144 protein-coding genes are annotated in these 164,792 nt (G+C 65.8%); 90 read left to right on the forward strand and 54 right to left on the reverse strand.

Going from position 1 to position 164,792, the window contains the following annotated elements; genetic code table 11:
* From FHS79_RS04660 to FHS79_RS04675, 4 genes are all read left to right on the forward strand, one after another.
* On the forward strand, positions 1-210 hold a 210-nt coding region (locus tag FHS79_RS04660; RefSeq protein ID WP_184196157.1), incomplete at its 5' end, for a transposase.
* Positions 211-608: 398 nt separating this feature from the next.
* Complete coding sequence (locus tag FHS79_RS04665) at positions 609-3,701, forward strand: TonB-dependent receptor domain-containing protein (RefSeq protein WP_184196493.1); 3,093 nt, start codon at positions 609-611, stop codon at positions 3,699-3,701.
* Between the two features lie 50 nt (positions 3,702-3,751).
* The gene (locus tag FHS79_RS04670; RefSeq protein WP_184196160.1) at positions 3,752-5,659 is read left to right on the forward strand and encodes a gamma-glutamyltransferase family protein; all 1,908 of its coding nucleotides are present in this window, start codon (positions 3,752-3,754) and stop codon (positions 5,657-5,659) included.
* Positions 5,660-5,680: 21 nt separating this feature from the next.
* The gene (locus tag FHS79_RS04675; protein WP_243452659.1) at positions 5,681-8,653 is read left to right on the forward strand and encodes an amidohydrolase family protein; all 2,973 of its coding nucleotides are present in this window, start codon (positions 5,681-5,683) and stop codon (positions 8,651-8,653) included.
* Positions 8,654-8,660: 7 nt separating this feature from the next.
* Here FHS79_RS04675 and FHS79_RS04680 read toward each other — a convergent pair whose 3' ends face one another.
* From FHS79_RS04680 to FHS79_RS04690, 3 genes are all read right to left on the reverse strand, one after another.
* On the reverse strand, positions 8,661-9,317 hold the full coding sequence (locus FHS79_RS04680; protein ID WP_184196163.1) for a DUF4142 domain-containing protein: 657 nt from the start codon (positions 9,315-9,317) through the stop codon (positions 8,661-8,663).
* 71 nt (positions 9,318-9,388) lie between these two features.
* Positions 9,389-10,528: a cobalamin-independent methionine synthase II family protein gene (locus FHS79_RS04685; protein ID WP_184196166.1), complete on the reverse strand. Its 1,140-nt coding sequence runs from the start codon at positions 10,526-10,528 to the stop codon at positions 9,389-9,391.
* Positions 10,525-11,289, reverse strand: coding sequence for a citryl-CoA lyase (locus FHS79_RS04690; RefSeq protein WP_184196169.1), 765 nt, complete (start codon positions 11,287-11,289; stop codon positions 10,525-10,527). The genes FHS79_RS04685 and FHS79_RS04690 overlap by 4 nt, the downstream gene beginning before the upstream one ends.
* Positions 11,290-11,450: 161 nt before the next feature.
* Between FHS79_RS04690 and FHS79_RS04695 the strand changes: the two genes are divergently transcribed.
* The 5 genes from FHS79_RS04695 (at position 11,451) to FHS79_RS04715 (ending at position 17,568) form a co-directional block, all read left to right on the forward strand.
* Positions 11,451-12,584, forward strand: coding sequence for a CaiB/BaiF CoA transferase family protein (locus FHS79_RS04695; RefSeq protein WP_184196172.1), 1,134 nt, complete (start codon positions 11,451-11,453; stop codon positions 12,582-12,584).
* Complete coding sequence (locus tag FHS79_RS04700; RefSeq protein WP_341534413.1) at positions 12,581-13,372, forward strand: IclR family transcriptional regulator domain-containing protein; 792 nt, start codon at positions 12,581-12,583, stop codon at positions 13,370-13,372. The genes FHS79_RS04695 and FHS79_RS04700 overlap by 4 nt, the downstream gene beginning before the upstream one ends.
* A gap of 322 nt (positions 13,373-13,694) precedes the next feature.
* A complete protein-coding gene (locus FHS79_RS04705) occupies positions 13,695-15,899 on the forward strand; it encodes a TonB-dependent receptor (protein ID WP_243452660.1) in 2,205 nt (734 codons plus the stop codon).
* Positions 15,900-16,193: 294 nt separating this feature from the next.
* Positions 16,194-16,748, forward strand: a complete 555-nt coding sequence (locus tag FHS79_RS04710; protein ID WP_243452661.1) for a VOC family protein — start codon at positions 16,194-16,196, stop codon at positions 16,746-16,748.
* 7 nt (positions 16,749-16,755) lie between these two features.
* Positions 16,756-17,568, forward strand: a complete 813-nt coding sequence (locus FHS79_RS04715) for an alpha/beta fold hydrolase (RefSeq protein ID WP_184196175.1) — start codon at positions 16,756-16,758, stop codon at positions 17,566-17,568.
* Here FHS79_RS04715 and FHS79_RS04720 read toward each other — a convergent pair.
* Positions 17,547-18,620 (reverse strand): glycosyltransferase family 4 protein, encoded by a 1,074-nt coding sequence (locus FHS79_RS04720; RefSeq protein WP_184196178.1) that lies wholly within the window; start codon positions 18,618-18,620, stop codon positions 17,547-17,549. The genes FHS79_RS04715 and FHS79_RS04720 overlap by 22 nt on opposite strands.
* A gap of 82 nt (positions 18,621-18,702) precedes the next feature.
* Here FHS79_RS04720 and FHS79_RS04725 point away from each other — a divergent pair, with 82 nt between their 5' ends.
* Positions 18,703-19,746, forward strand: coding sequence for a coiled-coil domain-containing protein (locus tag FHS79_RS04725; RefSeq protein WP_184196181.1), 1,044 nt, complete (start codon positions 18,703-18,705; stop codon positions 19,744-19,746).
* Here the strand turns inward: FHS79_RS04725 and FHS79_RS04730 are convergent.
* A complete protein-coding gene (locus FHS79_RS04730; protein ID WP_184196184.1) occupies positions 19,737-20,843 on the reverse strand; it encodes an alkaline phosphatase D family protein in 1,107 nt (368 codons plus the stop codon). The two genes, FHS79_RS04725 and FHS79_RS04730, sit on opposite strands and share 10 nt — an antisense overlap.
* A gap of 181 nt (positions 20,844-21,024) precedes the next feature.
* On the opposite strand from FHS79_RS04730, the gene FHS79_RS04735 reads away from it, so the two are divergent.
* From FHS79_RS04735 to FHS79_RS04745, 3 genes are all read left to right on the forward strand, one after another.
* Positions 21,025-21,507, forward strand: coding sequence for a cupin domain-containing protein (locus tag FHS79_RS04735; RefSeq protein ID WP_184196187.1), 483 nt, complete (start codon positions 21,025-21,027; stop codon positions 21,505-21,507).
* A gap of 378 nt (positions 21,508-21,885) precedes the next feature.
* Positions 21,886-22,917 (forward strand): AAA family ATPase, encoded by a 1,032-nt coding sequence (locus FHS79_RS04740; protein ID WP_184196189.1) that lies wholly within the window; start codon positions 21,886-21,888, stop codon positions 22,915-22,917.
* 31 nt (positions 22,918-22,948) lie between these two features.
* Positions 22,949-25,393, forward strand: coding sequence for a S8 family peptidase (locus FHS79_RS04745; RefSeq protein WP_184196192.1), 2,445 nt, complete (start codon positions 22,949-22,951; stop codon positions 25,391-25,393).
* 201 nt (positions 25,394-25,594) lie between these two features.
* On the opposite strand, the gene FHS79_RS04750 is transcribed toward FHS79_RS04745, so the two are convergent.
* The gene (locus FHS79_RS04750; RefSeq protein ID WP_184196505.1) at positions 25,595-26,275 is read right to left on the reverse strand and encodes a DUF1013 domain-containing protein; all 681 of its coding nucleotides are present in this window, start codon (positions 26,273-26,275) and stop codon (positions 25,595-25,597) included.
* A gap of 124 nt (positions 26,276-26,399) precedes the next feature.
* Entirely contained in the window at positions 26,400-27,404 is a 1,005-nt protein-coding gene (locus FHS79_RS04755; RefSeq protein ID WP_184196195.1) for an NAD(P)H-quinone oxidoreductase, read from the reverse strand.
* A gap of 50 nt (positions 27,405-27,454) precedes the next feature.
* On the opposite strand from FHS79_RS04755, the gene FHS79_RS04760 reads away from it, so the two are divergent.
* The 4 genes from FHS79_RS04760 to FHS79_RS04775 all read left to right on the forward strand — a co-directional run bounded on the left by FHS79_RS04760 (position 27,455) and on the right by FHS79_RS04775 (position 30,922).
* A complete protein-coding gene (locus FHS79_RS04760) occupies positions 27,455-27,667 on the forward strand; it encodes a DUF1192 family protein (RefSeq protein WP_243452662.1) in 213 nt (70 codons plus the stop codon).
* Positions 27,668-27,729: 62 nt separating this feature from the next.
* Positions 27,730-28,560, forward strand: coding sequence for a LytR/AlgR family response regulator transcription factor (locus tag FHS79_RS04765; RefSeq protein WP_184196202.1), 831 nt, complete (start codon positions 27,730-27,732; stop codon positions 28,558-28,560).
* A gap of 101 nt (positions 28,561-28,661) precedes the next feature.
* Positions 28,662-29,963: an acyl-CoA thioester hydrolase/BAAT C-terminal domain-containing protein gene (locus FHS79_RS04770; protein WP_184196205.1), complete on the forward strand. Its 1,302-nt coding sequence runs from the start codon at positions 28,662-28,664 to the stop codon at positions 29,961-29,963.
* Entirely contained in the window at positions 29,960-30,922 is a 963-nt protein-coding gene (locus tag FHS79_RS04775; RefSeq protein WP_184196208.1) for a TlpA family protein disulfide reductase, read from the forward strand. The genes FHS79_RS04770 and FHS79_RS04775 overlap by 4 nt, the downstream gene beginning before the upstream one ends.
* Before the next feature lie 232 nt (positions 30,923-31,154).
* On the opposite strand, the gene FHS79_RS04780 is transcribed toward FHS79_RS04775, so the two are convergent.
* Positions 31,155-32,180 carry a serine hydrolase domain-containing protein gene (locus FHS79_RS04780; RefSeq protein WP_184196211.1) on the reverse strand — a complete coding sequence of 342 codons (1,026 nt, stop codon included), beginning with the start codon at positions 32,178-32,180 and terminating at the stop codon, positions 31,155-31,157.
* Between the two features lie 220 nt (positions 32,181-32,400).
* Between FHS79_RS04780 and FHS79_RS19115 the strand changes: the two genes are divergently transcribed.
* The 4 genes from FHS79_RS19115 to FHS79_RS04800 all read left to right on the forward strand — a co-directional run bounded on the left by FHS79_RS19115 (position 32,401) and on the right by FHS79_RS04800 (position 36,730).
* Positions 32,401-33,510 carry an acyl-CoA dehydrogenase family protein gene (locus FHS79_RS19115; protein ID WP_184196214.1) on the forward strand — a complete coding sequence of 370 codons (1,110 nt, stop codon included), beginning with the start codon at positions 32,401-32,403 and terminating at the stop codon, positions 33,508-33,510.
* A gap of 37 nt (positions 33,511-33,547) precedes the next feature.
* Positions 33,548-34,771, forward strand: coding sequence for an acyl-CoA dehydrogenase family protein (locus tag FHS79_RS04790; protein WP_243452663.1), 1,224 nt, complete (start codon positions 33,548-33,550; stop codon positions 34,769-34,771).
* 3 nt (positions 34,772-34,774) lie between these two features.
* A complete protein-coding gene (locus tag FHS79_RS04795) occupies positions 34,775-36,190 on the forward strand; it encodes a tannase/feruloyl esterase family alpha/beta hydrolase (protein ID WP_184196218.1) in 1,416 nt (471 codons plus the stop codon).
* Between the two features lie 84 nt (positions 36,191-36,274).
* The gene (locus FHS79_RS04800; RefSeq protein ID WP_184196221.1) at positions 36,275-36,730 is read left to right on the forward strand and encodes a GFA family protein; all 456 of its coding nucleotides are present in this window, start codon (positions 36,275-36,277) and stop codon (positions 36,728-36,730) included.
* On the opposite strand, the gene FHS79_RS04805 is transcribed toward FHS79_RS04800, so the two are convergent.
* On the reverse strand, positions 36,688-37,353 hold the full coding sequence (locus tag FHS79_RS04805; RefSeq protein ID WP_184196223.1) for a hypothetical protein: 666 nt from the start codon (positions 37,351-37,353) through the stop codon (positions 36,688-36,690). The genes FHS79_RS04800 and FHS79_RS04805 overlap by 43 nt on opposite strands.
* 138 nt (positions 37,354-37,491) lie before the next feature.
* Between FHS79_RS04805 and FHS79_RS18720 the strand changes: the two genes are divergently transcribed.
* Positions 37,492-38,454 carry a PEPxxWA-CTERM sorting domain-containing protein gene (locus FHS79_RS18720; RefSeq protein ID WP_243453271.1) on the forward strand — a complete coding sequence of 321 codons (963 nt, stop codon included), beginning with the start codon at positions 37,492-37,494 and terminating at the stop codon, positions 38,452-38,454.
* Between the two features lie 49 nt (positions 38,455-38,503).
* Here the strand turns inward: FHS79_RS18720 and FHS79_RS04815 are convergent, their stop codons facing one another.
* The gene (locus FHS79_RS04815; RefSeq protein ID WP_184196226.1) at positions 38,504-39,265 is read right to left on the reverse strand and encodes a phosphatase PAP2 family protein; all 762 of its coding nucleotides are present in this window, start codon (positions 39,263-39,265) and stop codon (positions 38,504-38,506) included.
* 221 nt (positions 39,266-39,486) lie between these two features.
* Between FHS79_RS04815 and clpA the strand changes: the two genes are divergently transcribed.
* The 5 genes from clpA (at position 39,487) to FHS79_RS04835 (ending at position 43,816) form a co-directional block, all read left to right on the forward strand.
* Positions 39,487-41,841, forward strand: coding sequence for an ATP-dependent Clp protease ATP-binding subunit ClpA (clpA, locus tag FHS79_RS04820; protein ID WP_184196228.1), 2,355 nt, complete (start codon positions 39,487-39,489; stop codon positions 41,839-41,841).
* Between the two features lie 104 nt (positions 41,842-41,945).
* Complete coding sequence (locus FHS79_RS19120) at positions 41,946-42,077, forward strand: hypothetical protein (protein WP_279380419.1); 132 nt, start codon at positions 41,946-41,948, stop codon at positions 42,075-42,077.
* 121 nt (positions 42,078-42,198) lie between these two features.
* A complete protein-coding gene (locus FHS79_RS04825; protein WP_341534414.1) occupies positions 42,199-42,468 on the forward strand; it encodes a PadR family transcriptional regulator in 270 nt (89 codons plus the stop codon).
* Positions 42,465-43,094 (forward strand): hypothetical protein, encoded by a 630-nt coding sequence (locus FHS79_RS04830; RefSeq protein WP_188945040.1) that lies wholly within the window; start codon positions 42,465-42,467, stop codon positions 43,092-43,094. The genes FHS79_RS04825 and FHS79_RS04830 overlap by 4 nt, the downstream gene beginning before the upstream one ends.
* The gene (locus FHS79_RS04835; RefSeq protein ID WP_184196237.1) at positions 43,091-43,816 is read left to right on the forward strand and encodes a LolA family protein; all 726 of its coding nucleotides are present in this window, start codon (positions 43,091-43,093) and stop codon (positions 43,814-43,816) included. Before FHS79_RS04830 ends, FHS79_RS04835 begins: the two co-directional genes overlap by 4 nt.
* A 130-nt stretch (positions 43,817-43,946) precedes the next feature.
* Here FHS79_RS04835 and FHS79_RS04840 read toward each other — a convergent pair whose 3' ends face one another.
* The 4 genes from FHS79_RS04840 to FHS79_RS18725 form a co-directional block, all read right to left on the reverse strand.
* Positions 43,947-44,369, reverse strand: a complete 423-nt coding sequence (locus FHS79_RS04840) for a GFA family protein (protein ID WP_184196240.1) — start codon at positions 44,367-44,369, stop codon at positions 43,947-43,949.
* A gap of 185 nt (positions 44,370-44,554) precedes the next feature.
* Positions 44,555-46,813 carry a TonB-dependent receptor family protein gene (locus FHS79_RS04845; protein ID WP_184196243.1) on the reverse strand — a complete coding sequence of 753 codons (2,259 nt, stop codon included), beginning with the start codon at positions 46,811-46,813 and terminating at the stop codon, positions 44,555-44,557.
* A gap of 203 nt (positions 46,814-47,016) precedes the next feature.
* Positions 47,017-47,760 carry a LytR/AlgR family response regulator transcription factor gene (locus FHS79_RS04850; RefSeq protein WP_274603621.1) on the reverse strand — a complete coding sequence of 248 codons (744 nt, stop codon included), beginning with the start codon at positions 47,758-47,760 and terminating at the stop codon, positions 47,017-47,019.
* Positions 47,753-48,862, reverse strand: coding sequence for a sensor histidine kinase (locus FHS79_RS18725; protein WP_243452664.1), 1,110 nt, complete (start codon positions 48,860-48,862; stop codon positions 47,753-47,755). The genes FHS79_RS04850 and FHS79_RS18725 overlap by 8 nt, the downstream gene beginning before the upstream one ends.
* Positions 48,863-49,009: 147 nt before the next feature.
* Here FHS79_RS18725 and FHS79_RS04855 point away from each other — a divergent pair, with 147 nt between their 5' ends.
* The gene (locus FHS79_RS04855; protein ID WP_184196246.1) at positions 49,010-49,183 is read left to right on the forward strand and encodes a hypothetical protein; all 174 of its coding nucleotides are present in this window, start codon (positions 49,010-49,012) and stop codon (positions 49,181-49,183) included.
* Positions 49,184-49,189: 6 nt separating this feature from the next.
* On the opposite strand, the gene FHS79_RS04860 is transcribed toward FHS79_RS04855, so the two are convergent.
* Positions 49,190-49,798, reverse strand: coding sequence for a regulatory protein RecX (locus FHS79_RS04860; RefSeq protein WP_184196249.1), 609 nt, complete (start codon positions 49,796-49,798; stop codon positions 49,190-49,192).
* Between the two features lie 112 nt (positions 49,799-49,910).
* Here FHS79_RS04860 and FHS79_RS04865 point away from each other — a divergent pair, with 112 nt between their 5' ends.
* The 3 genes from FHS79_RS04865 (at position 49,911) to FHS79_RS04875 (ending at position 53,753) form a co-directional block, all read left to right on the forward strand.
* Positions 49,911-51,674 carry a fatty acyl-AMP ligase gene (locus FHS79_RS04865; protein ID WP_207792225.1) on the forward strand — a complete coding sequence of 588 codons (1,764 nt, stop codon included), beginning with the start codon at positions 49,911-49,913 and terminating at the stop codon, positions 51,672-51,674.
* A gap of 67 nt (positions 51,675-51,741) precedes the next feature.
* Positions 51,742-52,839, forward strand: coding sequence for a PI-PLC domain-containing protein (locus tag FHS79_RS04870; RefSeq protein WP_184196251.1), 1,098 nt, complete (start codon positions 51,742-51,744; stop codon positions 52,837-52,839).
* Positions 52,836-53,753: an NAD-dependent epimerase/dehydratase family protein gene (locus FHS79_RS04875; protein WP_184196254.1), complete on the forward strand. Its 918-nt coding sequence runs from the start codon at positions 52,836-52,838 to the stop codon at positions 53,751-53,753. Before FHS79_RS04870 ends, FHS79_RS04875 begins: the two co-directional genes overlap by 4 nt.
* Positions 53,754-53,812: 59 nt before the next feature.
* Here FHS79_RS04875 and FHS79_RS04880 read toward each other — a convergent pair whose 3' ends face one another.
* Positions 53,813-54,340, reverse strand: a complete 528-nt coding sequence (locus tag FHS79_RS04880) for a Pycsar system effector family protein (protein WP_184196257.1) — start codon at positions 54,338-54,340, stop codon at positions 53,813-53,815.
* Between the two features lie 152 nt (positions 54,341-54,492).
* On the opposite strand from FHS79_RS04880, the gene FHS79_RS04885 reads away from it, so the two are divergent.
* The 5 genes from FHS79_RS04885 to FHS79_RS04905 all read left to right on the forward strand — a co-directional run bounded on the left by FHS79_RS04885 (position 54,493) and on the right by FHS79_RS04905 (position 59,652).
* On the forward strand, positions 54,493-54,738 hold the full coding sequence (locus FHS79_RS04885) for an acyl carrier protein (protein ID WP_184196260.1): 246 nt from the start codon (positions 54,493-54,495) through the stop codon (positions 54,736-54,738).
* Positions 54,735-55,949, forward strand: a complete 1,215-nt coding sequence (spt, locus tag FHS79_RS04890; RefSeq protein WP_184196263.1) for a serine palmitoyltransferase — start codon at positions 54,735-54,737, stop codon at positions 55,947-55,949. Before FHS79_RS04885 ends, spt begins: the two co-directional genes overlap by 4 nt.
* 4 nt (positions 55,950-55,953) lie before the next feature.
* The gene (locus FHS79_RS04895) at positions 55,954-56,817 is read left to right on the forward strand and encodes an SMP-30/gluconolactonase/LRE family protein (RefSeq protein WP_184196266.1); all 864 of its coding nucleotides are present in this window, start codon (positions 55,954-55,956) and stop codon (positions 56,815-56,817) included.
* The gene (locus tag FHS79_RS04900; RefSeq protein WP_184196269.1) at positions 56,817-57,713 is read left to right on the forward strand and encodes an alpha/beta hydrolase family protein; all 897 of its coding nucleotides are present in this window, start codon (positions 56,817-56,819) and stop codon (positions 57,711-57,713) included. Before FHS79_RS04895 ends, FHS79_RS04900 begins: the two co-directional genes overlap by 1 nt.
* Before the next feature lie 157 nt (positions 57,714-57,870).
* Positions 57,871-59,652, forward strand: coding sequence for a sensor domain-containing phosphodiesterase (locus FHS79_RS04905; protein WP_184196272.1), 1,782 nt, complete (start codon positions 57,871-57,873; stop codon positions 59,650-59,652).
* A gap of 103 nt (positions 59,653-59,755) precedes the next feature.
* On the opposite strand, the gene FHS79_RS04910 is transcribed toward FHS79_RS04905, so the two are convergent.
* From FHS79_RS04910 to FHS79_RS04920, 3 genes are all read right to left on the reverse strand, one after another.
* Positions 59,756-60,589 carry a DUF1206 domain-containing protein gene (locus FHS79_RS04910; RefSeq protein WP_184196275.1) on the reverse strand — a complete coding sequence of 278 codons (834 nt, stop codon included), beginning with the start codon at positions 60,587-60,589 and terminating at the stop codon, positions 59,756-59,758.
* A gap of 80 nt (positions 60,590-60,669) precedes the next feature.
* Positions 60,670-62,163: a M28 family peptidase gene (locus tag FHS79_RS04915; protein ID WP_184196278.1), complete on the reverse strand. Its 1,494-nt coding sequence runs from the start codon at positions 62,161-62,163 to the stop codon at positions 60,670-60,672.
* An 8-nt stretch (positions 62,164-62,171) separates the two neighbouring features.
* The gene (locus FHS79_RS04920; protein ID WP_184196281.1) at positions 62,172-62,687 is read right to left on the reverse strand and encodes a DUF2141 domain-containing protein; all 516 of its coding nucleotides are present in this window, start codon (positions 62,685-62,687) and stop codon (positions 62,172-62,174) included.
* 132 nt (positions 62,688-62,819) lie between these two features.
* On the opposite strand from FHS79_RS04920, the gene FHS79_RS04925 reads away from it, so the two are divergent.
* The 3 genes from FHS79_RS04925 to FHS79_RS04935 all read left to right on the forward strand — a co-directional run bounded on the left by FHS79_RS04925 (position 62,820) and on the right by FHS79_RS04935 (position 66,379).
* On the forward strand, positions 62,820-64,049 hold the full coding sequence (locus tag FHS79_RS04925; RefSeq protein WP_243452665.1) for an LptF/LptG family permease: 1,230 nt from the start codon (positions 62,820-62,822) through the stop codon (positions 64,047-64,049).
* Positions 64,050-64,054: 5 nt separating this feature from the next.
* Positions 64,055-65,143: an LPS export ABC transporter permease LptG gene (gene lptG / locus FHS79_RS04930; protein ID WP_184196289.1), complete on the forward strand. Its 1,089-nt coding sequence runs from the start codon at positions 64,055-64,057 to the stop codon at positions 65,141-65,143.
* Between the two features lie 93 nt (positions 65,144-65,236).
* Positions 65,237-66,379 (forward strand): GNAT family protein, encoded by a 1,143-nt coding sequence (locus FHS79_RS04935; protein ID WP_184196292.1) that lies wholly within the window; start codon positions 65,237-65,239, stop codon positions 66,377-66,379.
* A gap of 26 nt (positions 66,380-66,405) precedes the next feature.
* Here FHS79_RS04935 and FHS79_RS04940 read toward each other — a convergent pair whose 3' ends face one another.
* The 8 genes from FHS79_RS04940 to FHS79_RS04970 all read right to left on the reverse strand — a co-directional run bounded on the left by FHS79_RS04940 (position 66,406) and on the right by FHS79_RS04970 (position 73,497).
* Positions 66,406-66,741: a VOC family protein gene (locus FHS79_RS04940; protein WP_184196295.1), complete on the reverse strand. Its 336-nt coding sequence runs from the start codon at positions 66,739-66,741 to the stop codon at positions 66,406-66,408.
* Positions 66,741-67,196, reverse strand: coding sequence for a TfoX/Sxy family protein (locus FHS79_RS04945; protein WP_184196298.1), 456 nt, complete (start codon positions 67,194-67,196; stop codon positions 66,741-66,743). Before FHS79_RS04945 ends, FHS79_RS04940 begins: the two co-directional genes overlap by 1 nt.
* Positions 67,197-67,246: 50 nt before the next feature.
* Entirely contained in the window at positions 67,247-68,017 is a 771-nt protein-coding gene (gene xth / locus FHS79_RS04950) for an exodeoxyribonuclease III (RefSeq protein ID WP_184196301.1), read from the reverse strand.
* On the reverse strand, positions 68,014-68,145 hold the full coding sequence (locus FHS79_RS19125; protein ID WP_274603622.1) for a hypothetical protein: 132 nt from the start codon (positions 68,143-68,145) through the stop codon (positions 68,014-68,016). The genes xth and FHS79_RS19125 overlap by 4 nt, the downstream gene beginning before the upstream one ends.
* A gap of 104 nt (positions 68,146-68,249) precedes the next feature.
* On the reverse strand, positions 68,250-68,597 hold the full coding sequence (gene erpA, locus FHS79_RS04955; RefSeq protein WP_184196304.1) for an iron-sulfur cluster insertion protein ErpA: 348 nt from the start codon (positions 68,595-68,597) through the stop codon (positions 68,250-68,252).
* Between the two features lie 44 nt (positions 68,598-68,641).
* Entirely contained in the window at positions 68,642-69,736 is a 1,095-nt protein-coding gene (locus FHS79_RS19290; RefSeq protein WP_184196306.1) for a peptidoglycan DD-metalloendopeptidase family protein, read from the reverse strand.
* 502 nt (positions 69,737-70,238) lie between these two features.
* Positions 70,239-70,709 (reverse strand): peroxiredoxin, encoded by a 471-nt coding sequence (locus tag FHS79_RS04965; RefSeq protein ID WP_184196308.1) that lies wholly within the window; start codon positions 70,707-70,709, stop codon positions 70,239-70,241.
* A gap of 1 nt (position 70,710) precedes the next feature.
* Positions 70,711-73,497: a bifunctional [glutamine synthetase] adenylyltransferase/[glutamine synthetase]-adenylyl-L-tyrosine phosphorylase gene (locus FHS79_RS04970; protein WP_184196310.1), complete on the reverse strand. Its 2,787-nt coding sequence runs from the start codon at positions 73,495-73,497 to the stop codon at positions 70,711-70,713.
* Between the two features lie 93 nt (positions 73,498-73,590).
* On the opposite strand from FHS79_RS04970, the gene FHS79_RS04975 reads away from it, so the two are divergent.
* A complete protein-coding gene (locus FHS79_RS04975; protein WP_184196312.1) occupies positions 73,591-73,719 on the forward strand; it encodes an entericidin A/B family lipoprotein in 129 nt (42 codons plus the stop codon).
* 12 nt (positions 73,720-73,731) lie between these two features.
* Here the strand turns inward: FHS79_RS04975 and FHS79_RS04980 are convergent, their stop codons facing one another.
* The 4 genes from FHS79_RS04980 to FHS79_RS04995 form a co-directional block, all read right to left on the reverse strand.
* Positions 73,732-74,274, reverse strand: coding sequence for a demethoxyubiquinone hydroxylase family protein (locus tag FHS79_RS04980; protein WP_243452666.1), 543 nt, complete (start codon positions 74,272-74,274; stop codon positions 73,732-73,734).
* Entirely contained in the window at positions 74,271-74,729 is a 459-nt protein-coding gene (locus FHS79_RS04985) for a disulfide bond formation protein B (RefSeq protein WP_243452667.1), read from the reverse strand. The genes FHS79_RS04980 and FHS79_RS04985 overlap by 4 nt, the downstream gene beginning before the upstream one ends.
* On the reverse strand, positions 74,719-75,300 hold the full coding sequence (locus FHS79_RS04990) for a VTT domain-containing protein (RefSeq protein ID WP_184196321.1): 582 nt from the start codon (positions 75,298-75,300) through the stop codon (positions 74,719-74,721). Before FHS79_RS04990 ends, FHS79_RS04985 begins: the two co-directional genes overlap by 11 nt.
* Before the next feature lie 65 nt (positions 75,301-75,365).
* A complete protein-coding gene (locus FHS79_RS04995; RefSeq protein ID WP_184196519.1) occupies positions 75,366-76,718 on the reverse strand; it encodes a S41 family peptidase in 1,353 nt (450 codons plus the stop codon).
* A gap of 148 nt (positions 76,719-76,866) precedes the next feature.
* On the opposite strand from FHS79_RS04995, the gene FHS79_RS05000 reads away from it, so the two are divergent.
* Both FHS79_RS05000 and FHS79_RS05005 read left to right on the forward strand, forming a co-directional pair.
* The gene (locus FHS79_RS05000; RefSeq protein WP_184196324.1) at positions 76,867-78,138 is read left to right on the forward strand and encodes a parallel beta-helix domain-containing protein; all 1,272 of its coding nucleotides are present in this window, start codon (positions 76,867-76,869) and stop codon (positions 78,136-78,138) included.
* Between the two features lie 8 nt (positions 78,139-78,146).
* Positions 78,147-79,142 carry an SO2930 family diheme c-type cytochrome gene (locus FHS79_RS05005; protein WP_207792226.1) on the forward strand — a complete coding sequence of 332 codons (996 nt, stop codon included), beginning with the start codon at positions 78,147-78,149 and terminating at the stop codon, positions 79,140-79,142.
* Positions 79,143-79,195: 53 nt separating this feature from the next.
* Here the strand turns inward: FHS79_RS05005 and FHS79_RS05010 are convergent, their stop codons facing one another.
* The 3 genes from FHS79_RS05010 to FHS79_RS05020 all read right to left on the reverse strand — a co-directional run bounded on the left by FHS79_RS05010 (position 79,196) and on the right by FHS79_RS05020 (position 82,113).
* The gene (locus tag FHS79_RS05010; RefSeq protein ID WP_184196327.1) at positions 79,196-80,326 is read right to left on the reverse strand and encodes an acyl-CoA dehydrogenase family protein; all 1,131 of its coding nucleotides are present in this window, start codon (positions 80,324-80,326) and stop codon (positions 79,196-79,198) included.
* 106 nt (positions 80,327-80,432) lie between these two features.
* Positions 80,433-81,641 carry an acyl-CoA dehydrogenase family protein gene (locus tag FHS79_RS05015; protein ID WP_184196330.1) on the reverse strand — a complete coding sequence of 403 codons (1,209 nt, stop codon included), beginning with the start codon at positions 81,639-81,641 and terminating at the stop codon, positions 80,433-80,435.
* 97 nt (positions 81,642-81,738) lie between these two features.
* Complete coding sequence (locus FHS79_RS05020) at positions 81,739-82,113, reverse strand: hypothetical protein (protein ID WP_184196333.1); 375 nt, start codon at positions 82,111-82,113, stop codon at positions 81,739-81,741.
* A gap of 45 nt (positions 82,114-82,158) precedes the next feature.
* Between FHS79_RS05020 and FHS79_RS05025 the strand changes: the two genes are divergently transcribed.
* Positions 82,159-83,175 (forward strand): adenosine kinase, encoded by a 1,017-nt coding sequence (locus FHS79_RS05025; protein ID WP_184196336.1) that lies wholly within the window; start codon positions 82,159-82,161, stop codon positions 83,173-83,175.
* A gap of 131 nt (positions 83,176-83,306) precedes the next feature.
* Here FHS79_RS05025 and FHS79_RS05030 read toward each other — a convergent pair whose 3' ends face one another.
* Entirely contained in the window at positions 83,307-84,860 is a 1,554-nt protein-coding gene (locus FHS79_RS05030; protein WP_184196339.1) for an amino acid permease, read from the reverse strand.
* Positions 84,861-85,057: 197 nt separating this feature from the next.
* Between FHS79_RS05030 and FHS79_RS05035 the strand changes: the two genes are divergently transcribed.
* The 4 genes from FHS79_RS05035 to FHS79_RS05050 are packed head-to-tail and all read left to right on the forward strand — an operon-like array spanning position 85,058 to position 89,973.
* Positions 85,058-86,302 carry a hydrolase gene (locus FHS79_RS05035; RefSeq protein WP_424022260.1) on the forward strand — a complete coding sequence of 415 codons (1,245 nt, stop codon included), beginning with the start codon at positions 85,058-85,060 and terminating at the stop codon, positions 86,300-86,302.
* On the forward strand, positions 86,302-87,303 hold the full coding sequence (locus tag FHS79_RS05040; protein WP_184196344.1) for an arginine N-succinyltransferase: 1,002 nt from the start codon (positions 86,302-86,304) through the stop codon (positions 87,301-87,303). The genes FHS79_RS05035 and FHS79_RS05040 overlap by 1 nt, the downstream gene beginning before the upstream one ends.
* The gene (gene astD / locus FHS79_RS05045; RefSeq protein ID WP_184196347.1) at positions 87,290-88,711 is read left to right on the forward strand and encodes a succinylglutamate-semialdehyde dehydrogenase; all 1,422 of its coding nucleotides are present in this window, start codon (positions 87,290-87,292) and stop codon (positions 88,709-88,711) included. Before FHS79_RS05040 ends, astD begins: the two co-directional genes overlap by 14 nt.
* Positions 88,711-89,973, forward strand: a complete 1,263-nt coding sequence (locus FHS79_RS05050) for an N-succinylarginine dihydrolase (RefSeq protein ID WP_184196350.1) — start codon at positions 88,711-88,713, stop codon at positions 89,971-89,973. The genes astD and FHS79_RS05050 overlap by 1 nt, the downstream gene beginning before the upstream one ends.
* 246 nt (positions 89,974-90,219) lie before the next feature.
* On the opposite strand, the gene FHS79_RS05055 is transcribed toward FHS79_RS05050, so the two are convergent.
* Together FHS79_RS05055 and FHS79_RS05060 are read right to left on the reverse strand one after the other, a co-directional pair.
* Complete coding sequence (locus FHS79_RS05055) at positions 90,220-91,569, reverse strand: ATP-dependent nuclease (RefSeq protein WP_207792227.1); 1,350 nt, start codon at positions 91,567-91,569, stop codon at positions 90,220-90,222.
* Positions 91,570-91,606: 37 nt separating this feature from the next.
* The gene (locus tag FHS79_RS05060) at positions 91,607-92,005 is read right to left on the reverse strand and encodes a hypothetical protein (protein ID WP_184196356.1); all 399 of its coding nucleotides are present in this window, start codon (positions 92,003-92,005) and stop codon (positions 91,607-91,609) included.
* Positions 92,006-92,103: 98 nt separating this feature from the next.
* On the opposite strand from FHS79_RS05060, the gene FHS79_RS05065 reads away from it, so the two are divergent.
* A protein-coding gene (locus FHS79_RS05065; protein WP_243452669.1) for an IS5 family transposase occupies positions 92,104-92,885 on the forward strand; the annotation gives its coding sequence in 2 pieces (ribosomal slippage) (positions 92,104-92,443 and positions 92,443-92,885; 783 coding nt in all).
* Here the strand turns inward: FHS79_RS05065 and FHS79_RS05070 are convergent.
* The 3 genes from FHS79_RS05070 to FHS79_RS05080 form a co-directional block, all read right to left on the reverse strand.
* Entirely contained in the window at positions 92,863-93,540 is a 678-nt protein-coding gene (locus FHS79_RS05070; protein ID WP_184196359.1) for an AAA family ATPase, read from the reverse strand. The two genes, FHS79_RS05065 and FHS79_RS05070, sit on opposite strands and share 23 nt — an antisense overlap.
* A gap of 301 nt (positions 93,541-93,841) precedes the next feature.
* Entirely contained in the window at positions 93,842-97,435 is a 3,594-nt protein-coding gene (locus FHS79_RS05075; RefSeq protein ID WP_184196362.1) for an ABC transporter permease/M1 family aminopeptidase, read from the reverse strand.
* A complete protein-coding gene (locus tag FHS79_RS05080; RefSeq protein ID WP_184196365.1) occupies positions 97,435-98,322 on the reverse strand; it encodes an ABC transporter ATP-binding protein in 888 nt (295 codons plus the stop codon). Before FHS79_RS05080 ends, FHS79_RS05075 begins: the two co-directional genes overlap by 1 nt.
* 209 nt (positions 98,323-98,531) lie before the next feature.
* Here FHS79_RS05080 and FHS79_RS05085 point away from each other — a divergent pair, with 209 nt between their 5' ends.
* The 5 genes from FHS79_RS05085 to FHS79_RS05105 all read left to right on the forward strand — a co-directional run bounded on the left by FHS79_RS05085 (position 98,532) and on the right by FHS79_RS05105 (position 104,292).
* Positions 98,532-98,774: an acyl carrier protein gene (locus FHS79_RS05085; protein ID WP_184196368.1), complete on the forward strand. Its 243-nt coding sequence runs from the start codon at positions 98,532-98,534 to the stop codon at positions 98,772-98,774.
* Positions 98,775-98,798: 24 nt separating this feature from the next.
* The gene (locus FHS79_RS05090) at positions 98,799-100,715 is read left to right on the forward strand and encodes an HAD-IIIC family phosphatase (RefSeq protein WP_184196371.1); all 1,917 of its coding nucleotides are present in this window, start codon (positions 98,799-98,801) and stop codon (positions 100,713-100,715) included.
* Positions 100,716-100,795: 80 nt separating this feature from the next.
* Entirely contained in the window at positions 100,796-102,352 is a 1,557-nt protein-coding gene (locus FHS79_RS05095) for an MBOAT family O-acyltransferase (RefSeq protein ID WP_184196374.1), read from the forward strand.
* Positions 102,353-102,376: 24 nt separating this feature from the next.
* Positions 102,377-103,393, forward strand: coding sequence for a hypothetical protein (locus FHS79_RS05100; protein WP_184196377.1), 1,017 nt, complete (start codon positions 102,377-102,379; stop codon positions 103,391-103,393).
* On the forward strand, positions 103,393-104,292 hold the full coding sequence (locus FHS79_RS05105) for an SGNH/GDSL hydrolase family protein (protein ID WP_184196380.1): 900 nt from the start codon (positions 103,393-103,395) through the stop codon (positions 104,290-104,292). Before FHS79_RS05100 ends, FHS79_RS05105 begins: the two co-directional genes overlap by 1 nt.
* A gap of 146 nt (positions 104,293-104,438) precedes the next feature.
* Here FHS79_RS05105 and FHS79_RS05110 read toward each other — a convergent pair whose 3' ends face one another.
* Complete coding sequence (locus FHS79_RS05110) at positions 104,439-105,926, reverse strand: AMP nucleosidase (protein ID WP_184196383.1); 1,488 nt, start codon at positions 105,924-105,926, stop codon at positions 104,439-104,441.
* A 61-nt stretch (positions 105,927-105,987) separates the two neighbouring features.
* Here FHS79_RS05110 and FHS79_RS05115 point away from each other — a divergent pair, with 61 nt between their 5' ends.
* The 3 genes from FHS79_RS05115 to FHS79_RS05125 all read left to right on the forward strand — a co-directional run bounded on the left by FHS79_RS05115 (position 105,988) and on the right by FHS79_RS05125 (position 108,194).
* The gene (locus FHS79_RS05115) at positions 105,988-107,133 is read left to right on the forward strand and encodes an acyl-CoA dehydrogenase family protein (RefSeq protein WP_184196386.1); all 1,146 of its coding nucleotides are present in this window, start codon (positions 105,988-105,990) and stop codon (positions 107,131-107,133) included.
* A gap of 99 nt (positions 107,134-107,232) precedes the next feature.
* On the forward strand, positions 107,233-107,778 hold the full coding sequence (locus FHS79_RS05120) for a PEPxxWA-CTERM sorting domain-containing protein (RefSeq protein WP_243452670.1): 546 nt from the start codon (positions 107,233-107,235) through the stop codon (positions 107,776-107,778).
* Between the two features lie 44 nt (positions 107,779-107,822).
* A complete protein-coding gene (locus FHS79_RS05125) occupies positions 107,823-108,194 on the forward strand; it encodes a DUF423 domain-containing protein (protein ID WP_184196388.1) in 372 nt (123 codons plus the stop codon).
* A gap of 39 nt (positions 108,195-108,233) precedes the next feature.
* Here FHS79_RS05125 and FHS79_RS05130 read toward each other — a convergent pair whose 3' ends face one another.
* From FHS79_RS05130 to FHS79_RS05140, 3 genes are all read right to left on the reverse strand, one after another.
* On the reverse strand, positions 108,234-108,719 hold the full coding sequence (locus FHS79_RS05130) for a Rid family hydrolase (RefSeq protein WP_184196392.1): 486 nt from the start codon (positions 108,717-108,719) through the stop codon (positions 108,234-108,236).
* Positions 108,720-108,808: 89 nt separating this feature from the next.
* Positions 108,809-111,538 carry a TonB-dependent receptor plug domain-containing protein gene (locus tag FHS79_RS05135; protein WP_184196395.1) on the reverse strand — a complete coding sequence of 910 codons (2,730 nt, stop codon included), beginning with the start codon at positions 111,536-111,538 and terminating at the stop codon, positions 108,809-108,811.
* 258 nt (positions 111,539-111,796) lie between these two features.
* Positions 111,797-112,333: a GNAT family N-acetyltransferase gene (locus FHS79_RS05140; RefSeq protein WP_184196398.1), complete on the reverse strand. Its 537-nt coding sequence runs from the start codon at positions 112,331-112,333 to the stop codon at positions 111,797-111,799.
* 51 nt (positions 112,334-112,384) lie between these two features.
* Here FHS79_RS05140 and FHS79_RS05145 point away from each other — a divergent pair, with 51 nt between their 5' ends.
* The 14 genes from FHS79_RS05145 to FHS79_RS05210 all read left to right on the forward strand — a co-directional run bounded on the left by FHS79_RS05145 (position 112,385) and on the right by FHS79_RS05210 (position 125,936).
* Positions 112,385-112,978, forward strand: a complete 594-nt coding sequence (locus FHS79_RS05145; protein WP_184196401.1) for a thymidine kinase — start codon at positions 112,385-112,387, stop codon at positions 112,976-112,978.
* The gene (locus FHS79_RS05150; RefSeq protein WP_184196404.1) at positions 112,975-113,454 is read left to right on the forward strand and encodes a glutathione peroxidase; all 480 of its coding nucleotides are present in this window, start codon (positions 112,975-112,977) and stop codon (positions 113,452-113,454) included. The genes FHS79_RS05145 and FHS79_RS05150 overlap by 4 nt, the downstream gene beginning before the upstream one ends.
* A complete protein-coding gene (gene aptA / locus FHS79_RS05155; protein ID WP_184196407.1) occupies positions 113,454-114,770 on the forward strand; it encodes an omega-aminotransferase AptA in 1,317 nt (438 codons plus the stop codon). The genes FHS79_RS05150 and aptA overlap by 1 nt, the downstream gene beginning before the upstream one ends.
* A gap of 77 nt (positions 114,771-114,847) precedes the next feature.
* Positions 114,848-115,768 (forward strand): right-handed parallel beta-helix repeat-containing protein, encoded by a 921-nt coding sequence (locus tag FHS79_RS05160; RefSeq protein ID WP_184196410.1) that lies wholly within the window; start codon positions 114,848-114,850, stop codon positions 115,766-115,768.
* A gap of 126 nt (positions 115,769-115,894) precedes the next feature.
* On the forward strand, positions 115,895-117,598 hold the full coding sequence (locus FHS79_RS05165; RefSeq protein WP_184196412.1) for an ATP-binding cassette domain-containing protein: 1,704 nt from the start codon (positions 115,895-115,897) through the stop codon (positions 117,596-117,598).
* A complete protein-coding gene (locus FHS79_RS05170) occupies positions 117,595-118,707 on the forward strand; it encodes an efflux RND transporter periplasmic adaptor subunit (protein WP_184196415.1) in 1,113 nt (370 codons plus the stop codon). The genes FHS79_RS05165 and FHS79_RS05170 overlap by 4 nt, the downstream gene beginning before the upstream one ends.
* Positions 118,697-120,193, forward strand: coding sequence for a TolC family protein (locus FHS79_RS05175; protein WP_184196528.1), 1,497 nt, complete (start codon positions 118,697-118,699; stop codon positions 120,191-120,193). The genes FHS79_RS05170 and FHS79_RS05175 overlap by 11 nt, the downstream gene beginning before the upstream one ends.
* On the forward strand, positions 120,144-121,046 hold the full coding sequence (locus FHS79_RS05180) for an alpha/beta hydrolase (protein ID WP_243452671.1): 903 nt from the start codon (positions 120,144-120,146) through the stop codon (positions 121,044-121,046). The genes FHS79_RS05175 and FHS79_RS05180 overlap by 50 nt, the downstream gene beginning before the upstream one ends.
* A 79-nt stretch (positions 121,047-121,125) precedes the next feature.
* Positions 121,126-121,395: an exodeoxyribonuclease VII small subunit gene (locus tag FHS79_RS05185; protein ID WP_184196417.1), complete on the forward strand. Its 270-nt coding sequence runs from the start codon at positions 121,126-121,128 to the stop codon at positions 121,393-121,395.
* A 4-nt stretch (positions 121,396-121,399) separates the two neighbouring features.
* Complete coding sequence (locus FHS79_RS05190; RefSeq protein WP_184196420.1) at positions 121,400-122,299, forward strand: polyprenyl synthetase family protein; 900 nt, start codon at positions 121,400-121,402, stop codon at positions 122,297-122,299.
* Position 122,300: 1 nt separating this feature from the next.
* Positions 122,301-122,804, forward strand: a complete 504-nt coding sequence (gene coaD / locus FHS79_RS05195) for a pantetheine-phosphate adenylyltransferase (protein ID WP_184196423.1) — start codon at positions 122,301-122,303, stop codon at positions 122,802-122,804.
* Complete coding sequence (locus FHS79_RS05200) at positions 122,801-123,508, forward strand: peptidylprolyl isomerase (RefSeq protein ID WP_243452672.1); 708 nt, start codon at positions 122,801-122,803, stop codon at positions 123,506-123,508. Before coaD ends, FHS79_RS05200 begins: the two co-directional genes overlap by 4 nt.
* A 77-nt stretch (positions 123,509-123,585) precedes the next feature.
* The gene (locus FHS79_RS05205; RefSeq protein ID WP_184196426.1) at positions 123,586-124,218 is read left to right on the forward strand and encodes an OB-fold-containig protein; all 633 of its coding nucleotides are present in this window, start codon (positions 123,586-123,588) and stop codon (positions 124,216-124,218) included.
* Positions 124,218-125,936, forward strand: coding sequence for a flotillin family protein (locus FHS79_RS05210; protein WP_184196429.1), 1,719 nt, complete (start codon positions 124,218-124,220; stop codon positions 125,934-125,936). Before FHS79_RS05205 ends, FHS79_RS05210 begins: the two co-directional genes overlap by 1 nt.
* A gap of 115 nt (positions 125,937-126,051) precedes the next feature.
* Here the strand turns inward: FHS79_RS05210 and FHS79_RS05215 are convergent, their stop codons facing one another.
* Positions 126,052-126,525, reverse strand: a complete 474-nt coding sequence (locus FHS79_RS05215) for a BLUF domain-containing protein (protein ID WP_184196432.1) — start codon at positions 126,523-126,525, stop codon at positions 126,052-126,054.
* Positions 126,526-126,730: 205 nt separating this feature from the next.
* Between FHS79_RS05215 and queA the strand changes: the two genes are divergently transcribed.
* Entirely contained in the window at positions 126,731-127,753 is a 1,023-nt protein-coding gene (gene queA, locus FHS79_RS05220; RefSeq protein ID WP_184196435.1) for a tRNA preQ1(34) S-adenosylmethionine ribosyltransferase-isomerase QueA, read from the forward strand.
* On the opposite strand, the gene FHS79_RS05225 is transcribed toward queA, so the two are convergent.
* Entirely contained in the window at positions 127,745-128,827 is a 1,083-nt protein-coding gene (locus tag FHS79_RS05225; protein ID WP_184196438.1) for an acyltransferase family protein, read from the reverse strand. The genes queA and FHS79_RS05225 overlap by 9 nt on opposite strands.
* Positions 128,828-128,938: 111 nt before the next feature.
* On the opposite strand from FHS79_RS05225, the gene FHS79_RS05230 reads away from it, so the two are divergent.
* Positions 128,939-130,267 carry a dicarboxylate/amino acid:cation symporter gene (locus FHS79_RS05230; RefSeq protein ID WP_341534418.1) on the forward strand — a complete coding sequence of 443 codons (1,329 nt, stop codon included), beginning with the start codon at positions 128,939-128,941 and terminating at the stop codon, positions 130,265-130,267.
* On the opposite strand, the gene FHS79_RS05235 is transcribed toward FHS79_RS05230, so the two are convergent.
* Positions 130,264-130,632 carry a hypothetical protein gene (locus FHS79_RS05235; RefSeq protein ID WP_184196440.1) on the reverse strand — a complete coding sequence of 123 codons (369 nt, stop codon included), beginning with the start codon at positions 130,630-130,632 and terminating at the stop codon, positions 130,264-130,266. The two genes, FHS79_RS05230 and FHS79_RS05235, sit on opposite strands and share 4 nt — an antisense overlap.
* Before the next feature lie 87 nt (positions 130,633-130,719).
* On the opposite strand from FHS79_RS05235, the gene mgtE reads away from it, so the two are divergent.
* A complete protein-coding gene (gene mgtE, locus FHS79_RS05240) occupies positions 130,720-132,126 on the forward strand; it encodes a magnesium transporter (protein ID WP_184196442.1) in 1,407 nt (468 codons plus the stop codon).
* Positions 132,119-132,538 carry a DUF1489 family protein gene (locus tag FHS79_RS05245; protein WP_341534415.1) on the forward strand — a complete coding sequence of 140 codons (420 nt, stop codon included), beginning with the start codon at positions 132,119-132,121 and terminating at the stop codon, positions 132,536-132,538. Before mgtE ends, FHS79_RS05245 begins: the two co-directional genes overlap by 8 nt.
* Position 132,539: 1 nt before the next feature.
* Here the strand turns inward: FHS79_RS05245 and FHS79_RS05250 are convergent, their stop codons facing one another.
* Complete coding sequence (locus FHS79_RS05250) at positions 132,540-132,890, reverse strand: YciI family protein (protein ID WP_184196446.1); 351 nt, start codon at positions 132,888-132,890, stop codon at positions 132,540-132,542.
* Between the two features lie 190 nt (positions 132,891-133,080).
* Positions 133,081-135,375 (reverse strand): TonB-dependent receptor, encoded by a 2,295-nt coding sequence (locus FHS79_RS05255; RefSeq protein ID WP_243452673.1) that lies wholly within the window; start codon positions 135,373-135,375, stop codon positions 133,081-133,083.
* Between the two features lie 269 nt (positions 135,376-135,644).
* On the opposite strand from FHS79_RS05255, the gene FHS79_RS05260 reads away from it, so the two are divergent.
* The 10 genes from FHS79_RS05260 (at position 135,645) to FHS79_RS05305 (ending at position 148,239) form a co-directional block, all read left to right on the forward strand.
* Positions 135,645-135,836: a zinc-finger domain-containing protein gene (locus tag FHS79_RS05260; RefSeq protein ID WP_184196448.1), complete on the forward strand. Its 192-nt coding sequence runs from the start codon at positions 135,645-135,647 to the stop codon at positions 135,834-135,836.
* Positions 135,833-136,747 carry a hypothetical protein gene (locus tag FHS79_RS05265; RefSeq protein WP_184196449.1) on the forward strand — a complete coding sequence of 305 codons (915 nt, stop codon included), beginning with the start codon at positions 135,833-135,835 and terminating at the stop codon, positions 136,745-136,747. The genes FHS79_RS05260 and FHS79_RS05265 overlap by 4 nt, the downstream gene beginning before the upstream one ends.
* Positions 136,748-137,052: 305 nt before the next feature.
* Complete coding sequence (locus FHS79_RS05270) at positions 137,053-138,117, forward strand: PEP-CTERM sorting domain-containing protein (protein ID WP_184196451.1); 1,065 nt, start codon at positions 137,053-137,055, stop codon at positions 138,115-138,117.
* Between the two features lie 120 nt (positions 138,118-138,237).
* Positions 138,238-139,674, forward strand: coding sequence for a metalloprotease TldD (gene tldD / locus FHS79_RS05275; RefSeq protein WP_184196454.1), 1,437 nt, complete (start codon positions 138,238-138,240; stop codon positions 139,672-139,674).
* 3 nt (positions 139,675-139,677) lie between these two features.
* Positions 139,678-140,232, forward strand: a complete 555-nt coding sequence (locus FHS79_RS05280; RefSeq protein WP_184196457.1) for a pyridoxamine 5'-phosphate oxidase family protein — start codon at positions 139,678-139,680, stop codon at positions 140,230-140,232.
* Between the two features lie 24 nt (positions 140,233-140,256).
* Positions 140,257-140,616 (forward strand): DUF2784 domain-containing protein, encoded by a 360-nt coding sequence (locus FHS79_RS05285; protein WP_184196459.1) that lies wholly within the window; start codon positions 140,257-140,259, stop codon positions 140,614-140,616.
* Positions 140,616-140,816: a putative signal transducing protein gene (locus tag FHS79_RS05290; protein ID WP_184196462.1), complete on the forward strand. Its 201-nt coding sequence runs from the start codon at positions 140,616-140,618 to the stop codon at positions 140,814-140,816. The genes FHS79_RS05285 and FHS79_RS05290 overlap by 1 nt, the downstream gene beginning before the upstream one ends.
* On the forward strand, positions 140,813-141,607 hold the full coding sequence (locus FHS79_RS05295; protein WP_184196465.1) for a patatin-like phospholipase family protein: 795 nt from the start codon (positions 140,813-140,815) through the stop codon (positions 141,605-141,607). Before FHS79_RS05290 ends, FHS79_RS05295 begins: the two co-directional genes overlap by 4 nt.
* A gap of 844 nt (positions 141,608-142,451) precedes the next feature.
* The gene (locus FHS79_RS05300; protein WP_184196468.1) at positions 142,452-147,119 is read left to right on the forward strand and encodes a beta strand repeat-containing protein; all 4,668 of its coding nucleotides are present in this window, start codon (positions 142,452-142,454) and stop codon (positions 147,117-147,119) included.
* A gap of 505 nt (positions 147,120-147,624) precedes the next feature.
* Positions 147,625-148,239 carry an Npun_F0296 family exosortase-dependent surface protein gene (locus tag FHS79_RS05305; RefSeq protein WP_184196471.1) on the forward strand — a complete coding sequence of 205 codons (615 nt, stop codon included), beginning with the start codon at positions 147,625-147,627 and terminating at the stop codon, positions 148,237-148,239.
* Positions 148,240-148,428: 189 nt separating this feature from the next.
* On the opposite strand, the gene FHS79_RS05310 is transcribed toward FHS79_RS05305, so the two are convergent.
* Together FHS79_RS05310 and FHS79_RS05315 are read right to left on the reverse strand one after the other, a co-directional pair.
* Positions 148,429-149,139, reverse strand: a complete 711-nt coding sequence (locus tag FHS79_RS05310; protein WP_184196474.1) for a LytR/AlgR family response regulator transcription factor — start codon at positions 149,137-149,139, stop codon at positions 148,429-148,431.
* Positions 149,140-149,144: 5 nt separating this feature from the next.
* On the reverse strand, positions 149,145-150,194 hold the full coding sequence (locus FHS79_RS05315; protein ID WP_184196476.1) for a sensor histidine kinase: 1,050 nt from the start codon (positions 150,192-150,194) through the stop codon (positions 149,145-149,147).
* A gap of 303 nt (positions 150,195-150,497) precedes the next feature.
* Between FHS79_RS05315 and FHS79_RS05320 the strand changes: the two genes are divergently transcribed.
* The 4 genes from FHS79_RS05320 (at position 150,498) to FHS79_RS05335 (ending at position 154,820) form a co-directional block, all read left to right on the forward strand.
* On the forward strand, positions 150,498-151,517 hold the full coding sequence (locus tag FHS79_RS05320; protein ID WP_184196478.1) for a serine hydrolase domain-containing protein: 1,020 nt from the start codon (positions 150,498-150,500) through the stop codon (positions 151,515-151,517).
* A gap of 63 nt (positions 151,518-151,580) precedes the next feature.
* Positions 151,581-151,931: a hypothetical protein gene (locus FHS79_RS05325; RefSeq protein WP_184196480.1), complete on the forward strand. Its 351-nt coding sequence runs from the start codon at positions 151,581-151,583 to the stop codon at positions 151,929-151,931.
* Between the two features lie 301 nt (positions 151,932-152,232).
* The gene (locus FHS79_RS05330; protein ID WP_341534416.1) at positions 152,233-153,396 is read left to right on the forward strand and encodes a phospholipase A; all 1,164 of its coding nucleotides are present in this window, start codon (positions 152,233-152,235) and stop codon (positions 153,394-153,396) included.
* A 212-nt stretch (positions 153,397-153,608) separates the two neighbouring features.
* On the forward strand, positions 153,609-154,820 hold the full coding sequence (locus tag FHS79_RS05335; RefSeq protein WP_184196482.1) for a S41 family peptidase: 1,212 nt from the start codon (positions 153,609-153,611) through the stop codon (positions 154,818-154,820).
* Between the two features lie 61 nt (positions 154,821-154,881).
* Here FHS79_RS05335 and FHS79_RS05340 read toward each other — a convergent pair whose 3' ends face one another.
* Genes FHS79_RS05340 through FHS79_RS05350 form a run of 3 tightly spaced genes read right to left on the reverse strand, consistent with a single transcriptional unit; the run spans position 154,882 to position 160,486 of the window.
* Positions 154,882-155,907, reverse strand: a complete 1,026-nt coding sequence (locus FHS79_RS05340) for a serine hydrolase domain-containing protein (protein ID WP_184196484.1) — start codon at positions 155,905-155,907, stop codon at positions 154,882-154,884.
* Positions 155,904-157,412: an MFS transporter gene (locus tag FHS79_RS05345; protein ID WP_243452674.1), complete on the reverse strand. Its 1,509-nt coding sequence runs from the start codon at positions 157,410-157,412 to the stop codon at positions 155,904-155,906. Before FHS79_RS05345 ends, FHS79_RS05340 begins: the two co-directional genes overlap by 4 nt.
* Positions 157,413-157,453: 41 nt before the next feature.
* Positions 157,454-160,486, reverse strand: a complete 3,033-nt coding sequence (locus FHS79_RS05350) for a TonB-dependent receptor domain-containing protein (protein WP_184196486.1) — start codon at positions 160,484-160,486, stop codon at positions 157,454-157,456.
* A gap of 245 nt (positions 160,487-160,731) precedes the next feature.
* Here FHS79_RS05350 and FHS79_RS05355 point away from each other — a divergent pair, with 245 nt between their 5' ends.
* Positions 160,732-163,113, forward strand: a complete 2,382-nt coding sequence (locus tag FHS79_RS05355; RefSeq protein ID WP_184196488.1) for a penicillin acylase family protein — start codon at positions 160,732-160,734, stop codon at positions 163,111-163,113.
* Positions 163,110-164,750: an N-acyl-D-amino-acid deacylase family protein gene (locus FHS79_RS05360; RefSeq protein ID WP_184196490.1), complete on the forward strand. Its 1,641-nt coding sequence runs from the start codon at positions 163,110-163,112 to the stop codon at positions 164,748-164,750. Before FHS79_RS05355 ends, FHS79_RS05360 begins: the two co-directional genes overlap by 4 nt.
* Positions 164,751-164,792: the final 42 nt, after the last annotated feature.

Consider the following 164,792-nt stretch of genomic DNA (forward strand, 5'->3'; position numbering starts at 1 on the left):
CCGATCGAGCGCCTCAACGGCGAGATCAAGCGGCGAACCAATGTCGTCGGCATCTTTCCCAACGAGGACGCCATCACCCGCCTCGTCGGCGCCATCCTGCTCGAACAAAACGACGAATGGGCTGTCCAGCGCGCCCGCTACATGACACTGGAAAGTGTGTCGCAAATGAGCGATGATCGCACCGTCACGCTGTCATCCATGGCAGCATGATCAACCCGGCCAAGCCGGAGATCAAAGCGGCGAGACCGCGAACCTACACCACGCTGTGGGACACGATCGACCGCAAGGCGCACCGATCATTTGATGGCGCGTGCACAGCGCCGCGCCGCCACTTGGGCGCATTGGCACGACCCGGTCATGCACCCCGACGCGACAGCGTTTTTCTGGTTGCCGGTCGCTGGCTCAAGCGGCGACCGGCGCCGCCTGCGACACTCTGCCGCAGCGCAATGGTGACACATGTGTGACAGCTTCTGTCACTGGGGAAGACAAAATAAAAATAAAATTGCGTAATAAAGGTTGTCAGTAGTCTTTTAGTACCTTTCTTCTTTTTTTTGGGGGCCCTGAATATGGTGATAGCGCTTGGTTGCGTGGGTAAATCCGCGCGCCTCATGGGTGTGAGTTTCTGGGCGCTGGCAGCGGGGGCTGTGCAGGCGCAGGTTGTACAGGCGCAGGTTGTGCAGGCGCAGACAGCAGTGACGACGGCAGCGGCGGCCGAGCCGGCCGGCATCGGCGAAGAGATCATCGTCACGGGTTCGCAGATCAGGGGCGGCAAGAACACGGGTGCGACCCCGCTCAGCATCATCGGGGTCGAGCAGATCCAGGCCGTGGCCGCGGTGTCGGGCGCGGATCTTTATCGTTCGATCCCGCAGCTGGGTGCGGTGACCTTCAACGAGCAGGTGCTGGGTGGCGGCAACGCCAATGCGGCGCGCGGTGACGTGTCCACGGTCAGCCTTCGTGGTCTGGGGCAGGGAAACACCCTGCTCATGATCAACGGTCGTCGTACCGTTCTGCACCCGACCTCGCAGGCCATCACCGGCGTGATCGATTCGGGGGTGCCGACGTTCGGGTACAATTCCAACACCATTCCAGTCGGCGCGGTCAGCCGGGTTGAAGTGCTGCTCGATGGTGCTGCGGCGCTGTACGGATCGGACGCGGTGGCCGGTGTCGTCAACAACGTGCTGAGATCCGACTTCAAGGGGCTGAAGATCGATGGCCAATATGGCGGTGCGGAGGGCACCAGCTTGCGGGAATGGCAAGTCAATGCGCTGGCCGGCACCGATTTCAACGAAGGCCGGGGCAATATCTCGCTGTTTGTCGGCTATGCGCAAAAGTCCAAGCTGTTCCTGCGGGACCAGTCGTACACGGCAAATCTCGACCGCCGGCCGCTTGTGGCGGGCACGCCATTTGCCAACAATGCCGCGTTCAACGGTACGGCGACCGGGGCGCCCTGGGGCACGTTTCGCGCGTCGGGTGCGGGTATCCTGACCACCAACGGCACGCCGCTGACAAACGCCTCGCGGCAGTTCCACACCCAGCCGACCACAAACCCGGGCTGCCGGGTCGGAACCGCCACGACGGGAGCCTGCTATGATGATGGCGTGGGCACGACCGAGATGGCCAATGTCGACGCCAATCTCCGCTTCGATTCGGCGCTGACCTTTCCGGACATCACCACCCAGCCTTCGGTGCGGCGTATCAACGCCTTCTCGTTCCTCAACTATGAGCTGACCGACAATCTCGATTTCTTCGGCGAGGTCGGCTTCTACCGCGGCAAGACCGCATCGACGGTCAGCTCGCTCGGCTCGCTTGCAAACATCCCGATCACGGTGTCCCCCACCGCGTTCTGGAACCCGCTGGGCGCTGTCGGCTCACCCAACCGGCTGCCGGGGCTGAACATTCCCGATGCCGGGCTGCCGGTGACGATCGTCAGCCTCAACTATGTCGATGCCGGAACCCGCGAAGTCGTGGTGACCAATTACCAGTATCGCTTCCTGGCCGGGCTGAAGGGCAACTTCGGCAACTGGAACTGGGAATCGGCTGGCCTTTATACATGGGCGACCGCCGCCGACGCTTCGGAAGGGCTCTCCAACACGGCATTGCAGGCGGCGATCAACCGGACCACGCCTGACGCCTATAATCCGTTCAACGGCGGCAATCTGACGACGCCGAACATCGGCGACGGGGTGGCCAACCCGCAGGCCACGATCGACAGCTTCAAGATCGTGGCGACGCGGGCCACCAAGACAACGCTGGGGCTGTGGGATCTGCGCATTTCGAACAACAAGCTGTTCGAGATCTGGGGTGGCAACAGCATCGGGATTGCGGCCGGGATCGAGTATCGGCGCGAGACCTACAGCGACAATCGCGACGCGCGGCAGGGTGGCATTCGTGGTGTGGATATCACCTACACCGATTCCGTGACGGGCGTTTTCCTTGGCTCCGACTTGACCGGCGCCAGCCCGAGCCCGGACGTGGCCGGAGAACGCAATGTGAAATCGGCCTATGCCGAATTGGCCATTCCGTTGATCAATCCCGACATGGAAATCCCCATGTTCCGCTCGTTGGACCTGCAGGCGGCGGGGCGTTATGAGAATTACAGCGACGTCGGCAGCGTGGCGCGGCCGAAGTTTGCCGGCTCGTGGGAAGTGACCGAGGGGCTGAAGTTCCGCGGATCCTGGTCGCAGGGCTTCCGGGCACCTAACCTCGAGGTCATCAACACCGCCACGCTCGACCGGGTGAATGGCGGGATCGAGTACACGCTCTGCGAAGCCGACCTTCGTGCCCGACGGATCACGAGTTTTGCCACATGCAACCGCCCGGTTTCGGTGCTGCGGCGCAGCGGCGGCAACCCGAACCTCGATCCCGAGGAATCGACCAGCTGGAACATCGGCGTGGTGCTGGCACCGCCGATGCCCGATGGCTGGGGAAACCTGACGCTGACGGTCGATCGTTGGCAGATCAAGCAGAAGAATGTCGTCGGGTTGTTCGATTTCCAGAACGGTCTCAACCTCGACTATCTGCTTCGCGTGGGCGGCAGCAGCAACCCCAATGTCAATCGCCAGGCGCCGACGGCGGATGATATTGCTGCAGTGGCCGGTACCGGGCTGGCGCCGGTGGGCCTGCTCAACTTCGTCGTGGCGAACTTCGAGAATCTGCAGCCGGTGACGGTGAACGGTATCGACTTCAGTATCGATTATCAGCTGCGCACCGCTACGGTCGGCAACTTCACGGTCAATCTGACTGCATCCAAGCTGATCAACTATCTGGTTGTGGCGCCGCCTCCGGTGCAGGCGCTGCTCGATGCGCAGAGGGCCGGGCAGATCAATGCCGGCGTGCCGATCCTCGGCGGCGGCGATGTGGTGGGCATCGATGGCCAGCCGCGCTGGCGCCTTGCGGCGAACGTCACCTGGTCGATGGGGGCGTTCTCGGTCGGGGCGTTCACGCAGTTCATCGATGATGTGGTGCAGAATGCGGTGCGTGATGCCAACGCCAATCCGTTCCTCGTCAAGGGCCAGACGACGGTCAATTTGTTCCTGCGCTATGCGTTCGAGAACGAAGGCTGGCTGAAGGGCACGGCGATCACCGTCGGTGCGCGAAACCTCTTCGACAAGAACCCGCCGCTGGCCTCCACCGGCTATCTGTCGAACCTGTATGTACCCCAGGCGCGCTACTGGTATACCAACGTCTCCAAGACCTTCTGATGATGCCGGCAGGCGACGCGATGCGTCGCCTGCCGCATGAGGACAAACACATGACCAACAGGCAGGATGACGCGCAGGGGCAGCTGAGCCGGCGCGAAATGGCAGCATTGGCGCTGGGCGGCGCTGCCATGGTGGCCGTCACCGGCCCGGCGGCGGCCCAGACGGCAGCCCAGACGGCGGCAACACCCGTGCAGCGCGCCCCCGCGATCGAGCCGACGCGGCTGGTGAGTGCGGGCGAGACGCTGCGGCCCGAGATCGTCGGGGATTTCGGGATTGTCGCCGCTGGGCGGCACTATGCGGTCGCGGCGGGGATTCGGATGCTGATGGCGGGCGGCAACGCCACCGATGCAGGGGTGGCGGCGGTGTTCGCGGCGGCCGTGACCGAGATTTCGCACTTCGGCTTCGGCGGTGAGGCGCCGACGATCATCCATGATGTGGCGACGAAGAAGACCAGCGTCATCAGCGGTCAGGGCCCGGCACCCGGGCTGGCAACGCCGGACAAGTTTGCGGCCCAGGGCGTGATCCCGGGCAATGGGCCGAACGGCGGGACGATCCCGGCGGTGGTCGATGCGATGGCGCTGGCGTTGCAGCTCAATGGCACGATGACGCTGGACGCGGTGATGGCGCCGGCCATCGAGCTGGCGGACGGGTTCGTGATGTACAACTTCCTCGCCGAAGTGTTCGAGAGCCAGCAAAAGGCGACGTCGAAATACAAGACGGCCTATGACACCTATTATCCGGGCGGTGCGCTGCCGAAGACGGGCGAGATCTTCCGCCAGCCCAACCTCGCGCGGACGATGCGGACTGTCGCGGACGCCTGCAAGGCGGCGACGGCGCGCGGTGTGGATCGCAAGGCGGCGATCCAGGCGGGGCGCGACGCGTTTTACAAGGGCGACATCGCGCGGCGGATCGGGGCGGCGATGGAGGCCGATGGCGGGCTGATGCGCTATGACGACCTGGCGCGCTACAAGGGCAAGGTCGAGGCGCCGGCGATGACGAGCGTGTTCGGCTATGAGGTGTGCAAGGGCGGTTTCTGGAGCCAGGGGCCGGCGATGCTGATGGCGATGAACATCGCCGAGGCGGCGGGCATCGGCAGCATGGTGCCGGGGTCGGACGCCTATCTCCACACCGTCGCGGAGGCGATCAAGCTGGCCTTCGATGACCGCAACATGTTCTTCGGCGATCCGGACTTTGCGACCGTGCCGACGAAGGGCCTGCTCTCCAAGGCCTATGCCGCCGAGCGGGCGAAGCTGATCGGGCCGATGGCCTCGCTGGAGCATCGCTTCGGCAACCCCTGGGCCCATGAAGGCCGGGCCCGGACCACGCCGGCGTTCACGCCGCACATGCTGGCGCGCAAGGGCGGGCCAAGCGCCGACACCACCGCGATCGAGGTGGTGGACAAGGCCGGCAACCTGTTCAGTTGCACGCCAAGCTCGGGCTGGCTGCTCGGCGGCGCCTATATCGCAGGCGATACCGGCGTGCCGATGAGCAACCGGCTGACGATCTTCGACCTCGATCCGACCAGCCCCAACGTCATCGCCCCCTACAAGCGGCCGCGCACGACGCTGAGCCCGAGCATGGTGCTGAAGGACGGCGCACCGTTTCTGGCGATCGGCACGCCAGGCGGAGACAATCAGGACCAGCAGATCATGAATGTGCTGCTGCGCGTTCTTGCCTTCGGCCAGCCGCTGCAAGCCGCAATCGAGGCGCCGCGCATCAACTCGAACCACTTCCACGGCTCCTTCGCGGTGAAGAAGGATGAGCCCGGCGTGCTCGAAATCGAGGACCGCGTTCCGGCCGACGTGCGCGCCGCGCTGACGGCGCGCGGCCACAAGCTCGATGTGCTGGGGCCGTTCGGCGTGTCCACGGGCATCGTCGCCGTGGGCGTGGTGCCGGGGCCGGGGACGCTGCGCGGCGGGGCGGACGTGCGCCGCGAACGCTATGTGATGGGCTGGTAGCCGCCAGGTGAGAGGGACGGGATGATGATGCGCGCTATGGGGTTGCTGGCGGTATTGCTGGCAAGTGGAGCAGCAATTGCGGCGCCGACGATGCTGCCGCCGCCCGGCGAGGCCGAGCGCATTGCATTCGATGTGAGCCAGGGCACATCGATGTCGGTCTCGGCCTCTCCCGATGGCCGGATGCTGGCGATCGATTTGCAGGGCAGCCTGTGGCTTGTGCCGGCGGCGGGGGGGCGGGCGACGCTGATCACCGACCATTTCAACGATGCCCGCCAGCCGGCCTGGTCCCCCGATGGCAAGCGTCTGGCTTATTTCGGCTACCGCGAAGGCGGCTATGACCTGTGGACGGTCGATGCCGATGGCAGCAACCCCCGCCGGCTGACCGATGGCGCCTATGATGACCGCGAGCCGGCCTGGTCCCCGGACGGCAGGATGATCGCCTTTGCCTCGGATCGCACCGGGCCGGGGGAGGCGGCGTACAATATCTGGACGCTCGACCTGGCGAGCGGCGCCCTGAAGCAGGTGACGAACACTGCAGGCGAGGACCGGATGCCGAGCTGGTCCCCCGATGGTCGCGAGCTGGCCTATGCCAGCGCGCGCGGCGGCAAGACAGCACTTTGGGCGACGACGCTCGCCACCGGCGCCGAGCGATCGCTGCGGGCGGTGGAGGGCCAGCGGCTGGAGGCGCCGAGCTGGGGGCCGGACGGACGGCTGGCCTATGTTGCCTCGGACGCCGCGAGCAGCCGGCTGGAGATTGATGGGACGGTCGTATCGGGCAAGGAGAATGTGTTTCCGTTCCGTGTTTCATGGGCAGGCAAGGGCTTTCACTATGTGTCGGACGGGTTGATCCGGCGGCGCGATGGCGGGACGGTGAAGACCGTGCCGTTTCAGGCGCGGCTCGATGTAAGCATTCCGCGCTATGCGCGTGCGAAGCGCGATTTCGACAGCACCGCACCGCGCAAGGCGCTGGGGATCGTCAAGCCTGCCCTTTCACCCGATGCCAGCCAGCTGGCGTTCGTGGCGCTGGGGGATGTGTGGCTGGTGCCGGTGGCGGGGGGCAAGCCGGTCAATCTCACCAATGATGCAGCACTCGATGCCGATGTTGCCTGGTCCCCCGATGGCAAGTCGCTGGTCTATACCTCCGACAAGGCGGGGGGGCTGCCGCAGCTTTACATTCGTGACGTTGCGGCGGGCACCGACCGGCAGTTGACGCGGCTCGATACCCAGCCGCTGGGGGCGGCATGGAGCCCCGATGGCACGCGCATCGCCTTCATCGATGTCGATGGCATGTGGGGCGTTGCCGGGGTGTGCTTCGTCGATGTGGCGACGGGCAAGGTCACGCGGTTGCAGGCGTCGCTCGGCCAGCCGGGCTCGCCGAGCTGGTCCGCCGACGGGAAGCATCTGGCGATTGCGCTGTCGTACAAATATTCGGCGAGTTTTCGCGAGGGCACCAACCAGCTGCTGATCATTCCGACCGATCCGGCGCAAAAGCCCTTCTGGCAGATTCCGGCCACCAATGTGTCGATGGACACGCGCGGCGGCGGCGGGCCGGCCTGGTCTCCCGATGGCACCAAGATGGCGGCGATCTATGATGGCGTGCTGAAGATCTGGCCGGTGGGAGCGGGCGGCACCACGCTGGGGCCACCGCGGAGCTATTCGTCGGAGATCGCCTATTTTCCGAGTTGGGCCGCGGATTCAAGGCACCTTACCTACCAGTCTGCGGAAAAGGTGATGCTGCTCGACATCGAGACGGGGGTATCGCGCGAAATCCCGATCGACCTGCAATATCGGCTGCACAAGCCCGAGGGACGGACGATCGTGCGGGTGAGCGGGCTCATCGATTCGGTGAGCGATGCGACGCAGCGGAACAAGGACATCATCATCGAGGGCAATCGCATCGTCGCCATCGAGGACAGTGATCCGGCGCGGGCGACCACGGGGCGGTTCATCGATGGCACCGGGCTGACGGCGATCCCCGGGCTCATCGAGCATCATGCCCATGCGCAGAAGGATTTCGGCGCCAATGCGCACCGCGCCTGGCTTGCCTATGGCATCACCACGCTGCGGGACCCCGGCAACCAGCCCTATGACGGGGTCGAGGACCGCGAGGCGGCGGAGGCTGGGGTTCGGGTTGGGCCGCGCGTCTATACCAACGGCCCGCTCTACGAGTGGCAGCGCGTCTATTACAAGATGGGGGTGGCGGTTTCGGGGCCAGCGCATCTGGAGCGCGAGCTCGATCGGGCACGACGGCTGAAATATGACGTGCTGAAGAGCTATGTGCGGATGCCGGACCTTTACCAGCGCCGCATCGTGGAGGCGGCGCATGCGATGGGCGTGCCCGTTACGGGGCACGAGATTTATCCTGCGGCCTATACCGGTGTGGATGCGACCGAGCATCTGGGTGCCACCAGCCGACGCGGCTACTCGCCCAAGCAGGGGCCGATGGCGATGGCCTATGAGGATGTCATCCAGTTGTTCGGCAAGAGCCGGCGGGTGCTGACGCCGACCAACTTCGGCGCGCTGATCGGCTATCTGGAGAAAACCCCGGCGCTGAAGGACGACCCGCGGCTGTCGCTCTATCCAGGCTGGGCGCAGACGAGCGTGCGCCAGCCCAACCCGATGTTTGCGCAGCTGCGCGGTGCCAGTTTTGCCGGAGCCCTGAAATCGTTGAAGGCGATCCATGATGCCGGGGCGATGATCACCGCCGGTACGGATTCTCCGATCGCGCTCAATTTGCACGCGGAAATTGCGTCCTATGTCGATGCAGGGCTCACGCCGTTCCAGGCGTTGCAGGCGGCGACGGTGACGCCGGCGCGGGCGCTCAACCTCGATGCCGGCACGCTGGAGGCGGGGAAGCTGGCGGATATCGTGCTGGTGGCCGGCGACCCGCGTGCCGACATCGGCAACACCGTGAACACCCGGATCGTCATCAGCAACGGCCGGGTGTTCATGGTGGACGAGCTCGTCAGGATGGCGGCGCCGCCGGCACCCTGAGCGAGGGTCAGGCAGCCGGCGCGGTCTCGGGCATGTCGGCCAGCATGGTGCGGTGCGATTCGACCTTGGGCAGCGTCTCGCGGGCAAAGGTGGAGAGGCCGTCGGGCGCATCGCTGCGGTTGCTCATGGCGCGGTGGAGGTTGGCGGCCTCGGTGTGGGCAGCGAGCTGCTGCTGGCGGTAGAGGCGATCGAAGCTGCCATCATTGGACTGGCTCGCCGCCTGGAGCGCCTCGATTTGCTGGGCGTGGCGCGGGATCATGTCGGTGGGCAGGGGCAGCTGTGCCGCACTGGCGATCGGCGTGAGCTGGGCGGTGGTCGCCTCATGATCGATGATCATCTGCTGGGCGAAGGCGCGCAGGCCGACATCGCGGCTGTGCTGGAGGGCGAGACGGCTCGATTCGATCTCGTACTTGTCCCCGGAGGCGGCGTTGGTGACATAGGTTGCCGGGGTGATGGCGGCATCGGCGGTGGTGTCGGTGGTGGTGACGCCGTTGACCGTTGCCGTGGTGCCCGCATCGGTGGTGGTCACGTCGACATCGGTCGCGCCGGTGCGGTTGGGATCGCTGCCATCGCTGGTACCGCCGCATGCGGCGAGGGTGAACGCCGAGGCGAGAAGCAGGGCGATGCGCGCCTTGGGCGCTGGACGGTGGGGGGTGGTGGTCATCGGATGTGCCTTTTCGGAAGGACGGGGTGTTGCGATTCAATCCGATGTCGGCAAAACGGTTCCTTGGGCGATCAGGGCCAGAATTGCCTGGTTGCGATGGCAGCACCTTCGGCCAGAGCGGCCATCTTGGCCCAGACGACGCCAGGCTCGACGCCGCCCGAGCCGGCGTGGATCGAGAAGCCGCAATCGACGCCGGCCATCACATTGTCCCGGCCCACGAGATTGGCGTAGCGGCCGATGCGCTGGGCGATAAGCTCGGGGTGCTCGATATAGCCCGACTGGCATTCGACGACGCCGGGGATGAGCATCTTGCCTTCGGGGAGGCAAACCTGCTGGAACAGCTCGAATTCGTGCGCGTGGCGGGGGTTGGCGGCCTCGAACTGGATGGCGTGGGGGCGGGCGGTCCAGACGAGGTCGATGATATCGCGGAGCGGCACGTCGCAATGGTGGGGGCCGGGGTAGTTGCCCCAGCAGAGGTGCATGCGCATCCGGTCGGGCGCGATGTTGCGGGTGGCGTGGTTGAGCGCGGCGATGTTGAGCGCCATGCGCTCGCGGAACTGGGCGAGGCTGAGATCGCGGAACTGGGTGTGGCGACCCATGGCGAGATCGGGGCAATCGACTTGCAGGATGATGCCGGCTTGCGTGATCGCTTCATATTCGTGGCGCAGGCCTTCGGCGAGCGCGAAGAGATAGTCCTCGTCGGTCGCATAGAAATCGTTGCGGAAAAACAGCGCGGTGACGCCGGGGGAAGCCGCGCTCATGAAGGCGGTGCGACCGGGGTGCTTGGCGATGGCGGTGTTGAGGGTGGTCGCATCCTCGTGGACGGCGTCCATGTCCTTGACGGTGATCGGGGCGTTGCAGGCGGGGGTCTTGCGGTGCTTGCGGCCGGTGTCGGCGAAGATGCGTGCCTTGACGCCGGGGAAATCCTCGATGTCCTGGAAGACATAGGAGGTGCCGGTGCCGCCGAAGCCGTTCAGCCGGTCCTTGATATAGGTGGCGTAGCTCGGCTTGGATTGTTCGCCGTCGTTGATGATGTCGAGGCCGGCGGTGGCCTGGGCGGTGACGACATCGTCGACCGCCTGGTGGATGCGGGTGGTGAGGGCGGCGGTGTCGACGGCCTCGCCTTCCTCGCGGGCGACGATGAGATCGAGCAGATCGTCGGCGCGGGGCAGGCTGCCAACGTGGGTGGTGAGGAAACGACCTGAATTCATGCGGTTTCTCCGTCGAAGTCGATGGCGGCAGCAGCGGCACCCGACATGATGAAGCCGATGGGGCGCTCGCTTTCTTCCTGCAGATGGGCGATCAGGCTGGCGGTGCGGGCGAGGAGCGAGATGCCCTTGAGTGCTGCCAAGGGGAAGCCGACATCGAGCATGACGGCGGGGATGGCGCCGTTGACGTTGATGGGGAGCGGCCGGCCGTGCGATTGGGGCAGGGCGGCGGATATGGCGCGGAGTGCGGCGATATGGGGGCCCTCGATATTGTGCTCTGCCGCCAAGGAAAGCAGCAGGTTGGCGCGGGGATCGCCGTCGCTGTGCTGGGGGTGGCCGAAGCCGGGGACGGGCTTCTTGCTGGCACGCAGATCCTTGAGGAGCGGCAGCGGATCGCCGCCGGCGGCGACGACTTCGGCGAGGAAGCGGCCGGCGACTTCGGCACTGCCGAGGACCACCGAGCCGCAGCCGAGCAGGCCGGCGGCAACCGCACCATGGAAGGCTTCGGGGGCGGCGGCATAGGTCATGCGGGTGGCGACGACGCTGGGGACCAGCCCGTGCTCGGCGATGGCGGCGAGGACGGCGTTGGCGAAGAAGGTCTGGGTTTCCGTTGGAGTCTGGCCGGTGACGAGGAGCCAGAAATAGCTGGTGAAATCCATCTTTCCAATGACTTCGCCGCAGAGATCATGGCCGCGCACGGTGATGTTATGAGCGTCGGATGTGCAAATGGCGGTGAATGGCGCGTCCTGCTTGCCGATGCGCATGAGCCTCTCCCGGTTTTTCGATTTTCGAACTTGTTTTCGTTATGCGAATATCTTAGAGAAACACAAGAATTTTTCGCGCATGATATTGCGCATTTCGGGTGCTGTTGGATTGGCACGGAAACTGCATGGTCCAGACGGGCATGGGACGAGGGAGTAGGGCGATGGCGTTGCCACTGGCGGGGGTCAAGGTGCTTGAAATGGGCACGTTCATCACCGGGCCGGCCGCAGGGATGATGCTCGCCGACCTGGGTGCCGAGGTCATCAAGATCGAGCAGACGGGGACGGGCGATCCGTTCCGGGCTTTCCGGGGCGGGCTCTATTCGCCGCACTTCCAGACGTATAATCGCAACAAGAAATCGGTGACGCTCGACACGCGCAAGGCGGAGGATCTGGCGTCATTCGATGCGCTGCTGGCCGATGCCGATGTCTTCATCCAGAACTTCCGGCCCGGGGTGGCGAAGAAGCTGGGCGTCGATGCAGCGCGCCTGCAGGGGCTGAACCCGCGGCTGGTCTATGGGTCGATCTCGGGGTTCGGCAGCTCGGGGCCTGACCGCGACCGGCCGGCGTTCGATACCGTGGCGCAGGCGGCTTCGGGGTTCTTGCGGCTGCTGCTCAACCCTTCGAAACCGCGCGTGGTGGGGCCGGCGATTGCCGATGCGATGACGGGGTTCTATGCAGCACAGGGCATTCTGGCTGCACTTTACGAGCGGCAGGTGACGGGGCGGGGGCGGCTGGTCGAGACGTCGATGTTCGAGGCGATGGCGCATTTCAACCTTGATGATTTCACGCATCTGCTGTCCGACGAGCAGCATATGGGGCCGTACAGCCGGCCGCATGTGTCGCAAAGCTATGTGTTTGAATGTGCAGATGGAAAATGGCTGGCGCTGCACATGTCGAGCCCGCCGAAATTCTGGGAAAACCTGGCGCTGGCGGTCGAGCAGCCCGACATGCTGGCGCAGCCGGCCTTTGCCAGCCGCGAGGCGCGGATCGCGCATTATGAGGATGTGGTGCCCTTTCTGGCGCCGATCTTTGCCGGCCGCAGCCGCGCGGCGTGGCTGGCGCGGCTGACCGACCTCGAAGTGCCGAGTGCTGCCGTGGCGACGTCGGCCGAAGTGCTGGCGAGCCCGCAGGCCGAGCATCTGCAGCTGATGGTGTCGGCGCCCGGGCCGATGGGCGAATTCCGCACCATCCGCTCGCCGATCAGCTTCGATGGGGAGCGCAATCTGCAAGTGACGGCACCGCCCTTGCTGGGGGCTGACAACGCGACGATTCTGGGCCAGAAACCGGAGAGGTGAAAGACCCCGAATATCTCTCGACGCTCGAACGCGGGCTTTCGGTGCTGCGGGCGTTCGATGCCGCACACCCTGAAATGGCGCTTTCGGAAGTGGCGATCGTGACCGGGCTTTCCCCGGCGGTGGCGCGGCGCTGCCTCAACACACTGGTATCGCTTGGTTATGTGGCGCAGGTGGGGCGGCGATTTCTGCTGCGGCCCGAGGTGCTGAGCTTCGGATCGGCGTATCTCTCCTCGATGAATATCGAGCAGGTGGCCGCACCGCCGCTGCAGAGCCTGCGCGACCAGACCGGCGATTCGGCGAGCCTGGCGGTGCGATCGGGGCGCGACATCCTCTATGTCTGCCATATCCCGACGCAGCGGCGCATCCGGCTGGGGGCGGGGGTGGGGACGCGGTTTCCGCTCCATGCCACGTCGATGGGCAAGGTGCTGCTAGCGTTCCAGGGCGAGCGATTTGTCGAGGAATTTCTGGGTGGTGGCGCGCTGGCACGGATGACCGAGCGGACGATCACCGACCCCCAGGCGTTTCGCGAGCGGCTGGAGGCGATTGTCGACCGCCATTATGATTCCGCACTCGACGAGCTCGATTACGGCATCGTGTCGGTGGCGGTGCCGGTGTTCGATGCCGATGAGCGGGTGGTGGCGGCGATCAATTGCTCGACTTCGACGACGCGCATCTCGCAGGACGAGCTGGTGCGGACCCGGCTGCCGCTGCTGCGCGAGGCAGCGCGGGCGATCGAGGACGAATTGCGCCGCTGGCCGATGCTGGCGCGGTCGCTGGCGGCGAAATAGCCGCCGGTTGTTGGCCCGTTCCGGGCGACGGGCGAAATCCTGAGGCTTTGCAGGTGGCGGGAACCCTCCCCCGGCCCCTCCCTGGGAGGGACGGGAGAAGAAGGGGGGTGGCTGAGGGGTGTTCAGGGGGTGTCTAAGGGCATTTTTGCGCTGTTTTCGGCCGAGATTTTGTCGCCATTCACACTAGAGAAATTCGTATATCGAACTTGACTTCGCATTGCGAATTCAGCATAGGCCGGAATGACCTGCCAGCAGATCGGGAGCCCGTGCGGCGCAATTCCGGCTGTGGATGATGGCAGCGCGCTTCTGGGGGATGATTGCCATGGCCAAGCTTCGACTGTTTGCAGCCCTTCTTGCCGGTTCGGCGCTGGCGATGGGTGCGGCCCGGGCGCAGGAAGCGCCGACGGTGGAAGAGGGTGCCGGCGAGATTCCGGGGGAGATTATCGTCACTGCCACCCGGCGCGCGGAATCGCTGCAGGATGTGCCGGCGTCGATCACTGCCTTCAATGCCGAGACGATCACTGCCGCCGGCATCGAGCGGCCGGGGGACTTCATCGGGCTGACTTCGAACGTCAATCTGATCGAGACGCAGAACGCCGGCAATGCGTTCGTGATCATCCGCGGCATCAGCCAGAACCGCAACTCCGAGCCTTCGGTGGCGGTGGTCGTCGATGGCGTGCAGCAGGTGAACCCGGCGCAGTTCAACCAGGAGCTGGTCGATGTGGCGCAGATCGAAGTGCTCAAGGGGCCGCAGGGCGGGCTCTATGGCCGCAACGCCATCGGGGGTGCCATCATCATCACCTCCAAGGCGCCGACCGACGAACTTTCGGGCAAGCTGACCGCCGGCATCGACAATGGCTTCGGCTATTATCTGCGCGGGAATTTGTCGGGGCCGCTTTCGGACACGCTCAAGTTCCGCGTGGCGGGCAGCTGGTATGATACCAATGGCTTCATTCCCAACACCTTCCTCGGCGAGGATGCCGACCCGGTGAAGGATCTGAACCTGCGCGCCAACCTGCTCTGGGAGCCGACGCCCGAGTTGACATTCGACTTGCGCGGCTCGGTCGGGCTGCTCAAGACCCAGGCCTTCTACTACAACATCGTGAATGACGTGAACGACACCTCGCTGCCGGTGCGGGTGAACAATGCCGGGCAGAACGACCGCGACCTCTACAATGTGGCCCTGCGCGTCACCCATGAAAGCGACATCGGCACGTTCGCCTCGGTGACGAGCTATGACAAGGTGACCGAGATCCTGACCGGCGATGCCTTCGACTTTCTGCCGATCCCCGAATCCTTCTTCTTCAACCTGTTCGAGTCGATCTTCGGGCCGGGCAATGGCTTCGACCTCAACCAGAGCCAGTATCTCGATGTGAGCGCGGTCAGCCAGGAGCTACGCTATGAATCGCCCGCTGACGGGCCGCTGCAGGTGATCGCCGGCGGCTATGCGATCGGCACCAAGCGCTACATCTCGACCGGCAATCTGATCGACACCGGCCAGGGCGTGTTCCCGGTGTTCCGCGTGCCCTCGACCAACCCGATCAATCCGCAATTCTCCTTCCTCGCCGATGATGGCGACAATTTTGCCTGGGCGCTGTTCGGCAATGTGATCTGGAAGATCAATGACCAGCTGCGCTTCGATGGGTCGCTGCGCTACGACCGCGACCGCCGCGACAACACCACGCTGACCCCCACCGCCTTCCTGCCCAACCTGCCCGGCTTCCCGCCCGCCACCACCGGCGAAGTGCGCCGCCGGGTGTTCTCGGCCTGGCAGCCCAAGGCGACGCTGACCTGGAAGCCGGTCGATGAAGTGACGCTGTTCGGCGGCTGGTCACGCGGCTTCCGTTCGGGTGGCTTCAACCAGACCGGCGTGGGTGCCATCGCTGCCGGCAACGGCATCGTCGGCGTGGGCGATATCTTCGAGGCCGAAGTGGCGGAAACCTTCGAAATCGGCGCCAAGACGCAGACCTCCGACCGGGCGCTGACCTTCAACCTCGCCGCCTATACCACCAAGTCGGAAAACAGCTATTTCTTCGTCTTCCTCGCCGCCAACTCGACGCAGAACCTCGGCAATGTGCCCGAAGCGCGGTTGAAGGGTTTCGAGGTCGATGCGACCTGGCGCGCGGCGCCTGGTCTGGATTTCATTCTGGGCTATGGCTACACCGACAGCGCCATCAAGCGCTTCGCCAATGCAGCCCTCATCGACAACAATTTGCCCGGGGTGAGCCGCTACACGCTCAACCTTTCGAGCCAGTACAAGGGCGACATCACCGACAGCGTGTCGCTGCTGGCACGCCTCGACTATCGCCGCACCGGGCGCACCTGGTTCGACATCGAGAACTCGACCTCGCGTGATCCGATCGACATCGTCGATGCGCGCGTGGGGATCACCAGCGGCGGGGTGACGCTGACGGGCTTTGCCTCGAACCTGTTCGACGAGCGGTACAATGCCGAGTTCTCGCCGGGCGGCTTCGTGTTCAAGGGGCGGCCGCGGCGGTTCGGGGCCGAGGTGAGTTTTGCGTTCTGATGATGGGGCCGGAGGTTCTTTTTGAAGAAAGGGCCTCCGGCGGCTGGGGCCTTGGGCCCCAGACCCCGTTTTGGAGGCGATGCTTTGTTCGGCGGGGTTCGCGCGCAGCGCAGTTGAATGCCTGCGGCGCGGGACCCGACTCCTCGGCTTGTACCGGCAAAATTCCAGGGGTCTGGGGCCGTCGGCCCCAGCCGCCGGAGGCATCTTTGCCTCGCCGAGAGCGGTGCGCGCGCTTCCAGCGGGCGCAGGTGGCGGCTATTGCGGTGAAGCGCTTTGGGTGAAGGAGGGGATGTGATGAGCCAGAACGTGATGGGGCTGATGAGGCCGAACCGGTTGCACCATACGGCCTATGTGTCGAAGGACCTGGAGGCGACGCGGGCGTTTTACGAGGATGTGATCGGGCTGCCGCTGGTGGCGACGTATACCGAGATGGACGAGCTTTTCGGCAAGGAGCGGACCTATTGCCATTGCTTCTTCGAGCTGGCGGATGGCTCGGCGCTGGCGTTCTTCCAGTTTGCCGATCCGGAAGACCAGGCGGAGTTTGGCCCCGAGCTGCCGACGAGCCCGTTCATTCATGTGGCGCTGCAGGTGACGCCGGACGCACAGGCCGAGATCGAGGCGCGGATTGCGGCGGCGGGGATTATCGAGCCCGACACTTATGTGCTCGAGCATGGCTATTGCCGCTCGGTGTATGTGAAGGACCCGAACGGGATGATCCTCGAGTTCACCCATGACGAGCCGGGTGCGGCGGCGGCGGATGCCGAGCGGCGGGCGACGGCGCGGGCCGAGCTGGCGCGCTGGCTGGGCGGCGACCGGCGCAACAACAACCCCTATCGCCACATCGCCTGAGCGGCTGATGCGCGGCGTGGCGGGGGGTGTATGGCCCGGCGCCGTGGAAGGTGAGGTGCCCGTGGCGGGCGGGGTGCTGCCGGTCGCGGTGCTGGGCGATGCGAGGGCGCCGGCGCTGCTTATGCTGCATGGCTGGACGCTCGACCGGCGGATGTGGGCGCTGCAGGCGGGGCTGGCGCGGGATTTTCGGCTGGTGGCGTTCGACAGGCGGGGTTTTGGGGAATCGACGGCGCCGGCGGACCTGGCGGCGGAGCCCGACGATGTGCTGGCGGTGGCGGATGCGCTTGGGGTGGCGCGGTTTCATCTGATCGGCAACTCGCAAGGGGGGAAGGTGGCGCTGGCGGCGGCGACGAAGGCCGGCGAGCGGGTGCTTTCGGTGATCGTGCAGGGGACTGCGCTCGATGGGGTGATGGCGGCGGATGAGGCGGTACCGCTGGCGGCGATGCGGGCGGACATGCGGCGCGGCGATGCGATGACGATGCGGGCGCGCTGGGCGGGGCATCCGCTGACGCGGGTGGCGGCGGGGCCGGCGCGGGCGCGGCTCGACGCGATGCTGGCGGCGTATGACGGGCGCGATCTGCTCAGCGCCGGGCGGCCGCTGCAGGTGGGGGCCGATGTTGTGGCGCGTATCGGCGCTCCGGTGCTGGCGCTGGTGGGGGCCGATGACACGCCGCAGCGGCGGGCGAATGCGGATGCGCTGGCGGCGGCGGGGGCGGCGCTGCGGGTGCTGCCGGGCGGGCATTTGTGCGGGATGGAGGAGCCGGCGGCGTTCGATGCGGCGGTGCTGGATTTTGCCGGTCAGGCGAGTGCCTTGGCGTAGGCGGCTTCGGTCGCCTGGCCGCAGGCGGCCCAGCTGAAGGCGGCGAGGCGCGTGCGGCCGGCGGCGATGAGGGCGGGGCGATTGTGGAGGGCGCGCTCGATGGCGGCGCCGAGGGCGGCTGGATCGGCGGTTTCGGCATATTCGGCCGCGGCGCCGCAGACTTCGGGGAGCGAGGCGACGCGGTGGACGACGACGGGCGTGCCCGCGGCCATGGCTTCCAGTGGCGGGATGCCGAAGCCTTCGTAGAGCGAGGGGTACACGAAGGCGGCCGCACCGGCGTAGAGGCTGGCGAGGGTGGCATCGTCGGCGCTGCGCTGCTGGACGCGCGGCGCAAGGCCGAGGCGGGCGAGGTTGGCGGCTTCGGTTTCGGTGAAGGCGCCGCCGCCGACGGCGATGAGATCGAGATCGGCGAGGGCGGGGGTGGCGGCAAGGGCTTCGATGAGCCCGGCGAAGTTCTTGTAGCCGGCGCGGGGGCCGACGTGGAGCAGATAGGGGCGCTTGTGGGTGTGCGGGGGCGCTGCGGCGAAGGCGGTATCGAAGCCGAGCAGGGTGACGCTGGTCTTGCCGCGGGCCTGGGGGAGCATGGCGAGCACATCGGCCTCGGTGCTGGCGGAATTGCAGAGGATGTGATCGGCAGCTTCGACCGCGGCGGCCTTGGCGGCGGCGGTGGGATCTTTGGCGGGGAAGCTTTGCGGGAATTTCTCGTGGATCATGTCGTGGACGGTGAGCAGCTTGCGGGCGCCGCGAGGGGCGGCGCTGGGGGCATAATAGGTGGCGTGGACGATATCGGGGCGCGTTGCGGCGATGAGGGCGGGGGCGAGGGCGGCGCTGGCGGCGCGGGCGAGGCGGCCCTGCCAGCGGCCGGGGGGGAGATGGCGACCGGTGACGAGGCCGGGGGGAAGCTGGGCCAGGTAGCTGTTGATGTGGAGGGGGGCGATGATCTGGGGCGTGTGGCCGAGTGATGCGAGGGCGGGGGCGAGGCGTGCGATGTAGCGCGAGATGCCGCCATGCGCCTGGGTGGCGAAGATCTGATGGTCGAAAGCGATGCGCATGGGGGTGGTTGCGCCCGAATGGACAGGGTTCGTCAACGCAAAACTGCTGGCGGTGGGAGTGCCTGCGCTCATAAGAGGGCGCATGGGACGTGATTTGCATCTGGTACGGCAACTGCCGGTGTTCGGGCTGTTGGCGGTGGCGTTGGCCTGGGCAGGGCTGGCAGTGGCACAAAGCTGGCCGCAGGTGCAGCCGCTCGATGTGCTGCCGCCGGCGGCGGTGGCACTGCTGGCGCTGGCGCTGCTGGCGCAGGGGTTGAGCCGGGGGCGTGGGAATGGGCGCGGTGCGGCGCTGGCGGAGGTGCGCGGCGAGGCGGAAGCGCTCGAGGCGGTGCTGGCGCGGATTGAGGCGGGGCTGGATGTGGTGGCGGCGCGGACGAACGCGCTGGCGGCCGAGCTGCATGGGAGAGGCCCGGCGCTGGGGGGCCAGGTGGCAGCACTTGCGCGCCATGCCGAGACCGTGGCGGGTGCCGGCGAGCGGCTGCAGGCGGCTATCGTGCCGGTGCTGGCGCAGCTGGAGGCTTCGGGGGGGCAGGTGCGGGACATGGAGGCAACGCTGACGGCGCTGGCGGCGCGCAGTGCCGCGGTGGCCGAGGGCGAGACGCGGCTGCACGACCTGGCGCGAGCGCTGGAGGCGGAGCTGGGGCGGGCGCAGCAAGGGCTGGCGGACATCGAGACGGCGGCCGAGCGGCTGGCGGGGCCGCTGGGGACGATTCGGGCGGCTGTGGACGCGACCGAGGCGCGCGAGCGGAGCAGCTTGGCGCGCGATGCGAATGCGTTGATGACGCGGCTGGGGAGCGACACGGCGGAGCTGGCGGGGCTGCTGGCGCTGCCGGTGCCCGAGGCGGTGTGGCAGGCGTGGCTGCGGGGCGACCGCACGGCGCTGCCGCGCAGCGTGCGGGCGCTGCTGGGCGAGGCGGACCAGCGGATGCTGGCGCGGCACCTGGCGCATGATCCGGCGTTCCGCACGGCGGCGTTGCGGTTTCTGGATGGCTTCGAGGCGATGGTGGCGCGGCTGCTGGGGGACCGGGACGGCGAGGCGCTGGCGGCGACGATGCTCAGCGGGGACTTTGGCGCGCTGTATGTGCGGCTGGGGGAGGCCGCGGGGCGGTTGCCCGATCAGGCCTGAAGGCTGTTCATCGCGATATCGTGGGAGAGGACGACACGATCTTCTGCGTCGAGGATCTGGGCGCCGATGGTGCGCTTGTCCCAATCGAGGGTGAGGAGGCCGATGTTGTTGGCTGAAAAGCTGGGGCCGAGGCGGTTGGGGCCGGCTTCCTCGCGGTGGGGACCGTTATTGCCCATGTTGAAGGATGAGGCGGTGATTTCGGTGAGGGGATAGGGCAGGCCGCGCGCTTCCTGGTAGATGCCGGCGCGGTGGCGATCGCCCGAGACGAGGATGACGCCGTTTGCGCGGGTTTTGGCGAGCAGGGCGTAGAAGCGGGCGCGCTCGGCGGGGAAGAGGCGCCAGCATTCATAGCCATGGCCATCGGCGATGAGCTGGTATGAGGTGACGATGATGCGGATATCGGCGGGCTGCATGAGCTGGGCTTCGAGCCAGGCCCATTGGGCGGGCCCAAGCACGGTGCGCGATGGATCGGGGTTTTCGACCCAGGCTTCGCGGCCGGGGGCGCCGCGTTCGGGGGTTGGGGTCCAATCGTCGCGGAAGCTGCGGGTATCGAGCAGGATGGTCTGCACGCGCGCACCGGTGGGGCCGGTGATGGCGCTCTCGTAGATGCCGCCGGTGGTGCGACGGGGGCTGGCGGCGGGGACATCCCAGAAATCGAAGAACAGCGGGCGCGACTGGTTTTTGTAGGCATAGGTGGCGCCGGCATCGTTGAGGCCGAAATCATGATCGTCCCAGGTGGCGGCGATGGGGACGGCTTCGCGGAAACGCCGGTAATCGGGGCGGGCGAGGGCGGCGGCATAGGCGGCGACGAGCTCATCGAGATCGGGGGAGCGGGTGTCTCCATAGACATTGTCCCCCATGAACAGGAACAGCTGGGGGTTGGTGCGCAGAGCGGTGCCGAGCAGGGTGCCGGGGCGGTTCTGGTTGAAGCACGAGCCGAGGCCGATGCGGGTGAGCAAGGTGTCTGGCGCCAGCGTGGGCGCCTTGGGGATGCTGAGGCGGCCGGCGAGGGTGGGGAAGCTGGGGCCTGACGTGGTGCAGCCGGCGAGGGCGGTGGTGGCGGCTATGCTGCCGAGGAAGGTGCGTCTGGTCAGCATGTGCGGTGCCCCTGTTGGTGGGGCGGTTGAAGCAGGGGTTTGTGACAGGGGTGTGAATTGTAGGAGGTCGCAATTCTGAACGGGGGGGAACCATTTCGCGTGTCGGGCATTCTGCCTGTGCCTGCCCTTGTTGGTGGCAGCGCGCGGCTGTGCATCACAGTCATCGAGGGGGAGAGCAATCATGGGCCGGGACGCGCACAGGATCGAAGATATCGGGCCGAAGCCGCAGGCGTTCGACATCGAGCAGGCGACGCAGGACAACACCGATTATCGTTCGGTGGCGTGGAGCGGGCGGTATCTGCAGGTGACGCTGATGTCGATTCCGGTCGGCGAGGATATCGGGCTGGAAGCGCATCCCGAAACCGACCAGTTCCTGCGGCTCGATGCCGGCAAGGGCCGTGTGCAGATGGGCCCGGCCAAGGACGAGCTGACCTTCGACCGGGAAGTGTCCGACGGCTGGTGTGTGCTGGTGCCGGCGGGCGCCTGGCACAACATCACCAACATCGGGGACACGCCGATGCAGGTCTATGCCATCTACGCCCCCGTGCACCATGCGCCGGGCAGGGTGCACGAGACGGCCGAGATCGCCGAAGCGGATGAGGATGACGACGAGCCGGCGAGCTGGTCGGTGCAGCCGGCGAAGGTGGCTGACAAGCACGGGTGATCGCGCGGCTTTGTCAGCCGGGTGTCGGCTTTGGGGCTGTCGGGCACCCGTCTGATCCTGTTCAAAGGGTGGGCGCGCTTCATGCTGTTTGTGCGGCGGCCGGCAAAGGCTGTGGAGCCGAAAGCGTCATAAGGGGGCTTGATTGTATGGCGCGGGTGGGTTGTGGGGGAGTGTTCGGGCAGTGATGGCGTCTGCCCGGTTGGCAGCGCACCCCTTGCGGACACCGTTCAGCTTTGGACAGATACCCCCGGCACGTTCTAACTCGCAAGGTTCCGACCTGTCACATTTTTAGCATCGTAATGCGACAGATCGTGTAAATTTGCGTAGAATGCTACATGCCGAAAGGCGATTCATGTTGGGGGTGAGTTTGTTCGGCCTATGACTCGCAGCGATTTAGTTGTCTCGCTCGTACGCGCTGGCGCAGCCGGCGATAGAGAAATGCTGCGTGCGACTGCAGAAGCCTTGATGGCGGATGAACGTGCAAAAAATCATCACATCGTTGCCGATCGCCTGCAGCGTGCCTTGTCTGCAGTACCAATAACGCCGCCGGCGCTTACAAGTGCGCAGTTGCATGCGACGTCAAATAACGGACGAGATACGATACTAGAACTCGTCCCCCGGATACGCCTAGACGAATTGATTCTCCCGCTGCCGGTCAGAGAGAGTGGCCGCCAGTTAGTTAGTGAGCATGCGCGAGCAGATGTGCTGCGGGCTCATGGCTATGAACCTCGTCATCGCATTTTGCTGTCGGGACCACCAGGAAATGGCAAGACATCCTTTGCCGAAGGGGTGGCGGAAGCCCTAGCGCTGCCATTTTTTGTTGTCCGGTATGATGCGTTGATTGGCAGTTATCTAGGCGAAACCAACGCGCGGCTTCGGCGGCTTTTCGATTATGTCAGGACTCAGCCATGCGTGTTGTTTTTCGATGAATTCGATGCGATCGGCAAAGAGCGGGGAGACACTCACGAGACAGGTGAGATCAAGCGTGTCGTGTCATTCCTTTTGCAGCAACTTGACCAGCTTCCAAGCTACGTTCTCGTCGTTGCGGCGACTAATCACGGGGAGCTACTCGATAGTGCTGTTTGGCGCCGCTTTCAAATGAGGCTGTCGTTTCCTTCTCCGGATCGGAAAATGATCACGGCATTTTTAGATCAAATTATTGAACGCTGGCCGGAACGTCCTAGATTGCAGCCGTCGCGAATTGCAGGCAAGCTTGGGTATGTAAGCTATGCCGAAGCACTTGATTTTTGTCAGAACGTGCGTCGGCGGCAAATTTTGGGTTTGGGGGAGTTAGGCATTGAAGAAGCGTTGCAACTGGAAATTGGCCTGTGGTCTTCTCGCGTAACGCCTGAAGCACTCAATGCCGAGCGATCCCACCAAGCCGCTGCTGAGGCTCGTTCCTCAAGCTGACCAACCCCGTCCTACCGGCGTGCAACGAGCGATGCCTCGTCCCGAGCCCTTTGATGTCGCTCGTCAGCGCGGCACTGTGGGGCCGAAATTTGCGCGCTTAGCGCAAGTCCTCGATCGTGGAGCAAACCCGATCGAGCTTCGCGCCGATCCAACTGCACTGGCACCAGAACGGCTGTTGGTATTTGAAGTTCGCGGGGCGGTTAGTGCGTTCGCCACTGCCATTCGGCGTGTGCCGGGCTTGGAGCTGGTCGATGAAGAAGAACTGTCTTCTGATGAAGATGACAAAGAGCCCGTTGCCTACCTCATGATGCCCGACATTGAGGCGTTGCGGCAGCTTGAGTCGCTTTGGCGGCGCTGGCTGCGAGGGCAGCTTGTTATGGGCGAAACGCCTTGGCGTGATGTTTTTCAGACGCTTCGTGAACTCCGTACATGGGGGCCACAGGATCGCGTTCAGCCTGCTGACGCGGCGCAACTTGCTGATGAAATCGAAGGCCGGGGTGAAGACGAGTTTGTCCGGTTAGAAATTGAACTCATTTTTCGTGCCCAGCGCGCTTTTGGTGTCCGCAGCGAAGATGACGTTCGGACAGACGTAATTAGGCGCGGTGGCCGAGTCATCTCCTCCGCTCGAATTGACGACATCGCATACCACGCATTGTTGGTTGATCTCACGGTCCGAAGCGTTCGCGAAATGATAGAACAGAGGGTCGGGGGAATCCTTGGCCTTGAAGCCGTAATGCATATTCGGCCCCAAAGCTCAGCGACTAGCATTGAAACTGCGGACCCTGAGCCCTCAGCAGAGCTGGTCGCTGGCGCCACAGCATTGGGAGAGCCCATTGCTGCATTGTTAGACGGAGTACCGGTGGCTGCTCACCCACTCGTTAATCGGCACGTAGTTCTTGACGACGCGTTCGACCTCGAACGCGGAGCTTTAGTCGCCAACCGTATGCATGGTACGGCTATGGCTTCACTTATCATACACGGAGATCGCAATCGTCCAGAAGCTCCGATCCCGCGACGGGTGCACGTTGTTCCTGTCCTTGGCAATCAGGACGCTTTTCCCGAGGATCGGCTTATTGTAGACTTGATCTACCTCGCAATTGTCCGGATGCGAGCAGGAGACGCGCCGACCGCTCCAAACGTGATTCTGGTTAACTTATCCCTAGGCAATAAGCGGCGGCCCTTTCATGGCCAGCTCTCGGCTTGGGCAAGGTTGCTTGATCGGCTGGCCTATCAGTTTGGCGTGCTCTTCTTAGTCAGTGCAGGCAATTCTAGCGGCTCGTTCGGGGTGCCAGGATTCATTAGCCGCGCAGAGCTCGAGGCCGCAAATGGTCGTGCTCGTGCAGTCGCTATTGTGCGAGCCTTGGGAGCGATTGTTGCAGACCGTCGACTGTTTGCGCCCGCAGAGACTGTTAATGGGATCACTGTTGGTGCGTGCAATGATGATGCAATTGACCCAGCGGCTCGGGTCGCAGCGCGCGTCAATGTTGACCCATTCCCTGGTCATAGGCTTGCAAATCCGTCGAGCACCCTAGGACCGGGCTTCGCGCGTTCGGTGAAGCCCGATATTCTTATGCCGGGCAGTCGTGAGCATGTGATGGTGGTACGCAATCACGATCATATCGATGTCCGGCCGGTCGGACCCTCGCGATTTGCGGGACTCAAAGTCGCTGCGCCACCGGCTGCAGGCCGAGAAAGTTCCGAAACCTTTACTTGCGGTACAAGCGCAGCCACCGCGCTTGCCACGCGTACGTGTCATCGAATCCACGACGCACTAGAGGCTGCATACGGCGAACTCTTCACTAGTCTTGTACAACATCAACGCGCGGTGCTACTTAAGGCCTTGCTCGTCCATCCTGCTACTTGGCCAGCGGAGTCTGCGGCTCTAATTCGTGAGGTGTTAGGTCCTGCTGATGGGCGTCAGCATGTCCGGCAGAAAGACAACATCCGGCGCTTTTTGGGTTTTGGTTGGGTCGATGCCGATGAGGCCGTAGCCTGTGCGGAGGACCGTGCAACGTTTTGGGCCACCGGCACTCTTCATGCCAACAGGATTGTCAATGTAACGGTGCCGATACCTCAGGCCATCTCAGGCCAAGCGCGACTTCACTCCCTCTCTGCAACCTTAGCATGGTTTACCCCGGTAGCTCCGGGACGTAAGCGTTATCGGACGTGTCGGCTGAGGATTTTGGAGCCAACCGGTCTTGGTGATCTTACAGTCGGAGCTCATAGCGACCAGCCCGATACCAATCAGACTAATCGTGGTACCGTGTTTACACGCTGTTGGCGCGGCGACCGCGCGCCTATCGTGGGCCCTAATCACAGCATAGTTTTGTCAATCCAGCGAGATCCAGATCAGGGGTCGGCGGTGGACGACCCAATCCCGTTCGGCCTTGCGGTTACCATCGCAATGCCTGGAGTTGTTGGAATATACGAACAGGTGCGACAACGCCTTCAACCCCAAGTGCGCGCCAGCACATGATCGGACTGCAGGTCCGAAAGTAGGAACGATCGCGAGGTGGCGCACGGTCGCTCATTTCTCGCCGCCAGCGAACCTTATTCCCCCAGCACTGCGACTTACATCACTGCGAGTATGTTTGACGAGTGGGATCGTTGCTGCAGGCGACCGAGGGGTCTGGGGCCTGAGGCCCCAGCCGCCGGAGGCTTCTTCTGTCCTAAACCCCTACTTGCGGAACAGCGCTTCGCCGCGTTCCAGCGCCGTCGTCGGCTCGGGGCGGGCTTCTTCGCCGTTGGCGGCGGCTTCGGCGGCGGCGGCGGCGGCGATGCGTTCGGCCTGGAGTTCGGCGACGAGGGCGGCGCGGTCTTCACCGAGTTTGCCGAGATCGGGGGAGGTGTCGATGCCGGCCTTTTTGGCGGCGGCGGAGACGAGGGCGTCCATTTCGCGTTGCGAGGTGAGGCCGAGGGTGACGGGATCGCGTGGCTGGAGGTTGGCGTAGTTCCAGTGGCTCTTGTCGCGGATGGCGGCGATGGTCGTCTTGGTGGTGCCGATCAGCTTGGAGATCTGGTTGTCGGTGATTTCGGGATGGTTCTTGATGACCCAGAGAATACCGTCCGGCTTGTCCTGCCGCTTGCTGACGGGGGTGTAGCGCGGGCCGGAGGTGCGGCGCTGCTGCTCGGGCATGCGCGAGAGCTTGATGGCGTAATCGGGGTTGTTCTGGCCCTTGTCGATCTCGTCCTGCGTGAGCTCGCCCGAGCGGATGGGATCGCGGCCGGTGAGCTTGGTCTGGGCGGTATCGTCGGCGATGGCCTGGATTTCGAGGATGTGGAGGCCGCAGAAGGTGGCGATCTGCTCGAAGGCCAGCGCAGTGTTGTCCACCAGCCAGGCGGCGGTGGCGTGGGGCATGAGCGGGGTGACGGGGCGGTTGGGGGTGATGGCCATGGCGGGGAACCCTATCTTTCCGAAATAAAAACAGCCGCCCCTCGGGGACGGCTTGCAGGCTTGACCCTACGCCGCCGGGGCGCCCAAATCAAGGTGTGACTGACAGGATGATCTTGCCGACATGGGACCCGGCTTCCATGCGGCGATGGGCTTCGGCGGCTTCTGCCAGCGGAAAGATGCGATCGGTGACGGGCTGGAGGCGGCCGGATTCGAATTCGGGCCAGACCGCACCTTCGAGGGTTTCGGCGATGGCGGTCTTGAAGGCGATGCTGCGGGGGCGGAGCATGGAGCCGGTGAGGGTGAGGCGCTTGCGCATGACGGCCGTGAGATCGAGCTCGGCGGTGTTGCCGCGCTGGAAGGCGATGGAGACGTGGCGGCCGTCTTCGGCGAGGCATTTGAGATTGCGGGGGAGATAATCGCCGCCGACCATGTCCAGCACCAGATCGACGCCGCGGCCTTGGGTGAGGGTGCGGACTTCTTCGACGAAATCCTGGGATTTGTAATCGATGGCGGCGTGGGCGCCGAGGGTGAGGGCGGCGGCGGTTTTCTCGGGGCTGCCGGCGGTGACGATGATGCGCAGGCCGAGGACTTTTGCGAGCTTGATGGCCGTGACGCCGATGCCGGAGGTGCCGCCGTGGACGAGGATGGTTTCGCCGCTGCGGGCGCGGCCGCGGTCGACGACATTGGACCAGACGGTGAACCAGGTTTCGGGGAGGCCCGCCGCGTCCGTGAGGGCCATGCCGGCGGGGACGGGGAGGCACTGGCCGGCGGGGGCGGTGCAATATTCGGCATAGCCGCCGCCGGGGACGAGGGCGCAGACCTGGTCGCCGGGGCGCCAGCGGGAGACGGCATCACCGACGGCGACGATGGTGCCGGCGATCTCCAGGCCGGGGATGCTGGGGGTTCCGGGGGGCATGGGGTAGAGGCCGAGGCGCTGAAGCACGTCCGGCCGGTTGACGCCGGCGGCGGCGACGCGGACGAGGACGTCTTCCGGACCGGGGGTGGGAACGGGGCGCTGGACGGGGAGGAGGACCTCGGGGCCGCCGGGGGCGGCGGGATCGATGGCGGTCATGGTGGTGGGGATGCTGGTCATGGCAATGCTCCTGGCGGCGGATATTGACGCGGCGGGCGGGGCGGTCAACCATGGCGGACATGGACATGGACGAGATTCTGCCGGCGAAAAAGACGAGCGGGCCGCTGGCGGAGCTGGTGGCGCAGGACCTCGACCGGATGGGGCAGGGCGAGGTGGAGACGCGGATTGCCGTGCTGGAAGGCGAGATTGCGCGGTGCCGGACGCGGCTGGCGAGTGCGTCGGCGTTGCGGTCGGCGGCGGATGAGCTTTTTCGGAAGGGGTAGGGGTGCCTCCGGCGGTTGGGGCCTTATGGCATGCCGACCGCAGTGTATGGCATAAGGACGGCATGCAGGATCCAACCCCTATCGACAACATGGTTGCCTCCAGCCCCTCTCTCCTTCCACCAAGTCCGCGTGCCTTGTGGCTCGGCGGTGGTCTGGTACTTTGGCTGCTGTACAGCGTCGTCTTCATCAACACGGTGCCGTCATCGCCGCTGCGCGCAGGCCGTGATGCGCTGGCCAATGTAGTGCCGCTGCTGCTACTCGCGATGATGACGCACAGCCTGTTGCGTGATCAGGTGATGAAGCTTTCGGTCCCCCGCCAGATGGCCGCCCATATCGGGCTGGCGGCCTCGTTCGCCACATTCTGGTATGCGGGCGTGGTCATCATGCTGGCCTTCTTCAGCGGGCTTGGCAGCGGCATCTTCACCATCCGCGGCTTTTCCGGGCCGGCGTTCACGTGGCAGGTATTTCAGGGTCTGGTGATTTATGCAGCGATTGCCGCCACCTGCTATGCCATCCGTGGTGGCCGGGCGGCGGCCAACCTGACGATTGTGGACGACAGTGCACCGCGGCTTGAACGCTATCTCACCAAGACCGGAGACGAGATGACTCCGGTGCTGGTGCGCGACATCGTCCTGATCGAAGGCGCCCAGGACTATGCCGAAGTGGCGACCATGGCCGGCCGGCACCTCGTGCGGCTCAGCCTTGGCGAATTCGAAGCACGGCTTGATCCAGCACGCTTTCTGCGGGTGCACCGGTCCACCATCATCAATTTCGATCACCTGCAGCGCGCCGAACCCGCCGGCAATGGCCGACTGACGTTGCACATGCGCAGCGGCGATTCGGTGACCAGCAGCCGTGCTGGTGCGCAGTTGCTGCGATCATTCATGGTCTGAAGCTGGCGGTTCGCCGGCCGTCGTGTCGGTTCACGGCTTTTTTTGCGCAGGCGCTCGCGAATTCGGCACGCCAGTGGCTCATTCCTTTCGTCGGAGCCCCCATGCGCGTGCCCCTGCTGTCGTTGCTTTTGACCGCTGCGCCATTGCCCGCCGCCACATTCACCGGGCCGGGAAGCCTGTCCGATTCCAATCCGGCCCCCATCCGCATCGCCGGCTTGGCGGCGGGCAGTACCGTCACCCTGGTGGCTGAACGGCACATCGGCTGGGCGGGGGGCGGGCAGCGGAGCGAAACGCGCTTCGTCGCAGCAGCCGACGGCACGATCGACACGTCGCGCGATGCGCCGATCGCGGGCAGCTATGCCGATGTGTCGAGCAGCGGGCCATTCTGGAGCATGCAACGGGCTGGCAACACGTCAGTGCCCGCCGATGGTGACGCCACGCTGGTGGCCACCACCAGTAGCGGCGAGCGCCTGGCGCTTTCGGTGCCGGCATGGCCCATGGGGGTTGCCCAGCGCAGCGTGCCGGATTTTCCCGGCGCCATGCTGGCGCGGCCCTCCGGCAAGAAAGGTCGCTTGCCTGTCGTGATCGTGCTCGGTGGCTCGGAAGGCGGCGCGTTCACTGCCAAGACCTATGCGCCGATGCTGGCGGCGCAGGGTTTTGCCGTGCTGGGGCTGCCCTATTATTCGCCGGGATACGATCCGGCAGACTTTGTGCCGGGGTTGCCCACAAGCTTCACCGACATCCCGGCAGACCGGCTGATTTCGGTGAAGGCATGGATCGACGGCCAACGCGATCTGGATGGCCGCCGCGTGGCCATCTGGGGCGTGTCCAAGGGCGGCGAATTTGCCGTGCTGGCCGCCAGCCGCCTGCCCTGGATCACGGCCATTGTGGGCGTCGTCCCCAGCGATGTGGTGTGGGAAGGCTGGGGCCGCGCAGGGCCGGCCACCGCATCCTTCAGCTGGGAGAACAGGCCTTTGCCCTTCGTGCCCTATCTGGGATTCGATCTGGAACTGGCACGCCTGCAGCGCGGTGAACGGATGGAGGCGCGCCGACCGCATATTGCAGGCCGCGCCGCCTATCCGGAACGGATTGCAGCGGCCACCATCAAGGTGGAGGACTATGCTGGCCAGATGCTGCTGATCGGCGGCGATGATGACCGTGTGTGGCCATCCGGGCCCATGGCCCGCGCCATGGCGAATCGCCGGGCTGCCGCCGGCCTCACCACCGCAGTGCTCACTTGGCCCGATGCCGGCCACGCGCTGGCCGGTCCCGGTACCGAACCTATCGCACCGATGCTGGCCAATGGCGGCACCGCCAATGGCCTGGCTGGCGCGCGAAGCACCGCATGGGCCGCCACTATCGCCTTTCTGAAGAGCACCCTCTTGCCGGAGATGACACGATGAACATGCTGATCCTGATGGCCCTTGCTGCCGGCACTGCCCCAGACCGCATGGCCGAGGTGGACCGCCAACAGCAGGTGATCTGGGCCAGCAGTGCCGGGCCGGCGGCCCAGACCGCGCGGGCGCCGGCGCTGGCCGCCCTGCGCCAGGTCGGCACAACCGATGATGCCGCCGGGATGCGCGCTCAGGCGCTGTTGCTGAAATGGGGCAGCGACCGGGATGCACAGGCGGCGTGGAATTGGCTGGTGACGCGCCACCGTGACGACAAGCGCTTGGCGCCGATACTGGAAGGCTGGTGGGACGGCAGCGCGCTGCCGGATGCAACCGGGCAGTTGCGAAGGCTGGCTGCCCAGACCCTTGCGCCGGAGGTGCGCGCCAGCGCGCGGCTGTTGCTGGCGCGGCGTGATCTGGCCGAAGGCCGGCGGGCGCAGGGCCTGGCCGCGCTGCGGACATTGTCGCGCACCGCCGGGTCCACAACGAGCACCCTGATGGGGGCCGGCGATCCTCCACGCCTCGCCAATGTGGCGAGTGCCATGCTGTTCCAGGCGGAAGCGCTGAGCCCTGGCGCGCCGTTGCCGGCTATCACGGCGCCAACCATCGATGGCCGCAGGCCCGATCCGGCTGATTTGCATGGGCGGCCGATGGTTTTGGACTTCTGGGCGACATGGTGTCCGCCTTGCATCGCCGCGCTGCCACGGCTGAAGGCCATGGCCACTGCCAACCCGCAGCTTCGTCTGGTTTCGGTCAGCGGTGATGACAGCCCGAAGACCGTTCAGAAATGGTTGCAGCGAAAGCCACATCCCGGTGTCCATCTGTGGACCGGGCCTTCGGGGCGGGTTTCATCAGAATGGCTGAACAGCGCCTATCCCTTCTATGTCGTGGTGGGCGGCGATGGCCGGATCATCGGCACTGCAACCGACGTCGCCGATGTTGAGCAAATGGTTTCTCGGGCTATTGGCTGAGTGATGCAGACCTGTTCCCGCACAGTGACAGATCTGGCGCTTGCGCAATCTGCCTCTTGAAAGTTTGAAACCGGCCAGTCGCGTTTCATGCGCCGACAAACTGACGGGGTCCGGGCCTGAGGCCCCGGCCGCCGGGGGCACCCCGCAAGTTTCAGGGTTGCCCGGGGTTGACGCAAGGGCAAGGTGGCCGGCGAACCTTTCTGGGGAGGGGGGCTGGGGGTTTTGAGCCCGTTCATGGGCTTTCGTGTGTTGACAGGATGGCCTTCAGGATCGCTTCCGATCGCCGCTGTCCATAGCCCTGGCCATAGGCAGTCGATGTGATGGCAACGACCATGCGGCGGCTCGGGATGACATAGATCTTGTTGCCGCCGTTGCCCGATGCGAATGACACCGGAACCGCCTTGCCATTGATTTCATGAACCTTCGAATACCAGAAATAGCCATAGCCGTCGGCAAAGGGATCGCTATCGGAAATGGAGAACTTTGAGGCGAGCGAGTCTCGTATCCAGCCTGCGCTGACGATCCGGCGCCCGCTGTAAAGGCCTTCCCCGCGAACCATCTCGCCGATTTTCGCCATGTCTCGCGTTGTCAGAGACAGGTTGCCTTGGCCCTTCGTATAGCCGCCGGCATCCGACGCCCACTGCCAGCGACGGATATCAAGCGGACCGAACAGCGCGGTTTTCGCAAGATCGGCCATTGTCCCGCCGGTTGCCTTGGCAACGACAACACCGGCGGCATATGCGGTCAACGAATTGTAGTTATACCTCGATCCCGGCGGATGGGCGCGGGGGATCGAACGCAGAAATGCCAGCGGGTCGGCCGCTGCATCGAGCTTGTCTTCGTTGCCCGGCGACGCGGCATCGTCGTCGAACGCGGCCAGCCCGGATCGCATCGTCAGAACATCCCTCATCTTGACGTCGCCGACCGCGCTACCCCGGGAGTCGGGCCAATAGGTGGCAACCGAATCGTCCACCGCACGGATCTTGCCGCGGTCGATTGCGATGCCGACCAGAAGCGATGTGACGCTCTTGCCGGCGGAACGGATGTCGTTGAGCGAAGCAGGGGTTGCGCCATTGTAATAGCGCTCCGCGACAAGCCTGCCATCGCGCAACACGACGACCCCGCGCAGATCGCGATGTTTGTCCTGGTCGAATGTCCCAAGAACCTTGGCAAGCGCGGGATCGATTTGCGCCGCAGAGGCCGCAGCGCAAAGTACGATAGCCCCGACCGCGATGATGACAGCTTTGACCGATATCATTGGTGATACTCGTGAAGAGAAGCGGACGGTTCACGACACATGCCGGCGACCGCGTCCTGCATCGGCAGAACACATCGGGATTTACGCCACAGTGCATCGGGGATGTCGAGACGGCACCGCAAGGTTCACGTCAGAGGAGCAGGCACCCCCCAAGTTTCAGGGTTGCCCGGGGTTGACGCGAGCGTAAGGTGGCTGGTGAACCGCTCTGGGGAGGGCTTACATGAATTTCGATTTTTCCGATGATGCCAAGGCGCTGGGGGAGCAGGCGCAGAAGCTGCTTGCCGAGCGTGGTGGGCCTGCGAAGGCGCGGCTGGCGATGGGCCAAAACGAAGAGGGGGGGGCGCCGGATTTCGATGCGGGGCTTTGGGCCGAGGTGGCCGGGTTGGGCTGGACGGCGGCGCGGGTGCCGGAGGCGCATGGTGGGTTGGGGATGAGTGCGGAGGAGAGTGCGATGCTCGCCGAGGCTGCGGGGGAACATCTGGCGTGTGTGCCGCTGGTGAGCACGTTGCTGGCGACCGAGGCGTTGTTGCTGGCGGGGACGGCCGAGCAGCAGGCGCGGTGGTTTCCGGGGATTGCGAGTGGTGAGGTGATTGCGGTGCCGGCGTGGAACGAGCCGGGGATTGCTTCGCCGCTCGGCGTTGCCGTGCGGGTTGAAGGTGGCCGGATTTCGGGGGTGAAGGCGCCGGTGGCGGATCTGGCCGGGGCGCAACTGGCGATCGTGGCGGCGGCGGGGGCGGATGGGCCTTCGTTGTGGATTGTCGAGGTTTCGAACGCGCGGGTGGAAGCGGTGGAGACGCTCGACCTGGTGCGGCGGCATGGGCGGCTGGTGATGGATGGCACGCCGGCGGAGCCGCTGGGGACGGCGGCGGATTATCTGGCGTGGCTCGACCGGGCGGCGGTGATTTTGGCGTTCGAGGCGATGGGAACGGCGCGGGCGGCGATGACGATGACGGTCGAGTATGCCAAGACGCGTGTGGCCTTTGGGCAGACGATCGGGCGCTACCAGGGCGTGAAGCACAAGTGTGCGGACATGTATATCAAGCTCGAGCTGGCGCGGGCGCATGCGCTGCATGGGCTGGCGCTGCTCGAGGCGGGCGGGGCGGAGCTGACGCAGGCGGCGAGTGCGGCGCGGGTGGCGAGCCTCGAGGCGCTGACCTTTACCGTGGAGGAGACGGTGCAGCTGCATGGCGGGATCGGCTTCACCTGGGAGAGCGACTGCCAATTCTATTATCGGCGCGGGCGGACGCTGACGGCGGCACTGGGGGCGCGGGGCTTCTGGGCGGACCGGCTGGTACGCGCACTCGAGCTGCGAAACCGCGCCGCAGCGTAAACGCCTTTCATTCACTGCATGATGCCCGCGAAGGGGAATGACGATGGACTTCAACGACACCGCCCAGGATGCCGAATATCGTGCCAAGGCGCGCGGCTGGCTGGAAGAGAATGCTGCGGAATATCGGTCGCCGCCGGCCAGCCCATGGAAGCTCGACGAGTTCATCCGGCGCTCCAAGGCGTGGCAGAAGGCGAAATATGAGGCGGGTTATGCCGGCATCACCTGGCCCAAGGCGATGGGGGGGCAAGGGCTGAGCCCGATGCACTCGATCATCTATGGGCAGGAGGAAAGCCGCTTCCATGCGCCATCGGGGCTGTTCTCGATCGGGCTGGGGATGTGCATTCCCACCGTGTTCACCCATGGCTCGCCGGAGGTCATCCAGCGCTATGTGGCGAAGGCGCTGGTGGGCGAGGAGGTGTGGTGCCAGCTGTTCTCCGAGCCGGCGGCGGGATCCGATCTGGCCGGCATCCGGACGAAGGCGGTGAAGGACGGCGATGACTGGGTGATCGACGGGCAGAAGGTCTGGACGAGCTTTGCCCATGCTTCGGACTTCGGGATCGTCGTCTGCCGTACCGATCCGGGTGTGCCGAAGCACAAGGGGCTGTCGATGTTCATTGTGGACATGAAGGCGCCGGGTGTGGAGGTGCGCGGCATCAAGCAGATGTCGGGCGGGAGCGACTTCAACGAGGTGTTCTTCACCGGCGTGCGGATTGCCGACACGCACCGGCTGGGAGCCGTTGGCGATGGCTGGAAGGTGGCGCTGACGACACTGATGCACGAGCGGCTGGCGGTGGGCGGCAAGCCGCGCCATGCGCCGGGCTACCAGACGCTGATGACGCTGGCGAAGGGCGTGGACGCGCCCAACGGCCAGCCGGCGATCGAGGCTTCGGACGTGCGGCAGCGGATTGCGGCGAGCTATATCGCCGATGAGGGGATCAAGCTGACGCAGATGCGGGCGCTTTCCGCACTTTCGCGGGGGCAGATGCCGGGGCCGGAGCAATCGATCGCCAAGGTGGTGGTGGCCAAGACGATGCAGGACATGAGCGCCTTTGCGCTCGACCTGGCGGGGAGTGACGGCTTCATGACCGGGGGTGCGGACCCCGAGCTGGAGAAGCTGCAGGGCTCGTATCTGTGGTCGGCGGGCCTGCGGATTGCGGGCGGGACCGACGAGATCTTGCGCAACATCATCGCCGAGCGGGTGCTGGGGCTGCCGGGCGACCTTCGGCCCGACAAGGACAAGCCTTTCAACGCGGCGGCCTGAGGGGTGCGCACGCTGGGGGCTTTGCTGCTGCTGCTGGGTGCGAGCCCGGCGGTGGCGGAGACGGCGTGTGCGGGCCTGACGGGGGTGGCGCTCGACAAGGCGCGGGTGACCGGGGCGGAGGTGATCACCAGCCTCGATCTGGGATCGCGGGTGGTGCCGCTGGCGGCGCCTGCGTGCCGGGTGCTGATCACCGCCACGCCCACGGCGGATTCGGACATTCGGATTGCGCTTGTGGTGCCGCAGGGGGCGGCGTGGAACGGCAAGTTCGCGCAGGTGGGCAATGGCGGCTTTGCGGGGAAGATACTGTGGGGATCGGTGTATCAGCAGCTCGCCAAGGGCTATGCGGTGGCGGCGACCGACAATGGCCATCAGGATGACGATGGCGCCTCGGCGAAATGGGCGCTGGGGCATCCGGAAAAGGTGGTGGATTTCGGCTGGCGGGCGGTGAAGCTGACGACCGACCATGCGCAGGCGGTTCTGGCGGCGCATCGGGGGGCGCCGGCGAAGCGCTATTTCATCGGCTGCTCGGACGGCGGGCGCGAGGCGCTGATGACGGCGCAGCGGTTTCCGCAGGATTTCGATGGCATTGTGGCGGGCGCCCCGGCCTGGCCCTGGACGCGGATGGTGGGCACCGGGGCGCTGGTGGTGAAGCAATCGCTGCTGCCCGGCCGGGTGCTGCCGCCGGCGAAGCTGCCCGCACTTCAGGCGGCGGCGCTGAAGGCGTGCGGCGAGGGGCAGAGCTATGTTCCGAACCCGCGGGCGTGCCGGTTCGATCCCGGCGTGCTGGCGTGTGCGGGGGCGGAGAGCGATGCGTGCCTGACGCCGGGGCAGGTGACGACGGCGCGGATGATTTATGCCGGCATCACCGATCCGGTGACGGGGAAGCCCTCGCCGGGGCTGATGCCGGGGGCGGAAGCACTGCCGGGGAGCTGGGCCTATTGGGGGCGGGCGATCGAGCCGGGGGACCGGGCGGATGCGACGTCGGCGGGGTTTCCGTGGAACTACATGGCGTATCTGGTGCGCGAGGACCCGACGCTCGACCTGGCGAGCGTGACCGAGGCGGATGTGCGGGCGGGATTCAAGCGGTGGCGGGGGACGCTCGATGCCGAAAGTGCTGACCTTTCGGCGTTCAAGGCGCGCGGCGGCAAGCTGATCGGCTTTCATGGCTGGAACGACCCGGCGATCCCGCCGCTGCTCACCCGGCAGTATTTCGACATGGTGGCGGCGTCGATGGGGGATTACAGCGACTTCGCGCGGCTGTTCATGGTGCCGGGGATGCTCCACTGCACCGGCGGCGATGCACCGGTGGGGGTGGACTGGACCGCGTTGCTCGAAGCCTGGGTCGAGCGCGGCGACGCGCCGGCGGCGGTGACGGCGCGGGGTGGCGATGGGCGGAGCCAGGTGGTGCGGGCGGAGTAGGCGGGGTTGTGGTCGGTATGGCTCCGGTTGCTGCCGTCCGCGCCTTTGCCAGGCTGTGATGGAGAACCGGACAGGGATGACGCGATGAAGGGCGATCTGACGGGTGGCTGTTTATGCGGTGCGGTGCGCTACATCCTGCGCGAGGGCTTGCGCTTTCGGCCTTACGCCTGCCACTGCACCGATTGTCAGACGCGGACGGGCAGCGCCTTTAGCGAACACATGCTGATTGCGAAGCAGGACCTCGCGATCGAAGGTGATCTGGACAGTGGCGCCTGTGACCAGCCCAGCGGCGCTGTCTCGACCATATGGGGATGCGCCGGGTGCAAGGTCCGTATCTTCGCCGAGAGCGACCGGCGCCCCGGCTTTGCATCGCTCCGATGCGGCACGCTGCATCGGAGTGCGGAAATTGTTCCCGCTGCGCATTTGTGGGTCGGCAGCAAGCAGCCCTGGGTGACGCTTCCCGACGGCGTTCCCGCACTCGCCGAGCAACCGCGGACTCAAGCCGAATGGCTGGCGCTTGTCGGGCCGGCGGCGACCTGACGTGCGCGGTCGGCGTTCTGGGGTTGCAAGAAGCGCTGCCCACCGTCTTGCCCGAGGGCGACGATCAGACGCCGAGCGATTCCAGCTAGGCGGACGGCGGCTGGTGGTGCGGCATGGGAAAAGCGGGACCCCGGATCAAGTCCGGGGTGACGAGGGGGGTGACGAGGGGGAGTGACGAGGGGGGTGGCGGTGCTGAAACCGTCGCGCGCAACGGTCACGATCCCCGCATCGGCGATGTAGGTCGCCAGGTCGAATGAAAAGGCAGTGACTGGGCGGGTGAAGTAGAAGGTTGCCGTGCCATTGGGCCCGTAGAACAGCGAGTCCCCCGATCCCCAGTCGTACCAGCTCTCGGAGCGGGGAATGTGGGGATCGACGGTGAATGTGTAGCCGCCGGCGCCGAAGATAACGAAGCCGCTGCCGGTATAGCCATACGGGTACCAGCTGTTGCCGCCAGTCGGCGCGGTTTCGAACGTTTCCGTGGCTTGCGGGTTGATCTTCGCTGCGGCGATGTCGGCAGCGTGTTCGATGTGCCGTGGAACAGGGGGGTGCGCGTCTCGTACAGCCTGGCCGGCGGCGCGCCGATTTTTTCGAGTGTTGGTTCCGGTCAGGTAACAGATCCTCAACTACGTTAGTTTTGGTTGTTTCTCTTGCGACTTGCTTGCGTGTAGTGCTTGCTGAAAGGCGCAATATCATTGCACACAATCAAGCGATATTTGCCGGGATGAAAAGCAATGCAATGGATTAACGGACTTGTTGGCCTTGTGTTGGTTTTTGCGCCGGTGGCGCCGTCGCTGGCTGCCAGCAATATTTTATTCATCGGTAACAGCTTCACCTATGGTGGGCGCGAGGGGGCGCCCGAACCTTCGGCGCGCGGGTACAAGCCGTTTACGGTGCTGGACCTGAATGGCACCTCGATCGGCGGGGTGCCGGCGCTGTTCAAGGACTTTACCGTGCAGCTGGGGCTCGATTATTCGGTGAGCCTGGCGGCGGTGGGCGGGACGAGCCTCGAATATCATTACGACAACCGGCTCGCTGTGATCGACAAGGCGTGGGACAAGGTGGTTCTGCAGGGGCATTCGGTGCTGGACCCGCTGAACCCCGGCAATCCGGCGAGCCTGATCACCTACACCGGGCTGCTGGCGGATGTTTTCGAGGCGCGCAACGATGATGTGGAGATCTATCTCACCGCGACATGGTCCCGCGCCGACCTGACCTATCGCCGGGAGAGCCCGTGGCTCGGGCGGCCGATCGATGCGATGGCCAATGATATTGCAGCGGGATATGCGCTCGCCGCGGCGGCATCGCCGCATATCACCGGGGTGATCGCGGTGGGTGCAGCGTGGAACGATGCGATGCTGACCGGGCTGGCGGACAGCAATCCCTATGACGGCATTGGCGCCGGGCAGATCAATCTCTGGTCGTCCGACCGCTATCACGGCAGTCTGTACGGCTATTATCTATCGGCGCTGATGCAGCTGGGTGCGGTGACCGGCGCCGACCCGCGGCGGCTTGGGGCCGCCGAGAATGTGGCGGCGCATTTCGGCTTTTCGGCCGATCATACGGTGCAGTTGCAGGATATCGCCTATGACCGGCTGCTGGCGAGCGGCGCATTTTCCGCGGTGCCCGAGGCTGCGACCTGGGCGATGCTGGTGTGCGGCTTCGGGCTGGTCGGCGGGGCGCTGCGGCACCGGCGTGCCGGGATGGCGACGACGGCGACGCGCTGAAGCGACCCTCTCCGACCCCTTCCTGGAAGGGAGGGGAGGCTTTTCGTCTTCAGGGGCAGGTGGCGAGGGCAGCGGCGGCGAGTTCGGCTTTTGCTGCGGCGAGGTCGGCCTTGAAAGCGTCGGTCTCGGCCTGTTTCTGGTAGAGGGCGGTTGCCAGGATGCGGCCGTGGGTGACGTCCGACAGCCAGTGGACGCGGCAGGCGAGGCGCAGGTCTCCGGTGGCCTGGCCGAAGCTGCGGATGGCGTCGGCGCGCTCGGGCAGGGCGTCCGACAGGATGAGCGCCCAGAGCCAGCCGATCCCGGCGTGGCCGCTGGGATAGGCTTTGCCAAGGGCTTCGCCGATGCCGTCTGCCGCATCGGGGTCGCAGGCCTGGCCTTTGTCGGTGGTGAAGGGGCGATTGCGGCCGAATTTCTCCTTGGCGGCGGCCATGGGGGGGACGAAATCGGCGGCGGCGCGGGTGAGCAGGGCTTGCGTCGCGCGGCCGGGCTGCTTGCCAATCGCGCAACCGAGCGCCTGCTGGAAGCTGGCGCTGCGGATGCTGAGCTGCTCGATGGCGGACTTCCAGGCGGGGCTGCCGACGCCGCTGGCGCTGACGGCATAGGTGTAGCGATCGGCCACTTCGGCAGGGGAATTTTTCACCGGGGGCGGGGGGAGCAGGGGGAGGATGCTCATTGCGGCATCCCTTGTGAGGTAGCCGGAGGTGGTGGCAGCGCTCATTGCGGTGGCGGGAGGTGCAGCGGGGGGAGCGGCGGGCTGGGCGAGGGCCGGTGCGGCGAGCAGAGTGGCGGCAACAAATGGCTTGAAGTTCATGACCTTGGCTCCCCGATTTCTGCCATGGTGGCGTGTGCGGGGCTGTGCCGCAAGGCCGCAGGGGGCAAATGAATTCGCCACCCCCTTGATTGTTTGGTGGATGAGGGTGACATTCGTGTTGCAAGCCGAGCCCCTGGTGGCCGTTCTCCTGAAGGATGCGCCGCCGTGACGGGTGAGGCACATGATCGGCGGGGATTCCCCCGCCCTATGAGGAGAGCGGGATGCCATCCTTCACCCGAGAGCTCGAAAAGACGCTCCACAATGCGCTGGCCGAAGCCGGTCGCCGCACGCATGAATATGCCACGCTCGAGCATCTGCTGCTGGCGCTGACATCGGACAATCATGCGCTGGCGGTGATGAAGGCGTGCAATGTCGATGTCGAGGAGCTGGGCGGCCAGCTTGTCGGCTATCTGGATACCGAGCTTTCGGCGCTCAAGGCCGATGCGTCGGTCGATCCTTCCCCCACCGCAGGCTTTCAGCGGGTGGTGCAGCGCGCCATTCTGCATGTGCAGAGTTCGGGTCGGGACGAGGTGACGGGCGCCAATGTGCTGGTGGCGCTGTTCTCCGAGCGCGAGAGCCATGCGGTGTTCTTCCTGCAGCAGCAGGACATGAGCCGGCTCGATGCGGTGAGCTTCATCAGCCATGGCATTGCCAAATCCGGCCAGTCCGAAAGCCGGAACCCCAAGGGGTCGGCCGACAAGGACGAGCCCGAGGCGGACAAGCCGCGTGCCAAGACCGAAAAGGGCGGCAAGGAGGCGGAGTCGGCGCTCAAGCAGTTCACGGTCAATCTCAACGAAAAGGCGAAGATCGGCAAGATCGACCCGTTGATCGGGCGTCATGCCGAGGTCGACCGGACGATCCAGATCCTGTGCCGCCGCTCGAAGAACAACCCGCTTTATGTGGGCGATCCGGGCGTGGGCAAGACGGCGATTGCCGAGGGCTTGGCGCGCAAGATCATCGAAGGGTCGGTGCCCGATGTGCTGAAGCCGGCAGTGATCTATTCGCTCGACATGGGCGCGCTGCTCGCCGGCACGCGCTACCGTGGCGACTTCGAGGAGCGGCTGAAGAATGTCGTGAACGAGCTCGAGAAGCTGCCCCATGCCGTGCTGTTCATCGACGAGATCCATACGGTGATCGGCGCCGGGGCGACGTCGGGCGGGGCGATGGATGCGTCCAACCTGCTCAAGCCTGCGCTCAGCTCGGGTGCCATTCGCTGCATCGGGTCGACGACCTACAAGGAGTTTCGCAACCATTTCGAGAAGGACCGGGCGCTGCTGCGGCGCTTCCAGAAGATCGATGTGAACGAGCCTTCGGTCGAGGATACGGTGAAGATTCTCATGGGGCTGCGGCCTTCCTATGAGGAGCATCACAAGCTGAAGTACACCCCCGAGGCCATCAAGGCCGCGGTGGAGCTGAGTGCGCGCTACATCAACGACCGCAAGCTGCCCGACAAGGCGATCGATGTGATCGACGAGACGGGGGCGAGCCAGATGCTGCTTGCCGAGCACAAGCGCAAGAAGGTGATCGGCGTGAAGGAAGTGGAGGCGGTGATTGCCACCATGGCGCGGATTCCGCCGAAATCGGTCTCGACCGACGACACCAAGGCGCTGGCGACGCTGGAGAGCGACTTGAAGCGCGTGGTCTTTGGCCAGGACAAGGCTATCGAGCGGGTGGCTTCGGCCATCAAGCTGGCGCGTGCCGGCTTGCGTGAGCCGAACAAGCCGATCGGCAGCTATCTGTTCTCGGGCCCCACGGGTGTGGGCAAGACCGAGGTTGCGCGGCAGCTGGCCGAGATCATGGGCATTCCGCTCACCCGCTTCGACATGAGCGAGTATATGGAGCGGCACAGCGTCTCGCGGCTGATCGGGGCGCCGCCGGGCTATGTGGGCTTCGACCAGGGCGGGCTGCTGACCGATGCGGTGGACCAGCAGCCGCATTCGGTGCTGCTGCTCGACGAGATCGAGAAGGCGCATCCCGACCTTTACAACATCCTTCTGCAGGTGATGGACAATGGCAAGCTGACCGACCACCACGGCAAGACGGTCGATTTCCGCAACACCATCCTCATCATGACGACCAATGCCGGGGCGGCCGACATGGCGCGTGAAGGCGTGGGCTTCGGATCGGTGCAGCGGACGGGCGAGGATGAAGAGGCGATCAAGCGGATGTTCACGCCCGAATTCCGCAACCGCCTCGATGCGACGATCGCGTTCGATTATCTGCCGCCATCGGTGGTGGCGCGGGTGATCGACAAGTTCATCCTGCAGCTCGAATTGCAGCTGGCCGACCGCGAGGTGCATATCGCGCTGACCGACGAAGCCAAGGCCTGGCTGACGCTGCGCGGCTATGACAAGCTCTATGGCGCGCGGCCGATGGGGCGCCTGCTGCAGGACAAGATCAAGCAGCCGCTCGCCGAGGAACTGCTGTTCGGCAAGCTGGTGAACGGCGGCGAAGTGCGGGTGCATGTGAAGGACGACGACCTCGCCTTCGAGATCGTGCCGGCGCTGAAGAAGCCGCCACGGTTGAAGAAGCCCAAGGCGGCGAAGGCGCTGCTGCCGCCGCCTGTGGAGGTCTGAGCTAGGGGCCTCCGGCGGCCGGGGCCTCAGGCCCCGGACCCCTTGAATGGGCCGTCGTGCTTTCCGGAGGTTTCCGGGAGTGCGGCGGTCTGTTTTTTTGTTTTATGATGGCCGCCGCCAGCTTTCATGCGGCATTTGTATCGGACTGCGTCGCAGCGTTCGATCGCGGTGCGGTTTTGTCCGAGCTGATTGGCAGCTGGTGGCGGGGCGCGGAATGGCAGCTTTCGGGAGAGTGACGCCGGTCCGTTCCTGAATTGCGCAATTGCTCCGCCGTTGACGGTCATACCTTGACGTGTATGTCCATATATGTAGACTTATGGGATGCGATCCCGCAAGCCTTCGCCTCAAACAGTTCGCGTGCTCGCGGCGTTGCTGGCCCGCGCTGCGGACTGGCGTTATGGCTATGAGCTTACCAAGGAAATCGGTTTGCCATCGGGGACGCTTTACCCGGTGCTGATGCGATTGGCCGACCAAGGGTTGCTGGACGCCGAGTGGCGCGCATCGGACAGGCCTGGTGCACCGCCCAGGCATGCTTATCGCTTGTCCCGGACAGGTGTTGCCTTCGCGCTGGCCAGCGTCGACGCGGCTGCTGCAACAAACACCCTGCCCGGGGCCACGCTCGCATGATGCGGCGTCTTGCCTTGATGCTCTGCCAAGCGTCCGGCCGACTGTTGCCGGCATCACGCAAGCGCTGGGCCGATGCGATGTTCGTCGAACTGGCGCATGCCGGCAATGATCGCTCGGCGCTGGTCTTTGCCGCCGGCTGCCTGCACGCCGCGCTGCATGAACGCCTGCGCGATCTCGACACGCGCTTCGCAGCCGGACTGTGGTCGATCGGCATCGTCACCGCGCTGTTCGCCGTCTGGCAAATGCTTTGTGCTGCGCATGGGATCGCCGTGATTTTCGGCGCCACCGACGGGATGCACGTTGCTTTGGTGGGCCGGGGCGCCAGCGCGTCATTGATTGCCCGCTATGACGCCGCGCGGCCTGTGGTTGTTGGCTGTTTCGTTCTTCTTGGCTGCGCGCAGCTTGCCGGCGCCTGGTTCCTCAGCCGAAGCCAGTTGCGCCGGTTCGTGCTTGCGTCCTGCGCTTCGCTGATCATCGCTGCGACCGCCGTTGGCATCCAGTTGTCGATCATCTGGAAGCTTGATGGGGTGCCTTCGGAATTTTACGCGCTTCTCGTGCAGGCAGTCGCGGTTCCTGCTCTGCTCGGGTGGTTCCAGCGTCAGCAGGATCGGCCGGAGGAAACATGAGCAGAGCATCGACACGGACCATCGCGGCATTGCTGTTCGCTTCAAGCCTTGCAAGCGCCGGAAATGCACGCGCACCGGCACCGAAAGCCGAAGCGATTGTCGCGGCTGCCAAGCTGGCTACCGGAGGGGCTGCTTGGGACAAGCTGCAAGGCTGCATCGAGGAAGGCACTCACGACGATGGTGCCGTCAGCTACCGAACGCGGTTCAGCCTTCGGGATTATGGCATGCGGATCGACAGCGAACGCAGCGGCCAGCAACGTTCGATGGGTTTCAATGGCAAGGTTCGCTGGCAATCGACCGCTGACGGCAAAGTCGACATTGTCTCCGACCCGGCTGCAATCAAGGAAGCCACGCTCACCAACTATCTCAGCATAAACGGCTTCTTCTTCCCTGACCGCTTTCCGGCCACATTCAAATATCTCCGATCTGCAGAGGAAGGCGGCAAGAGTTTCGACGTCGTTGAAATCTCCCCGAAGGGAGGTCGCGCCTTGGAGGTTTGGTTCAACGGTCGAAGCCACCTGATTGGGCGTGTCGTCGATACATACGGTTCGCCGGCGGTGAGGGTCGAAGCCAGCGATTACCGCAAGGTCGATGGGTTGACCGTTGCCTACAAGCTCGAGGTGTTCACGCCAGATGGCGCGGTCGCCGATCGAGGGGTGTTGACCTCTTTTCATTGCGGCGCGATCGACAGCAGCATCTTCGAGCCGCCTGCCGCAAAGTGATACGGTGCCACACTCTGCGCCTTGCGCTGGCGAGCCGAGGTTTGGCCATTCGGAGCAATGCTCTCGCAACATGCGAGGCCTCTGAAGTCTGGATCAGGTACGCGCAGCAACCGTCGTTCGGCTGGAAGCGCTACTCGGCGGGTATGAAGCGAAGCGTACCTGCCATGCGTGTCGGTCCGCCGGTGTCGTTCGGATGATTCACACCGTCGACGACGGGTACATCGAGGAAGTCGAATGGGCTCACCCCATCAAGGCAGGCGACATTGACCCCATACTGGTTCTGGTTGGAGCGGCGCTGATGGTGGGTGTAGATCCCGCAGCGGGAACAGAAGAAGTGCTTCGCTGATCCTGTGTTGAACTGATAGCTGGTCAGAGCTTCCTCACCTTCCACGATTCTCACGCCGCCCATTTCGGCTGAAACCGCCACTGCTCCTCGCATCCTGCAATATGAGCAGGTGCACCGACGAATTGTGTTGAAGCCGTCGCTCAAGGTCGCTTCGAAGCGCACCGCGCCGCAATGGCATTTGCCGACACGAACATTCTGGTTATCCATCTCGATCCTCGCAGCAGAGATGGTGTGAGCCTACGTCCACTTTCAGCGCAGCCACAACGGCAATGTGATGACATGCTCCTGGGCCCCCGGACGAGCCCGGGGCGACGGGGAGGGTGTTGGCGCAGGGGCGATGCCCACGTCAGGGGTGCAGGGGACAAGTCCCCTGCCCGCCGGAGGCTTGGTTGTCAGAAGCGCAGCTTGACGCCGCCCATGGCCATGCGGGGGGCGCCGGGGCGGGCGCCGTCGGGGGAGAAGCTGGCGTTGTAGGCGACGTTGAAGACGTTGCTGACGGTGCCGAAGAGCGAGACACCGGGGCGCAGGTCGAAGCCGGCGGAGAGATCGACGAGGATGCGGTCGTCGATCAGGTCGAGGCCGGTGATGCCGCCCTGGCCGGCGGTGGCGCGGGCCTTGCTGACATAGTTGAGGGTGGTGTCGAAACGCAGCCGATCGAGCTGGAGGCCGGCGTTGACGGCGATCTGGTGCTCCGGGATGTAGGGCAGGCGGTCCCCGATCGCCACGGTGCCCCAGGGGGCGTAGCTGCTGGCAAAGGCCGTCTGGAAGCGGGCGTCGGTGTAGGTATAGACGAGCGAGACCGGCACTTCGAAGCCCTGGGTGGCGACGTTGCCGAGCACGGTGCTGGCGGTGGCCTCGATGCCCTTCACTTCGACGGCACCGCCGGCGAACTGATCGCCGATGTTGCAATCGCCGCCCGAGGATGCGGTGCAGGTGCCGACGAGGTTGCTGTAATCGTTGAAGAAGCCGATGACTTCGGCGCGCCAGGCTTCGGTGCCGAAGCGCACACCGGCTTCGTAGTTCCAGGAGGTTTCGGCCGCCACGGTGGAGCCGGGGGCGGGGCTGGCAAAGCCGCGGTGGGCGCCGGCGATGAGGCGGACATCATCGGCGAGGCGCAGCGTGGCGGCGAGGCCGGGGATCCAGACATCGACCTTTGAGGTGTTGATGGCGGTGGGGGTGGCGCGGACAGCGTCTCCCAGTGCCCAGCGGGTCTGGGTGAGGTCGATGGTTTCGTAGCGCAGGCCGGGGACGAGGGTGAGCGGGCCGGCTTCGATCGTGTCCTGCACGTAAAAGGCCCAGGCCTTGGCGTCGCCGCGGCGATTGTCCTGGCTGCCCGGCGCGCCGGGGGTGGTGAGGACGAGGCGGCCGTTCACCATCTGGAAGCGGTCGTCCTGCTGGAAACGGTCTTCGCTGTCTTCATGGTAGCGCGCCGAGACTTCGAGGGTGTGGGCGATGCTGCCGGTGTCGAAGCCGGCGGAGAGCGCGGTCTGGGCGCCGGTGGACTGGTAGATGCGGTTGTTGTCGCGGACGCGGAGCGAGCCGGCGCGGCCGGTGAAGCCTTCGGCGCCGACGAGCTCGGCGAACTGGATGGGGGCGGCGGCGGGGTTTTCGAGGACGCCGGCGATGCTCGTCCAGCCGGTGTTGGCGGTGTTGCGGATGTCGTTCAATTTGTACCAGGACCGCGCGGTGTCGTTGCGATAGGCGATGGTGGTGACGCGGACGCGGTCCGAGATTTTCCAGTCATGGGTGAGCTGGAAGGTTTCGTGGGAGACGTTCATCACGTCGGCGGCGCTGGCGTTGTAGCGGCGGTTGGGGGAGGTGCGGAAATCGGCGAGGGTGAGGCCGAGATAGGTTTCGTCGCTGCGCTCGGTGTAGCGCTGGTATTTGAAGGTGAGGGCGTGGGCGCCATCGGTGGAGCGCAGGCCGAGTTTTGCGACCATGTCCGAAATCTTGAAGCCGGTTTCCCCACCGGCATCGATGGTCTTGAAGCCATCGCTGTGCTCGTAAAGGCCTTCGATGAGGCCGCCGACTTCGAGGCCGCCGCCAAGGCCGGCCCAGCCGCCGACCGAGCCCAGGGCGCGCTGGCTGCCATAGTTGCCGGCGAGGAGATCGACGCGGCCGCTGATCTCGCCGGCGGGGCCATCGGGGAGGGGGGTGGAGAAGAAGTTGATCGCGCCGCCGACGGTGCTGGGGCCGTATTTGATGGCAGCGGGGCCCTTGGCGACTTCGACGCCCTGGATGCGGGCAAGGCGGGGGAAATAATAGGCGGCGGGGGCGGCATAGGGGGCCGGCGAGATGAGGACGCCATCCTCCATGATGGCGACGCGCGCCGAGCGATCGGTGCCCGAGCCGCGGATGCCGATGTTGGGGCGCAGGCCGAAGCCGTCTTCCTCCTGCAGGAAGACGCCGGGAACCTGGCGGAGGATGCGGTTGACGTCGCCATAGGAGAAGCGATCGAGCGCCTGCGCATCGAGGACGGTGACCGAGCCGCCGATATCGAGCGTGCCGAGGCGCGAGGCGGTGACGGTGATGAGGCCTGCGCCCCAGTCGGTATCGTCTGCAACGATGTTTGCAGTGGAGGGGACTTCGGCGGCCTGCGTGGCTTGCGCGAGCGCGAGAGCGAGCAGCGAGGTGGTGAGGGCAAGCTTCATCGGGGTCCGTTCGTCGCTATTGCAAATTGGTTGCAGCGGCTGACTAGAATCGTGTTTTGGACTCGGCAAGCGGTTTTTGCGACGCAGTTGCAGTTTTTTGGGGTGCTGTCGGTCGATGATGGCGGGCGGGCGGGGACCCCCACCCCGCCTCGACCAGGGGGTGCGCGTCGTTGGTCCCCCAAGGGGGAGCGAGGGTGATTTCCTCAATGTCCGGTGAGCAGGGCCTTGACGCCGGCGGCGTGGGTGCGGCCGACGGGGAGTTGCAGGCCATTGACGAGCTCCACCTGCCAGCCGCTGCTGCGGCCGTGGAAGAGCCGGGCTACGTGGTCGCGCCGCACGATGACCGAGCGGTGGATGCGGACGAATTTTGCCGGATCGAGTCGCGCTTCGAGGGTGGATATGGTTTCGTGGATGAGGAAGCTGCGGGTGGCGGTGGTGAGGCGCATGTAATCGCGCTCGGCCTGGACATGTTCGACATCGTCGGCGGCGACGCGCACCATTTCGCCGCGCTGCGGAACCCAGAATTCGGCGATCCATTGCGGCGACGCGACCGGGGCCGGCATCGTCTGCCGCTGGCGGGCGCGCTCGAAGCCGCGAGCGAGGCGCGCGGCGTCGATCGGCTTCATCAGATAGTCGACGGCGGCGACTTCGAAGGCCGCGAGTGCGAACTGGTCGAAGGCGGTGATGAAGATGATGGCGGGGGCGGAGCCGGAAGCATCCTGGGGCAGGGCGGCGGCGAGTTGCAGGCCGGTCATGCCCGGCATGGCGATATCGAGCAGCAGGACGTCGGGGCGATGGACTTCGATGAGCCGCAGTGCGCCGGGGCCGTCGTTGGCGGTGCCGATGAGCTCGATCCCGGGAAGGCGGGCGCAGAGGATCTGCATGCGCTCGATCGCCAGCGGCTCGTCGTCGACGGCGAGGACGCGCAGGGTCGGGACTTCAGACACGCGACATTTCCAGCGGCATCTCCAGCTCGACCTTGTAGCCGCCGCAGAGGCGGGGGCTCGGCGTGCAGCGGGCGCGGCTGCCGAAGCGGGCTTCGAGGCGGGCGCAGACGTTCCTGACGCCGATGCCGTTGCCCGGCGGGGCGGCGCCGAGCGGGGCGGCATCATCGGTAATGGTGATGAACAGCCTTTCCCCCTCGGCGCGCGCGGTGATGCTGATGGTGACGGGAGCGCTGCTCATGGCGACGCCGTGGCGGACGGCATTTTCGACCAGCGGTTGCAGGATGAGCGCCGGCACACGCGCGGCGCCGAACTGCGGGGGGACGTCGATCTCGACCCTCAGCCGCTCGGGGAAGCGGACCTGCTCGATATCGAGGTAGAGCCGCTGCAACGCGATCTCGTCGGCGAGCGGCACATCGGCCTCGGGATCGGTGGCGAGGCTGGAGCGGAAGAAGGTGGAGAGGTTGAGGATCATCGCCTCGGCATCCTCGGCGCGGCCGGCCATGACCTGGGCGGAGAGCGAATTCAATGTGTTGAACAGGAAGTGCGGGTTGACCTGGTAGCGCAGCGCCCGGAGCTGGGCGGTCTGCGCCTCGGCGCGGAAGCGGGCGGCCTGGCGCTCGGCGCGCTGGACGCGGCCGGCATAGGCGAGGGCGATGTAGAGGATGCCCCAGGCGACGACGAAGAAATACCAGTTGGCGGCGAGGGCGGCGATATAATGCCAGATGCTGTCGGGGTTGCGCTTCCAAGCGGCGATTTCCTCGAGGATGCTCGGGCTGGGGGCGATGACGAAGAAGACGAGGTGGTTGGCGAGCGAATAGGCGAAGGCGATCGGTGCGCTGGCGACAAACACCAGGCCCACGAGCCAGCGGGTCGACCATTGGGCGCGGCGGGCGAGCAACTGCCAGAGGACGGCGGTGAGCGCGATGCCGATCAGGGTGACGATGCCGCGGCGCCACGCCATGCCGAGCTGATCGGGCTGATCGGTAAAGGCGATGCGCAGCGTGTTGATGAGGAAGTAGAAGGCCCAGAAGCCGGCGATCGACAGCAATGCCAGTCTTGTGGGGACAAGCGGCGCGTCATCGGCCTGTTGTGCTGCGTTCATCCTGCTGTCCTAGCCGCTGCGGGGCTGCAAGTCCCCCTGTGCTGCAGTCGTTCATCGAAGCGGGAGCGGCTTTTGTCGAAGCGGTGCGGCGGGGCTGCGCGGTTTGGGCTTCAACGCCGGCTTCCAACTGTCTTGCGGGAGCCCGTGATGCGTATTGCCCTTGTTCTGCTCATGCTTCTCGTGTCGGTTGCCAGCTTTGGCGGCCCCCGGCTGCATCTGGCACTGGAGGACCGCGGCGACCCCAATCCACGGCAGCTCGCGGTGAGTGCGACGACGCTGGGGATGTGTGCGGCGCTGATCGTGAGCTGGTCCCGGCGTTGACGCTGATCAGGAAAGCGGTTGATCTTCGGCCATGGCCTCGGCTTCGGCGACGGTGCGGGCGGTGAGGATGCGGCGCGCCAGCCCGTGATCATGGCCGGCGCGGAGCATGGCGGCGAGCGCGCGGCGGGCGGTGCCAGGATCGGGGGCGGGGTCTGACGTGGACCCCTCGCGGGCGAAGGGGCCGAGGCGGCGGCGGCGGGCAAAGCGCAGGGCCGCGGCGATGCCGTCATCGGGAATGTCTTCGTCCTCGGCTTCGGGGGTGGCGTCTTCCGATGAAATGCCGGCGGCATTGAGCGCTTGCGACACGCGGCGCTCGCCGAGGCCGCGGATGCTCATCGTGCGACGCTTGGCGGCGGCCCAGGCGGCGTCGTCGACATAGCCGAGCTCGACGATGCGCGCGACGAGCGCGTCGGGATCGGGCGGGGTGGCGCCCTCCCAGGGGCGATCGCGGAGCTTGCGGCGCAGATAAGTGCGGAGCTTGGCGGCGGTGGTGGCGTAGCGCGCGGCATAGTGGAGGGCGAGCGCCTGGAGCCTGGGCGCGTCGAGCGGTTTGGGTGGTGGAGGCGGACCGCGCTCGCGGCGCTTGCGCGGTTTCGGCCTCTCTTCATCGATCATGCCATCTTCTTGCCATGATCGGGCCGGAATTTGAACCCGCTGTGCTGCGATGACCTTGATGTCATAATGGCTCGGAACAGGGCCGGGTCGCATCGTTCAGGGAGATACGGGTTTGCAGATCGAGAGCACCCCGGAGGCGGAGACGGGTCTTGCACCCACCCCGACCTTCGACGACCTGCCGTACCGGCGCGCCGATTTCGGCACCGTGGGCGACGCGCTCGACTATGCCGCGCAAGGGCTCAAGGGCTTCAATTTCCACGATGCGCGCGCCGATCTGGTGCGCGCCTATCCCTATGCCGAGCTGGCGCGCGATGCCCGCACCCAGGCGCTGCGGCTGATTGCCGAGGGCGTGGCTCCGGGGGACCGGGTGGCGCTGATTGCCGAGACGGGGGCGGATTTTGCCGCGGCCTTCTTTGCTGCCATCTATGCCGGCGCCCTGCCGGTGCCGCTGCCGCTGCCGACGAGCTTTGGCGGGCGCGAGGCGTATGTCGAGCAGATTGCGGTGCAATTGCGCTCGGCCGAGCCGAAGATGGTGCTGTCTTCGCAAGGGCTGTTCGCGATGGTCGAGCAGGCGGCCGAGGGGCTGTGCGCGGCGCGTGACTGGACGAGCTTCTTTGCAGCACCCGCGCCGGTGGTCGAGCTGCCGCAGGCGGCTGCCGGCGACATTGCCTATCTGCAGTACAGCTCGGGCAGCACGCGCTTTCCGCACGGCGTGGCGGTGACGCATGAGGCGCTGCTCGCCAACCTTGCCGGCCATGCGCATTGCATGGAGGCCGGTGACGGCGACCGGGTGGTATCGTGGTTGCCCTGGTATCATGACATGGGGCTGGTGGGGTGCATGCTCGCACCCTTGGCGAACCAGATTTCGGTCGATTATCTCGCCACCGAGGATTTTGCGCGGCGGCCGCTGAGCTGGCTGACGCTGATCAGCCGCAACGCCCACAACACGCTGAGCTATTCGCCGACCTTCGGCTATGACATCTGCGCGCGGCGGATTTCGCCGAGCATCAACGTTGCCGAGCGCTTCGATCTTTCGCGCTGGCGGGTGGCGGGGAATGGCGCCGACATGATCCGCCCCGAAGTGATGCAGGCGTTCGTCGATGTGTTTGCCGCTGCCGGCTTCAAGGCTTCGGCCTTCCTGCCGAGCTATGGGCTGGCGGAAGCGACGCTCGCTGTTTCGATCATGCCGCTGGGCGAGGGGATCGTCTCCGACCTCATCGACGAGCGGACGCTTGCGGGGCTTTCGGGCGGGCGAACCGATAGCCGTCGTCCGACGCGCTACCGTGCCATCGTCAATTGCGGCAAGGCAGTGCCGGGGCTGACGATCGAAGTCCGCGACGAGACGGGGGCCGTGCTGCCCGACCGCAAGATCGGCCGGGTGTTCGTGAAGGGGATCGGCGTGATGGCGGGCTATTTCCGTGATCCCGAAGCCACCGCCGCAGCGCTTTCCGCCGATGGCTGGCTCGACACCGGCGACATGGGCTATCTGGCGAAGGGGTCGATCTTCATCGTCGGCCGCGCCAAGGACATGATCATCATCAACGGCAAGAACCATTGGCCGCAGGACATCGAATGGGCGATCGAGCAGCTGCCGGGGTTCAAGGCCGGGGACATTGCTGCCTTTGCCATCACCACGCCTTCGGGCGAGGAGGCGCCGGCGGTGCTGGTACAGTGCCGCACCTCCGACCCCGCCGAGCGCAGCAATCTGCGCGAGGCGATCCGCACCAAGGTGCGCGCCATCACCGGCATGAGCTGCGTGGTGGAGCTGGTGCCGCCGCGCACGCTGCCGCGGACCTCCTCGGGCAAGCTTTCGCGCTCCAAGGCGCGGTCGCAGTATCTTTCGGGGGAAATCCAGCCGTTCGATGTGGCGGCCTGAGGCGCGGTTGTTGACCGGCTGCTGACGCCGCCATACTCTACACTGATAATATCAGTGGGGGCGGACCATGGGGATCTACTGGAACTTGTGCGGAGCAGGTGCTTCGCTGAACAGCATCGTGATGGTGGGCACCCATGATGCCGGGATAAACAAGGGCAAATGGTACGCCAGGACGCAGAAGCATGACATCTGGCACCAGGCTTATAACGGAGTGCGGCTGTTCGACCTGCGCATTGCCGCCGGCACATCGGGGGGCACGACGGGGGGCGTGAAAAACGCCGAGCTTCGGTCCTATCATGCCGATGGTGCAGCCAAGAAGCAGGAGACCAAGACCCGCTATCTCGAGGATCTCGGCCGCAACCAGCAGCTGGAACGGTCCAGCATCCGGATGGGCACTTTCGGGGATTCGCTGCAGAGCATGATTGACCAGGCCAAGAACTATGTGGAGTCGGAGCCCAACGAGTTTCTGATCCTGAAGTTCGACAAATGCCTGAAGTGGGCGCTGGTCGCGGAAGCCTGTGTGACGCTGCTCGGCAACCGGATCTACAAGGGTGGCGGCGATCTCAACATCAAGACGCTCGACGACCTGAAGGGCAAGGTGATCTGCGTGTTCACCCAGGATGGCCTGAACGCCATCGGCAACCAGTATGGACCGGCGGACGGCATATTGGGTATCCGCAACCTGAATGGGTCTGCCGGCGGCTATGATGCCGGGTATGAAGGGCTGCAGTATTTCGGCAAGGGCGGGACGTCGTTGACGGGGCTGACGCCGACATCCGAAAACAAGAAGAAGCAGCGGGGGCTGATGGTGGCCGGCGTGGGGAGCGACCCGCGTGCCATGGGCATGATGTACTGGACCAGCACCGGGCTGCTGGGCAATGTGCGGTTTCGCAACTGGATGATGTGGAAGGGCTCCAACCGGGCGGCGCTGAAGGCGACCTGGAACACCGGGCTGCAGGCGGCGATCGACGACCGGCTGAACGGGCAGAATGTGCTCGATGGGGGCGGGAACCTGCTGAAGACCTTCATGCCCAATATCGTGATGATCGATTTTGCCAACAGCGACCGGTGCAGCCTGATCCTCGACCTCAACAATGTTGCGGCGCATGAGCTGGCGCAGGCGGCGCAATTTGTAGCGGCACAGGGGCTAGACGCTGCGGGATGACGCTTGCGATCACCGGCGGGACGGGATTTGTTGGACGGCGGGTGGTGCAGTTGGCGCCGCCGCCGGTGCAGGCGCTGGCGCGGCGGACGCAGCCCGAAACGGCAGGGGTGCGCTGGATTGCCGGCGATCTTGCCGACCGCGGCGCGCTGGGGCGGCTGTGCGAGGGGGCTTCGGCGGTGATCCATATCGCCGGGGTGGTGAATGCGCCCGACCGGGCGGGCTTCGAGATCGGCAATGTGCGCGGCACGGCCAATGTGGTGGCGGCGGCGCAGGCGGCGGGGGTGCGGCGCTTCGTGCAGGTGTCCAGCCTGTCGGCGCGCGAGCCGGGGCTTTCGGATTATGGTGCCTCCAAGGCGGCGGCCGATGCGGAGGTGATGGCGAGCGGGCTCGATTGGGTGATCGTGCGGCCGCCGGCGGTCTATGGGCCGGGTGATACCGAGATGCTCGATCTGTTCCGGGTGGCGCGCTGGGGGCTGGGGCTGGCGCCGGGGGGTGCGGGGGGACGGATTTCGATCATCCATGTCGATGATCTGGCGCGTGCGCTGCTGGCGCTGGCGGGGGGTGGCCCGCGGCAGGAGATTCTGGAGCTCGATGATGGCCGGGGGGATGCGGCGGACGGCTATTCGCATGCCGAGTTTGCCGACCTGATGGGGGTGGCGCTCGGGCGGCGGGTGCAGACGTTCGGGGTGCCGGGCGCTGTGCTGGGGGCGGCGGCTGCGGTGGCGACGCTGGCGGCGAAGGCGGGGGGCACGCAGCCCAAGCTCAGCCGCGACCGGGCGCGCTACATGGTGCATCCGGACTGGGTGGCACGCGGAGGCAATGCGCGACTGGCGGAACTTTGGGCGCCGAAGGTCGGCGCGGCGGAGGGGATGGCGGAGACGGTCGCGGGGTATCGGCGCAAGGGCTGGCTCTAGCGCCTTGCTGTGGTGGGTTCCTGTCGGAAAGCCGGAGCCAGACTTTTTCGGATCACACTTCAGGCCTGGACGAGTTGCAGCAGCAGCGCGGCCAGCGTGAGCACGATGCCGACGATGAAGATGCGATAGGCATAGCCGAGGTAGCGGTATTTCTTGCGCTTGAGCACCAGACCCTGCTGGTGGACATCGCGGAGCATGGCTTCGTAGATCTGCTCGTCGGTCGCCATGATGGTGCGCATGCGGGCCTGGAAATCGGCTTCGTCGAGATCGGCGAAGACGCCGAAGAACAGCATGTTGGGCTGGAAGCCCGGCGCCTCGACCTTGGTGGGGGACTTGCCGAACGCGGGGACGACCGCAAGCATGCAGCACAGTGCCGCGAGGAATGCGGTGAGGGTGAGGATGAGCAGCGGCGGCTGCAGATTGACGAGCGTGCCGTTGCGCACGACGAGGGCGAGCATGACCGAGGCGACGCCGAGCAGCATGTTGGCTTTCTGGTCGGCCATGGCGGACAGGGTCATGTGCTGTTGCTGGATCGTCCGCAGCATGTAGATCGAGTGCGGATGCGATTGTTTCGGCAAGTCGTCCATGCGCGCGCGCCCCCGTTACCACGGCGGGCATTGATTGCACCTCCTGCGGCGTTTGGCCAGAGTGGCGGAAGCGCCTGCGCTTTGGGGGACGCATTGCCGCCATTTGGCCATATAATCCTGCAAATGGGCGACATCGCCTGACAGGATTTTCCATGACCGACCGTGCCACCATCTATGCCCGCATCATCGACCTCATCGAACCGCTCAACCCCAAGGGCGTGGCGTTGACCGAGGCCACAACCTTTGCCGGGGACCTTGAGATGGACAGCCTGACGGTGATGGACCTTGTGGCGAGCATGGAGGATGAGTGGGACATCGTGATGCCCTTGAACATGCTCCCCGATCTGGAGACCATCGGCCAGGTCGCCGATGCTGTGACGAAGCTGGTGGTCAAGTGAGCGACCTGTTTTCGAAGTTCGATGCGCTGATTGCCGAGCGCGCCGGGGTGCTTTCGACCGGCATCCGCGATCCGTTCGCGATCGTGATGGAGGAGGTGCTCTCCCCCACCGTGGCGATGATCCAGGGGCGTGAGACGATTTTGCTCGGCACCTACAATTACATGGGGATGACCTTCGACCCGGATGTGATCGCGGCGGGGCAGGATGCGCTGGCACGGTTCGGGGCCGGCACGACCGGCAGCCGGGTGCTCAACGGCACCTACCAGGGCCACAAGGAGTGCGAGGATGCGCTGATCGCATTCTACGGCATGGAGCATGCCATGGTGTTTTCGACCGGCTATCAGGCGAACCTCGGCATGGTCTCGACGCTGGCGGGGAAGGGGGATTACATCATCCTCGACGCCGACAGCCATGCCTCGATCTATGACGGCTGTTACCTGGGCAATGCCGATATCGTGCGCTTCAAGCACAACAGCGCCGAAGACCTGGAGAAGCGGCTGCGGCGGCTGCCGGCCGAGGCGCACAAGCTGGTGATCCTCGAGGGCGTCTATTCGATGCTCGGCGATGTGGCGCCGCTGAAGGAACTGGTGGCGATCGCCAAGGCGCATGGCTGCATGGTGCTGGTGGACGAGGCGCATGGGATGGGCTTCTTCGGCGAGCATGGCCGCGGCGTGTATGAGGCGGCGGGCGTGGCCGATGATGTGGATTTCGTGGTCGGCACCTTTTCGAAGTCGGTCGGCACGGTGGGGGGGTTCTGTGTATCCAACCACCCGAAGTTCGAGATTCTGCGGCTGGTGTGCCGGCCCTATACCTTCACCGCCTCGCTGCCGCCGGCGGTGGTGGCGTGTGCGGCGACGAGCATTCGCAAGCTGATGCATGCCGGGGACAAGCGCGAGCGGCTGTGGGCGATGACGCGCACGCTGCATGGCGGGCTGAAGGCGCGCGGCTTCCGGCTGGCGACCGAGACGCCCGAGAGCGCCATCGTGTCGGTGCTGATGCCCGACCAGGAGACGACGGTGCGGATGTGGGCGGCGATGATCGAGCTTGGCGTGTATGTGAACATGTCGCGCCCGCCGGCGACGCCTGCGGGGGTGTTCTTGCTGCGCTGCTCGCTGTGTGCGGAACACTCGGCGGAGCAGCTTGCGACGGTGCTTGACCGCTTCGCGATGGCAGCCGAGCATGTAGGCCTTTTCAGGCAAGCAGCGGAGTAAAACCATGCGCATCCCGGTCCTTCTGATGGTGGCAGCAGGGCTGGGGGCGGGGATGGGGGCGGCACCGCTCGCGGCCGAGGTGCGGGTGGTGGCCGATATCGGGCTGAAGGGATCCGAAGCGGCGCGCCATGATGCCGAGGCCGATGTGATCTTCGTGTCCAACCTGGGCGAGCGCGGGCCGGGGAATGACGGCTATATCTCGCGGCTCGGCCCCGATGGGCAGGTGCTGGCGTTGAAATGGGTGGAAGGCGGGCGGAACGGGGTGACGCTCGTCGATCCGCTCGGCGTGTTCGTGCAGGGTGACATTGTCTATGTCGCCGATACAAGCACCGTCCGCCGGTTCGACCGCAAGACGGGGGCGCCGCGGGGGGACACGGCGGTGCCGGGTGCGGTGCGGCTGAATGACCTGAGCGTGGATGCGAAGGGGGAAATTCTCGTCACCGACAGTGGCAGCGACGACCGTGCGGGGGCGATCTACCGGATCGACCCGGCGGGCAAGGTGAGCGAATTTGCGGCGCGTGATGCAGCACTTGAGCGGCCGAACGGGATTGCGCACATGCCCGATGGCAGTATCGTGCACGGCGGGCGCGGGGTGAATCTGGTGTTTCGCGGGCGCGACGGGAAAATCTTGCGCGAGGTGACGCTGCCGACCGGGCGGATGGACGGGATCATCCCGCTGGCGGACGGGACGCTGCTGGTGGCGAGCCAGGACGGGCATGGCGTGTACCGGGTGCCGCCGGGGGGCAAGGCGGAGATGGTGGCGAAGGACATTCCGATTCCCGCCGCCATCGGGCTCGATACCAAGCGGAACCGGCTGATCATTCCGCAGATCGTGGCGGCAACGTTGACGTTCGTGGATCTGCCGTGATGCGGCGGGCGATATGGGCGCTGATGCTGGCGGGGGCGCTGGCGGGAGCGCCGGTGATGGGGCAGGCGGTCGATCCGCCGCGGCATGCGACGCACCCGGCCGCCAACAAGCAACTGCTGCTGCCAAGTGCGGGCGTGGGGTTGAACGCGCTGTTCTTCCTGGCGGCGGGGCCGGAGCCCAAGCCGACAATCATCCTGCTGCACGGGCTGCCGGGGAATGAGCGCAACCTCGACCTGGCGCAGGCGATCCGCCGTGCGGGGTGGAATGTGCTGACCTTCACCTATCGCGGGGCCTGGGGCTCGCCGGGTGCGTTCAGTCTGGCGAACAGCATCGAGGATACGGCGGCGGCGCTGGCGTTCGTGCGGACGCCGGATGCGGTGGCGCGCTACCGGATCGACCCGCGGCGGATCGTGCTGGCGGGGCATTCGATGGGCGGCGCCAACGCAGCCCTTGTGGCGGCGGAAGCCGATGGGCTGGCGGGGGTGGCGCTGCTCGATGCCGCCAACTTCAGCATCCGCGCCGAGGCGCTGGCGAAGGGCGGCGAGGCGGAGATTGCCAAGGTGGCGGCGGGGTTCGACGATTTCGGCAATGCGCTGGCGGGGAGCAGCCCCGATGCGGTGGCGCGCGAGATTGCGGCAAAGGGCAAGGGCTGGGACCTGGTGCCGCTGGCGCCGAAGCTGGCGCGGTTTCCGGTGCTGAGCCTTTATGCCGAATACGGCATTGCAGCGCCGAACAAGGCGCTGGCGGCGGCGATCGCGGCGCAGCCGGGGGCGCGGCTGACGGTGGCGGCATTGCCGACGAGCCATGGCTTCGAGGACCGGCGGCTGGAGCTTGGAGCGCGGCTGGTGGCGTGGTTGGAGGGGCTTGTGGCCGGCCGAGGCGCATCAGTACGCTGAGGCCTGCCGGCAACAAGGGCAAGCGACCATGGGCGATGCTGCACCATAGCCGGTCGGCAAGGTGCGTCATGCCTTTGTTAATGATCTCGTTTAATAATATGGCCAAGAATTTAACGAAACTGATTGCACGCCGTGACGGTGTCTGATCGGAGTTGCAATGCGTGATTTTCTGGAAGATGGCCGCCTCGATGCCTTGCATCGCCTGAACTTGCTGGACACAGGTGCAAGCGAAAGTTTCGACCGGATCACGCGCATGGCAAGCCAGATTTTCGGGCTTCCGATGGCAGCGATATCACTGACCGATCGTGATCGACAATGGTTCAAATCCCGCGTCGGGATCGGTCACAGCAGTATTCCGAGGTTCAAGGCGCCTTGTGCGCAGGTGGCGGGATCGAAGGAAGTGCTGGTCATCGAAGATCTGCATGGCGATCCCACCTATTGCGACAGCCTTCTCGGCCGCAACGGAACGCGATTTTATGCTGGCGTGCCGCTGGTCACCAGCGATGGTTATGGGCTTGGATCATTGTGTGTTTTGGGAACGGCGCCACGGACAGCATCGGAGTCGGAACTGGCAACGCTGCGTGATCTGGCGGCCATGGTCATGGCGCAGATCGAACTTCAGCATGCTTTCGGACGGCTCGATCCTGTCAGCGGTCTGGCAACATGCCACCAGTTTTACGAAGACCTGGCTGATCTGGCGCTTGACGAGGCGGGGCAGCCGAAGGTTCTGGTTGTGGTCAAGTTTGCGCGCGATGACCAGATCAATGGCATCATGCGGGCGATGGGGGGAGCGCGTGTCGACGAGCTTGTCCGCGAGGCAACACACATCTTGCGCGACGGGCTGGAGGGACAGCCGAAGGTCTATCATGTCGGCGCCGCGCAATTTGCGTTCCTGATGCCGTCGGCCAGCAAGCATCCGACGTTGTTTCCTCGGCTTCGGGAACACCTCAATATGATGCGGCTATCCTCCTCGACGCGCTATGTGGCGAATATTGCCATCGGGGTTCGGCCGTTCGTGCTTGCCGAGGCTTCGGCGAGGGATCTGCTGCGCGGGGCGTTGACTGCCGCGGAAGACGCCCACCGCACCGATGACTTCATTTCGACCTATTCCGAGACGCGTGATGGTGCGCATCGTCGGCGCTATGCCTTGCTCGAGGATTTTGGCGCGGCACTTGAAGCCGATGACCAGCTGAGCCTCGTCTATCAGCCGCGCGTCGAACTGGCGACCGGCCGGTGCATCAGTGTCGAGGCTTTGCTGCGATGGCGGCACCCGCGGCTCGGCGATGTGTCGCCTTCGGAATTCATCCCCATTGTCGAGCAGACATCGCTTGCGCGGGCGACCACGCAGCGTGTTCTGGAAATGGCGCTGGACCAGCTTGCGAGGTGGGACATGGCCGGTATCGAGCTCATGGTCTCGGTGAACATTTCGGCTGCCAACCTTGCCGAGCCCGATCTTGCCCAGCGTATCCAGGCGGCGCTCGTCGAACGGCAATTGCTTGCCAGCCGGCTCGAAATCGAACTGACCGAGAGTGCGACGATGGATCATCCCGAGCAGGCGCTCGGCATGTTGCGGCAGCTCGATGCTGCCGGCATCTGCCTCTCCATCGACGATTTCGGCACCGGCTACAGCAGCCTTTCCTATTTGCAGCGCATGCCGGTGCAGGTCCTCAAGATAGATCAGGCGTTTGTAAGCAATCTTGGCGAAGCGCCCGGGGCCGACCATGTTCTTGTGGATTCGATGATCCAGCTGGCGCACCGGCTGGGTTACCGCGTGGTTGCCGAAGGTGTCGAGACGGGTGACACCCTGGCCGCACTGAGAGAAATGGGATGTGAGGAAGCGCAGGGCTATCATTTTGCGCTGCCGATGGAGGCTGACGAGCTTGCTCGCTGGTTGAGCCGGAATGGGCAGGCCGAAAATTGCCTGGCATCGACGGATTGAGGCGGTTTGGCACTTCGCGCGGGCCGGCGGATGCTGCCGCGATATCGCCGGCTTCGCCGCACCGTCTGCCACGTGCGCGCGATCACTTCCGGGCAGGAAGCGATCAAGGGGTCAGGCGGCGGCCGGCGTTCTGGAGGCGGGCGAGGACTTTGGGGTCGTTGATGCGGCGGTAGCGGGCTTCGACGAGGCTGAAGATGCCGAACAGGCCGAGTCCGATGGCGACCGCCATGCGGGGCCAGCCGGTGAGCCAGCCCAGGGCTTCGCCGAGGCCGCCGGCTTGTTCGGCGCTGGCGGCGGCGCCGGCTTTCCAGAAGAACCAGGCCATGATGGCGAAGACGACGCCGCGGGCTGCGTAGCCGCCGCGGCCTGCCCATTTGACCCAGTCCTGCGCTGCGGCACGCGAATCGAGCTGCTTGAGGAAGCTGCCCTTGATGGCTTTCACGAGGTTGACGACGGCGGTGCCCAGAAGTGCGGCGGCTGCCAGCATCAGCAACCATTCGCCGCCGGGGAGGCTGAGTGCCGTTGCCGCGCCTTCCTCGGTGCCTCCGCCACCGCCACTGCCACCGCCACTGGCGCCGGCAGGCTGTCCCGCTGCGAGCCTTGCCGTGTAGACCCCCAGCCCCAGATGGATGATGCCGCTCACCGTGCCGCCGGCGCGTACTGCCAGTCCCTTGGCCTTGCTGCCATGGCCTTCGCTGTCGATGAAGACTTCCGCGAGCCGCCATATGCCATAGGCGAAGAAGCCAAGTGCCATGACGGCGAGGATGGCCCGCCCGGCGCCGCTGTCGAGAAGCTTGAGGGCGTCGGGGCCGTCTTCGGCGCGGCCCCACCAGAGTGCAAGAAACGCGATGAGAAGATACATGATGCCGCGTGCGGCAAAGCCCATGCGCGTTGCCGCTTCCATCTTGCCAATGCCGTTCATGGCAGTGCCGTTCATTCCTGTCTCCCTTGCGGAGGAAGAACGTCAACAGCGCGCTGCCGTTCCTGCAGCGAACGCCCGAAGCCGCAGGAGGTCTGTTACCTGACCATCGCCGGCTTGGCCGCACCGTCTGCCACGCGCGCGGTGAGGGCGTAGAAGAAGCGATTGAAGGTGCGGGCGGCGGTGAAGTCGATGGGCTGGGTGATATCGTCCTGGGGGCGGTGGTAGCGGGTGCGGTACCAGAGGCGGAATTTTTCCTCTTCGGGCGAGCCGGTATCGTAGCCGAACATGAAGCTGATGGCGGGGATGCCGGCGCGGAGGAAGGGGGCGGCGTCGGTGCGGCCGATCATGCCGCGTTCGAGCTCGTTGTCGGGGCGGACCTCGATGCCCATGGGGGTGGCGATGGCGCGGACGTCCTGCACGAGGGTGCTGGCTTCCAGGCCGATGAGGGTGAGGATTTTCAGGGGGAAGAGCGGCCGGATGGCATCGAGGTTGATGTCGGCGGCGATGCTGGCGAGCGGAATTGTGGGGTGGCGGGTGAACCAGTTGGCACCGTGCAGGCCCTTTTCCTCGCCGGTGAAGACGGCGAACAGGACGGGGCGCCTGTAGCCCTTGCCCTTGCGGGCTTGCGCGAGCCGGATGAGGGTGGCGACATAGGCGGCATCGTCGAAGGCGCCGTTGTAGAGGCTGTCCCCATCGACCGGCTCGCCGAGGCCATAGCCATCGATATGCGCGGAGACGACGACGGTTTCCGCATTGAGCGCGGGGTCGGTGCCGGGGAGGAGGGCGAGGACATTGTCCGAAGTGAAATCGCGCTCGGTGCGGGCCAGTGCGAGATCGAGCTGGGCGGGCAGATCGAAGGCGGGGAGCGGGCGGGCGGCAATGGCATCGGCGAGCAGGGTTTGCGCGCGGGGGCCGAGGAGCTTGGCAAGCGCGGCCGGGTTGAGGCGGAGCATCGGCAGGCCGGGTTCGGGACGGGCCTCGGTGGTGGGGATGGTGATGGTGCGGGCATAGGCCTCGGGCCAGCGCGGGGGCTCGATGGTGAAGCCGGCATCGTCGATCGTGACGAGGGCGGCGGCACCGGCGTCGACGACGGCGGCGAGGCGCTCCGCAGCGCCTGGCAGGCCCTTGCGGCGGCCACCGAAGCAGAGGACGACCTTGCCGGCGACGTCTGCGGTGACGTCCTGGCGGCTGCACCAGCCGCGGAAGACGATGGGGGCCTTGAGGGCGGCGGGGGCGGCCATGGTGGCGCGGACAGTGACATCGTGGAGGAAGGCGAGATCGGTGGTGCTTCCATCGGCGGCGACGATGGAGATGCGGGTGCCGGGCTTTTCGACGCGGACTTCGTGGAGGGCGATCGTCTGGGTGTAGCTGCCGTGCTCGCCGGCGGGCAGGAGGCGGGCGGCCTTGAACTGCGCGACCGTCCAGGCGACGGCGCGGGCATGGCCTTGCGAGCCGGTGTCGCGACCTTCGAAGGCATCGGACGAGAGGTGGCCGATCATCTTCCACCAGGCTTTGGTGTCGGCGTCCTGAGGGCCGGCGGCGAGGGCTGGAGAGGCCAGAAGCGCTGCGATGCCGATGAGCCCCCGCATGGTGCTTCCTATTTCTGGCGGATGGGGCGGGGCGAGAGGCCCTGCATGTAGTTGAGGACGACATCGATGCGGGTGATGCCGGGGCCGGCGGTGAAGCGCGTCTTTTCGAGCGGGGGCTTGCCGAGCGGGATGCGGGGATTGTTGGAGAAGCCGATGCCGTCGCTCCAGACGTTCAACTTGCCGTCCTCGTTGCGATCGTGGAGGGCGACCATGACATAGCTGCCGGGGCGCGGCACAGTGATGCAGACCTGCATGTTGCCGCTGGCGGTGACGGGCACTTCCTGGCGGCGAATGTATTTGCCCGAGCCGAGATAATCTTCCTGCTCATCGGGGTAGAATTGCACGCGCAGGCGGCCATCCCTGTTCTTGAAGCCGATGACGGTGACGAGGACGGCGGGGCCGCTAGCGCCGGCCCCTGTTGTGTTGGGGGCGCAGGCAGCGGCATCGGTGCCGAGCACCTGGGCCTCGGCCGGCACCGCGAGCAGGAGGGGGAGGGCTGCGAGCGCCCTGCACGATTTTGCCATGACCTTGAACATCACCCGGGTTATAGGGAACGCAATCGACGGGGTAACCCGTCGTCTGCCCTCTCATGCCGATGGCTTGCGGCAACAATGCGGCGCTTGCCATCTCCGCTCCAACGGATTGTCGCCAAACCCTTGCTTACCCTCACCCGCTTCGATCGTTACCTGGCCCGGCTGATCATCGTGCCGCTCATCGGCTCGCTGGTGATTGCGGCGATGCTGCTGGTGCTCGACCGGATGCTGCGGCTGTTCGATTTCGTGATGAACGAGGGTGGGCCGGTGGATGTGGTGTGGCGGATGCTGGGCAATCTGCTGCCGGAATATCTGTCGCTGGGCATTCCGATCGGGGTGATGATGGGGGTGCTGCTGGCGTTTCGCGGCATCGCGATCTCATCCGAGCTCGATGCGCTGCGGGCGGTGGGGATCTCGTATTTCCGGCTGCTGCGCGTGCCGTTCCTGTTTGCGACGCTGTTCGCGGTCGTCAATTTCGGCATTGTCGGCTGGCTGCAGCCGGTGTCGCGCTATTCCTACGAAAACCTTCGCTACGAGCTGCGCTCGGGGGCATTGGGAGCGTCGATCAAGGTGGGGGAATTCGCCAGCCTGGGCAAGGGGATGACGTTGCGGGTGGAGGAGAGCCTCGACAATGGCCGGGACCTGCGCGGGCTTTTCGTGCGCGCGCAGGGCGAGAACGGGCAGAGCCTCGCGGTGACGGCGGCGAGCGGCACGTTTCTTTCCACCGATGATCCGGAGGTGATCCTGCTGCGGCTGAAGGCGGGCACGCTGGTGCACAGCCCGGGCGGGGGGGCGGTGCCGCGGGTGCTTAGCTTCGAGCAACATGATTTGCCGGTCAATCTGCCCAACATGGCGAGCTTCCGCGTGCGCGGCGACGGCAATCTGGAAGCGACGCTGCCCGAGCTGGCGGCAAAGGTGTTCGGAGCTGACACGCCGCCCGTGGAGCGGCGCGATGCAAGTGCGACCTTCCACCGGCGGCTGGTGCAGTGCGTGGTGATGTTCGTGCTGCCGTTCCTCAGCCTGGCGCTGGGGGTGCCGCCGAAACGGTCCTCGTCCGCGCTCGGGGTGTTCATCGCGCTGATTGCATTGGTGACGTTTCACAAGCTGACCGAATATGGCGAGCGGATGGGGTCGCTCGGACGGGTCGATCCGTTCCTGGCGCAATGGGTGCCGTTCGCGGGGTTCGTGCTGTTTTCGCTCTGGCTGTATCGGACGCTGGCGCATGTGCCGGGCGGGCAGCCGCTGGGGGCGCTCGACCGCTGGTTCGGCAAGGCGAGCAAGCTGGTTTCGGGGATCGTCGGCCGGCTGGTGCAGCGCAGCAACTGGCGCGACGACGCGCTTTCGGCGGGCTGAGGCGCATGAAGCTTTTCCCCTCCAACACCATCGCCTGGTATGTGGCGCGGATGTTCCTCATCCGCACGCTGGCGTTCATCGTCGGGCTGGTGGTCATTCTGGAATCGCTCGATCTGCTGGGGGAATCGGGGAAGATCCTCGCAGCGGCGGGCAACAGCGAGGCCGATCTCTGGGTCTATGTGGGGCTGCGGGTGCCGCAGATCATCCAGCTTTTCCTGCCCTTTGCGGTGCTGTTGGCGACGCTGGTGACGCTGGCGACGCTCAACCAGAACAGCGAGGTGGTGATCTTCAAGTCGGCCGGCATTTCGGCGCACCAGATTTTGCTGCCGCTCATATTGGCGGGGCTGGGGGTGGCGGCGATCAACTTCGCGTTCAACGAGCGGATCGTGACGCGGGCGACCGAGACGCTGAGGGCGTGGCAGGCGAACGAATATCGCAAGGTGACCGAAGAGACCGCGCCGACGACGGCACGCTGGGTGCGCGGCGGGGATGACCTGTTCAACGCCGAGACGGTGACGGGGACGGGGGCTGCGACGCGGCTGGGCAATGTGACCATCTATGACCGGGTCGACAACAAGCTGGTGCGGGTGGTGATGGCGGAAGCGGCGACGCCGCAGGCCGAGGGCTGGACGCTGGCGCAGGTGCGGATTTTCGATGTGGCGGCGGGGACGATCCGCAATGTGCCGAGCCTGGCGTTTCCGACGAGCGTGGTGCCGCGGCAGTTCACCACCGCGAACATCGACCCGGCGTATGTGCCGCTGTGGGATCTGATCCCGCAGATCGGCGAGCAGCGCGCGGCGGGCAAGCCAGTGGACACGCTGGTGGCGGCGGCGCACCACAAGGTTTCCGGGCCGCTTTCGGCGGCGTTGATGCCGCTGCTGGGAGCGGTTGCGGCGTTCGGGCTGGCGCGCTCGGGCCGGCTGTTCGTGCGGGCGGTGATCGGCATGTTCCTGGGGTTTGCGTTTTTCGTGGCGGACAATTTCATGCTGGCGATGGGCAATTTCGGCACGGTGCCGCCGGTGATGGCGGCGTGGGCGCCGTTTTTGCTGTTCCTGCTGATCGGCGAGGCGGTGCTGATCCGCACCGAGGAGTAGCCGACTGAAATTGGTTGCCCCAATTTTGGCCGCCCCAAATTTGGCCGCAATGCCTGCCTATCCGGCTGGAATGACTTCCCTGGACCTTCGGCCTTGAGCGCGATCACCATTCGTCCGGTGCTGACGGGACAGGACCAGGCGCGGTTCATCGATCTGCCCTGGACGCTGTACCGTGATGATCCGCACTGGGTGCCGCCGCTGAAGTCCGAGGTGAAGGGGCTGATCGGCGGGCTGAAGACCAACCCCTGGTTCGAGCATGCCGAAGCGGCGTTCTGGCTGGCCGAGCAGGGCGGCCGGGTGGTGGGGCGGATTTCCGCGCAGGTCGACCAGCTCGTGCTGACGCATGTTGCGCCGGACCTCGGCCATTGGGGGATGTTCGAGAGCATCGATGACCAGGCGGTGGCGGATGCGCTGCTTGACACCGCCGAGGACTGGCTGCGCGCCAAGGGGATGGCGCGGGCGCAGGGGCCGTTCAGCCTGTCGATCTGGGATGAGCCGGGGCTGCTGGTGCAGGGGTTCGATGGCCCGCCCTCGGTGATGATGGGGCATCACCTGCCCTATTACGAGCGGCTGGTGACGGCGCGCGGCTATGCGGGCGTGAAGGACATGCACTGCTGGTCGGTGTCGATCCTCAAGCCGTTTCCGGAGATTGTCGAGCGGATCGTGGCGTTTTCGGAGCGCAACCCGCGGCTGGTGACGCGGCCGGTGGACAAGTCGCGCTTCGATGAGGAAGCGGCGCTGATCATGGACATATTGAACGACGCCTGGGCCGACAATTGGGGGTTCGTGCCGCTGACGCCGCTGGAGATCGGCTTCATCGGCAAGAAATTGAAGTCGATCGTTTTCGAGAAGCTGATCCGGGTGGCCGAATATGACGGGGTGCCGGTGGGGTTCATGATTGCGCTGCCCGACTTCAACGAGCTGACGCGCGACCTGAATGGCAGCCTGTTTCCGTTCGGCTGGGCGAAGCTGCTCTGGCGGCTGCGCAAGCCGCAGGTGCGGCGCATCCGCGTGCCGCTGATGGGCATTCGCAAATCGCTGCAGGGACACCGTGTCGCATCGCTGATGGCGTTCCAGATGATCGAGTATATCCGCCGCGAGGCTGTGGAGAATTTCGGCGGGGAGGAGGGCGAGATCGGCTGGATTCTCGATGACAATGGCCCGATGCGGTCGATTGCCGATGTGATCGAGAGCCGGGTGACGCGGACGTATCGGGTGTTCGAGCGCGCGTTGTAGAGCGAGCCGGGGCGCGGGGGAGGTCGTCAGTCCGCCTTGAATGCGGCCAGTTCGTTTCCGCTCGGATCGCGGAAGTGGAAGCGTCGACCGCCCGGAAAGGCAAATACCGGCTTGGTGATGACCCCTCCTGCCGCGCTCACGGCGTCGAGGGAGACTTCCAGATCGTCGACTGCGATGACGACGAGGGGCGCGGCGGTGGCCTCGCTGGCGTCTGCCTGCAGGCCGATGTCGACGTCACCGGTCAACGTGCAGGAGTAGCTTGGACCGAAGTCGGTAAAGGCAAGGCCGAACGCATCGGCATAGAAGGCGCGGGTTGAAGGCAAGTCGGATGCGGGGAGCTCGACGAAGCTGATACGAGACATTATTTGCCCTCCACAGGTTTCTTGCGCGTCTTCCCGGTTTTCGGCTTGAGGCCGGCTGCACTGCGCGCGATCCACGATCGAAGGCTGCCGGCATCGGACAGGATCGCGTTCGGCAGCAGGAGATAGGTCTTGCTCGGCGGATCGTCCGGTTGATACCGCAGCGGCTTGACGTCGGCCACTTCGCTCAACGCCGCGTGATCCGCGCCGGTCATCTTGAGAGCGAGCCCCATGTTCGAGAGTGAAGCGAACGCCTGCCCGGCGGCATAGCCGAAAACCCCGCCGAACATCGGGCGGAAGGCAAGTTCGAGGTCGTGCGGGCGCGCAGCTTCCATCGCGGCCTGCAACGCCTTTGGATCGTGCTCCACGCTGCGCCTCGCTGTTTTTCGATCGATCGATGCTACGCACACACGCGGGCTCCTGACAACGTGCATGACGATCGCGGGCTGAAATTCCATGCGATTGCCTTGCGCGCGCAACGGACGCTTTGAGAGGGGCATTCTGCCGGTCAGGCGGTGAGCGTGACCCAGGTGGGGGCGTGGTCCGAGGCTTTTTCCTGGCCGCGGACGTCGCGGTCGACGCCGGCGTTGAGGAGGCGGTCGGCGGCTTGCGGCGAGAGGAGCAGGTGATCGATGCGGAAGCCGTGGTCGCGTTGCCAGGCGCCGGCCTGATAGTCCCAGAAGGTCCATATGCCGCCGCGCGGGTGGAGGCTGCGGACGGCGTCGGTCCAGCCTTGCCAGAGCAGGGTGCGGAAGGCGGCGCGGCTTTCCGGCTGCATGAGCGCGTCGTCCTGCATGGCGCGCGGGTCCCAGATGTCGTCGTCATGGGGGATGACGTTGTAATCGCCGGCGAGGACGACGGGAGTGCCGAGGCCGAGCAGGGACGCGGCGTGCGCCTCGAGGCGGGCCATCCAGGCGAGCTTGTAATCGAACTTGGGGCCGGGCTGGGGGTTGCCGTTGGGGAGGTAGATGCTGGCGACGCGCACACCGCCGACCTCGGCTTCGAGATAGCGTGACTGTTCGTCGGACTCGTCCCCCGGCAGGCCGCGCTGCGTTTCGGTGGCGGGCTCGCGGCTGAGGATGGCGACGCCGTTGAAGCCCTTCTGGCCATGGACGAGGCAGTGCCAGCCGGCGGCCTTCAAGGTGTCGACGGGAAAGTTTTCGGTAGCCGTCTTGATCTCCTGCAGGCAGGCGACATCGGGCTGGAAGGCTTCGAGCCATTCGAGCAGGCGTGGCAGCCGGGCGTTGGTGCCGTTGATGTTGTAGGTGGCGATCTTCATGGCTGGGGCTCGCGGAGCTTGCCGCGCAGTTTTCCCCCCTTCGTGCGGATGAGGCGGATGGCGACGCGCTCGAAGAACAGGATGGCGAGCAGCAGCACGCCGCCGAGCACAAGCAGTTCGACGCGCATCAGGCCGGCGGTGTTGGCGCCGGTCGGGATGGTGGAGAGGCGCCAGATGATGCCGACCAGCAGTGAAACCGCCAGTGCTGCAGCGACGCGGACGATGAGGATGCTCAGATCGAGAAGCTCGAGCCGCAGCCGCAGCCCGAGGCGGCGTTGGGATTGCGCACTTCGAAGGCGGCGGCCCCGATCTTCTCGACGAAATCGACTTCGCAGCCGGCGAGGAAGGGGAGCGAGTCGGGATCGACGAGCATGGTGACGCCATCGGTTTCCACCGCGAGATCATCGACGGCGGCAACGGCTTCGAGGCCGAACTTGTACTGGAAGCCGGCGCAGCCGCCGCCATCGACCGAGAGGCGCAGCTTGAGATCGGGCTTGCCCTGGCGCGCGGCGATCGTGGCGACGCGCGCAGCAGCGGCGGGCATCAGGCGGGGATGCACGGGAAGGGGGGCTTGGTCCATGTGCGCAATGTAGGCGCAAACGGATGTTGCTTCAATGCGGACTGTCAGCCGGCGATGCGGATGGGGGTCATCATCATGCCGCCGGCGGCCGGGGTGGTGTCGGCGGTGAGGGTACGATCCTCGAGGGCGGGGCCCTGCTGGGCGCGCTCGGCTTCGCCCTGGACGGCAAGCACGAACGAGGCGGCTTCGAGGAAGGGCTTGGGATCGACGGGGCTGCCATCGACGCGGACTTCATAGTGGAGGTGGGTGCCGGTCGAGCGGCCGGTGGAGCCCATGCGGCCGATCAGGTCGCCCTGGCGGACCATCTGGCCGGGCTTGACGAGGACTTTCGACATGTGGCCGTAGCGGGTTTCGATGCCCTTGCCATGGTCGATCTCGGCCATGATGCCATAGCCGTTCATGGAGCCGGCGCGGGCGACGCGACCATTGGCCGAGGCGAAGATGGGCTCGCCATGGCTGCCCGCCATGTCGGTGCCTGCGTGCATGGCAAGGCGGCCGTTGAAGGGATCGAAGCGGCGGCCATAGCCCGAGCTGCCACGGTAGTTCTTGACCGGGACGAGGGCCGGGATGGAGGCGAGCGAGGCCTGCATCGTCTCGAGCTTGCGCCAGCTCATGAACAGGTCCTTGAAGCGGGGCTCGACATCGCCGGTGGTGGCGGGAACGAACGGGCCACCCATGCCCTGGGCGGGGGCCGCACCCTTCCAGTCCGAGGCTGCGGTAAAGCGGCGGGGATCGAGGCCGAGGCGGCGGATAAGGGCCTGGGTATCGCGGATACGGGCTTCGGCGGCACCGGTGGCCTTGTCGACGAGAGCGAGCTGCTGGCTTTCGACCACGACGAGCGGCGGCATCATGGCTTGCACATCGGCGCTGGCGGTGGCGGAGGCGCTGCGGGGCAGGAGGGCGGCAAGGGCCTTGCTGTCCTGCTTGCCGGAGAGAAGGGCGGTGAGGAATTCCTGCCGAGCCTCGAGAAGGTCGGCGCGCTGGGCGACATCGCCCTTGACGAACTGGGCTTCGCTGCGGGCGGCGGCGAGGGCGCGCTCCAGCTTGACGAGCTCCTGCTGCTTTGCGGCGAGGGCGGTTTCATCAGCGCTGTTGCCGCTGATCATCGAGGTGGTGGCGATGCCGAGCCATCCGGCCACCAAAACTGCTGATCCAATCCCCATGAGCTGTTGCCACGTCCCTAATCTGATGGTCATCGCACTGTCCGGGTTGGTCCCATGGGCGCGGTGCCAAGTGATGCGGTGTTCGGGGAGGCGACGCTCAAGGCTGCCATTGAGGCCCGTTACGGCCTTTGCCAGTCTATGCACGATGCACGATCCCCCGAACGGCTCAATTTGATGATCCCTGCGACCCGGTTATCTTTGCGCAACCGGAGGGCTCCTGGTGCCTCCGAGGGGTCTGGGCCGCAGCCCGTTTCCTCATCGACAAGACCTTTGAACCAGCCGGGGGCGGCAGCATCAACCCGCCGACGGCGACAAGGGGGGCAGGGCGTGGTCATGCCACGATGAACCGTGCGTTCATCGTGGATAATTTTTCATGACACATGCAACTTTTTCAGCTCGCGTCCGTTTCTGCACGTCCTGACCGATGAAACCGACAGTGTCGCGATAGCGAACGCGTGTTCGAATCAGCGAGGCCGAATCAGCCGAGCGCCTTTGCTGCGGCGAGGACGGCGGCGGCATGGCCGGGCACCTTCACCTTGCGCCAGACCTGCGCCACGCGGCCATCGCGGCCGACGAGGAAGGTGGCGCGCTCGATGCCCATGTAGCTCTTGCCGTACATCGATTTGGCGACCCAGACGCCATAGGCCTCGGTGACAGCACCGCTCTCGTCGGCGCCGAGCAGCACGGTGAGGCCGTGCTTGTTGCGGAATTTGGCGTGGGCGGTGACGGAATCGCGCGAGACGCCGACCACCACCGTGTCGGCAGCTTCGAACTCGGCAGCGAGGGCGGAGAAATCCTTGCCCTCGGTGGTGCAGCCGGGCGTATCATCCTTGGGATAGAAATAGAGGACCAGCTTGCGGCCGGCGAAGCGTGCGAGGCTCAGCTCGCCATCGCTGTCGGTTGGCAGGGTGAAATCCGGTGCAGCATCCCCGATTGCCAATTCGCTCATCTCAGCCTCCCTGTTCGCGTTCCAGCAGCGCTTCCCATGCCAGCCGCACCCGGCTCCTGGCCAGAGCCAAAGCGTCGACGGCGGCGGGGAAACTTGCCGCACCCAGCGCCGTGGCGATCACTGCTTCGGTGGCGGGGGACAGGCCGCGGGTGGAACCCGCCCGGCCGATTCCGGGGGCCACCAGCCGCAGCACCACCAGCCAGCGGGTGAGCAGGGCGAGCGCGTGCTGCAGTTCGGCGGCACGCTCGGGTTCGATGCGGCCGGCGGTGGCGAGGCGGGCGATTGCCGTGTCCATGTCGGGGGTGAGCGCCTGCGGTGTGCCGAGCTGGAGGAAATGGATGATGAATTCGAGATCGACGAGCCCGCCCGGCCCCAGCTTGACATCGTAGAGGCCGCCGGGGGGCTTGGCCCTGGCGATGTCGGCGCGCATCGCGAGGACGGCGTGGCGGAGGGTGGCGGGATCGCGCGGCTGGCCGAGCTGGGCGGCGATGACGGCGTTGATGGCAGTGGCATCGCCCGCCACGACACGGGCGCGGGTGAGCGCCATATGCTCCCAGGGCTCGGCCTCTTCGGCCTGGTAGCGGGCAAAGCTTTCGAGGCTGACCATCATCATGCCCTTGGCGCCCCAGGGGCGGAGGCGTGTATCGACTTCGTAGAGCGTGCCTTCGGCGGTGGGCACCGAGAGTGCGGAGGTGAGCCGCTGCGCCCAGCGATTGTACCAGCGCGCGGCGGTGATGGGGGTGGCACCGTCCGACACGGCGGCGGAATTGCCTTTGAACAGGTAGATGAGATCGAGATCCGAGGCATGGGTGAGCATGCCGCCGCCGTAGCGGCCCATGGCAAGCACGAGCGGGGCGGTGCCGGGCACCCGGCCATGGGCGGCGACCATTTCGGCGGTGACTGCGGGCACGATGGCATCCATCGCGGCATCGGCGATGGCGGCGAGGCTGCGCGCGACGGCGAGCGGATCGGCCCTGCCTTCGATGATCTGGGCGCCGAGCTGGAAGCGGCGCTCGCTGGTCCAGCGGCGCACACGGTCAAGCCGCTGCTCGAAGCTGCCGCTGCCGATGAAGCGGTCCAGCTCGGCGCTGAGCGCTGCGGCGTCGGGGAGCGGGGCGAAGGCATCGGGGGCGAGCATGACATCGAAGAGCGCGGGCGCGCGCGCGAGGGCATCGGCGAGGGTGGGGGCGACGCCGAGCAGATGGGCAAGCAGCCCGACGAGGCGGGGATTGGCTTCGAGAAGGGCGAGGAACTGGGCGGCGGGGGGCAGGGCGCCGAAAAAGCTGTCGAGCCGCGCGGCGGCGCGGATCGGCTCGGCGGCGGTGGTGACGCCATCGATGATCGACGGCAGCAGGCGCTCGAAGGCGGCGCGCGCCGGATCGCTGCGGAGCGCACGGACGCTGCCGCTGCGCCAGCGCTCGATGAGCGGCGCGACCAGCTTGAGGTGCCTGGGGTGGCGGCGCTTGAGCCATGCGGTGGCATCGGCGGGCACCGGCGTGGCCTCGGGGGCGGCGGCGCGGATCAGCCGATCATAGGCGGCGGCGACGGGAGACGTGACGCGCGCGAGACCGGACTGGACGCTGGGCCAGTCGGGCGCTCCGCAGAGCCTTGCCACCGCCGCACGATCGGCGGCGAGCTTGGGGACCATGTGGGTCTGCTCGTCGCGGCGCATCTGCAGCCGGTGCTCGACGGTGCGAAGCGCCCGGTAGCTGGCGGCGAGCTGGGCAGCCTCTGACGCCTCGATGCGGTCGGCTGCGACAAGGGCTTGCAGCGCATCGAGGGTGGCGGGACAGCGCAGGGCGGGCTCGCGGCCGCCCCAGATGAGCTGGTGGATCTGGGTGAAGAACTCGACCTCGCGGATGCCGCCGCGGCCGCGCTTGAGATCGAATCCCGGCCCGAGCTTCTGGCCGGCCTCGAAGTGATCGCGGATGCGCAAGCTGACCGATTGCACATCGCGCACCGCAGTGAAATCGAGGCTGCGGCGCCAGACGAAGGGACGGATACGCTCGAGAAAGCCCTGCCCCAGCGCCAGATCGCCACCGACGGCGCGGGCGCGGACGAAGGCGAGCCGCTCCCAGGTTTCGGCTTCGGCCTGATAATAATGCTCGGCGGCACCGATGCTCAGGCTCATCGGGGTGATTTCGCTTGCCGGGCGCAGCCGCAGGTCGACGCGCGCGACATAGCCGTCGGCGGTCTGGTCGGCGAGCAGGGCGACGGCGCGGCGGGCGATGCGGACAGCGGCCTCGTCGGGCTCCTCATGCGCGCGGCGGGGGATGCGATCGGGATCGTGGAGCAGGATGAGATCGACGTCGGAGGAATAGTTGAGCTCGCGGCTGCCGAGCTTGCCGAGCGCCAGCGCCACCAGCCCGCGGTTGGGTGCATCGCGCTCGGCAAGGGCGGCAGCGATGGCGGCATGGATCGCGGCATCGGCGAAATCGGAGAGGGCGGCGGTGACGGTTTCGAGCGGCCACAGGCCGGCGAGATCGGCCAGCGCCACGACGAGGGCCACATCGCCGCGCGCGCGGCGCAGGCGGGGAGCGAGGGTTTCGGGATCGTGGGTTTCGGGGTCGTGGGTGGCGACCATCGCCAGGGCATCGTCGATGGCGGCGGCAGGTCCGGCCTCCGAAAATTGCCGGAGGACGGCGGCGCGGCTGCGCGCCAGGCCCTTGAGAAAGGGCGAGTGGACCCAGGCGGTGGCGAGCGCTGACTGCAGCGCCGGGCCGGCGCCGGCTGGCAGCAGGGCCTCGGCATCGGCTGGGACGGCGAGGGGGGGCAGTGCGAAGTTCATGATGGCTGCGATGCCGGGCGGGAACGTTGCTGGCAAGCCGGTGTTCATGGACACCGGGGCAAAAGACCTCGTCGTAACAAGTGGAGAGTGGCGATGCGTGCGATTGTGATGATGACGGCCCTGCTGGTTCTGGCAGGCTGCAACACGATTTCCGGGGCGGGCGAAGATGTGAGCTCGGCCGGCAAGGCGGTGACGAAGACTGCCGACGACGTGAAGAACTAGTTTTCTTTCTGGTCAGACGCGCTCGGCGACCCGGATTGCGATCCGGCAGCCGGCGCGGATGACCGCCTGCATGACCGGAAACCCATTTTCTCCGGCATGGCCGGTCGCGGTTTCGCGGTGCTCGGCCTCGTCGCTGCGATAGTCGGCGACCATTCCCAGCAGTTCCGGATCACTGCCATCGGCGAGTGCTGTTTCCTGCGCGCCGTAATGTTCGTCGATGACGGTTTCCACCGCGACGGTGGCGGCCATGGCGGCCTTGGGGCCGATGAGCGCCGTGGCCGCACCGAGCGCATAGCCGGCAATATGCCAGAGCGGCGAGAAGACGGTGGGGCGCACACGGCGCTGCGTCATCAGCCGGTCGAAGCCATCGAGGTGGCGCTGCTCCTGCGCTGCCATGTGCGCGATCTCGCTCGCCATGCGCGAGCGGCGGCCCATGACCGCGAGCTGCCCGGCGTAGATGCGCGCCGCACCATATTCCCCGGCCTGGTTGACGCGGATCATCGAGGCGGTGTCGACGCTTTTTGCGGCGGGACGGTCACCGGGCAGGTGCCTCATGCTTTCAATCGCCATAGTGCCAAGGCTCCGATGATGCTTGCGATGATGAAGTTCCATCCTGCCATGGAAATGCCGAAAAGGGACCAGGGAATGGCGTCGCAGCGCACCAGCGGCGTGGCGAGGATGGCGCCGATGATGTCCGCCGTCGAACCGCCGCTGGGGGTGGTGGCGCAGCGGGTGATGCCCTCCCACCATTTCTGTTCGACGCCGGCGTGAAAGCCGGCGATGGCGGCGTTGCCGAGCATGGCCACGGCGGCGAGGGCGGCGACCGCGCGGGACTTGAGGACCAGCGCCAGCGTCGCGAGGACGAGGGCGGCGGCGATGGCCTGACGCTGCCAGATGCACATTTCACAGGGGACGAGGCCGCCGAGATGCTCGAAGGCGAGCGCGCCGCCGAGCAGGGCGAGGCCGCCGGCGAGGACGATGGCGGCGGGTTGGGCGACGTCAGAACGCAAAGCGCACCACGAGGAAGCCGCCGACGAACAGGACGGTGGCGGCGAGCGCAAGCTGGTTGAAATAGCGATCGATGAGCTTCTGTGCGGCAGCACCATAGCGGCGCAGGATGAGCGCCACGAGGAAGAAGCGGCCACCGCGGCCGAGGATCGAGGCGATGATGAGCACCGGGACCGAAAGGCTGATGCTGCCGGCGGCGATGGTGGCGACCTTGTAGGGGATGGGCAGGAAGGCGAAGGCGAGCATCCACAGGAAGCCGTTGCTGGCGATGGAGGCGGCAAAATCGGCGAATCTTTCCTCATAGCCGTAGAGCTGGAGCAAGGGCACGCCGACCGCCTGATACAGGAACGAGCCGATGAGATAGCCGAGCAGCGCGCCGAGCACCGAGGCTATGGTGGAGACGGCGGCATAGCGGATCGAGCGCTCGGGACGGGCGATCGACATGGGGATCTGCATCACATCGGGGGGCACGGGAAAGAAGCTCGAATCCGCGAAGCTGATGCCGGCTAGCCAGCGCTCGGCCTGCGGCCCGGCGGCACGAGCGAGGGTCCAGTCATAGAGACGACGCAACACGGTAAACCCTCGCTCACGGTCCGAACGACCGCGCGTGGTTTAGGCGGGCAGGGCCGCCAGCGCAATCAGCGCTGCGCTGCAGCAGGCGAAAGACCGGCAGCTTCGGCCATCTGCACGGTGGCGGCGGGTGCGAGGCGGCCGAGCATCTTGACGGCATAATCGAGCTGGAAATCGAGCACGCCGGCCTTTTTGAGCTCGTCGGCGGTCTGGGTGAAGCGCGGATCGGGCTTTTCGTCGGTTTCCACCAGCTTCTCGGTGCCGTCCTTCACTTCGTTGATGAGGTGGCGGGTGAGATCCGCCTCGCGGCGGCGTGGGCGCTCGCCGCGCAGCGCGTCGGACAGCTGCGGCACTGACACATCGGGCTCGATGCCGGCCTCCTGCACGCTGCGGCCCGAGGGGGTGAAGTAGCGCGCCGTGGTGATGCGCAGGCCGGTGCCTTCGCCGAGCGGGATGAGCGTCTGCACCGACCCCTTGCCGAAGCTGCGCTCGCCGATGACCATGGCGCGGCGATGATCCTGCAGCGCGCCGGCGACGATCTCGGCGGCCGAGGCGGAGCCCTCGTCGACGAGGATGACGATGGGCTTGCCGTGCGTCAGGTCCCCGGCCTTGGCGTGGTAGCGGATGATGTCTCCCTTGGCGCGGCCGCGCTGCGAGACGATCTCGCCCTTGTCGAGGAACACGTCCGACACTTCGATCGCCTGGTCGAGCAGGCCGCCGGGGTTGGAGCGCAGGTCGATGACATAGCCCGACAGGGCGGCACCGAGCTTCTTGTCGATGGCGGCCACGGCATCGCGGGTGGCGGGGCCGGTCTGCTTGTTGAAGGTGGAAATGCGGACGATGCCGACATTGTTCTTCACTTCCCACTTCACCGGGCGGATCTGGATGACCTCGCGGGTGAGCGAGAATTGCAGCGGCTTGGCCTCGCCCTGGCGAGCGATGGTGATGGCGATCTTGCTGCCGGCAAGGCCGCGCATCCGGTCCACGGCTTCGTTGAGCGGCTGGCCGTAGATGAGCTCGCCCTCGATATGGGTGATGTAATCGCCGGGCTTTATTCCGGCGCGGGCCCCCGGCGTGTCGTCCATGGGGGCGATGACCTTGACCGCGCCATCCTCGATGCTGACCGACAGCCCGAGGCCGCCATATTCGCCATCGGTTGTCTGGCGCATCGACGCGAAATCGCGCTGGTCGAGATAGTTGGAGTGCGGATCGAGGCTGGCGAGCATGCCGTTGATGGCGCCATCGATAAGGGTCTTGTCATCGACCTTGTCGACGTAGGTGACGCGGACCTGCTCGAACACGTCCATCAGGGCATCGAGCTGCTTGTAGGTGTCGCTCTGCGCGGCGGCGCGCACCGTGGCGGTGCCGGCGAGGGCAGCGACGCCGATACCGACGAGGAGGATCTTCTTTTGCGGGGACATGGTCATCAACGCCATCCAGAACACGACAGAAGCCGGAATGTAACACAGAAAGGCCCGAGCGCCAGACCCTGCGGGGTCGCGGTGCTGCGGCCCTTTCGCAGGGGCAGCGCACAGGCTAGACTCGGGAAAACTGCCTGGGGATACATCGATGCGCCATCCTGCCCTGCTTCTCGCTGCCCTGGTCCTGAGCCTGCCGGCCGATGCGAAGACGATCACGGTGCGGCCGGGGGCCGATGACCATAGGCGGCTGCAGGAAGCGTTGATCATGGCCGCACCCGGGGACACGATCAGCCTGGGCAAGGGGCGGTTCCGGCTGCTCAAGGGGTTGAGCCTCGATGTGGCGGATGTGACGGTGAAGGGTGCGGGGCCCGATGCGACGATCCTCGATTTCACCGGGCAGACGGGCGAGGCGGAGGGGCTGCTGATCACGGCGGGTGGCGCGTTGATTGCCGATCTGGCGGTGGAGAATGCGGCCGGGAACGGGCTGAAATCCAAGGATGTCGATGGCATCAGCTTCGTCAATTTGCGGGTGGAGTGGACCGGGGGGCCCAAGGCGACCAACGGCGCCTATGGCGTGTATCCGGTCAGCTCGAAGAATGTGCTGATCGAGCGGACGCTGGTGCGCGGGGCTTCGGATGCCGGCATCTATGTGGGGCAATCGGCGAACATCATCGTGCGGAACAATGTGGCCGAGATGAATGTGGCGGGCATCGAGATCGAGAACAGCTACAACGCCGATGTGCACGGCAATCTGGCGACGAACAATGCCGGCGGGCTGCTGGTGTTCGACCTGCCCGACCTGCCGCAGCAGGGCGGGCATTCGGTGCGGCTTCATGACAATCGCATTGTTGCCAACAATCATGTGAACTTCGCGGCACCCGGCAATATCGTGGCGAACGTGCCTTCGGGCACCGGGATCATGGTGATGGCGAACCGCAACGTGCACATCATCGGCAATGACGTGCGCGACAACAAGGGCAATGCCGTGATGCTGGTGGCCTATACCCAGGCGTTCACCGACAAGGCGTACAACCCGCTACCGCGCAGCGTGGCGGTGCGCGGCAACCGCTTTGCCGGCAATGGCACCGCCCCCAGCTTTCCGGGCGGGGCGGCGATTGCCGCGGCGATCGGCGGCACGATCCCGCCGGTGATGTGGGACGGGGTGGACCGGTTCACGGCACCGGGGGCTTCGGCACCCACCCCGGCGGATGGGCCGATTTATGTCAATGACGCGCCGATGCTGAGCCTGAACCTGGGCAGCTGGGGGACGCCGCTGACGGAGGCGAAGCCGAGCGTGGGGGAGGCGATGGCGATGGCGACGCTGCCCGAGCCGGATGCGATCGTGCTTCCGGCAGCACAGCTGGCGCGGGCGGCGGCGATCAAGGGTGATGCGACGCGTGCGAGTTTTGCCGCTCAGTGATCGGGCGGGTGCTTCTCGGGCTTGCGGGCGGGTTGCTGCTGGGGGCGGCGCCGGCGGGGCCTGATGTGAAGCGGCTGCTGGCGGCGGAGCCGGCGCCGACGCTGGGGGCCTATCGGCTGTTTTCCGACCGTGCCGCAAACAGCCCGGCGGCGGGGGTGGAGCGGTACACGCTCAACACGCCGCTGTTCACCGACCATGCCGCCAAGGAGCGGCTGGCGTATCTGCCAGCCGGCACGGCCGCGCGGGTGGGGGCGGACGGCAAGATCGAATGGCCGGTGGGGGCGACGCTGATCAAGCATTTCGAATATGGCGAGGGCACCAGCTTCCGGCGGCTGGAGACGCGGCTGCTGATCCGCCGTGCCGATGGCTGGGCGCCGGTCTCCTATGTGTGGAACGCGGCGGGCACCGAGGCAAAGCTGCAGCGCGCGGGCATGACGATCCCGATGACGGTGGCGATCGCAGGAAAGCTCGTCAGCTTCGATTACAATGTGCCCAACCAGAACCAGTGCAAGCAGTGCCACCAGCAGGCTGGTGCGGTGACGCCGATCGGGCCGGGGCTGGCGAACCTCAATGATGGCGTGCAGCTGCAACGCTGGGTGGCGAGCGGGCGGCTGGCGGCGCTGCCGGCCGCGTTGCCGAAGCTGGCGCGCTGGGACGATGCGGCCGAGCCGGTGGCGATGCGGGCGCGGGCCTGGCTCGATGTGAACTGCGGGCATTGCCATAGCCGGGCGGGGTTTGCCTCGAACTCGGGGCTCTACCTCCAGCACGATGAGCCCGATGCCACCCATCTCGGTGTGGGCAAGCGGCCGGTGGCGGCGGGGCGCGGCTCGGGCGGCCACAGCTTCGGGATCGTGCCGGGAGACCCCGATGCGTCGATCCTCGTCCACCGGCTCGAATCGACCGAGGCGGGGGTGATGATGCCGCAGTTCGGACGGACGCTGGTCGACACCGAGGCGGCGGCGCTGATCCGGGCGTGGATCGAGACGATGCCGCCAGCCGCTTAGGACCAAGCCCGACAAAAGGGGTCCGGGGCCCGAGGCCCCGGCCGCCGGAGGCTCTAGTCGATAGCCAGCGTCTCGTAGCGCGCGAAGTGGTGGTCGACCGAGCCGAACAGGCCTTCGACGAGCGTGGCGCGCTTGAAGTAATGGCCGACGGCGAGCTCGTTGGAGATGCCGATGCCGCCATGGATCTGCACGGCGTTCTGGCCGACGAACTTGGCGGCCTTGCCGACCTTGGCCTTGGCCATCGAGACGGCGGTGGCGCGTTCGGCGGTGTCGAGCTTGAGGGTGGCCATGAGGGTGATGGAGACCGCCTGTTCGACTTCGAGGAACATGTCGACGATGCGGTGCTGGATGACCTGGAAATCGCCGATCGGCTTTCCGAACTGCTTGCGCTGCTTGGCATAGTCGAGCGTGGTGGCCTGGAGCACGCGGAGCAGGCCGCAGGCTTCGGCGCAGACGGCGGCGGTGGCTTCATCGACGACCTGCTCGATGATCGGCAGGCCTTCGCCCGCGCGCCCGAGCAGGTGATCGGCGCCGAGCGCGACGTTCTCGAAATAGACTTCGGACGCTGCACCGCCATCGACGGTCATGTAATCGCGGCGGGTGATGCCGGCGAGGCCCGAGGGGATGAGGAAGAGCGAGATGCCGCCGGCATCGCGCTGCGCGCCGCTGGTGCGCGCAGTGACGAGGAGATGGGTGGCATAGGGGGCCGAGGTGACGACCGACTTGTGGCCGTTGAGCACCCAGCCTTCGCCGTCCGCACGCGCGGTGGTGGTGAGATCGTGGAGGTGGTAGCGGCCCTGCGGCTCGGCATAGGCGAAGGCGATGATGGCGTTGCCGGCGATGATCTCGGGGATGACGGCTTCGGCGATGGCGCCGCCGACGGCTTTCAACGCGCCGCCGCCGATGACGACGGTGGAGAGATAGGGCTCGAGCACCATGGCGCGGCCGATTTCTTCCATGACGATCATGTTTTCGATGGCACCGCCGCCAAGACCGCCATGCGCTTCGGCGAAGGGCGCGCCGAGGATTCCGAGCTCTTCGGCAAAGGCCTTCCAGACCGAGGGGCTCCAGCCTGCACCCGAATGGACCGACTTCATGCGCGCGTCGAAGCTGTAGGTGTCGGCGAGGTACCGCTGCACGGTATCCTTGAGCATGGTCTGTTCGTCGGTCAGATTGAAGTCCATCGGAAGCCTCCCCGGCTGGTGTTTGCGCGCTTTTGTCGCGGTTTAGTCTTTATGTGGAAACGGCGGAAGGGGTCGCCTTCCGCCGCTGTTGTTCAGTGGTGCGGGATCAGAGCCCCAGCACCATTTTCGCGATGATATTGCGCTGGATCTCGTTCGAGCCGCCGTAGATCGAGGTCTTGCGCATGTTGAAATAGGTGGGGGCCACGCGGCGGCTGTAATCGGGGCCGATCGCGCTTTCGTTGTCGCCCTCGCCGAAGCTGCGGAAATAGGGCGCGCCATAATGGCCGGCGGCTTCGAGCGCCAGTTCGGTGAGGCGCTGCTGGATTTCGGTGCCCTTGATCTTGAGCAGCGACGATTCCGGCCCAGGGCCCTTGCCCGAGGCTTCACCGGCCAGCGTCCGCAGCTCGGTGAACTCGAGTGCTGCGAGATCGATTTCGAGCTCGGCGATCTTCCGCTTGAAGAAGGGATTCGCAATCAGCGGCTGGCCGCCATCCTGCTCGGACTTTGCGACCGCGCGGATGCGCTCGACACCGCGCTTGGAGGCGGCGACGCCGGCGATGCCGGTGCGCTCATGGGCGAGCAGGAACTTGGCGCACGTCCAGCCCTTGTTTTCGTCGTAGATGCGCTGGTCGACGGGCACGATCACGTCTTCGAGCCAGACTTCGTTGACTTCATGCTCGCCGCCCAGGGTGATGATCGGGCGGACGGTGACGCCGGGCGAGTTCATGTCGATGAGCAGGAAGGAAATGCCCTCCTGCGGCTTCGACGCGGGGTCGGTGCGGACGAGGAAGAAGCCCCAATCGGCGTGCTGCGCCATCGTCGTCCAGGTCTTCTGGCCGTTGACGCGGTAGTATTCCTTGCCGTCCTCGCCGGTGAAGCGCTCGGCCTTGGTGCGGAGGTTGGCGAGATCCGATCCGGCGCCCGGCTCCGAATAGCCCTGGCACCACCACACATCACCCGACAGGATGCCGGGGAGGAAGCGCGCCTTCTGCTCTTCGGTGCCGAAGGTGTAGATGACCGGGCCGACCATCGACAGGCCGAAGGGCATGAGGCGAATCGCATCGGCGCGCGCGGTCTCCTCGGACCAGATGTAGCGCTGCACGCTGTTCCAGCCGGTGCCGCCATATTGCTTGGGCCAGGCCGGGGCGATCCAGCCCTTGGCGGCGAGCACCTTGTGCCATTTGAGGAAATCGTCCTTCGACAACTCCTCGCCCTCGTCGATCTTCCCGTGAAGCTCGGTCGGATATTCGTCGCGGATGACGGCGCGCACTTCGTCGCGGAACGCCAGATCTTCAGGCGAAAAGCTCAGGTCCATGGCAGTACTCCCCAGAGTTTGCGTGTGGCTAAATGCAGTGGTTGACGCTTACGTTAAGCGCACCGTCCGCCTTAGGCAAGCGTGCCGAAGTGTCGCCCTAGGGTCGTACCGGCAAGATGAGGGTGAGGCAGGCGCCGGGCTCCATGCGGGTGCCATCGGGCTTGCGGGCGGCGGCGGTGCGCACTTTCGCAGCGCCCGCTGCATCGGGATAGAGAAAGGCATCGAGAATGCAGGGCGGGCGAATGAACTGGAGCTGCCGCGCCGGGCCTTCGCTGCGACTCATCGAGGGGGCGCCGAGCAGCGCCACGACTTCGGCCTCCGATTTGCGCAGGATGAGCACCAGCCCGGGCGGATCGGGCGCCATGCGCGGCGGCGGAGGCGGCGCCTGCACGGTGGGGGTGGGGGCCGTGCAGCCGGCGAGCAGCAGGCCGGGTAGCAGGATGGGCAGCAGCAGGAGATGCTTGAGATTCATGCCTCCCTCCTAGCCATCCGGCGGCTCTCGCGCTAGGAGCCGGGCATGAGCAGCACCGCACCCGCACCCCATTCCACCGCACCGCGCTTCGACGTGATCGCAATCGGCAATGCCATCGTCGATGTCATCACCGCCGCCCCGCCGTCCTTTCTCGCCGAGCGCGACATTGCCAAGGGCTCGATGCGGCTGATCAGCGCCGAAGAGGCGGAAGCGCTTTATGCGGTGATGGGCAGCGGCCGCGAAATCAGCGGCGGCTCGGCCGCCAACACCGTTGCCGGCGTGGCTGCGCTCGGCGCGAGGCCGGCGTTTGTCGGCCGGGTGGCGCAGGACCAGCTGGGGCAGGTGTTCACGCACGATATTCGCGCTGCCGGCGTGCATTTCGAAACACCGGCGAGCGCCAATGGCAACCCGACCGGGCGCTGCCTCATTGTCGTCACCCCCGATGGCGACCGCACGATGAACACCTATCTGGGGGCCTGCCAGGAGCTTTCGGAGGCCGATCTCGATGCCGCCACCGTCGCCGCGTCGGGCATCCTCTACCTCGAGGGTTATCTCTGGGATCCCCCAGCACCGCGCGCTGCGATGAAGAAGGCGATCGAAGTGGCGCGCGCCAATGGCCGCAAGGTGGCGTTCACCCTGTCGGACGTGTTCTGCGTCGAGGGGCATCGCGAGGATTTCCAGGACCTGCTTGCCAGCCATGTCGACCTGATGTTTGCCAACGAGAATGAGGCGCGGGCGCTCTACCAGACCGACGATCTTGGCGTGGCGATGGCCGAGATGGCGAAGCATGCGTGCATCACGGTCATCACCCGCTCCGAAAAGGGGGCGGTGGTGCTCGCCGGCGGCGAAGTGCACGAGGTGCCCGCCGAGCCTGCCACCCGCGTGCTCGACACCACCGGGGCGGGCGATCTGTTTGCCGGCGGCTTCATGGCCGGCATGGTGCAGGGCCGCTCGCTGCCCGATTGCGCGCGGATCGGCTGTATCGCGGCAGCCGAAGTGATCAGCCATTATGGCGCGCGGCCCGAGGCGGATTTGCGGGCGCTGGTGGCGGCCCGGATTTAGCCTCCGGCGGCCGGGGCCTCGGGCCCCGGACCCCATTAGTTGCGTTCGCGCCACACCTGAACCGTTATCGTTTTGCGACAACCCATTGATGGGGTCCGGGGCCTGAGGCCCCGGCCGCCGGAGGCCTTGGACTACGCGTCCTTGCCCCCCGGCGTATGGATCCCCGGCAGCGGCGGGACGCCCTGCGGCGGGATGTCGGGATCGAGCTCCGACACGCCGTCGATGCCCAGCGCCACGTTGGAGCGGCTGCGGCCATAGGCGAAGTAGAAGACGATGCCGATCGCGGCCCAGGCAAAGAAGAAGACGATCGCGGTCCAGGACAGGAAGGCGAACAGCACGAGGCAGCCGACGATCGCGGCGGGCGCGATGACCCAGACCGCCGGGGTGCGGAAGCTGCGCTTGCGATCGGGCTGGGTGCGGCGAAGCACCAGGATGGCGAGCGCCACGAAGAAGAAGGCGCAGAGCGTGCCGCCATTGGAGATGGAGGCGAGCTGGCCGACCGGGAAGAAGGCGGCGCCGATGGTGACGGCGGCACCCGTGATCATGGTCACGATGTGCGGCGTCTTGAACTTGGGGTGGACCTTGGAAAGGGCGCGCGGCAGCAGGCCATCGCGCGACATCACGAAGAATACGCGGGTCTGCGCGAACATCATCATCAGGATGACGCTGGGCAGTGCGAAGCCGGCGGCGAGGCCGAGCAGATTGCCGACACCGGGATGGCCGATCGAGCGGAGCACATGGGCCAGCGCTTCGTTGGAGCAGACCACCGAGGCTACCGTATCGGCGTTGCAGGCAGCGACCAGTTCGGGCGTGCCGGGATAAGGAGCGGTGCCATCGATGATGCCGACGGGCTGGGCGCCATAGGAGCCGATGACGCCGACGCCGACCGCGAGATAGAAGACGGTGCAGATGACGAGCGAGCCGATGAGGCCGATCGGGATGTTGCGCTGCGGATCCTTGGTCTCTTCCGCGGCAGTGGAGACGGCATCGAAGCCGACATAGGCGAAGAAGATGATCGAGGCGGCGGTGATCGCCGAGGTCGAGCCGAGCGGCATGAAGGGCACGAAATTCTCGGCGTTGTAGGCGGGCAGTGCCAGCACCACGAAGGCGGTGAGGGCGGCGACCTTGATCACGACCAGCACGGCGTTGACGGTGGCGCTCTCCTTGGTGCCGACCACGAGCAGGGCGGTGACGGCGATCGAGATGATGACCGCGGGCAGGTTGATGAGGCCGCCGGCATAGGGCCCGTTGGTGAGCGCGAACGGCAGCTCGTAGCCGAGAAATTCCTGAATGACGCCCACAGCATAGCCCGACCAGCCGACCGCGACGGCACTGGCTGCAACGGCATATTCGAGGACGAGCGCCCAGCCGACGATCCAGGCCATGAGCTCGCCGAAGGTGGCATAGCTGTAGGTATAGGCAGAGCCCGAGACGGGGACCATCGAGGCAAGCTCGGCATAGCAGAGCGCTGCGAGACCGCAGACGGTTGCGGCGATGACGAAGCTGAGCAGCATCGCCGGGCCGGCAAGCTGGGCGGCTTCGGACGTGAGCACGAAGATGCCGGTGCCGATGATGCCGCCGATGCCGAGCATGGTGAGCTGGAAAGCGCCCAGCGAGCGCGTGAGGGACTTCTTTTCTGCGGTCGCAAGAATCGAATCGAGCGACTTCACCCGCCAATCAGCCAAGAATAATCCCCTTCCAAAACACCGGCACGCCTTAGCGCCCCCGCGTGCGCCGCACAATCGCAACATAGGGGCAGGGTTGGAGCAGCGGGTCAAGCCGAATGCCGGAGTGCTGGTGATAAATCACAGGCGACCGGCGATGTTAGAGAAATCACAGAATGCTGTGGCGGTGGCAGGGCGGCTGGGCTATCACTGTGCGGGTGAGTATCGGAACCGATCTTGTCGACGTCGCTGCCCTTTCGGGCGCGGAGGCTGAAGTGCTGGCGCGCCTTGTTGGTGCGCGGCCGTTGATGCTGGCGCAGGTGCTCGACTGGGCGGCGATCAACAGTGGCAGCCGCAATGTTGCGGGCCTGGCGGCGATGGGCGATCGGCTTGAGGCGGCATTTGCGCCGCTCGGCGGCGAAGTGCTGCGCGTGGCGCCGGCGGCGGTGACCAGCCTCGATGCCAGTGGGTGCCAGGTGCCGCTGTTTCATGGGGATAGCCTGCATGTGGTGATGCGCCCGCAGGCGCCGGTGCGGGTACTGCTGACCGGGCATATGGACACGGTGTTTGCGGCCGACCATGTTTTTCAGACGTGCCGCTGGCTCGATGCGGATACGCTGAACGGCCCTGGCACCGCCGACATGAAGGGCGGGATTGCGGTGATGCTTGCGGCCCTTGGCGTGCTGGAAGCGAGCCCCTGGCGCGAGCGGCTGGGCTGGGAAGTGGTGATCAACGCCGATGAGGAAGTGTCTTCGTTGGGATCTGCGCCGTTGCTGGCGGAGGCGGCGCGGCGGTGCGACCTGGGGCTGACCTTCGAGCCGGCACTTCCCGATGGCACGCTGGCCGGGGCGCGGCGCGGTTCGGGCAATTTTTCGGCGGCGATCACCGGAAAAGCGGCGCATGCGGGGCGCAACCCGGACGAGGGCCGCAATGCGCTGCTCGCGGCGGCCGACCTGGCGCTGCGGCTGGCAGCACTTGGAGACGATGCACTGAGCGTCAATCCGGCGAAAATCGAGGGTGGCGGACCGAACAATGTGGTGCCGGACCGTGCGGTGCTGCGCTGGAACATGCGGCCGACGACCCCGGAGGCTCAGGCGCGGGCGCAGGCCGGGGTGGAGCGTCTCGTGGCCGAAGTGGCGGCGGCGCATGACGTGCAGGTGCATCTGCATGGGCATTTCGCGCGGCCGCCGAAGCCGCTCGATGCCAATCAGGCGCGGCTGTTTGCGCTGGTGAAGGGGTGTGGGGCGGCGCTTGGGCTGCCGATCGGCTGGCGCGACACGGGCGGGGTTTGCGACGGCAACAACCTGGCCGCCACCGGGCTGGCTGTGGTCGATACGATGGGGCCGCGCGGTGGGGCGATCCATTCGGCGGACGAGTTTCTGTGCGTCGATTCGCTCGAGGAGCGGGCGCGGCTGGCAGCGCTGGTGTTGCTGCGCGTGGCGCAGCACGGCTGGGTGCGCTGATGTGGATCGTGGAGCCGGCGCGGGCGGGCGACCTCGAGGCGCTGTTGGGGCTGGCGCGGATCACCGGCAGTGGCTTCACCAACCTGCCAACCGACGAGGCGGCGCTGGCGGCGCGGCTCGATTGGTCGACAAGGAGCTTTTCGCGCGACGTGGAAGCGCCCGAGGACGAACTTTACATTTTGGTGTTGCGCCACAGCGAGACGGGGGCGGTGGGTGGCACGGGGATGATCTTCAGCCGCATCGGGGCGCGCTGGCCGTTTTATTCTTACAAACTCAGCCAGATGTCGCAGGCGTGCCGCGAGCTGGGGAGGGTGGTGCCGCTTTCGTTGCTCAATCTGGTGACCGATCATGACGGGGCTTCGGAGGTGGGTGGGTTGTTTCTGCATCCCGACCATCGGTCGGCGGGCATCGGCAAGCTGATCGCGCGGGCGCGCTATTTGTTCATCGCGCGGCACCGGGCGCGGTTCGGGGAGAAGATCATTGCCGAATTGCGCGGCGTTTCGGACGAGGAGGGCAATTCGCCGTTCTGGGATGCCATTGGGCGGGCGTTTTTCGGAATGAGCTTTCCGGAGGCCGACCGCTTCAATGCTGCGCATGGCAGCCAGTTCATTGCCGATCTGATGCCGCGCCAGCCGATCTATACCGCGCTGCTGCCCGAGGCGGCGCGGGCGGTGATCGGCCAGCCACACCCCAAGGGCAAGGGGGCGCTGGCGATGCTGGAGGCGGAGGGGTTTGTGCAGGACAATTACCTCGACATCTTCGATGGCGGGCCGACGGTGACGGCGCGGACCGACCGGCTGCGGACGGTGTCGGCGGCGCGGACTTCGGTGGTGGCGCGGATCGGTGATGCTGATGACGCGGTGCCTTCGTTGATTACGGCAGGCAAGTTGCTGGATTTCCGGGCTTTTTTTGCGCCGATGGGGGGCGGGTGCCTGGCCGCAGCGCCGGCTGCGGCGGCGCGGGTTCTTGCTGGGGAAGAGATCATCCATGTGCCCGCCTGAGATGCTTGTGAGCCTGGACCCCTGCACTGGCGAGGGAGTTTGGGAGGGGCCGGTGGCGGGGGTGGCGCAAGTGGCTGCGGCGGTGGAGGCGGCGCGGGCGGCGTTTCCTGGTTGGGCGATGGCGCCGGTGGAAGCGCGGCATGCGGTGGCGCGGGCGTTTGCGGAAGCGGTGAAGGCAGAAGCCGAGCCTTTTGCGCGGCTTATCGCGCGCGAGACGGGCAAGCCGTTGTGGGAAGCGCGGACCGAAGTGGCGAGCACGGCGGCGAAAGTGGAGATCAGCATTTCGGCCCAGATGGGGCGCGCAGGGGTTGCCGAGGGGGAGGTAGCGGGGACGCGGTCGGTGACGCGGCACAAGCCGCATGGGGTGCTGGCGGTGCTGGGGCCGTATAATTTTCCGGCGCATCTGCCCAATGGGCATATCGTGCCGGCGTTGATTGCGGGGAATGCGTGCGTGTTCAAACCGTCCGAGCATACGCCGGCGGTGGGGGCTTTCATGGCCGATTTATGGGAGCGCGCGGGGTTGCCGAGGGGTGTTCTGGGGGTGGTCCAGGGGGCTGTGGGGACCGGAAAGGCGCTGGCCGGGGCGGATATCGACGGGCTTTTGTTCACCGGGTCGGCCGGAGGGGGTGCAGCACTTGCGCGGCAGTTTGCCGAAACGCCGGGGCGGATCCTGGCGCTGGAAATGGGTGGCAACAATCCGCTGGTGGTCTGGGACCTGGCGCCCGACAAGCTTGAGGCCGCGGCGGCGCTGATCGTGCAATCGGCGTATCTTTCGGCGGGGCAGCGCTGCACCAATGCGCGGCGGCTGATCGTGGAGGACCGGGCGGCGGGGCCGCTCATGGAGGCGGTGACGGCGTTGATCGACCGGTTGATCGTCGACCAGCCTTTTGCCGATCCGGCGCCGTTTCTGGGGCCGGTGATTCATAATGCGGCGGCGGAGCATCTGGTGGCGGCGGCGGCGGGGCTGGCGGGGGAGGGGGCGCGGGTGTTGCGGCCGCTGGTGCGGCGCGATCCGGCGCGGCCATTCCTGACGCCGGGGCTTTATGATGTGACCGGGCTTGGGGCGCGGCCGGATGACGAGTTGTTCGGGCCGTTGTTGCAGATGGTGCGGGTGGAGAGCTTCGAGGCGGCGATGGACGCTGCAAATGCCACGCGGTTCGGGCTGGCGGCGGGGCTGATCGGCGGGGAAGAGGCCTTGTATCGTCGCTTCTGGGCGGCGAGCCGGGCGGGGGTGGTCAACTGGAACCGACCGACCAATGGGGCGGCGTCTTCCGCACCCTTCGGGGGCATCGGGGCGAGTGGCAACCATCGGCCATCGGCCTATTATGCGGCGGATTATGCGGCCTGGCCGGTGGCGAGCCTGGAGGCCGAGGTACCGGCGGCGACGATTGGGGTGGGGGTGCGCTGATGTTGCAGGAAATCAATTTCGACGGGTTGATCGGGCCGACGCACAATTATGCGGCGTTGAGCTTCGGCAACCTCGCCAGCCAGACCAATGCCGGGGCGACGAGCCGGCCGCGCGATGCTGCCTTACAGGGGCTGGCAAAAATGCGGTTCGTGATGGGGCTGGGGTTGCCGCAGGGCTATCTGCTGCCGCTGGAGCGGCCCAACACGGTCTGGTTGCGCGCACTCGGGTTTTCGGGATCGGACGATGCGGTGTGTGCGGCGGCGCATGCGGCAGACCCGCGGCTGTTTGCGCAAGGCTGCTCGGCTTCGGCGATGTGGACGGCGAATGCGGCGACGGTGTCTCCGGCGCCCGACACGCTTGACCGGCGGACGCATATCTCGGTCGCCAATCTTTCGCGCATGGTCCACCGCAGCATCGAGCATGGCGAGACCGAGGCGATGCTGCGCCGGGCGTTCGCGCATCCGCATTTTGCGGTGCATGCCGCGCTGCCGGCGAGCTTTGGGGACGAGGGGGCGGCGAACCATATGCGGCTGGCGGCGGAGCATCATCTGCCGGGGCTGGAGATTTTCGTTTACGGGGAAGAGGCGGGGCGTTTTCCGGCACGGCAGAACCGGCGGGCGAGCGAGGCGATTGCGCGGCGACATGCGCTCGACCCTGCACGGACGGCGTTTGTGGCGCAGAGCCAGGATGCGATCGACGCCGGGGCTTTTCACAATGATGTGGTGGCGGTGGCGAATGGCCGGGTGCTGTTTGCACATGAGCAGGCGTTTGCCGATCCGGCGGGCTTGCGCGGCTGGCTTGGCGAGGCGATGGCAGACGCGGTGTTCATCGAGGTGCCGGCGGCGGCAGTGCCGCTCGAGGATGCGATCAGCAGCTATTTGTTCAACAGCCAGCTGCTGACGCTGCCGGGCGGTGAGATGGCGCTGATCTTGCCGGGGGAATGCGAGACTTGCGGCAGTGTGCGCACCTGGCTGGACACGCTGCTGGCGGCGGACACGCCGATCCGCCACCTGCACTTTGTGAATGTGCGCGAATCGATGCGCAACGGCGGCGGGCCGGCGTGCCTCCGGCTGCGGGTGGCGGCCGCACCGCACACGATCGACCCGCGGTTTCTGCTCACGCCGGCGCGCGCCGATGCGCTGGAGGCGCTGATCGAGGCGCATTGGCCGGAGACGATCACGCCGGGGGATTTGGGGTCGGCGGATTTGTGGGGTCAGGCGCGGGCGGCGCGGGGGGCTTTGCTGGGGTTGCTGGGGTTGTAGGGGGGCGACGGCGGCTGGAATCCACGCTGCTGACTTAATCTGGCAACTTTCGACCCAATATTGGCCGTTTCTACGTCAACCTCCGAACGGCCGCTCCTAGCAGAATCGGCCGTTCAGTTTTATCGAGCCAGAGTATCTGCAAAGCATCGTTATTCGAGTAATTCACTATTCTCGAAGCCGACTTTTGAGCCTGAACTATCGAAATGGACGGGACGGAGTACGTGAACTTAATCCGCACGAACAAATTTACCTTCGGGCTGGATTTGGGTCCCGCAAATCAAAGTTGGCGATACGCTCAAATGCCGCTTCGAACCGGTCCAAAGTTTTCGCAACGGGACCGCTTTTCGCTGTCAAAATATCTGGGTTTTGAAGGAGATAGAGTGACGGATCGAAATGACTGAATTCTGGCGCCTCGGGCGGAAGGACCCTGAAGAAAGCTTCCGCCTTTTTGACCAAACGCTGTGTTGTTGTGTCGGCAGCATCCAGTGATTCAATCGTCATTCGGTGCGTATCGGAAAGGGCGTAGGTCCTGTTTACAAGTTCGACGAACACTTCTGGTTCAAAGAAATCTTCAATATCAGCCTCTTCCTTGCCCGCGATTTCCGTCGCAAGGATGATCCGCTCCTGAGCTAGTAGGCTAGACTTATAAAGCTCATCCAGTTTGCGCTTTTGACCGCGCTCAAAGTCGGTGAGGACGGCAACATTCAGCTTGTTGCCATAAAATAAACGGACAAAAGGCAATATCTTATCGATGCCACCTGACGGACAAATCGCCCATTGAGGTGCCAGATGTTTTCGGCCGGCAGCCTTTAGGACCGCCGATGCGGCTTGAAGATACAAGATGTCGCTAGGTCCCTCGACGAGAAGTGTATTTTTTCCAATAACGAGCGTCTGGCTGACCTCGAAGCCCATTGCGCCGAAGATCGGGAAGTTTGTTTGAGGATCCGTTGTTAGGACGTCGGAGCGAATCTTGGTTCCGATAGACTTTTTCCGATCTCGTGCATCCCTAACGACCACGTCCTCGACGGTGCGGACACAAGCCAAGTTGTCAGGTGGTACCATGAACGGCGAGTGCGTCGTCCAGATCAATTGGTGATTCGGGGCAATCTGCTCGGAGAAATAACGCAGCAGATCGAGTTGAGCTGTACCATGGAGGGTGAGGCCGGGTTCATCGAGCAGCAGTATAACGTTACCGTGCGTTCTCTTGATCTGCGCAAATTTGACTAGGAAAGAGAAAAACCAAATAAATCCTGCCGACCGCTCTGAAAATGGTACTGTCACGCCGCGGAGATTGTTCTCTACACGTGCTCGTGCTACTGGACCAGCATTGAAAGGTGCCGGGTCACCAGACTTTCCCTCAGAAAGAACAACCTTAATTTTGAGTTCTTCGTTTTGTGACCAGTAGTCAAATATCTGATTGGTTATCCTCAACGCGGCTGCCTCGCACTTGGCGTTGAGCTCCTCAAACTGGGTGGTAGCGACGAGTTCTTCAAGCGTTGTCCCGGCATATTCAAGAAAGTCGAGGAATACGCGGTCGCCGTTTGCCATCTCAATGCCGTTTCGCTTGTCGGCATCCAGCTTAGGCGGCGTGGACAAATTAGCTGGGGAGATCAGGTGGTCGCAAGCTGCAAGATCAGGGTTTGAGCCGCATAGGATGTTTGGGATTGCGCGCGATCCATGCATCTACTTCTCTAAGGTCGTCAGGGTATGCTTCGGCCTCTGGGAAGCTCCTGTAACTCCAGAACCGAAACCCTGCCTCCCACAGCTTACGAAGCTTTTCCCATTGCTCGTTTTCACGTTTCTTTGGGGTACGAAAGGTACGCCCCATCAACGCGAGGGGCTTTCCGCATTCTGGGCAGCCATGCTCGGTACTGCCTGTGCGTTTCCAAGATTTTTGGCAGGCGAAACACGCGTGAGCGATGAGGTAATCAGGGCCTGCAAGATAGGGCCGCACATAAGGCAGCTGGATAACGCGGTTGCCGAGGGCTTTGCGCAACTCCATCCGGTCGTGTTTCGCCATAGCCTTGCTCATTCGCTTGAGACTGCCGCAACGGCGCGGAGTTCGCAATGCATGAGCGGGATTGACGGGGTGTCTGCTGATTGATTCAAGGCTGTCTTTTGGAGGCAGGCTTGAGCCGGGGAGATCTCACCGAAGCAGAATGGCGCATCTTGAACGATTTGCTGCCGATCGAGCGCAAGAACCGGGGTCGGGGCAGACCTCCGGAACAGAATCGTTTGATCATCAACGGCATACTCTGGCGGCTTCGGTGCGGTGCCCCGTGGCGCGACGTGCCTCCCAAATACGGCAACTGGAACACGATCTACCGGCGGTTTAGGCGCTGGAGCGAGGCTGGGGTCTGGGAGGCCGTTTCGGTCACGCTGGCCGAGATCATGGCGGACAGCGGCCACTACAGCATCGACAGCACCACGGTTCGCGCCCACGTCTCGGCAGCGGGCGGAAAAGGGGGGCTCATCGACGCGCACTTGGCCGCTCGCGGGGCGGGTTCACCAGTAAGCTTCACTGTCTGGCTGATGCCAGAGGACGACCGCTCGCGTTCCTCCTGACGGTCGGCGAGGCGGCAGACTGCAAAGCATATGACGCCCTGATCGGCTTGCCCGAGCGCGAACCGGTCGCCCTGCTTGCTGACAAGGGCTACGATGCTGATGCAATCCGTGCCGACCTTGCCCAACGGAAGATCAAGGCTGTCATTCCTGGTCGGTCAAACCGCCGCGTGAAAATTGAATATGACCGAGCGCTCTACAAGCAGCGCAACCGCATCGAACGCATGTTCGGTCATCTCAAGATCAACCGCGCCATCGCGACCCGCTACGATCAACTCGCCAACAGCTTCCTCGGCATGGTCCATCTCGCCACTGCCAGATACTGGCTCAAATTTGTCCACGCCGCCTAGTGAGGGAGACTTCACCGCTCATGCGGTCCCAGTGCGAAAAGTACATAAATTTTGGCATTCGTTTCGAGAGAATGTCTATCGCGCGCAGCGTGGCGTCACGATCGCGGAAGTCCCCAATAAGCGCGAACAGCGCGTCCTGCGCCGGCGTTCGTGTGGCTAACCCTTCCAGTGCCTCATAGGCTTTCAATGTGGTCCGCGCCTCACTCAGCACCGCTTTGTCGTCGGCGCCAAGTTCGGACCTTGAGATAAGATTCGCTAAAACCTTGGCCTCATTGATCGTAAGGGTCCACGTGGCCGCCGTTTCCTCGTAGCTCTTGGACACTTCGAAGGTGTTCGCCTGAATGACGTCGGTGCCGAGCTCGGCTTCGACCGCCGTCACGTCTGCTGGCTCGAGTTCCCAGGTCGCGGTCATGACCACGGCCTCATTTCCGTCGTGAATGTTGACATACTCAGCGAGATTCTTACGCGGATAATTGGTGATCTTATTGTATTGAGTGAAGCTGGGATCAGTCGACCGCAGACCTTCCAGCGCTTTCAAAAAGGCCGATTTTCCGGCCTCGTTTTTGCCTACTAGGCAAGTTGATTGGTCGATCTCCACAACGTTCGAGTCCAAGATGTTACGATAGTTAGTGGCGTGCGCGGTGATCAGCTTCACGGTCTCGGCTCTCCTGACAGCAAGGCGTAGAGCAACGGAATCTCGCCTTAACCAACGATAACAGATTGAACTGCATTGCTGTACAAATCAAGAACGCAAAACGCGTGCCTTCATGAAAGATGTATTTCGGGGTAAGCGCTTTGGGAGATTGCCTTAACAGTGCTGCTTTTTTAAGTATTTATTGGTCACTCCTGCCCTAAGCCGCCGTTCAATGAGACCGCCTGTAATGGCAGAAAAGTTCCAATTTCGGACATTGAAGCATTTGCTTCAGCCCCGGCTCCAATGACCTTTCAGACCCTGCCTACACCCCCCCCGTCACTTCCACCACATTGTCGTCCGAGTTGCGGTCGACGTATTTGTTATAGGGGTCGATGCCGGCGAAGGTGGGGGGTTTGGGGGTGATGATGCGGAGCTCCTGTTTGCCGGCGCGGATGGGGTGGCGTTCCATGAGGAGAACGTCGGTCTTGCCGAAGGCGCCCTGGCCGGGGCGTTTGGTGAAGAGGCCGATGTCGATGATGTCTGAAAGGGGGGCGGGGGTTTCCTTGCCCTGGCCGTCGGCGTGGGCCTTGGTGGCTTCGATGGTGATGCGGGTTTCGTAGGTGTTGTTGGGCAGCTTGCGGGTGGTGGCGTCGGTGGCCTTGAGGTCGAAGATGGTGATGCGCTCCATGAGGTCGGACACGAGCTGGCGTTCGGAGGGGGTGCGAGCGAGGGCTTTCAGGCCGTCGACCAGGATGGTGGAGCGGGGGTAGGGGGCGCCCTTGAAGCGGTGCTCATCGAGCAGGCGGGCGAGGAGGGCGTTGACGCGGTCCTCCCCCAGCCGATCGGCGAGGAGGTACATGACGACCGCGCCCTTGCGGTAGTGGATGTAGCCCTGGTTTTCGACGCGGTTCAGCGGCAGCTCCTCGATGGCTTCGCTGCCGCGCGAGCGGAGGTAGTTGTCGAGCTCGTATTTGAGGAAGCGGCGGATCTTGTCCGGCCCGTAGAGCTGCTTCATCACCATGAGGGCGCTGTATTGGGCGAGGGTTTCCGAGAGCAGGGTGCCGCCCTGCATGTCTGCGCCGAGCAGCTGGTGCGCCCAATATTGGTGGGCGACTTCGTGGGCGGTCACGTAGGTGACATAGTCGATCGAGTCTTCGTCGCCATTGTCGGCGAGGAAGCCGATGCCTTCGGAATAGGGCATGGTGCCGGCGAAGGCCTGGGCGAAGCTGGCGTAGCCGGGGAACTCGACAACGCGGGCGTGATCGAACTGGTAGGGGCCGAAGTTGGTGCGGTAATAGCCGAGCGAGGCCTTCATGGCGGCGAGCATGCGATCGGCGTTCCAGCCGTGGCGGGCATCGTGGAAGACGCTGAGCTTGACGCCATCGGCTTGCGCCGTCTTCTCTACATAGTCGGCGGACTGGACCGAGAAGAAGCTGAGGATCGGGCCCTTGGAGACGAAGGTGGCGGTGCGGCGGCCGCCGCTGGTGACGTCGGACGTGCGCACGCCGGGGGCCAGGGGGACCTGGCCGGCATCGGTGGAGAGGGTGATTTCGGCGGAGACCCAATCGGCGAAGCCGATGTAGCTGCGGCGGGTGGCGGACAGGTCTTCGAGCCTGGGGGGGCGAAGCTCGGCGGGGAGGCCATATTTGCGGCGCTTCACCCGGTCTTGCAGCAGGCCCGAACGGCCCATGCCGATGAGGGGAGCGAAATCCACGTTGTTGACGAAGCTGCCGTTGGCGACGAGGCCGGAATCATCGCCGTTGGCGGTGAAGCCCTGCTGCCAGCGGCGGGTGCGGAAGCTGATGGGGAGGGTGGCGCCCGGCGCCAGCGGGGTGGCCAGGCGGAAGATGTGATAGCCGAGGCGCTTGTCTTCGAGGGTGCGGGTGGCGCCGGGGATATCGAGTGCCAGAAGCTCGATGCGCGGATCGGTGATGCGGAGGTGGAGATCGGTGATGGGGGCGGTGCCGGGGTTGCTCAGGAGCATCTGGCCGCGGGCTTCGAGGCGGCGTTCGGCGGGGAAGAGATCGATGGCGAGCTTTATGTTGGTGGTGACGGGTTGGGCGAGGTTCTCGTATTTGAGGTAGGATTTTTCGAGATCGGCCTGCAGCAGCTCGAAATCGTCTTCGGTGCGGTAGGTGTTGAGGATGTTGGTGTTCCAGTAGATGAAGCTGCCGCTGGCGATGGCGACGAGCAGGCCGGCACCGGCGATGAGGCCGGGGGTGCCCATCAGGCCCGAGGGCAGGCGGCGGAGGCGGGGGGCAAGGCGGACTTCGGTGCCGCGGCGCCAGAGGAGATGCGCGGCGACGGCGAGGAGCAGGGCGACGGCACCCCAGTAGAGGCGGAGCCACCAGGCGGCGGGGCCGCCGAGCTGATCCCCGTTCATGTCGGAAAAGCGGACGCGGCCGGTTTCGCCGTAAAGGTAGAGCGGGTGTTCGAAGCCGAGGTTGGCGAGGGTGATGGTGGCGACGACGTAGAGCACCATCAATGCCCAGCCGACATATTTGTTGGGGCTGAGCGCCTGCACGAACACGGCGAGGACGGCGAGGAGCAGCATGTCGACGGTGCCGGGGAGGAGGTACCAGAGCAGCCATTGGCCGAAATCGATGGCGGCCGAGCCGCGGATGAGCTGGATGATGATGGCGGCGACCATGCCGGCGGCGAGGGTGGCCATGAGGACGCCGGCGACGGCGATGACCTTGGGGACGAGATAGGCCCAGCCGGGGAGCGGGGTGGAATCGATGATCTCGTGGAACTTGCGCTCGCGATCGCGCCAGACGAGCTCGCCGGAATAGTAGATGGCAATGATGATGGGGATGATGCCGAAGCTGCCGAACAGGGTTTCGACGAGCGCGAAGGTGGCGGGGCGCGAGGGGGTGCCGTAGATCTCGTTGGCGAACCAGAGCGCACCGCCGGCATTGAAGAGGCCGGCGAGAATGAGGACGATGAAGGCGGGGCTGCGGAACAGCATCTGCATTTCGAAGCGGGTGCGCGCCGACAGCCGGGCCCAGGCAGTGCCGGTGCTTTGGGTGGCGGGCAGGGTGGCGACGGTGACGGGGGCGACGGCGGCGAGTTTTGCCTCTTTTTTCGCGGCCTTGGCGGCGGCGCGTCTGGAGAGGCCGCGCTCGCCGAAGCGGAAGCGGGCGAGCGCGAGGCCGATGGCGGCAAGGGCGATGCCGAACCAGAGCGCGCGGTTGGCGAGCAGGCTGCCGTCGATGGGCGGGGTGAGGCTGTTCTGCTCAGTGGCGGTCCAGTAGCGGGTGGCGTTGCCGAAGGCTGCGAAGCCGAAGGGCTCGACGATGGCGGCGAGCTCGCGCAGCTCGGGCCTGGATTGCAGCACGCCGACGAGGACGAGATAGGCGATGAGGAACACGACGACGCCGAGATAGGAATAGAGCATCGAGCGGGTGAGCGTGGCGACGGCGAAGAAGATGCTGGCGGTGAGGAAGACGTTGGGGAGGGCGAGCACGCCATAGGCATAGGCATAATCGGCGAGGCGGTTGGGTCCGACGGTTTCGGAATCGACCCAGGGCATGAAGGAGCCGAGGACGATGGCGAGCGGCACGGCGAGGAAGGCGACGGCCGCAGCGATGCTCGCACCCGTGAAGCGGCCGATGAGATAATCGAAGCGGGACACGCGGGTGGAGCGCACCATCGGGCCGAAGCCGCTCTCGTCATCGCGAACGATGACATTGGCGACGAAGGCGGTGGTGACGAACATGAAGAAGATCGACAGCACCAGATGCACCTGGGCGATGGCGAAGGGGCTGTTGACCTTCACATTGCCGCCGCCGCCGATGGAGATTTCCTCGAGCGTGGTGGCGCCGAAGGTGAGCAGGAAGAACAGGATGCCGACGACCCAGAAGACCGGATTGCGGAACTGGTAGCGCAGCTCGAAGGCGGCGATGCTGGCGAACATCAGGCGGCCTTCAGGGCTGCACGGCTGCCGGCGAGGGTGGCGAAATACACGTCTTCGAGGCCGCCTTCCACCGCCTCGAAGCCGGCGCCGGGGTGCGCATCCGAGAGGACATGGATGACGGTGCGGCCGGCGAAGAGGCGGGTGCTGATGATGATGTGGCGCTCGGCCATCTCGGCCATGTCGGACCGGTCGATGGTGCGTGCCCAGACGGTGCCGCGGGCGCGGGTGATGAGATCCTGCGGCGCCCCTTCGAGCTGGATGCGGCCATCGGCGAGGACGGCCATGCGCGGGCAGAGATCCGCCACGTCATCGACGATATGGGTGGAGAGGATGATGACGACATTCTCCCCGATTTCGGCGAGCAGGTTGAGGAAGCGGTTTCGCTCCTCGGGGTCGAGGCCGGCGGTGGGCTCGTCGACGATGATGAGCTCGGGGTTGCCGATGAGCGCCTGGGCGATGCCGAAGCGCTGGCGCATGCCGCCCGAAAAGCCGGCGATGGCCTTGTTGCGGACGCTCCAGAGGTTGACCTGGACCAGCAGCGTCTCGACGGTGGCCCTGCGATCGGACGCCGATGCGATGCCCTTGAGGACGGCCATGTGATCGAGCATCGCATAGGCGCTGACACGCGGATAGACGCCGAAATCCTGCGGCAGATAGCCGAGGCGTTCGCGCAGCCGCGCAGGCTCGGCGATGATGTCGATATCGCCGAAGCGGATGGTGCCGCTGCTGGGCGTCTGCAGCGTGGCGATGGTGCGCATCAGGGTCGATTTGCCGGCGCCATTGGGGCCGAGCAGGCCGTACATGCCCTTGGGGATGGAGAGGGTCACGCCGTCGAGGGCGCGGGTGCCGTTGGGATAGACATGGCTGACGTCGACAAGTTCGAGCACCCCGGACTCCTGTGAAGAAGTGTATTGGCGTAGCAGAACACTTGATGCGGTCGCCCGTCAAGTCCCCGCAGCCGGTGACCGCCTGTCGCAGGAAATGCACCGAAGCGATTGTGCAGTGCCGCGAACACCTTTCATCCCGCGGCGCTTCCATGCTAGGCGGCACGGGCTTGATCGGCGGGCGATGATCGGGCGGGCTATGGAGCAGATTGATGGACGAGACACAGGTTCTGGCGAAGTTCCGCGACGTCTTTGCCGATGTGATGGACATCGATGACCCCGAGATCGGCATGGAGTCGACCGCCAAGGATTTCGAGGAGTGGGACAGCCTGTCCAACATCCGGCTGGTGGTGGCGGTCGAGCGGGCGTTCGGCACGCGCTTCTCCAATGCCGATATCGAGGGTTTTTCGTGCGTCGGCGATCTGGTGCGCGCACTTGTGGCGCGCGCCGGCTGATCGCACGAACGAGGGGCCTCGCCGATGCATTCCCCCACCACCGATCCGCTGGGCTTGCCGTGGCTGTTGCCGGCACCCGATGACGTGCGGGGGCAGGTGCGGGCGCTTGCCGGCAGCGCCGAGGCCATTGCGGCGCAGGCGCTGACGGGGCTTGCGGGTCATGCGCTCGACCTCGACCAGCTGACGAGCGTGGCGAAATTGCTCGACAAGGGGCGGTCGCGGATCGAGGCGGGGACGCTGACGCCGCTCAAACTCGCGCTTCTGCTCGATGGCACCGCCGATCATCTCGCTCCGGCGATCCGCGGCTCGGGGCTGCGGCACGGCTTGCTGATCGACTGCTGGGTGGCGCCCTATGGACAGGCGCTGGCGGAAGCGACGCGGCCCGGAAGCGACCTTAGCGCCAGCGGCGCGCAGATGGCGCTGGTGGCATCGGATTTCCGCAGCCTGGGGCTGGGGCGGCCGCATGTGGATGCGGGGGCGGCCGAAGACGCGGTGGCGGGGGCGCTGGCACGGATCGAGGCGATTGTCGGTGGGTTGGCGGGCCTAAAGATCACGCCGGTGCTGGCGACGGTGCCGGTGCCCGCCGGAAGCTGGATGGGCAGCTTCGATGCGCTGGCTCCCGGATCGCCCGCGGCGATGGTGGCGGCGTTCAATGTGCGGCTGGCGGCCCTTGCGCAGGCGCGTGGCGCGCTGCTGTTCGATGCGGCGCGGGTGGCCGCCCTTGCCGGGCATGGCCGCTGGTTCGATGACGGCTTGTGGAACCGCTCGAAGATTCCGTTTGCGCTCGATGCGGTGCCGCTGTGGGCGGACCATGTGGCGCGGCTGCTGGGCGCGGCGCGCGGCAAGGCACGCAAGTGCCTGGTGCTCGACCTCGACAACACGCTGTGGGGCGGGATCATCGGCGATGACGGGCTGGAGGGGATCAAGCTCGGACAGGGATCGTCCGACGGCGAGGCGCATCTGGCGGTGCAGGCGATGGCGCTCGACCTGAAGGCGCGCGGGGTGGTGCTGGCGGTGGTTTCCAAGAACGAGGAGGCGGCAGCGCGGCTGCCGTTCCAGAAACACCCCGAGATGCTGCTGCGCGAGGCGGACATTGCGGTGTTCATCGCCAACTGGAATGACAAGGCGACCAACATCGCGCATGTGGCGACGACGCTGAACATCGGCGTCGATGCCCTGCTGTTCCTCGATGACAATCCCGCCGAACGGGCGCGGGTGCGGCAGATGCTGCCGCAGGTGGCGGTGCCCGAAGTGCCGGCCGACCCGTCGCTCTATCCGATGATGGTGATGGGATCGGGCTGGTTCGATGCGGTGGCGCTTTCGGACGATGACCTGAAGCGTGCCGAGCAGTATCGCGCCAATGCCGAGCGCAGCGTGGCGCTGCAGCAGATCGGCGATTATGACGATTATCTGGCCTCGCTCGACATGGCGTGCGAGCTTTCGCGCTTCGATGCGATCGGGCGGGCGCGGATTGCGCAGCTCATCAACAAGTCCAACCAGTTCAACCTGACGACGCGGCGCTACACCGAGGCCGAGGTGGCGGTGGCAGAGGCCGACGATCAGGTGTTCGACCTGCAGGTGCGGCTGGTCGATCGGTTCGGGGACAATGGCATGATTTCGGTGGTGATCGCCAAGGCTGCGGGGGACGAGTGGCTGATCGACACCTGGCTGATGAGCTGCCGGGTGCTGGGGCGGCGGGTCGAGGAGGCAGTGCTGGCGAGCCTGGTGCAAGGTGCGCGCGGCGCAGGGGCTGTGCGGCTGGTGGGCGAATGGCTGCCGAGCCCGAAGAACGCGATGGTCGAACGGCACTACGAGAAGCTGGGGTTCAAGGCGGCCGGCGCACTCGAAGGCGGCGGCACGCGCTGGGTGCTGGAACTGGCGGACCATGTGCAGCCGAAGCTGCCGATGGCGCTGAGCGGCGACCGGAGCTTTGCTGCGTGAGGGCTGTGTGCAGCAGTTTTGCGGGTGGTGTGCGCGGGGCTTCTGCCTGCCGCCGCGCGCTGTTCTGACGATCCGGCGCAATGCTGTTCAACTCGCTCCAGTTCTTGCTGCTGTTCCTGCCGGTGACGCTGGCGGGGTTCTACCTGCTGCTCCACTTCGGCAAGCGGGACTGGATCTATGCCTGGCTGGTGGGCGCCAGCCTGATTTTCTATGCGGTGTGGAACCCGCCCTATGTGGCGCTGCTGGTGCTTTCGATGGTGGGCAACCATGCGCTCGCCAGGCAGATCGAGCGACTGCGGCCGGTTCGGCCGTCGGCGGCGAGTGCGGCGCTGTATCTTGGCGTCGCGGTGAATGTGGGGCTGTTGATCTACTACAAATACGCCAACTTCTTCCTCGACATCACCAACAGCGTCGCCGACACCGACTGGACGCTGCACAAGATCATCCTGCCGCTGGCGATCTCCTTCTACACGCTGCAGCAGGTGGCGTTTCTCGTCGATGTCGCGCGCGGCGATGTGAAGACGACGAGCCTGGCGCGCTATGCGACCTTCGTCATCTTCTTCCCGCAGCTCATCGCCGGGCCGATCGTGCATTACCGCGAGATGATGCCGCAGTTCTTCGGACGGGCGGCGGGGCGCTTTGCCAGCGCCAACATCATGGTGGGGCTGGTGATCTTCGCGATCGGGCTGTTCAAGAAGACGGTGATTGCCGACACGGCGGCCGGCTTCTCCACACCGATCTTCACCGCGGCGCGGATCGGCGCTGACATCGGGCTCGTCGATGGCTGGACGGCGGTGTTCTGCTACACCATCCAGCTCTATTTCGATTTTTCGGGCTATTCCGACATGGCGGTGGGGCTGGCGCGGATGTTCGGCATCATCCTGCCGATGAACTTCCACTCGCCGCTGCGCGCCGGGTCGATCATCGACTATTGGCGGCGCTGGCACATGACGCTGCAGCGCTTCATCGTGGCGTATATCTTCCAGCCGATCGTGCTGCCGCTCGCCCGGCTGGCGGCGCAGTGGGGGCTGGGCAAGTGGCAGGGCTTTGCGCTCGCCACGGTGCTGCCGACGATGCTCTCCTTCATCATCAGCGGGCTCTGGCACGGGGCGGCCTGGACCTTCGTGCTGTGGGGGATGATGCACGGCGTGTATGTGGCGGTGAACGAATTCTGGCGGCAGTATCGGCGCAAGGCACGACGCAAGGCGCCGCCGGGGCGTGGTGACGTGGTGCTTTATTATGTGATCACGCTGCTTGCGGTGCTGTTTGCCAATGTGATGTTCCGCGCCGAGGGCGTGGGCTCCGCGCTTGCGGTGTGGGGCGGGATGCTGCGGCTCGACCAGCTGGCGAGCCTTGGCGATTTCGTGCCGATGTCGCTGGCGGAGGTGTTTTCGAAGCCGCTGGTGCTGATCGTGATCGGCATGGCGCTCATCGCCTTCTTCCCCAACACCCAGCAGTTGATGACGCGGTATCGGCCGGTGCTGGAATGGGATGTGTGGAAGCGCGTGGCGCCGCCGGTGATCAGCCTGACGTGGCGGCCGACGCTCGTGTGGGCGGTCGCGACCGGGCTTGTGCTGATGCTGGGGACGGTGTTCATCCTGCGCGGCCAGTCCGAATTCATCTATTTCAACTTCTGACGGGATGTTTGCTTGAGCCGGCCGATGCGTCTTGCCCCCTTTGTCCTGGTGATGCTGGCCAGCATCCTGGCCGGCTATGCGGCGCTGGCGGCGTTTCCGCACGATCCGTACATCCGCTACCAATCGTTCAAGGGAACGATCTTCGGGCGGCTGACGTGGATCTATGATCGTATCCACCATGATGTGGCTCCGATCGATGTGGTGGTGCTCGGCTCGTCGCGCAGCGGGGCGGCGGTGGTGCCGCCGCTGCTGGAAGAGGCGCTGGCGGCGCGCTGCGGCCGGCCGATCAAGGTGGCCAATTTCGCGCTGCCGGCCTCGGGCATGGACATCAGGCTGACGCTGCTCGACGAGCTGCTGGAGACCAAGCGGCCGCGGCTGGTGGTGTTCGACACGGTGGAGCGGCTGCCGCGCGACGGGCACCAGGCCTTTGCCGACCTGGCGCGAACCTCGGAAGTGCTGGGCAGCCCGTTGCTGATCAATCGCAACCTGCCGTCCAACCTGATCCGCCTGCCGGTGCGGCAGGTGCAGCTGGCGGCCGCCACGCTGGCGCCGACGGCGTTTGGCTACACCGGCAGCTTCATCCCCGAAAATTATGCCGGCACGACGATCCGGATCGAGCCCGCCGATATTCTGGACAACTACCGACTGCCGCGGGCCGACATGACACCGCAGGAGCATGCAGCGCTGCTCGACGCGGACTCGGCACGGCGGCTGGCCGGGCTGACGCCGCCGCTGTTCGGCGGCAGCATCGCCCCGCTCGAATTCGGGGTGTCACGCCATTATGTGCGTGCGGTGCATGACCGGGCGCGAGCCTCGGGGGCGCGCTTCGCCATCCTGTTCTTCCCCTTCTACAAGGGCCCTGCGGCGCCGCTCGACCGCGATTGGCTCGAGGGCGTGGCGCCGGTCTGGTCCGTGCCCGGGGTTTCGGGGGATCCGGCGAATTATATCGACACGGCGCATCTGGGGCGCAAGCCGCAGGCGCAGGTGCAGGCGTGGCTGGCGGACCGGATTGCCGGGGAGCTGGGCTGCAAGGCTGGTTGATGCGGGCGGTGCGGCGCATCCTGCTCGTGCTGCTGGCAATGCTGGTGGTGGCGGCGATCGGGCTTGCGGCGCTGGCCGCGACGACGCCGGGGGGCATGCAGCAGGCGATGCGCGACGTCCGCCGTGGGGTGCGCGAGACGCTGGGGCTGCCGAAATTCTGGTATGATGTGCGCAAGGTGGCGAAGGCGAGCGGGGCCGCGGTGGCGTGCCCCGACCCGGCGGTGACGCTGACGATCGTGACGGGGGGACAGTCCAATTCCGGCAATTCGGTGGAGGGGCGCACCGCCTCCGACCCGGGGGAGCAGCTGTTCGTGTTCGACGCCGGCAAATGCTTTGTGGCGGCGGACCCGATGGCCGGTGCTTCGGGCAAGCGCGGCAGCCTGTGGCCCGACCTTGGCCGGCGGCTGCATGCGGCCACCGGGCGGCCGGTGCTGTTCATCAACGGCGGCATCGGCGGCTTCCAGGTGGCGGACTGGCTCGACCGGCGCTCGGGCTATTGGGACAATCTGGCGGGGCGGGTTGCGGCGGCGCGGCAGCTCGGGTTCGAGCCGGGCTGGATCTTGTGGCACCAGGGCGAGACCGATGCTTCCACCGGGATTTCGCCCGAACGCTTCGAGCGCGAGCTGGGGCAGCTGACGCGCGACCTGCTTGCGGCCGCACCGCGGGCGAAGCTCTACCTGTTCCAGACGACGCTGTGCTCGAGCCCGCGCAACCTGGCCGGGGTGCCGCCGCTGCGTGCCGTGCAACAGGCGATTGCCGATGCGAACCCGCGGATCGTGGCGGGGCTGAACACCGATACCCTCGATGGGCGCTACCGCTGGGATGGCTGCCATTTCAACGCCGCCGGGCGCGATGCGATCAATGCCGAAGTGGCGCGGGATCTGCTGGCGGCGGGGTAGAGGTGAAGCACAAGGGCCTCCGGCGGCTGGGGCCTCAGGCCCCAGACCCCGTTTTGGGGCCTGCGCCCGCATTGATGCTGCCGGACCTGGCGATGACCAGCAATTGGGGTCTGGGGCCCGAGGCCCCAGCCGCCGGAGGCCTCACTTTACCGGAACGGCGGCTCGTCGAAGGCGCGGAGTTTGCGGGAGTGGAGTTCGGGGCCTTCCTGCATCAGGAGGCGCACGGCTTCGATGCCGATGTGGAGGTGTTCGGAGATGGCGCCTTCGTAGAAGCGGTTGGCCTGGCCGGGGAGCTTGATCTCGCCGTGGAGGGGCTTGTCGGAGACGCAGAGGAGGGTGCCGTAGGGGACGCGGAAGCGATAGCCCTGGGCAGCAATGGTGGCGCTTTCCATGTCCACGGCGACGGCGCGGGACTGGTTGAAGCGGAGTGCGGAGCGGCTGAAGCGCAGCTCCCAGTTGCGATCGTCGGTGGTGACGACGGTGCCGGTGCGCAGGCGCGGCTTGAGGGCGCCGCCTTCGGCGCCGGTGACGGATTCGGCGGCGGTCTGCAGCGCTTTCTGGACTTCGGAGAGGGCGGGAATGGGGATTTCCGGCGGCAGCACGTCATCGAGGACATGATCATCGCGGAGATAGGCGTGGGCGAGGACATAATCGCCGATGCGCTGCGAGGGGCGCAGGCCGCCGCAATGGCCGATCATCAGCCAGGCTTCGGGGCGGAGCACGGCAAGGTGATCGCAGATCGTCTTGGCGTTGGCGGGGCCGACGCCGATGTTGACGAGGGTAATGCCGTTGCCGTTCGGGCCGATGAGGTGCCAGGCGGGCATCTGGAAGCGGCGCCAGGCGGAATCGCTGGCGGCGAGCTCCTCGGCGCTGCTGGCGGCGAGGATATCATGGCCTCCGGGGGCGGCGAGGCGCGAATAGGTGCCATTGGCGAGCTCGCCGCCGGCCCAGCGCACGAACTCGTCGACATAGCGGTGATAGTTGGTGAGCAGGATGTAGCGCTGGAAATCTTCGGGCGCGGTGCCGGTATAGTGCTTGAGGCGGGCGAGGCTGAAATCGGTGCGCGGGCCATCGAAGAGCGCGAGCGGGCTGGCATCGGAGAGGCGGGGATCCCATAGCCCGTCTGCCAGCTCGTCGCCGATCTGGGCGAGATCGGTGGTGGGGAAGAAGCGGGCGAGCGCTGTCGCGGCGACGGTATCGAGCTTGAGATCGGCGCCGTCGAGGACATAGGGATAGGGGATTTCGACGGTGGAGCGGCCGGTTTCGACGTCGATGTCGTAATCGGCCATCAGCAGGCTGAGCTGCTCGATGAGGTAATCGCGGAACATCGCCGGGCGGGTGATGGTGCTGGCGTAGAGGCCGGGGCGGTTGATGCGGGCGAAGGCGCGCACCGGGCGGGGCTGCGCCGGCCTGGCGCCGTCGGCGCCGCGGGTGCTGATGCGCAGCTCGGGATAGGCCCAGTCGCCGCGCACGCGGGCGGCGGGATCGGGCGGGGTGCCGGTCTCGATGAAGTCGGCCAGGGCGGCGCGCAGGGCGGCGGTGGCGGCGGCGTGGATCGCCACGAGTTGATCGACAAGGCGCTCCGGGGTGAGTGTTTCCGGGGTGGGGGCGGGTTCTGGGGTTTGGTCCGACATGCCGCAGCCCTTTGCCTTATCCGGGCGCGATAGGCTAGGGCAGCGGTTCAGGAGAGCTCCGATGCAATTTGCCCTTACCGAAGACCAGCTGGCGATCCAGGAGGTGGCGCGGCGCTTCACGGCGGACGCGATCACGCCGCATGCGGCCGAATGGGACGAGAAGCATCTGTTTCCGCTGGACACGATCCGGGCGGCGGCGGGGCTCGGCTTCGGGTCGATCTATGTGCGCGAATCGAGCGGCGGCATCGGGCTGGGGCGGCTGGAGGCGGCGCTGATCATGGAGGCGATGGCCTATGGCTGCGCCAGCACCTCGGCTTTCATCTCGATCCACAACATGGCGGCGTGGATGATCGACTGTTTCGGTGATGCAGCGCTTCGGGCGAAGTATTTGCCATCGCTGGTGACGATGGAGACGATCAGCAGCTATTGCCTGACCGAGCCGGGATCGGGATCGGATGCGGCGGCACTTCGCACGCGGGCGGTGCGCGAGGGCGATGCGTATGTGGTGACCGGCAGCAAGGCGTTCATTTCGGGGGCCGGGGTGAATGATCTTTATGTGACGATGGTGCGCACCGGCGAGGATGGGCCACGCGGCATTTCGGCGCTGGTGATCGAGAAGGACATGGCCGGGGTTTCGTTCGGGGCGCCCGAGCGCAAGCTGGGGTGGCATTCGCAACCGACCGCACAGGTGAACTTCGATGGCGTGCGAGTGCCGGTGACCAATCGGATCGGGGATGAGGGGCAGGGCTTTGCGATTGCGATGGCGGGGCTCGACGGCGGTCGGCTGAACATCGGGGCCTGCTCGCTGGGCGGCGGGCAGCGCGCTCTCGACGAGGCGATTGCCTATACGCGTGGGCGGCAGCAGTTCGGCAAGGCGATTGCCGATTTCCAGGCGACGCAGTTCAAGCTGGCCGACATGGCGACCGAGCTGGAGGCAGCGCGCGCGCTTCTCTACATGGCGGCCGAGAAGGTGAGCAGCGGGGCGCCCGACAAGACGCGCTTTGCCGCGATGGCGAAGCGGCTGGCGACCGATACGGGGATGAGCGTGGCCGACCGGGCGCTGCAGCTGCACGGTGGCTATGGCTATCTGATGGATTATCCGGTGGAGCGCATCTTCCGTGATTTGCGGGTGCACCAGATTCTGGAAGGCACGAATGAAATCATGCGCGTGATCACGGCGCGGGAATTGCTTCGCGGCGCCAATTGAACGGACGTTTTGCACTTTCATGCAATGCGGGCCGTTGCCGTAAACTGTTGCCAACGATAATTTCTTGCTTCGAAGTTCTTTCGAACATGGGGCATGATCATGGCAGGCAATTTCAAGGCATGCGTGCTCGGCGCAGCAATGGCGTTGGTGACCCCCGTTTCCGCGATGGCCGTGGAGCCGATCTTCTACAACACCGATGAAGGTGGCGGCGAAGGCGATGGATCGCTCGAATTTCTGAATGCCTCGACGTTCCGGATCATCGGCTCGGACAACGGAGCCGCCAGCTATGCGACCTATGAATTCGTCGCGTTGACCGACTTTTCGATTTCGACGGTGTTCCGTTACGGCAGCGTCGACAGTGGCGGGCCGGCGTTCGACCCGGCGGGTTACTTCATCAACGATCAGCGGACCCAGCTTTCGGACAATGATGGCCCGCGCGGCGTGTTCCAGGTCGGGACCGTCGATTTCTCGGTGCTCGCCGGGGATGGCTACGGCTTTTATGTCTACAGCTCGGACGGACTGTTGGGGCGCGGAAAATTGACGGTGGGGGCGTTGCCCGAGCCGGGCAGCTGGGCGCTGATGATTGCCGGCTTCGGGCTGGTGGGCGCGTCGATGCGCCGCCGGCGGGCAGTGACCGCCGCCTGAGTGCGGCGGTTGCGCCGGCGGGGCCGAGCGGGCATCAACGGGGGATGAAACCCTCGGTCCTGCCGGCAATCGCCGCTTTCAATGCCATTCTCTGCCTGACGGTGGGGACGTTTGCAGCGCATGGCATCAAGGATGTGCAGGCGCGCGAGTGGATCATGACCGGGGTCATCTTCCAGTTGCCGCATGTGGCGGCGGTGTTCGCGCTGCTGGCGTGGCAGGACAATCTGCTGGTGCGGCGATGCGCCTGGGGGCTGGCGCTGGGCAGCCTGATCTTCGCCGGCAATCTCTATGCGCTTGCTCTTGGGGCACCGCGCTGGATTGCGGCGTTTGCGCCGATCGGGGGTACGCTGATGATGTTCAGCTGGTTCGGCGTGGTGCTGGCGGCGTTCATGGGGCACCGGCTGCCCAAGGAATGAGTGTTGCCGGGGGCGTTGTATCCCCCGGCAACGCGCGGCTTATTTTGCGGCGATGACGGTGAGCTCTACAAGGAACTGCGGAGCGGCAAGGGCTGTGACCTGCATCGTGGTGCGGGTGACGGTGGTGGGGTTTTCGGACGTGCCGAAGAACTCGGCGAAGCCGGCGTTGAAGCCTGCGAAATCCATCTTGCCGTCCATGCCCGGGGCGGCGACGAGAAAGGCATCCATGCGGACGATATCTGCCATCTTGTAGCCCTGGGCTTCGAGCAGGCCCTTGATCTTGTTGAGCGTGCTGACGGTCTGGGCCTTGGTGTCCCCATAGTCGCTGCCGCCCTGGGTGGCGGGGGAGGCGAGGTTGCCCGACAGGTACAGGGTTTCTGCGCTTGCCTTGACCTTGGCACCGGAGAGGATGCGGCCGCCGGCGGTGCCGATCTTCTCGACATTTTGGGCGGAAGCGGCGGCGGGAAGTGCGGCGAGGCCGAGTGCGGCGCCGTAAGCAAGCAGGCCGATGGCGAATTTGTTCATGGATGGTCCCCTCTCTTGTGGTGAAAACAAGTCGGGCGGCAGGATAGCCCTGCCGCCCGGTTGTGCAAGCCGTGTTGCGGGCGAAGGGCCTAGAACTTCACCTGCACGCGGGCATAATAGAAGCCGCCCATCTGGCCGAGCGGCGCAGAGCCCGGATAGAGCGAGCCGTTGCCCTGGCCGCCGGTCGACGGGAAGGCGTTGCGGGTTTCGACATCCGGATAGTTGTTGAAGATGTTCTCGGCACCGATGGCGAAGCGATAGTTTTCAGCAAAGGTGAGGCCGGCTTCGAGATCGAGGCTGACTTCGGCGCCGAACTCCTTGCCCCATTCCCCGACGTTGCCGGCCGGATTGGCGGCCGGGTAAAGCTGGCGGAAGGCGGCGACCTGTGCTGGCGTGCTGCCTGCGGGCGGGTTCACCGGGGTGAAGTAGGTGGTGAACTTGCTGAAGTAATTGAGGCGAGCAGTCAGGTCGAAGATGCCGGCGGTGAAGTTCTCGGAGAGAACGGCGCGCCACCGGGGGTTGGAATCCTCGATGTTGCCCAGCCGGGTGTTGTCGATGAGCGCCAGCACGCGGGTGTCGGTCGGGCGCAGCGTCGAAAGCGCTATGTTTTCACGCCCGGTGACCTTGGTCTGGTTCCAGTTGACGGCGAGGCTGGTGTTGAAACTGCCGAGATCGTTGTTGGTACGATGCGTCAGCACGATGTCCACGCCCTGTGTCCTGGTGCGGAAGCCGTTGGTGAAATAGTTCACCTGTCCGAGATCGAATGCGTTGGGCACGCCGGCGGCAGCCAGCAAAACCTGATCGGCGGCTGTGACGTTGACGTTGCTGGTTGTCCCGATTCTGTCCCGAACGCGGATGTTGTAGTAATCCGCCGTCAGGTTGAAGCCACCACCCGGGGTGACAACAAAGCCGCCCGAGAAGCTGGTCGACTTTTCCGGTGTGAGAGGCACCGCGCCATAAAAGCCCGCGAGTGCCGAATCCGGCCGCGCGGTGGCGACGGCCACCGGCACCGGGCTGCCCTGCGGGAAGGCGGTCTGGACGTTCTGGGTGAACTGCTGGCCCGGCGTTGGGGCGCGGAAGCCGGTCGAAGCGGCACCGCGGATGGCGATGGCATCGGTGAAGGCGTAGCGCGCCGTGAACTTGCCGTTGAAGGTGCTGCCGAAATCGTTGAAGTAATCATAGCGGCCGGCGATGCCGATCGACAGGTTTTCGACGGGATCGGCTTCGAAGTCGAGATAGGCCGAGTAGCTGTTGCGGCCACCTTCGACGACCGAATCCGGACCGAAGCCGGGAAAGCCGTTGGCGCCGACCGGCTTGGTGACGTTGAAGCGGGTGAGGTCGTTGCGCTCCACGAGCTGCGAGCCATAGATGCCCGGCTCCCACGACGCACGGTCGCCGAGGCCGACTTCATAGGCTTCACGACGGAACTCGAAACCGGCCGCGATGAACAGCGGCTTGGCGAAGCCGACATCGGTTTCGTAGGTGAAGTCGAGGTTGCCGTTGTATTCGGTCTGGACGAGCTTGCCGAGATAGAAATCGGTGGGCGAATCCGGCCCGAGCGACGGGTTGAGGGTTTCGCTCATGTAATAGCGGATCTGGTTGCGGCCATAGCTGCCCGAGGCATCGAACTTGAGGCCCCAGCTGGTCTCGCCCTTGTAGCCGCCGGTGATCGACATGTCTTCGTTGACGCCTTCGAAGAAGGGCACGAAGCCGTTGGGGAAGACCGAGACATCGTCGAAGGTGCGGCCTTCGGCATCCCAGATCGGGCGGCCGCTGACCGGATCGGTGCCGATGCGATCGAGATAGGCTGGCGTGGAGATCGACTTGCCGAGCACGCCGGTGCCGGTGCGCAGCGGGATGTCCGGCGCCACGACGCCGCGCGGGCGGCGATAGTTGAAGTCGTTGCCCTGGCGCTGCCAGCCATAGTTGCCGAACAGATAGACTTCGCCGTCACCGACCGGGATCGCCGAGTTGAGGACGAAACGATAGGCGCGGTTCTCGGGCTGGCCGAGGCGGTTGCCAGTGGCGTATTTCGGCGTGATGCCGGCGGCGACGAGGGGTGCGATTTCCGGACGGGCAACCGAACGGTCCCACACGCGCTGATCGATGAATTCGCCGGTGACGTTGATGAAGCCCTCGCCGAGCTTGAAGCCGGCGTTGGCAGTGACCTGCAGATCCTCGCCATCGCCTTCATAGGTCTGGCCGTAGCGGGCAGCGACGGTGTAGCCATTGTCTGCACGGCTGAGGCCGATGTTGATGACGCCGGCGATGGCATCCGAGCCATATTGGGCGGCGGCGCCATCGCGCAGCACTTCGATGCGCGACACGGCAGGCGAGGAGATCTGTGACAGATCTGGGCCCTGCGAACCGACGTTGAGCGCGTCTCCGGTCACGTTGACGAGGGCGGAGCGGTGCATGCGCTTGCCGTTGATCAGGACGAGGATCTGGTCGGCGGGCAGGCCGCGAAGGTTGGGCGGACGCACGAAGGCCGAAGCATCGCCGAGCAGGTTGCGGTTCTGGTTGAAGGAGGGGATGAGCGTCTTGAGGATGTTGCCGAGTTGCGGCGATGGCTGGGCCTTGAAATCGTCTGCAGTGAAAACGTCGATCGGCACGGCGGATTCGGCGACGGTGCGATCGGTGCGGCGGGTGCCGGTGACGATGATCTGCGCGCCGGCATCGTCGGGTGCGGCCTGTGCGGTGTCGACGGTCTGGGCAACGGCGGCGGACGGCGCGGCCATAAGGGTTGCCACTGCGAGCGCCGCGAGCGAGGCGCCGCGGATTGCTGCAGTCTGGATTGTCAGGAATTTCGGTTCGGTCATCTTTGGCCCCTCAATGGAAAACACAAAAGTTCACACGGGCGAGCCCGTGTGCACCAACTCAACTGCCGTGCCGAATGACACTGACAGCAACTTTTTCCCTTCCCCCAGGCAAACCCTTGTTGACGGTGGGGCGGTCTGATGCCGCCACAAGCCGTCACGCCTGTCCTACAATCAGGGAGTAATTGGTGGATTATTGCAAGCCATGGGCCGCTTGAGGTTCGATTCAGTCACGAATTGTGACAATCCGGCAACAGGCGATTATGCAAGCGGCTTGTCCATCGGCACGAAACGGACCGGTGTGCCGCCGAGATCGAGGGTGACCGGCGCGCTCGGGACATAGCCGCGGGCGGCGTAGAAGGGCTCGCCGGGGAGGGTTGCCATCAGGGCGGTGCGGGTGAAGCCATGCGATGCAGCGGCGTGTTCGCAGGCGCGCAGCAGGGCGTCGCCGACACCCTGGCGGGCGAAGCCGGGGGCGACGAAGAAGGCGCGGATGCGCGCGGCGTCGGTGGCGGGATCGAGCAGCCCCGATTCGCGGGCGGCGTAGCGATCGCCGCCGAACAGTGTTGTGCGCCGGCTCCAGCCGCCGCAGCCGGCGAGGGCGCCGGCCCGTGTCGCGACGAGGTAGCTGCCGTCGGCGACCAGCTCCGAATCGACGCCGAAGACATGGGTGATGGCGGCTTCGGTTTCTGCAGCCGTGTAGAAGGGCGGGCCCAGCGCGCGGGCCGAGGCGGCGATAAGGGCTTCGAGGGCGGGCACTTCGGCGGCGATTGCCGCGCGGATGATGACTGGTTCCATGCTGTTGACGCCCCCCGTTGACTGCTGCGGTCCGCCCGCCGACAAGCCGGCATGGCGAAGCTCTATTTCTACTATGCCTCGATGAATGCCGGCAAATCCACGATGCTGCTGCAGGCGAGCTTCAATTACCGCGAGCGCGGCATGCACACGATGCTGTTCACCGCCGGGATCGACGACCGGGCGGGGGCGGGGGTGATTGCATCGAGGATCGGCATTGAGGCGGCGGCGACGCCGTTCGGGGCGCGGACCGACCTGTTTGCGGTGGTGGCGGCCGAGCATGCGGCGGGAACGGTGCATTGCGTGCTGATCGACGAGGCGCAGTTCCTGGGCGCGGCACAGGTGTGGCAGGCGGCGCGGATTGCCGATGAGCTGGGGATTCCGGTGCTCGCCTATGGGCTGCGGACGGACTTTCGGGGGCGGCTGTTCGAGGGGTCGCAGGGGTTGCTGGCGATTGCCGATGTTCTTTCCGAGATCAAGGCGGTGTGCGCGTGCGGCCGCAAGGCGATCATGAATTTGCGCATCGATGCGCGAGGGCGCGCGGTGGCGGAGGGCGCGCAGACCGAGATTGGCGGCAACGAGCGCTATGTGGCACTGTGCCGGCGCCATTTCAGCGCAGCTTTGAACCTGACGGAGACGAATGAATGACCGACCTTTCCGCCCACCCGCTGAAGACGATCGATGGCCGTGAGACGACGCTGGCCGAATGGGCGGGCGAGGTGCTGCTGGTCGTCAACACGGCTTCGAAATGTGGTTTCACGCCGCAATATGCGGGGCTGGAGGCGCTGCACGCGAAGTATCGGGACAAGGGCTTTGCGGTGCTCGGCTTCCCGTGCAACCAGTTCGGGGCGCAGGAGCCGGGGGACGAGGCGGAAATCGCCAGCTTCTGTTCGACGAAGTTCGATGTGGATTTTCCGATGTTCGCCAAGGTGGAGGTGAACGGCGAGGCTGCGCATCCATTGTGGAAGGCGCTGAAGAAGGCGGCCCCCGGGCTGCTCGGTTCGGAGGCGATCAAGTGGAATTTCACCAAGTTTTTGGTGGGGCGTGATGGCCGGGTGATCGAGCGCTTTGCGCCGACGACGACGCCCGAGCAGCTCGATGCGCGGATTGCGGCGCTGCTCTGATGCGGACCAACGACCTGGACTCGCTCTGGCTGCCGTTTACCGACAATCGCTATTTCAAGGCGAACCCGCGGCTGCTCGCGCGCGCCGAGGGGATGCATTACTGGACGCCCGAGGGCCGGCAGCTGCTCGATGGCACCGCCGGGCTGTGGTGCGTCAATGCCGGGCATGGGCGGCCGGGGATCGTGGCGGCGATCCAGGCGCAGGCGGCGGAGATGGACTTTGCGCCGACCTTTCAGCTGGCGCATCCGCTGGCTTTCGAGGTGGCGTCGCGGGTGGGGGCGCTGATGCCGCCGGGGCTGGACCGCATCTTCTTTGCCAATTCGGGATCGGAAGCGGTGGATACGGCGCTGAAGATCGCGCTGGCGTATCACCGGGCGCGCGGCGAGGGCAGCCGGACGCGGCTGATCGGGCGCGAGCGGGGATACCATGGCACCGGCTTCGGCGGGCTGTCGGTGGGGGGGATCATGCCCAACCGCCGTGCCTTCGGGCCGGGGCTGCCGGGCGTGGACCATCTGCCGAGCACGCATGATCCGCTGCGCAATGCGTTTTCGCATGGCCAGCCGTTGCATGGCGCCGAGCGGGCGGATGCGCTCGAGGGACTGGTGGCGCTGCACGGGGCGGACACGATTGCCGCGGTGATCGTGGAGCCGCTGGCGGGCTCGACGGGGGTGCTGGTGCCGCCGCTCGGCTATCTGGAGCGGCTGCGCGAGATCTGCACACGGCACGGGATATTGCTGATCTTCGACGAGGTGATCACCGGCTTCGGGCGGCTGGGGGCGGCGACCGCGGCGGAAGCCTTCGGGGTGACGCCGGACATGATCACGCTCGCCAAGGGTATCACCAATGGCGCGGTGCCGATGGGGGCGGTGGCGTGCGCGCGCGGCATTTATGACGGGCTGATCGATGCGGCGGGGGATGCGCCGGGGATCGAGCTGTTCCATGGCTATACCTATTCGGCGCATCCGCTGGCGTGCGCGGCGTCGATCGCGACGCTCGATGTGTATCGTGACGAGGGGCTGTTCGCGCGCGCAGCAGCGCTGGCGCCGGCCTGGGAAGCGGCGCTGCACAGCCTAGCGGGGCACGCGCATGTGACCGACATCCGCACGCTTGGGCTGGTGGCGGGGATCGAGCTGGCGCCGCGACCGGGCTCACCGGGGGTACGCGGGCAATTGCTGTTCCGCCATCTGTTCGACAAGGGCCTGCTGGCGCGGGCGACGGGGGATATCATCGCGCTTTCGCCGCCGCTGATCATCAGCGAGGACGAGATCGGCGCGATGGTGGAGCATGTGGCGCGGGGGCTGGCGCTCCTCGACTGAAATGTGTCTGCATTGAAACATCGGGGTGTTCCGGCTATCTCCGGTGGTTCCGGGGGCGCGCAAGAGAGGATCATTCCATGTCGATCGCCGCCATGCTTGCAGCCGCAGTGCTGTTGGCAACGCCGGAAACGGCGACCCGCGAGCTCGGAAAGGCGGCCGCCGGCGATGTCGTGCGCTTTGCACCGGGCGATTATGGCCGGGTGACGATCAAGGACAAGCGCTTCCAGCCGCGGCTGACGCTGGAAGCCGGGGATGCCAGGATGCGGCTGTTCCTGATCGACTCCTCGGGCATCGATGTGGTGGGCGGGCAGTTCGGCGGCACCCGCGCTGCTGCACCCGATGGCGGCGCTTCCGCCGAGATGACGCGGTACGATGCGGACGGCAAGCGAAGCATTCCTTCCGCCGGGGGTGGCGATCTGCAGACGGGCTATGGCGCGATGATCAAGGGCTCGAGCCATGTCGAGTTTCGGGACGGGCTGTTCCATGATGCGCGCAAGGGGCTGATCATCTCGCATTCGACAGATGTGGTGGCGCGCGACCTGCGCTTCGAGCGGATGTCCAGCGATGGCATCAACATCGCGGCGGCACAGCGGGTGCTGGTGGAGCGGATCGAGTGCCATGACTTCGATCCGTCACCCGGTGCGCACCCCGATTGCGTGCAATTGTGGAGCCCGCCGAGCGGGGCGACGGCGGACATCACGGTGCGCGACAGCCTGGCACGGGGGCGGACGCAGGGCTTTGCCGGGTTCAACCATCCGAAAAAGGGGCAGACGGGGTTCGATCGGATCAGGTTCATCGACAACCGCGCGGAAGTGAGCTTTCCGCATGGCATTTCGATCTATGATTGCCGCGATTGCGAGATCACGGGCAATGTCGCGCGGCCCTATACCGGGGCGAAACACCGGGTGATCGTGCGCGTGATCCGCTGCACCGATTGCGTGGTGGCGGACAACAGCAATGGACCGCGGCCCGTGCGCGCGCCTGCGCCGAAGGGCTGACCGATGCTGTGAAATAAAATATCGCGGGTGGGGCCTTGCGGGATGGAACATCGGTTCCCACCATAGGCCGTGGAATTCACAACCAGTTCAGTCGGGAAACCAATGGCCGCCTCAAATGCCCCGTTGATGACACTTCGCGAGGTATTTGCCTGGTTCGGGCCGGTGCTGGGGCCGGAGAAGAATTTCTTCTGGCTGGCGATCATCTACGGGCTCGGCATCAGCCTGCTTTCGCTGGCGACGCCGGTATCGGTGCAGGTGCTGATCAACTCGGTGGCCAATACGGCGCTGCCGGTGCCGCTGTTCACGCTGGCGTTCGTGCTGTTTTTCCTGCTGGGCCTGTCGGCGCTGCTGGCGGTGCTGCGCAACCATCTGATGGAGCTGTTCCGGCGCCGTTTCGGGGCGCGGCTGGTGGCCGACATCACGCTGCGCGCGATCAATGCCGCCAATCCCGACTTTGCCGACAGCCAGCGGATTTCGCTGTTCAACCGCTTTTTCGAGATCGTCTCGGTGCAGAAGGCGGTGCCGACGCTGCTGATCGGCGCCTTGACGCTGATCCTGCAGGCGCTTGTCGGCTTCATCGTGACGAGCTTCTACCATCCGGTGTTTCTCGCCTTCAATGTTGTGGTGGTATTGCTGGTGGTGCTGGCCTTCTGGGTGTGGGGGCGCGGCGCCATGATATCCTCGATGGCGCTCAGCCATGAGAAATATGGCGCTTCAGAATGGCTGGAGAGCGTTGGTGCGTCCGATGGCTTCTACAAGTCGGCGGACCATCGCACCTATGCCATCGACCGCTCCGAGGCGGCGGCGGCGAGCTATGTGAAAGCGCATGCCCGGCACTATGGCTATACGCTGCCGCAGACGGTGGCGCTCTACTTCCTCTATGCGGCAGCGTCGGCAGGGTTGCTGGCGCTGGGGGGATGGCTGGTGATCCAGCAGCAGATCTCTATCGGCCAGCTGGTGGCGGCGGAGCTGATCCTGTCGGGCGTGTTCCTCGGGATTTCGCAGCTGGCGGGTTATCTCGATGATTTCTACAAGCTGGTGGCCACAGTCGAGGAGCTGTCGCTGCTCTACAGCATTCCGCAGGAGACGCGGCCGGGGGGCAAGGTGATGGTCGGAAAGCCGACACGCCGGCTCGTCGACCCGGTTCGATCTGGCGAGCTGGTGTTTGCGCGGGTCGTGACCGACCTGCCGACGGGGCCGTGCCTGCTCGACTTCAGCATTCCCAGCGGCATGCGGCTAGTGGCGCAGGGGGTGCCGAGCATGGAGCGACGCATCGCCAACATGCTCAAGCGGCAGGTGAAGCCCGATTCAGGGCTGATCGCGATCGGCGATGTCGATATCGGCAGCCTCGATGTGCTGCTGCTGCGCTCGGACATCACCGTGCTCGACCGCCCGAACATCGTGGAAACCACGATCGAGGACTATCTGAAGCTGGCCGACCCCGATTCCGACCCGGCCGAGATGCTGGCCGCACTTCGACTGGTGGGGCTGGAAGACCGGATCTCGATGCTTCAGGATGGGCTGCAGACGCGGATGAGCTTCACGGGCTATCCGCTGTCGGTAGCCAAGACGATGCAGGTGAAGCTGGCGGCCGCCGTGCTGGCGCGGCCCAAGGTGCTGGTGCTGTCGCCGCTTTACGATACGGTGCCGGTGCGCTGGCTCGACCAGGTGTTTGCGCACTTCGATGGCAAGGAAACAACGGTGCTGTATTTCAGCAACCGCCCCGAGGCGATCAGGCTCGACGGCTATCTGTGGATCGGCTGCCAGGACCAGCAGATCGTTGGCGACTGGGAGCAGTTCGACGCGCTGCGCAGCGGGGACACGCAATGAGCACAACGATCGTGACCGACGCGCTGCGGCCCGACCCGCAGTCGTTTCCCACGCTCGCTTCGATCAATCCGCCGCGCGTGCTGCGCGCCACCGGCTGGATGGTGGGGCTGGGCATCCTGTTCGTCATCCTGTTTGCGGCCTTCACCCCCTGGGTGCAGACGGCACCGGGCAGCGGGACGGTGATTGCGCGCGACCCGGCGGCGCGGCAGACCAACATCACCGCGATGGTGCCCGGGCGGCTTGACCGCTGGTATGTGACCGATGGCGATTATGTCGAGTTGGGCGACCCGATTGCGCGGGTGGTGGACATGGACCCGCAGCTGCTCGAGCGGCTGCAAGGGGAACGCGGGCAGCGGCTGGCCGAGATCGAGGCGACGCGCGCGGCGATGCGGACCGCCGAGCTCGATGTGGCGCGGACACGGACGCTTTTCGACGAGGGGCTGGCAGCGCGGCGCGACCTGGAGCTGGCGCAGATCAAGGTCGCCGAATTTCGGGGCCGGATCGCGGGCAGCGAGGCCGAGATCAACAAGATCGATACCGGCATCCGGCGCCAATCCCAGCAGCTGGTGACGGCGCCGCGGGCCGGGCGGATCATGCGCGTGTCGGCAATCGACACGGCGACGGTGGTGAGCACGGGCGATGTGCTGGCGACCTTCGTGCCCGAGCAGACCGAGCGGGTGGTCGAGCTGTATGTCGATGGCCGCGATGTTCCGCTGATCCACCCGGGACGGCGGGTGCGGCTGGAATTCGAGGGCTGGCCGGCGATCCAGTTTTCAGGCTGGCCGTCGGTGGCGAAGGGGCTTTTCGACGGCGAGGTGAAGGCGGTGGATGTGTCGGCGTCACCCAACGGGCTGTTCCGGATCCTGGTGGTGGAAAGCCCGGACCGGGATCCCTGGCCCGGGGAGCCGCAGGTGCGGCTGGGGGCTGCGGTGCGTGGCTGGGTGCTGATGAACACGGTGAAGGTGTGGTTCGAATGGTGGCGGCTGCTCAACGACTTCCCGCTGCAGTTCACATCGGGCAGTGAGGCGGGGAGCGCTGCGGGTGGTTCGCCGCCGGGTGGCGGGAGCGGGAGCGGGAGCGGTCGGGCGGCGGGTGGCAATGCCGGATAAGGCCTTGTTGCAGGCATTGGTGCTGGCACTCGCGATCGGAACATCGGCTGTAGCCCAGCCGGCGCCGCCGGCGGCTGCAGTTTTGCCGGCGTCGCCGGCGGCTGCACTCTCGTCGGCGCCGGCGCTGGCGGCAGCGCCGAGGACCGGGGTGCTGACGCTTGCGGAGGTGCTGGCTTCGGCGCGCTTCCATGCGCCGCAGGTGCTCGAGGCGCTGGCGCGGGTGCGGGGTGCCGAAGGCAGGGTGCTGAGCGCGCAGGCGGCGTTCGACACGGTGTTCAGTGCCGATGCGACCTCGCGCGTGGCAGGGTTTTACGACGGGCAGATTGCCAGCGCCACGATCACGCGGCCGCTGCCCGACAACGGCGGCTATGCCTATGGTGGCTACCGTGTCTCTTCGGGGCGCTTCCCGATCTACGAGGACGAGTATTTCACCAACCGCGCCGGCGAGGTGAAGGCGGGGGCGGTGTTTGCACTGCTGCGCGACCGGGCGATCGACGAGCGGCGTTTTGCGCGGAGCTTTGCCGAGGCCGATGTGGCGATTGCCGAGGCGGACCGGCTGATGATCGCCATCGGTGTGCAGCAGGCAGCGCTCTCGGCCTATATCAACTGGGTGGCGAGCGGGCTGCGGCTCAACGTGTATCGCGACCTGCTGGCGCTGGCGCAGGAGCGGCAAGCGGGCTTCCGGCGGCAGGTGGAGGAAGGGGCGCGGCCGCGGATCCTGCTGACCGAGAACGAGCAGAACATCCTGCGCCGCCAGACGCTGGTGGTGCAATCCGAGCAGGCGCTGGCGCAGGCGGCAACGACGCTGTCGCTCTATGTGCGCGATGCCGATGGCCGGCCGATCATCGTCGGCACCGAGCGTCTGCCGGACAGCATGCCGCCGCTGCCGATGCGCGGTGCGGCGGGGCTCGACCCGGCGGCGATTGCGGCGGCGCGGCCCGATGTGCGGATGCTCGACATCCGCATCCGCCAGTCGAGCAGCCGGCTGGCGCTCGACCGCAACAATTTTCTGCCGAAGTTCGACTTCAGGGTGGAGGCCAGCCGCGACCTCGGGCCGGAGGGGCGCGGCGGATCGTCGAGGACGCCGACCGAGGGCAAGCTGGGCTTCAGCTTCACGCTGCCGCTGCAGCAGGGTGCGGCGCGCGGCCGGCTGGCGCAGACCAATGCCGAGATCGAGGCGCAGCGCCAGCGCCGTCGGCTGCTCGAGGACCAGATCAACGCCCAGGTGGCACAGCTCGCGGTGGCAGTGGAAGCGACGCAGCGGTTGCGGACGCTGGCGGCCGACGAGCAGGCGCGGGCGCTCGACATGGCGGTGGCGGAGCGGCGGCGCTTTTCGGCTGGCGCGTCCGACTTTTTTCTTGTGAACGTGCGTGAGGAAGCTGCCGCCGATGCGCAGGTGCGCGCGCTCGATGCGATCATCAGACAGGTGAGTGCCAATGCCGAACTTGCCTCTGTCACGGCCGATCTCGATGCGCTCGGGCTTTAGGGTCAGCCGCCGGGCGGTGTTCCTGGGGGCGGCTGCGCTGCCGCTGGCCGGGTGCACGCGGTTCGAGGCGCTCAACGGGCTCAACGCGGTGACGCCGGGGGACGGGGACACACGGCAGACCGGGCGCGACATCTTCTTCGGTGGGGACCCGCGCCAGGCGCTCGATGTCTATGCGCCCGAGGCTGCCGGTCCGCATCCGGTGGTGGTGTTCTTCTATGGCGGCAGCTGGGCCTCGGGGCGGCGGCAGGACTATGGCTTTGCGGCGCGCGCGCTGGCATCGCGCGGGTATGTCGTGGTGGTGCCGGACTATCGGCTGGTGCCGGCGCATGCGTTTCCGGATTTTGTCGAGGACGGGGCGGCGGCGGTGCGCTGGGCGGCGGCCAACATCGGGCAGCATGGCGGCGACCCGGCGCGGATCGCGGTGATGGGGCACAGTGCCGGGGGTCATATCGCGCTGATGCTGGCGCTGGACCGGCGCTGGCTGGGGGATGCCTCGCCGATCAAGGCGGCGGTCGGGCTGGCGGGGCCGTATGATTTTCTGCCGTTCGAACCCAATGGTGCGGCCGACCGCGCCTTCGGCCATCTGCGCGACTTGAAGACGACGCAGCCGATCAGCTTTGCCGGGCCGGGGCGGCCGCCGGTGCTGCTGCTGCAGGGGCTGGATGACGACACGGTGCTGCCGCACAATGCGCGGAACCTGGCGGCGGCGCTGCAGGCGGCGGGCTCGGTGGCCGAAACGAGGTTCTACGACGGGCTGGGGCATGTCGGCATCGTGCTGGCGCTTTCGAAGCCGTTCCGGGGCCGGGCGCCGGTGCTGGCGGATGCCGCGGCGTTTCTGGCGGCGCGGGTATAATGCTGATCCTCCGCACGATTTGGCGCGCTGGACCGCTGCCGGGCTTGACCGCTGGGGGTGGCCCGTCCAGAAACCGGGCATGACCGATGAACCGCTTTCTGCCCAGAGTTTGGGCACCCTGAGTTTCGAGGACGCGCTGAAGCGGCTTGAGGCTATCGTGCACAGCCTGGAGAGCGGGGCGGCGAGCCTCGAGGATTCGATTGCGCTTTATGCGCAGGGGCAGGCGCTGAAGGCGCATTGCGAGGCCAAGCTGGCGCAGGCGAATGCACGGATCGAGGCGATTGTGGCGAGCGATTCCGGCGAGGCCAGCGGCACGCGCGCGTTCGATGCGCCGGCAGGCGGTGGCTGAGACGATGCCCGGGGCTTCGCTTACGCTGAAACCGGCGCTCGACGCGATCGGCAAGGCGATCGACCAGCGCTTCGACCGGCTGTTGCCGGTGCCCGAGGACAGCCGGGCGCGGTTGTTCGAGGCGATGCGGCATGCCGCGATCGGCGGCGGCAAGCGGATGCGGCCGCTGCTGGTGGTGGCGGCGTGCGACCTGTTCCATGTCGACCGCGAGCGCGCCCTTCGGGTGGCGATGGCGATCGAGTGCATCCATGTCTACAGCCTGATCCACGACGACCTGCCGTGCATGGACGATGACGACATGCGCCGCGGCAAGCCGACGGTGCACAAGGCGTTCGACGAAGCGACTGCGGTGCTGGCCGGTGATTCGCTGCATGATCTGGCGTATGACATCCTCGCCGATGCGGCGACGCATGAGGATCCGTTCGTTCGGCTCGAGCTGATCCAGGCGCTGTCGGCGGCTTCGGGGCCGATGGGCATGGCCGGCGGGCAGATGATGGACCTTGTTGCGGGCGATGCGCTCTATGATCTGGGCGCGGTGACGCGGCTGCAGCAGCTGAAGACCGGGGCGCTGATCGGCTTCTGCCTCGAAGCGGGCGGCATCATGGGTGGCATTGCCGATGGCCAGCGCACGCCGCTGAGGGGCTATGCGCGCGACCTGGGGCTGGCGTTCCAGATTGCCGATGACCTGCTCGACGTCGAGGGCACCGAGGCCGCCGCCGGCAAGGCGCTTCGCAAGGACGAGGAGGCCGGCAAGGCGACCTTCGTGTCCCTGCTCGGGCTGGAGCGGGCGCGGACGCAGGCGCAGATGCTCATCGACCAGGCGATACTGCATCTGGCGAGCTTCGGGCAGGAAGCCGATCTGCTGCGCGCCATCGCGCGCTTCGCCATCGAGCGGGACCGCTGAGGTGGCGCGCATCGGCGTCTATCCCGGCACCTTCGATCCCGTGACGCTCGGGCATATGGACATCATCCGCCGCGGCGCCAAGCTGGTCGACCGGCTGGTGATCGGCGTGGCGACCAACCCCTCCAAATCGCCGATGTTCACGCTGGAAGAGCGCAAGGCGCAGATCTTGCGCGAGACCGCGGATATTCCGGGCGTGGAGGTGGTGGCGTTCGATGCGCTGCTGATGACCTTTGCCGAGCGGCAGGGGGCGAGCATGATCGTGCGAGGCCTTCGTGCGGTGGCGGATTTCGAGTATGAGTTCCAGATGGCCGGCATGAACCAGCAGCTGAACAATGCGATCGAGACGGTGTTTCTGATGGCGGATGTGGCATTGCAGCCGATCGCTTCACGTCTGGTCAAGGAAATTGCGATCTATGGTGGCGAGATCGGCAAGTTCGTGAGCCCGGCGGTGGCCGCCGAGGTGCGCGCGCGCGTCGACGTTATTGGACGCAAGGGTAGCGAATGATGCGCAAGGCAATGATCATTCTGGCGGCATTTGTGCTGGCGGGCCCTGCCATGGCGCAGAAGCCCAACCCGGCCGACCTGAAAGCGCCGGCCAAGCTGCCCAAGATCACGGCGCCGACGAACATTGCAGGCATGCTGGCACAGGTGGATGAAGCCAATGTGCTCGTGCTCGACCTTTCGAATGGCGGCCGGGTGCGGATCGCGATGCGGCCCGATGCGGCACCCAAGCATATCGAGCGGATAAAGACGCTGGTGGGACAGGGCTTTTATGACGGGACGGTGTTCCACCGGGTGATCGACGGATTCATGGCGCAGGGCGGGGACCCGACGGGCTCCGGCACCGGTGGCTCCGAGCTTCCCGACATCGAGGAGGAATTCAACGAGCTGCCGCATGTGCGAGGTGCCGTGGCGATGGCGCGGGCGCAGGACAAGAACAGCGCCAACAGCCAGTTCTATATCGTCTTCCAGCCGGTGATGAAGCTCGACCGCAATTACACGATCTGGGGCCGGGTGATCGAGGGCATGAAGTGGGTCGATGCCATCGAGAAGGGCGAGCCGCCGGAAAACCCCACGCGCATTGTGAAGGCCTCGCTTGCGAGCGACAAGCTGCCGCTGCCGCCGCCGCCGCCGCCGCCGCCGCCGCCGGCCGCGGAGCCGTCCACGCCGATTCCGGCGATTGTCGCGGGTGTGCCGCCGGAGCGTTGAGCCGCGTTTTGCCGGTGTGATATTGCAAGTTTGATTGCGGCGTTACTGCGCGGCCGGTTTCGGTTGCCGGCAGGCTGATGGTTGTTATTGTATCGGCGCTAGGGGTGCTGATGCTCGATTTTCTGCTCGATGGCGATGTTGTTGCCTTCAGCCTGGCGCTGGTGGCAATGATTGCCGTCGGTGCGGTGCAGGCGATCGGCCTTGATGCCGATGCCGATGCCGATGCGATGGGCGGCGGGCTCGATTGGCTGAATGCGGGTCGGTTGCCGCTGCTGATGCTGCTCGTGGTGTTTCTGGCGGTGTTCGGGATGGTCGGGCTGGCGTTGCAGCAGGCGGCGCTGGCGCTGGCGGATGGTGTGCTGCCATGGGTGGCGGCGGTGCCGGCGGCGGCGGTGCTGGCGCTGCCGGGCACGCGACTGGCGGGGCGGCTGCTCGCACCGATCCTGCCGCGTGACGAGACGACCGCGGTGGCCCTCGAAAGCCTTGTCGGGCGCCGGGCGCGAATTGTTGTTGGCGTGGCGCGGCCGGGCAGCCCGGCGCGGGCGCGCGTGACCGATGCGCATGGCCAGGCGCATTTCGTGATGGTGGAGCCGGCGGCGGCGGGCGAGCATGACGAGCGCGCCGAACTGCTGCTGGTGGCGCGCGAGGGCGATGTGTTCCGCGTGGTGGAAGTCGACCCTGATCCCTTTGGCGAAGCGAGGAATGGCTGATGAACGATCTGGTGCCTGTGAATGATGGCGGCGGTGATGCGCTGATCCTGCTCGGCGGTGGCGGGCTGGTGATTCTGGTCACGCTGCTGGTGTTGGGGCTGATCGTGGCGCGGCTCTACCGGCGGGCATCGAAGGAGATCGGCTTCGTGCGCACGGGCTTCGGTGGCGAGAAGGTGGTGATCAATGGTGGTGCGCTGGTGCTGCCGGTGCTCCACGAGACGATGCCGGTGAACATGAACACCGTGCGGCTGCCGGTGGAGCGGCGCAATTCCGATGCGCTCATCACTTCGGACCGGATGCGGATCGATGTGAAGGCGGAATTCTATGTGCGGGTGAAGCCCGACATGGCGAGCATTGCCACGGCAGCGCAGACGCTGGGCAACCGGACGATGCGCCCCGAAGCGCTGAAGGAGTTGATCGAGGGCAAATTTGTCGATGCACTACGCTCGGTGGCGGCGGGGATGACGATGAACCAGCTGCACGAGCAGCGCTCGGACTTTGTGCAGAAGGTGCAGCAGGTTTCTTCGGCCGATCTTTCGATGAATGGGCTGGAGCTGGAAAGCGTATCCCTGACCGGGCTCGACCAGACGTCGATCGAGCATTTCAACGCCAACAATGCCTTCGATGCCGAGGGGCTGACCAAATTGACCGAGCAGATCGAGCTGCGCCGCAAGACGCGCAACGACATCGAACAGGACACAAGGGTGCAGATCGAGACAAAGAACCTCGAGGCCGAGCGCGAGCGGCTGAATTTGCAGCGCGAGACCGAGTTTGCGCGGATAGAACAGGAGCGCGAACTGCAGATCCGCCGGGCGGCGCAATCGGCGGAGATTGCGCAGCAGCAGGCGGAACGGGGCCGCGAGGCCGAGCAGGCGAAGATCGGCGCCAAGCAGATGGTGGACGGCGCGCAGATCGAAGCCGACCGGGCGGTGGCGCAGGCGCGGATTGCGCAGGAGCAATCGGTGGCGATCGCGCGGCAGGAAAGCCAGATTGCGGTGCAGAACAAGAGCCGCGAGGAGAGCCAGGCCAAGGCCGAGGCCGACAAGGCGCGCGCCGAGGCTGTGGCAGCCGAGGAGCGAGTGGTGACGGCGCGCGAGAACGAGATTGCCGAGCGTGCCAAGCTGATCGAGCTGATCGAGGCGGCCAAGGAAGCCGAGCGCATGGCGATCGGCATCAAGGTGGCGGCGGAGGCCGAGAAGGCGGCGGCGGGCAACCGCGCCGAGGCGGTGCGGCTGGAGGCCGAAGGCCAGGCCGAGGCGGCGAAGCTGACCGCCGAGGGCATTCGAGCGCGCTTCGAGGTGGATGCGCAGGGGCAAAAGGCGCTGAACGAAGCCGCCAACCTGCTTTCGGACGAGCAGGTTTCGATGCAGACCAAGCTGGCACTGCTGAAGGTGCTGCCGGAGATCATCCGTGAGGCGGCGAAGCCGATGGAGGCGATCGACAGCATCAGGATCGTGCAGGTGGAAGGGCTTGGCGGCGGCGGCGGGGGTGGTGGCGCAGGCAGTGCTGGTGCTGGCGATGGCAATCTGGCCGATGCGGCGATGACGGCGGCGCTGCGCTACCGGGCGCAGGCGCCGATCGTGGACAATCTGCTGCGCGAGCTGGGACTGGACGGCAAGGCGCTGGGGCTGGCGGGGCCGGGGGTGACTGAGCCGGGGGTGATTGCGCCGGGGGTGACTGGGCCGGGGGTGACTGCGCCGGAGACGCGCTCCACGTGACCTTTCGCCCTCATGTTCTGGCCAGGCGCGAGCAGAAAGTGCTGAAGCGCTACCAGGTCTGCAGATGGACTGTCTTCGAGATTGAGCAGTTCAGGGCCCGGGCTTGCTGACCGGATCAGACCCGCCCGATTGTAGCGAGCGAACCTGAATCGAGGTGCTGCAGGATTCGTTGCAGAGCAGCGATGCTGCTCTTGTCTTCGCTGCTTTCGAGTGCGTCCTGCAGCACCGTGCGAATGTCCTCTGCTCCAACCCGCTCCATTTGCCAGTCCGGATACAGGCGATCGCGCTTTTCCACGCTCCGGTCCAGCGCGACGACATCATGATGGCGCGAATCACCATGCAGGCTTGCGATCAACTTTTCGACCTGGACCGGTGGCCCCTCGATCCATTGGAAAAAGACGCCACTGCCGAACACCAGAACCCCGGTGATATCGCGAGAGGTGTTACGGCGCTGCGACCATTCGATGATGTGGTCCACCGCGGCGTCGTCGACGCCTTCGGCGGCCCGGCTGCAATAGACAAAGGTGGCAAGAATGGGCGCTGCCTCGAGCAGGTGGACGTCGCCTGGAAAACCGAACTCGTCGAACATGGTTCATCTCGCCTTGCAGGTGCCGAACAATCCGACGGTTTCGTAAAGTAGCGCATATCTCTTGTCTGGGTAAGGAAGCGTTGGCGTCGCATCCGTGGCTGGTTTGGGCCGAGCGGCAGCAACGGCGCCGGGGCGGCATGGGCTCCGTCGTTTTGCTTTGTTTTTTCGCATTTTCGTTCGTGAAATTTCACCGTAGAGCCGCGCCATGCTTGTGAGTGATTTCGACTTTGAACTGCCGGCCGAACGGATTGCATTGCGGCCCGTATCGCCCCGGGATTCGGCGCGGATGCTCGAAGTGCGCGACAGCGGGCTTGCCGACCTTGTGATGCGCGATCTGCCGGCGAGGTTGCAGCCGGGTGATGTGCTGGTGGTGAATGATACGCGGGTGATCCCGGCGCAGTTCAGGGGGCGGCGGGGGGAGGCGACGGTGGGAGTGACGCTGCACAAGCGCGAGGGGGCGGCGCGCTGGTGGGCGTTTGTAAAGAATGTGCGGCGGCTTGCGGTGGCGGACCGGGTGGATTTCGGGTCCGGACTGTTTGGCGTGGTGGAGGAGATGGGCGCCGAGGGGGCGGTGCTGTGGCGCTTCGAGGCCGATAATGGCGTTGAGGCGGCGATGATGGCGGCGGGGGTGATGCCGCTGCCGCCGTATATCGCCTCGAAGCGCGCGGTCGATGACCGCGATGCCGAGGATTACCAGACGCTGCATGCGGCGAAGGACGGCGCGGTGGCGGCGCCCACCGCGGGGCTGCACTTCACGCCCGAACTCTGGGCGGCGCTGGCGGCGCGCGGTGTGGGGCGCGAGGTGGTGACGCTGCATGTGGGGGCGGGGACGTTTTTGCCGGTGAAGGCCGAGCGGACCGAAGACCATGTGATGCACAGCGAATGGGGCGAGGTGCCGGGCGATGTGGCGGCGCGGCTGAATGCGGCGCGGGCGGCCGGTGGCCGGGTGGTGGCGGTGGGGACGACCTCGCTGCGGGTGCTGGAATCGGCGGTAGAGGGCGGGCGGATCGGGGCGTTTTCGGGGGATACCGCCATCTTCATCACGCCGGGCTATCGCTTTGGCGCGGTGGACGGGCTGGTGACGAATTTCCATTTGCCGAAATCGACGTTGTTCATGCTGGTGAGCGCGCTGATGAGCACCGAGGTAATGCGGGTGGCCTATGCGCATGCGATCGAGCACGGGTATCGGTTTTACAGCTATGGGGATGGGTCGCTGCTGTTACCCTGAGGCGGACCAACGGGCAGTGATGCGACGGCGCAGCGGGCTTTCGATGAAGAGGAAGGAGGCGCGGGAGAGCGCCATCATGCCGACGAGCCAGGCGATGAGAAACGCCGGGGTGGCGAACACTGCCTTGTCGGAGATGGCCAGCAGCAGGACGATCTGGACGGGGATGTGCCAGAGATAAAGGCTGTAGGTGTTGTCCCCGATCCAGCCGAGGCCGCGGGGAAAGCTGTGGGTGCCGCGGTTGACGAACTGTTCGGCCCAGGCGGCGAGGATGAGGCTTGCGGCCATGGCCGCGGCGATGGCCTGGGCCGGCAGGCGCTGTGCCAGCATGAGCGCCACTACGGCGGCGAGGACGGCGACTGCGGGCTGTTTCCAGCCGGGATGCGATGTGTGGAAGACGCTGACGGTGCAGCCCGCGAAGAAGAAGAGCCCGCACGCCCAGAAGGGCCCGCCGGCTTTCAGGGTGACGCCGAGCAGGAAGACGGCGGTGAGGACAGCCGGGCCGAGCAGGCCCAGGCGGAACAGCGGCCGGCGGATGGCCCAGAACAGCGCATAGACGAGCAGCTCGATGGAAACCGACCAGATCGGAGCGTTGAAGGAATAGCCTCGCTCCAGCCCCCAGGCCGAGACGAAGCCGAGGTTGAGCAGGAAATGCCGGAGATCGTTGTTGCCGTAGATCTGGAACTGGCCGGTGGTATCGACGCTGACCGCCTGCAGCCCGGTGACGACCAGCAGCGTGATGAGGTGCAGCGGGTAGAGCCGGGCAAAGCGCGCCAGCGCGAACGCCCGGGTCGAGGTGTCGCGATGCGCATAGACGGTGGCGAAGACGAAGCCCGAAATCAGCCAGAAGAACTGGACTGCCAGATGGCCATGGACATAGAGCGGCCCGAACACCCCGGCGAGCGGCTGGCGCGCAAGCTCTGCGGGCGAAACGACGTCGGTTGGACCGGTGAGGCTGAAGTGCTGATAGTGCCAGAACAATATGGCGAGCGCTGCAAGGCCGCGGAGCAGATCGATGAGGTGGTAATGGGTGGACGGCGCCTGCGACGACTCTGGCTGGACAGCGGGTTCGTGCATGGCGTTTCCTACCATGCCGGTTTGCGATGGCAATCGGCCAAAGGCTGGGGCCTTGCGGGGCGACTGTAACGCCAGCAATGTGCCGCGATTGCGGGGAGATCGGTCATCGGCATCACGGTATCAGCGGCAACGGCGCCCAGGCGGCGGCCGCTTTACGCGCAGCTTTATGTGCAGGTGCTGGTGGCGATCGTGGCCGGGGGCCTGATCGGGCATTTCGCCCCCGAGACCGGGGTGGCGCTGAAGCCGCTGGGCGATGCCTTCATCCGGTTGGTGAAGATGATCATCGCACCGGTGATCTTCCTCACCATCGTGACGGGCATCGCCGGCATGCGCGACCTGGGGTCGGTGGGCCGGGTGGCGGGCAAGGCCTTTGGCTATTTCCTGTTCTTCTCGACGATTGCGCTCATCGTCGGGCTGGTGGTCGCCAATGTCGTGCAGCCTGGGAGCGGAATGCATATCGACCCGGCGACGCTGGAGACGGCGGCGGTCGATGACTATGCCGCCCAGGCCAAGGACCAGACGATCACGAACTTCCTGATGGGCATCATCCCCGAGACGATCATCGGTGCCTTTGCCGATGGCAATCTGCTGCAGGTGCTGTTTTTCGCGATCAGCTTCGGGGTGGCGCTGGCCTCGGTGGGAGCGCCGGCGGCACCACTGGTGCGACTGCTCGAGGCGGCGGGGGCGGGATTCTTCCGGCTGGTGGCGATCTTCATGCGCGCCGCCCCCATCGGCGCGTTCGGGGCGTTTGCCTTCACCATCGGCCGCTACGGCTTGGGGTCTATCGCCAATCTGGCGATGCTGGTGGGCACCTTCTACCTGACGTCGCTGCTGTTCGTGATCGTGGTGCTGGGGGTGGTGGCGCGGCTGGCGGGGTTTTCGATCTTCACGCTCATTGCCTATCTGAAGGCCGAGCTTTTGCTGGTTCTGGGGACTTCGAGCTCCGAATCCGCGCTGCCAAGCTTGATGGAGAAGATGGAGCGCGCCGGTTGTCCCAGGCCGATCGTGGGGCTGGTGGTGCCGACGGGCTATTCGTTCAACCTGGATGGGACCAATATCTACATGACGCTGGCCGCACTCTTCATCGCGCAGGCGACCGACATCGACCTGAGCCTGGGCGACCAGCTGCTGCTGCTCGGCGTGGCGATGCTCAGTTCCAAGGGGGCGGCGGGGGTGACCGGGGCGGGGTTCATCACGCTGGCGGCGACGCTGTCGATCGTGCCGAGCGTGCCGATTGCGGGGATGGCACTCATTCTGGGGATCGACCGCTTCATGTCCGAATGCCGGGCGTTGACCAACTTCATCGGCAATGCGGTGGCGACGATCGTGGTGTCGCGCTGGGAGGGAGCGGTGGACGAGGCGGCGTTCGACAATGTGTTCAAGGCACGGAATTTCGGCATGCAGGTGGCGGTGCCAGGACCGGAAGCCGACCCCGATTAGGCGCGGATGAGCCAGATGAGCAGCGCGCCGAGCCCGATGGTGGCGATGCTGGCGTGGGCGATGATGGCGGGTGTGGCGGCACCCGGGCGGGGCTTGGCGATGAGGGGAATGAACAGGCCCGACATGAAGGCGATGGCGAGGCCGAAGCCGGCATAGGGGCCAAGGTCGCCGAGCGGGGCGCGAGTGCCATCGGGCGCGCCGCGGAGCAGCAGGGCCAGCCCTTCGAGGCCGGCGGCGCCGATGATGAGGTGGACGGCGCTGGCGCCCCTGAAGGGTTTGCCGCCGGTCCAGAACTGGAAGGCCAGCCAGCCGCCGAGCATGGCGGTGCCGCAGAACAGCAGGGCGACAAGGGCGATGGCGGTCATGGTGGTTCCCCCTGCGGGCCAGTGTAGCGGGGCCGCAGGTGGTGGGGAAGGGTGGCGGCGGCGGGGCACGCGGGCTATGCAGGCGCCATGGCGGATCCGCAGATCATGAACGAGGCGGAGAGCCCACGCGATGCCCTTGAGGAGGGGCGGCTGAGCGGCAGCTTTGTCGGCTCGGTGGTCGCCGCCATCGAGGCCGAGGACTTTGAAGGTGCGCGCGCCCTGGTGGCACCGCTGCACCCGGCCGATATCGCCGATCTGTTTGCGCTGGTGCCCGAGACGACGCGCGGGCTGCTGGCGATGGCGATCGGCGATGCGCTCGATGCGGCGGTGATTGCCGAGCTCGATGATTATGTGCGCGACGATGTGCTCGCGGAGATGAGTGCGCGCGAAGTTGCCGAGGTGATGACGCGGCTCGACACCGATGATGCGGTCGCGATCATCGAGGACATGGAGGCCGATGAGCAGCGCGAGGTGCTCGATGCGCTGGCGCCGGCCGACCGTGCCGATATCGAAGCGGCGCTCACCTTTCCCGAGGAATCGGCCGGGCGGCTGATGCAGCGCGAGCTGGTGGCGGTGCCCGAGACGATGAGCATTGCCGAGGTGGTGGCGCATGTGCGCGCGGTGACCGACCCGGCGACCGACTTCTGGGAGATTTTCGTTGTCGATCCGGCACGGCGGCCGGTGGGGACGATCCGGCTTTCGTGGCTGCTGACGACGCCGCCCGAGATTGCCGTCGCCGATATCATGCAGCGCGAGCAGACGCTCATCCCGGTCGACATGGACCAGGAAGAGGTGGCGCTGCAGTTCCAGAAGTACGCGCTGATTTCGGCCGCCGTGGTCGATGGCGGCGGCCGGCTGGTGGGCGTGATCACCGTCGATGACGTGGTGCACATCATCCAGCAGGAAGCGGGCGAGGATGTGCTCAAGCTTTCGGGTGCCGGCGATGGCGATATCAACGAGCCGGTGTTCTCCACCTATCGCACGCGCTCGCGCTGGCTGGTGACCAATTTGGCGACGGGTATCATCTCGGCGACGATCATCGGGCTGTTTTCGGATTCGATCGAGGCGCTGGTGGCGCTGGCGGCGCTGTCTCCGATCGTGGCGAGCGTGGGGGGCAATGCCGGCAACCAGACGATGGCGGTGACGGTGCGCGCCCTTGCGACCAACCAGCTGACCGAGGCGAACACGCGGCGCACGATCTGGCGCGAGATCAGGGTGGCGCTGCTCAACGGGCTGACGCTGGCGGCGCTGATGGCGATGGGGACGACGGCGTTTTTCGGCAATGCCGTGCTGGGCGGGGTGATTGCGTTCGCGATGCTGTTCAACATCGTGATTGCGGGGCTGGCGGGGGTGATGGTGCCGTTGACGCTCGAGCGCTTCGATGCCGATCCGGCAGTGGCCTCGAGCGTGTTCGTGACGATGATCACCGATTCGATGGGCTTCTTCCTGTTTCTGGGCCTGGCGACGCTGGTGGGCGTGGAATACCTTGGGTGATCCGGGTCCGATGCTGCATCTGACCAAGGTTGCCGTGGGTTGCGCGGATGTGGAGACGCTGGCGCGGTTGCAGGGCGAGCGCTGGGGCGCCGAAGCGGCGAGCCTGACGCGCTACATGCCGACACGTGCCGAGGAGCTGGCCGGGGGGTCGCTGTTCTGGATCATCAAGCACCGGATCGTGGCGCGGCAGCCGATCCTGTCGCTCGCGATGGTGGAAACGCCCTGGGGGACGAAGTGCCGGATCGGGCTGGCACCCGGCCCGATCGCGGTGCAGCCGGTGCCGAAGAAGGCGCATCAGGGGTGGCGGTATCTGGCGGCGGCCGATGCGCCGCCCGACCTGGGGGCGGCGGGGGATGACGACGCGCTGCCGCTGGGGATGGTGCGCGAGTTGCAGTCGCTCTGGCTGATCTGATTCAGTAGAAGGGGCGGACTTCGATCTGGCTGCTCGTCGGCATCGGGTTGGGGCAGCGCATGGCCCATGCCATGGCTTCTTCCATGGTCTCCACCTCCCAGATCCAGAAGCCGGCGACGAGGGTTTCCGGATCGGGGAAGGGGCCTTCGACGATCGTGCGGCTGTCCCCGTCGATCGTGACGCGCTGGCCGTGGGCGCTGGGCTTGAGGCCTTCGGCCATGACGAGGATGCCGGCGGCGCGGAGATCGGCGTTGTAGCGGTCCATGGCGGCCATCATCTGCGCGGCCCAGCTGGGGTCCATCGACTCGGTTTCGCTGGCGGGGGTGGCTTTGACGAGGACCATCACGCGCATGGGTGGGCTCCGGCTGGTGGCGGGAGTGTGTGGCGGTCGTGGAAGAAGAGCAAGAGGGCCGCGGCAAAGCCGCGTCCTGACGTCAGACGAGTTCGGCCAGCGAAGCTGTCCGCCTCGCTGGCCGAGCTTGCGCGAGTCGGCGTTTAGCTTGCGCTAAACGCGCGCCGCGCTGCGCTTCGCCCGCGCTGCGCTAAAACCGATACAACGCCTCCACCCCGAACAACCGCGGCAGGCCGCGGATGAAGGTGGGGATGCCGAAGGAGCCGCCGGTGTTGCCGGCATCGAGCAGATATTTCTTGTCGGTGAGGTTTGTGGCGAAGCCGGTGATCTGCCAGCGGCCTTCGGGGTGCTGGAAGCCGGCGCGCAGGTTGACGAGGGTGACGGGGCCCTGGCTGGTGACCGGGTTGTTGGGCAGCTCGAAGAACAGGCTCGAGCGGTGGGTGACGGTGGGCGTGGCGTAGAACTCGACCTGCTCGGAGAGCGGCAGGGTGAGGGTGCCACCAGCGGCGAACTGGAACTTCGATTGCAGGCGGAAGCGATCGCCCGAGAAGGCCACGAAGCGTGGATCGTCATCGACCTTGGCATCGATATAGGCGCCGTTCGCGAAGACGCTCAGATTGTCTCCCAGCGCTGCGGTGATCTCGGCTTCGATGCCCTTGTTGGTGGCGCTGCCGGCGCTCTGGGTGGTGGTGATGGGGCTGCCCTCCTCGCGCACGCTGACCTGGAAGTTGCGATACTTGAGCAGATAGGCGCCGAGGTTGAAGTTGACCGCGCCGAAGTTGCCCTTGACGCCGATTTCGTAGTTGGTGGTCTTTTCCGCGGCGATCAGCGTCTCGTTGTTGACGACCTGGCCGTTCACGCGGCGCGCACCGAGGTTGACGACCGGCGAGCGGCGGCCCTTCGACCAGGTGGCGTAGAGGTTGATGTTGTCGGTGGCGCGGAACAGGATGTTGGCGCGCGGCAGGAAGGCGTTGTTGCTCCCCGCACTGCGCAGCACCACGCCGCCGGTGCTCGTGCCGCCGGGGATGAGCGTCGTGCCGGTGATGACGGTGTTGGGAATGTTGCTCGAGAAGCCACTGTCCCGGCCTTCGATCAGGTAGCGGCCGCCCACGCTCAGCTCGAGCGCATCGACGGGCACCCAGGTGGCATCGCCGAAGAACGACAGCGCGTCGATTTCGGCCTCGTTCTGGAACAGCACGGCGCTGTAGGGCAGGGTGGTGAAGCGACCGCCGGTGAGCAGGGCGGTGGCCTGGGCGGCGGTGACGACGCCGGTGGCGTTGTTGATGCAGCCAAGGCCGGGGATCAGGTTGGCGGCGCACTGGAGGAAGGTGCCTTCCTCCGAGCTGAACGGAACGCGCTGGAAGCCCTTTTCCCAGAAATAGTTCATGCCGCCGAAAGCGCGGAAGTTGGTGGTGGTGTAGTTGATGCGACCTTCGGCGCTGATCTGCTCGCCGCGGGCATCCTCGCCGAATTCGAGATACCAGGCCTGGGTGCCATCGGCATCGAAGACTTCGTTCGAATCGAAGTTGCGATAGCCGGCGACGGTCGTGAAGCTGAACGGGCCATCGGTGTTGTAGGTGGCGGTGGCGTTGACATCATAGACGTTGCGGACGAGGCCGAGCTCATCACCGAGTGCTTCGACGGTGCGCGGCGAGCCGGCGACCTCGACGAAGGTGTAGGGCGAGGTGTTGCCGCCGGTGGGGGCAAAGGTGCCGCTGGTGAAGGCCGTGCCCGGTGCGCGCTGGCCATCATAGGTGCCGACCACATCGAGGGTGAAGGCATCGGTGGGGGTGTAGCGCAGCGAGACGCGGGCGCCATATTGGTCCTGGCCGTTCAGGTCACGCTGGCGCGGGCCGTTCGGAGTCTGCGAGCCCGGCTGGCCGGCGATGTTGGGGACGACGCCGTTGCGGAGCTTCACGGCACCCGCGACGCGAAGTGCAATCGTGTCGTTGCCGAAGTTGACGAAGCCATCGAGGCGGCGCTGGTTGAAATTGCCATAGGCGGCGCGCAGCTCCCCCGAGGTGCCGGGACGGGCCTTGTTGGTGATGACCGAGACGACGCCGATGGCGGCGGCTGTGCCGAACAGCGTCGACTGCGGGCCCTTGACGACTTCGACGCGCTCCAGATCGTAGAGATCGAAATAGCTGCCGCGCGAACGGCTGACATCGATGCCGTTGAGATAGACAGTGACGGCGGGCGAGCCCTGCGAGGAGCCGCTGTCCGAGGTGATGCCGCGGATGACGAAGCCGGGGTTGTTGGGGGATTGTTCCTGCACGTTGAGGCCGGGGACATAGGCCGAGAGCTGATCGAACTGGGTGACGCCGAGCTCGCGAAGCGTGCGGCCGGAATAGGCGGTGACGGTGACGGGCACATCGACAAGGCGCTGCTCGATCTTTTGCGCGGTGATGACGATTTCATCGGCGAGGCCATCGTTTGCGGTGTCGGGCGCTGCTTGCGCGGTTTGCTGCGGCGCAGGCTGGGCCAATGCAGGCTGGGCCAATGCAGCTTGGGCCAACGCAGGTTGGGCCAACGCAGGCTGCGCAAGCAGCATCGCCGACGCAAGGAAGATGGAACGCATGAGTGAGGAACCCCCTGTTGGCCGGCATGCTTGCCGGGATGAGGGGGCGGTTGCACGAACTTGGTTGCAGGACCGTGGCAGTTGCATTGCAGCTTTGTTGCAATGCTGCGCTGCGACAGTTCGGCCGTGCTGCTGCGGCGCGTGACTCGGACGTGCCGTGTTGATAGGGGATTTGCATGGATGTGATCCCGCCGCCCGAGACAATTGTCACCAACGCTTCGCGGCTGTTCTGCGATGGCGACGAGCGCGGTGGCGATGGGCATCCGCGCGTGTGGATGCAGATGGACGCGAAGGGCTATGTCGACTGCCCTTATTGCGATCGGCGGTTCGTGCTGGCAGCCGGCACTGTCGCCGGGGACGCGCATTGAGGGCGGTGCTGACGGCGGCGATGCTGCTGTCTTCATCGGCGCAGGCGGCCGATATCATGGTGCCGCCGGGCGCCCAGCCCTATGCCGACGTCGTGGTGAAGGACGTTCCGATGCGCGCCCGGCTGGCGTTGGGCTTCGATGCGGCGCTGATCCTCAATCTCGAGCCGGCGCAGCGCGCGAAGCTGAAGATATTCCCGCTGCTCGGCAAGCAGAAGATAAGGAATGCGCTGCTCCCTGCCGGCGAAGCGACAGTCCGCTTCAACCTGGTCAAGGTGGCACCGCGCGGCCATGAGCAGAGGCGGATGCCGACGGTCTGGGTGGACAAGCCGATCGCGACCGACGCGGACGGCATATTGTCGGCACTGGCGCTGAGCGGCGATCGGCTGGTGTTCCGCCTTGGAGCCGACGCGCCCGGTGCGCGCAGCTACCGGCTGCCGCGCGACGGCAAGGGCTCGGCGTCGATGGAAGCGCGAGTTGGCGATCAGGACGTGCGGGTGACGCTCGAACTCAATTCACCCGAGACGATTCTGAACGCCCGCGCCGGTGAAGCGCTGATTGCGGCCGGGATGGTGCGGCGGGTGAATGCGGTGGGGCTGTGGCGGCCCTTCCCCGGTGTGGCGCTGCCGTTCCAGCGGCTGGTGGCGCGCGACGGGGCGACGCTGATGGGCCTGCCGATCATCAACGCCGCGGTGCGGATCACCGAAGCCGAAGCCAGGCGCATCGACGCCGAGGCACGCGCCGGCACTTCGACCGAGGCCGATGACGAGGATGCGATCACCGTGACCGCGAGCCGCAAGGGCAAGCGCGGTCGGTCACCCTGGGTGCTGGTGGGACGCGACACGCTCGATCGCTGCTCGACAATCGCGCTCGATCGGCCGGGTGAGAGCTGGGAGCTGGCTTGCCGGTTCTGAGGTGACGTCGGCAGCGCTGCAAGCGCGTCCGAAATCATTTCAACGAGGTTGTGAACGGTCCGTCGCGGAAACGGTGCGGCCAAACGAACGACCGCGTCAGCCTCGTTGCCAGAACACCGATCAACGGCCAAAGCAGGATTGTCGTTGATTTCAGCAATATTCATATTGTTCGACCGGTTTCGTGCGAATGAAATTGCTGTTACACGACGCCGTTCGATGTGTTTTTGCGCAAATTCTGGGGAATTGTGATGAGTCGACTTATTCTTGCTGCAGTTGCGGCATCTATAGTCTTGCCGTATTCGGCAATGGCGGCCACCTATTCTGCGACCAATGCGAATTTTCGCACGGTTTTTGAGCAGGCTGCGGCTGGCGACAAGATCATCCTTCGCGGGACGATCGGTCCGACCACGCTCAGGGCCCGGAATTTCTCCAGGATGGTGACGATCGATGCCACCAGCGCGAAGTTCACCGGCAGGCTCAAGATCGATGATGTTCACAATCTGCGCATTGTTGGTGGCACGTTCGGATCTTCCAAGGCGAATTGGCAGTTCGGCGGGACGGCTGTTGTAAACCGCGGCAGTGAAATCCATTTTCTTCGGCCCATTATTATCGGCAATGGCAAGGGGACTGCGCGCGGCATCTTCGTGCGCGACACCGTTGGTGCCAGCGTGGTCGGTGGCCAGTTCACCGGGATGCGGCTAGGCGCCAGCTTCAGCGGGGTTCGTGACGGGTTGATCAGCCAGAACCAGGTGACGAAGTCGACCAGCGACGGCTTCAACGTCGTCAACAGCCATTCCGTTACGGTGAGCCGCAATACATGCACGGGCGGACGGCCATCAGCTGGCGCGCACCCCGATTGCGTGCAGCTGTGGAGCCTTGCGGGGCAGCCGGTACAATCCGATATCCGCATATTGAACAACACGGCCTATGGTGCGACCCAGGGCTTCACCTCGTTCGATCCGCACCGCGGCGGCGGCCTGCGAATTCAGATGTCGGGGAATTTCGCCGAGATCAGCCACCCGCAGGGCATTGCCTGCTACGCCTGTGTGGACAGCATCTTCACGCGCAACACGCTGCGCACGGCCGTGGGCGCCCGTTTCGTGACGCGGATGAGCATTGTCGGTGGCAGCAACAATCTGATCGAGAACAACGACATCGGCCCGCGTCCGGCCTTTCTGACGCGCTCCGGTTTCGAGGCGCCCGATGCTGCCTTTGCAAGTGCTGCCTTTGCCGGTGATGCCTTTGCCGGTGCTGCCTTTGCCAGTGCTGGCATGCAGGCGGCTGTTCCCGAGCCGCTGACCTGGGTGCAACTGTTGATCGGCTTCGGTTTGACCGGGCTGCTGGTGCGCCGGCGGCTGGCGATCGCCTGACCTGGCGGCAGGATCGGACGCCGGTGACGGGCCCTGACGCGATGACACAGAAGGTCGCGCCTCGGCATTTGTCTTCGGTGACTGGATTGCGATCGGGGCGCTGGAGCCTATATCAGGGGTATGAACAGTCTCCTCTCCGATCCTGCCCTGCACTTCTATGGCGATGGTCTGCTCGACCCCGGCCGCACCGAGCGGCTGGTGGCCGATGCGCTGCATGGCTGCGACGACGGCGAACTGTTTCTGCAATATGCCGTGTCCGAATCGTTCAGCTTCGATGACGGGCGGTTGAAGTCGGCGAGTTATGACAGCCAGAAGGGCTTCGGCCTGCGCGGCGTGGCGGGCGAGATGACGGCGTTCGCGCATGCCAATGAGCTGTCCGATGCCGCGATCCGGCGGGCGGCGGAGACGGTGGGGCTGGTGAAGTCGGGCCATGCGGGGGTGATGAGCGGCGCGCCGGTGCGGACCAATGCGCGGCGCTACACCGATGCCAACCCGCTCGATGGTGTGGATTTCGCCCGCAAGGTGGCGCTGATGCAGACGATCGACGCGGCGGCGCGGGCGCGCGACCCGCGGGTGGTGCAGGTTTCGGCAAGCCTGATCGGCAGTTGGTCGGTGGTCGAGATCGTGCGTGCCGATGGGCAGCGGCTGCGCGATATCCGGCCGCTGGTGCGGCTGAACGTGCAGATTGTTGCCGAACAGAACGGCCGCCGCGAGACCGGCGTGCATGGGATGGGCGGTCGCTATCTCTACGATGCGCTTTTCGAGCCGGGCAAGTGGAACGAGGCGATCGACATCGCCCTCGCCAATGCGCTGGTGAACCTGGAGAGCGTTGATGCGCCGGCGGGCGAGATGACGGTCGTGCTCGGGCCGGGCTGGCCGGGCATCCTGCTCCACGAGGCGGTGGGGCATGGGCTGGAGGGTGATTTCAACCGCAAGGGCACCAGCGCCTTTTCGGGCCGGGTGGGCGAGCGGGTGGCAGCACCTGGCGTGACGGTTGTGGACGATGGCAGCATCGACAACCGCCGTGGCTCGCTGACCATCGACGACGAGGGCACGCCGACCGAGCGGACAGTGCTCATCGAGGACGGCATCCTGAAAGGGTATATGCAGGACCGGCTGAACGCGCGGCTGATGGGCGTGGCGCCGACGGGCAATGGCCGGCGCGAGAGCTTTGCCCATGCGCCGATGCCGCGGATGACCAACACCTTCATGATGGGTGACACCGAGGACCCGGGCGAGATTTTGCGCGGGGTGAAGAGCGGCATTTATGCCAAGAGCTTCGGCGGCGGGCAGGTGGATATCACTAGCGGCAAGTTCGTGTTTTCGTGCACCGAGGCATACAAGATCGAGAACGGCAGGCTGGGGGCACCGGTGAAGGGGGCGACGCTGATCGGCAACGGCCCCGATGTGCTGACGCGGGTGAAGGCGATCGGCAATGACCTGGCGCTCGACGAGGGCGTGGGCATGTGCGGCAAGGGCGGGCAGAGCGTTCCTGCCGGTGTGGGCCAGCCGACGCTGCTGGTCGAAGGGCTGACCGTGGGGGGCACGGCAGCTTGAGCCATGTCTGAGTTTTCCGACCATGTGAACGACGCACGCGCTGCCTGGGTGGCGGCGCAGCCGGTGTTCTTCGTGGCGACGGCGGCGGATGGCGCGCGGATCAATCTCAGCCCCAAGGGCATGCACAGTTTCCGCGTGCTGGGGCCGAACCGCGTGGCGTATCTGGACTATGGCGGCTCGGGCAACGAGACGAACGCGCACCTGCTTGCCGATGGGCGGATCACGATCATGTTCTGCGCGTTCGACCGCACGGCGCTGATCTACCGGATTTATGGGCGCGGGCGGCCGGTGCTGCCGCAGGACGATGACTGGCATGGTTTGGCGGCGCATTTCACCATCGAGCCGGGCGTGCGGCAGATTTTCGATATCGTCGTGGAGAGCACGCAGGAGAGCTGTGGCTGGGCGGTGCCGCGCATGGCGCTGGACGCCGAGCGGCAGACGCTGAGGAAGTATCATGCGCAGGACGATGCCGCCGAACGGCTGCTGAAGTATCAGGCGCGCGACCGCAGCATCGATGGGCTGCCGGTGCGGCCGCCAACCGTACTGCCCTATGGTTGAGGCTGATGGCGCCTTGTGGCCGCGATGAATCCGGCCCTGGCAGCCGATGCGGTGATGGTGGTGCACTTCGCCTTCATCCTGTTCGTGCTGTTCGGCGCGGCGTTGCTGGTGCGCTGGCCGTGGCTGGTGGGGCTGCACCTGCCGGCACTGGCATGGGGCGTGTGGATCGAGCTATCGGGCGGGGTGTGCCCGCTGACGCCGCTGGAGGTGGAACTGCGCGAGGCAGCGGGACAGGCGGGCTATTCGGGCGGTTTCATCGACCGGTATCTCACGCCGATCATCTATCCCGATGGACTGACGCGCAGCACCCAGGCGCTGTTTGCCGGAATCCTGCTGGTGGTGAACGGCCTGCTCTATGTGCGCTTCCTGCGGCAGCGGCGCTGATGCCGCTGGTGACGCTCGACACGTTGTTCGACCCGATGGCGGCCGAGATGATGCGGATGCGGCTGGAGGCCGGCGGGATCGAGGCGGTGGTGTTCGACGCCGGCATTGCTTCGCTGATCGGAAGCGGCGTTTCGGGGGTGCGGGTGATGGTGCTCGACGAGGATGAGGCGGCGGCGCGGGCGTTGCTTGCGGAACTGTGAGGCTCGCGCTGGCGCTCGGCGGTGGCGCCGGGCTGGGCTGGACGCATATCGGCGTGCTCGGCGAACTGGAGCGGCGCGGGGTGACGGTGGACGCTGTCAGCGGCACCTCGATCGGGGCGGTGGCTGCGGTCTGCCTGGCGGCGCACCGGCTCAACATATTGGAAGAGATCGCGCGCGGCGCCAATGCGCGAACGGTGATGCAATTCATCGATGTCGACCTGCGCAGGGGCTCGATGCTCGGCGGGCGCGGGGTGCGGCGGCAGCTGGCGCTGCACTTCGGCCGCACGCAGCTGGAGGAGCTGTTCATGCCGGTGGCGGTGGTGGCCGCAGACCTGATTTCGGGCGAGGCGGTGTCGATCCGGCGGGGATCGATTGTCGATGCGGTGAGTGCGTCGATCGCTATTCCGGGCGTGTTTCCGCCGGTGCGGCGCGACGGCATGGTGCTGGTCGACGGCGGCGTGGTGGCGCCGGTGCCGGTGGCGGCCGTGCGGGCGATGAGCAAGGCGCCGGTGCTCGCGGTCAATCTGCAGGGTGATTATGCACGCCGCGCACTGGCGGCGCTGCCGCCCGAGAAGCGGGTGCTGACGCCGTTCCGGGTGGGGCGCGCCGGAATTTCCCTGGTGATGGCGCATCTGGCGCGGCAATCGCTGGCGCTCGACCCGCCCGACATCGAACTGGCACCGGCGATCGGCCATGTCGATGTGCGCAACTTCACGCGCGCCGATGAACTGATTGCGCTGGGGGCTGCATCTGTGGTCGAGAATTGGGCAGCGATCGAAGCGCTGGGCTGAACTGCCCAAAATTTGAACAGCTTTGCTGCACTGCAACCAAAATAAGCAGTGGACCGCATTGGTTGCTGCGCCGCTGCCTAGGCCGGCCAGTTGGCACGCTCTGTGCATTACGGTTGGCAGGAGCGCAGCGGCGCTTCACGAAATCGGCGCACCGGCAACGCTCGGTCCACGCCCCCCGAGGTTCCTCCCCAAGGAAACCGACTGGCCCGGAAGGCGACTTCCGGGCCATTTTTTTGTGTGCCGAACGTGCGAAATTGGCCGCAAGTTGTTGATAAGCAATCCGTGTCATCAAAATGTGCGTCGGTGCCGTTATTCTACTCCGGTTCACAGCCTTGCGACTTGAGGGACAAGGAAATCGGCCTTTGCAAGTGCTGGGGCGCAGGCGAAGTGTCCGAGACCCGCTGACGATGACGGTGCGGCGCTTCTCGGTGGTGTTCGAAGGCAATTTGTTCAGATCGGCGGCCGGTCCCAACGGCACTTCACTCTCCGCTTTCCGGTTCGCTGCTTCAACTGGCTTGCGCGATCATGGTGCGAACCTCATATCAACTTGGTTTGATCATTCGAGCCTGGCGCACGTGCCTTCCACCTGAATCACGAACTGAATGACTAAAGATTGACGCCGGTTAACAATAAACTGTCCCCGCCCCGGCGTGAGAAGAAACGTCGATACAACCTGCCGCAAACTGCTTGATTTTGGCTGCGTAATCGGTATTTAGCCATCTTAACAGCCGGTCGTGGTTGGTAAAGTTTCTTGGGGCTTTTTATTATGATGAAGAAGACGCTCGGTGTTGGCGAATTCGCTCCGGCTATCGCGGGAAGTGGCGGTAGCAAGAATGTCCGACGCATGATGCGCGGTTTGTCTATCACGAGTGCGATCTTGGCTGGCACCGTGCTGGGTTCGGCGACGGCCTCCGCGCAGGTTCTGGATATAGTCGCCGAGAACGGCGGCACGCTCTCCGTGACGTCGCCGGCAAGCTATGCAGGCTTTACCGAAATCACGAATGGCCAGCTGATTTTCGACGTCGATCTCGCCAGCAGCCCTTTGCTGTTCGACCTTGCGTTGACGGACATCATCGGCGTTCTCTCGGTGTCGAAACTGGGCTTGAACACGGTCATTCTCTCAGGAGACGGCAACAACTACACTGGCGGTACGGCGCTCGACTTCGGATCGATTGAAGTTCGCAGCAATACGTCGCTCGGCGGTGGCGCGCTGGTCATGGCAGATGGCACATCGCTCGTCGCTGGCATTGACGGGCTGGTGCTTGCCAATGCGATCACCACCCTGGGTGGCGGACTCATTGCTTCGAACGGCAATGTCTTCACGCTCAACGGCGACATCGGCGGGGCGGGGTCGATCAGCCATGTGACATTGGGCAATCTGGTGCTCAACGGTGACAACAGCTTCAACGGCCTCGGCATCAACGCCGGCACCGTGACGCTGGGCAGCAACACGGCAGCGGGCACCGGCGACATTGCGATCAACGAACTGGCGACGCTTGCAGCGGGTGTCGATGGCCTGGTGATCGCCAACGGCATCGAGACGACCGACACCGGGTTGATTGCATCGAACGGCTTCACCTTCACGCTGAACGGCAACATCGGCGGTGCGGGTTCGCTGAGCCATGTGACGTTGGGCAATTTGGTGCTTAATGGCAATAACGCCTTCAACGGCCTCGGCATCAACGCCGGCACCGTGACATTGGGGACCAACACCGCCGCAGGCGTCGGCGACATTGCACTCAACGAGCTGGCGACGCTCGCGGCTGGCGGCAATGTGACGATCGCCAATGGTATCGAGACGACCGACACCGGCCTGATTGCCTCGAACGGCTTCACCTTCACGCTGAATGGCAACATTGGTGGTGCGGGCTCGCTGAGCCATGTGACGCTGGGCAATCTGGTGCTCAATGGCGACAACGGCTTCAATGGCCTCGGCATCAATGCTGGCACCGTGACGCTGGGCAGCAACACGGCGGCCGGCATCGGGGACATTGCGCTTAACGAACTGGCGACGCTGGCGGCGGGAGTCGATGGCCTGGTGATCGCCAATGGCATCGAGACGACCGATACCGGTCTGATTGCCTCGAACGGCTTTACTTTCACGCTCGATGGCAACATCGGCGGCGCGGGCTCGCTGAGCCATGTGACGCTCGGCAATCTCGTGTTGAATGGCGATAGCCAGTTCAATGGTCTCGGCATCAACGCCGGCACTGTGACGCTGGGCAGCAACACCGCAGCGGGCATTGGCGACATCGCGCTCAACGAACTGGCGACGCTGGCAGCGGGAGTCGATGGCCTGGTGATCGCCAATGGCATCGAGACGACCGATACCGGGTTGATTGCATCGAATGGCTTCACCTTCACCTTGGATGGCAACATTGGTGGTGCGGGCTCGCTGAGCCATGTGACGCTCGGCAATCTGGTGCTCAATGGCGACAATGCCTTCAACGGCCTCGGCATCAACGCCGGCACCGTGACGCTGGGGACCAACACGGCCGCAGGCATCGGTGATATCGCCCTCAACGAACTGGCGACGCTGGCGGCGGGGGTTGATGGCCTGGTGATCGCCAATGGCATCGAGACGACCGATACTGGCCTGATTGCCTCGAACGGCTTTACCTTCACCCTGGATGGCAACATCGGGGGCGCGGGCTCGCTGAGCCATGTGACGTTGGGCAATCTGGTGCTCAATGGCGACAACGCCTTCAATGGCCTTGGCATCAACGCCGGCACCGTGACGCTGGGCAGCAACACCGCTGCCGGCATCGGCGACATTGCGCTCAACGAACTGGCGACGCTGGCGGCGGGAGTCGATGGCCTGGTGATCGCCAACGGCATCGAGACGACCGATACCGGGTTAATTGCATCGAACGGCTTTACCTTCACCCTGGATGGCAACATCGGGGGCGCGGGCTCGCTGAGCCATGTGACGTTGGGCAATCTGGTGCTCAATGGCGACAACGCCTTCAATGGCCTTGGCATCAACGCCGGCACCGTGACGCTGGGCAGCAACACCGCCGCAGGCATCGGTGATATCGCGCTCAACGAGCTGGCGACGCTGGCGGCGGGAGTCGATGGCCTGGTGATCGCCAATGGCATCGAGACGACCGATACCGGCTTGATCGCGTCAAACGGCTTCACCTTCACGCTCGATGGCAACATCGGCGGGGCGGGATCGCTGAGCCATGTGACGTTGGGCAACCTGGTGCTGAATGGTGACAACGGCTTCAATGGCCTTGGCATCAACGCCGGCACCGTGACGCTGGGGACCAACACGGCGGCCGGCATCGGCGACATCGCGATCAACAATCTCGCAACGCTTGCCGCTGGCGGCAATGTGACGATCGCCAATGGCATCGAGACGACCGCAACGGGTCTGATCGCTTCGAATGGCAATGTGTTCACACTCAACGGCAACATCGGTGGTGCGGGGTCGCTGAGCCATGTGACGCTCGGCAATCTGGTCCTCAACGGCAACAACCAGTTCAACGGCCTCGGCATCAATGCCGGCACCGTGACGCTGGGCACCAACACCGCAGCGGGCCGCGGCGAGATCACCATCAACGACAACGCCACGCTGGCGGCGGGGGTCAACGGCTTGGCGATCGCCAACCGTCTCGAGTTGACGTCGCGTGCCACCATCGACAGCGGCGCGTTCAACGTCACGCTCAGCGGCGAAATCGGTGGCATGGGCAGCCTGACCAAGACTGGCTCGGGCACGCTGTTGCTCACGCGGAACAATGTTTATCAGGGCGGCACGATCATCACCGGCGGCTCGCTCATCGGCAATTCGCTGAGCTTCGGCACGGGCAACATTCTCAACAACGCCAACCTCACCTTCAATCAGACGGTCGATGGCACCTATGCCCGGGTGATCTCGGGCAGCGGCACCGTCACCAAGATCGGGGGTGCGCGTCTCGAGCTCTCCGGCATCAGCACCTACACCGGCGCTACCGCCGTCAACGTCGGCGAACTGCGGGTGAGCGGCTCGATCGGCGCTTCCACGGTGACGGTCGCTTCGGGTGCCACGCTGTCGGGCGCCGGCACAGTCGGCGGGCTGGTCGCACAGTCGGGTGCCACCGTGGCACCGGGCAATGGCGCTGTCGGCACGCTGTCGGTGGCCGGGCCGGTGACCTTCCAGGCGGGGTCGACCTATGCCGCGCAGATCACGCCGGCAGCGGCGGATCGGATCACTGCAACGGGTGCGGCATCGCTTGCCGGCACGCTGGCGCTTTCGGTTGCACCGGGCACCTACACCTTCGGCACCGGCTATACCGTGCTGTCGGCATCGGCGCTGACGGGCACTTTCTCGTCGGTGACCGGCCTCGGCGGCTTCGGCACCGGGTTCAATCCGATGGTGAGCTATGCCGGCAACATGGTCCGCGTGGCACTGGCGCCGGCTTCGCTGGCGGCAGCAGGGGGCGCTGGCCTCAGGGGCAACGCGCTTGAAGTGGCACGGGCATTCGACCGGGCGATTGCTGCCGGCTACAATCCGCAGCCGTTCTTCGATCTGTTCACGCAAGGCGCCAACCTGCCGACCGCGCTCAGCCAGCTCTCGGGCGAGATCCACAGCGCCGAGCGCCGGGTGGCGATGGAAGACACGCGAGTGGTGCGTGACACCGCCTTCGATCGCCTGAATGCCGGCCTTGCAGCCCTCAGCGGCACGCAGGCGGCGACCACCACCAACGGCGATGCCGAAACCACCTTCTGGTTCCGCGGCGTCGGCTCCTGGGGCGTGGCGCAGGGTGATGCCATCGGCAGCCGCTTCACCACCGAGCAGATCGGCGTGCTGACCGGTGTCGACTATGCCAAGGATGGCTTCAAGGTCGGTGCGGGCTTCACCTACACGCAGAACGACATCGAGTTCGCATCGCTGGGCACCGCCCGGGTCAAGAGCACGGGTGGTGTGGCCTATGCCGGCTATCGTGATCCGAGCGGCTTTGCGGTCGGTGTCGGTGGCTCGGTGGCGGGCACCCGTTCGAGCAGCAACCGTGCCATCACTGCGACCGGCCTCGGCCAATCGCTGCGGGGCACTGTGGACGGCACCACCTACCAGCTGTTCGGCGAGCTCTCGTACAACATCGCCGCCGGCCCCACGACGCAGATCACGCCGTTCGCCCGCTATGCCTATGTCAACACCAAGGCGAATGCCTTTGGCGAGACGGGCGGCATCGCGGCGGTCAACGGGGTCCGCCAGTCGTATGACATCTCGGTCGTCCAGGCCGGTCTGCGGGCAGGCTTCGATCTCGGCGGTGGCACGTCGCTGGCAGGTTCGGCCGCTTGGCAGAGCATCACCGGCGACCGGGCGCCGATCGCCAACCTCAGCATCACCGGCCTTGGCCAGACGATGCCGATCTCGGCCGCAGCGCTCGACAAGAACAGTGCAGCCCTCGAAGCCAAGGTCAACTTCCGCATCGGCAACAACGCCGGCGTGTCGGTGGGCTACAATGGCGTGATCGGCGATCGCAACACCGACCATGGGGCCCGTGCAACCTTCACCCTCGGGTTCTGACACAACAACAACCGACGGCACTAAGGGCGGGGTGAGCAATCACCCCGCCCTCTTCTTTCGGGCGACAACCTGACCTCCCGCGACTTCATCGAGCGCGTGATCCTTGCAAGGAACGCAGCCACATTTGTCGACCCCGTCCGAGAATCGTATGACTTTCAGCTTTTGCGCCAGAACCACGATGTCCGCCGAAGCGGGTTCGGAAAACGGCTCGACTCGCGCCTGGAGCAACGCTGATACTATTTCAGTTTGTTGAGCCAATGACCGCCAGTGGCCCAAGCGTTCCGCTGGTGGAGTCGAGTTTGCCGCTGAACTTCCCGTTCTGCATAAAACACGAGCATTCAGCAGCGCTCGTATCCCGAGAACAAGTAATTGAAAACACGTGGCCGGTTTTAGAAACGTGGTTAATGGATGCCTTGCAAGCGCCCCCGCAGGTGAATCTTCTTGCCACTGAATTAACAAAATGCTTACATTAATACCTCAGTAACTTGTGGTATTGGAGCTTTGTATGATCAAGCTTATGCTGGCAGCGTCTGCTGCCGTGTCTCTCGCTGCCTCGGCAAGCGCCATCACTGTCGTAACGTCGGTAAACGGACCAGACACCGGTATCCCGGTCGGACAGTCGCTGATTACCGACTTCAACACCCCTGCCGGCCTTTCTGGCAACTATCAGCTGGTGACTGGCTCCATTTCTGGCCAGTATGCAGCTCCTTTGGGCAATGCGACGCAGTATCTTGCTGTTCTCGGTGGCAATACTGCGACGCTGACGCTCCCCCGGGCACTTCGCTCCTTGAGCTTTTACTGGGGGTCGATCGACGAGTATAACACTGTTTCGTTTTTCAACGGTGGTGATTTGGTTTCGTCATTTACCGGCGCACAGATCCCGCCGGCACCTGCTGACGGCAGCCAGGGAGATCCGTTCAACAACCGTCGCGTGAACTTCAATTTTGGCGGTCAGTCGGTCACGAGCGTCGCTTTCAACTCGTCGGCCAATTCCTTCGAACTCGACACGGTCACTGGCGCCGTTCCAGAGCCTCAAACCTGGGCGCTGCTTGTGTTCGGGTTCGGGATGGTCGGCGCCACCATGCGCCGCCGGAAGTATGTCAACAGCGTCGTTTCATAAGCTATTGTCTGGTCGTGCCCCCACGCGGGGGGCACGACCAAACATCAAGTTGTTTCTCTGCGTATCTTTAACGTCAGCAGCATAGCCAGAATATGCATTGGCGAGGCAGCAGCGCACGAGTCTTGCTTGCGCCATTACAGGTCGAAGACCATCGCCTTGCGGACTGCAGATTACCTCCGCCTGTTCGATCTACGCTATGCCTGAAAGGGCAGATCGGGTCGGATCGAGATAGCTTCGACCGATCCGGGCCGGGGCGCCATTTGCCATGACGGCGCTCCACACGCCGCTGCCCTCGTGCCGCAGGCCTGTCACCAGATCGCGCCGCACGATTGTCGAGCGGTGGATGCGAAGGAACGGGAGCGATCCGAGCTTTGCCGCGATTTCGTCCATTGTCGCGCGCAACAGATGTGACCGGCCGTCAATCTCGATCCGCACATAATCGCGTTCCGCGGTGATGCGTTCGATGGTGCCGAGCGAAATCCGTTTCGGCTCGGACCGCACCGGCACCCAGATGTGATCGTCGACAGGTGTCGTGTCCGTGGTGGCGCGGGCAGCGCGAGCCCGGCCGAGCATGACGACAAAGCGGGCATCGACGATCGGTTTGAGCAGATAGTCGACTGCGCCGACATCGAACGCAGCAAGGGCGTGGCTAACGAAAGCCGTTGTAAAGGCAATGGCTGGCGGGTGCGGTAACCGCGCAATCTCCTGGGCGGCGGCCATGCCGCCCATGCCCGGCATGGCAACGTCCATGAGCACGAGATCGGGCCGCAGCCGGTCGGCGAGCACAATGGCGGCTTCGCCGGTTTCCGCCTCGCCAACGACGGTGACATCGTGTTCCATGCAGATGACGCGGAGCAGGTCGCGTGCCGGTGCTTCGTCATCGACCACAAGGAGCCGCATCGCGCTCATCCGTACGCGGGTATGGTGACAGACGACCGCCACCCCGATTTGGTCGCCGCCGAAGACAAGGTGCCGACGTCGCCATAGCGCGCTGCAAGGCGGCTGCGGACATTTGCCAGACCGATCCCCAGCCCCGGAGCAGGTTTGGGCAGATCGCCGGATGTGGCGCCGTCGTCTTCCACCGTAAGGACAATGTCGTCTTCGCCGCCGCGATGTGCGGCAATCCTGATCCGAACCGGCGTCGATGTGCGCGCAACCCCATATTTGACGGCGTTCTCCACCAACGGCTGCAGGATGAGCGCCGGGACGCGAACGCCATGCAACGACTCCGGGATGTCCCATTCCACATCGAGGCGACTGCCGAACCGGGCTTTTTCGATCGCCAGGTACAGCCGCTGCAACTCGACCTCATCGCCGAGCGGTATGTCCTCGGTCATCTCGGCGCCAAGACCTGCGCGCAGAAAAGCGGCCAGATCGCCGACCATCACGAGCGCCGGCTTTGTTTCACCGCGCGCCACAAGTGATGACAGGGCATTGAGCGCATTGAACAGGAAATGCGGTTCAACCTGAAGCCGCAACATGGCCAGCCGCGCCTCACGCGCATCGGCACGCGATGCGGCAGCGTCGCGTTCAGCTGCGCGCACTTCGCCGACATAGCCGACAGCGAGATAAAAGGCCGCCCAGGCCGCAAAAAAGAAGTACCAGGTCACCAATCCGTCGGCGATTGCGGTCACGATCACTGCGTCGGGATCCCACCGCGCCAGATCCCCCGCAACCGACGGAACCGGAAACCAGCGATAGAATACCATCGTGTTCAAGATCGCGAACAAGGCTGTTGCCGGAACGGCGAATGCAAAGCCAGCAGTCGCCCGCGCCGGCAGCGAACGGCGTTCCAGCCGGGTCAGCGCCAGGTGGATCAGCAGGGTCAGCGCAACCCCGACTGCGACCAGGGCGCTGCGGCGCACCAACATGCCGGCCTGATCGGGCCAACCCATTGCCGCGGCACGGGCGGTGACCAGCACGAGCCAGACCAGCCAGAAACCCCCAGCGGACATGAGGGCGACGCGCAACGGTGTCTGCGACCCCGCATCGATTGTGTTGGCAGGTCCCCGCATGACGCAAGGCTAGCCGATTGCAGCCACTTGAACCAGCGGGGACGCAACGCTCGTCGCTGGGGAACAACGCTGATCGCAACAGGCACGACAGGGGTCCGGCGGATCGGCCAACAGCAATCGACAGATCGGAGAAACCCAATGCACCAGCATGTAAGGACCGCGCTGACTGCCTGTTGTGCCCTGTTGGCAGCGAGTGCTGCCACCGCTGCCCCGCCAGCATTGGAAACGGCCGGGCCGCGTGTGATGGCAGTCGCGCAGGCTGCCCATCTTGGTGCCGAGATTGCAGTGGCGGACCAAAGCGGCGCGATCTTCAACAGTGCAATCGGGCTGGCCGACCGCGAGGCTGGCCGTCCGCACCGCGCCGGCGCCCGCTGGCTGTGGGCCTCGGTGACCAAGCAGGTCACGGCTGTGCTGGTCATGAAACAGGTCGAGCTCGGGCAGATTTCGCTCGACGGCACGATCGCCAGCTATTTGCCTGACTTCGCAGGGCCCGGCGGCGACAAGGTGACGGTGCGTCAGTTGCTCCAGCACACGTCGGGCTTGCCCAACCCCGACGACACGGCGCCAAATGCCAGCGGCGTGCCGGGTTTCTATCTGGAGACAGGGAACAGAATCACCGACGCTGCACGCGCCGCGGGTTTTTGCGGCGAGGCGCCAAAGGCAGCGCCGGGTGCCGGCTTTGCTTACAACAACTGCGATTACCTTGTTCTCGGTGCCATGCTGGAGCGCGTAACCGGCAAGGCTTATGGCGCGCTGGTCGCCCGCGACATTGCAAAGCCGCTCGCGCTGCGATCGCTGGCTTTGTCACGCGATGGCAAGCCGAACGGGGGCATGGCGACCGGTTATACGGTCGGCAGCAAGCGGTATCCGCCGATCAACGTGGCGACCTTCGGTGCCGCCGGGGCATTGACTGGTACCGCGCGCGACCTGATTGCGCTCGACCGCGCCCTGATTGCCGGATCGCTCCTCGGCGCTGCATCGCGCGCGGTGCTCTGGCAGGGCGATCCCAAGCTTGGATACGAGGCGCTGGGCGTCTGGTCATTTCCGGCGCAACTCGGTGGTTGCGCCGCACCTGTCGAGCTTGTGGAGCGTCGCGGCGATGTTGGGGGCATCCAGGTTCGCAACGTGATCGCGCCCGCCCTGGGGCGATCGGTTGTCGTCTTCACCAACGATGACAGCGTGGAATTTGGCGAAGTCTGGCAGGGGCGTGGGCTTTCCTTCGACCTGCTGTCTGCGGCCTTCTGCCCGCCGCTTAAGCCCTGACCCTGCATCGATCCGCCCTCTGCAAAGGATGAAAGCATGACTTGCCGACTTCTCGCATGTGCCATGGCGCTTGCAACTGCCAACCCGGCGCAGGCGCAGGATCATGGCGCCAGCAAACTCAATGGCGAATGGACGCTCGACCTGCGACCAAGCAACGATGCGCCTGCGTACAACAAGTCCATGACGCTCGACATCACTGCGGCCGGCGTCGTTCGCGGGGCGTTCTATGACAACGCGATCGAGGATGGGCGCGCTTTCGACGGCAAGGGGCGTACATGTTTCGCTTTCCACACGTCCGACAACACCGGCCCCTATCAAACATCGGGCTGCCTGGTCGGCGACCGCGTCGAGGGACAGAGCTGGTCCGAAGGCCGCAAGTTCCTGCTGACCTGGACAGCGACGCGGACCCAGTAAGGCAGGAACCAGCCACGACCTGCAGGCAGGGCCGGGCATGGTGTCGCCGCGAAGGCGCGCGGTTGGCCGTTCGAACAGCACATGGCTGTCGACGTCGTCGGGCAGGAACTCAGGCGGTGTCTGGGTCAATGACACAGGTTTTAGTATGTGATCTGAGGAGCCGATCGGTGCCCGTCGACGTCGCGGGCTCCCGAACTGGTTGACGCTCGAACAGGCGAACGGCTATTGCCGCAGTCAACTGGTGTACGGGGCTTGGCCGATTTCATTTCACATCTCACGGTTTCCTTTGGCAGCGACAGGCGTGATCGCCGCGCTGTCGTTCGCCAGCCCGGCGGCAGCCGCAGTCGAAATGCTGATCGGCAGCGTATCGGCAGACGATGGCAACACGGTCGTGGTCGATATCCGCTTCCTCAACACCGATCGCGCATCGGTAGAAATTGCACCACCAGAACAGCTGAATGCGAGCCTTGCGCGGGGCGCTGAGCCGGCCATGGTGGTGTTGGAGCGGATCGGGCCGGGAACAGCAACGGTACCGGCGGGCGGGTTTCTCCAGGTTCGTTATCGTGCGGATCTCCAGACAAAAGCGACCGCTGGGGCAGCGGGTACAGCAACGCTGTCGCTCGCCAACGGCTCCGCCTTTGCCTTTGCGCTGCCTGCCGGCGGCGTTGATATCGCGACTGCGGGTCCCGTGCCTACGACGCCGGGTGAAGTGGCGGAGAGTTTCGCGACGGCGAGCCCCGAGCCCGGCAATGCCTTCATCGGCAATCTTTCGACATATGAGCCGATGTATGCGGTCTATGGCCCCGGCACCAACAGCGCCGCGAAGGTGCAACTGAGCCTGAAGTATCAACTGTTTGGCGTCGCGGGGTCCGCCGACAGGGAGCCGTCATGGCTCGACGGCTTGCACTTTGCCTATACGCAGCGGCTGTTCTGGGACGTGGGCAAGCGATCATCGCCATTTCGCAATGTCGATTACATGCCCGAGCTTGTCTATATATTGCCGAAGCCGCTGAGCATTGGAGACGTTATGGTTGGCGGCCAAGCCGGACTGATGCACCAGTCCAACGGGCGCGACGGTGTCGACTCTCGTAGCCTCAACATGATCTATATTCAGCCGGTGGCGACGATGACGTTGGGCGCCTATCGCGTGTCGGTGGGCCCGCGCCTATGGGCATTCGTTGGTGATCGTGGCGACAATCCCGATATCGGCAGGTTTCGCGGAAACACCGGGTTGTTCGCCGAGATCGGCACCGACGGCGGTCTGCGGGTGACAACCAACACCCGGTTGAATCCCGGCAGCGGCAAGGGCTCCATCGATGTGCTGGCGTCCTATCCCATCAACCGCTTGGTGCCGAAGCTGAACCTCTATGTCTTTGGCCAGGGCTTTGTTGGCTACGGCGAAAATCTGCTCGACTATAATCGCCATCAGACACGGCTCCGCGTAGGGCTGGGGTTTGTGCGCTAGCGCGGATTTCGATCAAGCTGCATCAACCGAGGATACGGCCGATGGCATCCCACAGGCCGTCCCCTTGCGGACACCGCGCGTTGTTTCGAGGATTTCCGCTTTATGCCCAGGCCAGCCCTGGCCAGGATTGTTCAGATGACAACCGCGCAGTACGAAATGGTTGAACTGCTCGGAGCGTTTTCCGCAGAGAAGCTCTACGAAGGTGTGCTTCGGTGAAAGCAATTTGGATTGACCGACGCCGGCTTCTTGCCGGAGCCGCCTCGCTGGCAGCAGCGCCGGTTCTTGCAGCCGAACCGGCGCGCGACATCGCTTATGGTCAGGACTTCGACGAGTTGTGGCGCACCCTCGGTGAGCGATATTGCTTCTTCGGGAACAAGGCCACCAATTGGGTGCGGGTACGCGAACTCTACCGGCCTGAAGCGATCGCTGCGACTTCTCCCGAAGATCTGAGCCGCGTCTTGGCAAAGGTTCTGGCGGAACTTTACGATGCGCATACCCATCTTGCCGATCCACCTGCTGGCACGCCGCGGTTCCCGCCGTTTGATCTTGTCGTTGAGCCCGACGGGATGATGGGTGTTGTATTGTCGGTAGCGGAGCATTCGGCCGCGCAGCAGGCGGGCCTTCGCGTCGGTGACGCGATCACCCATGTCGAGGGGGTGCCTGTTCCGCGCGCCGCTGCCGAACGCATGCCGCGATGCCTGACTCGTGCCGATCCAGCTGCAAACACCTATGCCTGGAACGGCGCACTTGCCGGCCGGCGCGGACAACCGCGGCGTTTGACCCTCAAAGGAGGCGGCGAGCTGCTTTTGCCGCTGGTGCAGGGGGCGGATGAGCAGCCGCTCGCGTGGCGCCGCCTCCACGATGGGCTGGGGATGATCCGCATCGGGTCCTTTGCAGATGAGGCGACAGTTGCGGCGTTCGATGCTGGCATGATGGCCTTGCGCTATACGCGCGGTCTCATCATCGACGTGCGCGCCAACGGCGGAGGCGATACGGCGGTCGCGCGCCCGATCATGGGCCGGTTTACCGAAAGCACCCGACCCTATGCGCGCATGCGTCGGCGCGATGGAGCCGGGCTCGGCGCCTTCTGGACAGAAGTCGTCGAGCCGCGCGGACCGTTCACCTACTCCAACCCGGTGGTGGTGCTGTGCGACCGCTGGTCGGCAAGCATGGCCGAAGGCTTTCCGATGGGAATGAAGGCCATCTGCGGCGCCCGTATCGTGGGGCAGCCGATGATGGGCCTTGGCGCGGCCGTCTTTCGGCTGCGGCTCGACCGAAGCGGCATCGAGGTGCAATATTCGGCCGAGCCGGTGTACGACGTTCATGATCGACCCCGGTCGGACCTGCGGCCCGACCTGCTGGTGCCCGATGGCGGCGACGTGCTCGCGGCAGGCTCCGCACTGCTCCGGCAGCTTGCGGGATGACCTGAGCAAGCTGCGGCCAAACGCCTGGTTCCCCGACACGGCGTCTGGGCCGCGCGACGCTTCAGGGCTCGGCACCTGGCGCGCAAGCGGCGATGACGGCATTGCCCGTTGCCGCTCGCAGCGCCGCAATGCCGCTGTCGAAGTGGCGGCTGGGGTGGACGCGGTTGGTGAGCAGCGTCCAGGCGATGCCGAGCGTGAAATCGATCCAGAGCCCGGTGCCGGTGAAGCCGGTATGGCCGATGGTTTCGGCCGAGCAGGCCGCACCGCCCGGCCAGCCGTCATGCTTGCGTTCCCATCCGCAGCTGCGGTTTCCGGCGACCGGGGTTCGGATGGCATCGAGCATGGCGGGCGACGCCCCCGATCCGTCGAGCAGGCCTGCCGCAAAGTCCAGCACGCCGCCGACTGTGCCAAACAGCCCGGCATGGCCGGTGCGTCCACCCAGCGCAAAGGCGTTCTCGTCGTGCACTTCGCCCTTGAGCACGCGTCCCCGCCACCGACAGTGTTCGGTGGCGACGGCGGGGCCTGGTGGTGGACCCCAGCTCAGTCCCGGTGGCAAGGATCGGCCATCGAGCGGGCCACCGGTGAGGCGCTCGATGGCGATGCCGAGCAGCAGGAAGTTGATGTCCGAATAGACCGGCGGCCCGGACCGCCACTCGCGCTGCAGGATGAAGGCCCGCAACCGATCGGGGTCGTCGCCATAGGTGTAGATCGGCTCGACCGCGGGGAGGTGGGTGCGATGGGCGAGGCAATCGCGAAAGGTCAGCCGGCGCTCGGCGGCGCCGACGATATCATATTGGCGAAGATCGGGAATGGCATCGGTGAGCGGCCGGTCGAGATCGAGGCGACCTTCATCGGCGAGCTGCAGGATCATCGTCGTGGTGGCGATGACCTTGGTGAGGGACGCCAGATCGAACCAGTGCTCGAGCGTGAGCGCCTCGGCGACCGGTTCGCGCTGTGCAAGGCCTGCCAGGCGCGTCGCCCGCCGGCCATCGGCCATGACCACGCCGAGAATGGCGCAAGGGATGCGCCCCGCCGCAACCGCCTCGCGGGCAGCGCCGAAGCCGGCGTCGGCGATTTGCTCGATCATGCGGCAACGTCCGATGGCCGTGGCCGAACTCGCGCGATGACTGGGAGGAACAGCAGGGCCGCAAGGCTCAGCCCTCCCGAAAGCAGGAAGAAGCTGTCATAGCCGATTGTCTCGACGATGCTGCCGCCCGCACCCGAGAGCAGCCGCGGCAGCATGAAGGCCCAGCCCGACAGAAAGGCATATTGGGCGCCGGGAAAGCGCGGATTGACGAGCGTCGAAAGGTACACAACGAAGATTGCGCCGGCCATGCCGTTGCCGAACTGGTCGGCGCCGGTGGCGATGTAGAGCATCGCCTCGTCGAGCGGCTGACCTGCCAGCCAGACAAAGCCGAAATTGCCGACGGCGGCGGCCACGGCGCCGATCGCCAGCGTGCTCACCAGCGGTCGCCGGATCACCAGCCAGCCACCGACTGCGACTCCCACCATGCTCGCTGCCAGGGCGACAAGGCCGTCGGCGCGGCCGATCGCGGCGAGGGTGTAGCCGAGATCGCGGATCATCGGCTTCGACAGGTTGAGCGCCAGCACATCGCCCATCCGGTAGAGCGAGACGAACCCCATCAGCACGATCGCGCCAAAGCCGTAGCGCCAGAAGAAATCGACGTAGGGGCCGAGGGCCGTCGACCGGCGCAGCGCCGATTGCGGCCCCGCGCGGCGAATGCGCGGCAGGGCCAACGCCATTGCAATAAAGGGCAGCATGGCGATGGCGAGCACCCAGGGGGTGACATTCGCCTCGGAATCGATCCCAAGGCCCCCCGCCGCGCCGAGCACGACCCAGCCGACCGCAGCGGTGACGAGTGCTGTCACGGCGATGATGCCCGACGACGCGACCAGCCCGGTCAACAGCGCAGCACCCCGCCCGCGTGTTTCCGGTTGTTCGGGTGCAGTGGCGAGGAGCAGCGGAAACGGCAACAGCGCTGCGGTTGCCACCAGCAGATAGGCCGCCGTCCAGCCGGCGGCATCGGCAATGAGGAGCGCGCCGCTGCCCGCCGCCACCATCGCCGAGCGATAGCCCCAGAGGTTGGCCGCGACGACCGGCCCTTGCGCGGCCTGAGTCGGCGCCAGCTCGATGCGCCATGCGTCCGAAGCGACTTCGAGCGTCGTCGTCCAGAAGGCGAGGAGCACCGCGAACAATGCCGTGACTCCGAGGCTCGCATCGTCCGCGGTCAACGCCATGGCGATGAGCGAGGCGCCGATGCCGAGCTGCGAGAGCAGCACCCAGCCACGGCGCTTGCCCCAGAAGCGCGCGAAACCCGGGACGTCGTGGCGGTCGAGCAGCGGCGCCCAGAGGAACTTGAGTGTCGGCAGCAGTTGCACCCAGGCAAAGAAGCCGATGACCACGAGCGCCACGCCATGCGCCTGCAGCCGCAACACCAGCACGGTCGAGAACATGTAGAAGGGCAGCCCGGCCGAAAAGCCGAGCATGCCGAACAGCGCCAGCCGCGCGCGGCCAAGGCCCGCCGCCGGGGCGAGGTCGATCCGGCCCGGCAGCGCGTCGAGTGCGGTCATCGCCCCCGGGTCCGCCACTGCCGGTGCTGCGCCGTTCGCGATCAGCGCAGCTGGACGCGGACGCCGACGCGGAAGGCGCGCCCGAGCAGATCGGAATAGGTGCTGTTTGCCGCCAGCCCGGTCTCGGGGAGGAGCAGCGGCTCGCGATCGAACAGGTTGGTGATGTTGAGGAAGAGCTGGGCTTCGGTGCGGTTGACGGTGATCGTCTTGCTCAGGTTGAGATCGGCGTAAAACAGGCCCGACACCCGGTTGACATCATAGGTGAAGAAGTTGGGGTCGTTGGCGGGGCAGGCGGTCGAGCATTCGATACCGTTGGCAACATATTTGCCCGAACTTACCCCGCGGCCGACTGCGGTGATCGAGAAGCCGGGCGTATCGTAGCTGGCGCTGGCGCGGAACAGCCATGTCGGTGTGCTGCCCTGGCCACCGTTGACGCCGACCGAGTTGAGCACGACCGTACCGGGCACGCCGCTGTCGAAAAGGTTGTCGATGTAGCGGCTGGCAATTCCGCGCAGCGTGAAGCTGCCTTCGGCGGCGCCGAAGATCTGGTTGAGCGGAATGCGGTAGCTGCCGTCGATATCGACCCCGCGCACCAGCTGGCTTGCGGCGTTGAAGGGCTGGCTGCGGATGAGCAGATAGGGCTGGCCGGGGGTGGAGCGGACCGCGTCGGTGGTGATCGCATCGCAGAAGCCCTGCTGATTCTGCAGGAAGCAGAGGTCGGCGATCGTTTGTGCGCTGAAGGTGCTGATCGCCTGATCGAGCTCGATACGGAAATAATCGACCGAAAGGTTGAAGCCGGGGAGGAAGCGCGGTGACAGCACCACGCCGGCGTTCCAGGAATTCGCCCGCTCGGGACGGAGGTTGGGATTGCCGGTGACGAAGCCCGAATAGGCATAGGTTGCCGGGCCATTGGCGCCATTGGCGGTGAAGATCGGGTTGCGGATCGAATCGCTGTTTGCCGAGCCGCCCTGGAAGAGATCGTTGAGGTTGGGGGCCCGAATATCGCGGGAGCGGGTGACGCGCAGGCGGATATCGTCGATCGGCTGCCAGGTGCCACCGACCTTCCACGTCGTTACATAGCCGGCGGTCGAATAGTCGGTGGCGCGCACCGCGCCATTGAATTCGAGCCCGAAGCCAAGCGGCACGACGGTTTCCAGATAGGCTTCCTTCACATTGTACCTGCCGTTGGTCGGCAGGAAGTTGCCGACCGACCAGACATTGGTCGTGCCCGGTCGGCCATTGGCGTCGATGGTGGCGATCGGCTGGAACTCCTGCGGCACGAATCCGCGAATGCGCTCCTCGCGATATTCTGCACCCACGGCGATGCTCACATCCCCGGCCCAGGTGGCGAACGGCGTGAACGACAGGTTGGCGGCGGCATTGTACTGCTCGACGACTTCATCGCGATACGGATCGCCGAGCACATAGCCGGCGACCGCCGGATTGACGACGCCGATGCCGAGCCGGTTGAGCGGCACGCAAGCCGGATCGTTGTTGGCCGGGTTGGGGTCCACATTGATCAGGCACTGGATCGACCCGGCCGCATAGCCGCCGGCGTTGCCCGCCGGCGCGAAGGCCGCGGCCGTGGCGTTGGCAATGCGCGGGTTGTTCATGATGTTGCGCAGCTGCTCGCGCAGGTCCGCCCGGCCGTATTGGCCATAGACGTTCCAGGCGGCGCGCTTGCCGAACAGCGTGAAATCGCCTTCGCCACCGATCGCATAGCGCTGCACCTCGCGCCGGTTGTCCGCCACGCGGGGCGGCAGGTCGACCGCGGTGGTGGCTACGGTGACGGTGGTGATGCCGGCGAGCTGTGCGGGGCCAAGCGTGTTGTAGAGAAAGGCGTTGCAGGTGAGCGGGGCAGCCGCCGCGGTGGCGGCGGTGCCGCAGCCGGTCGCGGTCAGGTTGATGCCGGTCGAAAGGTTGGGGCCGGCGTTGAAGAAGATCGACTGGCGGTTGTACGCGGCCTCGGCGAACAGCGTGACGCCATCGGCGACATCATAGCTTAGCCGGCCGAACACGCCGTGGCGATCATCCTCGGGATCGAGCCCGATGCGCCGTCCGGAATCATTGACCTGCCAGTCCCCGCCCTGGGTGAGCGTGGGAGGGGCCGCCCCGGTCGGCGAGGGGAAGGTGAGCGAGCCATATTGATACTGGTTGATCGCCCCGCCATTGCCGAAATAGAGGCCGCGCAGCCGGTTGGCGACGCCGCCCGCCGAGCCGGTGACGAGCCCGCCCGGGGTGGAGTTGGCAGCACCCACCTGGCGGCGGATGAGGAAGCGCGGCGTGGTGCTCGACGTGGTCCATGCCGGGTCCTGGATGCGGACAAAGCCGGTGGCGTTCCAGTCCCGATCGATCGAGAAGATTCCGTCACGGTGCGCGAGCTCGGCGCTAACGAGAATATGGCCACGGCCGCCGGCAAAGGCCAGCCCGCCGGCCACGCCGAACGAGTAGTTGTAGCCATCGCCCTCGCCGGTGATGCCGTTGTCGGCGGTGAACTTGAGGCCTTCATAGCGCTTGTCGAGAACGAAGTTGACGACGCCGGCGACCGCGTCCGAGCCATAGGCCGATGATGCGCCGCCGGTGACGACCTCGACGCTCTTCACCAGCGACTGCGGGATGGTGTTGACGTCGACGAGCCCGGTGACGGTCGACCCGACCGAGCGGCGTCCATCGAGCAGCACCAGCGTGCGCTCGGCGCCGAGGTTGCGCAGGTTGAGCGCGTTGATGCCGGCCTGCCCGCTCGAAAGGTTGAGGCGCGAGTTGGACGGGCGGGTCGATCCGGCAAGGGCCGGCAGCTGGTTGACGAAATCGGCGATGTTGTTGCTCGGTGAACTGTTCTGGATGTCTTCGAGGCTCAGCACGGTCAGGGGTGTCGGGGCCTGGAAGCCGTCGCGCACGATGCGCGTGCCGGTGACGATCAGCCCTTCCTCGCGCGCACTTGAGGTTTCGGCCGTTGTAGTCGGTGTCGTCTGGGCATGGGCGACGGCCGGCATGAGCAGCGCGACGGCGATGGCCGCCACGCTCGCCTGCCCGATGAAATTGTTACGCTGCGTCCTGATACCGGTGTCGTTCATTTGGTCAAACCCCGTTCGCCCGCACCAGATCGCGGGCAGTTGTCGCAATGCCGATGCGCATCCCCGACCAATATGCTGCCGGGCGGCACGGCGACGCGTCAAGCGGCAAACCGCGGTCCGGTCGACTGGCCTCACGATTTCGATGCACAGCATCCCAACTGCAACACATTGGGCTGCAACGGGATTGCGCAGCCTCGGGCTGCCGCATAGGTTCGCAGCGCAACCGGGCGGGCAGGGAGAATGGCATGAAGCTCGACCGTCGTGCCTTTCTCGGCGGCACAGCTGCGCTGGCCACCACCGCCGCGGTGGGTTGCGCGCCGGCCGCCGGCTTCAAAGGGATACCGCCAGCGTCGGCAGGCTTTGCCGCTGGTCCGGTCGAGATCATCGACGACAGCGCCGGCATTCCGCACATCCGCGCCGCCAGCAAGGCGGATGCCTTTTATGGCCAGGGCTATGTCGTCGCCCGCGACCGGCTGTTTCAGCTCGATCTCGGCCATCGTCGCAACATGGGACGGCTGGCGGAGGCGTTCGGTCCAGCCTTCATGGTCCATGATCATGCCGAACGGCTGTTCCACTATCGCGGCGATCTCGACGCCGAGCTCGCGGCCCTCCCCGCCGAAGTGCTTGCCTGCGCGCGCGGCTATTGCGCCGGGATCAACGCGCGGCTCGATGAGGTGGCCGGCGATCCATCGCTGCTGCCGGCCGAATATCGCATCCTCGGCAGCACCCCGCTGCGCTGGGATGTGCGCGACTTCGTGCTCGCGCGCGGTGCAAGCATCGGCAATGTCGATGACGAGATCCGCCGCGCCGGGCTTGCCGCCCTCGGCCGGCTCGATCTCGATGCGCTGGTCGCCCCGCTGCGCCCGGCGTGGACGCTGCGCGTGCCTGCGGGCCTCGATGTGGCAGCGATTTCCAGGGCGGATCTCGGCATTCTCGGCGAGGCTGCCGTGCCGCTGCCGTTCGGCACCACCCCGTCCCCGGTCCGTGATCCGGCGGCACCGCGCAGCGAGGCGGGGTCGAACGCCTGGACGATCGCACCGCAACGGTCCGCCACCGGCCGGCCGATCCTCGCCAATGATCCGCACCTCGGCATCGGGGGCGCCGCCCCGCGCCATGTCGCGCATCTCAGCGCCCCCGGCCTCGATGTCATCGGCGGCGGCGCGCCCGGGCTTCCAGGCATCATGCAGGGGCACACCGATCGCTTCGCCTTTGGCCGCACCAACTCGCACAACGACCAGACCGACTTGTTCATTCTGGCCCTCGATCCCGCCGATCCCGAGCGCTACCGCCACGCCGGTGGCTGGAAGCGCTTCGAGACGGTGGAGGAGCTGATCCCGGTCAAGGGCGATGCGCCCCGCCGCGTCGTCATCCGCTATTCGGTGCACGGGCCGGTGCTGCGCCATGATCCCGCCGCCGGCCGCGCAACGGCGATGAGCAGCATCACCATGCTGCCCGGATGCATGGGCAGTTTCGCGATGATCGCGATCAATCTGGCGCACGACTGGGCGAGCCTGGCGCAAGCGTTCCGCTGGCATCCGTCGCCGACCAACTTCCATTATGCCGATACGGACGGCAACCATGGCTGGCAGGTGATCGGCATCGCGCCCTTGCGCAGCGGCGGCCATGATGGCCTGCTGCCGGCCCCCGGCGATGGCCGTTTCGATTGGCGCGGTCGGATCGATGCGCGCCAGCTGCCGCGGGCGCTCAACCCCGCCAAGGGGTGGTTTGCCTCGGCCAACCAGAACAATCTTCCCGACGATTATCCGATGCAGGCGCGGCCGCTCGCCTTCTCCTTCCGCGAACCGTATCGCTATGAGTGCATCGCGTCGGTGCTCTCCGCCCAGCCGCGCCACAGCCTGGCGGACAGCGCGGCCTTGCAGCAGGATTTCGTGTCGACGCCGGCGCGCGAGCTCGTGGCACTGCTGCCGGCGACGCCGTCCGCCGCCGCAAAGCCGGCGGCCGTGCTGCTGCGGGGGTGGGACGGGGTCCTCGGCCCCGAGAGTGGCGCAGCCGCGCTGTTCCGCATCCTGTGGGCCGATCTCGGCAGGCGCGTCCTTGAAGCGGTTGTTCCCACCGAGGCGCGCGCGCTGGTGCCGAGCATCGCAGCGGGCGAGCTGATCCGGCTGCTCGGATCTCCCGATGCCCGCTTCGGCGCCGACCCGGCGGCGGTCCGTGACCGGCTGTTCGATGCGAGCCTTGCTGCCGCCTGGGACGAGGCTGTGAAACTGATGGGTGCGGACCCTGCCGCATGGCGCTGGGACACGCTTCACAAGGTGCGCATCAGCCATCCGCTGGCGCGGCTGCCCGAAATTGCCGCGGCATTCCCTGCAATAGAGGGCAGCGGCTCGGGCGGCGACAATTTCACCGTCAACGCGCGCTGGGTGCCGCGGCGCGGCTATGGCGTCTCGGGGGGTGCCAGCTATCTGCAAGTCATCGATGTCGGCAACTGGGACGCCAGCGTGTATCTCAACCTGCCGGGGCAATCGGCCGATCCGAAATCCCCGCATCACGCCGACCATTATGCGCCGTGGATCTCGGGTGCCATGCAGCCGCTGCCGTTCAGCAAGCCCGCGGTCGATGCCGCCGCGCGGCGCAGGACAGTGCTGGTGCCGAAGGTGCCGGCATGATTGCCCGGTTGCTCGGGGTGGCACTGCTGGTGTCGGCGCAGCCTGCCGCTGCGACCGATGTCGTCATTCGTGGCGGCACGCTCTACACCGGCGGCACCGAGGCGCCGGTGACGGGCGATGTCGAGATCAGCGGGGACCGGATCAGTTATGTCGGGCCGTCGCGCGGCACCCGCGCCAAACGGATCATCGATGCGCGCGGCAGGATCGTGGCACCAGGCTTCATCGATCCGCACACGCATCCCGACACCTATATCCGCAGCAAGGATGCCGCCGCCCGCACCAACCTGCCCTGGCTGGCGCAGGGGGTGTCGACGATCATCACCGGCGGCGACGGCTATGGCACGCCCGATGTCGCGGCCGATTCAGCGCTGCTGCAGGCCGGCGGGGTGGGCACCAATTTCGCCCCGCTCATCGGCTTCGGCGCGGTGCGGGCGCGCGTGCTCGGGCAGGATGACCGGCCGCCGACGCCGGCCGAGCTTGCCGCCGAAAAGGCGCTCGTCGCCAAGGCGATGTGCGAAGGTGCGCTGGGGCTTTCCACCGGGCTTTTCTACGCCCCGCAGAGCTTCGCCCGCACCGATGAGGTGATCGCCGTTGCCGCCGAGGCCGGCCGCCGGGGCGGGCTCTATGACACCCACCAGCGCGACGAATCGAGCTACACCATCGGCCTGCTCGCCTCGACCCGCGAGGCCATCGCCATCGGCCGTGCGGCCAGGATGCCGGTGCATCTCTCGCATCTCAAGGCGCTTGGCGTCGATGTGCATGGCCAGGCGCCGCAGCTGATCGCCGAGATCGCCGCGGCGCGCCGCGAGGGGATCGACGTCACTGCCGACCAATATCCATGGAACGCCTCGGGATCGAGCCTCGATGCGTCGCTGCTGCCGCGCTGGGCGGTCGATGGCGGTTACCAGGCTCTGCTCGGCCGGCTGGACGACCCCGCGACCCTCAACCGCATCAAGGCCGAGATGGCCGAGAATTTGCGCAGGCGGGGTGGCGCCGCCAGCCTGCTCCTCACCAGCGCCGGCCAGCTGTGGACGGGCAGGACGCTCGCCGACATGGCGCTGCGCTGGAACACCGGCGCCGTCGATGCAGCGCTGCGGATCATCCGCACCCCGGATGCGGACGGGCGCGGCCCGCGCGCCACCGGCGTCGCGTCGTTCAACATGGCCGACCGGGATATCGACCTGATCATGCGCCAGCCCTGGGTCGTCACCGGCTCGGACGGGTCGGACGGTCACCCCCGACAGTTTGCGACGTTTCCGCGCCTTTATGCCGAATATGTGCGCAAGCGCCGGGTGATCGACCTGGCCACGATGATCCGCCGCTCGACGGGTGCGGTGGCGGACATTTATCGCATCGCGCAGCGCGGCTATCTGCGCCCGGGTTTCTTCGCCGATGTCGTCGTCTTCGATCCGGCGCGCTATGCGCCGGTGGCCGATTATGTGAACCCGCGCCGGCCCGCGGTCGGCGTCGACGCGCTGTTCGTCAACGGCGTGCTGGCACTGGCCGGCGGCAAGGCGACCGGCGCACTGCCGGGCCGTGCGCTGCTCCGACCGACTCCGGCGGAATGCCCCCCCCCGATTGATATGGCGACTGTATTGGCGGTCAAGCTGGTTTTTGCCATCGGGTGCTGGATTTGAGGATGGCGTTGGCGGCGACGACGAGTTTGCGGGCGACCGCGA

Source organism: Polymorphobacter multimanifer (assembly GCF_014205635.1).
GTDB classification, from domain to species: domain Bacteria; phylum Pseudomonadota; class Alphaproteobacteria; order Sphingomonadales; family Sphingomonadaceae; genus Sandarakinorhabdus; species Sandarakinorhabdus multimanifer.

Bases quoted from the DNA above. Each gene is read 5' to 3' on its own strand.
- FHS79_RS04740 (WP_184196189.1), top strand. From the start codon at position 21,886: ATGACTCGCAGCGATTTAGTTGTCTCGCTCGTACGCGCTGGCGCAGCC.
- FHS79_RS05320 (WP_184196478.1), top strand. From the start codon at position 150,498: ATGGCAGTCGCGCAGGCTGCCCATCTTGGTGCCGAGATTGCAGTGGCG.
- FHS79_RS04715 (WP_184196175.1), top strand. From the start codon at position 16,756: ATGCGCGGCGTGGCGGGGGGTGTATGGCCCGGCGCCGTGGAAGGTGAG.
- FHS79_RS05025 (WP_184196336.1), top strand. From the start codon at position 82,159: ATGAGCAGCACCGCACCCGCACCCCATTCCACCGCACCGCGCTTCGAC.
- FHS79_RS05145 (WP_184196401.1), top strand. From the start codon at position 112,385: ATGGCGAAGCTCTATTTCTACTATGCCTCGATGAATGCCGGCAAATCC.
- FHS79_RS04875 (WP_184196254.1), top strand. From the start codon at position 52,836: ATGACGCTTGCGATCACCGGCGGGACGGGATTTGTTGGACGGCGGGTG.
- FHS79_RS05225 (WP_184196438.1), bottom strand. From the start codon at position 128,827: ATGCACGAACCCGCTGTCCAGCCAGAGTCGTCGCAGGCGCCGTCCACC.
- FHS79_RS05345 (WP_243452674.1), bottom strand. From the start codon at position 157,412: ATGACCGCACTCGACGCGCTGCCGGGCCGGATCGACCTCGCCCCGGCG.
- FHS79_RS04775 (WP_184196208.1), top strand. From the start codon at position 29,960: ATGAACATGCTGATCCTGATGGCCCTTGCTGCCGGCACTGCCCCAGAC.
- FHS79_RS18725 (WP_243452664.1), bottom strand. From the start codon at position 48,862: ATGAACGCAGCACAACAGGCCGATGACGCGCCGCTTGTCCCCACAAGA.
- FHS79_RS05040 (WP_184196344.1), top strand. From the start codon at position 86,302: ATGTGGATCGTGGAGCCGGCGCGGGCGGGCGACCTCGAGGCGCTGTTG.
- FHS79_RS05300 (WP_184196468.1), top strand. From the start codon at position 142,452: ATGATGCGCGGTTTGTCTATCACGAGTGCGATCTTGGCTGGCACCGTG.
- FHS79_RS04705 (WP_243452660.1), top strand. From the start codon at position 13,695: ATGGCCAAGCTTCGACTGTTTGCAGCCCTTCTTGCCGGTTCGGCGCTG.
- FHS79_RS05160 (WP_184196410.1), top strand. From the start codon at position 114,848: ATGTCGATCGCCGCCATGCTTGCAGCCGCAGTGCTGTTGGCAACGCCG.
- FHS79_RS04800 (WP_184196221.1), top strand. From the start codon at position 36,275: ATGAAGGGCGATCTGACGGGTGGCTGTTTATGCGGTGCGGTGCGCTAC.
- FHS79_RS05185 (WP_184196417.1), top strand. From the start codon at position 121,126: ATGACCGATGAACCGCTTTCTGCCCAGAGTTTGGGCACCCTGAGTTTC.
- FHS79_RS04710 (WP_243452661.1), top strand. From the start codon at position 16,194: ATGAGCCAGAACGTGATGGGGCTGATGAGGCCGAACCGGTTGCACCAT.
- FHS79_RS05315 (WP_184196476.1), bottom strand. From the start codon at position 150,194: ATGTCCGCTGGGGGTTTCTGGCTGGTCTGGCTCGTGCTGGTCACCGCC.
- FHS79_RS05010 (WP_184196327.1), bottom strand. From the start codon at position 80,326: ATGGACTTCAATCTGACCGACGAACAGACCATGCTCAAGGATACCGTG.
- FHS79_RS05105 (WP_184196380.1), top strand. From the start codon at position 103,393: ATGCGGGCGGTGCGGCGCATCCTGCTCGTGCTGCTGGCAATGCTGGTG.
- FHS79_RS04835 (WP_184196237.1), top strand. From the start codon at position 43,091: ATGAGCAGAGCATCGACACGGACCATCGCGGCATTGCTGTTCGCTTCA.
- FHS79_RS04730 (WP_184196184.1), bottom strand. From the start codon at position 20,843: ATGCTGACCAGACGCACCTTCCTCGGCAGCATAGCCGCCACCACCGCC.
- FHS79_RS04870 (WP_184196251.1), top strand. From the start codon at position 51,742: ATGGGGATCTACTGGAACTTGTGCGGAGCAGGTGCTTCGCTGAACAGC.
- clpA (WP_184196228.1), top strand. From the start codon at position 39,487: ATGCCATCCTTCACCCGAGAGCTCGAAAAGACGCTCCACAATGCGCTG.
- FHS79_RS05135 (WP_184196395.1), bottom strand. From the start codon at position 111,538: ATGACCGAACCGAAATTCCTGACAATCCAGACTGCAGCAATCCGCGGC.
- FHS79_RS05210 (WP_184196429.1), top strand. From the start codon at position 124,218: ATGAACGATCTGGTGCCTGTGAATGATGGCGGCGGTGATGCGCTGATC.
- FHS79_RS04975 (WP_184196312.1), top strand. From the start codon at position 73,591: ATGCGTGCGATTGTGATGATGACGGCCCTGCTGGTTCTGGCAGGCTGC.
- FHS79_RS04760 (WP_243452662.1), top strand. From the start codon at position 27,455: ATGGCGGACATGGACATGGACGAGATTCTGCCGGCGAAAAAGACGAGC.
- FHS79_RS04665 (WP_184196493.1), top strand. From the start codon at position 609: ATGGGTGTGAGTTTCTGGGCGCTGGCAGCGGGGGCTGTGCAGGCGCAG.
- FHS79_RS05170 (WP_184196415.1), top strand. From the start codon at position 117,595: ATGAGCACAACGATCGTGACCGACGCGCTGCGGCCCGACCCGCAGTCG.
- FHS79_RS19115 (WP_184196214.1), top strand. From the start codon at position 32,401: ATGAATTTCGATTTTTCCGATGATGCCAAGGCGCTGGGGGAGCAGGCG.
- FHS79_RS04970 (WP_184196310.1), bottom strand. From the start codon at position 73,497: ATGAACTTCGCACTGCCCCCCCTCGCCGTCCCAGCCGATGCCGAGGCC.
- FHS79_RS05175 (WP_184196528.1), top strand. From the start codon at position 118,697: ATGCCGGATAAGGCCTTGTTGCAGGCATTGGTGCTGGCACTCGCGATC.
- FHS79_RS05100 (WP_184196377.1), top strand. From the start codon at position 102,377: ATGCGTCTTGCCCCCTTTGTCCTGGTGATGCTGGCCAGCATCCTGGCC.
- FHS79_RS04695 (WP_184196172.1), top strand. From the start codon at position 11,451: ATGGCGTTGCCACTGGCGGGGGTCAAGGTGCTTGAAATGGGCACGTTC.
- FHS79_RS05260 (WP_184196448.1), top strand. From the start codon at position 135,645: ATGGATGTGATCCCGCCGCCCGAGACAATTGTCACCAACGCTTCGCGG.
- mgtE (WP_184196442.1), top strand. From the start codon at position 130,720: ATGGCGGATCCGCAGATCATGAACGAGGCGGAGAGCCCACGCGATGCC.
- FHS79_RS04980 (WP_243452666.1), bottom strand. From the start codon at position 74,274: ATGAGGCACCTGCCCGGTGACCGTCCCGCCGCAAAAAGCGTCGACACC.
- FHS79_RS05200 (WP_243452672.1), top strand. From the start codon at position 122,801: ATGATGCGCAAGGCAATGATCATTCTGGCGGCATTTGTGCTGGCGGGC.
- FHS79_RS04750 (WP_184196505.1), bottom strand. From the start codon at position 26,275: ATGCCCCACGCCACCGCCGCCTGGCTGGTGGACAACACTGCGCTGGCC.
- FHS79_RS04900 (WP_184196269.1), top strand. From the start codon at position 56,817: ATGCGGCGGGCGATATGGGCGCTGATGCTGGCGGGGGCGCTGGCGGGA.
- FHS79_RS05020 (WP_184196333.1), bottom strand. From the start codon at position 82,113: ATGAATCTCAAGCATCTCCTGCTGCTGCCCATCCTGCTACCCGGCCTG.
- FHS79_RS05205 (WP_184196426.1), top strand. From the start codon at position 123,586: ATGGTTGTTATTGTATCGGCGCTAGGGGTGCTGATGCTCGATTTTCTG.
- FHS79_RS04670 (WP_184196160.1), top strand. From the start codon at position 3,752: ATGACCAACAGGCAGGATGACGCGCAGGGGCAGCTGAGCCGGCGCGAA.
- FHS79_RS05235 (WP_184196440.1), bottom strand. From the start codon at position 130,632: ATGACCGCCATCGCCCTTGTCGCCCTGCTGTTCTGCGGCACCGCCATG.
- FHS79_RS04860 (WP_184196249.1), bottom strand. From the start codon at position 49,798: ATGATCGATGAAGAGAGGCCGAAACCGCGCAAGCGCCGCGAGCGCGGT.
- FHS79_RS05285 (WP_184196459.1), top strand. From the start codon at position 140,257: ATGAATCCGGCCCTGGCAGCCGATGCGGTGATGGTGGTGCACTTCGCC.
- FHS79_RS04920 (WP_184196281.1), bottom strand. From the start codon at position 62,687: ATGGCAAAATCGTGCAGGGCGCTCGCAGCCCTCCCCCTCCTGCTCGCG.
- FHS79_RS05250 (WP_184196446.1), bottom strand. From the start codon at position 132,890: ATGCGCGTGATGGTCCTCGTCAAAGCCACCCCCGCCAGCGAAACCGAG.
- tldD (WP_184196454.1), top strand. From the start codon at position 138,238: ATGAACAGTCTCCTCTCCGATCCTGCCCTGCACTTCTATGGCGATGGT.
- FHS79_RS05360 (WP_184196490.1), top strand. From the start codon at position 163,110: ATGATTGCCCGGTTGCTCGGGGTGGCACTGCTGGTGTCGGCGCAGCCT.
- FHS79_RS04685 (WP_184196166.1), bottom strand. From the start codon at position 10,528: ATGAATTCAGGTCGTTTCCTCACCACCCACGTTGGCAGCCTGCCCCGC.
- FHS79_RS04735 (WP_184196187.1), top strand. From the start codon at position 21,025: ATGGGCCGGGACGCGCACAGGATCGAAGATATCGGGCCGAAGCCGCAG.
- FHS79_RS04915 (WP_184196278.1), bottom strand. From the start codon at position 62,163: ATGCGGGGGCTCATCGGCATCGCAGCGCTTCTGGCCTCTCCAGCCCTC.
- FHS79_RS04845 (WP_184196243.1), bottom strand. From the start codon at position 46,813: ATGAAGCTTGCCCTCACCACCTCGCTGCTCGCTCTCGCGCTCGCGCAA.
- FHS79_RS05190 (WP_184196420.1), top strand. From the start codon at position 121,400: ATGCCCGGGGCTTCGCTTACGCTGAAACCGGCGCTCGACGCGATCGGC.
- FHS79_RS05000 (WP_184196324.1), top strand. From the start codon at position 76,867: ATGCGCCATCCTGCCCTGCTTCTCGCTGCCCTGGTCCTGAGCCTGCCG.
- FHS79_RS19120 (WP_279380419.1), top strand. From the start codon at position 41,946: ATGATGGCCGCCGCCAGCTTTCATGCGGCATTTGTATCGGACTGCGTC.
- FHS79_RS04995 (WP_184196519.1), bottom strand. From the start codon at position 76,718: ATGTCCCCGCAAAAGAAGATCCTCCTCGTCGGTATCGGCGTCGCTGCC.
- FHS79_RS05015 (WP_184196330.1), bottom strand. From the start codon at position 81,641: ATGGACCTGAGCTTTTCGCCTGAAGATCTGGCGTTCCGCGACGAAGTG.
- FHS79_RS04790 (WP_243452663.1), top strand. From the start codon at position 33,548: ATGACGATGGACTTCAACGACACCGCCCAGGATGCCGAATATCGTGCC.
- FHS79_RS04840 (WP_184196240.1), bottom strand. From the start codon at position 44,369: ATGGATAACCAGAATGTTCGTGTCGGCAAATGCCATTGCGGCGCGGTG.
- FHS79_RS05140 (WP_184196398.1), bottom strand. From the start codon at position 112,333: ATGGAACCAGTCATCATCCGCGCGGCAATCGCCGCCGAAGTGCCCGCC.
- FHS79_RS04755 (WP_184196195.1), bottom strand. From the start codon at position 27,404: ATGACCAGCATCCCCACCACCATGACCGCCATCGATCCCGCCGCCCCC.
- FHS79_RS04905 (WP_184196272.1), top strand. From the start codon at position 57,871: ATGCGTGATTTTCTGGAAGATGGCCGCCTCGATGCCTTGCATCGCCTG.
- FHS79_RS04765 (WP_184196202.1), top strand. From the start codon at position 27,730: ATGCAGGATCCAACCCCTATCGACAACATGGTTGCCTCCAGCCCCTCT.
- FHS79_RS05130 (WP_184196392.1), bottom strand. From the start codon at position 108,719: ATGAACAAATTCGCCATCGGCCTGCTTGCTTACGGCGCCGCACTCGGC.
- FHS79_RS19125 (WP_274603622.1), bottom strand. From the start codon at position 68,145: ATGCGCGTCGAACTGCTTGTGCTCGGCGGCGTGCTGCTGCTCGCCATC.
- FHS79_RS04940 (WP_184196295.1), bottom strand. From the start codon at position 66,741: ATGTCTCGTATCAGCTTCGTCGAGCTCCCCGCATCCGACTTGCCTTCA.
- FHS79_RS04880 (WP_184196257.1), bottom strand. From the start codon at position 54,340: ATGGACGACTTGCCGAAACAATCGCATCCGCACTCGATCTACATGCTG.
- FHS79_RS05180 (WP_243452671.1), top strand. From the start codon at position 120,144: ATGCCGAACTTGCCTCTGTCACGGCCGATCTCGATGCGCTCGGGCTTT.
- FHS79_RS05115 (WP_184196386.1), top strand. From the start codon at position 105,988: ATGCAATTTGCCCTTACCGAAGACCAGCTGGCGATCCAGGAGGTGGCG.
- FHS79_RS04745 (WP_184196192.1), top strand. From the start codon at position 22,949: ATGCCTCGTCCCGAGCCCTTTGATGTCGCTCGTCAGCGCGGCACTGTG.
- FHS79_RS05305 (WP_184196471.1), top strand. From the start codon at position 147,625: ATGATCAAGCTTATGCTGGCAGCGTCTGCTGCCGTGTCTCTCGCTGCC.
- FHS79_RS05095 (WP_184196374.1), top strand. From the start codon at position 100,796: ATGCTGTTCAACTCGCTCCAGTTCTTGCTGCTGTTCCTGCCGGTGACG.
- FHS79_RS04720 (WP_184196178.1), bottom strand. From the start codon at position 18,620: ATGCGCATCGCTTTCGACCATCAGATCTTCGCCACCCAGGCGCATGGC.
- FHS79_RS05050 (WP_184196350.1), top strand. From the start codon at position 88,711: ATGTTGCAGGAAATCAATTTCGACGGGTTGATCGGGCCGACGCACAAT.
- FHS79_RS04725 (WP_184196181.1), top strand. From the start codon at position 18,703: ATGGGACGTGATTTGCATCTGGTACGGCAACTGCCGGTGTTCGGGCTG.
- FHS79_RS05085 (WP_184196368.1), top strand. From the start codon at position 98,532: ATGGACGAGACACAGGTTCTGGCGAAGTTCCGCGACGTCTTTGCCGAT.
- FHS79_RS04780 (WP_184196211.1), bottom strand. From the start codon at position 32,180: ATGATATCGGTCAAAGCTGTCATCATCGCGGTCGGGGCTATCGTACTT.
- FHS79_RS04885 (WP_184196260.1), top strand. From the start codon at position 54,493: ATGACCGACCGTGCCACCATCTATGCCCGCATCATCGACCTCATCGAA.
- FHS79_RS05270 (WP_184196451.1), top strand. From the start codon at position 137,053: ATGGCGGCCACCTATTCTGCGACCAATGCGAATTTTCGCACGGTTTTT.
- astD (WP_184196347.1), top strand. From the start codon at position 87,290: ATGTGCCCGCCTGAGATGCTTGTGAGCCTGGACCCCTGCACTGGCGAG.
- FHS79_RS05280 (WP_184196457.1), top strand. From the start codon at position 139,678: ATGTCTGAGTTTTCCGACCATGTGAACGACGCACGCGCTGCCTGGGTG.
- FHS79_RS05215 (WP_184196432.1), bottom strand. From the start codon at position 126,525: ATGTTCGACGAGTTCGGTTTTCCAGGCGACGTCCACCTGCTCGAGGCA.
- FHS79_RS05110 (WP_184196383.1), bottom strand. From the start codon at position 105,926: ATGTCGGACCAAACCCCAGAACCCGCCCCCACCCCGGAAACACTCACC.
- aptA (WP_184196407.1), top strand. From the start codon at position 113,454: ATGCGGACCAACGACCTGGACTCGCTCTGGCTGCCGTTTACCGACAAT.
- FHS79_RS05350 (WP_184196486.1), bottom strand. From the start codon at position 160,486: ATGAACGACACCGGTATCAGGACGCAGCGTAACAATTTCATCGGGCAG.
- FHS79_RS05120 (WP_243452670.1), top strand. From the start codon at position 107,233: ATGGCAGGCAATTTCAAGGCATGCGTGCTCGGCGCAGCAATGGCGTTG.
- FHS79_RS05060 (WP_184196356.1), bottom strand. From the start codon at position 92,005: ATGAGCAAGGCTATGGCGAAACACGACCGGATGGAGTTGCGCAAAGCC.
- FHS79_RS05325 (WP_184196480.1), top strand. From the start codon at position 151,581: ATGGCGCTTGCAACTGCCAACCCGGCGCAGGCGCAGGATCATGGCGCC.
- FHS79_RS04690 (WP_184196169.1), bottom strand. From the start codon at position 11,289: ATGCGCATCGGCAAGCAGGACGCGCCATTCACCGCCATTTGCACATCC.
- FHS79_RS04895 (WP_184196266.1), top strand. From the start codon at position 55,954: ATGCGCATCCCGGTCCTTCTGATGGTGGCAGCAGGGCTGGGGGCGGGG.
- queA (WP_184196435.1), top strand. From the start codon at position 126,731: ATGCTTGTGAGTGATTTCGACTTTGAACTGCCGGCCGAACGGATTGCA.
- FHS79_RS05340 (WP_184196484.1), bottom strand. From the start codon at position 155,907: ATGATCGAGCAAATCGCCGACGCCGGCTTCGGCGCTGCCCGCGAGGCG.
- FHS79_RS04815 (WP_184196226.1), bottom strand. From the start codon at position 39,265: ATGAACTTCAAGCCATTTGTTGCCGCCACTCTGCTCGCCGCACCGGCC.
- FHS79_RS05150 (WP_184196404.1), top strand. From the start codon at position 112,975: ATGACCGACCTTTCCGCCCACCCGCTGAAGACGATCGATGGCCGTGAG.
- FHS79_RS04770 (WP_184196205.1), top strand. From the start codon at position 28,662: ATGCGCGTGCCCCTGCTGTCGTTGCTTTTGACCGCTGCGCCATTGCCC.
- FHS79_RS05090 (WP_184196371.1), top strand. From the start codon at position 98,799: ATGCATTCCCCCACCACCGATCCGCTGGGCTTGCCGTGGCTGTTGCCG.
- FHS79_RS04965 (WP_184196308.1), bottom strand. From the start codon at position 70,709: ATGAGCGAATTGGCAATCGGGGATGCTGCACCGGATTTCACCCTGCCA.
- xth (WP_184196301.1), bottom strand. From the start codon at position 68,017: ATGAAGATCGCCACCTACAACATCAACGGCACCAACGCCCGGCTGCCA.
- FHS79_RS05310 (WP_184196474.1), bottom strand. From the start codon at position 149,139: ATGCGGCTCCTTGTGGTCGATGACGAAGCACCGGCACGCGACCTGCTC.
- FHS79_RS04910 (WP_184196275.1), bottom strand. From the start codon at position 60,589: ATGAACGGCACTGCCATGAACGGCATTGGCAAGATGGAAGCGGCAACG.
- FHS79_RS05125 (WP_184196388.1), top strand. From the start codon at position 107,823: ATGAAACCCTCGGTCCTGCCGGCAATCGCCGCTTTCAATGCCATTCTC.
- FHS79_RS04830 (WP_188945040.1), top strand. From the start codon at position 42,465: ATGATGCGGCGTCTTGCCTTGATGCTCTGCCAAGCGTCCGGCCGACTG.
- FHS79_RS05355 (WP_184196488.1), top strand. From the start codon at position 160,732: ATGAAGCTCGACCGTCGTGCCTTTCTCGGCGGCACAGCTGCGCTGGCC.
- FHS79_RS04675 (WP_243452659.1), top strand. From the start codon at position 5,681: ATGATGATGCGCGCTATGGGGTTGCTGGCGGTATTGCTGGCAAGTGGA.
- lptG (WP_184196289.1), top strand. From the start codon at position 64,055: ATGAAGCTTTTCCCCTCCAACACCATCGCCTGGTATGTGGCGCGGATG.
- FHS79_RS05290 (WP_184196462.1), top strand. From the start codon at position 140,616: ATGCCGCTGGTGACGCTCGACACGTTGTTCGACCCGATGGCGGCCGAG.
- FHS79_RS04680 (WP_184196163.1), bottom strand. From the start codon at position 9,317: ATGACCACCACCCCCCACCGTCCAGCGCCCAAGGCGCGCATCGCCCTG.
- erpA (WP_184196304.1), bottom strand. From the start codon at position 68,597: ATGGACCAAGCCCCCCTTCCCGTGCATCCCCGCCTGATGCCCGCCGCT.
- FHS79_RS05165 (WP_184196412.1), top strand. From the start codon at position 115,895: ATGACACTTCGCGAGGTATTTGCCTGGTTCGGGCCGGTGCTGGGGCCG.
- FHS79_RS04855 (WP_184196246.1), top strand. From the start codon at position 49,010: ATGCGTATTGCCCTTGTTCTGCTCATGCTTCTCGTGTCGGTTGCCAGC.
- FHS79_RS05075 (WP_184196362.1), bottom strand. From the start codon at position 97,435: ATGTTCGCCAGCATCGCCGCCTTCGAGCTGCGCTACCAGTTCCGCAAT.
- FHS79_RS04945 (WP_184196298.1), bottom strand. From the start codon at position 67,196: ATGGAATTTCAGCCCGCGATCGTCATGCACGTTGTCAGGAGCCCGCGT.